This is a genomic window from Rathayibacter sp. VKM Ac-2857 (genome assembly GCF_013205025.1).
Taxonomy (GTDB): domain Bacteria; phylum Actinomycetota; class Actinomycetes; order Actinomycetales; family Microbacteriaceae; genus Rathayibacter.
Genome location: NZ_JABMLE010000002.1, coordinates 222,586 through 452,252 on the forward strand (window position 1 = coordinate 222,586; position 229,667 = coordinate 452,252).

A 229,667-nucleotide genomic window follows, 5' to 3' on the forward strand; every position below is an offset into this window, starting at 1 on the left:
GCGCCACGGCTGAGCGGCGTCCGGCCCGCACGGGGCGGACCTCGAAGCGGCGCAGGGCGAGCGCGGGGTTCTTCTCCCGCGCCGAGGCGATGCGCTCCTGGGAGAGCCAGGCGACCGCGACATCCTCGACCTCGCCGAGGGTCGCGATCTCGACCCCCATCGGGTCGACGATCATGCTGGTTCCCACGCCGATCGGCGGAGTCTGGTCGGCGGCGACGAGGTAGATCGTGTTCTCCAGCGCGCGGGCGGTGACCAGGGTGCGCCAGTGCGCCTCCTTGAGCGGGCCGCGGACCCACTCGGCGGGAGCGGCGACCACGTCGGCGCCCGCGTCGACGAGCCAGCGGGTCACCTCCGGGAAGCGCAGGTCGTAGCAGGTCTGCAGGCCGACGACGAGGCCGCCGACCTCGAAGGTCTGCGGCACGCCGATCTCGCCGGGCGCGACCCAGTCGGACTCGGTCTGGCCGAAGGCGTCGTAGAGGTGCAGCTTGCGGTAGGTCGCGACGACCGCTCCCCCGGGCTCGACGGCGACGAGGGTGTTGGCGATCCGCTTCCCGTCGTCGACCGACTCGACCATGCCCGCGACCAGGTGGACGCCGAGCTCGCGGGCGATCTCGCCGAGCCCCTGCACGAACGGGCCGTCGAGCGCCTCGCCGGCCGCGACGAGCTCGGGGCCGAGCGGATCGACGAAGAACGAGCTGTACTCGGGCAGGACGACGACACCCGCGCCGCGCTGCGCGGCGACGCCGGCGAGGCGGCCGATGACGGCGAGGTTCGCCGCCCGGTCGTCGGTCGGGGCGAACTGCGCGACGGCGAAGCCGACGGCAGTCGCGCTCGCGGCCTGGGCGGCCTTGCGGGCCGAGGCTCTGCGCTGGGCCGCCATCAGCTCGGCGGGTAGAGGAAGAGCGCGACGCTCGAGGCCGGGATCGTCCGCGCGTGGTACGCGTGGTCGTTGCCCCAGTTGTACTCCTCGAGCGAGACGGTGCCGTCGGCGTTGACCGACTGGACGTAGGCGACGTGGTTGCCGTTGAACCAGGCGACCGCACCGGGGACCGGGGTGCTGCTGGTCTCCCAGCCGTGCGAGGCCCACTGGCCGGCCCAGGCGTAGGCGCTGCCGCCGCCGGGGGTCATGTTGCCCCAGGTCCACTTGAACGGCGCGCCCGTCGAGCCCTGGTCCCGGTTGAGGCGCCAGGCGACGAAGTCGACGCACTCGCGGTAGTAGTAGCGCAGCGGGGAGAGCCCGCCGCCCTGGTCGTCGGTCAGCGCGTCGCGCCAGGGGTAGTCGTCGCCCTCCTCGCGCGGAGTGACGGAGGTGCTGGAGCCGGCCGAGCGGCTCGTCGCGGCTCCGGTCGAGGTGCCGGAGGCCTCCTCGGCGGCTGCCGCTGCTGCGGCCGCGGCGGCGTCGGCGGCGGCCTTCTCGGCGGCGGCGGCGAGGGCTCGCGCCTGGGCGGCGGCCTCGTCGAGCTGCGCCTGCGTGGGGGCGGTGAAGGAGTCGCGGATGACCTCCTCCTGCACGGCGGTCGAGGCGACGGTGAGCTTCTGGTTGCCGAGCGCCTGGATGCGGGCGGCGGCCTCTGCGGCGGCCTGCGAGTCGGGGGCCGTGTCGAAGGAGTAGGCGGGCAGCGCCATCACGGCGACCATGCCGGCGATCGCGGCGGCGGCGACGGTGCTGACGGTGGTGCGCAGGACGCGACCCCGGCGGCGGCGGACCGGCGCGACGCTCGCGAGGACGGGCGTGCGCACCGCGACGGGGGCGACGGGGACCGGGCGGGTGCGGGGAGCCGGACGCTGGGCCTGCGCGGCGGACTCGGCGTCCCGCCGGCTGCGCCGGGTGAGGTGGATCCCCTCGCTCGCGGACCCGTCCCGGGTCGCTCCTGCGGTCTCGTCCACCTGTTCGTCGCTCACACCAGCACCCTTCGCATCCCGGACGAGGATAGCGTGCGCCCCGGCCCGACACACCGACCGACTCGGCGCACCCGCGGAGCGGGCCCCTCCTGCTGATCGAGCAGCCGCGAAGCCGGCCCCTCATGCTGATCGAGTAGGCCGCGCAGCGGGCGTATCGAGATCCACCGGCACCAGAAGACGAGTCTGCAGACCCGCCCTGCTGGTCACGGTGGGTCTCGATACGCCCCTGCGGGGCTACTCGACCAGCATGCAGGGCCGCGCTACGGGCGATCCGTCGGCGGAGCGGCCCGCGATGTGGGCCCTTCATGGAGAGCAGCCCGCGAAACGGGTCCTCCACGAAAGCAGCCCGCCGAGCGGGCCCCTCATGTTGATCGAGTAGCCCGCGGAGCGGGCGTATCGAGATCCACCACCGTCAGAAGCCGAGTCTGCAGACCCGCCCTGCTGGGGACGGTGGGTCTCGATACGCCCCTGCGGGCTACTCGACCAGCATGTAGCCGCAGTCGCAGTCGCGGTCGCAAAGCAACGTGCTCCTCGTGGTCCGCGCATCGGCGGAGTAGCGTCGCGCGCAGGACGCGGCGACGGCGCTGCGCGGACAGGAGTGGTCATGATCCGGAGCGAGCGGGCCTTCAGCGGGTTCAGCGTGCGGGACGTCGAGGCGGCGCGCGCGTTCTACGGCGACGTCCTCGGGCTCGAGGTGTCGGTCAACGCGATGGGGATCCTCGACATCGCCCTGCCCGGCGGCGGGAGCGCCATCGCCTACCCGAAGCCGAGTCACGTGCCGGCGGAGTTCACGATCCTGAACTTCGCAGTCGAGGACGTCGAGGCGGCGGTCGCGGCGCTCAACGACTCGGGGGTCGTCACGAAGATCTACTCGGACAGCGAGATGCCGACCGACGAGAACGGCGTGATGCGCGGGCGCGGGCCGACGATCGCCTGGTTCCGCGACCCGTCCGGCAACGTGCTGAGCGTCATCGACGCCGCTTCGTAGCGCCGCTCAAGCTCGCGTTAACGACGGAAGCCGGCCGCTTTCGCGACCGGCTTCCGTCTTCTTGTTGCGGGGGCAGGATTTGAACCTACGACCTCTGGGTTATGAGCCCAGCGAGCTACCGAACTGCTCCACCCCGCGGCACAAGAAGAGACACTACACGGGGATCCGGAGCGATGCAAATCGAGGGGCGGGTCAGGACGGGCGGGGTCGCTCTCGACGGCTCAGGCGGGCTTCGTCGCGGTCCACGCGACGCCGTTCGCAGTGCCCGCGGCGACCTCGAGACCGGTCGCCCGAAGCGCCTCCGCGACGTCGTCCGCGGTGCCCTCCCAGGTGAAGACCGCGGCGTCGACGACCCGCGGCCGCGCCTGAGCCCCGACGACGGCCACGCCGCCGGGAGCCGTGAACCACTCGACGATCCGCGCCCACTCCTCGAGATCGGGGAGCCACGCGACCGCGTCCAGGGTCGTCACGACGGCCTCGAAGGCGTCGGGCTCGGGCAGCATGTGCCGCAGCTCGTAGACGTTGGCGCAGATGAAGCGGGAGCGGCCGTCGAGTCCGCGCTCGCGCGCGTCCTCGCGGGCCAGCCGGACCGCCGGCATCGAGAAGTCGACGCCGATGACCTCGTCCCCCCGCTCGGCGAGCAGCAGCGCACCTGCTCCGGTCGAGCACTGCAGGTGCAGGACCCGCGCACCGACAGGCACCGCCGCCCCGAACGCCCGGAGGGGCGCGCCGTCGCCGGCACGCCCCTCCCAGTACTCCCGGTTCGGATCGAGCCACTCCCCTGCACGCAGGTGCTCGCCACGATCGACCTGGACCATCGGCCTACTGCTGCCCCTCTGCCGTCAGCGCCCGCTGGAGCGCCTCGGTGAGCTGCTCGTCGGCCGCCGCGAACGCGGTCAGGTCGCCGGCGCGCAGTGCCGTCTCGCGGGCGGCGAGAGCGGTGCTCGCGTCGCTCAGCGCGGCCTGCAGCTCGGTCTGGTCGCCCGTCGGGGTGCCCGTGCCCGTGTCGCCGGTCCCGGTGTCGCCGGTCCCCGGGTCCGCGGTGTCGGTCGGCGTCGGGGTCGGTGTGACCACCGTGCCGGTGTCACCCGCGTCCGCTCCCGAGTCGCCGCCGAAGAGGCTGTCGAGGGCGGCGTCGAGGGTGTCCTCGAAGGCGATGTCGTCACCGAACGCGACGAGGACTTTCTGCAGGAGCGGGAAGCTCGTGTCGCCGTTCGAGCTGACGTAGATCGGCTGCACGTAGAGCAGACCGCCGCCGACCGGCAGGGTGAGCAGGTTGCCGCGGGTCACGGTGGTGTCGCCGCGCTGCAGCAGCGCGAGCTGGTTCGCGACCGTCGGATCGGTGTTGAACGCGTTCTGCACCTGCCCGGGCCCGGGGACCGTGTCGTCGCTCGGCAGCTCGAGCAGGCGGAGCGTGCCGTAGCCGTCGGCCACCGCGCCCTCCGTCGACCCTGCGTCCGAGTCGGCGACCAGGTAGCCGGTGAGCACGTTGCGGCTCGCGGCGCTGCCGGGTGTGCTCGCCGGGATGTACGTGGAGTACAGCGAGTAGGACGGCGTCTCGACGTCGGGCGTCTGCAGCGTCAGGTAGTACGGCGGCTGCAGGGTGTCCCCGCCGCCGACCGCCGCGGCGCTCGCGCCGCCGGAGGTCGGGTCGTTCGGCGTCGACCAGGCGGCCTCGCGGGAGTAGAAGGAGCCCGCATCGGTGACGTGGTAGGTGCCGAGCACGGCGCGCTGCACCTTGAAGAGGTCCTCCGGGTAGCGGACGTGGCTGAGCAGCTCGGCCGACATCGCGCTGATCGGCTCGACGGTGCTCGGGAAGATCTTCTGCCAGGTCTGCAGGATCGGGTCCTCGGTGTCCCAGGCGTAGAGCGTGACGCTGCCGTCGTAGGCGTCGACCGTCGCCTTGACCGAGTTGCGGATGTAGTTCACGTCGTCGGTCGGGAACTGCTGCTGGGTGTTCGTGTCGGCGATCGCCTGCGAGAGGCTCTGCACCTCCGAGTACGGGTAGTCCGCGGAGGTGGTGTAGCCGTCGACCACCCAGACGACGCGGCCGTCGACGACGGTCGGGTAGGCGTCCGAGTCGAGCGTCAGGTACGGAGCGACCTTCTGGACGCGCTGCACCGGGTCGCGGTCGTAGAGGATCTGCGACTGGTCGTTGACGCCGTCCGAGAGGAAGATCTGCTCGGACTGGAACTTGATCGCGTAGACGAGCTTCTTGAAGACGTTGTCGAGCGAGGGTCCGCCCTCGCCGTCGAAGGTCGTGTAGGTCTGCTGCTCGCCCTCGGTGCCCGACGGGTAGTCGAGCTCGATGTTGCGGTCGCCGGTGCCGCCGACGATCGAGTAGCCGGGCGAGTTCTCGCCGAAGTAGATCCGCGGCTCGTAGTCGCCGAGGTCGCCGGTCGTCGGGACGCCGGACTCGATGAAGACGGGCTCGCCGTCGGCCGAGCGCTGGTTGCCGTAGGCGGCGACCAGGCCGTAGCCGTGGGTGTAGACGAGGGTCTGGTTGTACCAGGTCTGATTGGTGCCGAGGCCGTTGAGGTTCAGCTCGCGGACGCCGACCACGGCGTCCTGCGTCGAGCCGTCGATCGAGTACCGGTCGACGTCGAGCGCGTTCTGCTGGTCGCCGAACGAGTAGTACTGGCGGAACTGCTGCAGCTGCGAGAAGGCGTCGGTCACGACGGCCGGGTCGAGGATGCGGATGTTCGCCGTGGTCTCCGCATCGGAGCGCAGCGCGCCCGGCTCGGCGTCGGTCGTCGCGTCGTAGGGGATGACCTGGACGTCCGAGACGCCGTAGGCCTGCCGCGTCATGTCGATGTTGTCCTGGATGTACGGCTGCTCGAGCGTGCGCTCGTTCGGCTCGACCTGGAACTTCTGCACGACCCACGGGTAGAGCGAGCCGACGAGCAGGCTCGCGACGATGAGGAGCGCCGTGCCGATGACGGGCAGGCGCCAGCGGCCGATGAAGGCCGTGATGATGAAGAGGACGGCGATCAGCGCGGAGATCGCGGCGAGGATCTGCAGGCCGGGGATCGTCGCGTTGACGGAGGCGTAGGTCGCTCCGGTGATGCGGGCGCCCTGGCGGCTGAGGGTCGCGTACTGGTCGAGCCAGAGGCTGACCGCCTGCACGAGCAGGTAGAGCGCCGCGATGATCGCGAGCTGGATCCGCGAGGACTTCGAGATCCGCACCTCGCGGCCGTTGATCCGGATCGCGCCGTAGAGGTAGCCGGTGGCCAGGGTGGCGAGCGCCGAGATGATGAGGACGGCCGAGGCGAAGCCGACGATGCTCTGGTAGAAGGGCAGCTCGAAGAGGTAGAAGGACGTGTCCAGGCCGAACAGCGGGTCCGTGTCGCCGGAGGGCGTGCGGTTCCAGAAGGTCAGGCTCGTCTGCCAGCGGGTGGAGGAGGAGACGCCGGCGAAGAGGCCGAGCACGGACGGGATGCCGAAGGTCGCGAGGCGGCGCAGCGGCTCGACGACCTGCTGGTAGCGGTCGATCTGCGAGTTCAGCTTCGCGTAGACCGGCCGGAGCCGGTAGGCGAGCGTCAGGCTCACGAAGACGGGGACGGCCATGGCGACGAAGCCGATGACGAAGAGCCCGCCCGCGGCGAACCACTGCGTCGTCAGCACCGAGAGGAACCCGAGCTGGTCGTACCAGAGGATGTCGGTGTAGAGACCGGCGAAGACGAAGAACGCCACCACCAGCACGGCGACCACCACGACCGTGACGGCGAGAACGCTCCGTCTCTTGCGCGGGGGGGCTTCGGTTGCTGCAGAACTCACGGATAAGCCTCTTGCTGTAGAGATGTGACGGGAGGCTCCCCATGGTAGGCGACGACCGCCGGGGGGACCTGAGCGTCGCCCTCAGGGAGCGGGCCGGCGGCTCCGCCCTGAGCGGACAGGCGGTCCGGCGGCCGTCGCTCCTTGCGCCGGTGGATCTCGATACACCCGCTCCGCGGGCTACTCGATCAGCATGAAGGGGACGCGACGCAGGGCACACATGCTGGTCGAGTAGCCCCGCAGGGGCGTATCGAGACCCGACGTCATCAGCAGGGCGGGTCTGCAGACTCAGGTGCTGACGCTGGCGGATCTCGATACGCCCGCTCCGCGGGCTACTCGATCAGCATGAAGGGGACGCGACGCAGGGCACACATGCTGGTCGAGTAGCCCCGCAGGGGCGTATCGAGACCCGCCGTCCTCAGCAGGGCGGGTCTGCAGACTCCTGTTCTCACGGTGGTGGATCTCGATACGCCCGCTGCGCGGGCTACTCGATCAGCATGAAGGGGACGCGACGCAGGGCACACATGCTGGTCGAGTAGCCCCGCAGGGGCGTATCGAGACCCGCCCGCCGTCAGTCGATCGGGGTCGCGCCGTCGCAGGTCGGCAGGGCGTCCGTGTCGCCCGCGGCGACGCCCTCGAGGGCGGCGAGCGAGTCGTCGAGGGTCGCGACGCTGAAGACCTGGAGGCCGTCGGGCACGTGGCCGACGACCTCGTTGCAGTTGCCGGCGGGCGCGAGGAAGTACTGCGCTCCGGCGTCGACCGCGCCGAACATCTTCTGCCGGATGCCGCCGATGGCGCCGACCTCGCCCGCGGCGTCGATGGTGCCGGTGCCGGCGACGGACGCGCCGCCGTTGAGCGCGCCCTCGGTGAGCTTGTCGATGATCCCGAGCGCGAACATCATTCCGGCGCTCGGCCCGCCGACGTCGTCCAGCTGGATGTCGACCTCGAACGGGAAGTCGAAGGCGGCCCCGGCGACGATGCCGATCACGGCCGCTCCGTCGTTGACGACCGGGGTGACCTGCACGTCCTGCTCGGCGCCGCCCCGCTCGACGGTGAGGGTGACCGGCTGCTGCGTGCCCGAGGCCTGCACGGCGGCGCGGAGGGCTGTGACGTCAGCGACCGGTTCCCCCGCCACGGCGACGATCTCGTCGCCGGTCTCCAGCGTGCCCGCGGCGGGCGAGTCGTCCGGGATCTGCACGACCGAGACGCGCTGGCCGACCGGGTAGCCGAGCTCGGTCAGCGCCGCGGCGATCGCCTCCTGCTGCGAGTCGGTCATCTCGGCCTGGTTCGCCTGGTCGCGCTCCTCGACCGTGGAGGACGGCGGGAAGATCTGCGCGACAGGAACGACGGCCTTGGTGCGGTCGAACCACGCGGTGGCGACCTCGATCCAGGTCGGGAGACTCTGCGGGTTGCCGACCACCGAGACGGTCAGCATGTCGAGCGTGCCCTCGGTGGGATAGGTCGTCTCATCCGGGATGGAGATCAGCGGCACGTCCTCGCCGCTCGTGCCGAGGGTGTCGAAGACGGGGCCCGGCTGCTCGATCACGTACGGGGCCGGAGTGACGCCGAGACCCACGACGAGCGCGACGCCGGAGAAGAGGACCGCGGGCCCGACCCAGGCGCGCCGGCCGCGCGGGGAGGAGGGGCGCGGGTCGACGGAGAACAGCAAGCGGGGGCCTCTCTGGGGACGTGCGGGGCGGCGGCGCCGGCGTGTTCGCGGCGGGCGGAAGCGGGTCGGGGCCGGGCGGTCGACTTCACGTCGTGGCCCCGGACGCTCGGGCTAACGTAGCTTGCACGACTGGGAGTCGTGTCACGATCCGTCGCCCGAACCGGGTGTGCTGAGGCCGGCTCCACGCGACGAGAGAGGGCTCTCCGAATGGCCGAAGGCGACAACGCGGACCGACCGGGCGGCGGCTCCGAGGACGAGTTCCGCGACATGCTCCGGCAGTTCCTCTCGGGGAACGGCCCGATCGACCCGAGCCAGCTCGCGGGCGCCGCCGGGCTGCCCAACGATCCGGTCGCGCTGCAGAACCTGCTCTCGCAGCTGCAGAGCGCGATGCAGCAGTCGGGCGGCGGGATCAACTGGTCGCTCGCGCTCGAGCAGGCCAAGCAGCTGGCGCGCGCCGAGTCCGTGCCGGTCACCGACGCCGTCCGCGCGCCGCTCGACGGCGCCTTCGGCGTCGCGGCGCTCTGGCTCGACGAGGTCGCCTATGTCTCCGAGCTGAGCCGCCCACCGCGCACGATCAGCCGGCTCGAGTGGATCGCGCTCACCATGCCGGTCTGGACGCAGCTCGCCGAGCCGGTCGCGCTCAGCATCTCCGACGCGCTCACCGGAGTGATGCGCGACCAGGCCCCGGAGGAGATGAAGGCGATGATCGCCGGCGCCGAGGACATGATGCGCGGCATCGGCGGCACCCTCTTCGCCCTCCAGCTCGGCCAGGTCGTCGGCCAGCTCGCCTCCGAGGTCGTCTCGGGCGGCGACATCGGCATCCCGCTGCTCGAGGAGAACGACGCGGCGATCCTGCCGCAGAACGTCGCCGCGTTCGGCGAGGGCCTCGACATCCCGATCGATCAGGTGCAGATCTACCTCGCGGTGCGCGAGCTCGCCCACGCGCGGCTCTTCCGGCACGGCAAGTGGGTCCGCCTCGCCCTGATCTCGCAGATCACCGACTTCGCCCGCGGCATCACGATCGACACCACCCGCCTCGAGGAGCTGGCCGAGAACTTCGACCCGTCGAACCCCGAGGAGCTGCGCGACGCGATGACCTCCGGCGCGCTGATCCCGCCGAAGACCGAGGAGCAGCTCGCCGCGCACGGCCGCCTCGAGACGATGCTCGCGCTGATCGAGGGCTGGGTCGACGTCGTCACCGCTGCGGCGACCACCCGTCTGCCCAGCGCCGGCGCCATCGCCGAGACCGTCCGCCGCCGTCGTGCGTCGGGCGGCCCGGCCGAGTCGGCCTTCGCCACGCTCGTCGGCCTGGAGCTGCGGCCGCGCCGCCTCCGCGAGGCCGCCGCGATGTGGCAGGCCGTGACCGACGCGGTGGGACCGGAGGCGCGCGATGCGCTCTGGTCGCACCCCGACGTCCTCCCCGGCTCGGACGATCTCGACGACCCATCGGCCCTCGTCGCGCGTCTGAGCGCCGAGGCCCGCGGCGAGACCCCGGAGCCCGACGAGATGGACCGCGCGCTCGAGGAGCTGCTGAACGGCACGACGCCCGCGGCGCCGGAGGGCGACGCGCCCGACGGCGGCCGCCCGGACGACGACAGCACCCCGCCCACCGGCGACCGCCCGGTCTGACCCCGGCGCGGGAGGCGTCCACGACCTGTGGACAACTCCCGCGGCGCCCGGCCGCTCTCGGCCATGATCTCCCGATGGTCCTCCGGCTCGATCCCCGCTTCCCCCTCCTCTGGCGCTCCGCGACCGCGATGCAGATCGGGCTCGACCACCCGCAGGTGGTGCTCGAGGGCGTCGGCTACGCCGAGGAGCTGCTGCTGCACGCCCTGCGGATCGGGACGAGCGCGGGCACGGCGCGGCTGATCGCGACGCGCGCCGGCGCCTCGGACGCGCGCGTGGACGAGCTGCTCGCGGAGCTGCGTCCCGTGCTCGTGCGCAGGATCGATCCGGGCCCGCCGCCGGCCCCGAGGGTCGTCGTCGAGGGCGTCGGCTCGGCGGCGGACACCCTGCGCGGCCTGCTCCGCGGCGAGGGCTGCGAGCTCGTCGGCGACGACGCGCTGCCGGAGCTCGCGGTGCTCGTCGCGGACTTCGCGGTCGCCCCGGCGCGCGCCGCGCACTGGCTCTCGAGCGATGTCCCGCACCTGTCGGTGGTCTTCGGTGACGAGGCCGTGCGCATCGGCCCGCTCGTCGAGCCCGGCGCCGGACCCTGCCTGCACTGCGACTACCGCGACCGGATCGACCTCGACCCGGACTGGCCGCGGCTGGTGATCCAGGTGCTCGGCGCGACCGCGTCCACCCGCACCGCGCTCTCGAGCGCCGCGATCGCGGTCGCGGCGGCCGACGCCGCGCTCCGGCGCCTGCACGCCGGCTGGACCGGGCTCCGCGCGGTCGTCCGCACCTACTCCGACGCCTCCGGCGCGTTCAGCGAGCGCCGGCTGGAGCCGCACCGCGAGTGCGCGTGCCGATCTCTGCGAGGAAGCGCGACGGCTCCCGCCGCGTGACCCGGCCGACGGTCGACTGCGACCAGGAGAGCCGCAGGCGCTGCCGCGCGCGGGTGATGCCGACGTAGAGCAGCCGGCGCTCCTCGTCGATCGCCTCGAGGCCGCTCGCGTAGGAGATCGGCAGCAGGCCCTCGGTCAGCCCCATCAGGTGCACCGACTCCCACTCGAGACCCTTGGCGGAGTGGAAGGTGGCCAGCGTGACGGCCGCGCGGTCCGGCTCGTGGTGCACCTGCTGGCGGGCGAGGAGGTCGTCGGTGAACTGCTTGAAGCTCCAGCCGGCGGGCGCCTCGTCGACGAGCCGGGCGAGCGTGTCCAGCGACTCCCAGCGCTCGCGCACGGCACCCGGCGCCGACGGCGGCTCGGCGCTCCAGCCGAGCGAGCGCAGGACATCGCTGACCGACTTGAACAGCGGCTCGCCGGAGATGGAGACCGACGCCGCGCGCAGCTGCATCACCGCCTGCTTCACCTCGGGCAGGTCGAAGAAGCGCTTGCCGCCGCGCAGGTGCGCCGCGACGCCGCGCTCGTGCAGCGCGCGCTCGAGGATCGCCGACTGCGAGTTGGTGCGGAAGAGGATGGCAATGGCGGAGGGGCGCACGCCCGCCTCGATGTCGGCGGCGACGCGGGCCGCCACTCCCCTGGCCTCCGCGACGTCGTCGGGGTAGGCGTCGATCGCGGGCTCAGGGCTCTCCACTGCGGCCGGGGCGCTCGCGACCGAGTGCAGCACCAGCGCGCCGGGCCGGCCGCGCATCAGCCGGTTCGCGGTCTGCACGATCGGCGGTGCCGAGCGGTAGTTCTCCTCGAGCCGGACGACCGTCGCGGCCGGCCAGCGCGAGCCGAAGTCGAGCAGGTAGTCGGCGCGGGCGCCGGCGAAGGAGTAGATGGTCTGGCTCGCGTCGCCGACCACGCAGAGGTCGCTGCGGTCGCCGAGCCAGAGCTCGAGCAGCCGCTGCTGGAGCGGGTTGACGTCCTGGTACTCGTCGACGACGAAGAAGCGGTACTGCTCCCGCACCTGCATCGCCATCGCCGGCTCGGACTCGAGCATGCCCGCGGTGACGAGGAGGACGTCCTCGAAGTCGATCTGGCGGCGCTGGTCCTTCAGCCCCTCGTACTCGTCGACCATCGCGACGGTCTGCTCGAGGGTCAGCCGGCCCGGCAGAGCCCGGGTCCGCGCGGCGACGGCGTACTGCTCGAGCGAGAGGGCGGACACCTTCCGCCACTCGATCTCGGCCGAGAGGTCGCGCAGGGTCGCGGTGTCCAGCTTCAGCCGGAGGCGCTCCGCCGCGTGGCCGAGCAGCCGCGCCTTGCCGTCGAGCAGCTGCGGCATCGTGCCGCCGACGAGCTGCGGCCAGAAGAAGCCGAGCTGCGAGAGCGCGGCGGCGTGGAACGTCCGGGCCATGACGCCGCCCGCCCCCAGCACGCGCAGCCGGGAGCGCAGCTCGGCGGCCGAGCGGCTGGTGAAGGTGAGCGCCATCACGCGGGCCGGCGTGTACACGCCGGTCGCGACGCCGTGCGCGATCCGGTGGGTGATGGTCCGCGTCTTGCCGGTGCCGGCGCCGGCCAGCACGCAGACCGGGCCGAGCAGCGCCTCCGCCGCCTCGCGCTGACCCTCGTCGAGTCCGTCGAGCAGGGTCACGCGACGATGGGGCCGTTCTCGAGCGCTCCCCCGTACCAGTCCTCGATCATCGCGCGGGCGATCGACGAGCGGCCGGGCAGCAGCACCGACTCGAGCGAGTCGTGCAGCTGCTGGCGGGTGAACCAGCGCAGGGCGACGATCTCCTCGCCGTCCGGGAGGAGGTCGGCGGGGGCCTGGTCGTCGGCGAGGCGCGCGGTGAAGCCGATCATCAGCGAGGCGGGGAACGGCCAGGGCTGCGAGCCGAGGTACTGCGGGTCGACGACGCGCATCCCGGACTCCTCGAAGATCTCGCGGACGACGGCCGCCTCGAGCGACTCCCCCGGCTCGACGAAGCCGGCCAGCAGCGAGAAGCGGCCGGTGCCCCACATCGCGTTCGAGCCGAGCAGCAGGCGGTCGTCGGCGTCGAGGACGCAGACGATGATCGCCGGGTCGGTGCGCGGGAAGACCTGGCTGCCGTCGGCGGGCGAGCGGCGGACCCAGCCGCCCTGCTCGATCACGGTGGCCTCGCCGTTGCGCGGCGAGAAGCCGTGCGAGGCGTGCCAGTTGACCATCGCGAGCGCCTCGGTGAAGAGGCCGGCGTCGCGGTCGCTGAGGTGCTCGGCGAGGGTGCGCAGGGCGCCCCAGGCGGAGTCGTCAGGCTCGAGGGCGCTCGCCTGCTCGTCCGTGAGCACGGCGGCGACGACGGGGGTGCCCGCGGGCTCGCCCTCGGCGTCGACGGTGGTGCGGCCGAGGTAGAGGCGGAGGGCGCCGGCCGGCACATCAGCCGCGGGGCGCAGGGCGAGGCGCTCGCCGTCGACCAGTGCGCGGTCGCCGCGCAGGAGGACGACCCGGGTCGCCGCATCGGCGTCGAGCTCGTCGAAGAGCTCGGGGCGCGCGCGGGCGAGGTAGTCCCGGTCGACCGCCTGACGGGCGAGCGGGAGGCGATCGGAGAAGGACGGGATCATGCGGGCTCATTTCGAAGCGGTGCCGGGGGGACGGCCGGTGCGGGGCCGAGGAGATGGCGGGCCGGGCGGCGGCCGGGAGGAGTGCGGCCCCTCGACGGCATCGGCTGGTCAGCGCGTGGCGACCGGCCGGTCGGGCGCCCGGCGACCTACCCTGGTGAGCATGGCCAGATCCCATCTCACTCTAGCCGCGCTGGCCACTTCGGCCGTCGAGGGCCTCGACGTCCGGACCGCGCGCGCATTCACGCACTCCACGCACGGGGACTTCGACTCCGCTCTGCTGACCACGCGCGACGGCGCCCGCCTGGTGGTGCGCGTGCCGACGTCGCCGCTGGCCGAGCAGGAGCAGCTCGGCGACCTCGTCGCCCTGCGCGCGCTGACCGCCGGCATCCGCAGCCGCCTGCCGTTCGATCTGCAGGAGAGCATCGGGCAGACGCCGTTCGACGGCACCCGCGGCGTCGTCTACGAGTACCTCGAGGGCGACCGCGTGCTGATCGACGACGTCGAGGCCTCCAGCGGACTCGCGGACTCGGTCGGGCGCGCGATCGGGGCGATCCACTCGCTGCCCGCGTCGTTCGTCCAGGAGGCGGGGCTGCCCGTCGCCTCGGCCCGCGACAGCGTCAACGAGTCGGTGGCCGTCATCGAGCGCGCCGCAGACACGGGCCACGTGCCCGCCGCGCTCGTCGCGCGCTGGGAGTCGGCCTCCTCCGACGAGGCGCTCTGGCAGTTCGACCCGACGGTCGTGAACGGCTCGATGACCTCCGACTCCTTCCTCCGCTCCGGCGACACCGTCAGTGCCGTGCTCGGCTGGGCGGCGCTGCGGGTGGGCGACCCGGCCCGCGATCTGCACTGGCTGCTCAGCGCCCCGGGGGCCGGCACGGCGTTCGCCGCGTACTCGCGGATGCGCGCCGGCGCGGTCGACCGCACGATCCGCCAGCGCGCCCAGCTCTACGCCGAGCTCGAGCTCGCGCGCTGGCTGCTGCACGGCACCGAGACCGAGGACTCGGCGATCGTCGACGACGCGGTCGGGATGCTCGACCTCCTCGTCGACAGCGTCCTCGGCGACCTGTCCGCGCCGCTGTCCACCGACACCGGACCGGTGCTCGAGGTCTCCGAGGTCGAGGAGCTGCTGAACCGCACGCCCGGCGCGCGGACCGGCTCCTCCGCTCACGGCCGCGGGCTCGCCCCCGTCGCCGAGGAGAGCGACTCCGAGAGCTCGCGCTCCGAGTAGAAGCGCTCGGGTCGCAGCACGAGGTCGTCGGCGACGAAGTAGAACACCGCGTCGACGCTCTCGAGCGGCACGCCCTTCCAGCGCGAGTAGGCGAGCCGGTACAGCGCGAGCTGGAACTGCTTGAGCTCGAGATCGGCCGCGTCCTTCGGGGCGCGGCCGGTCTTCCAGTCCACGATCTGGAAGCCCTCGTCCGTCCGGTAGACCGCGTCGAGCTTGCAGACGACGACGTGCCCGGCCAGCTGGAGGTGGATCTCGATCTCGACCGCCTCCGGCCGGCGGTCGGCCCACTCCGAGTGCTCGAAGGTGTCGATCAGCCGGGCCAGCTGCTCGCCCTCGGCGCTCTCCGCTGCCGCCCCGCCGTCGTCGAGCTCGTCGGGGAAGGTGTCGACCGCCTCCGCCTCGCCCTGGATGCCGAAGCGGTTCTCGACCCAGGAGTGGAAGGTCGTGCCGAGCCGGGTCTGCCGGTACGGGCGCTCGGGCATCGGCCGCCGCAGCTGCGCGACGACCTCGGCCGGCGTGCTGACGATGTCCTTGAACCGCGAGGCCGGGATGCGGGTCGGCAGGCCGACGCGCTCGCCGCCCGCGAGGCGCACGGCGCGCTCGGCGAGCAGCAGGCGGATGTCCGCGCCCCGGGCGCCCAGCAGCGCGGGCTCGGCGATGCGGACCCGCTCGGCCGCCGCGCGCACCCGGTCGCCGCGGGCGCCGAGCGGGTCGTGCGGCCAGTGGAAGGTGCGCGGCGCCTGCTCGAGCGGGTTCTCGAGGTTCGAGGGCTCGACCGGCAGCTCCGGCAGGGTTCTCGCCTCGGCGAGGTCGCGGAGGAAGACCCCCGGCCCGCGCGGCTTCGCCTGCCCCGCCCACCAGGAGCCGCTGAGCAGCAGGTGGTGGCGGGCCCGAGTGACGGCGACGTAGGCGAGCCGGCGCTCCTCGGACTCGTTGCGCTCGCGCAGGGTGTCGCCGAAGTCGGCGATCGCGTCGACGACCTCCTTCTGCGTCGCGCAGCCGCGCCACGCGAGATCCGGCAGCTCGGCGGCGTCGCCGCGGAAGGCGTAGGGCATCGCGCCTAAGCGCACCCAGCCGCGGAAGCCCTCGACCGGCGTGCCGGGCAGCTCGCCGTCGACCATCCGCGGCACGGCGACCAGGTCCCACTCCAGGCCCTTCGAGCCGTGGATCGTGAGCAGCTGCACGGTGCCGGGCTCCGGGTCCTCGGGCCGGGGGGCGAGGCCGTCGCGCTTGTCCGCCAGCACGAGCCAGCGGAGGAAGCCGCGGAGCGACGAGCCGGTGCCCGCGCCGCGGTCGTCGGTCTGCAGGTAGCCGGACACCGCCTCGCGGAACGCCTCGAGGTTGGCGCGGCCGTCGCTGCGCGACTCGTTGGCCTCCACCTCGATGTCGAGGCCGAGCTCCTGCTCCACCAGGGTGACGAAGTCGAGCAGGTCGAGGCCGGCCCGGGCGCGCAGCCCCGCGAAGAGCGTGCCGGCGTCGTGCAGGCGGAGCAGGCCCTCGTCGCTGAACGAGGACAGGGCGGAGTGGTCGATCCGGCCGTCCTCGCCGGGCCGCCGCGAGGCGATGAAGTCGAGGGCCTCGATGATCGAGCCGCCCTCGCCCTCGGTGACCGAGGCGCGCATCCGCTCGCGCACCTCCTCGGGCAGCAGCCGGTGCGCGTGGTCGCGCGAGGCGAGCCAGGAGGCGAGATCGCGGAGCGCGCGCAGGTCGCGGACGCCGAGGCGCCAGCGCGCGCCGGCCAGGAGGCGGACCAGCTCGCTGCCCGCCGCCGGGTCCTCCACCACGGTCAGCGCGGCGACGAGGTCGGCGATCTCGGGCTGCCGCAGCAGGCCGCCGATGCCGAGGATGTGGTACCGGACGCCGTGCCGCGAGAGCGCGGCGGCGAAGCGGTCCATGTGCGCGCGGACGCGGAAGAGCGCCGCGGCCGACGGCGGCGCCTCCCCGCGCTCGGCGCTCTCGGCGAGGCGGCCGGCGAACCAGCGCGCGACGTCGTCGGCCTCGTCCTCGATCGTCTCGGGGAAGGTGAGCTCGACGGCGTGGTCGGAGGCGCCCGGACCGGCGGCGAGGCGGTCGACCGGCACGGCGCTCCCCGCGGTGAGCGGCGCGACGACGGCGTTCGCGGCCGCGAGCACCCCGTGCCCGTTCCGCCAGCTGGTGGACAGCGAGAAGCGCGCCGCGGAGCCGAAGTCGAGGGCGAAGCGGCCGAGGCCCTCCGCGCTCGCGCCGCGCCAGCCGTAGATCGACTGGTGCGGGTCGCCCACGGCCATCACGCCCTGCTCGGCGAAGAGCCGGGCGAGCAGGCGGGTCTGCAGCACCGAGGTGTCCTGGTACTCGTCGAGCAGCACGACCCGGTAGCGGGCGCGGTGCTCGTCGACGACGCGCGGCACGCGCTCGATGATCCGCAGCGCCAGCGCCACCTGGTCCGAGAACTCGACGAAGCCGCGCTCCGCCTTCGCCTCCTGGAACCGCTCGGCGAGCGCCGTCAGCACCGGCAGCGCGCCGACGGCCTGCAGCGCCTTCTCGAGCTCGCGGTAGAGACCCGAGCCGCTGGAGCCGCGGGGCAGCTCGCCGAGGCGGAGGAAGTCCTCCGCGAAGCCGGCCACCTCGGCCGGGTCGGCGAGGTTGTCGGCCAGGTCGTGGGCGAGCGCGACGGTGAGGTCGGTGAGGCGGTCGATGCTCGCCTCGACCTCGAGGATGCGCAAGTCGGCGGTGTCGGCGACGACGCCGCGCGCGAGGTGCCAGGCGGACGCCTCCGAGAGGACGGTCGCGTCGCCCTCCCGGCCGATCAGCGCTGCGTTGTCGCGGAAGATCGTGTTCGCGAAGGCGTTGTAGGTGGAGACGGTGGCGGCCTCGAACGGATCGGGCTCGGTCTGGCCCTCGCGCAGCGGCAGCAGGCCCGCGGCCCCGAGCTGGTCGATCCGGCGGCCGATCCGCTCGCCGAGCTCGGCGGCGGCCTTGCGGGTGAAGGTGAGGCCGAGCACCTCGGACGGCGCGGCGAGCCCGTTGGCGAGCAGCCAGAGCACGCGGTTGGCCATCGTCTCGGTCTTGCCGCTGCCGGCGCCCGCGACGACGAGGGCCGGGGCGAGCGGCGCCTCGATGACGGCGCGCTGCTCGACGGTGGGCGGGCGCAGGTCGAGGGCCTCCGCGATGGTCAGGGCGTCGATCACGGGCGGGGTCCCTCCTCGGGGGTCGCGGCGGGGTCGGGAGCGGGGTCGGCGACCGGGTCGGGGTCGGCGGCGGGGTCGGGGTCGGCGGCGGGGTCGGGGTCGGCGGCGTCCGGGGAGGAGTCCTCGGGCGCCGCGGTCTCCTCCTCGTCCGTCTCGATCTCGTCGAGCGTCAGCCGTCCGTCCCCCGAGACCTCCGGCACCGCGTGGATCCGGTACCGCAGCGCATCGCCCGGAGAGAAGGGGACCGCGTCGAGCAGCCCCGAGAAGCCCGCCGACGCCATCCCCCGCGCGGCGGCCCGGACCCGCTCGCGCAGCGCCTCGAGCTCCTCCTCGCCGAAGCGGGGCTGGACGACCTCTCGGTAGAGCGACCCGCGGACGCCCTTCGCGACGAAGAGCAGCTTCGCGCCGCCGCCCTCGTCCGCGCCGGCCGCCTCGATCGCGCCGCTGGCGACCGCGAGCTGGTAGCTGCCGAGCTGCGCGTGCTCGGCGATGTCGGCCTGGCGCGGCGTGCTCCGGCCGGTCTTGAGGTCGACGATGACGACGGAGCCGTCCGGCGCGCGCTCGACCCGGTCGATCGAGCCGCGGATCCGGGCGGGCGGCACGTCGATCTCGAACTGCTGCTCACGCCCGAGCACCGCCCCTCCCCCGCGCTCGAAGTCGGCGAGGTAGGCGGCGAGGCCCTCGACCAGGCGCCGGGTCACCCGCAGCTGCCGCTCGCCGAGCCAGGGCGACTCGAAGACCAGCTCGGGCCAGCGCGACTCCAGCTCGGTCCACAGCGCCTCGGGCTCGGTGCTCGCCGCGTTCTCGAGCACCCAGTGCACGAGGGTGCCGACCCCCATCGCCGTGCTCGTGGTCGAGCCCGACACGGCGTCGACGAACCAGTCGAGCGGCGAGCGCTCGAACGCCTCCAGCCGGCTGGGCGAGACCGAGACCGGCCGCTCCGGATCGTCGAGGTCGAAGAGCGGCTCGGTGGTGGAGGGCTCGAGGACGCCGTACCAGGAGGCGGGGTCGGCGCCCGGCACCTCGGCCAGCGTGAGCGCGCGCAGCCCGCGGATCGCGGCCGGCGACTCGGCCGAGTTCGGCGACGTCGCCGTGCGGCGCAGGCCCGCGACCGCGCCGCGCAAGGTCAGCGGCACGGCCGACGCCGCGTCGAGGCGCGGGGCGTCGGGCGGCGTGAGCCGGAAGAAGAGGGACGGCGTCTCGTCCTCGCCCGCGACGGCGCTGAGCACGAGCTGGCGCCGGGCCCGGGAGGCGGCGAGCGCGAACATCCGCAGCTCGTCGTCGAGGGTGGCCTTCCGGCCGTCGAGCGGGAGGTCGCCCTCGCCGCGCGCGTGCCGGATCAGCCCGTCCGGGTCGAGCAGCGAGCCGCGCTGACGCAGGTTGGGCCAGACGCCGTCCTGGAGCCGCGCGACCACGACCACGTCGAACTCGAGACCGACGACGGAGGACGGGGTGCCGATCAGCACCGCGTCCTCGACCGAGCGCGGCGCCAGGGTGTCCTCCGGCACCTCCGCCTCGAGGATCTCGGTGACGAAGCCGATGGCCGAGTGGCCGGGCGCCCGCTCCACGAAGCGCCGCGCCGCGCTGAAGAGCGCGACGACGCCGTCGAGGTTGCGGTTCGCCTCGGCCGCGGTGAGACCGGTGCCGAGCGCCAGCTCGCGCCAGGACGAGGCGACGCGGCTCGACTCCCAGGCCGACCAGAGCAGCTCCTCGATCGAGCCCTGCTCGGCGTGCAGCCGGCGGACCCGGTCGATCGTGACGGCGAGGCGCTCGGCCTGGCGCGCCGGACCGGAGTCGATCGTGGCGAAGCGGCCCGGTGCCTCCAGAGCCTCCACCAGCAGCGGATCGCTCGCGCGGATGCCCCCGCCTGCGAGCTCCTCCGCGCGCAGAGCGAGCCGCAGCCGGCGCAGGCCGAGCCGGTCGACCCCGCCGAACGGACCCAGCAGCAGCTCGGCCGCCAGCTCCGCGTCCAGCGGCCGCTCGCCGACCGCGACGCCGATCAGCACGAGCAGCGACCGGGCTGCGTGGTCGTCGCGCAGGGCGCGGCCGGCCAGCACGGAGCGCGTGGGCACCTCGGCGACGGCGAGCGCCTTCAGCAGCGGCTGCACGGCCGCGCCGGAGCGGACGACGACGGCCATCCGGCGCCACGGCACGTCGTCCCGGAGCCGCCGCTCGCGCAGCAGTCGCGCCACCGTCGCCGCCTCGCGCGCCGCCGTCGGAGCGTGCAGCACCAGCAGCGGGGCGGGCGCCCCCTCCTCGTCGGCGGGGGCCTCGGCGGCGCGCTGCCGACCGGCCGCGGCCGTGCCGATCCGCTGCGTCGCCGCGGAGACGAGCGCGCGCAGGGCCGCCCCGTGCCGGTGCACGCGGCCGAGGACCAGCGTCTCGGCGTCGCGCACGCCGATCGCCGGGCCGAAGCGGCCGAGGGTGTCGGAGGCGGCGCCGCGGTAGGCGCTCGTCGCGACGTCCGGGTCGCCGAACGCGAGCACGGTGACGCCGCGCGCGGCGAGGGCGCGCAGCAGCACGACCGTCGACTCGCTCGCCTCCTGCATGTCGTCGACGACGACGAGGCGGAGCGCCCGGATCCGCTCGCCCCCGCCTCCGTCGCGGATCGTCTCCGCCGCGAAGGCCGCGAACTCGGCGGCGTCGAGCTTCGTCCCCGCCTGCGGGGCCATCCAGTCGACGACGTCGCGGAACTCCTCGAGCACGGCGGCGGCGGCCGACCACTCGCCGCGGTCCGCGTCCACGGCCAGCCGGCGGATCGCGGCGGTGTCGAGGCCGTGCTCGGTGGCCCGCATCCCGAACTCGCGCAGCTCGGTGCGGAAGGTGCGCAACCGCAGCACCTCGGGGCTGAACTCGTCGGGCCAGCGCGGCCCGGTGCCCTCCTCGAGGTGCCCCTCGAGCAGCTCGGAGAGGATGACGTCCTGCTCGCCACCGGTGAGGAGAGTCGGCCGGTCGATCCCGAGCTCCTTGGCGGCGGCGGTCACCGCCTCGAAGGCCAGCGAGGTGGCGGTCCGCGCCAGCGGCCCCCGCGTCGGGACGCCGAGCCGCAGCGCGAGCACGTCGCGCAGTGCCGTCGCGGCCGTGCGGCTGGCGGCGAGCACGGCGATCGACTCCGGCTCGTAGCCGCGCTCGAGCACGCGCTCCGCGACGAGCTCGACGATCGTGCTCGTCTTCCCCGAGCCCGGGGCGCCGAGCACCGCGGCGCTGCGGCCGTCCGGCAGGGCGAGGACGGCGCGCTGCGACGCGTCGAGGACGAGCCCCTCGCCTGCCGAGCCGTCGCGGGCGGGAGCCTCGTCGGAGGCGGGTGCCGGGGTTCGAGGAGCGCTCACGCGACCACGCTAACGAAGACCGCCGACACTGCCGCGCGCCCTCGGGCGGCCCCTCCCGGGCCGGGTCCGCTCAGCGCGAAACCGGCGTCGGCCGCGCCGCGCGGTCCCGTATCCTGACAGCCACGTCCCCTCCCGAAAGGCACTGCTGGTGGAAATCCGTATCGGAATCGTCAACACCCCGCGCGAGCTCAACTTCGAGTCCTCGCTGTCCGTGGCCGAGGTCGAGAAGACGGTGACCACCGCGCTCGAGGCGGGCGCCAAGGTCCTCCGCCTGCGCGACGAGAAGGGCAAGATCTACATCGTCCCCACCGAGACCATCGCCTTCGTCGAGGTCGGCTCCGAGGAGTCGCGCCGCGTCGGCTTCGTCGCCTAGCCCCTCCCGCACGGTCACGTCGTGGAGCTCCTCTTCGTCACGCTCGGCGGGATCCTCCTGGGCCTCGCCGCCCGGTACGGGCTGCCGCACCGGCATCTGCACGGGTCGGTCCTGATCCCGGCGCTCGGCGGCGTCGTCGCCGCCGTCGTCTGGGTCGCACTGACCTGGGCCGGTCTGCCCTGGGACGGCGGACTGATCTGGATCCTCGCGCTCGGCCTCGCCCTGGTCGCGGTCCTCGTGGCCGATGTCGCGCTCGGCCGCAGTCGCACCCGCCGGGACGACGCCGCGCTCGAGGCGATGCTCGCGGGCCGCGTCGCGCCCGACCGCGTCGCTCCCTGAGCGCACCCCACCACCACGCTCAGGCGCGGGAGTCCCGGACTCCCGCGCCTTCGTCGTTCCCGGAGGAGCGACCTCAGGCCGGCAGCGCCTCGACCCGCACCGTCGCGGCGAGCGCCTCGGCCACCGCCGCGCGGATCGGCTCGACGATCGGCAGCACGCCGGCGAACTCCTCGGCCAACCGCTCGGCGGCCGCGCTGAGCGGACCGCCCCCGATGATCACCGCTTCGGCTCCCACCGCCTGCGCCCGCAGCACCGCGGCGTGCAGCTCGCGGAGCAGCCGCTCCGGGTCGTCGAGCTCCTCGGCCGGCGACTCCGTGAGGAAGCAGCCCGCGTAGGCGTCGAGGCCGCCCGACTCCGCGACCAGCGCCCGGAGCACCGGCTCGAGCCGGCCCGTCGTCGTCGCGATGGCGAACCGCCGGCCCTCCGCACTCGCGGCGCGCACCGCCGCCGCGCCGATCCCGACGACCGGCAGGCCCGTGGCCTCGGCCGCTCGGGCGGCACCCGGGTCGCCGAACGCGGCGACGACGATCGCGTCGGGTGCGTGCAGCAGCACGGCGCGTCGAGCCGCGGTCACCACGTGCTCCGCCGCGGCCTCGAGTGCGGCCGGGGTGGTGATGATCGACGGCCCCTCGGCCGCCGTCTCCCCCACGATCTCGACGTCCTCGCCGCGCACCGCGTCGCGGGCGACGGCCACCAGGAGCCGGGTGGTCGCGACCGAGGTGTTCGGATTCACGACGACGATCGTGCGGCGCACGCTCAGTCCTCCGCCATCGGGCGCCCGACGGTCTCGCGCGGGAACTGCACGGCGATCGCGCAGATCGCGAACAGCCCGGCGAGGAGGGCGAACATCCCGCCGACCCCCGAGGCGTCGAGGACGGCGCCGGCGAGGAGGGGGAACAGCCCGCCGGAGAGCGAGCCGAGCGCGAGGATCACCGAGGTGCCGAGACCGCGGATCCGCGTGGGGTACTGCTCCGGGGCGAACAGCCAGATGGTGGTGTTGAGCACGATCACCGAGAAGTTGAAGAGGAAGCCGAAGACGAGCACCAGGGCGACCGTGGTGCCGAGGAAGCCGAAGCCGAGCCCGGCGCCGATCCCGAGCAGGGCCGCGACCGTGAGCGTGAGCTTGCGCGGCAGCCGGCGGGCGGCGAGGGCCGCGACCAGCGCTCCGACCAGGGAGCCCGACTGCATCACGAGGGTATACCAGAGCGCACTGGTGATGTCGAAGCCGCGGGAGGTGAGGATCAGCGGGATGAGCGTGAGCATCGAGATCTGCGCGGCGTAGGACATGCAGACGGCGACGCCCAGGGCGATCGTGGTCCGGCGGTGGCGGCGGCCGAAGAGCTCGGTCCAGCGCGGGGTGACCGCGGCGGTGACGGGCTGATCCGCGGCGCCGCCGAGGTAGTCGACCTCGTTCTCGATCGGACGGTGCAGCCGGCCCTGGGCGAGCCGGTTGATCACGGCGTTCGCCTCGGCGACGCGGCCGCGGGCGGCCAAGTAGCGGGGAGTCTCGGGCAGCGCGCGCCGGTAGACCACGACCGCGAGGGCGGGGATCACCAGGATCCCGAAGAGCCAGCGCCAGCGGTCGTCGCCGGTGAAGACCGAGAAGACGATGACGCCGAAGAGCGGGGCGAGCATGTTGCCGAGACCGGCGGCCGCGACGTTGATCAGGCCCACGGCCGTGCCGCGGTGCTTGGCCGAGAAGAACTCGGCGAGCATGATGACGGCCGTCGCGATCTCGCCGCCGAGACCGAGGCCGACCAGGAAGCGCGCGGCGACCAGGATCTCGTAGCTGGGCGCGAAGGCGCAGAGCAGCGAACCGACCGCGAAGATCATCAGGTTCGCGCCGAGGAGGGTGCGCCGCCCGATCCGGTCCATCACCACGCCGGCGAGGACGCGGCCGAGCGCGACCGCGGTGAAGGTCGCCGTGTTGAGCAGGCCGATCTGCGCGCCGGCGAGCCCCCAGTCGGCGGCGAGGATCGGGCCGGCGACGCCGACCGTGTTCTGCTCGATCGCGTCGAAGAAGACGCCGAAGAGGATCATCGCGACGATGCCCAGGTGCGCGCTCGTCACTCCGATGCGCGAGTAGGCGGCCTCGATGCGGTCGCCCATCGTCGTGGCGGGGGGCGGATTCGTGACGGTGCTCATGGGGCGGGTCCTTCCGGCGGAGTGGCGAGAGAGGCGCTCGGTATACCGAGGCACGTCGATCACGGTAGGTCCGATCCGGCGCCGCGATGTTTCAGGCAGATGAAGACGGCGTTACAAGGGTCGCCAGGTCCGTCCTCCGCCGCCCGCTACCCTTCGAGGACCGGGAACGGGTAGACCGACAGGAGCGCCGATGCCGACGAAGAGTCCCGCGCAGACGATGTCGCAGCGGGTGTACGAGGAGCTGCGCGCGCGGATCCTCGACGGTCGGCTGCCGGCGGGCGAGCCGATCCGCGAGCGCGATCTCGCGACCGAGCTCGCCGTCTCGCGCGTCCCGATCCGCGAGGCCCTGCCCTGGCTCGAGCTGGCCGGGCTGGTCACCGTGCGCCCGCGCAGCACGGCGGTCGTCTCGATCGTCAGGCGGCGCGACGTGGACGAGCTCTACGACATCCGCTCGGCGCTCGAGCCGCTCGTCGCCCGCAAGGCCGCGGAGGCGGTGGCCCGCGGTGCCGACGCCTCGGCCCTGACCGCCGTCGTCGCCGACGCCAGTGCCGCCCTCGCCTCCGGGGATCTCGCGCGCTTCCACTCCGAGAGCGGCCGGATCCACGGCGCGATCGAGGCGATCGCAGGCAACCGGCTCCTGATCACCACGATGCAGCCCCTCGACGAGCGCAGCAACCGCCTCAACATCGCGAACATCCAGGCCGAGCCGGGCGTCCGCCACGACGAGCACGTGCGGCTCGCGGGGGCGATCGCCGCCGGCGACGCCCCGCTCGCCGTCTCCGTCGCCCACGCCCACGTCGAGTGGGGCCGCGCCCGCACGATCGCCACCCTGGCCCACGTCCCCGGCTTCATCGACGACTGACGCAGCGGCCAGAACATGCTGATCGAGTAGCCCGCGAAGCGGGCGTATCGAGATCCACCACCGTCAGCAGTCGGGTCTGCAGACCCGCCCTCCGGCGGACGCGGGTCTCGATACGCCCCTGCGGGGCTACTCGACCAGCATGAATGCCAGCGCCTCTTCCGCGGAGGCGTCCCCTCCCTGCTGATCGAGTAGCCCGCGCAGCGGGCGTATCGAGATCCACCACCGTGAGGAGTCGGGTCTGCACAACCCGCCCTCCGGCGGACGCGGGTCTCGATACTCCCCTCCGGGGCTACTCGACCAGCATGAATGCCAGCGTCTCTTCCGAGGAGGCGCCCCGTTCATGCTGATCGAGTAGCCCGCGCAGCGGGCAGGCCATGCTGATCGAGTAGCCCGCGGAGCGGGCGTATCGAGATCCACCACCGCCGGCAGGACGACTCTGCAGCCCCGCCCTGCTGAGGACGACGGGTCTCGATACGCCCCTTCGGGGCTACTCGACCAGCATGAGGCGCGGTACCGACCGAGCTCCGGCTGACACCTGCACCGTGGCGTCAGGCCGTCAGCCCGAGCGCGTCCATCCGGCGGGTGTGCGAGGCGATGAGCTCGGTGAAGACCGGCTCGATCCGCGACTCGTCCGAGTCGGGGTTGCCCGAGCCCATCAGCGCCGAGCGCGCGACGAGGAGCGTGTCGCCGACCAGCCGGCGCCCCCAGACCGCGAGCCGGGAGCCGAGGCGCTCATCGGCGGCGATCTCGCGGCGGAGGATCGCGACCAGGCCGTCGACACCGGTGTCCGCGCCGAGCGTCTGGGCGATCCGCGGGCCGACGTCGTTCGGCAGCCCGCCGGTGAGCCGGATGAAGAAGTCGTCGAGGAGCCCCGCCGTGATGTACGCCGACAGCAGCGTCTCGTGCAGATCGGCGCCACGGGTCAGGTGCTCGAAGGTGTCGATCGCCGGCCGGAACGGTGCCATCGCCTCGCTCGGCTCGACGTCGCGCCGGCGCAGCTCAGCGACGACCGCGTGGTGCTTCGCGAGCGCGGTGCCCGCCGCCGCGGAGATCGCCTCCTTGTCGGCGAGGTCGTCCGTGCCCGCCACTCCGCGGGCCAGCGCCTCGAAGACGGCGAGCTGGAGGTAGGCCACCTGACCGAGGTAGGGCAGCAGCTCCGGCGTCAGATCGGCCAGATCGACGCGGTCGCGCTTGCTCGTCGACTCACCGCGCGGGGTCAGTCGGGGGGCTTCGCCGAGCGGACGTCGACGTCGGAACCAGGCTGCCATCCGATCAGTGTAGAGCGCGCGCCGCCCGCGCTTCCGGGCCCGACGACCCCCGTGGCGGTAGACTCGCCGGGATGTCACCGGCGCTGGATCGGTGACCCTGCGCCCGAGTCGTACAGGGGCGTGGACCGTTCGACACGACAGGCGCTTCACTCCGTGACTTTCTCCGATCTCAACATCGACGACGACATCGTCGCCGCACTCGCCGCCAAGGGCATCCTCGAGCCGTTCCCGATCCAGGAGCAGACCATCCCCCTGGCCTTGCAGAAGCAGGACATCATCGGCCAGGCCAAGACCGGCACCGGCAAGACCTTCGGCTTCGGCCTCCCCCTCATCCAGGCCCTCGGCAAGGACCCGGAGCCCGGCGTCAAGGCGCTGATCGTGGTGCCGACCCGCGAGCTGGCCGTGCAGGTCACCGAGGACATCGAGCTCGCCGCCTCCAACCGGCCGACCAAGATCGTCTCGATCTACGGCGGCAAGGCGTACGAGGGGCAGATCGAGCAGCTCAAGGCCGGCGCGCAGATCGTCGTCGGCACCCCCGGCCGCCTGCTCGACCTCGCCGGTCAGCGCCTGCTCTCGCTCGCGAGCGTGCAGACGATGGTCCTCGACGAGGCCGACAAGATGCTCGACCTCGGCTTCCTCTCGGACATCGAGAAGCTCTTCGCGCAGACCCCCGCGACCCGCCACACCATGCTCTTCTCGGCGACGATGCCCGGCGCGATCGTCGCGCTGGCCCGCCGCTTCATGAACAAGCCGATCCACATCCGCGCGACCGACCCCGACGAGGGCATCACGCAGGCGAACATCAAGCACATCGTCTACCGGGCGCACTCGCTCGACAAGGACGAGGTCATCGCGCGCATCCTGCAGGCCGAGGGCCGCGGCAAGACCGTCATCTTCACCCGCACCAAGCGCGCGGCCGCCCGCATCGTCGAGGAGCTCAACGACCGCGGCTTCAACGCGGCCGCCGTGCACGGCGACCTCAACCAGGAGCAGCGCGAGCGCGCGATGGCCGCGTTCAAGGCCGGCAAGAAGGACATCCTGATCGCCACCGACGTCGCAGCGCGCGGCATCGACGTCAACGACGTCACCCACGTGATCAACCACACCATCCCGGACGACGACCAGACCTACCTGCACCGCGTCGGCCGCACCGGCCGCGCCGGCAAGACCGGCATCGCCGTGACCTTCGTCGACTGGGAGGACCTGCACAAGTGGGCCCTCATCAACCGCGCGCTCGAGTTCGGCCAGCCCGACCCGGTCGAGACCTACTCCTCCTCGCCGCACCTCTACGAGGACCTCGCCATCCCCGTCGGCACGAAGGGCCGGCTGAAGCCGACCCCGATCCCCGCCGAGGCGAAGGCGGACGCCCGCCCCGAGCGCGCGCCCCGTCAGCGCGAGCCGCGGGAGCCGCGCGAGGGCGGCCGCGAGCCGCGCCGCCGCAACCGCGGAGCGGAGTCCGCCGAGACCGCCCCCGCCGCCGCCGAGGCCGAGTCGGTGCCCGCCGGCCAGGCGCCCTCGAGCGAGAGCAAGGAGCACCACGACGGCAACAGCGAGCCCCGCCGCCGCACCCGTCAGCGCCGCCGCAGCCCCCGCCCGGACGGCTCGGCGTAGCAGCCGCTTCATGCTGGCCGAGGAGCTCCGCGGGAGCGTATCGAGACCCGCCCTCGTCAGCAGGCCGAGTGTCTGACGCCGGTGGATCTCGATACGCCCGCTCCGCGGGCTACTCGATCAGCATGGAGGACCGCTCCGCGGGCTGCTCGATCGGCATGAGAAGCATGCTGGTCGAGTAGCTCCGCAGGAGCGTATCGAGACCCGCCCTCGTCAGCAGGCCGAGTGTCTGACGCCGGTGGATCTCGATACGCCCGCTCCGCGGGCTACTCGATCAGCATGAGGTGGCGCGCCTGCCACTGATCGCCGCGGAGCATCTGGGCGCGACCGCCGCCGACCAGCGGCGGACCATGCTGGTCGAGTAGCCACGCAGGGGCGTATCGAGACCCGCCGCGGTCAGCAGGCCGGGTCGGCTCAGCGCGCCCGCGCCGCTCCGCGGATCGCGTCGACCGTCGCGCGCGCCGTGGTGTTCTCGCCGAGCCGGTTCGGCTTGCCCGTGCCGTGGTAGTCGCTCGAGCCGGTCGTGACGAGGGAGTAGCGCGCCGCCAGCTCGCGCAAGCGCCGCTTGCCCTCGCCGGTGTTCTCCCGGTGCTCGACCTCGAGGCCGAACAGCCCGGCGTCGACGAGGTCCGGCAGCAGCGACTCGATCACGATGCCGCGGGTGCTGGTCGCCGGGTGCGCGATCACCGGAACGCCGCCCGCAGCCCGCACGAGCCGCACGGCCTCGACGGGGTCGGGAGCGTAGTGCGGCTGGAAGTAACCACCGCGCCAGTCGAGGATCCCCGCGAAGGCCGCCGAGCGGTCGGTCGCCAGCCCGCGGGCGACGAGCGCGTCGGCGATGTGCGGCCGCCCGATCGTGGTCCCGGGGCTGGTCTGCGCCAGGACGTCGTCCCAGGTCAGGTCGTAGTCGGCTGCGATCGCCGTGACGATCGCCTGCGCGCGGTGCGAGCGCTCCGAGCGGATCCGCGACGTCTCGGCCGCGAGGCCCGCGTCGTCCGGGTCGGGCAGGTAGGCGAGCACGTGCACGCTCGCCCAGCCGACGCGCGAGGACAGCTCCATGCCGGTCAGCAGGTCGATCCCCGCCTCGTCGGCCGCCGCGATCGCCGCCGCCCAGCCGCGGGTCGTGTCGTGGTCGGTCAGCGCGACGCCGTCGAGACCGGCCGCGGCCGCCGCGCGGACGAGCACCTCGGGCGGCTCGGTGCCGTCGGAGACGAGCGAGTGGGTGTGGAGGTCGTACCCGCCTCCGGGGACATGCATCCCGCCATCGTAGACGCGCGTCCTGCGGACTCCCCGGGATCGATGCCCTAGCCTGAGCCGGGATGGGGACACGACTGGTCAAGTTCGCGGTGGCGCTCGCAGTGGCGATCGTGCTGCTGGTGGTCGCGGCACCCGGCTTCTTCGGGATCGCCGGTCAGACGCCCTTCGCGCAGCTCGTCTCGTTCCGCGCGGCCACCGCTGTCGCCGCGGTCGCCGGAGCCGTGGTCCTGGTCGTCGTGGCCGTACTCGTCGAGCCGGTGCGCCGGCTCGCCCTGGTCCTGGGGGCGATCGGCGTCGCCTTCGCGCTCGTCCTCGGCGGCCTGCAGGCGGTCCGCGGGAGCGACTCCGCCCCGCCGCGCGCGCACCGGCTCGGCGATCTGCGCGTCCTGAGCTGGAACCTGCTGCACGACGGCGTCCCCGCCGAGACCGTCGCGGCGCTCGCGAACGCGAACGCCGCCGACGCGGTCGCCCTGCTCGAGGTCTCGCAGGAGCGCGCTCAGCAGGTCAACGACGCCCTCGCCGCCGCCGGCCGGCCGATGATCCTGCACCTGGTCGCGGGAGCAGGCCCGTCCGACGGCACCGCGCTCCTGCTCGCGCCGACGCTCGGCGGCTACTCGGTCGACGCCGCCAGCACGCCGACCGCGACCACCGCCTCGCTCGTCGCGCGCCCCGACAGCCCGGAGCGCCCGGTGATCGCCGCCGTGCACACCACGGCGCCCCTACCCGCGGCGGCGACCGAGTGGCGCAGCGACCTGGCCCGGCTCGCCGACCTCTGCACGGCCGAGGAGGACCTGATCGTCCTGGGCGACCTCAACTCGACGCTCGACCACTGGTCCGCGCTCCCCGGCGACTCCGACCTCGGCGGCTGCGCCGATGCGGGGAGGCTCGCGAACGCCGCGGCCGTCGGCACCTGGCCGACGAGCCTCCCGCAGACCCTCGCCGCTCCGATCGACCACGTGCTGTTCTCGGGTCGCTGGGACGTCTCCGGCTTCGACGTGCTCGACGACCAGGACGACGCGGGCAGCGACCACCGCCCGGTGCTCGCGCAGCTCTCGATCCGCGGGATGGTCAAGGAGTCGTCCTGACCACGCGGTCCTGATCGCGCGGTCCTGATCGCGCGGTCCTGACCCGCCTCCCCTCTCGCCCCTCCCGGCCGGAGGAGGAGAATGGCGGAATGACGAACACGGACGAGCAGACCACCACCGCGACACCGGAGACCGTCGCCGCCGCCCCGACCCCGCGCGCGACGACCAACCGCTCCACGACCCCCGGCTCCGACCGGTTCCGCGACTTCATCGCGTCCGGCTGGGCCGACCGCGAGGAGGCGCTGCCCGCGCCGCGCGAGCAGGCCGCCTTCGCCGCCCGCCGCCGCGAGCGCCTCTCGGCCCTGCACACGGGCGTCCGGCTGATCGTCCCCGCCGGACGGCTGAAGCAGCGCGCGAACGACACCGACTACCCGTTCCGCGCGCACTCCGCCTTCACCTGGCTGACCGGCTGGGGCTCGGACTCGGAGCCGGGCGCCGTTCTGGTGCTCGAGCCTGCCGGCGAGGGCCACACCGCGACGCTCTACTTCCGCGAGCGCGCCGGCCGCGACTCCGACGAGTTCTACGCGAACTCCGAGATCGGCGAGTTCTGGATCGGCCCGCGGCCCTCGCTCGCGCAGGTCGCGAGCGACCTCGGTCTCGAGACCCGGGGCATCGCGGAGCTCGACGCCGCCCTGGACGCCGGCGACGCCGCGGTCGCGATCCTCCGCGAGGCGGACCCCGTGGTCACCGCGCGCGTGGACGCGCAGTCGAGCGGCACGGAGACCGGCGGCGACGCCCTCGAGCGCGACGCCGCCCTCGAGCGCGACCTCTCGGAGCTGCGCCTGGTCAAGGACGAGTACGAGATCGCCGAGCTGCGCGCCGCCGTCGACGCCACGGCCCGCGGCTTCGAGGACGTCCTCGCCGATCTGCCCCGCATCGTCCGGCACGAGCGCGGCGAGCGCCTGATCGAGGGCGTCTTCAACGGCCGCGCCCGCGCCGACGGCAACGCGGTCGGCTACGACACCATCGCCGCCGCCGGTCCGCACGCCTGCATTCTGCACTGGACCCGCAACGACGGGCCGGTGCGCCCCGGCGATTTGGTGCTCCTCGACGCCGGCGTCGAGCAGGAGAGCTACTACACCGCCGACATCACCCGCACCTTCCCCGTCGACGGCCGCTACACCGACGCCCAGCGCCGCGTGCACGAGACGGTGCGGGAGGCGGCCGACGCCGCCTTCGCGATCGTCCGGCCCGGCATCCGCTTCCGCGAGGTGCACGCCGCCGCGATGGCCGTCATCGCCCGGCGCACCGCCGAGTGGGGACTGCTGCCGGTCAGCGCCGAGGAGGCGCTCGAGGCCGACAACCAGCAGCACCGCCGCTACATGGTGCACGGCACCAGCCACCACCTGGGCCTCGACGTGCACGACTGCGCGAAGGCCCGCCGCGAGATGTACCTGGACGGGATCGTCGAGGCCGGCATGGTCTTCACGATCGAGCCGGGGCTCTACTTCCAGCCCGACGACCTCACCGTCCCGGCGGAGCTGCGCGGCATCGGCGTGCGGATCGAGGACGACGTCCTCGTGACGGCGGACGGCGCCGAGAACCTCTCGGCCGGCATCCCCCGCTCGGCCGACGACATCGAGGCCTGGATGGCGCGGCTGGCCGGCTGAGGCGCGACCCGCACGGATCCGACCCGGGGTCGTCGGCGCTCAGGCGGCGACGGCCTCGACCGAGGTCGCCCGTGCCGTGGCGCGCGCGAGGCCCTCGAGCAGGACGGCGAGCTGACCGGCCGGCGCCGCCGGGTCCTCCGGGTGCCACTGCACGCCGACGATCGGCGCGTCCCGGTGCTCCAGCGCCTCGACGACGCCGTCGTCCGCGCGGGCGACGACCCGCAGGCCCGGGGCGAGGGCGTCGACCGCCTGGTGGTGCGCGCTCTGCACGGCGAGCGCCTCCGCGCCGAAGAGGCCGCCCAGAGTGGAGTCCGCGGCGAGCACCACGTCGTGGCGGTGCATGCGCTCGTGCACCGGCGCATCGGCGTTGAGGTGCGCGGCCTCCGGGCCGAGATCCGGGACGAGCGTGCCGCCGAGGGCGACGTTGACGATCTGGAGTCCGCGGCAGATGCCGAGGAGCGGCGTGCGGCGGGCGAGTGCCCGGCGCACCAGCGCGATCTGCGCGTCGTCCGCCTGCTCGGCGTGCGGGCCCTCGCCGGCGTAGCCGCGGGCGACGCCGTAGCGCTCGGGGGCGATGTCCTCGCCGCCGGCCAGGACGATCGCGTCCGCGCCGAGCGTCCGCTCGAGCAGCCGGGCGGTGCCGAGGTCCTCGGCGGCGAAGCGCTCCGCCGTCCAGCCCAGCTCGCGGGCGAGGCCGAGGATGCGGCCGTTGAGCATCTGCACGTAGGAGTGGTACTCGTCGCGTCCGGGGCGGGTCGAAGCGACTTCGACGATGGCGAGCGTTCCTGGCATGCCTCCATCCTGTGCACGGGCGCGCGGCGGGTCGAGCGGGGACGACACGGTCGGTAACACAGGCCCCGTACGATCACGGAGTGACCTCGCCGCCCCCGTCCCTCCCCGAGCGGCTGCACCGCTCCCGGGCCGACGTCTCCGTCCTCGCGGGCACCACCTCGGAGCGGCAGGTGCGACCGCTCCGCGAGGCGGTCGAGGCGGCCGCCGAGCGCGACGACGACGCCGCCGCGCTGCTCGACGCCGTCGAGGCCCAGACGGCGCTGCTGGAGCGCGCCGAGACCCAGCTCAGCGCGCTCGAGCGCTCGGTGCGCGACGACCTCGACCGCGCGAGCACCCTGACCGGGGTCCGCACCACGGCCCAGCTCGCCTCGGCCGCCGACGTCGCGACCGCCTGCGCCGCCGCGACCGCCCTGCTGCTCAGCGCCGACGACGCGCGCGCCTCGGACGTCCGCCACGACCCCTCCGCCGTGCTCGCCCTGCTGCTCGAGGCGGACGCCGCCCTCGACGCCGTGGTCGCCGGCTACCGCGATCCTCGGTCGCAGGCCGAGCGGCAGCTGCTCCTGGTCGAGGGGGCGCGCACTGTCGCCCTGCTCGGGGCCGACGCGGTCGCCCTGCTCGCGGCCGTGCACGGCGAGCGGATCACCGCCGCGCCGCGCATCCTCGCCGAGGAGACCCGCGCCCAGCTGGACGCCGCCCTGCATCTCGCGGCAGCGGATCCGTCGGCCGCGCTCGAGCTCGCGAGGGCGGCCGACGACCGCGCCCGCTCCGCGCTGGACGAGGCGCTGCTCGACCTCGACGGCCCCGAAGCGCCGTCCGCGGATCCGCTCGCGGGCGTGCCCGGCGAGCTCCCCGCCGCCTGATCCGGCGGTGCCGCGCACGGGCCTCGGCCCCCGCGAGCCGCGTGCCATAGTGAGACTCATGGCCTCCTTCCTCGTCGTCCCCCAGTGGCAGGGGTCCGCGTCGACGCGGGCCATGCGCCTCGTCGACGGAGCCGAGGCGATCCGCGGCGATCTGCCCTCCTCCGCCACCGTCGTCGTCGACGTCCCCGCCGAGGCGGGCGACGCGCAGGACACGGGAGTCCGCCGCTACGCGTCCGTCGCGGTGACCGCCGAGCGGGTCCGCGAGGCGCTGGCAGGTCGTCCGGGGCCGATCGTGACCATCGGCGGCGACTGCGGCGTGGAGTTCGCGGCGATCGGGCACGCGGTCCGCAGCTCCGCCGAGCCGGTCGCGCTGGTCTGGCTCGACGCGCATCCGGATGCGAACACCCCCGAGACCTCCCCCAGCGGAGCCTTCTGCGGCATGGTGCTCTCGGCCGTCCTCGGCCGCGGTGTCGGGCTGCTCAGCGCCGCCGCCGGCGACCGGATCGCGGACGAGCACGTCGTCCTCGCCGGCGTCCGCGCCTCGGACCCGGGCGAGCTCGAGGGGCTGCTCGAGCGCGGCGCGACCCACCTCGGCGTCGACGCGCTCGATCCGGAGGCGCTCGTCGCCGCCGTCGAGGCGACCGGCGCGGGCTCGGTCTACGCGCACATCGATCTGGACGTCCTCGACCCGGCCGAGGTCGCCGGTCTCTTCGACCCCGTGCCGTTCGGCGTCCCCTCCTCGCGCCTCGTCGAGTGCCTCGCGGCGCTGCGGGCGCGGTTCCCGCTCGCGGGCGCGGGGATCACCTCCTTCGCACCCGCCTCGCCGACCGCCGCGGTCGACGACCTGCCGACGATCCTCCGCCTGGTCGGCGCGACGACCCGCGGCGTCTGAGCGTTCAGCGGCACCCGGGCGCCGGGCGGCACGTCGTCGGCCTGAGCGCCGACTCCGAATCGGCGCCCCGCCGCGGCCCGGTGTCGGCGGCACCGGGCAAGATGGACGGACGCGACCCGAGCGGAGGACCGATGAGCGACGACCGGCGACGTGTGCGCACCGAGCGGCGCGGGCACGTGCTCGAGATCGTCCTCGACCGGCCCGAGAAACGGAACGCCGCCGACTTCCGGCTGCTGAGCGAACTGGCCGCCGCCTACGGCGAGCTCGACCGCGATCCGGAGCTGCGCGCGGGCGTCGTCCTCGCCGAGGGCGCGCACTTCACCGCCGGTCTCGACCTCGCCGACATCGGCCCGCGGCTCGGCGGCGACGGCCTCGACTTCGTGCCCGAGGGCGGGCTCGACCCGTGGGCGATCCGCACCCGCCCGGTGGCGAAGCCCGTCGTGATCGGCCTGCAGGGCACCTGCCTCACCCTCGGCATCGAGCTGGCGCTCGCGAGCGACGTCGTCCTCGCCGAGGAGTCGACCCGCTTCGGCCAGATCGAGGTCGCCCGGGGCATCCTGCCCTTCGGCGGCGCGACCCTGCGCTTCCCGCGCGCGGCCGGCTGGGGCGACGCGATGCGCTGGATCCTCACCGGCGACGAGTTCGACGCCCGCGAGGCGCACCGGATCGGCCTGGTCCAGGAGGTGGTGCCCGACGGCACCGTCGCCGAGGCCGCCCGCGCGCTCGCCGAGCGGATCGCCGCGCAGGCCCCGCTCGCCGTCCAGGCGGCGCTCGCGAGCGCACGGCTCGCCGTCGCCTCCTCCGACGCCGAGGCCGCCGCCGCCCTGCCCGCCGAGCTGGCGCGCCTCGCCGCGTCCGACGACGCGCGGATCGGCATGGAGGCCTTCCTCTCCCGCACCCGAGCGGAGTTCACCGGCCGATGAGCGAGCAGGCACCCGTGACCACGTCCATCCCGACCACCATCGCCGCCCCCTCGGCCCGGCACACCTCCGTCCTCGAGGCCCAGCGCGAGCGCGCGGCCCAGCAGCTCGAGGTGCGCCTGCGCTACGGCGACCAGGTCTGGGAGCTGCGCGAGGTCGACCACTTCGCCGTCTTCTCCCGCCGCTCGAGGGCGCGCCGGGCCGGGCGGGCGCTCGTCGCCTCCGGCTTCGAGATCGCGATCTCGCGCCTGCGGCTGCGCCTCGTGCTGGTCGCGAGCCATCACGCCGCGGTGGACGAGGAGGCGACGACCGCCTTCCTCCGCCAGGTGATCGAGGTCGTCGAGCGCGAGGGCGGCCGCTACGACGGCTGGCGCGCCGAGATCGTGCCCGCGCACTGAGAACGTCCTCCGGGCCGCACGGCGCCGGAGTCCAGGACAGAACGGGCGAACCGCCCTCGAGAACGATCCGGAGAGACCATGACCACGCCGAGCACCGACGCCGAGACCGAGACCGCAGCGACCGACACCTTCGACCTGATCGTCATCGGCGCGGGGCCGGTCGGCGAGAACATCGCCGATCGCGCCGTGCAGGGCGGGCTGACCGCCGCGATCGTCGAGAGCGAGCTGGTCGGCGGCGAGTGCTCGTACTGGGCCTGCATGCCGTCCAAGGCGCTGCTGCGCGCGCCGATGGCGCTGCGGGCCGCCCGCGACCTCCCGGGAGCGGCGCAGGCCGTCACCGGCGGCGTCGACATCGCCGCGCTGCTGGCGCACCGCGACTCCGTCACCAGCGGCTTCGACGACCACGGCCAGGTCCAGTGGCTCGAGGGCGCCGGCATCGAGCTCGTCCGCGGCCACGGCCGCCTCAGCGGCGTCCGCGAGGTGAGCGTCACCGCCCCCGACGGCTCGGTCCGCGTCCTGCACGCCCGGAGCGCCGTGGCCGTCGCGACCGGCACCAGCGCCGTCGTCCCCGACATCCCGGGTCTGCGCGCCGCCGCCCCGTGGACCAGCCGCGAGGCGACCAGCGCCGAGATCGTCCCCGGCCGCCTCGTCGTCGTCGGCGGCGGTGTCGTCGCCTGCGAGATGGCGACGGCCTACGCCGGCATGGGCGCCACCGTGACCCTGCTCGCCCGGAGCGGACTGCTCGCCCCGTTCGAGCCCTTCGCCGGCGAGCTGGTCGGCGACGCTCTCCGCGAGCTGGGCGTCGACGTCCGGATCGGCGGCTCCCCCGCCTCGGTCGAGCGCCGCGCCGACGGCACCGTCGCCGTGACCCTGGAGGGCGGCGACGTCGTCGAGGCCGACGAGATCCTCGCCGCCACCGGCCGCGCCCCGCAGACCCTCGACATCGGTCTCGAGGTCGTCGGGCTCGAGCCGGGCGACTCGCTGACGGTCGACGACACGATGCTCGTGCTCGGCGCGGACGGCTCCCCGGTCGGCTCCGGCACGCCCTGGCTCTACGGCGTCGGCGACGTCAACCACCGCGCGCTGCTCACCCACCAGGGCAAGTACCAGGCCCGCGCCGCCGGCGACGTGATCGTCGCCCGCAGCACCGGCGGCGAGGTGAAGGACGCGCCGTGGGGCGCCCACGTCGCCACGGCCGACCACGAGGCCGTGCCGCAGGTCGTCTTCACCGACCCCGAGGTCGCCTCCGTCGGCCTCACCGCCGCGGCGGCCGAGAAGGCGGGCTACCGCACCCGCGTCGTCGACTACGAGATCGGCTCGGTCGCCGGCGCCTCGCTGACCGCCGTCGGCTACAAGGGCACCGCGCGGATGGTGGTCGACGAGGACCGCAAGGTCCTGCTCGGCGTCACCTTCGTCGGCAAGGAGGTCGGCGAGCTCGTGCACTCCGCGACGATCGCCGTCGTCGGTGAGGTCCCGCTGGCGCGCCTCTGGCACGCCGTCCCCTCCTACCCGACGATCAGCGAGGTCTGGCTGCGCCTGCTCGAGACCTACGGGCGCGACAGCGCGTGAGCGCCCTGCGGCGCGCGGTCGCGGTCGTCGCCCTCGACCCGGCGATCACCCGGCCCGGCTACCTCTTCGCCTGCGCGGTCGGACTGGCCTGGGGTGCGCTCTGGAGCACGGGCCCGATCGAGCGCCGCAACGGGCTCGTCGTCTTCACCGGGCTGCCCTCCTGGGCGTTCGGCCGCGGCGGCTCCTGCGTCGGCACGAGCTATCTGACGGACAGCAACGTCTCCGACCGCGTGCTCGAGCACGAGGCCGTGCACAAGGAGCAGTGGCGCACCTTCGGCATGTGGTTCCCGCTCATGTACTTCGTCGCCGGCCGCGACCCGCTGCGGAACCGCTTCGAGATCGAGGCCGGCCTCGAGAAGGGCGGCTACATCCGTGGTCGCTGATCAGACGGGGCGCGTCGTCGTCCTCACCGGGGCGAGCTCCGGAATCGGGCGGGTCGCCGCCGGCGAGCTGGCCTCGGCCGGCGCCCGTGTCGCCGTCGTCGGCAGGAACCCGGAGCGGACCCGCGCGGTCGCGGCGGAGATCGGCGGCGATCCGTTCCTCGCCGACTTCGACCGCCTCGACGACGTCCGCGACCTCGCCGCCGCCTTGCTCGCCCGCTACGACGGCATCGACGTGCTCGCGAACAACGCCGGCGGGCTCGTCTCGCACCGCGGCGAGACGGTCGACGGGCACGAGCGGACGATCCAGAGCAACCACCTGGCCCCGTTCCTGCTGACCCGCCTGCTGCTCCCCCGCCTGATCGAGACCGGGCGCGAGCGACCCGGTGCCCGCGTGGTCTCGACCGCGAGCGCCGCCAACCGCATCGGCCGGCTCTCGCTCGACGACCTCGACCGCCGGCGCGGGCCGTGGCTGGGCGGCTGGCGCGCCTACGGCACCTCGAAGCTCGCCACGATCCTGTTCGTCCGCGAGCTGGCCGAGCGCCTGCTGCCGACCGCCGTCGACGCCTACTCGTTCCACCCGGGCGTCGTCGCGACCGGCTTCGGCGCCGACTCGCGGCTGATGTCGCTGCTGTCGCTGAGCGGCTCGCCGGGGATCTCCGCGGAGGCGGGCGCGGTCCCGCTGATCACGCTGGCGTCCGAGCCCGACGTCGGCGCGGCGAGCGGGAGCTACTTCGACGGGCTCCGGCCCGACGGCGCCGTCGCCGCGCAGGCGCGCGACCGCCAGCTCGGCCGCGACCTCTGGACGCTGTCGAGCCGCCTGGTCGGCGTGCCCGCGGCGCTCTGACGCCGCAGCGGGTATTCCGCGGCGCTAGTTGGCCTCGGAGCGGCCCGTCCGCCAGTAGCCCATGAAGGCGACGCGCGTCCGGTCGACGCCGAGCTCGGTCACGAGGCAGCGGCGGATCAGCTTGATCGCGCCCGCCTCGCCCGCGATCCAGGCGTAGAGGCCGGGATCGGTGCGCTCCGCGGGCACCTCCCAGAGGATCTCGCTGTCGACATCGACGTCCGACACCTCGACCCCGCGATGGTGGGCCGTCAGGAAGCGGGTCGCCCAGCCGCGGACGGAGTCGCCGAGCTGCGCGCCCGGGGTCGTCCCGGTGCGCACCAGCCACTGCACCTGGACGCCGGCGGGGTGCCGAAGGGGCAGGACGTCCGACGAGCTCGGCACCTCGAGGAAGGCGGCTCCCGTCGCCGAGGCGGGGAGGCTCTCGAGGATCGCGCTGATCGCGGGGACCGCGGTCTCGTCGCCCGCCATCAGGAGCGTCGTCGCGGCGCCCGGGTGCCACTCGACGCCGCCGCCGGCCAGCTCCGAGCGCGTGTCGGGGGCGATGATCACGACCTGCGCACCGACCCGGGCCGACTCGACCCAGGCCGAGGCGGGGCCGGTGTCGCCGTGCGCGACGAAGACGACGTCGACCTCCGCCAGCTCGGGGCGCGTCGCGCGGATCGTGTAGGTGCGCAGCGGGTTCCGCAGCGCGTCCGGCAGCTCGCGCCAGCGGGTGTACCAGTCGGGAGCGAGACCGTCCGGTCCGCCCTCGTCCGCCACCGAGGCCATGAAGTCGTGCGCGCTCGAGGTCGGCGTCGGCACGACCAGCTTGATCCGCTGATCCGGGCCGGTGCAGCCGACCGAGCCGAGGTCGTCGCTGGTCAGCGTGATCCGGATGAAGTGCGGCGCGATCCGGGTCGCGCGGGCGACCGTCGCGAGGTACGGCCGGTAGGCCGGGCGGGCGGGGGCTTCGGTCAGCGGAGGCACACCTCCAGTGTCGCAGAGAAGGTAAGCCTTACCTAATCCTGAGTGGCTCTCAGCGAGCGGCGTGCTCGGCGGACACCCGCAGGCGCGCCTCGACGTCGGCGGCGAGCTCCGCCACGACGGCACCCTCTCCCCCGACCCAGGCGCAGAAGTCGTGCCGGTCGTCCGCCCAGGGGTAGTCGCCGTCGACGACGGACATCTCGCCCATCCAGGCGCGCACCGCGCGGTCGAGCGCGACGCCGCGCGCGCAGGCGAGACCGGTGCCGGGAGCGCCGGAGCGCTGCGAGCGGCCGAGCCAGGTGACGCAGACGCGGCCGGGCGCCGAGAGCGGCGGCAGGCCGCGGGCGTCGTCGACCTCGACGAAGACCTGACCCCGGGCGTTCGCGGGGAGCGCGTCGAGCATGCTCTGGATCCAGGGCACGACGGTCTCGTCGCCCGCGATCAGGAACTGCTTGACGTCGACCGGCTCCGAGCCGTCTCGTCCCTCGAACATGCACATCGGAAGTAAGTATAGGCATGCCTAACCTGACCGGCCAAGGGTGTGGAGCTGCCCGTTCGCCGGGTGTCAGCGAGCGCTCGGCTCCCCGGGCCTCACCATTGCGCCGGGTGCCGCCGCTGCCAGCGCGCCCGCCGCTCCAGCTGCGCGCCGATCGACAGCAGCACCGCCTCGCCGCCGGGGCGCCCGATCAGCTGGATCCCCATCGGCAGGCCGTCCGCCGTGACGCTCAGCGGCAGCGCGATCGCGGGCAGCCCGCTCACGTTCACGAACGACGTGTACGGCGTGTAACGCACCTGCTGCTCGAAGTTGCGCTCCGGGTCCTCGGCGTCGTACCAGCCGACCGGTCGCGGCGTCATCGTCATCGACGGGGTGAGGATCGCGTCGAACGGCGAGAAGGCGGCGATCACCGCGCGCTCGTACGCCGACAGCACGCCTGCCGCCTCGACGATCTCGCGGGCCGAGCGCTTCCGCCCCTCCCGCACCAGCCACTGCGTGAGCGGTTCGAGCAGGTCGAGCTCGTCGCCCTCGATCGGGAGCGTCGACGCCCCGCTCTGCCAGAGCATCCGGAAGGCGGCGGGATAGGCGGCGGACGGCGGGAGCACCGCGTCGTCGAGACCGTGGCCGATCGCCGAGAGCGCGGCGATGCCCTCGTCCAGGGCGGCGCGCGCCTCCGGAGCGAGTCCGATGTCGTACTCGTCGTCCCACGGCGAGGCGGTCAGCACACCGATCTGAAACCGGCCCTCCCCGCGCACCGCGGCGCCGAGGAAGGAGCCGTCGCCGTCGCCCGGCGCGGTCAGCGCCGTGCGTTGCGGGACGACGCCGTTGCGGCGCTCGAGCATCCCCTCCAGCAGCATCCCCGCGTCGGCGACCGAGCGCGTCAGCGGTCCGGCGACCACGAGGCCGCCCACCCCGCCGACCCCGGACGACGCCGGCACCCGCCCGCGGGAGGGCTTCAGGCCGACCAGCCCGCAGGCGGCGGCCGGGATGCGGATCGAGCCGCCGCCGTCCGAGCCGGGCGCGAACGGGAGCAGGCCCGCCGCCACCGCGCTCGCCGCGCCTCCGCTGGACCCGCCCGCACCGAGCGAGATGTCCCAGGGCGTGACCGTCGGCGGTCCGACGAGGTTCTCGGTGTAGGAGGGCATGCCGAACTCGGGGGCGGCCGTCTTGCCGAGGCTGATCGCCCCCGCCGCATCGAGCACCTCGACGATCTCGTCGGAGACGTCCGGAACGAACGACTCGCGCAGCCTCGACCCGAACGTCGTCCGGACGCCGGCTCGGCGCCAGAGGTCCTTGTCGCCGCTCGGCAGTCCCCAGAGCAGCGCGGTGCGCGGGACGGAGTCGAGCGCGGCCGCCCGGGCTCGCGCCGCGTCCGCGGTCACGGTCGTGAAGGCGCCGAGCTCGCCGTTCCAGCGCTCGATGCGCGCGAGGTAGTGCTCGGTCAGCTCGAGCGGGGTGATCTCGCCGCGCTGCAGCCAGTCCCACTGCTCCTGAGCGCTGAGGTGGTGGAGTTCGAACATGGAACGACCCTATTCCGCCGCCTCAGCACTGATCTGTGAGTGCTGAGGTCGGGCGGAACAGGGTCGTGGGGTCGTCCGCTCTACGCGGCGCGGCGGCCGATCTCGCGGACGCCGTCGTCGGTGCCGAAGCGGCTGCCCGGGGTGACGACCGTGTCGCGGTCGACCCGCGCGCCGGTCGCGACGACGGCCGAGCCGCCGATCCGCGAGTAGCTGCCGATGTGCGCCCCGGGGCCGATGATGGCCTCCGGACCGACGTGCACGTTCGCGCCGATGAAGGCGCTGTGCCCGATCATCGCATCGCGGTCGACCCAGCTGCCCGCGCCGATCCACGCGCGCTCCCCGACGGTCGCGCCGGGTTCGACGTAGGCGCCCGTCTCGACGTACGCCGACGCGGAGACGCGCGATCCCGGAGCGACCATGCCGCGTCCGTTCGCGTGCCGGCGGTAGACGATCTCCTCGTCGCCGCCGCGCGCTCCCCGTCCCTTGCTCACTGCTGTTCCTGCCATCTGCGTTCAGCTCCTCCGAGCGATCCGATGGGCGAGGCACTCGGGCCCCACCCCGCTATCGAGGACAACAGCGCGCGGGGCCCGCACATTCCCCGTGCGGGGGGCACTCAGCCTCGGGTCTCGACGACGTCCGCGACGGCGGTGACCACGGTGCGGAACCGCTCCGGCGCGTCCCGGATCCGGCGGCGGGCCAGCACGCCCGCGAGCGCGGACGAGGCGCCCGACGCGACGAGCTCGCACTCCACCCGCGAGCCCTCCTCGTCCGCCAGCACGCGCCACTGCTCGACGCCGACGACGGGGAGCCGCCGCTCGAGTCCGTCCACCGAGCGCGCGAACGCCGGCCCGTCGTCACCGGCGAGCACCTCGGCGAGGGCCGCCAGCACCGGGGCCGGCTCGGCGTGCAGGATCGAGGCGAGGGCGAGAAGGCTGCGCATCGCGGCAGTCTGCCACGCCGGAGCGAACCCCCTGCTGATCGAGCAGCCCCGCCTCTTGCTGGTCGAGCAGCCCCGCAGGGGCGTATCGAGCGGCGAAGCCGCTTCGCGTCTCGGTGGTGAGGGAAAGGACGCGCGGCGCTCCTTTTCATGCTGGTCGAGTAGCCCCGCAGGGGCGTATCGAGACCCGCAGGCAGACGCCGTCAGGAGCGCTCGTCCAGCACGCGCCGCAGCCAGTCGAAGGAGGCCTTCGGCACGCGGTCGCGGCTGCGGGAGTCGAGCGCGACCAGCCCGTGCGGCCGGGTGTAGCCGTGCTGCCACTCGAAGGCGTCGACCAGCGTCCAGACCTGAACGGCCTCCAGCGGCAGCCCCTCGTGCACGGCCTCCGCGAGCGCCCCGAGGTGCGCCCCCAGCCAGCGGATCCGCTCCGTGTCCACGATCGCCCCCTGCCGGTCCGGCAGGTCCGGGTAGCTCGCACCCAGCTCCGTCAGCACCAGCGGCGGCAGCGCATCGCCGTAGCGCTCCACGAGCCCGCGCAGGACCGCCACCGGCGCCCACGGCGCGAACGGCGAGCCGTCGCCGGTGCGGTCGAGCTCCGGCCACGGCCGGGTGTGGAACGGCAGCGCGGGAGGCGCACCCGGCCCGGTCGGCAGCGCCGGGTCGCGGCCCGCGGCGATCCGCTGCGGCGCGAGCGGCGCGACTCCGTAGAAATCGAGCGGCGCGCTGATGCGGGCGAGGTCGACCGGGTCGACGCCCGCGAGCGGCGCGAGGAACGGCGGCAGCTCCTCCGGCCCGGTTGGATAGGCGCCGGTGAGGACGGCGTCGGCGACGAGCCGGTTCTGCAGGACGTCGGCGAGCGCCGCCCAGGCGCCGTCCCGCTCCGACTCGCTCGCGGGCTCGACCACGGCCTGCGCGTCGACGAGGCCGATACGGCCGGCGAGGTCCGCCGAGCGGAGCGCCTCGACCGCGACGGCGTGCCCGAGCAGCTGATGGTGCAAAGCGGGCAGAGCGCTGAACAGCCGGCCGGCACCCGGCGCCTGGTTCTTCAGCGCGTAGCCCTCGAGGAAGACGGTCGACGGCTGATCGAGCGTGATCCAGTCCGCCACCCGGTCGCCGAGCCGCGAGCCGATCTCGAACGCGACGTCGCCGAAGCGGAAGGCGGTGTCGCGGTTCATCCAGCCGCCGCTGAGCGCGGAGGGGGTGTCGCGGTGCTGCAGGGTGAGCGCGATCCGCAGCCCGGCCCCGGCCAGCTCGTCGAGCAGGCGGTCGTAGAAGCCGAGGCCGCCGCGGTCGATCGGTCCGCGCCCGTCCGGCTGCAGCCGGGTCCAGGAGATCGAGAGCCGCAGCTCGTCGACGCCGAGGTCGACCAGCAGCGCCAGATCCTCGCGCCAGCGCAGGACGAAGTCGGTGGCGAACTCGGGCGTCGCCTCCTCGGCGATCGTGCCGCGCCGCAGCGCGAAGTCGTCCCAGACGGAGCGCCCGCGCCCGCCGACCTCGAGCGAGCCCTCGGTCTGGAAGGCGCTCTGCGCGAGCCCGATCCGCAGACCCGCCGGCAGCAGCCGCCCCAGCTCTCGCGGATCGTCGAAGCGCGCGGTCTCGGCGCGCACCTGCTGCCGATCGCGTCCGCGCGCTGCGTCCTCGCTCATCTTTCCTCCGAGTCGTCGATGGGTATATTGTCGCGGAAGCGCTCTCCCGCTCCGACCAGCCCCTCCGCCGCGGGGCGGACGAGGGTCCGCCCTCCGGTGTACATCCGGCAACGGAGGCGCGCCGCGCTTGACACTGCCCGCGCGCCCCCGTGCAATGGACGCACCGTGATTCCGAGTGTCGCCGCGTCTGTTCCGGGGGGTTCCGCGACGAGGGGTCCGTCGGTCGCCCCGACGAGTCGCCTTCGCCGCTCCCCCCGTTCGTCGCGCCGCCGTCCGGCCGCCCTCCTGCTCGTGCTGCTCGTCGCACTGGGCGCCGCCGCCGGCCTGACCGCGCCGAGCGCGCAGGCCGCCGCGCCGCTCACGATCACCTCCCCCGCCTCCGGCGCCGTGCTGCCGAGCGGCGCGGTCACCGCGACCGGCACCGGCACCGCGGGCGACCAGATCCAGATCGGCCTCACCGGCAGCAGCGAGCCGCTCTGCATCACCACCGTCGGCGCCGACGACACCTGGAGCTGCCTGCTCGACCTCGACGACGGCCGGATCCGCCTCACCGCCGTCGAGCTCCTCGCCGCCGGCGGCACCACCTCGGCCCGCGTCGAGGTCGCCGTCCTCAGCGCCCCCGTCATCGAGTCGGTCGACGGCTCGGCCACCTCGGCCGGATCGGTGAGCGGCAGCGCCTACCCGGGAGCGAGCGTCGCGGTCACGACCGACGGCGGCGCCTCCTGCCTCGCCACCGCCGACGGCGCCGGCCGCTGGTTCTGCCAGCTCGCGCCCACGCCGGCACCCGGGAGCTACCGCGTCACCGCCACCCAGTCGGCCTCCTTCGCCGGAAGCACCGTCTCGCCCGCCAGCGCGGCCGTCTCGCTCGTCGTCGACACCGCCGCGCCGGTCGCCCCCGTCCTCGCCTCCCCCGGCCCGGGTGCCGCGCTGCCGCTCACCGGAGCCGTCTACTCCGGTACGGCCACCGAGGGCACGCGGGTCTACGTCTACGTCGACCTCGTCAACACCTGCGACGCGCCGATCACCGGCGGCGCCTGGAGCTGCACCGGCGGCACGGTGACGGCCGGAGCGCACCGCGTCTCGGCGATCGCCGGCGACGCGGCCGGCAACTACAGCTCGCGCAGCCCCTGGATCGACGCGACCTTCACTGCGGCGAACACGACACCGTCCGCCTCCCCGTCCGCGACCGCCCCCGGCACGAGCACGGCGACCCCCGGCGGCGGCACGCCCACCGCCGCGCCCGGCTCGCCGACCGCTCGGCCGACGACGCCCGGGAGCTCTGCGACGCCCTCGCCGACGCGCCCGGGTCAGACCGCACCCGCACCCGAGGCGACCCCCTCCGACGGCGCCAGCGCCGCGCCGGCGCCGGGAGCCGCTCCGAGCGACCCGCCACCGGCCGCGCCCACCCCCGCCGACGGCGGATCGGCGCCCGGCGGCTGGAGCGCCGCCACCGGGATGACCACCGCGCTCTCCTCCGGCGCCCCCCTGGGCACCATGGCCGACTGGATGCGCTCGCTCGCCCTGGCGATCGCCTCCCTCGCCCTGCTCGTCGTCCCCGCCCGCCTCGCCGTCGCCGGCCGCGTGCCGCGCGAGGCGCGCACCTGGCGCCTGACCGGCCGCAACCGCGCGAGCGTGGAGTACGACGACCGGCCCGAGCCCGCGCCGGTGTCGGCGCGGACCATGGTGGTCGGCATGATCGGCTGCGCCGCCGGACTCGTGCTGCTCTCGGGCCGGGTCGACGGGCAGCCCGCCTACCTCCGCCTGCTGATCGCGGTGATCGTCGCGGTCGCCCTGGTGAACGCCGTCGCCGCGGGTGTCCCCGCGCTGGTCGGGCGCCGCCTCGGCCTGCCGGGCATCCGCGTGGTGGCCTCACCCCGCGCACTGCTGCTGGTGGCCGGCGCCGCGCTCCTGTCCCGCTTCGCGGGCCTCGACCCGGCCTTCCTCTTCGGAGTGGTGATCGGCCTCGTCCTGCCCGAGGGCGCCTCAGCCGTCGCGCGCGCCCAGCTCGCGACGGTGCGCGTCGTGTCCCTGCTCGGCCTCGCCGCTGTGGCCTGGGGCGCCTCCGCGGCCGTCCCCGCCGACGGCTCGTTCGCCGCCGTCCTCACCGCCGAGGTGCTCAGCGCGACGACGCTGCTCTCGGTCGGCTCGAGCGTCGTGCTGCTCTTCCCGGTCGGCCGACCCGCGGGGCAGAGCATCCTGCGCTGGTCCCCCGTGCTCTGGCTCGGGCTGACGCTGCTGGCGACCACGGTGCTGTTCCTGCTGCTCACGCCGACGATCGCCGCCTGGGCGACCGACGGCGGAGCCGGGCCGGCGCTCTTCGCGGTCGTGGCGTTCACCGCCGTCTGCACGTCGATCTGGGCCTGGCGGCGCTTCGTCGACGTCGGCGAGTAGCGGCGGGCCGAGCCCGGCCCAGTGACCGGGTACGACCTCAGCCGATCGCGGCGAGCTCGCGCACGTCGTCGTCCGGCAGCACGTCGACCACGGCACCGACGGTCATGTCGGTCAGCGTGGCGATTCCGTCGTAGACGCTGAGGAACGCCGTGTCCGCGGCGTCGCGGCCGGTGGCGATCCGCACCAGGCTGGAGCGCGGCGCCAGCGTGGTCGCATCGACCACCCGCCAGCAGCCCTCGATCCAGGCCTCGGCGACCGCGTGGAAGTCCATCGGCGCGAGCCCCGGCGCGTAGACCGCGACCAGACGGGCCGGCACGTCGAGCGCGCGCAGCAGCGCCACCACGAGGTGCGCGAAGTCGCGGCAGACCCCGCGGCGGGCGAGCAGTGTCCGCTCCGCACCGTCGGTGGGGAGGCTCGAGCCGGTCACGTAGGCGAGCCGAGTGCCGACCCACGAGCTGACCGAGGCGAGCAGCGCGGCGCCCTCGAGGCCCGCGAACTCGGCACGGGCCGTCGCCCAGAGGATGTCCGACTCGGCGTAGCGGCTCGGCCGCAGGTAGCGCAGGCGGTCGACCTCCTCGCCGGGCAGCGGCTCCAGCACGCCGTCGACGCTCGCCGTGTAGTCGACGACGAGCCGGCCGACGCCGGCCTCGAGGACGTGCAGGCGCGTGCCGTGCTGGTCGAGGACCTCGCGGGCGGCCACCTCGCGCCCGTCCAACTCCAGGGAGAGCCGCTCCGGCGCCCCGTAGGCCTGCGCGACCGCGATCGAGAAGACGAGCGTCGCGGGTCGCGCGACGTCGAGGGTCAGCCGGGCCGAGACGTCCCGCTTCACGCGCCCTGCTCGCCCTTCGGCGGCGGGGTGGGAGCGGCGTCCGGCTCCTGGACGAGCTGTAGCCCGCCGGAGGAGTTCGCGGAGACCGTCAGCAGGTCGATCCAGGTGCGGTTGATCGACGGCACCCGGCCGCCGAAGTACTTGAAGTAGAGTGGCACCGAAGGGTCGAGCCAGATGCTCGAGCGGCCGTCGCCGACCGCGGGGTCGTCGCGCCAGGAGAAGAAGAAGCTCTCGCGGCGGCGCAGCTTGTTGGCGATAACGATCTGGACGTGCGTGAGCGTGCGGTCGTCGAACTCGATCTCGACGCCCGAGGCGCCGTAGAGCAGCTTCCCCATGGAGGCCTCCCGACCACCCGTCGCCGGGCGGTTCGTGTCAGTGCCCGCGGGCACGAGAAGAAGGAGACGCCACGAGGCGCCGCCGGGCCGTCCGCCCCCGGGACGGCGGCGCAGGCGCTCCGTCCGAGCGAGGACCGCCCGGCGACGACTCTATGCGAGGGCGGGCGCCGATGCGGGCCATTGACGGCATCGGACCCCGCCGAGTAGCCCGGATCGGAACTCCCGTCCTCCCGCGCGACTCACCGCCCGCGCGTCCGAGCGATGTCGGAGGTCGGACGTACGGTACCCGCATGATCGAATGCGGAAGCTGCGGAACCGATGCCGTCGTCCTGGACCGCTCCGGCGGTGCCGACCACGAGGGGATGAGTTCGGAGGAGCTCGTCGTCCTGTGCGCCGAGTGTGCCCCCGGCGAGATCACCGCCGCCCTCGAGGCGGCCCTGCTCGACGAGGCGGTGCTCGAAGACGCGCTGCCCGCCGCGGCGCTCGAGAAGGCCGCGCACGCACGCGCGGCGTAGTCGCTGAAGAGAGAGTGCCCCCACTGGGACTCGAACCCAGACTGAGACGATTTTAAGTCGTCTGCCTCTGCCGATTGGGCTATGGGGGCGACCACCGGGCGGTGCGCTCTCGCGCGCCGCCCGACGGTGCTGTCAGGCCTTCGCGGGCTCGCCGCCGACGGTCACGGGCGCGCCGGCGGGGCCGGGGGTCTCGGCCGGGGCGGAGACGGCGGCCGGAGCGGCCGGACGGGGGCGCGACGCGTAGGTCTCGAACGAGCCGCGCGGGTACTCGCGGGCCTCGATCGACGCGATGTCACGGCCGAGCCAGAGGTTGTTCCACCAGCCCCAGACCACGCGGAATTTGCGCTCCCACGAGGGCATGGCGAGACCGTGGTAGCCGCGGTGCATGACCCAGGCCGGGAAGCCCTTGATCGCGATCTTGCCGGACTGGAAGACGCCGATGCCGATGCCGAGACCGGCGACCGCTCCCGCGTTCTTGTGGAAGTAGTCCTTGGGCGCCTCGCCGCGGAGGACCGCGATGATGTTGGTCGCCATGAGCTTGCCCTGGCGGACGGCGTGCTGGGCGTTCGGCACGCAGAAGCCGCCGACGCCGCCGCCGGTGAGGTCGGGGACGGCCGACACGTCGCCGGCGCCCCAGGCGCCCTCGACGATGACGTCGTCGTGGCCGACGCGGAGATCGGCGCGCACGCGCAGCCGGCCGCGCTCCTCGATCGGGAGGTCGGAGTTCTTGATCGAGGGGTTCGCCATGACGCCGGCGGTCCAGATGATCAGGTCGGACTCGAAGCTCTCCCCGGTCGACAGCTCGATGACGCCGCCCTCGGCGGACTTGAGCTGCGTGTCGAGGTGCACGGTGGCGCCGCGCTGGTCGAGGTTCTTGAGGACCCAGTGGCTCGTCTCGAGCGCGACCTCGGGCATGATGCGCCCCATCGCCTCGACGAGGTGGAACTTGGTCTCCTCGAAGTCGATCTCGGGGTAGCGCTTGAGCAGGGCGCTCGCGAAGGAGCGCAGCTCGGCGAAGACCTCGATGCCGGCGAAGCCGCCGCCGACGACGGTGACCGTCAGCAGGCGCGAGCGCTCGGGGCCGGCCGGCAGGGTCGCGGCCTTGTCGAAGTTGGTGAGGATGCGGTCGCGGATGGCGGTCGCCTCCTCGATCGTCTTGAGGCCGATCGCGTTGTCGGCGACGCCGGGGATCGGGAAGGTGCGCGAGACGGAGCCCGCGGTGACGACGATCTGGTCGTAGACGAACTCGTAGGGCTCGCCGACCGTCGGGGTGATCGTGGCGGTCTTGGACGCGTGGTCGATCTTGGTGACCTTCGCGGCGAGGATCGCGGTCTTCTTGAGGTGGCGGCGCAGCGAGACGATCGCGTGACGCGGCTCGATGGATCCGGCGGCGACCTCGGGGAGGAAGGGCAGGTACGCCATGTAGGGCAGCGGGTCGACGATCGTGACCTCGGCCTCGTTGGCGCGGAGGTACTTCTCCAGCTTCCACGCGGTGTAGAAGCCGGCGTAGCCGCCTCCGACGATCAGGATTTTGGGCACGGTGAACTCTCCAGAGGGATGGACAATGCGAACACCCTGCTTCTCGCGAAGTGCCCGCTCTCGATGCGGGTGGCAGCACTGACCCCGACTGGGAATCAGCCTAGCGAACCGCGCGTCGAATCGCGTCGACCCGCCGGGTCTCCGAGCCGGTCAGACCTCGAGCGGCCGGCACTCGCAGCGCTCGGGCGACCAGGCGGCCCGGGCGAGCGCCAGGTCGCCGATCGGGTTCACTCCGGGGCCGGCGGCGAGCGCGTGGCCGGCGAGGGCGTGCAGGCACTTGACGCGCGTCGGCATCCCGCCGGAGGAGATGCCGGCGATCTCGGGCACGACGGCGATGCTCTCGCGATCGGCGAGGAACGCGCGGTGGGCCGCCGCATGGGCGTCGCGGAGCGCCTCGTCCTCGGCGAGGAGCTCGTTGTACTCGACCATGACCTGGGTCGCCTCGAGCTGCGAGATCGCGGCGGTGGCGGCGGGGTGGGTCAGGTAGTAGAAGGTCGGGAACGGGGTGCCGTCGCTCAGCCGAGGGCTGGTCGAGACGACCGTCGGGTTGCCGCAGACGCAGCGCGCGCTGATGCCCACCACGTCGCGGGCCGGGCGGCCCAGCTGGGCGGAGACGACGGCGATGTCGTGCTCGGTGGGCGGGTCGAACGGGGGCGTGGTCACGGAGGACTCCTGGGGGCGCGGGGACCGGAGGGAACTCTCCAGTGTAGGCGGCGGCCGGGCCGGGGGGCCGGGGTCAGGGGGTGGGCGTGAGCTCCGCCGTCGTCGGGTCGCCGAGGCCGGAGACGGCGATCGACGAGAGCAGCGAGCCCGCCCAGTCGCTGGGCGTCTTCTGCACCGAGTTCGACGCGGGCTGCGCGGCCTGCTGCGCGACCGCGATGTCGTCCAGGACGAGGTAGCTGACCTCCCCCGGCATCACGAAGTACAGGCGCTCGCGGGCCTGGGCGCGGATGAAGGCGGGGTCGGACCAGCGCACGCGCTGCTCGTCGAGGTTCTGCGACTGGGTCTTCGCCGCGTCGACGGAGCGCTGCAGCTCGGAGATCTCGGCGCGCTGCTCGACGAAGTTCTTCACGCTGGGCGCCAGGACGACGACGGCCAGGATCATGATGCCCATCACGAGCAGCGTGAAGCCGGAGCCGCGGACGCCCGCGACCCAGGCCGAGGACGGCGCGACCGGCGGCTGCTTCGCGCGGGGGGTGCGCGACGACTTCGGGGCGGACGAGCCGGGCTTCGCGCCCGGGCGCTTGGAGGCGGTCTTCGCGGAGCCGGTCTTCGCGGAGCCGGTCGTCGAGCCCGGCTTCTTCGACGCGGACGACTTCGAGGCTGCGGACGCGGCGGCAGCGGACTTCGCGGCAGCCGGCTTTGCGGCAGCGGGCTTCGAGGTCGACGCGGCCGGCGTCTCGGCGGCGGCCGGGCGGCGCGGGGCGCTCCCGGGAGTGGAGGGCCGGCGGGGCGGTCGGGCCATGGGCGGCTGCCTCCTCGATCAGTGGTGCGTCCGACGGTGGAACGGGAGCGGCCCCGGTGCCCGCACCGAGGTGCTGGGCTCCGGGGCCGCTCCGGCGGGGAGAGACTACGCGGTGAAGCGCGGGAAGGCGGAGCGACCCGCGTACGTCGCGGCGCCTCCCAGGATCTCCTCGATGCGCAGCAGCTGGTTGTACTTCGCGACGCGGTCCGAGCGCGCGGGGGCGCCGGTCTTGATCTGGCCGCCGTCCACCGCGACCGCGAGGTCGGCGATGGTGGTGTCCTCGGTCTCGCCGGAGCGGTGCGAGAGGATCGCGGTCATGCCGCTGCGCTGGGCGAGGGCCACGGCGTCGAGCGTCTCGGTGAGCGTGCCGATCTGGTTCACCTTGACCAGGATCGAGTTGCCGGCCTTCTCGGCGATGCCGCGGGCCAGGCGCACCGGGTTGGTGACGTAGAGGTCGTCGCCGACGAGCTGCACCTTGTCGCCGATCTCGGCGGTGAGGTGGGTCCAGCCGGCCCAGTCGTCCTCGTCCAGCGGGTCCTCGATCGAGACCAGCGGGTAGTTGGCGACGAGGTCGGCGTAGTACGCGGACAGCTCCTCGGCCGAGAGCTTCTTGCCCTCGAAGGTGTACTTGCCGTCCTCGTAGAACTCGGAGGAGGCGACGTCGAGCGCGAGGCCGATGTCCTTGCCGGGGGTGAAGCCGGCGGCCTCGACGGCCTTGAGGATGAAGTCGAGCGCCTCGCGGTTGGTGGGCAGGTCGGGGGCGAAGCCGCCCTCGTCGCCGAGGCCCGTGGCGAAGCCGGCCTTCTTCAGCTGCGCCTTGAGCGCGTGGTAGATCTCGACGCCCCAGCGCAGGCCCTCGGAGAAGGACTCGGCGCCCAGCGGGACGGCCATGAACTCCTGGATGTCGACGCCGGTGTCGGCGTGCGCGCCGCCGTTGATGATGTTCATCAGCGGGACGGGCAGGGTGTGCGCGTTCGGGCCGCCGACGTAGCGGAAGAGGTCGAGGTCGGCCGACTGCGCGGCGGCCTTGGCGACCGCGAGGCTGACGCCGAGGATCGCGTTCGCGCCCAGGCGCGACTTGTTCTCGGTGCCGTCGAGCTCGATCAGCTCGGCGTCGACGAGGCGCTGGTCGGTGGCGTCGAAGCCCTCGATGGCCGGGCCGATCTCGTCGATGACGGCGTCGACGGCCTTCTGCACGCCCTTGCCGAGGTAGCGCTCGGCGTCGCCGTCGCGCAGCTCGTAGGCCTCGAAGGCGCCGGTGGAGGCACCGGAGGGGACGGCCGCTCGCGAGGACGCGCCGTCCTCGAGCAGGACCTCGACCTCGACCGTGGGGTTGCCACGGGAGTCCAGAATTTCTCGGGCGACGACTGCCTCGATAAGGGCCACAACTATCTCCTCTTGACGGGTGGGCTCCCGGAGGGCGGGAGCGGTCGGGAAGGAGTCTACTGACCGCCTCGGAACGGGAGGCGTCCCGGGGGCGTCGGTAGACTCCCAGGGCCCGAACGGCACCCGCGCCGATCCGCTCCCGACCCACCGGAGGACCCCGTGACCAGCACCGCCGCCGCCCTCGTCGAGCGCCTCACCGAGGTCGTCCCCGACTTCCCGAAGCCCGGCATCCTCTTCCGCGATCTCACCCCGGTCTTCGGCGACGGCGAGGCGCTGCGCGCGGTCGCCGACGCGCTGATCGAGCCGTACCGCGGGCGGATCGACGCGATCGCCGGGGTCGAGGCGCGCGGCTTCCTGCTCGCCGCGGCCGCCGCCTACTCCGCGGGCCTGGGCGTCGTGACGATCCGCAAGCCCGGCAAGCTGCCGCGCGGCGTGCTGAGCGAGCAGGCGACGCTCGAGTACGGCAGCACCGTGCTCGAGGTTCACGAGGACGCGATGCCGAAGGGCGCGCGGCTGCTGCTCGTCGACGACGTGCTCGCCACCGGCGGCACCCTCGACGCGAGCTGCCGCCTGATCGAGCGCGCCGGCTGGTCCCTCGAGGGCATCGCCGTCGTGATGGAGCTCGACGGCCTCGGCGGCCGCGCCCTGCTGTCCCCGCGCCGCATCGACGCGATCGTCACGGTCTGACCCATCACCTCTCGCTTCCGCGAGATGCCACTTGTGAGCGCCCGACACGGCGTGTCGCGCTCACAAGTGGCATCTCGCGGAGGGGGGCAGACGTGCGTCAGGAGAGGGAGAGGGACATCCGGGACAGGACGAAGGTCTCGATGACCTGGACGACCATGTAGAGGATCAGTGAGACGCCGGTCACGAGGACGACGGCGGACCAGATGTCGTCGAAGCGGGCCTGCGCGGTCCAGCCCGCGATGCCGCCGCCGATGCCGTCGCCGGTGGAGAGCCACTCGGCCAGCAGCGCGCCGGTGATCGCTCCGGGGACGGAGACGCGGACCGCCGCGAAGAGCGAGGGCAGCGCCCCGGGGATGGCGACCTTGCGGATCGCCGTGAGGGTGGAGCCGCCGTACACCGAGACGACGTCGAGCATCTGCGGCGAGGCGTTGTTCAGGCCGAAGGCGATCGTGACCAGCGCCGGGAAGAGCACGACGATGCCGCCGACCACGGCGACCGAGGCGACCGTGCCCTGCCCGAAGACCAGGATGATCAGCGGCGTCATCGCGATCAGCGGGACCGAGCGCAGCAGCAGCGCGAACGGCATCAGCGCGTGCTCGATGCCCTTCGACAGCCGGAACAGGATCGCGACCAGGATCGCGACCACGAGGCCGGCCGCGAAGCCGATGAACGAGTCGACCATGGTGACGGCGAAGAGCCCGCCGAGCTCGGCGCGGTGCTCGGCCGCCGACTCGTCGGTGACCAGGTGGGCCCAGACGTCCCAGGGGCCCTTGATGACGTAGGGCGAGACGCCACTGAAGAGGATCACGCCGATCCAGATCACGAGGACGATCGCGATGGTCGACAGCGCGATCAGGAGGCTCTTGCGCAGGCTCTTCAGCGTGGCGCCGAGGGCCGCGCTGCGCAGCTGGCGGCGGAGCTCGTCGACCGCGATGATCTGCGTCGGGCTCGACTGCTCGGTGCGGTCGGGGATCGTGGAGGTCATGTCATGCCCGCTTTCCGGAGGACCACGGGGCGATGAGGCGCCCGACCAGGCCGACGAGGCCGTAGCCGATCAGCGCCACGGCGGCGCAGAGGAGGAAGAGCGCCCAGACGCGCGGCGAGTTCAGCGAGACCTGCGCCGCGACCAGGATCGGGCCGACCCCGGTCTCGATCTTGCCGAAGTACTCCCCCAGGATCGCGCCGAGGAAGGCCGCGGGGACCGCGATCTGCAGGGCCGAGAGGATGTTCGGCAGCGCGGCGATCGCGCGGACCTTGCGCAGCTGGGTGAACTTGGTGCCGCCGTAGACGGTCACGACGTCGAGCGACGCTTTGTCGGCCGCCTTGAGGCCGAGCAGGCTGCCGACGACGGTGGTGAAGAAGACCGAGAGCCCGGCGAGGAAGATCGCGGTCGCGCTCGGCTGCCCCGGCGCGTCGGAGCCGCCGAGGATGAGGAGCACGAGCGTCCCGATCGCGACGATCGGCACGCAGTAGGTGACGACCGCGAGCTGGGAGACGATCCCCTCCAGCCACGGCACGACCAGGACGAGCGCGGAGAGCACCAGGGCGATCAGGTTGCCCCAGAAGTAGCCGACCGCGGCCTCGCCGATCGTCACCGAGAAGTTGGCCCAGTAGAAGGCCGGCCCGTCCTCGGCGATCGTCTGCGCGACCTGGATCGGCGTCGGGACCGGGGCGTAGGTCGTGCCGCCGGTCGGAGCAGTGACGAGGGCGATCAGCCACCAGACGGCGATGATGCCGACGATGCCGATCAGCCCCGACGCCCAGGCTGGCAGGGAGCGCGAGCGGCGCTCGGTCGTCGGGGCGGGAGCGGGGAGCAGGGTGGCCACGGGGCGCCTCAGTGGTCGTCGGCGGCCGCGCCGCCGTCGCCGAACAGCAGCTCGGACGCCTGGTCGACGTACGCGTGGAACTCCGGGGTGCGCTGCATCTCGGGGGTGCGCGGGCGGGGCAGGTCGATCTCGATGATCTCCTTGACCCGGCCGGGCCGCGGACTCATCACGGCGACCTGGTCCGAGAGGAAGATCGCCTCCGAGATGCCGTGAGTGACGAGGAGCGTCGTGGCCGGCTTCTCTGTCCAGATCCGCAGCAGCTCGAGGTTGAGCTTCTGCCGCGTCATGTCGTCGAGCGCGCCGAACGGCTCGTCCAGCAGCAGCACCTCGGGCTTGAGGATGAGGCAGCGGGCGATCGAGACGCGCTGGCGCATGCCGCCGGAGAGCTGGGCCGGCTTGGCCTTCTCGAAGCCGCGCAGGCCCACGAGGTCGATCAGCTCGTCGATGTACGACTGGTCCACCGACTTGCCCGCGATCTCGAACGGCAGGCGGATGTTCGACATCACGCTGCGCCAGGGCAGGAGCGCGTGGTCCTGGAAGGCGATGCCGAGCTTGTTGTCGCGGCGCAGCTCCTTGGGCGTGCGGCCGTCCACCCGGATGGAGCCCGAGGTGGGCTCCTCCAGACCCGCGAGGATCCGCAGGATGGTGGACTTGCCGCAGCCCGAGGGGCCGAGGAGCGCGAGGAAGCTGCCCTGGTCGGTGTGCAGATCGGTGTCCTGCAGCGCCGTGACGCTGCGAGAGCCCATCCGGAACGTCTTCGACAGGCCGTGGATCTGGATGCCGGTGCCGCCGGCACCCTGCTCGCGCAGGGTGCCGGCGTCGGTCGTGTCGGTCACGAGTGGTGCCCTCCGTGGTGCTGCATGTTTGGTGGCGCTGTTTCGAACGCCGCGGTCAGGCGGCGTACTTGACGAGGTCGGGGTTCTCCTCGTAGACCTCGGCGAGGAGGCTCATGTCGAAGAGGTCGGCGGCGTCGACCTCGATGCCGGCGCCCGAGAGCGACGCGAGCGTCTCCTCCTGGAGGCTGTCCGAGATCGTGAAGAGGCCGTTGGCGACCGTCTCGTCCGAGACGACGAGCTCCTCCGACTGGATGGTGGAGCCCTTCTTGGAGGACTCCTCGTCGAGGCCGAGGTCCTTGCCGTAGGTCTCGATCGCGAGCATCGCGCCGGCCTCCGGGTCGTTGACCGCGTCGGTCCAGCCCTTGATCTCGGCGACGAGGAACGCCTTGAGCGCCTCGCGCTTCTCGGCGATGGCCTGGTCGGTGACGGTGAAGGTCTCGGCGACGAAGGGGAGGCCGTTGTCGGCGAAGGGCAGGTTGACGACCTCGTAGCCCTCGGCGGCGACCGTGATCGCCTCGTTGGTCAGGTAGGCGATGAAGCCGTCGACGGTGCCGTTGATCAGCACGGACGGGTCGTACTCGACCGGGACGACGGTGAGGTCGGACTCGGACAGGCCGTTCGCCTTGAGCAGCGCCTGGAAGAGCGAGGTGTTCGACGCCTGGACGCCGATCTTCTTGCCGGCGAGGTCGGCGGGGGTGGCGATGTTGCCGGCGGTCGCGATGGAGAGGACCGTGAACGGGTTCTTCTGGTAGGTCGCGCCGATGATCTTGAGCGGCGCCTCCTGGGTCGCGATGACGGTGCCGACCGAGACGGCGTCGCTGAGCGCGACGTCGGCCGAGCCGGAGAGCAGCTCGGCGGTGCCGGTGGAGGGGCCCGCGGTGAGCGTGACACCGGAGAGGCCGGCCTCGGTGTAGTAGCCCTTGGAGTCGGCGAAGAACTCGCCTGCGAACTCCTCGTTCTTGATCCAGGAGAGCTGGACCTTCAGGGTGCCGAGGTCGCCGCCGTCCTCGGCCGAGGCGCCGGAGGAGTCGGAGGCGCAGGAGGCGAGGACGGAGACTCCGCCGAGGGCGAGGCCGGCGACGCCCGCCATGCGCAGCACGCTGCGGCGGTCGAAGGTCTGCGAGGTGCGGAAGGGCGACAGGGGCAAGGGGGACTCCTCGGGTAAGGCGGTGGAAGCTGCTGTGGTGCGCGGGTCGCGACGGGTGCCCTGCTGGGCGCGCCAAGCCGCGCCGATCGGGGTGCCTCGACGCTATCCTCGGGAGATTTCTCCGGTGTGTCCGCAGATTTCGCGGGTATTAAGGCTCTCACGGATCCGACAATGATCCGACCGCTCCGCCCGTCTCTCCCGGCGGATCGGCTGAGGCGCCTCTCAGCTCAGCCGAGCGGCTTGAAGGCGAGATCCGCGGCCGTCGCGGCGTCGCGGGGCACGAGGGCGAAGCGCGTGAAACCGGCGGAGGCGGCCCGGTCGAGCAGCGGCGTGAGGTTCTTGGCGCGGCGCTCGAGGCGCACGCGGGCGCCCGCGGCGATCAGCTCCTGCTTGAGCGCGAGCAGCAGCTCGGGGGCGGCGTCGCGCTCGTGCACGAGGACGACCGCGTCCGGCCGCTCGTCCAGCGGGACGTCGATCAGCTCGACGATCCGCTCGAAGCCGATGGAGAAGCCGCAGGCCGGCACGTCCTGGCCGAGGAAGCGCCCGATCATGCCGTCGTAGCGGCCGCCGCCGCCGACGGACGAGCCGGAGGAGGGGTGCGCGATCTCGAAGATGGTGCCGGTGTAGTAGCCCATCCCGCGCACCAGCGTGGGATCGAAGCGGAGCGAGACGCCGGTCGGCAGTGAGCGCAGCGACCGGGCGAGCGTCTCGAGGGCGAGCACCGCCTCCGGGTCGATGCCCTCGGGCAGCACGCCCAGGATCGCGGACTGCTCGAGCGCCACTCCCCCGGCGGCGACGGCGGCCTCGATGCGGGCGAGGTAGCCGCCGAGCACCGCCGCGGCGTCCGGTCCGTCGGCCTCGAGCTCGGCGACGACTCCGCTCGCCCCGATCTTGTCGAGCTTGTCGATCGAGATGAGGGCGGGGCCGAAGCGCTCGGGGGCGAAGCCGCAGTGCTCGAGGATGCCGGTGAGGATCCGGCGGTCGTTGATCCGGATGGTGCACTCGCGGAGGCCCAGGGTGTCGAGCGCGGCGGCCGTCGCGGTGATCAGCTCGACCTCGGCCAGCTGGCCGGGCTCGCCGATGATGTCGATGTCGCACTGCACGAACTGGCGGTAGCGGCCCTTCTGCGGGCGCTCGGCGCGCCAGACCGGCGCGATCTGGACGGAGCGGAAGACCGTCGGCAGCTCGGCGCGGTGGCTGGCGTAGAAGCGGGCGAGCGGGACGGTGAGGTCGAAGCGGAGGCCGAGGTCGGCCAGCGCCGAGGCGTCGTCCGCCGCGGCCGCTGCCGCGAGGTCGTCGTGCGAGATCCCACGGCGCAGCACGCTGAAGGCGAGCTTCTCGTTGTCGCCGCCGAGGCCGGAGTGCAGTCGCTCGAAGTCCTCGACCACCGGGGTCTCGATCTCGTCGAAGCCGTGCGCCGCGTAGACCCGGCGGATCACTCCGAGCGCGTGCTCGCGCTTCGCCTTGTCGGCCGGGAGGAAGTCGCGCATGCCGCGGGGCGGGGTGATCGCAGAAGCCATGCGGCGATTCTCCCAGACCGTCGACCGGTGTTCTCCGGCCCTCCGCGCCGCGGTCGTCCGGCCGGTCGGGGGCGTCGGCTAGGCTCGCCGCGCTCGCGCGGTCAGGGGGATCGCCGCGATTCGACGAGGGGGACTCGATGGAGACGCACGCTGATGCCGGCATCGTCGCGGAGGGGGTGTCGCGGGCGTTCGGCTCCGTGCACGCCGTGCGCGACGCCAGCTTCGAGGCCCGGCCCGGTGAGGTCACCGCGCTGATCGGGCCCAACGGCGCGGGCAAGACGACGCTGATGCTGCTGCTCGCGACGCTGCTGCGACCCGACGCCGGACGACTCCGCGTCGCCGGGCACGATCCGGTCGAGGAGCCCGCCGCGGTGCGCGCCGCGCTCGGCTGGATGCCCGACGTCCTCGGCTCCTGGGCGAGCATGACCTGCCGGGAGACGCTCCGCACCACCGGGCAGCTGTACGGGCTGCCGCGCCCGGACGCCGAGGCCCGTGCTGACGCGCTGCTCGGACTCGTCGACCTGGTCGAGTTCGGCGACCGGCCCACCCGGGTGCTCTCGCGCGGGCAGAAGCAGCGGCTGAGCCTCGCCCGCGCGCTCGTGCACGACCCGTCGGTGCTGGTGCTCGACGAGCCGGCCTCCGGGCTCGACCCGGGCGCGCGGATCGCGCTGCGCGACTTGGTCGTGCGGCTCGCGAGCGAGGGGCGCACGGTGCTCGTCTCGAGCCACGTGCTGTCCGAACTCGACGAGATGGCGACCGCGGCGGTCTACCTGGACGGCGGGGCGACGGCCTCACGTGAGGCGGTCGCGAAGGCGTCGCGGGCGCTGCGCGCCTGGCGGATCGACGCGGTGCGGCCCCGCGGCGCGGAGCTGGCGGCGGTCGTCGAGCGGCTGACCGGGGTGCCGGTGCGGGTGGAGCGCGACGCGGCGCTCGTGCCGGTCGTCAACGACGCGGCGGCGGCCGAGCTGCTGGGCCGGCTGGTGTCGGCGGGAGTCGCGGTCAGCCGGTTCGCCCCGGCGGTCGGCGAGCTGGAGCACACCTTCTCGGACCTGACCCGCTCGGCCGGGGAGCCGGGGAGTGCCGCGAAACCGGCCGCCGAGAACGAGGAGGACGCCCGATGAGCGCCGAGACCACCGCGCGGCCGCTGCCCTTCCTGCAGGGCCTCCGCATCGTCCTCGGCCTCGAACTCGCGCAGCGCGTGCGCGGCGCCTCGTCGTTCGTGCTGCTCGGGCTGTTCTTCCTGCTGGTCGGCGCGGTCACCGGACTGCTGGTCGTCGCGACCGGCGTCTTCTCGGGCAGCGGCGCCGTCGTGGGCGGCTGGATCTACTCGATCCTCGTCTACTTCGTGCTGCTGCTCGGCAGCCTGGTGACGCCCGCCCTGTCCGGCACGGCCGTCAACGGTGACCGCGACGCCGGCACGCTCGCGACGACGCAGGTCACCCTCGTCACGACGGCGCAGCTCGTGCTCGGCAAGTTCGTCTCGGCCTGGCTGGTCGCGCTGGCGTTCCTCGCGAGCACCGTGCCGTTCCTGATCGTCGCCGTGCTCGTCGGCGGGGTGTCCTTCGCCTCGGCGTCGGTGTCGGTGCTGGTGCTCGCGGTGCAGCTGGGCGTGGTCGCGGCGATCGGAGTGGGGCTCAGCGGGATCCTCGACCGGCCGCTGATGTCGGTCGTCACGACGTACCTGGTGGTGGCGGCGCTGAGCATCGGATCGCTGATCGCGTTCGGGCTGCTGACGGCGGTCACGCAGACGGAGCAGCGCACGGTGTACACCGCGGGCGAGGGCGGCTTCTGCGGCGACGACTTCGAGACGAACGTGCCCCGCGCCGACTACTACTGGGGACTCCTCGCGCTGAACCCGTTCGTCGTCCTCGCGGACGCCGTTCCACCGCGGCTCGGTCTCTACGGGTCACCGGAGGACCTCTTCAGCGGCGTCTCGCTGCTGGTGCGGCAGGCGCAGATCGCTCCGGAGCCGGTGGTCGAGATCTCTTGCACGTCCGGCTACACCGATTCGTCGCGACCGAGCACACCTGAGGAGGTCTTCGGGTCGACGGTGCCGTCCTGGTTCGTCGGGCTGGCGCTGCAGCTGGTGCTGGCGGTCGGACTGCTGCTCGGCGCGATCCGCCGGACGGCGACGCCGGCGGCACGCCTGCCCCGCGGGCGGCGCGTGGCCTGACGGGCGGCCACTCGTGCTGATCGAGTAGCCCGCGCAGCGGGCGTATCGAGATCCACCGTTCCGGAGACCTGGGGTCTCGATACGCCGCTCCGCGGCTACTCGACCAGCATGAAAGGCCGTACGCGCGTCCAGCCGCACGTGCTCCCTGCTGGCCGAGCGGCCCGCGACTCATGTTGATCGAGTAGGCCGCGGAGCGGGCGTATCGAGATCCCCGTGGTCAGCACTCGAGACGGCAGCTACCCCTCCCGGCGCTCCAGCTCCACCGCTCGGATCTCCTCCTGCAGGTCGCGCGTCGCCGTGCGCAGCGCCCGCTCCGCGTCGAGCCCCTGCGCGCGGGCCGAGGCGACGATCGCGAGCAGCAGCGGGCCGAGGTCCTCCTCCGACTCGATCGGCAGCGGCCCCTCCCCCGCGTCGACGATGCCGAGCGTGGTCGCCTTGCCGATCACCTTGTCGGCCAGCGCGAGCGCGGGCATGCCCTGCGGAATCCCGTCGAGGACGCTCGTCCGGTGCGGCTTCTCGGTCTTCTTCAGCTCGTCCCAGACGGCGATGACGTCGTCGGCGGTCTCCGCGGTCGCGTCGCCGAAGACGTGCGGGTGGCGGCCGATCATCTTGGCGTTCATGTGCGCCGCGACGTCCTCGATGGTGAACGGCTCCGGTCCGTCGGCGGCGAGGTCGGAGTGGAAGAGCACCTGGTAGAGCACGTCGCCGAGCTCCTCGATCAGGTCGGCCCGGTCGCCCGCCTCGATCGCGTCGACCAGCTCGTGCGACTCCTCGATCAGGTAGCGCACGAGCGACTCGTGGGTCTGCTCGGCGTCCCACGGGCAGCCACCCGGGGCGCGGAGGACGTGGACGGTGCGGATGAGCTCGTCGAGCCGGGGATGCGCGGTCACCCGGCCATCCTCGCATCCGCCCTGTGGACTGATCCGTGGATGACCGACGCAGTGCCGTCGTCGCGGGCCGCACATCCGCCGGTCATCGGCGCGTAACACGCGCCGACTACGGTGACCGCGGGGCGCGACCGCGGCCCGGAACAGGAACGCCACCGTGACTCTCACGCCTCCCGCCACCGGCACCGCCCTCGATCGCGGAGCGCCGCCGAGCGCCGAGCTGCACATCCACATCGAGGGCACGATCGAGCCCGAGCACATCGTCGAGATGGCGCGCCGCAACGGCATCGCGCTGCCGACCGAGGACCTCGACGCCCTGCGCGCGCGCTACGCCTTCCAGGACCTCGCCTCCTTCCTCGAGCTGCACTACTCGAACCTCACCGTCCTGAAGACGGAGCGCGACTTCTTCGAGCTGGCCACCGGCTACCTCGACCGCGCGAAGCTCGCCAACGTCCGCCGCGCGGAGATCTTCTTCGATCCGCAGACGCACCTGGGAAACGGGGTCGCGCTCGACGTCGTGATGGCCGGGCTCACCCGTGCGCTCGGGCGGAGCGAGGAGACGCATGGCATCTCGACCGACCTGATCATGTGCTTCCTGCGCGACCTCGGGGCTGACGCGGCCGACGAGATGCTGACGGCGATCCTCCCCTACCGCGAGCACATCATCGGCGTGGGGCTCGACTCGAACGAGGTCGGCTTCGGGCCGGAGCTGTTCGTCGACGTCTACGCGCGGGCCGCGGCGGAGGGGCTGCACCTGGTCGCGCACGCGGGCGAGGAGGGCGGCCCGGAGACGGTCGCCGAGACCCTCGAGCTGCTGAAGGTGGAGCGGATCGACCACGGCATCCGCGCGATGGAGGACCCGGCGGTCGTGACGATGCTCCGGGTGCAGGGAGTGCCGATCACGGTCTGCCCGCTGTCGAACGTGGCGCTGCGCGCCGTCGACACGATGAAGGACCACCCGCTGCCGGCGATGCTCGACGCGGGGCTGATCGTCACCGTCTCGAGCGACGACCCGCCCTACTTCGGCGGCTACGTCGACGCGAACTACCGTGCGCTGGTCGAGGAGCTCGGCATGGACGACGCCCAACTCGAGCGCCTCGCGCTCAACTCCTTCGACGCCGCCTTCATCTCCGACGAGGACCGCGCCCGCTGGCAGGCCGAGGTCCGGGCCCACTTCACGTCCTGATCCCCGCCGCGAAATGCCACTTGTGCACGCTTTTCACGGCGTGTCGCGTGCACAAGTGGCATCTCGCGGGGAGGGCTAGCCCTCGGGGTGCGGGGCGAGGTCGGGGGTCGCGCGGTCGAGGTCGGCGGCCTCCTCCTCGGGGCGGGGGGCGATCGTCTCGTCCTCCTCGAGCTCGGGGATGCTCGGCTCGTCGGGGCCGGGGATGCGCGGCGGGACGGAGTGCTCGTCGGAGGCGGTCATGATCGGTCCTTCGTTCGGGGTCGGAACCGGCGCGCGGGCGGCGCGGCGGCGGTCAGCTCGCGACGGCGGCGGGCTCGGGGAAGAGCGCGTCGAGCAGGTTCGCGACCCAGTCGATCAGCGCGCGGTCGCCGAGCGGGACGCCGTCGAGCACCGGCATCGGCACGACCACGGCGTTCGCCTGCTGCAGGTACTTCGCGGTCGGATACATCCGGCGCAGGCGTACCTGGATCGAGTCGGCGAGGTGCGCCGGGGCGACGCGGACGTTCGAGCCCATCGCCACCACGTCGCTGAGGCCGGCGCGCTGGGCGCGCATCCGCAGCCGCGAGACCAGGACGAGGTTCTCGACGGCCTCGGGCAGCTCGCCGTACCGGTCGGTCAGCTCCTCGACCACGAGGTCGACGCTGCCCTCCTTCGCGGTCGGCGAGGTCGCCGCGGACAGCTTCTGGTACGCCTCCAGGCGCAGCCGCTCGCTGTCGACGTACTCCTCCGGGATCCGCGCGTCGACCGGCAGCTCGAGCCGCAGCTCGGTCTGGCCCTCCGCGACCTCGCCGCGGAAGCCGTCGACGGCCTCGCCGATCATCCGCAGGTAGAGGTCGAAGCCGACGCCCTGGATGTGGCCGGACTGCTCGCCGCCGAGCAGGTTGCCCGCGCCGCGGATCTCGAGGTCCTTCAGCGCGATCTGCATGCCGCCACCGAGGTCGGAGTTGGCGGCGAGCGTCTGCAGGCGGTCGTGCGCGGTCTCCGACAGCGGCTTCATCTCGTCGTAGAGCAGGTAGGCGTAGGCGCGCTCGCGGCCGCGGCCGACGCGACCGCGCAGCTGGTGCAGCTGCGAGAGGCCGTACTTGTCGGCGCGGTCGACGATCAGCGTGTTCGCGTTCGGGATGTCGAGGCCGGTCTCGACGATGGTCGTCGAGACGAGCACGTCGAACTTGCGCTCCCAGAAGTCGACGATGATCCGCTCGAGCTGCGACTCGCTGAGCTTGCCGTGCGCGACGGCGATGCGCGCCTCCGGCACCAGCTCGGCGAGCTGCGCGGCGACGCGGTTGATCGTCGAGACGCGGTTGTGCACGAAGAACACCTGGCCCTCGCGCAGCAGCTCGCGCCGGATCGCGGCCGAGACCTGCTTCTCCGAGTACGGGCCGACGAAGGTGAGGATCGGGTGGCGCTCCTCCGGCGGCGTCGCGAGCGTCGACATCTCGCGGATGCCGGTGACCGCCATCTCGAGCGTGCGCGGGATGGGCGTGGCGCTCATCGAGAGGATGTCGACGTTCTTCTTCAGCGCCTTCAGCTTCTCCTTGTGCTCGACGCCGAAGCGCTGCTCCTCGTCGATCACGAGCAGGCCGAGGTCCTTGAAGACGATGTTGTCGCTGAGGAGTCGGTGCGTCGCGATGACCATGTCGACGGTGCCGTCGGCGAGGCCCTCGATCGTCTCCTTCGACTCCTTCGCGCTCTGGAAGCGGCTGAGGGCGCGCAGGTGCACCGGGAAGCCGGCGAAGCGCTCCTGGAACGTCTCGAGGTGCTGGCGCACGAGCAGCGTGGTCGGCACGAGCATCGCGACCTGCTTGCCGTCCTGGATCGCCTTGAACGCGGCGCGCACGGCGACCTCGGTCTTGCCGAAGCCCACGTCGCCGGAGAGCAGGCGGTCCATCGGGATCGGCCGCTCCATGTCGGCCTTGACCTCGTCGATCACGGTGAGCTGGTCGGGGGTCTCCGCGAACGGGAACGCCTCCTCCAGCTCGCGCTGCCACGGCGTGTCCGGCGGGAACGAGTGTCCGCGCGAGGCCATCCGGGCGGAGTAGAGCTTGACCAGCTCGACCGCGATGTCGCGGACCGCGCGGCGCGCCTTGCTCTTGGCCTGCGCCCAGTCGCTGCCGCCCATCTTGCTCAGCGCGGGGGCCTCGCCGCCGACGTAGCGGGAGAGGAGGTCGAGCTGGTCGGTGGGGACGAGCAGCTTGTCGCCCGGGAAGCCGCGCTTGCTGGGCGCGTACTCGAGGACGAGGTACTCGCGCCGGGTCTTCACGGCGTTGCGCCCGCCGCTGGAGACCTCGCGCTGCGAGAGCTCGACGAAGCGGCCGATGCCGTGGGTGGCGTGCACGACGAAGTCGCCGGGGTTCAACTGCAGCGGATCGACGACGTTCTTGCGGCGCGACGCGAGCTTCTTGACGGCGCGCGAGTCGTAGCCGACGGTGCGGCCGTAGAACTCGGTGTCGGTGAGCAGGGCGACCTTGGCGCCGTCGACCTCGAAGCCGTGGTCGACATTGGCCTGCAGCACGTAGGCGAGGCCGGGCTCGAGCTCGGCGGGCAGGTCGGGGACGATGCGGGCGGCGACCTCGTGCTCGGCGAGCACCTGGTCGGTGCGCTCGACCGTGCCGGGGCCGGGTGCGGTGAGCACGACGCTCCAGCCCTCGGCGAGGCGGGCGCGCACGTGCGCGAGGGCGCCCTCGACCGCGCCGCCGAAGCCGGGCACGGGCTCGCCGTCGACGCGGACGGCCAGGATCTCGTCGATCCCGAGCTCCTCCGGCAGCACCTCGGCCTCACCGGCGGCAGGGCCCTGGCGGAAGGTGCTCATCGTCCACCACGGGTGGTCGGGGGTCTCGGCGCCGGGGGCGCTGAACTTGACGGCGTCGCGGAGGGCGCCGAGCGAGATGAACTCGCCGGAGGCCAGATCGATCGGGGCCTCGGCGCCGGCGGTCGCGGCGCTCCACGCGGCCTGGAGGAACTCGCGGTTCGTCTCGGCGAGGCTGATCGCGCGGGTGGCGACTCGCTCCGGAGCGAGCACGGCCACCGCGGCGCCGGCCGGGAGGTAGTGCGAGATGGGGACGAGGCGCTCCAGCAGCGCGGGGGCGAGCGACTCCATCCCCTCGACCGGGATGCCCTCCGCGATCTTCGCGAGCATCGCGGAGAGGCTGGGGAACTCGTGCAGCATCTCGCGGGCGCGCTGGCGGACGGCCGGCACGAGCAGCAGCTCGCGGCTCGGCGGCAGCACGACGGACTCGGCCTCCCCCGGCAGCGAGCGCTGGTCGGCGACGGAGAAGCCGCGGATCGAGTCGACCTCGTCGCCGAAGAAGTCGATGCGGCTGGGGTGCTCGGCCACGGCCGGGAAGACGTCGAGGATGCCGCCGCGGACGGCGAACTCGCCGCGGCGGGTGACCATGTCGACGCGCGAGTAGGCGAGGTCGACCAGCTCGGACGAGATCCGGCCGAGGTCGTAGCCGCGGCCGCCCTTGACCAGGCGGATCGGCGCGATGTCGGCGAGGTTGTCGGCGACCGGCTGCAGCGCGGCGCGCACCGAGGCGACGACGACGAGCGGCTTCTCCCCGGACCAGGTCTTCATCCGGCGCAGCGCGTCGAGGCGCCGGCCGACGATCTCGGCGCTCGGGCTGAGGCGCTCGTGCGGCAGCGTCTCCCAGGCCGGGAACTCGACGACCTCGGCGTCCGGCAGCACGCAGCTGAGCGACGCGCGGATGTTCTCGGAGTCGCGGCCCGTCGCGGTGACGACGAGGGCGGCCTGCGGACGATCGGCCTCGGCGCGGCGCTCCAGGAGGCCCGCCAGCAGGGGGACGCGGAGGCCGTCGGCCACGGAGAAATCGGCGTCGCGGATCGCGAACGCGAGAGCGTCGTCGAACGTGGAGGCGCGCGAGAGCGCCGAGATGATCCGGTTGAGAGGCACCGACCGAGTTTACTGCCGACGTCCGACACCATGCGGTGTCGGACGTCGGTCTGCGCCGGTCCCCGCCCGGCGCAGCGCGGTCGGCTTCGCGACGAGTTGCGTTCCGCAGAGCGTCCTGCGTTCGGCTGCTCGAAATCGCTTGGCACGCGATTTCGAATTCGCCTTCGGGGTGGTCGGCTGGTCTGCCGGGTGCTGGACATTGATCCGTCAGGAGTGGTTGTCCGGGAGCGGTTGGGGCGACCGTTTCTGACGGATCGGCTCGGCATTCGGGAAAGGGGCGGAATCGATCGGTCGTCAGTGGTCGCCTGAGGGGAGCTGGAGCAGCCGTTCGTGACGGGTCGGAGCGGGGCCGTCAGGAGGAGGGGAAGAGGGGGCGGGTGCGGTGGGAGGCGGTGAGGAAGGGGGACGCGGGGAGAGTGGTGACCGTCTCGGGGATGGCGCGGGAGGGCCACTCGACGGCGAGGCGGAGGGTGGGGAGGGGTGGGAGGGGCCAGAGCCAGAAGTCGCGGGACCAGGTGTCGCGGTTCACGTCGGGGCGTCCGTCGCCCTCGAGGACGGGGCCGTCGACCTGCGCCTCGAAGACGTCGGCAGTGGAGGCCCACGGGGACTCGTCCTGCGTGGTCACCGTGCGGCCGTCGGCGAAGGAGGCGCCCCAGCGCAGACCGTCGGGGGCGAAGCGCTCGTCGAGCTGCCCGCGGCCGTGCGCGCGCTCGAGGTACTCGAAGACGCGCTGGCGGGCACGGCGGCCGGGGTCGGCGATCCGGACGCTCAGGCGGAGCAGCACGCCCTCGTCGTAGCAGCGGGCGAGATCGAGCGAGACGACGGTCGTGGCGGAGCGGCCGAGCTCGTGCTCGAGGAGCACGGTCCCCGGGATGCGGTGCCAGGGCGGGCCGGTCCAGGCGGGCAGCTCGGAGGGCGGGAGGAGGTCGTCCTCGTCGTAGGCACGCGGCTCGACCTCGCGGAAGAACGACTCGCTCACGGCGGCTCCTTCGCGTCGGCTGCTCCACGGTAGCGCGGGCGGATCCACCGCGCTGAGGACGGTGGGTCTCGATACGCCCCTCTGGGGCTACTCGACCAGCATGAGCGGCAAGCATGCTGATCGAGTAGGGCGCGCAGCGGCCCTATCGAGCGGAGGGGGCGCCTTCGGCGCCAGCGCAGGGCGGGGAAGAGACCGATGTCCTTGCGGTGGTGGGTCTCGATACGCCCCTGCGGGGCTACTCGACCAGCATGTTCTGCGGGCGTCTCTTCCAAGTAGATCCACCGTCCTCAGGTCGGCGGGTCTCGATACGCCCCTCCGGGCTACTCGACCAGCATGGACTGCACGCCCCTCGCGAGGTCGCGCCAGCCGCAGCATGCTGGGCGAGGAGGCCGCGCAGCGTCCGTCTCGGGATACGCCGCTACGGGGTCGTGTGCACCTTCAGCTGGGCGGCCTGCAGGCCGGCGTCGGCGATGAGCTCGACGGCGTCGGCGGCGTCGGCGATCAGGATCGGGAGGTTCTCGCGCTCGGGGCCGGCGAAGTCCTTGAGGACGAAGTCGGCGGCGGGCTGGCGGCCGGGTGGGCGGCCGATGCCGACCCGCACGCGGAGGAAATCGGCGCCGTCGGTCGCGGCGAGGATGTCGCGGATGCCGTTGTGGCCGCCGTGGCCGCCGCCGTTCTTGAGGCGCAGGGTGTCGAAGGGGATGTCGAGCTCGTCGTGCACGACGATCAGGCGCTCGGGCGCGAGGGAGTAGAAGTCGAGCAGCTGCGCGGTCGGGCCGCCCGAGAGGTTCATGAAGCTGTTGGGCTTGCCGAGGATCAGCTTCGGCCCGCCGGGGCGGAGGAAGCCCTCGGCGACCACGGCGTTCGCGCGGTTGTGCCGGCGGAACGAGCCGCCGATCCGGGTCGCGAGCTCGTCAAGCACCATCTGCCCCACGTTGTGCCGGTTGCGCGCGTACTGCGCGCCCGGGTTGCCCAGTCCGACGACCAGCCAGGTCTCGCCCATCTCGTTCCCTCTTCTCGATGCGCTCAGCAGCGACGTCCTCCGCGGGGCGCAGCCCCCGGACGCGGAACGGGCCCGCTCGCGATCGCGGCGGGCCCGTCCGTGCGGGTGGTGCTCCGACTACTCGGCGGCCTCGGTGGGCTCGGCCGGCGTGGTGGGCTCGCCCTCCTCGCCCAGGTCCTGCTCGACCTCCTCGGTGACGTTCACGATGAGCGCCTCGGGGTCGGTGAGCAGCGTCGCGCCCTCGGGGAGGGTGACGTCGGCGGCGGTGATCTGCGTGCCGGCCTCGAGTCCCTCGACCGAGACGACGACGTTCTGCGGGATCTTCGTGGCGTCGACCTCGAGCGAGAGCGTGTTCGCCTCGGTGGAGACGAGCGTGCCGGGAGCGGCCTCACCCTCGACGTGCACGGGGATGTCGACCGAGACCTTCTCGCCGAGACGGATGACCGCGAGGTCGATGTGCTCGATGATCTGGCGGACCGGGTCGCGCTGGATGTCCTTGACCAGCGACGTCTGGGCGACGCCCTCGATGTCGAGCTCGAGGATCGCGTTCGCCTTGCGGGTCAGCAGGAGGATCTGGTGGCCGGGCAGCGTGACGTGCACGGGCTCGGTGCCGTGGCCGTAGAGGACCGCGGGGATCTTGTTCTGGGCGCGGATCTTGCGGGCCGCTCCCTTGCCGAACGAGGTGCGGACCTCGGCGACGACCTTGTTGGTGAGTTCTGCCATGGTGTTCTCCTGGACGGCGCCGTGCGCCGCCTGCTCGGGTCCCGGCCTGGGGCCGCGGACGGGGTTTCGACTCGAACGCATGTCAGCGTGAGGAAAAGTCCGCGGCGCCCCTCTCGGAGCGCTTCGCCTGGTTCCACCGCGTCGATCACGGATGCGTGGGCATCCCTCGCCGAAGTTCAGCTGCCCACTGTACCGGCGATGCGGCCGCGCCGCCACCCGCGCCCGCCCCTCCCTACCGCGCCCCCAGCCGGGCTGGCTAGCGTGCGGGCATGACTTCTGACGACTTCGGCTCCTACGTCGAGAAGAACGGCTTCCACCGCGACACCAACTACATCCCGACCCGCATCACCGCGGACGGCCGCGACGGCTACCCGGTGGAGGCGGGCCGCTACCGGCTGGTCGTCTCGCGCGCCTGCCCGTGGGCGAACCGCGCCGTGATCGTCCGCCGTCTGCTCGGCCTCGAGGACGCCCTGTCGATGGGCATCTGCGGTCCGACGCACGACAAGCGCAGCTGGACCTTCGACCTCGACCCGGGCGGCGTCGACCCGGTGCTCGGCATCCCGCGCCTGCAGGACGCGTTCCTCGCTCGCTTCCCCGACTACCCGCGCGGCATCACCGTGCCGGCGATCGTGGACATCCCCACCGGCCAGGTCGTCACCAACGACTACCCGGTCATGACGCTGGACTTCTCGCGGGAGTGGACGGAGTTCCACCGCGACGGCGCACCCGACCTGTACCCGGAGAAGCACCGCGACGAGATCGACGAGGTCGCCGAGCTGGTCTTCCAGGACGTCAACAACGGCGTCTACAAGTGCGGCTTCGCGGGCTCGCAGAAGTCGTACGAGCGGGCCTACGACGCACTCTGGGCCCGGCTCGACTGGCTGGAGGAGCGCCTGAGCACCCAGCGCTACCTCGTCGGCGACACGATCACCGAGGCGGACGTCCGCCTCTTCACGACGCTCGCCCGCTTCGACGCCGTCTACTACAGCCACTTCAAGGCCAACCGGAACCTGGTCTCGGCGATGCCGGCCCTCTGGGGCTACGCCCGCGACCTGTTCGCGACCCCGGGCTTCGGCGACACGATCGACTTCCAGCACATCAAGTCGCACTACTACGAGGTGCAGCGCGACATCAACCCGACCGGCGTCGTGCCGAAGGGACCGGACCTGTCCGGCTGGCTCGTCCCCTCGCACCGCGAGGAGCTCGGCGGCCGCCCCTTCGGCGACGGCACCCCGCCCGGCCCGCCGATCCCCGCCGAGGTCGTCCCCGAGGGCCACGGCGCCTGAACTCCTGAACGGCCGTGCGCGAGAGGTTCGACCTCCGTGCACGGCCGCTCACGGGTGCGCGTCCGACCCCGGCGCTAGCCTGAATCCGTCAACCCTGAACGTGTACGTCGAGGAGAACCGTGTCTGACCAGCCCACCGCCACAGCCAACATCGGAGTCGTCGGTCTGGCGGTGATGGGCTCGAACCTGGCCCGCAACCTCGCCAGCCGCGAGGGCAACACCGTCGCCGTCTACAACCGCTCGTACGGGCGCACCGAGACGCTGATCACCGAGCACCCCGAGGCCGGCTTCGTCGCCTCGGAGACCATCGAGGACTTCGCCGCCTCGCTCAAGACCCCGCGCACCGCGATCATCATGGTCCAGGCCGGCCGCGGCACCGACGCCGTGATCGAGCAGCTGACCGCCGCGTTCGAGCCCGGCGACATCATCGTCGACGGCGGCAACGCGCTGTTCACCGACACCATCCGCCGCGAGAAGGCCGTCCGCGAGACCGGCATCCACTTCGTCGGCACCGGCATCTCCGGCGGCGAGGAGGGCGCGCTCAAGGGCCCGTCGATCATGCCCGGCGGCTCGGTCGAGTCGTACAAGACGCTCGGACCGATCCTCGCCTCGATCGCCGCGGTCGCCGAGGGCGAGCCCTGCGTCACCCACATCGGCACCGACGGCGCGGGCCACTTCGTCAAGATGATCCACAACGGCATCGAGTACGCCGACATGCAGCTCATCGCCGAGGCCTACGACCTGCTCCGCACCGTCGGCGGACACGAGCCCGCCGCGATCGCCGACGTCTTCGACGCCTGGAACAAGGGCGACCTCGAGTCGTACCTCATCGAGATCACCGCCGAGGTGCTCCGCCAGGTCGACGCCGACACCGGCAAGCCCTTCCTCGACATCGTGCTCGACCAGGCCGGCTCGAAGGGCACCGGAGTCTGGACCGTGCAGAACGCGCTCGACCTGGGCGTGCCCGTCGGCGGCATCGCCGAGGCCGTCTTCGCCCGCGCCGTCTCCTCCAAGCCCGCGCAGCGCGCCGCCGTGCAGAAGCGCGTCACCTCGCGCCCGACCCCCGTCGCCCTCTACGACGGCTTCGAGGACGACGTCCGCGCCGCCCTCTACGCCTCGAAGGTCGTCGCCTACTCGCAGGGCTTCGACGCGATCATCGCCGGCGCCGAGAAGTACGGCTGGGAGATCGACAAGGGCGCCGTCGCGAAGATCTGGCGTGCGGGCTGCATCATCCGCGCCCAGTTCCTCAACCGCATCGTCGACGCGTACGCCGAGAACGCGGAGATCACGACGCTGCTCGAGGACCCGTACTTCGCCGAGGCCGTCGCCAACGGCGAGGCCGCCTGGCGCCGCATCGTCTCCACCGCCGCGCTCTCGGGCGTGCCGATCCCCGGCTTCGGCGCCGCGCTGTCGTACTACGACTCGCTCGCCTCGGTCCGCCTGCCCGCCGCCCTCGTGCAGGGCCAGCGCGACTTCTTCGGCGCGCACACCTACCAGCGCGTCGACAAGGAGGGCACCTTCCACACGCTGTGGTCGGGCGACCGCACCGAGGTCGAGCAGGACCCGTCCACGCACTGACCCGCTGCCGCCGCCCGCGCGGCGCTCACGCAGAAGGCGCCCCCACCCGTCGGATCCTCGGATCCCGCGGGCGGGGGCGCCTTCGTCGTGGGGAGCGCGCGCCGGGTCAGCGCAGCCAGACCGTCGTGGCCGGCGGCAGCAGGCCACCGTCGAGCGGCGCGCTCGTGAGGAGCACCTCGCCCTCGGGGAGCTCGACCGGCTCCTCGCCGAGGTTGGTCACCGAGTGCCAGCCGTTCGGGCGCGCGAAGTGCAGCACGCCGGGCCGCGCGTCCCGCCACTCGAGGCTCTCGTCGGTCTGCAGCTCGTGCCGGAGCGCGAGGGCGCTGCGGTAGAGCCCGAGCGTCGAGCCCTCGGCGAGCTCCTCCGCCGCGACGGAGGAGTCGGCGAACCAGGCGGGCTGGGGAAGGTGCGCGCCGCCGGGGCCGAAGCCGAAGGAGTCGCCGGTAGCCTCCCAGGGCAGCGGGACTCGGCAGCCGTCGCGGCCCACGTCGGTGCCGCCGCTGCGGAAGAACGTCGGGTCCTGGCGGTCGGCGTCCGGGATGCCGGCCACCTCGTGCAGGCCGAGCTCCTCGCCCTGGTAGAGGTACGCCGAGCCGGGCAGCGCCAGCAGCAGGAGGGTCGCGGCGCGGGCGCGGCGGAGGCCCAGGGCGCGGTCGAGGACCGGCTCCGCTCCCCCGTTGAGCAGCCACTGCTTCGCGGGGGCGGTCTCGGCGGCGCCCTTCTGCGGGAGCCCGTAGCGGGTCGCGTGCCGGACGACGTCGTGGTTGGAGAGCACCCACGTCGTCGACGAGCCGGACTCGGCCGCCAGCTCGAGGTTGAAGGTGATCAGGCGGCGGAACTCGCCCGCGTCGAGGTCGGCCTCGAGCAGGTCGAAGTTGAAGGCCTGGCCGAGCCCCTCGGGGCTGGCGTAGCGGGCGCGGCGGGAGGCGTCGACCCAGGCCTCCGCGACGGCGGTGCGCGGCGGGTCGTAGGAGTCGAAGAGGGCGCGCCACTCGGCGTAGACCTCGTGCACCTCGTCGCGGTCCCAGAACGGGTGGCTGCCGTCGATCCGCTGGCCGTCGATCTCGGCCGCGGCCGGCAGCGGCTCGGTGAGGTCCTTGACCAGCGAGTGCGCCACGTCGATCCGGAAGCCATCGACGCCGCGGTCGGACCAGAAGCGCAGGGTCTCGAGGAAGTCGTCGCGGATCTCGCGGTTCGCCCAGTTCCAGTCGGGCTGCTCCTTCGCGAAGAGGTGCAGGTACCACTGGCCGTCGCCGACCGGCTCCCAGGCGGGGCCGCCGAAGACGGACTCCCAGTCGCTGGGCGGCATGGCGCCGCCCTCGCCGCGGCCGTCGCGGAAGACGTAGCGCTCCCTGGCGGGCGAGCCCTTCGGGGCGGCGAGCGCCTCCTGGAACCACGGGTGCAGGTCGGAGGAGTGGTTGGGCACGATGTCGACGATGACGCGGATGCCGCTCTCGTGCAGGCGGGTGGTCATCTCGTCGAACTCGGCGAGCGTGCCGATCCGCGGGTCGACGTCGCGGTAGTCGGCCACGTCGTAGCCGCCGTCGGCCAGCGCCGACGGGTAGAACGGGCTGAGCCAGACCGCGTGAATGCCGAGCTCGCGCAGGTACGGGATGCGCTCGAGGATGCCGGCGAGGTCGCCGATCCCGTCGCCGTTCGCGTCCGCGAAGCTCCGCGGGTAGATCTGGTAGACGGCCGCCTGCCGCCACCACTGGGCGTCCTCGGTCGTGCCGCTCCTGGTGAGTACCGTGTCCGTCACGGGGGTCCTTCCGTTCTTCGTGGTGTGTGGTGTGTGGTGGTGGTTCGTCGTCGGCCGGGGCCGGGCGCTCTGTGACGGTGGGTCTCGATACGCCCCTGCGGGGCTACTCGACCAGCATGTTCGGGGCCGGCTCGTGCGCAGCACGGCACCCTCGCCTCCCGGAGTCGAGCCCGCGGGTCTCGGGGTGGTCGGCTGCAAGGCGGAGGAGGGAGGCGTAGCGGAGCTACGGCGACCGACGACAACGCCGCAGACGGCCGCCCCGAGGCCCGCGAGCCCTACTTGATGGCGCCTTGAGTCACTCCCGACATCACCCAGCGCTGGGTGAACAGGTAGACGATGATCGCCGGGGCCATCGCCATCAGGTACGAGGCGAAGGCGACGTTGTAGTCGTTGCTGAACTGCGTCTGGAAGATCTTCTGCAGCACCGGGAGCGTCTGCAGCGACGGGTCCGAGGTGATCAGCGACGGCATCATGAAGTCGTTCCAGGAGGCGAGGAAGGCGAAGATGCCGACCGTCGCGCTCATCGGGGCGAGCAGCGGGAAGACGAGCCGCCAGAAGACCTGGTTGGTGGTCGCGCCGTCGAGCCGGGCGCTCTCCTCGAGCTCCTCGGGCAGCGAGCGGAGGAACGCCGTGAAGAGCATCACGCTGAAGCTCAGCTGGAACATCACGTGCAGGACGGCGACGCCGAGTGGGTTGTCGAGCCCGACGAGTCCGGTGAGCGAGACCTGCGACAGCGCGAGCACCGGGAACGGCAGGAACATCGCCGCGAGCAGGTAGAAGAACGACCAGCGGTAGAGGCGCTTGCTCCAGTTCCGCGAGATCGCGAACGCGGCGAGGGCCGAGAGGACGATCGTGCCGCCGACCGTGATCGCCGAGACGAAGACCGAGACGGCGAACCCGCGGGGGAAGTCGGTCAGGTTCCAGGCCTGGACGAAGCCGTCGACCGAGAACGGCAGGGGGATCGAGAAGGCGTTGCCGTCCACCGCCTGAGCGCCGGTCTTGAAGGCCATCGTCAGCGTCACCCACAGCGGGCCGATCACCGAGAGGGCGCAGACCACGAGGACGAGGGTGAGCAGGAGACTCGAGCGCCGCCGCTTCCCGCCGCGACGGGCGTCGGCGTCGACGGCCGCTCGGGTGCCGGGGAGGGACGGGGCGAGGGGGACCTGGCTGGTCATCAGAAGGCCGCCTTTCCGCGCGAGACGCGCAGCTGTACGAGCGCGATCACGAGCGCGATGAGGAAGAAGATCGTGGCGTTGGCCATCTGGTAGGCGTAGTCGCCGCTGGTGAAGCCGGAGAAGATCGTCATCGCGACGCTGCGGGTCGACGTTCCGGGGCCGCCGTCGGTCAAGCCGACGATGATGTCGTAGGAGTTGAGGAAGTTCTTGAAGCCGATCACGAGGTTGATCAGCACGTAGCCCGCGACCAGCGGCAGCGTGATCGAGCGCAGCTGCCCCCAGCTGGACGCGCCGTCGAGCGAGGCGGCCTCGTAGACGTCGCCGGGGATCGAGAGCACGCCCGCGATGTAGATCAGCAGCGCGGAGGGCACGGCCTGCCACGCGGTCACGATCACGATCGCGAGCCAGGCCAGATTCGGATCCGCGAGGATGCTGCTGGCCAGCGGCGTCGCTCCGACCGACTGCGCGAAGGCGGGCAGCGAGTTGGAGAAGACGAAGTTGAAGACGAACGCGATGATGATGCCCGAGACGACCATCGGCAGCACGAAGACAGCGCGCAGCGCGACCTTGCCGCGGATCTGCGAGGTGAGCGCGATCGCCAGGAGGAACGCGATCGCGTTCACCGCGAGCACCGTGATCAGTGCGAGCCCCACGGTGAAGCCGTAGGAGGCGAGGATCGCCGGGTCGGAGAACAGCGCTACGTAGTTCGTCAGCCCGATGAAGCTCCACTCGCCGAAGCCGATCGAGTCGGTGAAGCTGAAGAAGATGCCCATCAGGGCGGGCAGGGTGATCGCGAGCGTGAAGAGCACGAGCGCGGGGAGCAGGTAGAGCAGGAAGGTGCGGTCGGCGCGCGGCTTCCGGCGCGGGGCGGTGGCCGCGCGGGGACTCGCGACGGTGCGCTCCTCCGGGCGGGTGGGGGTGGAGAGGGCCATGGTGTCTCGTCTCTGAGAGGGGTCGGGGAGGTCTAGGAGCGGAACGCGATGCGCGCCCAGTCGGCGTCGATCGTGCGGAGCGTCGCGGCGGGGTCGGAGCCGAGCACGACGCCCTGGACGTAGTTCTGCAGCGGGATGTTCTGCGGCACGAGCTGCGAGGCGCCGAGGCTAAACGCCGCGCGGTCGTAGAACTCCTGCAGCTCGACGAGGGTGGGCTGGGCGACGGCGGGGGCGTCGGTGGTCACACCGAAGGCGTTGTTGTCGGCGTTGTAGGCGTCGATGATCTCCGGCTGCATCAGGAAGGAGAGGAACTCGCGCGCCGCCGCCTTCTTGGTCGAGGCCTCCGGGATCCAGAGCGCGAGGTCGACGTTCACCCGCACGCGGCGCTCGTCCGGGTCGTCGGTCATCGGCAGCGGGAAGGCGCCGATCGAGAGGTCCGGTGCGGTCTTCGCGATCTCGCTCAGCGCCCACGGGCCCTGGAAGTACATCGCCGCCTCGCCGTTCGAGAAGGCGAGATTGCCGTCGCCGTAGGCGCGGCTGGCGGCGTTGGGCTGCGCGTAGCCGGCGAGCTGCACCATCTGCTCGACGGGCGCGGCGAAGTCCTTCTCGAACGAGACGGGCGAGGAGGGGCCGACATCGGCGCCCTGCTCCTTCAGCTGCGAGAAGAAGGCCTCGAGGTCGACGGTCCCGCCGACGGAGTAGTCGAACAGCCCCTGCGAGACGGTCCACGGGTCCTTGTAGGTGCCGTAGATCGGCGTGATGCCCGCGGCCGTCAGTGCGTCGCAGACCGCGAGGAACTCGGTCCAGGTGGTCGGCACCTCGAGGTTCTGCGCGGCGAAGATCTCGCGGTTGTAGAGCACCGCCGACATCATCAGCGAGTAGGGCAGCACGCTGGTGCGGCCCGGGTAGGTCGCGGTCTGCTCGATCAGCGGCTGCAGGTCGGGGTTGATCCGCTTCGCCTCGTCCATGTCGGACAGGTCGCTCAGGGCGCCCCGCTCGACGAACCGCGCGACCTCGAAGTTGTAGTTGAGGCAGCCGAGGTCCGGCGGATTGGTGCGGACGAAGCCGGCGGAGAGGTTCGAGGAGAAGTCGTGCACGACCCGCACCCGCGACTGCGCGGCGTGGAAGCGGTCGATGACGTCGTCGAAGTAGCCGATCACCTCGGGCTTGGACTGGAAGAAGGTGATCTCGGTGACCCCGCCCGAACCGGAGGGGGAGGCGCAGGCGGCGAGGCCGAGCGCGGCGGCGCCGGCACCCGCCGCGGTGAGCAGGGTGCGCCGGCTGAGGGCGGTGGTGGTGAGGGGCACGTCGTCGTCTCCCGGGTTGCGGATAAGTTGCTTCAGTGACTAAATCTAGGTAGTGGATCTAGTACGCGATGTACTGTTGCAGCCGATCCGGCCGAGGTCAAGGGGAGGGTGGCGACGATGTCCGACAGCAGGTCCTCCGTGAGCGGTGGCTCGTTCCAGCGCCGGCGCAGCGCGCTCGACGTCCTCGAGCACGCCTGGACCGGCGAGGCGATGACTGCGTCGGCCCTGATCGAGCGCACCGGCCTCACCCGCTCGACCGTCATCGCCGTCTGCGACGACCTGATCGAGCTCGGCTGGCTGGAGGAGCTGGAGAACCAGCGCGCCGCCGGCGACTACGTGAAGGGCCGGCCTGCGCGCCGCTACGCACTCCGGCGCCGGGCGGGCGTCGTCGTGGGCGTCGACGCCGGCCAGCACAGCGTCGGCGTCTTCGTCGCCGACCTGCTCGGCGAGACCCTCGTCCGGCACGTCGAGCCGGTCGACCACGAGCGCGTCGAGGACCTCCCGCTGGAGCGCCGCGTCGCCGACATCGACCGGGTTCTCGACCGCGCCCTCCTCCTCGCCGGCGTGACCGACGACGAGGTGCTCGCGCTCACCCTCGGCGTCCCGGCGCCCGTCGACGCACTGGGCCACTCCCCCGCCGGCGACAACGGCTTCTGGCGCGCGATGAACCCGGGGCTGGTCGATCGCTACTCCGGCCGCGGCTGGTCGCCGGTGGTCGACAACGACGCCAACCTCGCCGCGCTGGCCGAGGGCTGGCGCGGCGCGGCGGTCGGCTGCGACGACTACCTCGCCCTCCTCTCCGGCGAGCGGCTCGGCGGGGGGATCGTGCTCGGCGGCTCGCTGCTGCGCGGCGCCCGCGGTCTCACCGGCGAGATGCGCTACCTCGACCTGGTCGAGGGCGTCGGCTCGGCGGAGGGCATCGCCGCCCTCGCCCGCACCTGGGCCCGCGAGGCGCTGGCCGTTGCGGGCCGGCCGGCGTCGCTCCTCGACGCCGTGGCGCAGCCCGGGGCCGCCGAGGTGCTGGCCGCGGCCGACGCGGGCGATCCGCTGGCCGCCGCCGTCGTCGCGCGGCTGATCGACCGGCTCACCGCCATCACCGCGACCGTCGCCAACCTGCTCGACGTCTCGCTGATCGTGGTCGGCGGGGCGCTGGCCGCCTCGGCCGGTCCACTGCTCGCCGCGGTGGCGGAGCGGCTGGTGAGCGAGGTGCACGCGCCGGCGCCGCGGATCGTGCCGTCGACGCTCGGCGACCAGGCGGTCGCGCTCGGCGCGGTCCGCTCCGGGCTCGGGCGGGTGCGGGCGGATCCGCTCGCGCTGCAGCTGCCGAGCCGGCCGGTCGAGACCGCCGCGCTCGCCTGAGCCCCGGCTAGCGCCGGAAGGCGCGCACGATCAGCAGCAGCGCGAGCAGGACGGCGACCGCGGCGGCCGTCGCCGAGGGCAGCGCGAGCAGGAGCACCAGGGCGCCCGCCGCTGACACGATCGCCGGCCAGCGCGCGCCGGCGATTCCCCGCTCGAGCCGGCGCAGGATCAGCGCGATCAGCGAGGCGGCGACCGCGAACGCCAGCAGGGCGTCGGCGTCGAGGACGACCACCGCGAGCACCGACACCAGGCAGACGGCGAGCTGACCGGCCGCGGGCACGCCCGTGCGGCGGTTGCGGTGGGCGAAGGGACCCGGGATCTCACCCGCATCGGCCAGGCGCACCAGCGACGAGGCGTCGCGCTGCGTCAGGGCGACGAGCGCGAGGAGGGAGGCGAGCACGGCCGCGAGGCCGACCAGGGCAGCGGCGGGGGTCCCGGCCGCGACCGCGGAGAGCGACGCCGGGACGTCGGCGAGCTCCTGCGGGCCGACCAGCAGCAGCAGTCCCGTGCCGATCAGGGCCGCGACGAGGGCCGTGACGCCGATCCCGAGCAGCGACCGCCGGAGCGTCGGAGTCTCGCCGGTCTGGGCGGGGGCGAAGAGGAGGAGCAGGAGGGCGGCCGCTGTGCCGCTGCCCTCCGCGCCGCCGATGACCGTCTCGGACGGGGGCGCGACGGGCTGCGCCAGGGCGACGATCACGGCCGAGGCCAGCAGGAGGAGGAGCACCAGGCCCAGGAGCACTCGCGTGAGTCCGGGTGGGAGGACGCCCCCGCGGAGCACGAAGAGGGTCACGGCGACGATCAGGAGCACCGCGACCGGGCGGGCGCTCGCGCCCACGACCGAGTCGGCGGCGGTCAGCGCGACGGCGGACGCCGCGAGGGCGCGACCGGCGAGCCCGAGCCACTCCGCCGTCGGCCCGTCGTGGACCTCGCGGCCGGAGTCGGCGATCGTCCCGACGACGGCCATCACCGTCGCGAGCCCGAGACCCAGCAGCAGCCACCAGCCGGCCTCGTGGGCCGCCGGCGACCAGACCAGGAAGAGCGCGGCGACGGCGATCGACGCCCGCGACAGCTCGGGGGCGCGCAGCAGACCCCCCGTCCGGGTCAGATCATCATGCGCGCGCATTCACTCATGCTAGGGCGTCGGGCGCTCCTCCGAGCGAGCCGAAGGCCGCCGACCGCTGGCGAGGCCGCGCACCCTTGCTGATCGAGTAGCCCGCGCAGCGGGCGTATCGAGATCCACCACCGTCAGACGTCGAGGTCTGCAGACCCGCCCTGCTGACAACGGCGGGTCTCGATACGCCGCTCCGCGGCTACTCGACCACCATGGACTCGCCGCTCCACGGCTACTCGACCAGCATGTGCCGCGCAGAGCGCGGACGTCTCCGGGCTGCGGTCTACGCGTCGCCGTCGAACATCGACGTGACGGAGCCGTCGTCGAAGACCTCGTGGATGGCGCGCGCCAGCAGCGGGGCGATCGGCAGGATCGTCAGGCGGTCCCACTTCTTCTCCTCCGGCAGCGGCAGGGTGTCGGTGACGACGACCGAGTCGATGAACTCGGAGCTGAGCAGCTCGCGGGCCGGGTCGGAGAAGACGGCGTGGGTCGCGGCGACGACGACGCCGATCGCGCCGGCGGCCTTGAGCGCCTCGGCGGCCTTGGCGATGGTGCGGCCGGTGTCGATCAGGTCGTCGACGAGGAGACAGACGCGGCCGCTGACCTCTCCGACGATCTCGTGCACGGAGACCTGGTTGGCGACCTTGGGATCGCGGCGCTTGTGGATGATCGCGAGCGGCACGCCGAGCTTGTCGCTCCAGATGTCGGCGACGCGGACGCGGCCCATGTCCGGCGAGACGACGGTGAGCGTCGAGGGGTCGAGCTTCTCGCGGAAGTGCTCGAGCAGCACCGGCATCGCGAAGAGGTGGTCGACCGGGCCGTCGAAGAAGCCCTGGATCTGCGCGGCGTGCAGGTCGACCGACATGATGCGGTCGGCGCCGGCGGCCTTGAACAGGTCGGCGACGAGACGGGCCGAGATCGGCTCGCGGCCGCGCCCCTTCTTGTCCTGACGCGCGTACGGGTAGAAAGGGGCGACCACGGTGATTCGCTTGGCCGAGGCGCGCTTGAGCGCGTCGACCATGATCAGCTGCTCCATGAGCCACTCGTTGATCGGCGAGGTGTGCGACTGCAGGACGAACACGTCGCCGCCGCGCACCGACTCGCCGTAGCGGACGTAGAGCTCGCCGTTCGCGAAGGTGCGCCCCTCGGTGGTGACCAGCTCGGTGCCCAGCTCGTCGGCGACCGCCTCCGCCAGTGCCGGATGCGCCCTCCCCGAGACCAGGACCAGGCTCTTCTTGTTGCTGGCGGTGATGCCCGTCACTGTGCTCCGCTTCCTCCGGTCGCGCGGTCGGTGCCCTCGGGCTCCGACGCCTGGGCGGCCTCGGCGGCGGTGGCCGACGCGGTTCCCGGACGATGGGTCTGCACCCATCCGGCCATGTTGCGCTGCGGAGCGACGGTGATGCCGAGGGCTCCGGCGGGGATGTCCTTGCGGATGACCGTGCCGGCGCCCGTGTACGCTCCGTCACCGATTCTAACGGGGGCGACGAAGACGTTGTGCGACCCGGCGCGCACGTGCGACCCGACGACGGAGGACGCCTTGTTCACCCCGTCGTAGTTGGCGAAGATCGAGCCGGCGCCGATGTTCGACTCCTCGCCGATCGTCGCGTCGCCGACGTAGGAGAGGTGCGGCACCTTCGAGCCGGCGCCGATCGTCGCGTTCTTGGTCTCGACGTAGGTGCCGATCTTGCCGCGCTCGCCGAGCACGGTGCCCGGGCGCAAGAACGAGAACGGGCCGACCTGCGCCTGCGCGCCGATCACGGCGAGCGTCGCGTCCGAGCGCTTGATCACCGCGTCCTCGCCCACCTCGCAGGAGTCGAGCGTCGTGTCCGGCCCGATGACCGCCCCGGAGGCGATGACCGTCGGCCCCTTGATCTGCGTGCCGGGGAGGATCTCGACGTCGGGCGAGAGCACCGCGTCGACATCGATCCAGGTGGTGGCCGGGTCCTGGATCGTGACGCCCTCGAGCTGCCAGCGGCGCACGATGCGGGCGTTGAGCTCGAGCGCGGCGTCCGCCAGCTGGGCGCGGTCGTTGATGCCGGCGACGAGCCAGCGGTCCTGCACGGGGACGGCCTCGATGGCGCGACCGGCGGCCTTCAGCGCGGCGGCGGCGTCGGTGAGGTACTTCTCCTGCTGGGCGTTGTCGGTGCCGATCGCGCCGATCACCGCGCGGAGGGCGGCGGCCTCGAAGGCGTAGACGCCCGCATTGGTCTCGGTCAGCGCGAGCTCGGCGTCGCTCGCGTCCTTCTGCTCCACGATCGAGGCGAAGCCGCCGTCGGCTCCGCGGACGATGCGGCCGAAGCCGGTCGGGTCCTCGAGCACGCAGGAGAGCATCGTCAGGGCGTTCGCCGCCGCGAGGTGCTCGTCGACCAGGCGGCGCAGCGTCGGGGCGTCCAGCAGCGGGACGTCGGCGCTGAGCACCACGACGGTCCCGTCGAAGTCGTCCGGCAGCGCGGCGAGGCCCAGCTCGACGGCGCGGCCGGTGCCGGGCACCTCGTCCTGATCGATGACGAGCGCCGCGGGTGAGTGGTCGAGGACCGCGGCCGCGACCCGCTCGCGCTCGTGCCGCACGACGGTGACGACGTGGCCCGCGTCGAGCGAGGCGGCCGTGTCGAGGACGTGCCCCAGCAGCGGGCGCCCGGCGAGGCGGTGCAGGACCTTGGGGGTGCGGGACTTCATCCGGGTGCCCTGGCCTGCGGCCAGGATCACCACCGCGAGCGTGCTGTCGACCATGGTGCGCGTGCTCCTCCGTCCGGCACCGGTGCTCGGTGCTCGAGCTCCGCCACCAGGATTCGAACCTGGACCGGACAGCTCCAAAGGCTGCCGTGCTGCCGTTACACCATGGCGGACCGCGCTCGCGCGCGCCGTCCATCCTGCCATCTCGCTCGCGCCCGCCGTCGCCGTGGCGCCCCGGCCGGACGGCTCCCGGCGACTCCTGGGGCGCGCACCCGCCACAATGGACGGGTGAGCGCGAATGACGAGGTGGACGGCATCGTCGACGCCTGGGTGCGCGAGCGGCCCGACCTCGACTTCACTCCCCTGCAGGTCTTCTCGCGGATGCGGCGGCTCGCCAAGCAGCTCGAGCGGGCGCGCGGCAGTGCGTTCGGCCGCTCGGAGCTGGAGACCTGGGAGTTCGACGTCCTCTCCGCGCTCCGCCGCGCCGGGACCCCCTACCGGATGAGCCCGAAGCAGCTCCTCCAGGCGACCATGGTCACCAGCGGCACGATGACCAACCGGATCGACCGCCTGGTCGAGCGCGACCTCGTCGAGCGCCTGGACGACCCGAACGACGGCCGCGGCGTGCTGGTGCAGATGACGCCGTCCGGCCTGTCCCGGGTGGACGCGGCGATCACCCGCCTCGTCGATGCCGAGCAGGAGCTGCTCGGAGCCCTCACGCACGCGCAGCAGGAGCGGCTGGCGCAGCTGCTCCGCAAGCTCTCGCTCGACTTCGGCTGACGCCGCTGCACGACATCAGCTGAGACGGGGGTCCCTCGCCCCACAGCGGAGGCACCCCCTTCTCAGCTGATGTTCTGCGCCGCACTCAGCCCTCGAGCAGCTCCGACAGCTCGAGCCAGCGCAGCTCGAGCCCGGTCGCCTCGTCCTGGTGCTCGCGCAGCTTCGCGTTCAGCCCGAGGATGCCGTCGTAGTCGTCCGGGTCGTGGGTCGCCATCTTCTCGTGCACCGCGGCGGAGAGCTGCGTCAGCTTGTGCAGGCGCCGGTCGATCGCCGACACCTCCTTCTCGGCGGTGCGCCGCTCGGCGCCGCCGAGACCGGATGGGGCCGGCACGGACGAGCCCGTCGCACCACCCGCCGGCGCACCCTTCTCCAGCGCGCGGCGCAGGTCGAGGTACTGCTCCACACCACCGGGCAGGTGGCGGAACGCGCCGTCCATCACGGCGTACTGCTGGTCGGTGACCCGCTCGAGCAGGTAGCGGTCGTGCGAGACGACGAGGAGCGTGCCGGGCCAGGAGTCGAGGAGGTCCTCGATCGCGGCGAGCATGTCGGTGTCGAGGTCGTTGGTGGGCTCGTCGAGGATCAGCACGTTCGGCTCGCTGAGCAGGATCAGCAGCAGCTGCAGCCGTCGGCGCTGGCCACCGGAGAGGTCCTTCACCGGCGTCGACAGCTGCGCGCTGGAGAAGCCGAGGCGCTCGAGCAGCTGCCCGGGCGTCATCTCCTTGCCGCCGATCGAGTAGCTGGTGCGCTGCTCGGCGATGATCTCGCGCACCGGCTGGTGCTGCACCTCGGTCAGCTCGCGCAGCTGCTGGTCGAGGATCGCGACGCGGACGGTGGTACCGCGCTTGACCTTGCCGCTGGTCGGCTGCACGCTGCCGGCCACGAGGCCGAGCAGGGTCGACTTGCCGGCGCCGTTCACGCCGAGAACGCCGGTCCGCTCGCCGGGCGCGATCCGCCACTCGATCCGGTTGAGCACGGTCCGCTCGCCGTAGCGGACGGTGACGTCGAGCAGGTCGACGACGTCCTTGCCGAGCCGCGAGACGGCGAGCTGCGACAGCGAGACGGAGTCGCGGACGGGCGGCTCGTTCTCGATCAGCTGGTTCGCCGCGTCGATGCGGAACTTGGGCTTGGCGGTGCGGGCCGGAGCGCCGCGGCGGAGCCAGGCCAGCTCCTTCTTCATCAGGTTCTGCCGCTTCGACTCCATGGTCGACGCCATCCGGTCGCGCTCGACGCGCTGCAGGATGTACGCCGCGTAGCCGCCCTCGAAGGGCTCGACCAGGCGGTCGTGCACCTCCCAGGTGGCGGTGCAGATCTCGTCGAGGAACCACCGGTCGTGGGTGACGACCGCGAGGCCGCCCGAGGTCGCGGCCCAGCGGCGCTTGAGGTGCTCGGCGAGCCAGGCGATGCCCTCGACGTCGAGGTGGTTGGTGGGCTCGTCGAGGAAGACGACGTCCCAGTCGCCGACGAGCAGCTTGGCCAGGGCGACGCGGCGGCGCTGGCCGCCCGAGAGCGAGCCGACGACGCCGTCCCAGGGGACGTCGCGCAGCAGCCCGGCGATGACGTCGCGGGTGCGCGCGTCCCCGGCCCACTCGTGCTCCTCGAGGCCGCCGACGACGGCCTGGGCGACGGTGAGGTCCTCGTCGACGGTGTCGGCCTGGTCGAGCATGCCGAGCGTGACGCCGCGGCGGTGGGTCACCCGGCCGCCGTCGGGCTCGATGCGCTGCGCGAGCAGGCGGAGGAGGGTGGACTTGCCGTCGCCGTTGCGGCCGACGATGCCGATCCGGTCGCCCTCCTCGATGCCGAGGGAGACGTCGTCGAAGATGACCCGCGTGGGGTACTCGAGGCGGAGCGACTCAGCGCCCAGGAGATGTGCCATAGGGGCCCAGTTTACCGGGGGCCGCCTCCGCGGATCCCCACGGGCGGGCGCGGTGCGCTCAGGCGACCGTCACGGTGCGCATGTGCCAGCCGGTCGCGCCGTCGGGGGCGGGCGGCGCCTCGTCCTGCGTCTGCACGAGGCCCTCGGAGTCGGTGGCGCGGACCAGGACGACGTGGTCGCCGCCGATCGCCTCCCACTCGTAGACCCACTGGATCCAGGTGTCCGCGGTGACGGCCTCGGCCAGGCGCGCCTCCTGCCAGGCACCGCCGTCGATCTGCACCTCGACCTTCGAGATGCCGGTGTGCGGCGCCCAGGCGACGCCCGCGACCGCGACCGTGCCGGAGGGGACGGCCTGGCCCTGGCGCGGGACGTCGATGCGCGACTCGACCTTGATCGGGCCGCGCTCGGTCCAGCCGCGGGTCGACCAGTAGGCGGTATCCGCCTCGAACGTGGTGACCTTGAGCTCGGTGACCCACTTGGTCGCCGAGACGTAGCCGTAGAGGCCCGGGACGACCATCCGCACCGGGAAGCCGTGCTCGACCGGGAGGGGCTGCCCGTTCATGCCGACGGCGAGGAGGCTGGCGCGGCCCTCGTCGGTCAGCACCTCGAGCGGGCTGGAGGCGGTGAAGCCGTCGATGCTGCGGGAGAGCACCATGTCGGCGCCGGCGGTCGGGCGGGCGCGGGCGAGCAGCTCGCGGATCGGGTAGCCGAGCCAGAGCGCGGTGCCGATCAGGTCGCCGCCGACCTCGTTCGAGACGCAGGAGAGCGTGACCAGGTGCTCCTCGAGCGGGAGGGCGAGGAGCTCGTCCCAGGTGAGGGTGATCTCCTCCTCGACCATGCCGGTGATCTTCAGCGACCAGTCGGCCGGGTCGACGCTCGGCACGGAGAGCGCGGTGTCGATCCGGTAGAAGTCGTCGTTGGAGGTGACGTAGGAGCTGATGCCCTCGATGTCGTCGAGGACACCGGTCGCGGGGATCGGCGCGGCGGTGGCGGCCGGGGTCGGCAGCACGACGGCCTCGCGGACCGCGGTGACGGCGGAGGCGGCGGCCGTGACGACGCGCGCGCCCACGCCCGCGACGACGGCCGCGGCGCCGGCGATGCCGACCAGGCGGAGGAAGGAGCGGCGGTCGGTCGAGCCCTGGGCGGGCTCCTCGTCCCAGGCGCGCAGGCGGGCGGAGGCGGCGCGCAGCACCATCGCGCCGGCGACCATGCCGACCACGCTCGGCGCGGCGTCGATGCCGGAGGCGCCCTCCCGGCTGACGGCCGCGAGCGCGCCGAGGCCCGCGACGGCGGCGAGGACCAGCACGCCGAGCGGCGTCTTGCGGTACTCCAGCAGCCCGGCGGCGATCGCGAGGAGGGCGACCGCGAATCCGAGCGAGACGAGGAGGACGAGCTTGTCGCCGGTGCCGAACAGGGCGATGACCGTGTCCTTGACGCCCGGCGGGACGATGTCGATCACGAAGCCGCCGACCGCGACGAGCGGACTGCCGCCGGCACCCGTGAAGACGGCGACGAGCTCGGCGGTGGCGAGGGTGACGGCGGCCGAGACGAGCCCGGTGAGGATCGCGAACAGTGCTACTCGTCTGGGGGCCATGAGCGGCACTCTAGGCCACGAGATCGAGCGTTCTCTGCGGACGGCGGTGCAGCCCACTCATGCTGATCGAGCAGCCCTCGCAGAGGGCGTAACGAGATCCAGCGTGTTCAGCAGGGCGGGTCGCGATACGCCGCTGCGCGGCTACTCGACCAGCATGCGGGGGCCGCTGCGCGCGGGCAGGCCGACCGCCCGGCCCATGCTGATCGAGTAGCCCTCGCAGAGGGCGTATCGAGATCCACCGTCTCCAGCAGGGCGGGTCTCGATACGCCGCTGCGCGGCTACTCGACCAGCATGGTCCGCCCGCCACTGCGCGGCTGATGACCGGCAGGGTCAGGTGGAGAGGAGGCGGGCGCCGTGGACCGGGCCGGAGACGCGGACGGCGCGCAGGCGGGCGGCCGACAGCTCGAGCTGCAGGTCGAGCGCGGCGTCGGCGTCGGGGAGGAGGAAGGCGACCGTCGGGCCGGAGCCGGAGACGAGGCCGCCGAGGGCGCCGCTCTCCTCGCCGCGCTCGAGGATGCGGGCGAGGCCGGGCTGCAGGTGCAGGGCGGGCGCCTGCAGGTCGTTGTGCATCGCGTCCGCGAGCATCGCGGCGTCGCCTGCGCGCAGGGCCTGCAGCACGTTCGGCTCGATGCTCGGCGTCGCGGAGATCGGCCGGAAGTCGTGCAGGTGCCGCTCGCGGTGGCGGTCCAGCTCGCGGTAGACCTCGGGGGTCGACAGCCCCTGCTCCGAGAGCACCAGCACCCACTCGAAGCGGCCCTTCGCGAGCGCGGGGCTCAGCTCGTCGCCGCGGCCGACGCCGATCGCGGTGCCGCCGGTGAAGGAGAACGGCACGTCGGCGCCGAGCCCGGCGGCGATCCCGAGCAGCTGCTCGCGGGTGCAGGCGGTGCCCCAGAGCGCGTCGCAGGCCAGCAGGGTCGCGGCGGCATCGGCCGAGCCGCCGCCCATCCCGCCGGCGATCGGCACGTTCTTCTCGATCTCGAGGTGCACGCCGCCGCGGTAGCCGGTCGCCCGGGCGAGGGCTCGCGCCGCCTTGATCGCGAGGTTCGACCCGTCGACGGCGAGGCCTCGGGTGTCGATCGAGCCGGAGAACTCGACCGAGAAGTCGGGGGCGTCGCTCGCGTGGACGTCCTCGTAGAGCGACAGCGACTGGAACGCGGTCGCGAGCTCGTGGTAGCCGTCCTCGCGGACCGCCCCGACCTTCAGGTAGACGTTGATCTTGCCCGGTGCTCGCGCGTGGACCCGGTTCGACGTCGTCGCGCGCTGGGCCATGCATCCACGCTACAGGGTGGTGGAGCCGCGCTCGTCCGCGCTGGAAGCGCTCTCGTCGGCGCCCTCCGCATCGTCGTCGCCGTCGCCGTCCTCGCCCGCCGCGGCCGGAACCGCACCGCCGCGGACCGGCACGCGCGCCGGGTCGAGCGTGCGGCCGAGGGCGGTGAACGCCGCGACGTCGAGCTCCTCGCCGCGGGCCGTCTGCGGCACTCCGGCCGACTCGAGCGCGGCGATGGCGGCGGTGCTGTCGCCGAAGAGCGCGGCGAGCGACTGGCGGAGCATCTTCCGCCGCTGTGCGAAGGCCGCGTCGACCACCGCGAAGACGGCACGGCGCAGGGTCTCGTCGCCCGGCTCCTCGCCGCGCTCGAACGAGACGAGGACGCTGTCGACGTTGGGCACGGGCCAGAAGATCTGCCGCGAGACCGTTCCGCCGGTCGTGAACGAGCCGAACCAGGACGCCTTGACGCTCGGGCCGCCGTAGACCTTGGATCCGGGCCCGGCCGCAAGGCGGAGCCCGACCTCGGACTGCACCATCACGACTCCGGAGCGGATGCTCGGGAAGTGCTCGAGGAAGTGCAGCAGCACCGGCACCGAGATGTTGTACGGGAGATTCGCGACGAGCCGCACGGGCTCACCGGGCAGCTCGAGCACCTTCATCGCGTCGGCGCGGATCACGGTGAGCTCGGCGGCGGGCGCCATCAGCTGGACGGTGCGGGGCAGCTGCTCCGCGAGCCGGCCGTCGATCTCGACGGCGACGACCCCGGCGCCGGCCTCGAGCAGGCCGAGCGTGAGCGAGCCGAGGCCCGGGCCGATCTCGACGACGCTCTCGCCCCGCTCCACGCGGGCGAGCTTGACGATGCGCCGGACGGTGTTGGCGTCGTGCACGAAGTTCTGGCCGAGCTTCTTCGTCGGAGTGACATCGAGCAGCTGGGCGAGATCGCGGATCTCGGCGGGACCGAGCAGCTTCGGGACGGCGACCTCGTCGGGCGCCGTCTCCGCCGCGTGCCGGCCGGTCATGCCAGCTGCCCGACCGGCTCCGACGGCTCCGAGCCGACCTCGCCGCCCCACTCGCCGTAGACCTGCTCGGTGTTGGAGGTGATCGTGGCGGCGAGGTGGCCGACGTCGGTCTCGAGGGTCGCGGCCATCGAGCGCAGGGTGTGCGGGATGAGGTACGGCGCGTTCGGGCGGCCGCGGAACGGCTCCGGAGTGAGGTAGGGCGCATCGGTCTCGACGAGGATCAGGTGGCGCGGGGTGGCGATCAGCGCCTCGCGCAGCGACTCGGCGTTCTTGAACGAGACGGTGCCGGCGAAGGAGAGGTACCAGCCCTCGTCCGCGCACATCCGTGCCATCTCGGCGTCGCCGGAGAAGCAGTGGAAGACGGTGCGCTCGGGGGCCCCGACCCGGCGGAGGGTCTCCATGACCTCGCGGTGCGCGTCGCGGTCGTGGATCTGCAGCGCGGTGCCGGTCTCCTTCGCGATGCGGATGTGCTCCTCGAACGAGCGGAACTGGGCGGCGCGGCCGCTCTCGCCGGTGCGGTAGAAGTCGAGACCGGTCTCGCCGACGGCGCGCACGCGCGGCTGAGTCGCCAGCTCGGCGATCACGGCGAGGGCGTCGTCGAGCTCGCCCCGCTCCTCGAGGGCGGGCGCCTCGTTGGGGTGGATCGCGACGGCGGCGAGCATGCGCGGCTCGGAGGCGGCGCGCTCGGCCGACCAGCGGCTGGTCTCGACGTCGGTGCCGACCTGCACGACGCCGCGGACGCCGACCGTGGAGGCGCGGTCGAGCTGCTCGCGGTAGTCGAGCGGCTCGAGGCCGTCGGAGATCTCGAGGTGCGTGTGATTGTCGTAGACGGGGACGACGAGCGCCTCGGGCAGCGGCGGGTACGTCAGGTCGCGGCCGGACGTGTTCTCGCGGGCGCGGACGTGCTGGCTGTCGGTCATGGCTCCAGGCTACCGGGGCGGGGCGGCGGGGCCTCGGAGGGGGGATCCGGAGAGTCCGCGCTTGCGGAGGGTGGATCTCGATACGCCCGCAAGCGGGCTACTCGATCAGCATGAGGGGGGCGACGCAACCGCAGGTGACGGCGGCCGCAGCAGCAGCATGCTGGTCGAGTAGCCGCCGCAGGCGGCGTATCGAGACCCCGCGCCTGCAGACGGTGGATCTCGATACACCCGCGCAGCGGGCTACTCGATCAACAGAGGGGCGCCCGCGAAGCGGGCTCCTCGTGCATGCCGACGCCCGCGGAGCGGGCTCCTCGATCAGCAGGGAGGACGCGTCAGGACTCCGGGACCTCGATGCGGGGGAAGAGCGGGGCGAGGGTGCCGACGGTGGTGCCGACGGGCAGCTGTCCCCACTCCCCCGCCGCGCGGAGCGGCTGGGCCGGGAGGGCGCCGAGCGCGTCCTGGACGCCGAGCGCCTCCCAGAGCGCGGTGGTCGCGCGGGGCACGACCGGCGAGAGCAGGACGGCCAGGGCGCGCAGCCCCTCCGACGCCGTGTAGAGCACGGTGCCGAGGCGCTCGCGCTCGTCCTTCTTGGCCAGGGCCCACGGCTCCTGCTCGGTGATGTAGCCGTTGAGCTCGTCGACGATCGTCCAGACGGCGGTGATGGCGTCGTGGATCGCGAGGGTCTCGATCGAGCGGTCGGCCGCGGACGCCGCCTCCGCGACCGTCGCCTGCACGCGCTCCTCCGCCTCGGTCGCCGCCGAGGGCTCGGGCACGACGCCGTCGTAGTAGCGGTGCAGCATGGCGATGACCCGCGAGGCGAGGTTGCCGAAGCCGTTCGCGAGCTCGGCCTGGTACCGCGCCGCGAGGTCCTCCCAGGAGAACGAGCCGTCCTGCCCGAAGGTGATGGCGCGCATGAAGTAGTAGCGGAACGCGTCCGAGCCGAAGGTGTCGGTGATCTGCTCCGGCGCGATGCCGGTGAGCTTCGACTTCGACATCTTCTCGCCGCCGACGAGCAGCCAGCCGTGGCCGAAGACCTGCTTCGGCACGTCGAGCCCGGCGGCCATCAGCATCGCGGGCCAGATCACCGCGTGGAAGCGGAGGATGTCCTTGCCGACGATGTGGGTCGCCGGCCAGCGGCGCTCGAACTCCGCCTCGTCCTGGCCGTAGCCGACGGCGGTGATGTAGTTGAGCAGCGCGTCGAACCAGACGTAGACGACGTGCGAGTCGTCCCACGGCACCTTCACGCCCCAGTCGAAGCTCGAGCGCGAGATCGAGAGGTCGGCGAGGCCCTGGCGCACGAAGCTGACGACCTCGTTGCGCGCCGACTCGGGCTGCACGAAGTCGGGGCGCTCCTCGTAGAGCGCGAGCAGTCGCTCGGTGTACTCGCTCATCTTGAAGAAGTAGTTCTTCTCCTTGAGCAGCTCGACCGGCTTGGAGTGGATCTTGCAGACGTACTGGCCCTCGTACTCGCCGGTTCCCTCGTCGAGGTCGGAGAGCTGCTTGTACTCCTCGCAGCCCACGCAGTAGTAGCCCTCGTACTCGCCGGTGTAGATCGCGCCCTGGTCGTAGAGCTTCTGCAGGAACTTCTGCACGTTGACCTCGTGGCGCTGCTCCGTGGTCCGGATGAAGTCGTCGTTCGCGATGTCGATCGTCGACAGCAGCGGCTTCCAGGCGTTCTGCACCAGGCGGTCGGCCCACTCCTGCGGGGTCGTGCCGTTCGCGGTGGCGGTGCGGAGGATCTTCTGGCCGTGCTCGTCGGTGCCGGTCAGCAGCCAGGTGTCGTCGCCCGCCTGGCGGTGCCAGCGGGTGAGGACGTCCGCGGCGACCTCGGTGTACGCGTGCCCGATGTGGGGGACGTCGTTCACGTAGAAGATCGGGGTCGTGAGATAGAAGGAGGCGCCGTCGGACATGGCGACCATCCTATGGTTCGGCGCCCGAGCCTCCCGCTGTGTGACGGAGCGGTCCCGGACGCGACCCCGGGCCCGGCTCAGCCGCGACGGGAGGCGAGGGCCGCCTCGTACAGCGCGCGCTTGGAGAGGCCGGTCATCTCCGCGACCTCGGCCGAGGCCTCCTTCAGCCGCGCGCCGGCCGCGACCCGCTCGAGCACGTCCGCGAGCCCGTCCTCGAGGGAGGCCTCGCGCTCGGGGGCGCCCTCAACCACCAGGCAGATCTCGCCGCGGAGGCCGTCGGCCGCCCACTCGGCGAGCTCGGCGGCGGTGCCGCGGCGCACCTCCTCGAACATCTTGGTCAGCTCGCGGCAGACGACCACCCGGCGCTCGGGCCCCATCGCCTCGACCAGATCGGCGAGGGAGTCGCCGATGCGGTGCGGCGACTCGAAGAAGACCATCGTGCGGCGCTCGTCGACGAGCGAGCGGAACAGCGTGACCCGCTCGCCGTGCTTGCGCGGCAGGAAGCCCTCGAAGCTGAAGCGGTCGGTGGGCAGGCCGGAGACGGCGAGCGCCATCAGCACGGCGGACGGGCCGGGCAGGGCGGTCACCCGGACGCCGGCGGCGACGGCGGTCTCGACGAGGTGGTAGCCCGGGTCGGAGACGGTGGGCATGCCGGCGTCGCTCAGGACCAGGAGGTCCTCCTCGCGGGCGAGCTCGACCAGCTCGGCGGAGCGCTCGCGCTCGTTGTGGTCGTGCAGGGCGTAGAGCTGCGGGCGGTTCTCGATCCCGAGGGCGCGGAGCAGCTGGATGGTGACGCGGGTGTCCTCCGCGGCGATGTGCCGGGTGCTCTCGAGCGCCTCGACGAGCCTCCGCGTCGCGTCGCCGAGATTGCCGATGGGCGTGCCGGCCAGGATGATCATCCGTCCATCCTCCCAGTCGCCGCGCGACGGCGCCCGACCGCGGCCGGGCGGCGGAACCGCGCGCCGTTAGCATGGCCGGGTGACGGACCGACCGCAGCGAGACTTCGACGACCTGCTCCTGGACTCCGCGGGGGCCTCGCGCGCCGTGCCGGTCGGGCCCGCGGACGGGAGCGCGGGCACCAGTACCGCCGAGAGCGGGGCCGACACCGGCACCGCGAGCACCGCCGCCGCGCGCGTCCGCGAGAGCGCCCCCGACCTGCCCCGCGGCTCCTGGTTCGACGACGTGCACGACCGTCTCGTCGCGACCACCGCGCGCCGCCGGCTCTGGGAGCTCGGGCTCCCGATCCTGGTCGTCGTGGTCGCCGCCGTGCTCCGCCTCTGGAACCTCGGCCACCCGCGCTCGCTGGTCTTCGACGAGACCTTCTACGTCAAGGACGCCTGGACCCTCTGGAACCTCGGCTTCGAGGGCGCCTGGCCCGAGAACCCCGACCCGGGCTTCGCCACCGGCGCGGTCGACGTCTTCACCGGCGCCCCCTCCTTCGTGGTGCACCCGCCGCTGGGCAAGTGGATCATCGGGCTCGGGATGGGCCTGCTCGGCGCGGACGACAGCGTCGGCTGGCGCCTCACCACCGCGATCGTCGGGATCCTCGCGGTCGCCCTCGTGATCGTGATCGGGAAGCTGCTCTTCCGCTCCACCTTCCTCGCCTCGCTGGCCGGCCTGCTGCTCGCCATCGACGGGCACGCGATCGTGATGTCGCGGGTCTCGCTGCTCGACGGCATCCTGATGTTCGTCGCGCTCTGCGGGGTCGCCGCGATCCTGCTGGACCGGCGCTGGGCCGAGGAGCGGATGGCCGCGAAGGTCGCTGCGGGCGATCTGCCGAGCTGGGGACCTGTGCTCTGGTGGCGGCCCTGGCTGCTGACCGCCGGTCTGCTCTTCGGCCTCGCGGCGGGGGTGAAGTGGACGGGGATCTACTTCCTCGCCGCATACGGCGTCTACGCGGTGGTCGTCGACGCACTGCTGCGGCGGCGCGCGGGCGTGCCGTTCTGGGTCAGCGGCGCGATCCTCAAGCAGGGTCCCGTCACCTTCCTCCTGGTCGTGCCGATCGCGCTGATCGCCTACCTCGGCACCTGGCTGGGCTGGCTGCGCACCTCGGGCGGCTGGGCGCGGCAGTGGGCGACGGAGGCACCGGGCAACGCCTGGACCGGCGCGCTCGCCTGGGTGCCGGACTGGGCGCAGAGCCTCTGGCACTACCACGTGCAGATGTACGACTACTCGATCAATCTGCGCGCCACGCACCCCTACGAGGCCAACCCTCTGACCTGGCTGCTGATGCTGCGGCCGACGAGCATGTACTTCGTCGACCAGGCGACCGGGGTCGACGGCTGCGCGGCGGTGCGCTGCGACGAGGCGATCACCTCGGTCGCGAATCCGCTGATCTGGTACGCCGGCGTGCTGGCGCTGGTCTACCTGCTCTACCGGCTCGCCCGCTACCGCGAGTGGCGCGCCGGCTTCGTGCTGATGGGCATCGTCGCCGGCTACCTGCCCTGGATGCTCTACCTCGACCGCACCGTCTTCCAGTTCTACTGCGTGGTCTTCGAGCCGTACATGATGCTGGCGCTCGCGCTGACGGCGGGGGTGGTGATCGGCAAGCGGGGTGACGAGCGCGGCAGGCGGACCCGCGGCATCGTGATCGTGCTGATCTTCGTGGTGCTCGCGGCGGCCCTCACGGCCTACTTCTACCCGCTCTGGACCGGGCAGCAGACGTCCTTCTCGTTCTGGCAGGCGCACATGTGGCTGCCCTCGTGGGTCTGATCACCCGGATCGGACCCGGCCTCGCGGTCTGCGCGGCAGCGGCGGTGCTCGCGTTCGCGGTGCACCTGGCCGTGCCCGCGGTGCCGATGCTGACGGCCGCGGTGGCGCTCGGGATCCTGGTCGCGCAGCTGCCCGCGGCCCGTCCGCTGCTGAGCGGCCGGCTGGCACCGGGGCTGAAGTTCTCCTCGCGCACGCTGATGCGCACCGGCATCGTCCTGCTGGGGCTGAAGCTCTCGCTCGTCGACATCGCCGCGCTCGGCTGGGGCGCGATCCTGATCGTCGTCGCGATCGTGCTCGCGACCTTCGGACTGACCTACGGGCTCGGGCGGGCGCTGCGGCTGCCCGGCCGCGAGCCGCTGCTGCTGGCCGCCGGCTTCTCGATCTGCGGGGCCTCGGCGATCGGCGCGATGGCCGGGGCGACCCGGGCGAAGGAGGAGGAGCAGGCGGTGCCGGTCGCGCTGGTCACCCTCTGCGGCACCCTCGCGATCGCGGTGCTGCCGGCGCTGCGGTATCCGCTCGGCCTCTCGGACGTCGAGTTCGGGCACTGGGTGGGCGCGTCGGTGCACGACGTCGGCCAGGTGGTGGCGACGGCGCAGGTCGCGGGGGCGTCGGCGCTCGCGATCGCGGTGGTGGTGAAGCTGACCCGCGTGGTGATGCTCGCGCCGATGGTGGCCGTGGCCGCCGCGGTGACCCGGCGCGCCGGTGCCGAGGGCGGGCCGCGACCCGCGATCGTGCCGCTGTTCGTGGTCGGCTTCCTCGCGGCGGTGCTGGTGCGGACGCTCCTGCCACTGCCGGAGGGTGTGCTGGTCGCGGCGGACACGACGCAGACCTGGCTGCTGGCGGCGGCGCTCTTCGCGCTCGGGAGCGGGGTACGGCTGCGGGCGCTGCTCACGACGGGCTGGCGGGCGCTGGTCGTCGCGCTCGCCTCCTGGTTCGCGATCGCGGCGATGGCGCTGGCGGCGGTGCACGCGACGCTCTGACAGTGCGTCGCTGCCTGGGACTGTTACGGGATGCGACGGCTTCGCGCGGCGGTGTCGGCGGCGCCCGCTAGCGTCGATCGCATGGCAGATCGCGAGTACGGCTTCAAGACGCGGGCAATCCACGCCGGCAACATCCCCGACCCGGTGACGGGAGCGCGAGCGCTGCCGATCTATCAGACGAGCGCCTTCGTCTTCGACGACACCTCCGACGCGGCGGCGCGGTTCGCGCTGCAGAAGTACGGGAACATCTACTCCCGGCTCTCCAACCCCACCGTCGCCTCGTTCGAGGAGCGGGTCGCGAGCCTCGAGGGCGGCCTCGGCGCGGTGGCCACCGCCTCCGGCCTGTCGGCGCAGTTCATCACCTTCGCGGCGCTGGTCGGCGCGGGCGACCACGTCGTCTCCTCCGCCAACCTCTACGGCGGCTCGATCACCCAGCTCGACGTGACGCTGCGCCGCTTCGGCGTCGAGACCACCTTCGTCCAGTCGAGCGACCCGGCCGACTACGCCGCCGCGATCACCGACAAGACCAAGGTGCTCTACGCCGAGACGATCGCGAACCCCTCCGGCGAGATCGCCGACATCGAGGGCCTGGCCGCCGTCGCGCACGCCGCCGGCATCCCGCTGATCATCGACTCGACCGTCGCGACGCCGTACCTGGTCCGCCCGATCGAGTGGGGCGCCGACATCGTCATCCACTCGGCCACCAAGTTCCTCGGCGGGCACGGCACCACCCTCGGCGGCGTCGTCGTCGAGTCGGGCCGCTTCCACTACTCGCACGAGAAGTTCCCGCTCCTGCACGACGCGGTCGCCTCCTACGGCGGTCTCTCCTGGGACGGCAACTTCGGCGAGTACGGCTTCCTCACGCGCCTCCGCGCCGAGCAGCTGCGCGACATCGGCCCGGTCCTCGCCCCGCACTCGGCCTTCCTGCTCGCGCAGGGCGTGGAGACCCTGCCGTACCGGATCCAGGCGCACGTCGACAACGCCCGCCGCGTCGCGGAGTGGCTCGACGCCGACCCGCGCATCGAGGAGGTCTACTGGGCCGGCCTTCCCGCGCACCCGCACCACGAGCGCGCGCAGAAGTACCTGCCCAAGGGCCCCGGCTCGGTCTTCAGCTTCGTGGTCAAGGGCGGCCGCGCCGTCGGCCAGACCTTCATCGAGTCGGTCGACCTCGCCAGCCACCTCGCCAACATCGGCGACGCGAAGACGCTGGTGATCCACCCCGCCTCGACGACGCACGCGCAGCTCACTGAGCAGCAGCTGCTGCACGCCGGCGTGCTGCCCGGTCTCGTCCGGCTCTCGGTCGGCATCGAGGACGCGGACGACATCATCTACGACCTCGACCAGGCGCTCACCCGCGCGGTCGAGGCGCACGGAACGCCGGACGCACCGACCGAGCTGCCCGACGACGTCTCGGTGACCATCGACTCCCCGACCGTGGAGGTCTGACCATGAGCGACACCGCCACCGCGCCCGCGACCACCGCGACGACGGAGGCCGACGACACCGTCGTCGCGCACCTGTCCAACGGGCTCAGCTGCTCCGTGCCGACGAACTCGCCCCTGGCGAAGCTGCTGAAGTCGCAGCGCACCTGGGTCGGGCCGGACGCGAAGAAGCGGCTCGAGATCCTCCGCCGCGCGAAGACCGTCGCGATCGTCGGCGCCTCGCCGAACCCGGCGCGCTCCTCCTACTTCGTCTCGACCTACCTCCAGCAGTCGAGCGACTACGAGCTGTACTTCGTGAACCCGAACGCGAAGGAGATCCTGGGGCAGCCGGTCTACAAGAGCCTCGCCGACCTCCCCGTCGTGCCCGACATCGTCGACGTCTTCCGCAAGGCGAGCGACATCCCCTCGGTCATCGACGACGTCGTCGCCATCGGCGCGCCGACGGTCTGGGTGCAGCTCGGCATCTGGAATCAGGAGGCCGCCGAGTACGGCGAGTCGAAGGGCCTCACCGTGGTGATGGACCGCTGCCTCAAGGTCGAGCACGCCCGCTTCCACGGCGGCCTGCACCTCCTCGGCTTCGACACCGGCCAGATCACCTCCCGCAAGACCCTGCGCTGACGCCGCCCCTCCTCCCCCGCGAGATGCCACTTGTGCACGCTTTTCACGGCGTGTCGCGTGCACAAGTGGCATCTCGCTGAGAGGGTCAGTCGCCCTTCACGTTGACGAGCTGGCGGAGGGTGTGCCGGATCTCGACGAGGTCGGCCGCGTCGGCCATCACCCGGTCGATCGGCTTGTAGGCCGCCGGGATCTCGTCGATGAAGGCGTCGGTGTCGCGGTACTCGATGCCGGCCATCGCCTCGCGCAGCTGCTCGTGGCTGAAGGTCTTCCGCGCCGCCGAGCGCGAGTACTCGCGACCGGCGCCGTGCGGCGACGAGTTCAGCGACATCGCGTCGCCGCGCCCGACCACCACGTAGGACGCGGTCCCCATCGAGCCGGGGATGAGCCCCGGCCGTCCGGCGTCGGCCTGGATCGCGCCCTTCCGGCTGACCCAGACGTCCCGGCCCCAGTGCCGCTCCTTCTCGGTGAAGTTGTGGTGGCAGTTGATCCGCTCCCGCTCCTGGACCGCGACGCCGCTCCACTCCGCGAGCTGGCGGACGACCCGGTCCATCATCTCCTCGCGGTTGAGCAGCGCGAACCGCTGCGCCCAGCGCAGCTCGGCGACGTAGCGGTCGAACTGCTCCGTTCCCTCGACCAGGTAGGCGAGGTCGGGGTCCGGCAGCGCGATCCAGTGCCGCTCGCAGTACTCGCGGGCGATCCGTATGTGCTCGGTCGCGATCCGGTTGCCCACGCCCCGGGAGCCGGAGTGCAGGAACAGCCAGACCGCGTCGGTCTCGTCGACGCTCACCTCGATGAAGTGGTTGCCGCTGCCGAGCGAGCCGATCTGCAGCCGCCAGTGCTTCGCGGACCGCGCCGGGTCGAAGCCCGCCTCGACGGCGAGCGCCTCCAGCTCGGCCACCCGAGGCTCGGCGGTCGCGACGACCTTGCGGTTCGCCGCCCCCGCTGACAGCGGGACCGCGCGCTCGATCTGCCGCCGCAGCTCGCCCAGGTCGCGGCCGGCGAGGTCGCTCCGGGAGAACTGCGTGCGCACGGCGATCATGCCGCAGCCGATGTCGACGCCCACGGCCGCCGGGATGAGCGCGCCGAGGGTCGGGATGACCGAGCCGACCGTCGCGCCGAGTCCGAGGTGGGCGTCGGGCATCAGCGCCAGGTGGGGGTGGATGAACGGCATCTCCGAGGCGGTGAGCGCCTGCTGCCGCGCGTTGTCGTCCAGGATGCTCGCCCAGGAGACGAGCCGCTCCGTGATTCTCTGCATGGTCCTTCCTCTCGTGAAGGCCCGGCGGTCGCCGGGATCGGGGTGGGACGCGCTCGGGGCGGCGGGCTGCCGCGAGCCGACCGCGAGGCCCCTCCCCTGCAGAGGAGCGCCGACGCACGAGGGCCCCGAGACGGTGTCGTCCGGGAGCCCGCGGCGGATGCCTAGGGGTGCCGGACGACGCCGGGCTGGAGGTTCGCGGGACCGCGCTTCGAGCGTTCGAGCTCGACCGCGCCGACGAGGGCGCGGGGGCGGTCGGCGACGAGCAGCTCGACGCGGGTCGATCGATTCGCGGTCACGGGCTGCTCCTTCCGGGCGTCGGGGGTGCGCACTCCGGTGGCGCGCCCGCCGAAGGTAGCAGCGCCCGGCGCGGCCGTGCAACCCGGGCGTGTCGCGCGGCACGGCCCGTCGCGACGTCCAGGCGCAGGATCCTCCTGGCCCCTCCCGGAGCGCCTCCCCCTCGAGTCGGAGTCTCCTCCGCATCGCGTGGGCGCTCTCTGGGCGACCCCTCCGTGTCCCCGGAATCGTGACAGCGACAGGAGTAGGCAGGACGGGCAAGGGAGAACGAACTCCGCCGATCGTGACAACGAATCAGGCCGCCCGGCGGCCACGAAGAGGTGTACGAAACGATGAGAACCACCCGTCCCACTCCATTCGCCCAGCGCCCCCGGCGCCTCCTGATCGCAGGGGTCGCCTGCGGCGCCCTCGCCTTCGGGTCGGTCGCCACGGCACCCGCGGTCTTCGCCGCCGAGGCACCGGTCAGCGCCGCTGCCGCCTCGGCCGCCGCCTGGCCCGTCGTCGCCGAGGGCGAGAACAGCGCCAACGCCCGCACGGTGCAGCACCTGCTGAACGCGGCCGGAGCCTCGCTCGACGCCGACGGCGTCTTCGGCTCCGCCACCGCCGCCGCGGTGACCTCCTTCCAGAGCGCGCGCGGCCTCTCCGCCGACGGCATCGTCGGCGCGCAGACCTGGGCGGCCCTGATCACGACGGTGTCCTCCGGGGACTCCGGCGAGGCGGTCAGCGCGCTCCAGGTCCAGCTGAACAAGGTCGGCGCGAGTCTCACGGTCGACGGCGCGTTCGGTGCCGCGACCCTCGCGGCGGTGAAGAGGGTCCAGTCTGCGGCCGGGCTGACCGTCGACGGCGTCGTCGGACCGCAGACCTGGCAGTCGCTGGTCGGCGCCGGCTCGGGCACCACCCCCGAGCCCGGGCAGCCGGGCGAGACCTTCGCGACCCTCAGTGAGGAGCAGCTCGCCAACGTCCGCACGATCATCGCGGAGGGCAAGACCGCCGGTGTGCCCGAGTACGGCTGGGTCGTCGCCATCGCCACGGCGATGCAGGAGTCGCGACTGCGGAACCTCTCCGGCGGCGACCGCGACTCGGTCGGCCTCTTCCAGCAGCGCCCGTCCGCGGGCTGGGGCGACGCGGCCGACCTCGTCGACCCGGTCTACGCCTCGAGGGCGTTCTACGGGGCGGCGAACAGCCCCACCACGAACACCGGACTGACGGACATCGCCGGCTGGGAGTCGATGTCGGTGACCGAGGCGGCCCAGGCCGTCCAGGTCTCCGCCTACCCGGACGCCTACGCGCAGTGGGAGACCCTGGCGCGCGAGGCCGTCGAGAGCGAGGGATGAGGATCATGAGCACCACGGAGATCAGCACGACAGAGACCGGCACGACCGGCACCACCACCACGACGGCCCCCGAGACCCGGCGCCCGCGGAGCCTCGGCACCCGTGCCCTCGCGATCGTCACCGCCCTGCTGCTCGCCCTCGGCGTCAGCGTCGGCACGGCGACCAGCGCCCAGGCGGCCGACTGGCCCGTCCTCTCCTCCGGCTCGACCGGCGAGGACGTGACCACTGCGCAGTACCTGCTGCGCTCCTCCGGTCAGTCGCTCGCCGTCGACGGCGCGTTCGGCGCCGGCACGCAGTCGGCGGTCACCTCCTTCCAGTCCGGCGCGGGCCTCGCGGCCGACGGCGTGATCGGCGCGGCCACCTGGAGTGCGCTGACGGTGACCGAGCAGAGCGGCGCCTCCGGAGACGCGGTCAGCGCGGTGCAGACGCAGCTGAACGCGAACGGCGCGTCCGTCGCCGTCGACGGCGCGTTCGGCGCGGCGACGACCGCCGCGGTGCAGAGCTTCCAGGGCAGTGCGGGACTGACCGCGGACGGCATCGTCGGGCCGGCCACCTGGAAGGCGCTCGTCGCCGGGACCGGCGGCGGCACCACGCCTCCGCCGTCGGGTGACGCCGCTGCGACCGCGCAGGCGATCCTCGACAACCCGGGGATCGAGCTCTACGAGCTGGGCTCGGACGCCGCCTCCACCTCGCTCGCGAACATCCGCGACACGGCCGCCGGCCAGCCCGCGAAGACGAGCCCCGAGGGCGACGCCGGGGTGACCTCGGTCGCGCTGAACCCGGCCATGCTCGACGCGCTGCTGAAGCTGAACACGCAGTACGGCCACACGCTGCGGGTCACCTCGATCGCTGGTGAGGACCACTCCACCGGCTCCGGCCACTACACCGGCGACGCGCTCGACATCGACCTGATCGACGGCGTCCGGGTCTTCGAGGGCGCCGACCACCAGGCGATCCAGAACGCCTGCGCCGAGATGGGCGCGACGCTCACGCTCGGCCCCGGCGACGCGGGCCACTCGGACCACGTGCACTGCGAGTTCTGACACGCGGGACCTCGATCCCGGTACTCGGAATCAGGGGGGGGCGGGCGCTCGATCGGGCGCCCGCCCCCTTCCGTGCGCGAGGCGTAGTCTCGGGAGATGAGTGCATACGTCTCCGCCTTCGACCTGTTCAGCGTGGGGATCGGCCCCTCCAGCTCGCACACGGTCGGCCCGATGCGGGCGGCCCTCGCGCTCGCCGAGCGACTGCGCGACGCGGGGCTGCTCGACCGGGTGAGCCGCGTGGTCTGCACGCTCTACGGCTCGCTCGGCTCGACAGGCATCGGCCACGGGACGCCGGACGCGATCGTCGCCGGGCTGTCCGGGCTGCACCCGGAGACCTGCGATCCGGCGGAGGTCCGCGGCGCGTGGGCTCGGCTCGACGAGGACGGAGCGATCGCGCTCGCGGGCGAGGCGCGCCTCCCGATGACCCGCGACGACATCGCCTTCGAGCCGCGCACCCGGCTCCCCGAGCACCCCAACGCCCTGACGTTCAGCGTCTGGCTCGGCGACGCGGCGCTGCCCGAGTGGGAGGAGACCTACTACTCGATCGGCGGCGGCTTCATCCGGCGGGCCGGTGAGCGCGCCGAGCTGGCCTCGCTCGCTCCGCACCCCTACCCCTTCGTCTCCGCGCTCGACCTGCTCGCGACCTGCGACCGGACCCGCTCGAGCATCGACGAGATCGCCGCCGCGAACGAGCGGGCGCTGCACCCCGGTCTCGACGTCGACGCCCGGCTCGACGCGATCTGGGACGCGATGGCCGCCTGCGTCGAGCACGGCCTGGCGACCGAGGGCGTCCTGCCCGGCGGGCTGGGCGTGCAGCGCCGCGCCTCCGTCCTGCGCGGCCGGCTCGAGGCGTTCGAGGACGACCCGCTGGACCGTGCGCGGGCGACCTCGGTGGAGTGGCTGCACGCGTTCGCGCTCGCGGTGAACGAGGAGAACGCGGCCGGCGGTCGCGTCGTCACCGCGCCGACGAACGGGGCGGCGGGCATCATCCCGGCCGTCGCGCACCACTACCTCCGCTTCGTGCCCGGGGCGGACCGTGCGGGCATCCGGCGGTTCCTGCTCACCGCGACGGCGATCGGCTCGCTCTGCAAGACCAACGCCTCGATCTCGGGCGCGGAGGCCGGCTGTCAGGGCGAGGTCGGCTCGGCGTGCGCGATGGCGGCGGGTGCGCTCTGCGCGGTGCTCGGCGGGACCCCGCGCCAGGTGGAGAACGCGGCGGAGATCGCGATGGAGCACCACCTCGGGCTGACCTGCGACCCGGTCGGCGGACTGGTGCAGATCCCGTGCATCGAGCGCAACGCGATCGCCGCCTCGACCGCGGTCAGCGCGGCGCGGCTGGCGCTGCACGGCGACGGCACGCACCGGGTCTCGCTCGACACGGTGATCGAGACGATGCGGCAGACCGGCATCGACATGTCCTCGAAGTACAAGGAGACCAGCGAGGGCGGGCTCGCGGTCAACGTCATCGAGTGCTGAGGCGCCGGCGCTGCGTCGTCGAGCGCTGACGCGCCGGTGCTGCGTCGTCGAGTGCCGACACCGCGGCGGGGACGGCGGATGACCGGGCGTTACGCGCCCGGGTGCGCAGCGTCGGTGGTGGGACCTAGCGTGGCCGGGTGACCAGCTCCCCGTACCTCGCCCGGCCGATCGTCTCGACCCAGTGGCTCGCCGACCACCTCGGCCGCGAGAACCTCGTCGTGATCGACGCGAGCGTGCTGTTCGTCCCCGGCTTCGACGGCCGCTACCGCTACCTCAGCGGCGAGGACCAGTACCTGGTCGAGGGCCACGTGCCCGGCGCCGTCTTCGCCGACCTGATCGAGCAGCTCTCCGACGCCGAGGCGGCGCACCCGTTCTCGCGCCTCGACCCGGAGCGCTTCGCCGCCGCGGTCGGCGCACTCGGCATCGACGACGACGCGGTCGTGGTCGTCTACGACTCCGCCGTGGGGCAGTGGGCCTCGCGGCTGTGGTGGCTGCTGCGCGCGGCCGGCCACGACGCCGTCGCGGTGCTCGACGGCGGCCTGACCGCCTGGCGCCGGGAGGGGCGCGCCGTCGAGACCGGGCACGTCGCTCCCGTCGCCGGCCCCGGCATCGCCGTCCGCGAGGAGCGCCCGCTCTGGATCGACAAGACCGGGGTCGAGCGGATCGTCCGCGGCGAGTCGCCCGGCGCCCTCGTCTGCGCGGTCCCACCGAAGGAGTTCACCGGCGAGGCCGGGCAGCGCCCGCGCCGCGGGCACCTCCCCGGCTCGATCAGCGTCCCGGCCGCGCGCCTCGTCGACCGGGAGACGAACACGCTCCTGCCGCCGGACCGGCTGCGGGCGCTCTTCGGCGAGGCGCTCCGGGCCGAGCGGATCGTCCTCTACTGCGGCGGCGGCATCGCGGCGACCGCGGACGCGCTCGCCCTCGCCGTGCTCGGCGTCGACACCGCGGTCGTCTACGACGGCTCGCTCAACGAGTGGGCCGCCGATCCCGACGCCCCGCTCGTCGTCACGGCCGCCTGACAGGCTCCTCCTCGCGGCCGGGCAGCTCCTCCGGCAGTCGCGTCGTCGGCAGCGCGCAGACGAACGCCTCGCAGGAGTAGGCCGTCGGCAGGCCGTCGCGCGACGTCCGGCCCTCGAAGAGCTCGAAGCCGGCGCCGGCCCACTCGGCCGCCGCCTCGTCGGTCACGACCGCGAGCACGCCCAGCCCGGTCTCCCGGGCGCCGGTCTGCAGTTCGGCACGCGCGCCGTCGTCGGGCACGACGACGACCAGCTGCGTGACCGGTCGCGCGAGGCGCTCCGCCAGGGCGAGCACCCCGCCGAACCCCATCGGCTGCCCGAGCGCGCCCGGTGCGATGCCCGCGACCACGGCCTCCGCCGCGTCCCGGTAGCGCCGCTCCCCCGTCAGCAGGTACAGCCCGTGGGCCGCCTCGGCCGCCGCGGAGAGTCCCGAGGGGTAGGCGCCCTCGGAGGGATCCGCCGCCAGCAGCAGCCCGCGCGCGGTGAGCGCCGGATCGCCGCCGCCGGGCAGCGCGAACGGCGGCCAGACCGGCGCCGCGTCCAGAGCGCCGTCGATCAGTGACCGCGCGACGACCGCGTAGCGGGGCGACCCCTCGGCGAGCGCCAGCTGCAGCAGTCCGCCGGCGAGCATGCCGAGATCCTCGAGCGCCGGACGCGCGGCGGAGACGGAGTCGCCCAGCGACGCGCGGACACTCACCCGGCCATCAGGCAGGTGCCGCTCGATCAGCAGCTCCGCGGCGTCCCGCGCCGCCGCGATCCAGTCCTCCCGGCCCAGCGCCCGCCCGGCCCGCGCGAGCGCTCCGATCGCCAGTCCGTTCCAGCCGGTGACGACCTTCTCGTCGAGTGCGGGCGGGGTCAGATCCGTGCGGTCCTCGGCGAGGTAGTAGCCGCCCTCCGAGCGCTGCCCGTCGATGACGCTCTCGGAGTCCTGCGCGCTGGCGAAGCCGCCGCTCGGCCGGCGCAGCGTCGCGAGCAGGAAGGACGCGACGCCCTGCGCCACCCCGGCGAGCGCCTCCCGGTCGGTGCCGTCGCGCCCGAGCAGCAGCGCCGCGACGTCGAGCAGCTGGGCGTTGTCGTAGAGCATCCGCTCGTAGTGCGGATCGCTCCAGTCCTCGCGCGTCGCGTAGCGGAAGAAGCCGCCGTCGCGATCGTGCAGCGGCGAGCCCGCCAGCGTCAGCAGCGTCCGCTCGGCCAGCCCCGCCCCGTCGTCCCGCGTCGCCAGGAACCCGAGCACCGGCGCCACCGGGAACTTCGGCGCGCCGCCGAACCCGCCGTGCACCCGGTCCTCCTCGGCAGCGAGCGCCCCGACGGCCTGACCGAGGGCGGCGTCGTCCGGCAGCGCGCCGCCCTGCGGCACCACCGCCGTCGCCTCCCGCAGCGCCGTGCTCAGCGACCCCGCCGTCGCCTGCACCTCGTCGCGCCGCAGCCGCCACGCCTCCGCCACCGCATCGAGCACGTCCGAGAACGCCGGCACCCCGCCGACCGCCCGCGGCGGGAAGTAGGTCCCCGCGTAGAAGGTCTCGCCGGTGGGAGTCGTGAACACCGTCAGCGGCCAGCCCAGATTCCGCGTGAACGCGCTCGCCGCCGTGAGATAGGCGGTGTCGACGTCCGGATGCTCCTCCCGGTCCACCTTGATCGCCACGAACTGCTCGTTCAGCCGCGCCGCCAGCACCGGATCCGAGAACGACTCCCGCGCCATCACGTGGCACCAGTGACAGGTCGCGTACCCGATCGACACCAGAACCGGCACGTCCCGGCGCACCGCCTCGGCGAACGCCTCCTCCCCCCACGGGAACCAGTCGACAGGGTTGTCGGCGTGCGAGCGGAGGTACGGACTGACACTGCTGCGAAGTCTCTCGGCCATGCCCTCCACGCTAGACGCGCCGCCCCGCCCGCGAGGCCGTTCCTGCTGATCGAGCAGCCCGCGCAGCGGGCGTATCGAGCGGACGGGGCGCCTTCGGCGCCAGCGCAGGGCGGGGAAGAGACCGACGTTCATGCGGTGGTGGGTCTCGATACGCCCCTGCGGGGCTACTCGACCAGCATGCTGCGGGCGTCTCTTCCAAGTAGATCCACCACCGCCGGAAGCCGAGTCTGCAGACCCGACCTGCTGACGACCGCGGGTCTCGATACGCCCCTCCGGGGCTACTCGACCAGCATGAGGCGCGGGCATCTCTCCCGGCAGAACGACCAGCGCCGGAGAGCGCTGCCCATGCTGATCGAGTAGCTCGCGCAGCGGGCGTATCGAGATCCACCACCGGCAGAAGATGAGTCTGCAGACCCGGCCTGCCGACGACCGTGGGTCTCGATACGCCCCTGCGGGGCTACTCGACCAGCATGAGCGTGCGCGGTTTCGGCGTGGAGAATCTCACCCGGAGGGGTGGACGCGGTGCCTCGTCGCGGCTCCTGGCTCGGGTCTGGCGGGCGCGCCGCAGGCGCGCGGGAAGGAGCCGCGACGAGGCACCGCGTTCACCCACCCGTCAGCACAGCGGACGTCAGCGCTCGAAGAACCACCCCGTCGGCCGCTGCGGCCCCGACGAGGTCCCGCCCCCGCTCGCCCGCCGCCCGAACACCAGGTACGCGATGCTCCCCGCGAACGGCAGGATCACGATCAGCGCCACCCAGCCGACCTTCGCCACCGTCGACAGCCGCCGGTTCGCCAGCACGCCCCGGATCGCGAGGATCAGCAGGACGATGTTGAGGATCACGAGGAGGGACTGCGTGTTCACACTCGGCTCTCTGCTCGGTCCGCGCGGCGCGGGCAGCCACCCGCGGGATTCCGCCGGGAGACCTGGGCATCATGTCACGGCGCCGTAGGATGGAGGGCTCATGTCAGACGTCCTCAGCATCCGGTATCCTCCCGAACTCCCCGTCTCGGCGCGCAGGGACGACATCGCCGCCGCCATCCGCGACCACCAGGTCGTCATCGTCGCCGGCGCCACCGGCTCCGGCAAGACGACGCAGCTGCCCAAGATCTGCCTCGAGCTGGGCCGCGAGAGCATTGCGCACACCCAGCCCCGCCGCATCGCCGCCCGCACCATCGCCGAGCGCATCGCCGAGGAGCTGGACGACGAGGTCGGCGGGATCGTCGGCTACCAGGTCCGCTTCACCGACAAGGCGAGCGCGTCGACCCGGATCAAGCTGATGACCGACGGCATCCTGCTCAACGAGATGAACCACGACCGGATGCTCAGCCGGTACGACACGATCATCATCGACGAGGCGCACGAGCGCAGCCTCAACATCGACTTCCTGCTCGGCTACCTGCATCGCCTGCTCCCCCGCCGCCCGGACCTCAAGCTGATCATCACCTCCGCCACGATCGATCCGCAGAGCTTCGCCGAGCACTTCCGGGACGCCGCCGGCGAGCCCGCGCCGATCATCGAGGTCTCCGGCCGCACCTACCCCGTCGAGATCCGCTATCGCCCGCTCGTCGCCGAGGAGCCCGAGGAGGAGGACGACACCGACGTCCCCGACGCCACGAGCGGCAGCCGCGATCTGATGACCGGCATCGCCGACGCGCTGGCCGAGCTGGCCCGCGAGGACCAGGGCGACGTCCTCGTCTTCCTCTCCGGCGAGAACGAGATCCGCGACGCCGAGGACGCGATCCGCGGGCGGAACCTCCCCGGCACCGAGGTCCTCCCCCTCTACGGCCGACTGTCGGCCGCCGACCAGCACCGCGTCTTCGAGCGCGGGCGCACCCCGGGCGTCCGCCGGCGCGTGGTGCTCGCGACCAACGTCGCCGAGACCAGCCTCACCGTGCCCGGCATCCGCTACGTCATCGACGGCGGCACCGCCCGCATCTCGCGCTACAGCGCCCGCTCGAAGGTGCAGCGCCTGCCGATCGAGGCGATCTCGCAGGCATCGGCGAACCAGCGCTCCGGCCGCTCCGGCCGCACCAGTGCGGGCATCGCGATCCGGCTCTACTCGGAGGAGGACTTCGAGCGCCGCCCCGAGTTCACCGACCCGGAGATCCTGCGCACCGGCCTCGCCGCCGTCATCCTGCAGATGATCTCGCTCGGCCTCGGCGACATCGCCGGCTTCCCGTTCCTCACCCCGCCCGACTCCCGCGGCATCAAGGACGGTCTCGACCTCCTCACCGAGCTCGGCGCGATCCGCGGCGACGCCGCCGCCCCCGCCGACTCCCCTCCGCGAGATGCCACTTCGGTACGCGACACGCCGGAGAAGGCGAGCACAAGTGGCATCTCGCGGGCGGCGGGGGCCGGCAAGGCGCCGCAGCTCACGCGGATCGGGCGGGATCTCGCGCGGCTGCCGATCGATCCGCGGTTCGGGCGGATGGTGATCGAGTCGCGCAAGCACGACGTCAGCCGCGAGGTGATGGCGATCGTCGCCGGGCTGACGATCCAGGACGTCCGGGAGCGCCCGCTCGAGCGTCGCGCGCAGGCCGACCAGCAGCACGCCCGCTTCGTCGACCCCACCAGCGACTTCCTCACCCTGCTCAACCTCTGGAACTACGTGGAGGAGAAGCAGGCCGAGCTCTCCTCCAGCGCCTTCCGCCGGCTCTGCAAGGCCGAGTACCTCAACTACCTCCGCGTGCGCGAATGGCAGGACGTCTTCCGCCAGCTCCGCCAGCTGGCCCGCCCGCTCAAGCTCGAGCTGGGCGAGCCGAAGGTCGACCCCGACGGGATCCACCGAAGCCTGCTCGCCGGGCTGCTCTCGCACCTGGGCATCAAGGACACCACCTCGCAGCAGGCCCAGCGCGCGGCGAAGAACCGCGAGCGCCAGAGCGTCCAGTACGTCGGCGCCCGCAATGCGAAGTTCTCGATCTTCCCCGGCAGCGCACTGGCGAAGAAGCAGCCCGACGCCCTGATGAGCGCCGAGCTGGTCGAGACCAGCAAGCTGTTCGCCCGCTCCAACGCCGCGATCGATCCGGCCTGGGCCGAGGCGATCGCCGGCGACCTGGTGAAGCGGCAGTTCAGCGAGCCGCACTGGGAGAAGGCGCAGGGCGCGGCCGTCGCCTACGAGAAGGTCACGCTCTACGGCGTGCCGATCATCGCGCGCCGCCGCGTGCAGTTCTCCCGGATCGACGCCGGCTACGCCCGCGAGCTCTTCATCCGGCACGCCCTCGTCGAGGGCGAGTGGGACGCCCGGCACGCCTTCGACCGCAAGAACCGGGCCCTGCGCGCCGAGCTCGAGCGCCTCGAGGAGCGCACCCGCCGCCGCGACCTGCTCGTCGACGACGAGGCCGTCTTCGACTTCTACGACCGCCGGGTGCCGCGCGACATCACCTCGGTCCGCTCCTTCGACTCCTGGTGGCGCACGGCCCAGCACGACGAGCCCGACCTGCTGACCATGACGCAGGAGACCCTCCTGCCCGAGGACGCGGAGCAGATCGACGAGACCGCCTTCCCGACCCAGTGGCGCCAGGCCGACCAGCGCTTCCGGCTCTCCTACCGGTTCGAGCCGGGCACGGAGGAGGACGGCGTCACCGTGCACGTGCCGCTCGCGCTGCTGCCGCGCGTCACGCCGCTCGGCTTCGACTGGCTGGTCCCGGGGCTCCGCGCCGAGCTCGTCACCGCGATGATCAAGGCGCTGCCGAAGCACCTGCGCCGGAACGTCGTGCCCGCGAACGACTGGGCGCGCAAGCTCACCGCCGCGCTCCCCCAGGACGTGCCGAACCCGCCGACCGAGTCGTTCGCCGCGACCCTCGCCGGCGCGATCCGCCGCGAGGCCGGCGTCGTGATCGACGCCTCCGACTTCGACCTCGAGCGCATCCCCGCGCACCTCCGCGTCACCTTCGCGATCGCCGACGAGCGCGGCCGCACCGTCGCCGCCGGCAAGGAGCTCGCGCCGCTGGCCGAGCGCCTGCGCGGCCGGGTCCGCGACGAGGTCGCCCGGGTCGTCGAGGCGCGCGTGCCCGACGCTCTCGAGCGCCGCGGCATCAGGACCTGGGACATGGCGGAGCTGCCCCGCGTCACCGACACCCGGCAGGGCGGCAACACGATCCGCGCCTACCCGGCGCTGATCGACGACGGCGACTCCGTCTCGATCCGCCTGCTCGCGACCGCGGAGGACCAGGCCCGCGAGCACCCGCGCGGCGTCCGCCGCCTGCTGCTGCTCGCGACGCCCAGCCCGGTCGCCTACGTGCAGCAGTACCTGACGGCGAACGAGAAGCTCGTGCTCGCGCAGAGCCCGTACCAGAACACGACCGCGCTGTTCGGCGACTGCCTGCTCGCCTGCGTCGACGCGGTGCTCTGGCGGATGAAGCCGGACGGGATGCTCTTCCTCCGCGCCGAGTTCGACGCGGTGCGCGACCGGGTCTCGGCCAACGTGATGGACTCGATGTTCGAGACCGTGAAGACGGTCACCACCGTCCTGACCACGGCGCGCGGGGTCGAGAAGGCGCTCAAGGCCTCCACGAGCATGGCGCTGCTCCCCGCGCTGACCGACGCCCGCGAGCAGCTGACCGGGCTCGTGCACCCCGGCTTCGTCTCCGCGACCGGCCTCGAGCGGCTCCGGCACCTGCCGCGCTACCTCGCCGGCATCACCGAGCGCTTCGGCAAGATCGGCGAGAACGTCGGCCGCGACCGGGTCTGGCTGAACGAGGTGCAGGCCGCGCAGGAGCTCTACCACTCCGCGGGCGGCACGATCCCGCTGCCGCCGCACGCGCCCGAGCGGCTGGTGCGCGCCCGCTGGCTGATCGAGGAGCTGCGCATCAGCTTCTTCGCGCAGAGCCTGGGCACCGTGGAGAGCGTGTCGCTGCAGCGGATCAGGAAGGTCCTCGCGGGCTGACCGGAGTCGCCGCCGGCCGGTTCGGCACACGACGCCGGCGGGCCTCCGCGGGCCGCTAGTGTCGTCCGGTGGGCAGCTACACCGAACTCCTGAGAACCCCCGGCGTGGGTCGCATCATCGCGGCCCAGCTCACCGCGCGCTTCCCGTTCGGGATGCTCTCGCTCGCGTTCCTGCTGCACGTGGAGCGCGTGCACGACTCCTACGCCGCGGCCGGCCTCGTGCTCGGCTCGATGTCGATCGGCCAGGCGATCGCCGGTCCGCTGACCAGCCGCCTGATGGGCCGGCTCGGGATGCGGCGCGTGCTCACCGCGACCCTGATCGTCTGCGCGGCCGCGATCATCGCGATGGCGCTGCTGCCGCTGGAGATCTGGCAGTTCGTCGTCATCGGCTTCGTCGCGGGCCTCAGCATGCCGCCCGTGCAGCCGGCCGTCCGCACGATATACCCGAAGATGGTGCCCAGCTCGCAGCTGACCCCGCTGTTCTCGCTCGACGCCTCGGCGCAGGAGATCATCTGGGTGCTCGGCCCGGTGCTGACGACGTTCGTCTCGATCCAGATCTCGACCGTCGCGGGCATCCTCACCGCCGCGTTCTTCCTGATCGGCGGCGGGATCTGGTTCATCGCCTCGCCCGAGGTCGGCCGGGTGCGCATCCCGCGGTCGCGCCGGAAGCTCGGCGTCGTGCTGACCAAGCCCCCGGTGCTGCTCGCCACGGTGGTCGGCTTCCTGCTGGTCGGCGCCTGCGCCGCGGTCGAGGCGGGCGTCGTGGCGGTCTTCGGCGAGGGCGGAGTGGAGTCGGGCATCGTCCTGGCGGTCTTCGCGGCCGGCTCGCTCCTCGGCGGCCTCACCCTCGGCCACATCCCGATCAGCCGCTGGGCCACCGCGCGGCGGATGCTGATCGTCACGGTCGGCATGGGCCTCGCCGCCTTCTCGACCGACTTCTGGTGGCTCTCGATCACGCTCTTCCTGGCCGGGGTCGGCATCGCGCCGGCCCTCGCCGCCCTCTTCACGATCACCGCGGCGAGCGTGAAGTTCTCCGACACCGCGGAGGCCTACGGCTGGGTCGGCACGGGGCAGCTGATCGGCGCGGCGCTCGGCTCGGCCATCGCCGGCGTGCAGATCGACCAGTCGGGGCCGACCGCCGCGATCGCGGTCGCCGCGGTGTTCGCCTTCGTCGGCTTCGTCGTCCCGGCACTCGGCCGCCGCTACCACCCGGACCTGCGCGGGCGCGACGCGAGCCCGCTGCCCGACACCGAGCCGGTGGAGCTGCCGACCTGAGTCGACGCCCTCGACGTCGCGACTGCGGAGGCGCCTCCCACTCGGCTCCGACCCCGCTCTCTTGAGGCTCCCAGGCGCGCCCCCCTAGGGTGGGGCTCGCCGAGGAGACGGAGGGGCCGCCGATGGGACTGCGCGACGACGCGGAGGAACTCGTCCGCCAGCACCAGCGCGAGGCGGAGGAGGCGCACGTCCTCGACCCCTGGGCCGATCCCGAGACACCCGAGTGGGCCGGCGAGCTCGCCGCGGCGCTCTGGCAGGGCTCGTTCCGCCCCAGCCCCGTGTACTACCGCGCGGAGGACCCCTCGCACGCGTGGCGCGGGCCGCACCCGATCCGGGTGCACCACCTCGGCTTCGGCTGGCAGATCACCGCGCGGCGGCTGCGCTCCGGTGCGATAGTGCCGAGCACCGTCGTGCTGCTGGAGACGGGCACGCTCTGGCTCGGTCTCGGACCCGCCCGTCGGCCGGGCCGCGGACTCCGTGGCCTCGGCGAGCAGGGGATGGTCGAGGGGCTGCAGCCCGGACACGACGACTACTTCGCCGTCCGCCGCTTCGTGCACTCGAGCCAGGCCGCGCGCGACGACCGCCGCCTCCTCTTCGGCGTCGCCGGCCTCGCCGCGCTGATCGAGGACACCGTCCGCGTGGGCCCGCACGGCGAGCTGCACTGGCACCTCTGACGCCGGGCCCCTCTGACCCTCTCCGCGAGATGCCACTTGTGACCGGCTTTCTCGGCGTGTCGTGCTCACAAGTGGCATCTCGCGGGAGAGGGAAGAATGGGGGGATGAGCGTTCCACTGGTTCCCCTCAACGACGGGCGGGCGATCCCGCAGATCGGGCTCGGCGTCTACAAGATCGGCGACGACGAGGCGGCCCGCACGGTCGCCACGGCGCTCGAGGCCGGCTACCGGCACGTCGACACGGCGACGCTGTACGGCAACGAGCGCGGCGTCGGCGAGGGGATCCGCGCGAGCGGCCTCCCGCGCGAGCAGGTCTTCGTCACCACCAAGGTCTGGAACGACGACCACGGCTTCGACGAGACGCTCGAGGCCTTCGACCGCAGCCTCGACCTGCTCGGCACCGACTACGTCGACCTCTACCTCGTGCACTGGCCGATCCCCTCCCGCGACCGCTACGTCGACACCTACCGCGCGCTGGAGCGGATCCGCCAGGAGGGCCGCGCCCGCTCGATCGGCGTGTCGAACTTCGCGATCGAGCACCTCGAGCGGCTGCTCGGCGAGACCGAGGTCGTGCCCGCGATCAACCAGGTCGAGCTGCACCCGCGGCTCCCCCAGGACGAGCTGCGCGCCTTCGACGCCGCGCACGGCATCGTGACCCAGGCCTGGTCGCCGCTGGCCCGCGGCCGCCTGCTCGAGGAGCCCGCGCTCGCGTCGATCGCCGCGAAGCACGGCGTCTCGCCCGCGCAGGTCGTGCTGCGCTGGCACGTGCAGCTCGGGGTCGTCGTGATCCCGAAGTCGGTGACGCCCGCGCGGATCCGCGAGAACCTCGACGTGCTCGGCTTCGCCCTCGACGAGGAGGATCTGGCAGGAATCCGCGCACTCGCGACCGGCGAGCGCACCGGACGCGACCCGAGCCTGGACTGACGCGCCCTAGCCTGGCGGCATGACGACGCGAGCCCCGGAGACGAGAACCGCCCTCCTCCTGCACGGCCTCGGCGGCGCCTCCGGCACCTGGTGGCGGGTCGCCGAGGCGCTCACCGCCGCCGGCTGGAGCGTGACCGCGCCGGATCTGCGCGGGCACGGCGCCGGTGCCCGCGGCGGGTCGTCCCGGCACGACGACTACGCCGACGACGTGCTCGCCCTGCGCGCTCCCCGCGCCTGGGATCTGGTGGTCGGCCACTCCCTCGGCGGGGCCGTGGCGGTGCGGGCGGCGGCACGCGACACGGGATGGGCCGCCCGGCTGGTGCTGCTCGATCCGGTGCTGCAGCTGCCGTCCGAGTCGCGGGCGGAGGTCCGCGCGGAGGAGCTCGCCGCCCTCGCCGTCACCGCGGACGAGCTCGCGGCCGCCGAGCCGCTCTGGAACGAGCGCGACCGGTCGGAGAAGCTCCGGGCCGCGCACGCCGCCGATCCGGCCGCCGTCGCCGCGACCCTCGACGACAACGATCCATGGGACCTGCTCGCCGACGTCCCGGCCCTGCGCGCCCCCGCGCTCGTGCTCGCAGGCGACCCGCAGGTGTTCACGTTCTTCCCGCCGTCCCTCGCCGCGCGGGTGCTCCGGGCGAACCCGCGCGTGCGCTACGCGGTGGTCGCGGGAGCCGGGCACAGCCCGCAGCGCGACCGGCCTGCCGAGACGATCGCGATGCTCCGCGAGTGGGCCGAGAGCGATGCGACGGCCTGAGCAGCGCTCCGGCCGCGGACGGCGCTTCATGTTTCCGCCGGGTGACAAGTGACCAGAAGGGGTGTCATTCGCGCCCGACCTGTGAATACGCTCGCAGAGGGCACCGTCGCTTCTCAGCACAGCGAGAGCGACGGAGGCCGTCGGTCCGACGGCCGCCGCCCTCGACGAAAGGGACCACCTGTGGCTACCCCCACTGAAGACACCTCCGGCGCACGACGTCGGCGTCCACTCCTCGGCTCGGCCGCGATGATCGGCGCCGGCGCGCTGGTCGCCGGCTTCGCCTTCGCTCCCGCGGCCAATGCCGCCGAGCCCGCCGACTTCGCCGACACGGTGACGGTCGACGGCATCATGACCCACCTCGAGGCCTTCCAGGCGATCGCGGACGCCAACGACGGCAACCGCGCGATCGGCACCGAGGGCTACGAGCTCAGCGGGCAGTACGTCGAGAAGGTCCTCGCGGCCGCCGGCTACGAGACCGAGCGCCAGGTCTTCACGACCACCACCCAGACGATCGACGAGTTCTCGCTGACCACGACCCCCGCGGTCGAGGGCATCCCGATGTCGTTCACCCCCTCCACTCCCGAGGGCGGCGTCACGGGCCAGCTGATCCAGCCGGTCGACCCGCTGGGCTGCGACGCCGACGCCTGGGCCGGTCTCGACGCGACCGGGAAGGTCGCCCTGGTCAGCCGCGGCACCTGCAGCTTCTCGGAGAAGTCGGCCGCGGCCGGCGCTGCCGGAGCCTCGGCCGTGATCGTCTACAACAACGTCCCGGGCGAAGCGCTCAACGGCACTCTCGGCGCTCCCGACGACAGCTACATCCCCTCCGTCGGCGTCACGCTCGAGGAGGGCCAGTCGCTGATCGCGGCGCTGCCCACGACGGCGACGCTCGTCCTCGAGCAGACGACGACCGACACCGACACCTTCAACGTCATCGCCGAGACCGCGGGCGGCGACCACGACAACGTGGTCATGCTCGGCGCGCACCTCGACGGCGTGCCCGAGGGCCCCGGCATCAACGACAACGGCTCGGGATCGGCGACGCTCCTCGAGACCGCCGTGCAGCTCGCCGAGGCGGGCGAGACGACCAACGCCGTGCGCTTCGCCTGGTGGGGCGCCGAGGAGGTCGGGCTCGTCGGCTCGTACACCTACGTCGACTCGCTCTCGGAGGAGGAGGCCGGCGACATCGCGACCTACCTGAACTTCGACATGGTCGCCTCGCCGAACTACGTCGTCTCGGTCTACGACGCGAACGAGTCCACCTACGAGGCCCCGGTCGAGGTGCCCGCGGGCTCCATCGCCACCGAGAAGGCGTTCACGGACTACTTCGACTCGATCGACCAGCCGTGGATCGACACCGCGTTCGACGGCCGCAGCGACTACGACGGCTTCATCTCGGCCGGCATCCCGGCCTCGGGTCTGTTCACCGGTGCGGACGACATCAAGACCGAGGAGGAGTTCGCGCTCTTCGGCGGCACCGTCGGCATCCCGCACGACCCGAACTACCACTCGGCCGGCGACGACCTGGCGAACATCAACCAGGAGGCGCTCGGCATCACCTCGAAGGCGATCGCGTTCGTGACCGCCTCGTTCGCCGAGGACACCTCCGCGATCGACGCCGAGAAGGACCCGACCACGCCGGAGCCGGAGCCCACCACCCCGCCGTTCGTGCTCCCCACCAAGGAGCAGGTCCTCGGACTGATCGCCGCCGGCCTCTCGCCGCGCGAGATCGCGGCCGAGCTCGGCATCACCGAGGCGATCGCGCGCCCCTACGTCCAGCAGATCATCGACCGGTTCGGCATCACCGACCGGGCGAGTGCTGAGCGCCTGGTCCGCGAGTACCTCGCCGACCGCGGCCTGCTCGCGGGCGTCTAGCCGCCGCACCACCTGAGGCGTCCCGCTCCGGTCGACGCGTCCCGCTCCTGCAGGACGCCTCGACGGGGGCGGGACGCCTCACGCGTGCGCGGCCGGCAGCGATGAGAAGGACGCGGACGCGGCCCGCTTCATGCCGGTCGAGCAGCCGCGTGGGCGACCCATGCTGGTCGAGCAGCCGCCTGGGCGACCCCTGCTGGTCGAGTAGCCCCGCAGGGGCGTATCGAGACCCGCCGTCACCAGCAGGGCGGGTCTGTCGACTCGACTTCTGACGGTGGTGGATCTCGATACGCCCGCTCCGCGGGCTACTCGATCAGCATGCATCGGGACCGCCGGCCACTCCCATGCTGGTCGAGTAGCCCGAAGGGCGTATCGAGACCAGGCTCCGGCGGACGGTGGATCTCGATACGCCCGCTGCGCGGGCTACTCGATCAGCATGCATCGGGACCGCGAGCCACCTCCCTGCCGGTCGAGTAGCCGCCCGGGCGGCCCATGCTGGTCGAGCAGCCGCCTGGGCGACCCATGCTGGTCGAGTAGCCCCGCAGGGGCGTATCGAGACCCACGATCATCCGCAGGGCAGGTCTGCGGACCCCGCGTTCCGACGCGGGTGGATCTCGATACGCCCGCTCCGCGGGCTACTCGATCAGCATGGTCCTACCGGTCCGCTTCCGGGCGGTCAGGCGCGCGTCAGGGGCGGCGGGCGCGGGCGAAGGCCTCCTCGACGTCCTCGTCGGGGTCGGCGAGGAGGCGGAGGGTCGCCAGCGCGTGGAAGCGGCGCGGGTCCTCCTCCGACCGGGCGGCGGCCTCGAGGACGGGGGCCGCGACGTCGCCGAGCATCAGCAGCGCGCGGGTGAGGGCGCGCTGGTCCGGACGGTCGCCCTCGCCGAGGTGCTCAGCGAGCTGCCGGGCCAACCCGGGCCGCTCGGGCTCCGGGGCGAGCCGCGCGGCCGTGCGCCAGGCCGCGTGCGCGACCGCGGAATGCTCGTCGTGCAGCAGCGCGGGCGTGATCGCCGGGAACGCGCGCGGATCGCCGACTTTCGACAGCGTGTGCAGCGCCTGGCTGCGGGCCTGCGGTGTCTCGGACTCGAGCTCGGGCAGCAGCAGGTCGACGGTGACGGCCGGATCGTGCCGGGTGAGGGCCCAGGTCAGCATCTCGCGGACGCCGAAGTCGGGCTCGACGGCGCAGCGGGCGACCAGCACCGCGGCGTACTCGTCGGCGGGCCGGGTGCCGGCGGTCATCGCCGCCTGCAGCCGGGACGACGCGTCGGGGGCGGTCAGGGCGGCGCGGAGCCTGTCGGCGGGCCGGTTCTCGTCAGTCATCGCCGACCATTCGACACCCGTCGCCCGGGAGGACGTCGAGTGCCGCCCCGCCCCTCCCTCCCCGCGAGATGCCACTTGTGACGTGATTCCTCGGCGTGTCGCGCTCATAAGTGGCATCTCGCGGGAGGGGCAGGGCTTCCCGCCGCGGCGGCGCACGGTGTTCACTGGGGCCATGCGAGCCATCTGGAAGGGCGCGATCACCTTCGGCCTGGTCAACGTGCCGGTGAAGATCTACAGCGCGACCGAGGACCACGACGTCCCCCTGCACCAGGTGCACGACAAGGACGGCGGCCGGATCCGGTACGCCCGCAAGTGCGAGATCTGCGGCGAGGTCGTCACCTTCGACCACATCGACAAGGCCTACGACGACGGCGAGCGCACCGTCGTCCTGACCAAGGACGAGCTGAAGGCGCTGCCGGAGGAGCGCGACCGCGAGATCGACGTGGTGCAGTTCGTGCCGAGCGAGCAGGTCGACCCGATCATGTTCGACCGCGCCTACATCCTCGAGCCGGACTCCTCCTCCCCCAAGGCCTACGTCCTGCTGCGCCGCACCCTCGAGGAGACGGACCGCACCGCGATCGTCGAGTTCGCGCTCCGGCAGAAGACCCGGCTGGCGGCGCTCCGGGTGCGCGGCAAGCTGCTGATGCTGCAGACGCTGCTCTGGGCGGACGAGGTGCGCGAGGTCGAGTTCCCGTCGCTCGAGGGGACCACCCGGATCGCGGCCCGCGAGCTGGAGATGTCCTCGCACCTGGTCGACTCCTACTCGGAGGACTTCGACGCGTCGAAGTTCCAGGACTCGTACCAGGCCGAGCTGCGCACCCTCATCGACGCGAAGATCGAGCAGGGCGACGCCCTCGACACCTCGGCCACCTTCGGCGAGAAGCCCGAGGAGGAGGGCGGCGGCGAGGTGCTCGACCTGATGGAGGCGCTGAAGCGCTCGGTCGAGCGCAGCCGCGGGGCGAAGGCGGGGGCGTCAGCGGACGCCGAGGAGAAGGCGCCGGCGAAGAAGCGGGCGACGCGGAAGAAGGCGGACGAGGACGCCTCGGCCGACGAGGACTCGGCGCCCAAGAAGACCGCCGCCAGGAAGGCGCCGGCGAAGAAGAGCGCGGCGAAGACCGACGACGACGAGAAGGCCGCTCCCGAGAAGGCTGCGCCCAAGAAGATCGCTCCGAAGAAGAAGCCCGCCGCGAAGAAGGCGACGTCGGCGACGTCCGAGGCGGACGAGGAGAAGGCGGCGTCCTGACCCGCGTCACAGGCACACCTCGTAGGGGAGCTCGGGGGACTCCGAGAGGGTGATCCCGAAGACGTAGTCGGCGTCGGTGTCCAGCAGGAAGAACAGCGAGCTGCCGGACGGGCCGCCCACCACCGCGTAGTCGCCGTACTTCACGTCGCGGATGACCGCCGCGTCGGGATGCGCCTGAAGGACCTGCGCGAGCGAGGACCCCAGGCCGACGTCGCGCCAACTCCGCGAAGCGGCGGCGAAGGCCGACGGCGCCCAGATGGAGATGAGCGAGACGTGCTCGATCTCGGCGTCGGCCCAGGCCACGACCGACATGCTCACCGAGTCCGTCCCCGTATCGACCGATCGGGACCATGTGCAGTACTCGGGGACGCCCTCTCCGGTGAGGGTCACGTCCGCGGAGACGTCTTCGAAGGACTCGCCGAGGCGGATCGGGCCGACCGCATCGAGCGAGACCTGCCAGGACGAGACGAGAGAGCTCGCCGCGTTCGCCTCCGATACCGACGGACCGCAGGTGCAGACGATGATCCGCAGGATCGTGCCGGAGACGAGTCCGCCGTCCGGGCCGTCGTAGACGATCCGGTAGCCGGAGGCGCTCCCCGGCGTCGACGCGTAATCGACGGACCAGCCGTCGTCGAGGCGGACGGGAGCCGACGGCGTGCCGTAGACCGCGGTCGCGATCGCGACGTCCGATCCTTCGGTGATGCCGTCGGCGGTCGCGGTCGGCCCCTTCGGAGTGATGACGGTCAGGACTCCGCGGTGGAACTCGAGGGTCGCGTCCGCGCAGTCGACGTAGACGATCTCCGCCGTCTCCTCCGTCACCGAGAAGCCGTCGAGCGCGAACCGCGCCTGCTCGAGGGTCATCCCGAGGCGGGCCCGGCCGTAGCCCTCGGCGGTCACGAGGTCGCCGGTCGCCGTCGCCGCCCGCAGTCGCGCCGCGAGCTGATCGGCATCGGCCGCGTCGACGTAGCTGCCGGAGCCGAGGGTCGCGATGCACTGCAGCTGCGACTGCGCCTGCTCGTCGGCGTCGACCGCGAAGCCGATGACCTCGATCGAGAGCAGCGGATGCGACGTCAGCACCTCTCCCGCGACCTCGCAGGAGGACGGCGGCGAGCAGGTGTCGACGCCGTCGCTGACGAGGACGATCGTCGCCGGCTCGTCCGCGGGCAGCTGCTCGGCCGCCGAGCGCAGCGCCGGGCCGATCGGGGTGAAGCCCGACTCGACGATGCCGGCGATCGCCGCCGTGAAGCCGGCGGTGTCGACGGGCTGGACCGGCTGCAGGACCGTCACGTCCGAGCAGCCGGCCGCCCGCTCGGCGTCGGAGTTGCCCGTGCCGGTACCGAAGACCGTGAGCCCGAGCTCGCTCGCCGGGTCGAGTCCCTGGACGAGGGTCGTCGCGGCGGCCCGGGCGGCGTCCATGCGGGTGCCGCCCGTCGGGACGTCGCGGACCATCGAGCCGGAGGCGTCGAGGATGAGCATCGTCGGGACGCCGCCCGGGTCGGGTGCGACCGCGGGGACGGCGGCGGCCGGGGATCCGGCGGCGCTCGGTACCGCGTCGGCCGGGACGGCGTCGGCCGGCTCCGGGTCGGCCGCGGCACTCGCCGAGGGCTCGACCGCCGCACCGGGGAAGGGCAGGCCGGGGCCGCCGCCGAGGAGCGTCGGCACCGTCAGCACGGCGCCCGTCACGAGCGTCAGCAGCACGAGGGCGCCGGCGGCGGTCGGCAGGATCCAGGCCCTGCTGCCGGTGGGGCGCGAGGAGCCGGAGGAGTGCGGGGTCATCGGATCGTCCTCGGGGTCGGAGCGGGTGGCGGAGGAGGCGATGTCGGGGTCATGTGGAGCGCTCGCCGATCAGCACGTCGGCGATCACGAGGCGCGTGCCGTCCCACCGCATCGTCGCGGTGACGGGCCGGGTGGGCTGCGAGCCGGAGAGGTCCTCCCAGTACCACGAGACGTGGTAGGTCCCGTCGGCGTCGACCGTCAGGTCGGTGACCTGATCGCGGTAGCCGCTGGGAACGATCTCCGGCAGCCCGATCGCGTCGAGGATGCGGCCGTCCGGGGCGTAGAAGACGAGCGAGTCCGGCCAGTTGACGCCGCCGTGGAAGCAGCCGACCCTGACCACGCCGGCCGCCGAGGTGGTCGTGGGTGCGGCCGCGACGGCGGAGAGCCCGCCGGTGCCCGTTCCGATGCCGCCGAGGTAGACGCCTCCCTCCATGGCGGTGAAGCCGGGCAGGACGCCGTCGACGAGGGTCCCCGCGTCGAACTCGCAGAGCGCCGGCACGGGGGCCGACGAGAAGAAGCCGGGCGAGAGCGCCGTCGCCGGCTGCTCCGGCAGGCCGTCGCGCGCGAGCGCCCACAGGCTGGTCGGCTGGGGGTCCGGCGGGACGGGCGTGCCGGAGGCGTAGCCGACCGCGGACGCCCCGTCCGCTCGACCCTGCAGTGCGAGGAGAGCGGAATCGGCCAGCCGCTCTGCGACCGCCTGCCCGAGCGCGGAGGAGTCCGTCGACTGCTCGAGACGGAAGATCTGGAGCACGTTCCCCGTGGTCGCCGTGACCACGGCCGTCGTGACTCCGACGTCGTCGCTGCGGACGCCGGCGAACCAGTGCACCGCATCGTCGGGCCCGTCCGAGGGCGCGGCGCCGGTCCCGCTCTCGATCCAGGTCGTCGTCCGGAGCAGGTCGTAGTCCTGCGATCGCTCCTCGATGCGGTGGCAGCGCCCCGACGCACGCAGCAGATCGCCGTATCGGTCTGCGGCAGCGGTCACGCTGGGCAGCAGGAGCAGCTCGCTCTCGAAGCCGGAACCGGTGCGCGAGCGGTACCCGGACGGGTAGAACGGATCGGCGCCGAGCACGGCTGCACAGCCCTCCGGCTCGATCGCTCCGGTGAGGAAGTCGGTGATCCGCTCGACACCGAGCTCGCCGTCGCCGGGATCCGCGCCCGTCAGCTCGCCGAGGACGCTCCCGCCGACGACGAGCGCCTCGAGCTCGGACGCGAGGTAGGTCTCGTCGCCGGTGAGGGCGGCGGGGCTCGCGGGGGCGACTCCGGCAGCGACGTCGCGGACGACCCCGCTCCCCCACGGCGTCGCGAGCGCCGCCCACGCGCCGGCGGCGACCACAAGCGCGGCGACGGTCGCGGTGACCGCGACGGCGACGGAGGACCTCCTCGTCATCTGCGGCGCTCCCGCCCGTCGTCCTTCAGCGCCCGAGCAATGGGATCTTCCGAGCTCACGACGCACCGAGCACGAAGAAGAGCGTGATCGCGGTCAGCGCGCCGAGGACCATCCCGGCATAGCCGATCGAGAGGCCTGCCACCGCGATGCCGCGGCCGCGCTCCCCGCTCCGATGGATCTGCGCGAGGGCGATGTGCCCGCAGACCACAGCCGCGATCGACACGAAGAACGACAGCACGAGGGAGAGCACCGCCAGCACGTTCGTCGGGCCGGTGGCATCGATCGGAGCAGCAGACCCAGAAGCGCTGCGACCCGCGGCTCCGCGGATCACCAGGATCGGCACGAGGACAGCGGCCGCGACGACGACGACGAGGAGCAGGTGCCAACCCTGAACACCCGCGAACATCTCACGCCTCCGATCCGGCGAGCGACGCCGTTGTCAGGTAGCCCGCCAGTGCCGACTCGAGGAGGTCTCCGAACTCGTTCGGCGCCACTCCGGAGCCTCGAAGGGCGACTCCCTCACCTCGACCATTCGCAAGCACTCCGTCGACGAAGACAAGGTCGACCGGACCGGCAGCACCGCGGATCAGGAGCGTCAGGTCCAGCGAGGCGTCGAGGACGAGGTGCTCGGAGCGGAGCGTGGCGGGCACGTCGGCCGTCCGGAGGAGTCCGAGCAGGCACTCGCCCTCGTCACGGATCACGATATCGACCGTCCAATCGGGCCCGACGCCGTAGATGACGGAGCGATCGAGGGTGCCGAGAGTACGCAGCTGGAGAGACGATTCTGCCGAGGCGAGAACGCCGACGAGCACCTCGAGGACGGTGAGGAACGCGGCTGGCTCCTCGTCGAGACGGGCGAGCAAGAGGAGATCGGCGGCATCCGAGGGAAGCGAGCCGGACTCGAGCGGCTCCACCGGAAAGGCCGCACGTACGATTCCGGTCCCTCCGTTCTGCGCGTCGAGAACGGCTATGAGCTCGAGGACGGAGAGGCGGAGCCGTGTCCTGTCAGCGGCGGAAGACATTCTTCAGGTACTCCTTCGTGTTCTCGGCGACGCCACCGATCCAGTAGCCGCCATCTTCGATCGCCTTTCGCGCGGGTTCTCCGGAGGCTCGCATGGTGTCGCTGATCATCGACGGCACGCCGAGAACTCCTTCGTAGCGCCGGCGCATCGTCTCCGCTTGCCCGTTGGTCAGCGCGTCCGCGTCCACCCCCGGGCCGAATCTGTCCCGCACCGCCTGGCGGTAGGCAGCGTCCTGCATCTCCGGACTGAACGGAAGTCCGACGCTGATCACACCGACGAGTGCCACGACACCGGCTCCGACGACCCCCAGCCCGACCGCCGCGGTACCTCCGACGACCACAGCTGCGACACCCAGCCCGGTCGACACAGCTCCCGATCCGCCCTCGAGCAGCGCGCCGACGACATCCCCCTTCTCGATCGCCTCCGCTGTCCCGATGATGGAGAGGACGGCACCGACGGGAAGAAGGAATTTCCCCAGAGCCGGTCCAGTGAAGGTGCTCCCCCGAATGAGTTGCGTCTCTTGAAGAATTCGAGCCCATTCGAGGACGGAGACCGCACTCTCGACGAGGCCGAGGGACTCGAGAATCCCTTTAAGGGATTCCAGAGTCCAGTGCGAGCCGGGTGTCAGCCGGCCGGGGACTGGTATCAGCCCGTCACCTCCGCGCCAGATGTTCCCGGGAGGCAAGCGAATACCCGACGGACCCCCGGCTCCGCCGTCGGGCGCGCTCGCCCGCTCCTGCTCGACGGCATTTCTGAGGATCTCACCCGCGATCCGTTCGAGAGCATCGGACGCGTTCTGCACCTGCCTGCTGTACTCGCTGTCCCACATCATCCTGAACCGCACCGCGACCGGCCCGACCCAGGCGGAGATGCGGATGCCGCTTCCGATCCGCTGCCTCGCGCCGTCGAGCCTGTCACTCGCGGACTGGAGCTGACGCGCCAGACTCCGCAGTTCAGCCACGTCTGCGCCGTACGTCCCACTGCCCATCACTCTCTCCCTTTCACACTCGAATCAAGCGGATCGCGAGGGCTCTCACTGCTTCGCCCTCGCGATCCGGCCGATATCAATGCGAGATCTGGTCCTGCTGCGTGGCGTTGTCCGAAGCCTTGCGCCCCGCTTCCTCGAGAGCGTTGATGACGCTCCTGAGAGACGCGGTGTGGTTGCCCGACCAATCGCCGCGGAATTGCGTCGCATCCGGCCCCGTCCACTCCGTGTTGCCGAGCTGTGTCGTGAGGGAGTTGAGAATGGACTGGATGTTGCTCGCCTCCGTCGTCAACTTCGTCGAGAGGGTTCGGACCTGCTCGACATCGAGTCCCCAAACGGCCATGGTGTTCTTCCTTTCGTCAGTGCTCCGGAATGTCCGGAGTCACGATTCCCCGGCCTTCGGCCTCCCCATTACCGGGAGTCCGATCGACCTGTGGAGAAGTTATCGAGGGCTGCGCGGGAGGTCGATGGGCACTACTGCCCTATGACCTCATCCGCTCCGTTCAGCCCGCATCGGTAGCGATCTGGAGCTTCACCGCACGACCTCGCCCGACCAGGAAACCGCGGCCGGGAGGCAGATCCGCACGACGCATCCGGCCGAGCGAGGTACCGAGCAGAGTGTCGCCGTCCATCTCACCCGGAACGACGAGCAGTCCCCTCCTGCCCGCCTTGAAGGGCTGTGCGAGCGTGTACGACTGGCTCCACGTCGACGTCTCGCCCTCACCCACTACGAGGAACCCGGCGCGCACCACCGCCCGCACGAGCCGGTCGAGCGGCATCTCGGCCTCGGTGCCGGTGAAGTCGGTGAGGCCCTCGATGACGAGGGCGCTACCTGGCGGCCCGAAGCGTCCGAGCTCGATCTCGCTGGTGAGGACCTCGGCCGCGCGCGCGACCTCGGCCGCGCCCGCGACGCTGGTGGTCCACGCCGACCGTGCGCCAAGACCCGTCCGTCGGGTCGCGAGATGGATCAGCCTCGCTCCTCGATGAGCCCGGCGAAGCGCTGCGGCGAGGGTCGCGAGCGCGGTCGTGCGGCCTCCACCGGGCGAACCGGCCACGAGGAACGCACCCATGGCGTCGATGCCCATCGGAGCGAGGTCCTCGTCGGCGAGCCCGATGCATACTCCGGAGGACGCGGTCGCTGGCAGCTCCGCGAGCTGGATCAGCTCACCGAGCCGACCGATGGTGGGAGCCGCCACAGCACCCTGCCGGCGCATCGCGTCGGCCAGGCTGGCGATCTTGCGGGCCTGGATCGCCACGTTCGCCTCGCCGCCGAGGACGGCGATCTGCACCTCGCTGCCCTCGCTCACTCCGCGTCCCGGGGGCGAAGTGGGGGCGAGCACGTCCTTCGGCACGCCCAGCAGCAGGTAGTCGTCCTCGCTGGCGAGGCGGAGGACGACCCGGCGCTGGATGGTCGAGTTGAGGGAGGTGGGCACCGAGTTGGGCCGGTCGCCCGCCACCACGATGTGGATCCCCAGCTGCCGCCCGTCGGTCGCGATCTGCGTGAAGACGCTGAACCACGCACTGGTGCCGGCGTACTCGTAAGCCTCACGGAAGGCCCCGATGCCGTCGACGAGCAGCAGGATCCGCGGTTCGTCGGGGCGGTCCGCGAGCCGGCGGTACTCCCCGATCGTCGAGGCGTCGACGGCGCCGAAGCGCTCGGCGCGGTCGGCCACGAGGTCGCGGAGCATCCGGAGCAGGCGCACGACGCGCTCGTCGTCGTCGCCGCGGACGATCGCGCCGACGTGCGGCAGGTCGTTGAGCATCTGCAGTCCGTTGGCGCCGAAGTCGAGGCCGTAGACGTGCACGGGGCCGCCGCGCGGCGTCACGGCGGCCGCGACCGCGATCGAGCGCAGGGTCGTGGACTTGCCGGAGCCGCCGGTGCCGAAGACGGCCATGTTGCCGTCGCGGTCGGGCTCGTAGAAGACGGTCGGCTGGCTCTGCGTCTCGGGGCTGTCGACGACTCCCAGCAGGAGGCGGTCGTCGGTGCGCGGGTGCGGCAGCTTGGAGAAGTCGTAGGCCGGCGCGAGCTCGTCGAGCCAGGGTTTGCGCGGGGCCGGCACGCGCGCCTCGGCCGCCGCCCGCCCGATCGTCGCCACCATGCGGGCGATGTCGGTCGGGCCCGGGTCGCCGGTCTCCTCCGCCTCGGTCTGGTCCTGCTCCCAGGCGGCGCCGGAGCCGAAGGCCATCTCCTCGATGTCGATCCGCGGCGGCGGCGCCTCGCCGGTGGTCCGTCCGCCGGCGTAGCCGGTCTGGAAGCCGGCGATCCGGCCGGGCCCCGTCTTGGCGGCCCCGCGCCCGGGGATGCCCGGGTCGAAGGAGGCCGCCATCGGCGTGCCGAGGATGTCGGTCGAGTCGTCGGCGTCCGCCATCCGCAGGGCGATGCGCAGGTTGGTGTTCGCGCGCAGGTTGTCCTTGATCACGCCGGCCGGCCGCTGCGTCGCGAGGATCAGGTGCAGGCCGAGCGAGCGGCCGCGCTGGGCGACGTCGACCACGCCGTCCACGAACTCCGGCACCTCGTTCACCAGCGCGGCGAACTCGTCGACGATGATCAGCAGGCTCGGCGGGGTCTCCGGATCGCCCGTCTTCTCCAGCGAGACGAGGTCCTTCATCTTCTTGCGGTTCAGCAGGTGCTCGCGGTAGCGCAGCTCGGCCCGGAGGCTGGTCAGCGCGCGGCGGACGAGGTGCGGCGAGAGGTCGGTGACCAGGCCGACGGTGTGCGGCAGCTGCACGCAGTCGGCGAAGGCCGCGCCGCCCTTGTAGTCGACGAAGAGGAGGGCGACGCGATCCGGGCTGTAGGCGGCCGCCAGGCCGAGCACCCAGGACTGCAGGAACTCCGACTTGCCGGCTCCTGTGGTCCCGCCGACGAGAGCGTGCGGTCCCTGGCTGCGCAGGTCGAGGTAGAACGGCTCGGTGCCGGCCGAGCCGACGAGCGCCCGCAGCGAGCCGGCCGAGCGGCGGCGCACCGGAGCGGACCCGTCGCGGACGGTGATCGACTTGCTCTCGCGCCAGCGGTCGATGACCGCGCCGGACGCGGCGATCAGCTCGGGACCCGCCAGTGCGGCGTAGGCGACCTCGCGCGGCAGGTCGGAGGAGTCCTCGACCGGGACCCCACCGTCGACGACGGGCGAGAGGGAGCGCGCGAGCGCGAGGGCCGTGCTCGCGTCGACCGTCTCGAAGACCACCGGGTGCGAGTGCTCGCCGAGCCTGACCTGCCCGGTCGTCGCGGGCGAGCCAGGGTCGGCGACGAGCAGGAAGCTGCGGGCGGCGGCGGGGAGCTCGGCGATGCTCGCGGAGCACCAGAGCAGGTGGACCCCCGCGTCCGGTCCGCGCTCGGCGAGCCGGATGAGCCGGGCGCGATCGACGGGGGCGTCGTCCTCGACGATCACGATCACCGCGGGCGTCACGGGATCGGGCAGGCGATCGGCCTCCTCGGGACCGACCGAGCCGCGCAGGGCCGGCGCCTCCTCGCGCCGCTCCTCGACGAGCTCCTCGAGCCGGGACAGCAGCGACGCCCCGGAGCCCGGGTTGTCGGCGAGGTGCTCCCCCGCGAGGGGCGAGTGCACCGAGCCGGTGTGCGGCAGCCACTCGAGCCACGACCAGGTCGAGCGCGAGGCGGGCGAGGTGAGGGCCGCGACGGCGAGCTCGGCGGGCGAGTGCGTGCCGACCAGCTGCACGGCGATCGCGCGGGCGACGTCGGCGCGGACGGCGGCCGGCCCGGCGATGCCGAGCGCACCGCTGCTGCGGAGCTCGGCGATCACGGGCACTCCGTGCACGAGGCGGTGGCGCTCGACGGTCGCGGCGAGCTCGCGGAGGAACTCCGGCTCGGTGTCGTTGCCCGCGCTCTGCTCGATCCGGCAGCGGGACGGGAGCGAGCCGACGCCCAGCCGCACCGCGAGGAAGCCGCGGTGCTCGGGGCGATGCGTCCAGAGGTCCTCGCCGCGCTGCGCGATCGCGGTGACCGCGTCGGCGGCCGACGGCTGCTCGGCGAGGCGGACGGCGCGCTCGACGGCCTGCGCGGCGCGGACGTCCTCCTCGAGGGCGTCGAGCGAGCGGGAGAACGCGGCGACCTGCGCCTTCCGGGTCCGCCGCTCGGTGACGGTGTGGTCGATCCAGGTGCCGATGGCGAGCAGCGGGCTGAGGGCGACGAAGATCACGCTCAGCAGCTGCTGCGTGAGCACGTAGAGCACGGCGCCCATGACCAGCGGAGCGACGAGCGCGAGCAGCGGGAACCGCTGGGGCGTGGGCCGGGACGGCGGCGTCGGCGCGGGGAGCACGCGCTCCTCGAAGCGGACGACGACCCGCGGGGAGCGGGTGAAGTCGATCACCGGGGTGCTGGGCGGGGCGCCGCCGAGGCGCGCGAGCGGCACGACGCTCATCGCGCTGTCGCCGATCACGACGACGTCGGCCGGGGTGAGCATCGCCCGCTGCACGAGGCGCCCGCCCATGGTCAGGCCGTTCGCCGAGTTCGTGTCGATGATCTCCACGGTCTCGCCGATGCTCACCCTGGCGTGCCGCTTGGAGATCAGCGGGTCGGAGAGCCGGACGTCGACGCCGCGCTCCCGGCCGAGACGGCTGGTGCCGGCCGGGAGCGGGAACTCGCGTCCCGCGTCGGGGCCCGACAGCACGCGCAGCACGGCGACCGCCGGACCGCGGTCGCGGTCGGCGCCGTCCGCGATCGCGGGCGCGCGCGAGATCTGCACGGTCCCACCGGAGCGGATCCCGGCCTCGACGATCGCGAGATCGGGGTGGATCGAGCGCGGGCGGTCGAGGCCGCTCGCGCCGAGGACGTCGAGCGTGACCGGCCCGGCACCGCCGGATCCGGCGTGCTCGCGGTCGGTCCGCAGCGGGTCGGCCTCGAGCAGGGCCGCGGCCACCGCGCCGACCGAGACGGTCGCGTCGACGGTGACGACGACGTCGGTGGTCGCGCCGGAGGCACGGCGGAGCGTCAGCTTGAGGCGCATCAGTCGGTCCCGTCCTCGTCCGGCTCGTCCTGCGGGGCGTCGAGGAGCGGGAGATCGGCGCGGGTGACGAGCCGGCTCGTGACCGCGTACTCGACCAGGCGGGCGCGGCGGTGCGTGGCCAGCGAGCCGGTCTCGCCGCGCACCCCCTGCACCCCGACGCGGGCGAGCTTCTCGCAGACGTTGTCGAGCTTGCGGTTGAACCGGGTCTGCGTCCAGCCGAGCCGCGCCGCCGCCTTCGCGGAGCTCGGGATCACGCTCGTGCCCGTGCCCTCCCGGCGCAGCATCGGCTCGCAGAGCGCGACGATGAGCAGCCGCTGCGAGGCCGTGAACGGCGTCACCCCGATGGTCGTCGCCCCGGTGAGGGCGCGCGGCGCGAGCACGGAGTCGAAGGTCGGCCTGCTCGAGAACAGCGTCAGCTCGTAGGTGGTCGGGCCGGCCGTGAACACCACCATCGTCGTGCCGAAGACGATCGGCAGGCGGCTGCCGGGCGAGAGCCAGGCCTGGATCCCGCCCGAGCCGTCCGTGACGGTCGCCGACAGCCGGCTCCCCACGTTGCAGAGCCACCAGAGTCCCTCGGCGCGCACGATCTGCAGGAACCGGCGGTGCAGGAACGGGTTGTCGTCGAGATCGAGGGCGCCCTCCCGGCCGATCTCGAACGGCTCGTCGCCGAGCGGGAACCACTCGCCGCAGAACTCGATGCTCAGCTCGGCGTCGGCGACGACCGGCATCGGCACGGTGCCGCTCACGGCGCGCACGCCGTCGTCGGGGCCGAGGCGCGGCCGCTCTGCCGGAGCAGCGTCACCTCGAGGCAGGTCTGTCCTGAGGCGTCGGCGGGGACCGTCACGGTGCTCTCCTCCTGGGTGCGGGGATCGGGGATCGAGCCGGTGCCGGCGGGCGCCCAGAGGAAGCGGTCGCCGTCCTCCGGCTGCGGGTTGGACCAGGTGAAGACGACGCCGTCGGCACCGACCGCACCGGCGAGACCGGTGACGGCGGGGACGTCGACCTGGCCGAGCGGGTCGGCGGGTGCCTCGGCCGCGGTGGTGCGGCGCGGGTCGGCGGTCGAGGTCGGCAGCCCGGCGACCAGTGCGGCTCCGCCGGCCACGGAGGCGGCGACGAGCACCGCGATCCCGGCGAGGACGAGGGGCCGGCGACGGCGCGCGGGCGCTGGTCCGCTCGGCACCGGCGACCCCTGCGGGATCGGCGCACGAGGCTCGGACAGCGGGGCCGGGGCGACGAAGGCCGCCGCGGACCCGCGGGCCACCGTCCGCTCCAGATCGAACGCCGGGACACCGGAGATCTCGGCGAGCGCCGGCGCGGGCTTGCGCGGCGCGACGGGGCGCGGCACCGGGTCGATGCTCACGATGCCGCGGATGCGGGTGTTGCCGTCGTCCTCCTCCTCCACCCGCTCCTGCGGCAGGGCGTCGTCGAGCACGTCGGCGGTGGTGACCGCGAGGGAGAGCTCGACCTGGATCCGCTGCAGGGCACGGCCGAACTCGAGGGCCGTCGTGAAGCGGCTCTGCGGCGTCTTGGCCATGCTGATCCCGAGCACCCGGTCGAGCGAGGCCGGGGCGTCGGCGCGGCCGAGCGGCGGCAGCGGCGCCGAGCGGATCCGCTCGATCAGCTCGTGCGAGTTGATCGAGCGCCCCGGCAGCTCGAACGGCGAGCGTCCGGCGAGCAGCGAGTAGACGGTCGCGCCGAGCGCGTAGACGTCGAGGGCGACCTCGTTCGGGATCTCGGCGCCGAACGCCTCGGGGGGCGACCACGGGATCGAGAGGCCGGCGAGGTCGGCGGAGCCGTCCAGGAGCGCTCCGGCGATGCCGAAGTCGGTCAGGGCCGGCCGGTCGTAGGCGGTGACGAGGACGTTCGCAGGCTTGATGTCGCGGTGCAGGATCCCCGCGCGGTGCACGGTCTCGACCGCGCCCGCCACCTGGATGCCGATGCGCAGCGCGTCGGCGACGGCCAGCCGGCCGCTCTTCAGCCGCACGGCCAGGTTGGGGTTCGGGCAGTACTCCATCGCCAGGTAGGGCCGGCCGTCGGCGGCGATGTCGGCCTGGTAGATCGTGACGATCGACGGGTGCGTCGAGAGGGACGCCATCAGGTTCGCCTCGGCCTCGAACGCGTCGCGCTCGCGGTCCGTGGTCAGTCCGGCGCGCAGCACCTTGACCGCGACCGTGCGCCGCGGCCGGGCCTGCTCGTAGAGGAAGACGTCGGCGAAGCCGCCGGAGCCCAGCGGGCTGCGGAACTCGAAGCCGCTGATCGCGGGAGGCGGGGACGACCGCGGCGCGCTCATGCCGTCTCCCGGATCGTCACGGTGACGCCGTCGCCGAGGTCGAGGACGTCGCCGCCGGCGAGCACCATCGACTCCGATCCGGTGAGCCGCACGGGCACCTGCCCCGAGCGGAGCAGGAGCGTCCCGTTCACCGACGCCAGATCGCGGACGACGACGAAGCGGCCCTCCGCCCGGACCTCGACGTGGCTGCGCGAGATGTCCTGCAGCGGGCTCGGCACGGTGATCAGGCGGGGCAGCTCGTGCGCGGCCACTCGGCCCGCGGAGGGGCGCCGGCCGATCACGACCGGGCGGTCGAGCTCGACCACGTCGCCGGTGGAGAGCTCGAGCCGGGCGATGGCGCTCGAGGGCGGCGGGATCGACGGGGCGGGAGCGAGCGCGCGCAGCTCGGCGATCGAGATCGTGTGCCCGTCGTGATCGCCGTCTCCGAGCTCCGGAGACGGCGACGCGGCCGGGACGAGGTCGATCAGCCCGTGCTCGTCCTCCGGCTCGCGGATCGCGGCGTCCTCGACGACCCGGGCGACGGTCTCGCCGAACAGGTGGTCGTACTCGTCGTCGGCGGCGCGGACCGTGTCGGAGACGGGCACGCGGGTCTCGTCGTGGCGGAGCGGCGCGGCGGTCGGCTCTTGTGCCGCGGCCGGCGCGGGGGCGGGCGGAGCGGCGGGCGGAGCGGCGGTGACGACAGGCGGCGCGGAGTAGCCCCACTCGTCGAGCTCGCCGGTCTCGGCCGAGGACGGCGCGGGCGGCGCGGCGGCCGCGAGCAGTGCCGCGGGCAGGATGGCGGGGCTCGGCTCGACGACGGACGGAGTCACGACAGGCGGAGTCACGACCGGCGGAGTCACGACCGGCGGCGCGACGACCACCGGCTCCTCGATCACCGGCGGCGCGATCGCCGGCTCGACGCTCACCGGCTCGACGACGGCGACCTCGACGACCACCGGCTCCTCGACCGGCGGCTCGGCGACCACTGGCTCTACGACCGGCACCTCGGCGACCACGGGCTCGGCGACCACGGCCTCGACGACCGGCACCTCCTCCTCGGGCGGCTCGCCCGCCTCCGCGCCGACCGGGCGCGCCTCGAGGGTCGCCCCCCGGAACGTCGCGGTCAGCCGCGAGCACAGCACGACCCCGCTGCCGATGGGCAGGCTCAGCGCCGCCCCGCGCCGGCCCGCCTTGACGCGCAGGCTGATCGAGACCGGGCCGGCGATCATCCGCTCGTTCCAGGTGGTCACCCCCTCGCCGGAGAGCGCGACGACGGGCGCGTCGTCACCGAGCTCCTCGACCACCTCGACGAGGAGATCGCCGCGGACCGCGACCCGCGAGAGGTCGCCCTCGAGGGCGACGACCGCGAACGGCGGGAGCGCCAGCAGGCTCGCCCCGAAGACGCCGGTGAGCGTCTCGAGCACGCCCGCGAGACCGCGCCCCTCCGCGAAGGCCTCGGAGACCTGCTTGACGCCCTCCTCGCCCAGCACGTCGGGCAGCAGCGCCATCCCGCGCTCGGAGACGACGCCGAACCAGCGGCCGGGTCGGTAGCGGATCTCGGTCACGGGCGAGCCCCCTCGGTGTCGGGAGTGCCGTCCGCGAGCGGCGCCGCGACGATCTCGCGCGGATCGATCTCGCGGGGCACGATCTGTCGGGGCACGATCTGTCGGGGCACGGTGTCGTCGCTGACCGCGGTGGCGAGCGGCAGCCGGTCGCTCGGGACGGTGCGGTCGAGGTCGTCGCCGGCGCTGACCGAGGTCGCGTCGATGACGAGCACGGTCAGGTTGTCGCGACCGCCGTGGAGGAGCGACTCGTGCAGCAGCCGGGTCGCGGCGGCCTGCGGGTCGGCCTCGTCGCGCAGCACGAGCGCGATGCGGGCGTCGTCGAGCTCCGTGGTGAGCCCGTCGGAGCAGACCAGCATCCGGTCCCCCGCCGCGGCGGGCAGCAGCCAGAAGTCGGGGGCACCGGCGCTGCCCGCGCCCAGGGCGCGGGTGATCACGTTGCGCTGCGGGTGGGTCTGCATCCCGGAGGCGTCGAGCTCGCCCGCCTCCACGAGCTCCTGCACCACGGAGTGGTCGACGCTGACCTGCTCGAGGGTCCCGTGGGCCATCCGGTAGGTGCGGGAGTCGCCGAGGTTGAACACGAGCCAGTAGCCCAGGTCCTCGATCTCGGCGATGGCCAGGCCGCTGACGGTCGTCCCGGCGCTCCGCTCGGTGCTGAGGGCCAGCTCCGCGATGCGGACCTGGGCGCCGGCGAAGCACTCCTCGATCTCGGAGACGCGGACCGTGTCGTGGCCGACCAGGCCGCGGAAGGCGTCGACGGCGATCGCGCTGGCGACCTCTCCCGCGTCGTGGCCGCCCATGCCGTCGGCGACGACGAAGACCGGGGGTGCGGCGACGTGCGAGTCCTCGTTGATCGCCCGCTTCATCCCGCGGTCGGTCGCGCTGCCCCACTGCACGGCGATCGGGCTGCCCGGAGCGCTCATGCCCACTCCACCGCCGCCGTGCGGTCGCCGAAGGTCAGCGTGGCGCCGACGGGCACCGCGGCGCGGCCGCCGGGCGGCACCGGCGTCGCCGTCCCGTCGATCACGACCCCGGTCCCGTTGGTCGAGTGCCGGTCGATGACGGAGAGCTCGTCGCCGAGGAACTCCAGCCGGGCGTGCGTCTTCGAGATCGAGCGGGTCGTGTCGGCGAGCGCCACCAGCTCGCCGGCCGCCTCGCCGGTGCGCGGTGTGGGATTGCGACCGACGAGCGCGGTGTCGGAGACGACCACGACGGTCCCGTCGTCGAAGCGGAGCCGGACCGCGCGCGGGCGCGGCTGCGCGGGGGCGCCGGCGCTCATGCGGGTGAGCTCGAGGTCCTCCGGCTCGTGCGCGGGGGCCGTCGGCCGGGCCGGGGCGGCGGAGCCGGGCACGGCGGAGATCACGCCGGCGGGCGGGGCGGAGAAGCTCGCCGGAGCGACGGCCGGCGCGGAGTACGCGGCGGAAACGGCCGTCGCGGGCGCGACCGCGGCGGGCGCCGAGTACGCGGCGGGCGCGACCGATGTCTCCGCGGGCGTCCGAGGGACGACCGGCTCGTCCAGATCGGCGACCACGGCGACGGACGAGGTCGGCGCCGGCACCTCCCGCACGGTCGCGGCGGGACGGACGGCTCCTGCCGAGCGGGTGTCGATCATCCAGGTGCCCGTGGCCTGGTCGTGCCAGCCGCGGTTCTCCCCCGAGGTGTCGAACAGCGGCGAGAAGTAGCCGACGATGATCGCAGCGCAGAGGTTGAAGACGACGTTCCGGCCGGCGGCCTTCCAGAACCCGGGCTCCTCGCCGCTGTCGTAGCGCACGAGGCGCAGACCGAGCATCCGCATCCCCGGGGTGCCCCGCCCGCCCTGCGCCTTCGTGTAGAAGAGGCCGAAGGCGAGGATCAGAACGGCCGGCCCGAACGCTCCGAAGTACGCGATGGCGCTGTAGGCGCCGGTCGAGGAGGCCGTCTGCCAGAGCGCCCAGGTGAGGAGCCAGACGATCACGTAGGAGAAGAAGAACCAGGCGCCGACGATGACGCTGTCCAGCAGATACGCCCCGACCCGGGGGCCGAGCGCGGCCGGGACGCCGAAGGGCACGGCCGCCGTCCTGCGCGGGGTGCCGGCGCTGAGGGCGGGTGCCCCGCAGCCGCGGCAGAACGCCGCGCTCGCGTCCATCGTGGTCGAGCAGCGCGAGCACACCCAGCCGGACGTCGTCGTGTCAGTCATGGAGATCCTCGTTCCTCGCGGGTCGCCCCGTCGTGTTCGTCCGGGCGCCGCGGGCGGCGGTGGTGGCGCGGGTCAGCCAGGCGGGCCGCAGCGAGCGCAGGGAGAGGCGCGCCCGCCACCGCCGCCAGGGGCTCACGGAGCCGTGCAGCTCCGCGACGAGGGCGTCGGTCTGCTCCCAGAAGGCGGCGACCTCGGCGTCGACCGGGTCCAGCGGCCCGAAGACCGCGGCATCGGCTCGCCGTGCCAGGAGCGCCACTCCCGTACTCGGGTACTCGGAGTGCAGCAGGGCGGCGTCCTCGAGCCGGGTCGACCCGGCCGGGACGACGGTGCCGAGGTCGGCGGCGCGGTCGAGCACCTCGTCCCAGCCGCCGCTGATCCGGTCGGCCGCGCGCTCGGCGCTCGCCCGCGCCCGGCGGCGCCGGCGCTTGAGGGCAGCGATGAGCAGAGCCGGGCCGAAGAGCAGCGCCGCCAGGCCGACGACTCCGCCGGCGACGGCGAGCACCACGCCGATCCAGCCCAGGTCGGGGCCGCGGTCGTCCTCGGTCTCGTCCTCCTGCACGACGTCCGGCGGCACCACGGCGGGCTCCTGCGGGGGCGGCGGCGGCTGGAGCACCTGCGCCTTCGGCTGCGCCGCCGGCTCGGGCTGCTGGTCCTGCAGGATCTGCTCCTTGGGCGGCGTGGGATCGAAGGCCACCCAGCCGTGCTGCGCGAACGCCACCTCGACCCACGCGTGCAGGTCGTCACCGGTGATCGCGACGTCGCCGGAGAGGTCCGACCCGGCCGCCGGGTAGTAGCCCATCACCACGCGGGCCGGGAGACCGAGCTCGTCGACCATCAGCGCCATCGTCGTCGCGTAGTGCTCGTCGTCGCCGACCATGCCCCTCTCGTCCGAGAGCAGCAGCTGCAGGCGCTCCGACCCGTGGCCGGGGCGGGACTCCGTCTCGCCCTCGAGGCCGTGGCTGAAGTAGCCCTGCGTCGAGAGGGTGGTCGCGATCGCGCGCACCTGGCCGAGGGCGGTGGTCGCCTCGCCGACCGAGGCGAGCGTCGCATCGGCGAGCGCCTCCGGCACGTCGATCGGCGTCGGCACGGTGACGGGCGCCGCGACGGCGTCGGCGAGCTCCTCGTCGCTCGGCACCGGAGGCAGGGTCGTGGTCAGCGTGTAGGAGTCGCCGGCCGCGAGCCGGGAGGTCACGACCGCGACTCCGGTCTCGTCGTTGTAGTGCAGCGACTCGCTCAGCGCCTCGGCCCGCGGACCGGCGAACTCGATCGACGACGGGTAGCCCGCGTCGGGGAGCCAGACCCCGCCGAGGTCGGCCGCGGTGAAGCGGAGCACGGCCGGAGTGCCCTCGTGCTCGCCGGCGATGGTGCTGCCGACGCGGGCGAAGCTGCCGGAGCCGCCCCCGCCGCCGGTCACGTCGAAGACGGTCCCGGTGTAGGCGTCCATGGTGGCGAGGCGCACGCGCACGCCCTCCTGCAGGCCCGACACGGTGAACAGGGTCGCGTCCTTCTGGTCGCGGACGGTCTTGCGGAACGAGGCGAGCGGCGTCGGGTAGTCGTCGAGATCGAACGGCGGCACGATGTCCTCGCGGAGGGTCGAGCGCGACCCGGCCGGGGCGACGGCACCGGCGGAGACGCCGACGACCGCGGCGGCGAGCGCCAGGACGAGGGCGCCGGAGCCGATCCGCCGCAGCCGCAGCTGGCGCACGGCCGACGGATCGACCGACCCGCTGCCACCCGCGGCGGAGGTCTGCGCCGACTGGCGGCGCCAGGCCGCCCAGGCCAGGGCGACGACGCCGAAGGCGGTCGCCTGGGCGAGGGGCGCGACGGCGTCCGCGGTCCCGAAGAGGATCGACACGAGCACCAGCACCGCCGCCGGCACGAGCGCCCACACCGGGCGCGGTGCCCGCAGGGCCACCGTCGCCGCGACGACGGCGCAGACCAGCGCCGCGCAGAACGGCACGACCAGGAGCTCCGGGAGACCGTTCGCGGGCGGCTCGACGGTGAGCAGGCTCTTCCAGGAGGTGACCAGCGCGGCCGCGAGGCCGAGGAGGCTCTCGAGGCTCGGGATCACTCCGAGGAGGCCCGCGGAGCGGAACGCCGCCGCGGTGCCGACGAGGAGGTAGACGGCGGCGGTCGCCGCGGTCGTCGTCAGCAGGCCCCAGCGGGCGCGCGCCGCGAGGGCGCCGACGGCGAGACCGGCGGCGACTCCGAGGCCGCCCGCGACGAGGTGGTCCACGCCGGCGAAGACCCGGCCGAAGCCGACGACGCCGACGGCGAGCAGCACCGCGAGGGCGCCCAGATCGACGGCGACCGCCGCCGGAGTCCGGCCCCTCACGCGGCACCCCGCCGCACGGTCGCGGGCAGCTCCTCGAGAGCCGGGACGCTGAGCAGCGCGAGCTCGCCGATGCTGCGGCGGGCGGCGGGCCGCTCCTCGTCGCAGCTCAGGCCGATGGCGCGGGCGTCGGGGGGCAGCTGCCGGGCCGCCGAGCGGAACCGCGCTGCCGTCACCTCCGACCCGACGACGAGGATCACGACCGACGCCTGCGGCACGGAGCGGGCGAGCGAGCGCGACAGACCGACCAGATCGCCCCTGCCCTGGCCGAGCTCCACCCCGGAGAGGTCGTCGAGCAGGCGCTTGCCGATGCCCGCGTGCAGCGAGCGGCCCTGGACGAGCACGCTGAGCTGCTGCCCCTCCCGCAGCGCCTGGAGGCCGAGGGAGGCGCAGCTGGAGACGGCGAGCTCGAACTGCTCGTCGTCGCGGTAGTCGGCGGGATCGAGCGACAGGCCGATCGCGAGGTGCGACCGCCGCGTCTCCTCGAACTGGCGCACCATCAGCGTGCCGGTGCGCGCCGTGGTCTTCCAGTGCACGTAGCGGCGGTCGTCGCCGGGGGCGTAGGCACGGAGGGCGTGGAACGAGACGTCGTTGTTGGAGAGCTCCGGAGCCGGCCGGCCCTCGAGGTCCTTGAGGAACCCGGACGACGAGCCGCCGACGGCGACGGTGCGCGGGTGGACGAAGAGGTCGCCGGGCACGGTGTGCGGCACGACGCGGCGGAAGAGCCCGAGGCCGTCGCCGCGGACCGAGCGGACGGGTCCGACGCGGATCACGCCGCGCCGCGCCGTCGGGATGGTGAACAGCTCCTCGTGCACGGCCGTCGCCTCCAGCCGCGGGAGCGGGAACACCGCCAGGCCGCCACCCACCGGCAGCTCGACCCGCGCGGGCAGGAGCGAGCGGTTCGAGGCGTTGCGCACCTCGACGCGGCCGACCGCCCGCTCCCCCGCGACCACCCGGGTGGCCGCCAGATCGAGGTCGACGGCGTAGGAGGAGCGCCCGATCATGAACGGAGCGGCGACCAGCAGCACGGCGAGCGCCAGCACCGCGATCAGGACCAGCTCACTCCAGCCCTGCACCGCGCCGACGATCCAGGCGAGGGCGGCGAGCGCGAGGAGGACCCAGGCGGACGAGGTCGCGACCGCGACCACGGGGACGGCGCGGGCGCGCACGGGCGCGAGCAGCACGCCGGCCGTCTCGACCGCGTGGCGCGACCGCTCGACGACGACGCCGGCGCGGCGCGCGAGCCCCTCGCTCCGGAGCACTCCGATCCCGGTCATGCCGCTTGACGCTCCTGCGGCGCGGCGACCTCGGCGAGCACGCGCCCGAGCACGCCGTCGGCCGTGGCCCCGGCGAACTCGGCCTCGGGGTCGAGGACGAAGCGGTGCAGCCAGACGGAGGCGACCAGCTGCTTGACGTCGTCCGGCAGCACGTAGTGCCGGCCGTTCGCGGCGGCCCAGACCTTGCAGGCGCGGATCAGCGCCATCGAGCCGCGGACCGAGACGCCGATCCGCGTCTCCGGCGCCGAGCGGGTGGCCTCGGCGAGCTGCACGACATAGCGCAGCACGGCGCCGTCGACGTGCACGGTCGCCGCGAGGTCGGCCATGTCGGCGACGGCCTGCGTCGTGATGATCGCGCGCAGCCCGGCGGAGGGATTGCGCTCGCCCGAGCCCGCGAGGATCCGCTCGGCGGACGCGGCGTCGGGGTAGCCGATCGAGGTCTTGATCAGGAAGCGGTCCAGCTGCGCCTCGGGGAGGCGGTAGGTGCCGGCCTGCTCGATCGGGTTCTGCGTCGCGATGACGAGGAACGGCCGCCCGACCTCGTGGCCGACGCCGTCGACCGTGACCCGCGACTCCTCCATCACCTCGAGCAGCGCCGACTGCGTCTTCGGCGAGGCGCGGTTGATCTCGTCGGCGAGCACGATCGACGCGAAGATCGGGCCGCGGTGGAAGTCGAAGCGCCCCGACTTCTGGTCGTAGATCGTCACGCCGGTCACATCGCTCGGCAGCAGATCGGGCGTGAACTGGATGCGGTTGCTGGTGCCCTGCACGGTCGCCGCGATCGCCTTCGCGAGGCTGGTCTTGCCGGTCCCCGGCGCGTCCTCGAGCAGCACGTGCCCCTCGGCGAGCATCGCCGTGAGCACGAGCGAGACCACCTCGGACTTGCCGAGCACGGCCTGCCCGACGTTCTGCACGAGCTTCTCGAACGTGGCGGCGAACCAGGCGGCCTGGTCGGGTGTCATGGTCATCAGTGCGATCCCTCTTCTCGGTGCCGACGCGGGGTCAGCACGGTCCCATTCCCTGTTCGCCGCCGTTCACGGTGCCCCGGGCGACGTACCAGCCGTCGGACATCCGATACCAGCGGTTGTCGCCGCCCGCCGTCTTGTTCCGCCAGTCGGCGTAGCAGTAGACGGTCAGGTCGCCCTTCACCCAGCGGCTGCTGCACGACGGGCCGCTCGGGCTGTAGTGCAGCCCGGTGCTGTCGCTGTCCTCGAGGCACGAGTTCACGGGGGCGTTCACGACCCAGCTGGTCTGCGCGGGCGGCGGTGGTGGCGGCGGCGGCGCCGCTGCGGTGTTCGCGCCTCGTCGCTCGATGGCGGACTGCTGACCCGCCTCGTCGATGACGTACGCGTCGACCGCGTGGTACTGGTCGTAGCCGTCGCCGAGCCGGATCGTCTGCACGGTCGGGTCGTAGCGCTTGTACTGCTGCTTGCCGTCGGTGTCGATCCAGAGCTCGGTGATGCGGCGTCCGTTCGGCGCGGGAGGGGTCACGACGTAGTCGATCGACGTCCCGTTGACGGTCGCGACGATGGTCGGCATTCCGGGCAGACCGTAGGGCGCGACAGGATCGCTGGTGTTACTCGGGCCGCTCTCGTATCGATTGCCGTCGACGATCGTGTACGTCTTCATCACGGCGGTATAGGTGCCGTTGTTCGCGGCGAAAGGCTGAACGTAGCCCGACGACGCCCCCGCGCCGAGGTAGCCGATGTCGTACCAGGTTCCTGAACCGACGACTTGATAGGAGTAGTTCACCTCCTGCCCGACCGCTCCGTTGCCTGACGGTGCCGCAGTGAAGTTGATGCGGAACTGACCGTCGAGCGGCTCGACGGACGTGATCGTCGGCGCATCCGGAACTCCTACGGCCCGCCGGGCCGACGAGTCTGCGCTGAACAGCGGATCCGTCTTGTCCGCGTCCGTCGACTTGTTCTTCGCGGCTACCGAGAACGTGTAGCCCGACTCCGAGTTGTCGACCGTGATGTTCTGAGTGGTGATCCCGGCCGCGAGCTCGATCCTCTTGGTCTCGGCACCGCCCCTCTTCACCACGAGGGTGTACCCCGTCAGCGCCTCCGCATTCGGTGTCGCCGGCGGGCTCCAGCTCACGGGAAGCTGCGTCTGAGTGCCCAGCTGCACCGAGGGGCCGACCTGCGGCGCCGCCGGCGCGCTCGGCGAGCCTGCCGGGCTCATCGACATCGGGCCCGACCAGTCGGAGGGCTCCGGCGAGCGGTTCGACGCCCGCACCGCCACCGTGTAGTTCGAGCCGTTCGTCAGCCCGGTGAGCTGCGTGGTCCGGGTTCCGCCGGACACCTCGAACAGGTCGTTGCCGGCCCCGCTGAGCTGCACCTCGTACCCCGTCACCGCGGACCCCGGGTTCGCGCCGTCCGCCCACGTCACGGTGAGCGAGCCGTCGCCGTAGTCGAGGCTCGTGATCGTCGGGGCACCCGGGCGGGCGTCCGGCCGCGCCACGGCCGAGGCGGGCGACGGGTCGGACTCGCCGATCTCGTTGCTCGCGGTGACCGTGAAGGTGTACTCGCGGTCGTTGGTGAGGTTCGCGATCGTGCAGGTGGTCGCCGCGCAGTCCTGGCTGCCGCCCGACCACTTCACCGTGTGGGTGGTGATCTCGGAGCCGTTGCTGGTGCCGTCGGACCAGCTGAGCACGACCGTCCGGTCCTGCACCGAGCTGACCGACGGGGTCCCCGGCGCGGCCGGCCGGCCCTGCACCGTCAGCCGGATCGTGCCGAACACCCGGCGCTCCGCGTCGCCGGTGGCGTCCGCCACCTGGTAGCGCACCGTCATGGTGCCCACGAAGTCCGCGCTCGGCGTGACCACGACGGAGCCGCCCTGGGCGCTCGCCGTGCCGGTCGCCTCCCCGGAGTCCACGATCGGATCGCCGACCAGCGTCAGCGGCGTCTCGGGGAACGGGTTCACGTCGTTCGACAGCACGTCGACCGTGGTCGGCTTCCCCTGCGGCGCCTTCGCGACGACGTCGTCGTTCGCGACCGTCAGCGGCCGGGTCGACGCGGTCACCCGCACGACCACCGCGCCCTGCACGGGCTGCGTGGTGCCGTCGGTCACGGTGATCGTCAGCGTCTCCTGCGTCCCCTTCGCGACCGACTCGTCGGCCGCGACCGAGAGCACCGAGCCCGACACGGAGGCGGTCATCCCGGTGGGCGCGCCCGAGACGCTGTAGCTCAGCTTCTCCAGGTCGCCCTTGTCCGGGTCGCTCGAGAGCGCTCGCAGATCCAGGGTCGACGCGTCCTCGCCGGCGGCGACCTCCATCGCTCCCCCGGCGAACGTCGGCGGCTGGTTCTCCGGCGGCAGCACCGTGATCGGGATGCTCAGCGTCGCCTTCACGCCGGCGGGGTCGTCGGGTCCGGTGCCGTCGGTGACCTCGAAGGTCAGCGCGTCCGAGCCGAAGTAGTCGGGAGCCGCGGTGTACAGCAGCGTCGACTCGTCCCGGACGAGCACCCCGTCCGCGGAGTGCAGCGCCGACACCCGGTCGGCCTGCGTCAGACGAGCGGTCTTCCCCTCGGGAGCGACGACCCAGTCGGTCAGCGGGATCGTCGCCTGCTCGCCGGCCTTCACCTCGAGCGGGACGACACCGGGCTTCAGTGCGGGACCGGTCGCGCTGAGCGCCGGCACCCGGACGAACGCCGTCGCGACCAGACCGTCGGCATCGGTCGCCGTGTAGGTGAGGAGCTGCGCCTCGTCGCCGGGAGTCACGGTGACGACTCCTCCGGTGCCGACCACGGCGCCCGCCGGCTCGCCGAGCAGCGCCACCCGGAGCTCGCTCGCGACGCCGTCCGGGTCCTCGTCGTTCTTCAGCACCGGCACCTCGACGGTCTGCGCCGTCGTGATCTGCGCGGTCGTGACCGCGTCGTCGCGGGCGATCGGCGGCAGCAGCGCCGCCTCCTCGGCGACCGTCACCAGCAGGCTGCCGATCGCGGTCGCGCCGCGGGAGTCCGCGACGGTGTACTGGATCGGGTAGTCGCCCTCCGCCTCCGGAGTCGTCACCAGCACGCGGCCCGCGGAGAGCCGCGCGGTCACGCCCTCCGGAGCCGTGACGCCGTCGGCGACCAGCGAGAGCGTGTCGCCGTCCGGGTCGGTGTCGTTCGCGAGCACGTCGACGGCGATGCTGCGGCCGGGCTGCGCGGTGACGACGTCCTTGACGGCGTCCGGCGCCTGGTTCTGCGTCGACGGAGGGGCGATGCCGACCTGGATCGTCGCGGTGGCCCGCTTCCCGAGAGCGTCGCTCACCTCGTAGCGGAACGAGTCGGTGCCGACGGAGTCGTCGAAGGCGGTGTAGGTGAGGTGATCCGCCCCGACCTCGTCGATCCGCCCCTTGCCGGGAGCGCTCGCCTGGCCGACCAGCGTCACGCTGTCGCCGTCGGGGTCGATGCCGTCCAGCGGGATCGGGATCGAGATGGTCGTGCCCGAGAGCGTGCGCGCCTCGAGGTTCTCGGGTCGCGGCGGCGAGTTCGCCTCGCGGTTCATCGGCAGGATCTGGATGCTGACGTAGCCGGCGTCCTTCTGCCCGGCGGCGTCGATCGCCTCGTAGGTGACGTAGACGGTCTTCGCGGTGTCGCCCGCCCGGAACCGCACGCGGTCCTCCGAGACGAACGCGACGCCGTCGGCGGCATCGGGCAGCGGTGCCACGAGGTCGGGCAGCACGGTCAGCAGGCCGCCGCCGGGCGAGACGTCGTTCGCGAGCACGTCGATCGTGACGGTGTCGCCGACGCGCACGGCCGCGGAGTCGTCGGTCGCGATCGGCGGCTCGAGGGTCGCCGGAGCGGGTGTCGGCACCACCAGCACCTCGCCGGTCGTGGTCCCGGTGCCGTTCGAGACGGTGTAGCGGAAGGTCACCGGCTCGGTGATCCCCGGCTGGTCGGTGACGCGCAGCACCTCGTGCTCGAGGATCGCCACCGCGACACCGACGCCGGCGTCCACCTTCACCGAGGAGACGACGAGCAGCCCGCCGTTGGGGTCCGAGTCGTTCTGCAGCACGTCGACGAGCGCGGTGCCGCCCGAGGGCAGGAGCGCGACGTCGCGCACGGCGACCGGGTTCTTCGCCTCGCTGCTCGCCGGGAGCACGTCGACGCGGACGAGTCCCGGGGCGGACTTCGGTCCGTCGCTCGCGCGGTACTGCAGGTAGTAGCTGCCGGGTGTCGGCGACGTGAAGGTGAAGGTCCCCGCCGTGTAGTCGGGGGTGACGGTCGCGCCGGCGGGCTGCTCGACCTCGGCGAGCAGCAGGGGCGCGCCGGACGGGCTGAGGTCGTTGCCGAGCGGCGCGACCGTCGCGGTCTGGTCGGCGAGGGTCGTCACGTGGTCCGGATTCGTCACGGGAACGGTCGACCCGGGCGCGCGGACGTCGACGTGCAGCACTCCCTCCACGTCCTCGGTGCCGTCGGAGACGATCAGGACGACGTCCTTGCGGCCGAGCTGGGCGCCGATCGCGTCGAAGGTGACGAGGCCGTCGGCCGTGGAGCGGACCTGGTCGTCGCTGGTCGAGGCCGCGGTGCGCAGGAAGAGCTCGTCGCCGTCCGGGTCGATCCAGTCGGGCAGCACGTTGTACGACGTCGACGCACCCTGCTCGAGGAGGATCCGCCCCTCGCGCTTCTGCTCGGGAGGCTCGTTGCTGCCCGCCGGCTTCACCGTCAGCGTGACGACGGCGTCGTCGGTGCTCCCGCGTCCGTCGTCGGCGGTGTAGGCGAAGGTCGCGGTCCCGCTCGCCTCCGCGGGCACCGTGATCTGCAGGGCGCTGCCGCCGTAGATCGGCGACACCTCGCCCAGTGCGGGCTGCGCCCCGGTCACGGCCGCGGTGAGGACGTCCCCGTCCGGGTCGCTGTCGTTGTCGAGCACCGGCAGGATGACGCTGCGCCCGGCGCGCACGCCGAACTCGTCGTCGACGGCGACCGGCGGAGTGTTCTCCTCCGACCGCTCCGGGATCGTGTCCTGCACCTGCTGCTGCGTGCTGTCGTTCTCGTCGTCCTTGTCGGCGTCGTCCTCCGGGGGCGTGACGTCCTCCCAGTCGGAGACCTCCTTCATGTCCTGGTTCACCAGCCAGACGGAGCCCACGGTCAGCTCGTTCAGCACGACCGCGCTGCGATTGACGCGGAAGACCGCCTGCCGATCGGCACCGAGGTCCGGCACCTCCCGCGCGACGTCGTCCGCGGTCCCGCCGCAGTCGCGCAGGTACCGTCCCGAGCCGGACCAGGCGGCGTAGGTGCAGCCGTTGACCCGGACCGGCGCGACGGCGGTGCCGCTGCCGCCGGAGTCCACCGTGCGCGCGGCCGAGCCGTCGAGGGGCTGGAGGAGCAGGGCGGCACCGGTCGAGACCGCGACGTCCTCGCCGCCGGCGCTCGGCTGCTGCAGCGTCAGACCGTCCGCGACTCCGAGCTGCACCGGATCGTCGCCGTCGATCGACACCGCGCCGCTCCCCGCGTCGAGGAGGACCGGGGTCGAGCCGACGGCGGTGATCGCCGGTGTCGCTCCCGCGGCGAAGCCGGAGACGGCGGCGGTCGACGGGCTGCCGCCGGCGCGGACGGTGACGAGCTCCTGCTCGCCGGGCGAGTAGGCGAAGACCGTGCCGTCGGCCGCGACGGTGGCCGCCGCGCCCGCGCCGAGCTCGATCGTCGGCTCGTCGGCCTCGACGCTGAAGGAGGCGAGAGCGTCGACCGCCCGCACCCAGAGGGCGCCGGAGGCCGCGTCGAGGATCGCCAGCACGCCGCCGCCGAGCGAGACCGAGGACTCGGCGGGCACGGCGACCGCCTCGCCGAGCACGACCGACGAGGTGTCCACGATCGAGACGGTCGCGTTGCTGGCGTCGTGGACGACGACGGTGCCCGCCTCCTGCGCGACGTCGAAGCTCGTCCCCTTGGTGCGCAGACCCGCGTCGAGGACCTCGGAGGGGTAGTTGAGCCGGCCCGCGAGCAGCGAGCTCGGCTTGGTCACCCAGACCCCGGCGTCGTTCAGATCGACGTCCTGGGTGGTCACCCCCTGGTAGAGCACGGCCATCGTCGAGACGACGAGGGCGGCGGCGGTCACCGACGCGACGGAGGCGGCGGAACGGGTGCGGCGGGACAGCCGTGAGAACACGCTCGGACCGTTCCTCTCGGGGATGGGGGGGGCGGAGTCGTCCGGTCGGCGGCGGGCCGTCCGGGGGAACGTGCTCATCGTGTCCGCCGGCCTCTCCGGCCACCAGCCGTCAGTTGTCGCGGCACCCGTCCGGGGGCCACGACGTCCGACCGAGGCGGACCGGCGGCGGACGGGCGCCGACGGCACCGGCCGCTCGACGCCTGCGGAATCCCGCCGATCCCTAGCACTCCGAGCCCGCGACAGCGCGCGTTGGGACTCGGTGTCGCTCCGCCTTGCGGCGTCTCTCCGCGCGCCGCACACTTCTGCCACCGATGCCGACCACCCGACGGCTCGACTCTCCCCTGACGATCCAGGACGCCGATGCCCGCCGCCGTGAGCACCCTTTCCCGACCCCTCGAGTCAGCCCCTCTCCTCGAGCCGACGCCGTCCCTCGAGCCGGCCCCTCCCCTCGCCGACGACCCCGTCCGCTCGATCTGCGTGATCGACGACCACGCCATCGTCCGCTCCGGCATCGCCGAGCTGCTGCGCGGGACCGCCGACCTGCGCGCCGACGCGATCGCCGCCACCGTCGGCGAGATCGAGGAGGACGCCGCGGACTTCGACCTCGTCATCCTCGATCTGCGGCTCGGCGACGGCAGCGAGGCCGGGGAGAACGTCTCGCGGCTGATGCGGCGCGGCACCCGCGTTTTGATCTTCTCGGCCGGCGACGACCCCGACTCGGTCCGCGCCGCCGCCCGGGCCGGCGCCCTCGGCATGGTGCGCAAGTCCGAGGAGGACTCGGTGCTCCTCGACACCATCCGCTCCGCGGCGCACGGCATCGCGGTCGCCTCGACCGACTGGGCCGCGGCCCTCGACGCCGATGCCGAGCTCGCCGACGCCGGTCTGAGCGCCCGCGAGCGCGAGGTGCTCGCGCTCTACGCCGCGGGCGAGAAGGCGCAGCGCGTCGCGTCGCTCACCGGTCTGTCCCGCGACACGGTCACCCACTACGTCGGACGGATCCGCGCCAAGTACGCCCGGGTCGGCCGGCACGCGGGGACGAAGGTCGAGCTCTACATCCGCGCGATCGAGGACGGCCTGCTCGAGGGCCCGATGTGAGACCCGACGCCGTCGCGGCGGAGGAGCCGAGCTACGGCATCGGCGACCGGTTCGAGCGGATCTTCGTGGTCGCCTTCAGCATCGGCGGCATCGCGTTCCACGCCGTCGCGGCACTCGGCTACGCCGGCACCGGTCTCACGATCTCGCCGCTCTGGGCCGTCGCCGCGGCGGTGCTGGTGCTGCCCGCCCCGCTGGTGACCCTGGTCGTCGCGACCCGCGGCGCACTCGGCACGGTGCGGACCGTCCTGCGCGCGCACGTCGTCCTCTTCGCCGTCGTCGCCCTCGCGCTGATCCCGGCCGTGCCGGCCGGGAGCGGTCCGGCGACCACCTCCTGGCTCATCGACGCCGTGCCCGTCGCGATGACCGCGGCGGCCGTCGCCTTCCCCGCCCGGGTGGTGCCGTTCGCCGTGGCGGCCGTCTGCCTGCTGCTCTTCGCCGTCCGCTCCGCCACTTCGGGCTCGCCGGTCGTCGCGATCGAGGAGGCGGTGGACATGGCGATGATCGGCACGGTCTTCGCCGGGCTCGCCCAGGCGGTCCTCGGCGCCGGCCGGTCGCTCGAGCGCGCGACGCGGGAGTCGGTCTTCGCCGCCGCCCGCGCCGCCGGTCGATCGGGGCGGCGCAGCGAGCGCATCCGGGTCGGCGCGCTCGTGCACGACGAGATCCTCTCCTTCCTGCTGAACGTGGAGCAGATCAGCCACTCGGCCGAGCGCTCCCGCGCCGCGGCGCGGATCGCCCTCGCGCACCTCGCGGAGCTCCGGCGGACGGATCCGACGGGTCCGACCCCGAGCCGCGCGGTGCTGACCGCGGGCGAGTTCGTGCGCGCCGCCTCCGTCCGCATCGCCGAGGCCGCCCCGCTCGCCGTCCTCAGCACCCGCATCGAGGCGGGCGCCGTGGCCGTCCCCTCCCCCGTCGCCGACGCGCTGATCGACGCGACCGTCCAGGCCGCGCGGAACGCCGTGCAGCACGCCCGCTCGACGGACGGAGCGCCCGCTGCCGTCCGCGCGTCCCTCGCCGTCGACGACCGCGGCCTCTCGATCGAGGTCAGCGACGACGGCGGCGGGTTCGTCGCCGCCGCGGTGCCGCAGAACCGGATGGGCCTGACCACGAGCATCCTCGGCCGGGTGACCCAGATCGCCGGGGCGACCGCGCAGATCGCGTCCGAGGCGGGCACCGTCGTCCGGCTGGAGTGGCACCGGTGACCCGCCCGCGCCGTCTCGAGCACAGCGCCGACGTCTCCGACCTGCTCGGCTTCGGCGGCGGCCGCATCCGGGTGATGGGGCTCTTCTTCGTCGGGGCCAACCTCCTGCTCGCAGGGCTGAACCTCGACTGGTCGCGCCGCCCCGCGGTCACGGCGGCGGCGACGCTGGTCGTCGCCCTCCTGGTCGCGCTGGTCGTCCGCCGGCCCCGCGACCCGCTCCCGCTCCCCGGCACCCTGGTGGTCGCGGCCGGCGCCCCCGTCGCCGCGGCCCTGGGCTGGTGGGCCCTCGAGCCGAGCGGCTGGGAGGGGAGCTTCGCCACCTGGTTCCTCGGCGGGACCGCCTTCCCGCTCTTCGCCCTCTGCCTCCGCGGGCGGATCCTCGCGGCGGTCGTCGGGCACCTCGCCGTCGGAGCCGTGACGCTCGCGGCACTGCTCGGAACCGGCCACAGCGCGCTCTTCGCCCTCGAGGCGATGTCGCGCTACACGATCCTGCTCGCCTGCGGCGTCCTGTTCCGCCTCGGCCTGCGCTACGCCATCGGCCGGATGAGCGAGGTGCGCGCCGAGCGCGAGCGACTGGCCGCCGAGACGGCGGAGGCCGACGGCCGCTTCGTCGAGCGGGAGAAGCGCGTGCGGCTGGTCGCGGACCTCGCGGAGCCGCTCCTCGCCCGAGCGGCGGCCGGCGAGCCCTACTCCCCCGCCCTCGCGCGCGACGCGGCCAACATCGAAGCGGGCATCCGCGACGGCCTCCGCGCCTTCGGCCTCGTCCGCGACCCGCTGGCCGCGAGCGTGCGCGCCGCGCGGCTGCGCGGGGTGCAGGTGGTGCTCCTCGACGACTCCGACGGGGACCTCGACGAGCCCACTCTCGACCGCGTCGCCGCGACCGCCGCCCGCGCCTTCGAGGAGATCGGCTTCGGCCGGGTCACGGTGAGGCTGCTGCCGCCCGGCCGGGGCGCCGTCGCGACGATCGTGGCCGACACCGAGCCGGGCCTCCATCTCGAGGTCGGCTAGGCGGCGCTCCGCCGCTCCCGGTCCTCGTCGGAGTACTCGACCCGCGGGTTGAGCGCGAGCGCGTCCCGGGTCGCCGCGCGCGCGAGGGTCAGCGCCGCCGACAGCCGCGGCCGGCGGACGGTGCCGGCGGTGCGCCCGTAGACGTCGATGTGCGCGAAGGCCGGTGCCCAGGTCGGCCTCGGCCGGCGGTTGCCGACGGTGGCCGTGAGGTGCAGGAACGCCTGCGCCGAGCCGAGCGCCGAAGCGGCGTCGACCCCCGGGGCGATCGAGGGCAGCGGCGCCGGAGCGGCGGATGTGACGGCCCGCAGCACCCGGAGGTCGGTGTACGCCGGGATCACCGGCAGGGTCCTGCCCAGCGTCGCCGGGTGCCGCGCGACCTCCTCGAGCGGCATGTCCTCCGTGAGGCCGAGCAGGCGCTCCACCGTGCGCCGCGACCGCGGGTGGAACGACGTCGCCTGCGCGGCCCAGCCCACGTTCATCACCCACAGCACCGGCAGATCGAGCGCGCGGGCCGTGCGCGCCAGCAGCACCCCGACCTCGGGGGTCGTCACCTCGGTCTCGTCGACGACCAGGTCCGCGCCGCGCGCGAAGTCGAGCGCCGTCTCCGGGAGCACGCCCGCGGGGAAGACGTCGACCGTCGCGTCGGCGTCGAGCGCGAGCACCGACTCGCGGAACACCTCGGCCTTGTTCCGGCCCACCGCCGCCAGCGTCGCCCCGGGCACCCGGTTCGCGTTCTCCGGCTCGAAGACCTCCGGGTCGGCGACCGCGAACGAGCGCACGCCCATCTGCGCGAGCTTCAGGCCGAGCTGGAAGCCGTCCCCGCCGACGCCGGCGAGCGCGATCCTCGACGAGCACAGCGCCTCCTGCTCCGCCTCGCTCCAGAAGCCGAGGTTCCTGGCGTACCTCGCAGCCGTCACATCGGTGCTCACGCCGCCAGCTCCTGCTCGTCGTCGATCCCGACCAGGATGTCGCGCGCGCTGAGGAAGCGGCCGGGCAGCCAGCGGCTGAGCCGCCTGACCGGAGGCACCTCGATCACGACCGCGACGTTGTGGCTCCGGTACGCGCCGATCCACCGCCGCTCGCCGATCCTCGTGGCGGTGAGCGAGAGGCGCAGCAACCGCTCGAGCACGGGATCGATCAGCCCGTAGGCGGAGCGGACACCGGCCTCGTCGAGGAACGCGAGCACCGCGCCGTACAGCTCCAGCACGCTCGCGTGCTGCGCCGCCCGGTCCTCGTGCCGCGCGACGAGGCGCGAGACCTCGACCGAGGGCTCCGGCGCGGGGCTCCGGCCGAAGACCTCGGGCCAGTAGCGCTCGACGGGGAGCCGGTCGTCGGGCACCGCGCGGGTCGACCGGCCCTTCACGATCAGGCGGAGTGCGGCACGGATCCGCAGCTCGCCCGCCGCCTCCTCGACGACCGCGAAGGCGAGCGAGCGCGCGTCGTCCTCGTCGGTCTCCCCGCCGTCGGTCCCGCGCTCGGCGGGGAGGAAGCCGGCCTCGTCGACGTAGATCTCGCGCCGGAGCTCGAGGAAGCGGCGGTACGCCTCCTCGGACCCGGGGACGGGGACGCCGCCCGAGGCGATCAGTCCGGTGGTCCGCCGGCTCACGCCGGCCGGTGGTCGCTGCTGCAGGTCTCGCATGGTGCTCTCCTCGACTCGGAAGCGTCTGTTCCGACGAGACCGATCGTGGAGAACGGGCGGGCTGCGAAGAATGGGGACGTCTCCCCACGGGCAGAGGTGCCCGTCGGCTCAGACCAGCTCGTCCACGTCGTCGAGGTCGACCGCGACCGAGCTGATCAGCGCGAGCAGCGCCTCCGCGTAGGCGTTCTCGGCGACCTCGTCCTCGAAGTCGCGCTCGCCGCCGCCGATCTCGATCGTCACGGCGAAGCGCACCGGTGCCTCCGTCGGCGCCGTGCGGCGCAGCGAGCGGAACGTCCCGCGGAGCAGCTCGCGCAGCTGGTCCTCGCGCGGCAGCCAGAGCGAGTCGTCGAGCGCCACCGAGTCGAGCGCCCACTCGGTCGTGCCGTTGAAGCCGAGAACGGTGCCGGTCTCGTACTCGTGCGCCTCGATGGTCATGTCGCTCACGGTGAAGACGTCGCCGTCGAACCCCTCGCGCTCGATGCGGAAGCGGTCGCCGGTGACCGGCGCCCAGCGCAGACCCGCGGTCCGCAGCGCCCTGGCCAGTTCGAAGGAGATCATCCCCCGATCATGGCGCGCGTTCCCGGACGGAGGCCGCGAAGACGGGCCTCCGGTCTCGATGTCGGTGGGTGAGTTTACGTTCATGAAACGTCCGGTTCACAGGCCGGGCACCCGCACTGCATAGCGTGGCTCACTGTGCCCCTTTCAGGGGCGAGGGTCGCCGTCGCCGTGCGGTGACGCACCACCGCTCCCCGGAGCGGCGATCGAGAGGACCACCCATGACCGACTCCCCCTCACGCCTCGCGGGCAGGCCGGGCGCCCGCACCCCGCGAAGAGGTCTCGCGCTCGCGGCCCTCGCCGGTCTCGCCCTCGTCGCCTCGCCGCTGGTCGCCGCTCCCGCCACCGCGGCTCCGAGCGGGGACGAGCTGGTCATCAGCGAGGTCTTCGCCCGCGGCGGCTCGGCCGGCGCGACCTACGCCAACCGCTTCGTCGAGCTCTACAACCCGACCGGCGCCGACGTCGCGCTCTCCGGCCTCTCGCTGCAGTACCGCTCCGCCACCGGCACCGCGAACCCGACGACGACCGTCGCGCTCACCGGCACCGTCCCGGCCGAGGGCCACTTCCTGATCGCCGGCGCGAGCAACGGCACGAACGGCGCGCCGCTCCCCGCCGCCGACCAGACCGCGAACGGCCTCAACATCGCCGCCGCGGGCGGCACGCTCTTCCTCGTCGAGGGCACCGGCACGCTGGTCGCCCCGCCGACCGGCACGGCCGCGCAGCCCGAGGCGGTCCTCGACCTGCTCGGCTACGGCACCTCGAACACCTTCGAGTCGGCGGCCGCCACCGCGCCGACCCTGACCGAATCGATCGCCCGCGCCGACACCGCGACCGGCGACACGGACTCCAACGCCGCCGACTTCACCGTCGGCGCGATGACCCCCGAGTCGGCCGGCGGCAGCACGCCGGAGCCGACGCCCGCGCCGACCGGGTCGCCGACCCCCACGCCGACCCCGACCGCTCCCCCGACCACTCCGCCCACGACGCCGCCGACCACCGCGCCCACCGTCTCGATCGCCGAGATCCAGGGCACCGGAGCCGCGTCCCCGCTCGTCGGGCAGACCGTCACCACCACCGGCGTCGTCACCGCGCGCTACGCCACCGGCGGCTTCAACGGTTACGTGATCCAGACCGCCGGCACCGGCGCGCAGACCACCGGCCGCACCGCCTCCGACGCCGTCTTCGTCTACTCGTCCGCCTCGGTCGGCGCCGTCGCCCTCGGCGACCACCTGCGCATCACCGGCGCCGTCAGCGAGTTCAACGGCCTCACCGAGCTCACGCCGACCTCGGCCGCCACCGTCGAGAAGCTCGACACCCCCGCCGCCGCACCGGTTCCGGCCGCCGTCGGCCTCCCGCGCTCCACGGAGGAGCGCGAGACGCTCGAGAGCATGCTGATCGCCCCGCAGGGCGCGTTCACCGTGACGGACACCTTCGACCTCAACAGCTTCGGCTCCGTCGGCCTCGCCGCAGGCGACTCGCCGCTGCTGACCCCGACCGAGGTCGCCCGCCCCGGGACGCCCGAGCTGGCCGCGGTCGTCGCCGACAACGCCGCCCGCGCGATCGTCCTCGACGACGGCGCCTCGATCAACTTCCTCGGCGCCGCCGCGAACAAGGCGATCCCGCTGCCCTACCTCACCCCGACCGAGCCGATCCGCGTGGGCGCCCCGGCGACCTTCACGACCCCGGTCGTCCTCGACTACCGCAACGGCGGCTGGTCCTTCCAGCCGGCGACGCAGCTGACCGTCGAGAACGCCGCGACCGTCCAGCCCGCGACCTTCGCGAACACCCGCGAGGCGGCCCCCGAGGCCGTCGGCGGCGACCTCTCGATCGCGTCCTTCAACGTGCTGAACTACTTCTCCACCACGGGTGACTCGATCACCGGCTGCACCTTCTACACCGACCGCGACGGCGACCCCGTCACCGTGAACAGCGGCTGCGACGCCCGCGGCGCCGCGAACGCGGACGACCTCGAGCGCCAGCAGGCCAAGATCGTCACCGCGATCAACAGCCTCGGCGCCGGCGTCGTCTCCCTCGAGGAGATCGAGAACTCGGCCAAGTTCGGCAAGCCGCGCGACGAGGCCCTCGCCACCCTGACCGCCGCGCTCAACACCGCCGCCGGCTCGGAGCTGTGGGCCTACGTGCCCTCGCCCGCCGCCCTCCCCGCGCTCGCGGACGAGGACGTCATCCGCACCGCGTTCATCTACAAGAAGGCCGTCATCGAGCCGGTCGGCGAGTCCGTCATCCTCAACGACGGCGCCGCCTTCTCGAACGCCCGGAAGCCCCTCGCCCAGGAGTTCCGCCTGATCGGCGACAGCGCCAGCGAATTCGTCGCGATCGTGAACCACTTCAAGTCGAAGGGCTCCGGCTCCGGAGTCGACGCCGACCAGGGCGACGGCCAGGGCGCCTCGAACGCGTCCCGCGTCAACCAGGCCACCGCGCTCGTCGCGTTCGCCGACCGCCTGAAGACCGAGAAGGCGACGGACCTCGTCTACCTGCTCGGCGACTTCAACGCCTACTCGCAGGAGGACCCGATCCAGGTCCTGCGCGATGCGGGCTACATCGACCAGGGCGCGAAGGACGGGAAGTACTCCTACTCCTTCGACGGCGCGGTCGGCTCGCTCGACCACGTCTTCGCCTCCCCGGCGGCCGACGCGACCGTCACCGGTGTCGACACCTGGAACATCAACAGCGGGGAGTCGGTGGCGCTCGAGTACAGCCGCTACGACTACAACGCGACGATCTTCTACGACACCTCGGCCTACCGCTCGAGCGACCACGACCCGGTCGTCGTCGGACTCGACCTGCCCGAGACCGCTCCGGCGACGGTGATCGACGTCGCGACGAGCGCGAAGACCACGCGCCTCGCCGTGCTCCGCACGCTGACGGTCACGGCCGTCAACAACGGCCCGGAGGCGGTCGCGATCGAGATCTCGACGCCCTATGGCACGCGGACGAAGAGCTCGGTGAAGCCCGGCCAGTCGTTCACGACCTCCTACCTCACGGTGCTCCGCCCGATCAAGGCCGGCACCGCGACGATCGAGGTCACCGCGAAGGACGGCACGGAGCGCACGTACCAGCAGGCGTACAGCGCCCGCTAGCCCGCTAGCCGAAGCACGACCGACCGCAGAGGCGGGTCCGCTGAGAAGCGGGCCCGCCCTCGTCGCGCCACCCCTGACGTCGCCCGGACGCGGCTCCTAGAGTGCGGAGCATGCCCGAGGGAGACAGCGTCCACCGTCTCGCCGCCCGTCTCCGGCGGGCGGCGGACGGCCGGACCGTCGCGGACGGCGAGCTGCGCTCGGGCGACACCGCCGGCAGCTCGCTCGAGGGCCTGCGGATCCTCGAGCACGACACCCACGGCAAGCACCTGCTCACCCGCTTCTCCGGCGGGCTCACGCTGCACACCCACCTGCGGATGCAGGGCTCCTGGACGGTGACCACGCCCGGCCGCTCCGTGCCGCGAGCGGTGCAGAAGGACGTCCGCGTCCGGCTCCGACTCGACGACGGGATCGCCCTCTGGGGCATCGACCTCCCCGTCGTCGAACTGCTGCCCACCCGCGACGAGGCACGCGCGGTCGGCCATCTCGGGCCGGATCCGCTCCGCGCCGACTGGAGCGCCGACGAGGCGGTCGAGCGGCTGTCCCGCTCACCGGAGCGGCCGGTGATCGCCGCCCTGCTCGACCAGCGCCTGATGGCGGGCCTCGGCAACCTCTGGGCGAACGAGGTCTGCTTCCTCCGCGGGCTCTTCCCCTGGCGGCCCGTCGGCACCGTCGACGTCCGCGCCCTGGTCGCCACGGCCGCGCGCGGCCTGCGCGCCTCCGTCACGGTGCCGGGGATGTTCCAGACCACCACCGGCGACACCCGCCGCGGCGAGCGGCACTGGGTCGCGGGCCGCGCCGGGCGACCGTGCCTGCGCTGCGGCACGACCGTGCTCGTGCGCGCCGAGATCCGCGACGACCCGGAGCAGCGGCGCACCTGGTGGTGCCCGCACTGCCAGCCCGAACTCCCCTGAGCCGGGCCGTGCCCTCGGCCGCCCGCCTGCGTAGGCTGGGCGCAACGAGCGGAGGGGTCTCATGAGCGACAACGTCTGGGGGTCCCCGGATCCGTCGGCCCGGCGCGACCAGCCGCCGGCGAGCGGTGTCGAGCGGAGTTCCGCAGCTCAGCCGCCCGCCGAGAACACCGCCGAGACGCCGGCGGAGGTCGAGCTCGCCCGTCCCGAGGACATCGAGCGCGCCCAGGCCGTCAAGGACCTCAAGCGCCGCCGCGACTTCGCCGGCTCGGTCGGCGGCTGGATGACCGTCTCCGCGATCAGCACCGGCGTCTGGTTCGCGACCGGCGCCGACGGCTACTTCTGGCCGATCTGGCCGATGCTCGGCATCGGCATCGGCGTGGCCAGCCAGGCCGCCGCCCTCTGGGGCCCCGAGAAGAAGGACATCACCGAGGCCGACATCGCCGCCCAGATGCGCAAGCGCGAGCTCCGCGGCCGCTGACCCCCGGCGTCCGTGGAAGAGACGCCCACCCCCATGCTGGTCGAGTAGCCGCGCAGCGGCCCCATGCTGGTCGAGTAGCCGCGCAGCGGCCCCATGCTGGTCGAGTAGCCGCGCAGCGGCTCCATGCTGGTCGAGTAGCCGCGCAGCGGCGTATCGAGACCCACCGTCCCCAGCAGGGCAGGTCTCCAGACTCCCGTTCTGACGCAGGTGGATCTCGATACGCCCGCTCCGCGGGCTACTCGATCAGCATGGAACGCACCGCCCGCTCACCATGCCGCCGCACCCGCGCCGCCCCATCATGCTGGTCGAGTAGCCGCACGCCCGCTCCACGCTGGTCGAGTAGCCGCGCAGCGGCGTATCGAGACCCGCCCACCGACAGCCCCCGCCCCGCCCGCCACCCCCTCCCAGGAGTCCCGTCGACCCCGGCTGCTAGGGTGCGTGTCGAGCGCGCCGACGTCCCGACGGCTGCGCTCACGGCACAGCGTGGCGCGCCGGACCCGAGGCGTGCCGCCTCCGGCACCGCCCACTGACGGTTTGGACACCCTTGGCCGACTCCTCCCCGCCCTCCTCCGCGCAGCCTCCCTTCGACGCGTCGCAGTTCCACGAGCTCCCGCCCAGGCGACCCTCCCGGCGAGCCGTCGTGCTCGGCGCGGTCGGCGCCGGCCTCGGCCTCGTCGCGCTCGGCGGCGGCGGCTACGCCGCCTACCGCGCCCTGACGCCCGATCAGCCCGGCGTCTCCGGCGAGCCGGGCACTCCGGCCGCCGAGCTCGACCTGCTCGCCGGCGTCCCGACCCCGACGCCGTCCTTCGGCCCGAACGGCACCCACTGGCCCTCGCGGACCCCGTGGTTCACCGGCGACGTCGATCTCGAGGTCGAGGTGGAGTGCTCCTGGTCGGCGATCAGCGAGGCGATCACGACGGCGCTCGACACCGCGGGCCCCACCGACACCGTCCGCATCCTCGTCGCACCGGGCGAGCTGCCCGGCGGCGGCGCCGGCTCGAGCTCCTCGCCGATGATGCAGGACATCGGCACGCTCGATCGCGACACCCGCGTCCTCGTCTACCCGCGCGACGGCTGGGGCACGGTCACCACCGCCAACTCCTGGCGGCTGCTCCGCGTCTACAACGTCGCGCTCGTCGGCATCGTCACCAACGGCGCCTTCCTCGCCTCCGGCTGCAGCAGCTCGGCCTTCGCGCGGATCACCACCAACGCCTACAACGTCTACGGCGTCGACGGCACGGACTTCACCGAGAACGTCGAGCTCGTCGAGGTGGTCGTCCCCGACGCCCAGCTGCGCGACGAGGACGTCTCGAGCATGCGCACCCCGACCGACGGTGCCGGCGGCCTCCGCCACATCTTCCGGATCGGCTGCTACACCGCCCCCGCCTACAAGGAGAAGGGCTCCGGCGCGCACACCGACACCGTGCAGTTCTCCGGCCAGGGCGGCAACTACTACGGCGACATCACGAGCATCGACTGCATCGACTTCGCCTCGACGAACACCGCGTTCCAGATCGGTTCGGCCGAGAACGTGCGCTACCAGCACTGCCTGGTCGTCGGAGCGGACGTCGTGAAGCGGGTCTTCCCGGTGCCGGACGAGGCCGACCAGGACGGCAGCTTCGGCGCCTCCAACGGCCCCGGCGTCGAGTTCGGCTGCTCGGCGCTCGACAGCACCTTCATCGGGCCGATGGGCGCCGCGACCTGGGCCTCGGTGACGAACTCGACCGCCGGCTACGAGACCAGCGGTGCGGCACCGAAGGAGGGCGAGTGGATCATCGACGAGTCGATCCTCGAGTGGAGCGCCGACGACGTGCACGAGCGCAGCCCGCAGGTGACCAGCGAGTACCTGGCCCAGATCTGGGCCTAGCCGCCGCTCAGTCCGCGTGCCGCCCGGCCCGCGCCGGTCGCGCCAGCGCCACGAGCGCCGCGGGCACCGTGAAGAGCGGGTCCCCCGGGATCAGCGCCAGCACCCGGCGGATCCCGAGCGAGAGCGCGACGATCGCCGCCGTGAGCACCAGCGGGTAGAGCAGCGCCGCCACCGGCTTCTCGAGCAGCCCGGTCAGCCACGCGGCGTCCGGGTTCGCGACGAGCGACCACAGCCCGAGCAGCGGCACCTGCAGCAGGTAGATCGGCAGCGTCCGCCGCCCGATCGCCGAGCCGACCCGCGCCGCCGGCGCCCAGCGGCAGAGCAGCGCCGCGCAGGCCACGGCGAGCGGGATCGCGCTCGCACTCACCACGAAGCCCGCGATCTGCCCGGCCGCCCCGCCGACGACGCGCCCACCCACGACCGCGACCAGGAACACCCCGAGCGGCACGAGCAGCACCAGCACCCCCGGCCGCGAGAAGCGGCGCAGCTGCTCGGCCCCCAGCACGCCGAGCGCGAAGAAGACGAAGTTGGCCAGCAGCGCGTCGCCGAAGAGGATCACCCGCAGGTTCGTCGCGAGGAACCAGGCGGCGGTGCCGAGCAGCAGGATCCCCCACCACGGCACCCGCAGCGCCCGCAGCAGCACCAGCACGAGCGGGTAGAGCGCGAGCGCGAAGAGGAACCAGAGCGTGGTCGTCGGGAAGACGAACTGCAGGAGGACACGGTCGAGCGAGTCGATCGAGTGCGGGAAGTCGGGGCGGGCGAGCAGTGCGAAGAACACGGCGTAGAGCACCACCCACACCGCGTAGAGGTAGTAGTTCGAGACGAGCCGCACCCGCGCGGAGCCGCGACGCCAGCCGCGCAACAGACCCGACTGCGCGAGCAGCCCCGCCAGCGCGAACAGGATCGGCATCCGGATGCGCCCGAGCGAGCCGCCCACCTGGTCCCACAGCCCGGCGACGGAGGACGCCGGGTCCGCGACGGTGGCGAAGCTCCAGATCAGGACGTGGAAGAGGACGACCGCCAGGACGCCGAGTCCGCGGGTCGTGTCGATCCAGGCGAGCCGCTCGCGCGCGACGAGCGCGTCCCCTGATCCCGATACCACGCGAACCAGTATGCGGGCTCGATGTGTCGCGGAAAACGCGACGTGCGGCGCCCGGCGTCGGTTCGCGGTGGCAGCTCGCGGCGTTCGGCCGCGCGCCGGCCGTCAGTTCACGCCGTCAGCTCGCGCCGTCGAGCCGCCCGACCGCGGTGACCCGCACGACCGCGGCACCCGCCTCGTCCGACTCCGCGAGATCGACCGTCGCCGAGATCCCCCAGTCGTGATCGCCGGCCGGATCGTCGAGGATCTGGCGCACCTGCCACTGCGTCGGCGTCTCCGTGACGAGCAGCATCTTCGGCCCGCGCGCGTCCGGGCCGATCCCGATCGAGTCGTGCTCGTCGTAGTAGTCGTCGAGCGCCTCGCCCCAGGCGTCGGCGTCGAAGCCGGCCGCCGCGTCCAGCTCGCCGAGCGCCTCGTGGTCGTCGAGGGCCGCGAGGGTGACCCGCCGGAACAGCTCGTTGCGCACCAGCACCCGGAAGGCGCGGTGGTTCGCGGTGAGCCGGCGCGGGGCGGGCGGCACGATCGCCTGGTCGGCCGCGTGCAGAGCCGGGTTGACCAGCTCCTCCCACTCGTCCACCAGCGAGGAGTCGACCTGGCGCACGAGCTCGCCGAGCCACTCGATCAGATCGTGCAGCTCCTCGTTCTTGATCTCGTCCGGGATGGTCTGCCGGGCGGCCCGGAACGCGTCGGAGAGGTAGCGCAGCACGAGTCCCTCCGAGCGGGAGAGCTTGTAGAAGGCGCAGTACTCGCCGAACGACATCGCCCGCTCGTACATGTCGCGCACGACCGACTTGGGCGAGAGCTCGAAGTCGCGCACCCAGGGCTGCACCGCGGTGTAGGTCTCGAAGGTGGCCTCGAGCAGCTCTTCGAGCGGCTTGGGATGCGTGACGCTCTCGAGCAGCTCCATCCGCTCCTCGTACTCGATGCCGTCCGCCTTCATCGCGGCGACCGCGTCGCCCCGCGCCTGGAACTGCTGGGCGCTGAGGATCTGCCGCGGGTCGTCGAGCGTGGCCTCGAGCACCGAGATCACGTCGAGCGCGAAGGTCGGCGACTCCGGGTCGAGCACGTCGAACACGGCGAGCGCGAACGGCGAGAGCGGCTGGTTGAGCGCGAAGTTCGGCTGCAGGTCGACGGTCAGCCGGATGCGCACCACGCCGTCGCGGTCGACGATCTGCTCGACCACCTCCGCGGTGCGGAGCGTGCGGTAGATGCCCAGCGCCCGGCGGGCCAGCTGCAGCTGGCGCTTCCAGGGCTCGTGGTTGTCGAAGATCAGCGCGTGCACGTTCGCGAAGACGTCGCCGCCGCGGGCGATCACGTTGAGCAGCATCGACGAGGTGATCGTCATGTGCGAGGTGAGCGTCTCGGGCTCGGCGTCGACGAGCTTGCGGAAGCTCGGCTCGCCCCAGCTGACGAAGCCCTGCGGCGCGCGCTTGCCGACCCACTTGCGCCGCTTCTTCGGATCGTCACCCATCTTGTCGAGCGCCTTGCGGTTCTCGGACTCGTGCTCCGGCGCCTGCACCACGACGGTGCCCGCGGTGTCGTAGCCCGCGCGGCCGGCCCGCCCGGCGATCTGGTGGAACTCGCGGGCCGAGAGCTGGCGGCTCTTGACGCCGTCGTACTTGGTCAGCGCGCTGAGCAGCACCGTCCGGATCGGCACGTTGATGCCGACGCCGAGGGTGTCCGTGCCGCAGATCACGCGCAGCATGCCTTGCTGGGCCAGCTGCTCGACCAGGCGCCGGTACTTCGGCAGCATGCCCGCGTGGTGCACGCCGATCCCGAGCCGCAGCAGCCGCGAGAGCGTCTTGCCGAACGCCGTGGTGAAGCGGAAGCCGCCGATCACCTCGGCGATGCGGTCGCGGTGCTCGCGGGTGGCGATGTTCGCGCTGGTCAGCGCCTGCGCCCGCTCGAGCGCCGCGGCCTGGGAGAAGTGCACGACGTAGACCGGGGCCTGGTTCGTCGAGAGCAGCTCCTCGATCGAGTCGTGGATCGGCGCGATCTCGTAGAAGAAGTGCAGCGGCACCGGCCGCTCGACGCCGGTGACCGTGGCGGTCTCGCGCCCCGTGCGCCGGGTGAGGTCCGCGGCGAGCGCCGTCACGTCGCCGAGCGTCGCCGACATCAGCACGAACTGCACGTGCGGCAGCGTCAGCAGCGGCACCTGCCAGGCCCAGCCGCGGGACGGGTCGGCGTAGAAGTGGAACTCGTCCATCACCACCTGGTCGACGTCGGTCTCGGCGCCGTGCCGCAGCGCCAGGTTCGCGAGGATCTCCGCGGTGCAGCAGATGATCGGCGCGTCCGGGTTCACCGAGGAGTCGCCGGTCACCATGCCGACGTTCGCGGCGCCGAACACGTCGACCAGCGCGAAGAACTTCTCCGAGACGAGCGCCTTGATCGGCGCCGTGTAGTAGCTGCGCCGCCCGTTCGCCAGCGCGGCGGCGTGCGCCCCGATCGCGACCAGCGACTTCCCGGTGCCGGTCGGCGTCGACAGGATCAGGTTCGCCCCCGACGAGATCTCGATCATCGACTCGTCCTGCGCCGGGTACAGCGGCAGCCCCCGCGCCTCGGCCCACTCCGTGAACGCCAGATACACCGCGTCGTCGTCGACGCGCCCGTCGGCGTCGGGCGTCGGCATCCGTTCGAGCAGCGTCAGACTCATCCCCCCATCCTCCCCGAGTTTCCTGCGCTGGGTCCCCTCCCTGCTGGTCCAGTGCCTCCGCAGCGGTCGCACCTTGCTGGTCGAGTAGCCGCACAGCGGCGTATCGAGACCCGCCCACCGGACGACGGTGGATCTCGATACGCCCTCTCCGAGGGCTACTCGATCAGCATGCTGATACCGCTGAGCGGACGCGCAGCGGCCGTCCCTGCCGGATGAGCAGCCGCGCAGCGGCCCCTCCATGCTGGTCGAGTAGCCGCGCAGCGGCGTATCGAGACCCAGGACCGCAGCGCTCACGGGCGCGCTCGATCCGCGAGCGCCCGGCGCAGCCGCTCGACGGAGCGCTCGGGGTGCGGCAGGAACTCGGCCGCGACGATGCGCACCGGGTGCACACCGATCGCGAGGAAATCGTCGTAGCGGCCGACGTCGCGCGCGAACCGCCAGTTGCTCGTGCGGTGGCCGTCGCCCTCGTACTCCCAGGACACCCTCTCCCGCTCGTACCAGCCGTCAGGCCGCCCGACGAAGACGCCCGCCGACGTGAACAGCGGCACCTGGAGCTGCGGCTCCGGCAGTCCTGCCCGTACCGACGCGAGCCGGAAGCGGGTCTCCGGCCGTGACTCGGCGCCGTCGCGCACCAGCGCGATCGCCTCGCGCAGCCGCGCCGCCCCGCGCCCGCAGAACCACGCCACCCGCTCGCGGAGCTCCCCCAGCGGCACCCAGGGGCGCGGATCCCCCGGATCTCCGCGGTGCGGCGTCCGCACGAGCGCGTCCCCCACCGCCACGAGATCGTCGAGCTCGAGCAGCGTGCCCAGGTGGCAGAACAGCGACGCCCCGTCGGTCAGCGGCAGGCCGTGCCGGACGACGCGCCGCACCCGCGCATCGGACACCGCGTGCCCGACGACCCCCGGACGCCGTGCCGCCCGAGCCGGCGCCCGCACACTGACATGCAGCGGCTCCTCCGGCAGGGCGCGCGGGAGCTCCAGCGGCCAGAGCCTCGCCGCGGTCAGATGGCTGAGGACCGCGCCCGGCCCGAGCAGGGCGAGGAGCGCCCGCGCGCGGATCTCGAGGTCCGGACCGTCGCCCTCGACCCGAACGCCGTGGAACGGCGCCGTCAGATCGCCGCTGCGCAGCCGCCCCCGGGCGAGACCGGCGCGCGCGGCCTCGCCGACGGTGAAGGGCCGCCCGAGGAGCTCGGCGGGAAGACGGGACGACTGCGGCATCCCGACACCGTGCCGCACGCGGACCCTTGAGAACGGCTCTCCACAGCCCCACCCGTTCTCCACACCCGCGCCGGGCCCGTCGATCCGTCACGAACGGTCCCCTCGGTCGACCTGAGACGACCACTCGTGACGGATCGACGCGCGCAGCGGCCCCACCAATGCTGGTGACTCGGACGCGCAGCGGCCCCACCATGCTGGTCGAGTAGCCGCGCAGCGGCGTATCGAGACCCCCGCGCCGCCGCGATCCGCGGGTCAGGCGAGCGCGCGCTCGACGTACGGGCGCAGGTCGGCGGCGAGGCGCAGCTCGCCGGCGGCCTCGGCGTCGAGGAGGGTCTGCGCGTCGTCCGCGCGGCGCTCGACGAACCAGCGGCGCAGCGGCACGGCCCGCTCCGGGCGCGAGAGCAGCTCGATCGCATCGCCCGCCTCGATGCTGCCGCGGTGCAGCACGCGCAGGTAGGCGCCGGTGCGCCCCTCCTCGGCGAAGCGCTTGACCCACTGCGGCTCGCCGAGCACGCGCTGGAAGGTCGCGCACGGGGTCCGCGGCATCGTCACCTCGACCTCGACCTTCTCGCCGATCCTCCAGCGCTCGCCGATCACGGCGCCGGTGAGGTCGAGCCCCTCGACCCGCAGGTTCTCGCCGAATCGTCCGGAGGGCATCTCGTAGCCGAGCCGCTCCTCCCACCACTCGGCGTCCTCGCGGGCGTAGGCGTAGAGCGCCTTCGCCTCGCCGCCGTGGTGCGCGCGGTCGGCCTGCACGTCGGCGTAGACCCCGAGGTCGCGGATGACGACCGGCCCCTCGACGGGGCGCTTGTCGATGGCGGTCACCCCGACCAGGCCGGGGTCCGGGAGCAGGCGGTCGACGCGGCAGACGGCGAGGAGTCGAGGCATGCCGCCATGCTCTCACCGCCGGAGCCGCGTCGCGCGCAGAGGCTCGCCGCGTAGGCTCGCCGGGTGCGCGCCGCCCTCCCTGCTCCCCGTTTCGATCCACTCCTCCTCGACGGCCTCGCCGAGGGCTACGCCGGCGACACCGGCGCGCGCGAGCACGCCGAGGGGCTCCGCTTCGACGGCGTCGACCTCACCGGAGCAGACCTCACCGCCGCGTCCTTCAGCGAGTGCGCGCTCGACGGCGTCGTCCTCGAGCGGGCGCAGCTGCGCGCCGCCTCCCTCGTGGAATCGCGGCTCGAGCGGCTGGACGTGCCGGGCCTGTCCGCGCCCCGCAGCCGCTGGCGCTCGATCGAGCTCGCCTCCTCGCGGCTCGGCTCGGCCGAGCTCTACGAGAGCACCTTCGAGCAGGTCCGCATCTCCGACTGCAAGCTCGGCTACGTCAACCTGCGCGGAGCGACCCTGCGCGACGTCCTCTTCGAGCGCTGCACGATCGACGAGCTCGACCTGGGCGGGGCCACCGGTTCGCGGGTGGCCTTCCCCGACTGCGACATCCGCTCGCTCGAGCTGCCCGGCGCGAGGATCCAGGACCTCGACCTGCGCGGCGCCGAGCTGCACGTGCTCGGCGGTCTCGACGGACTCCGCGGCGTCGCGCTCACGGAGCTGCAGCTCAGCCTGATGCTGCCGCTGTTCGCCGAGCACTTCGGCGTGCGGATCCTCGGTTGACCCGGACCGCCCGCTCTACGCGCGCCGTCGCCCGATCCGCCGGCTGAGCGCGCGGCGACCGAGCAGGAACACCCCGAGCACGACGGTGGTGACGACCACGAAGCTCAGCTGCACGCCCTGGCCCGAGAGCACCCGCAGCAGCATCCCGCCCGCCACGGTCACGATCCAGACCACGAGTCCGGAGACGAGGACGCGGTTGGGCGTCCGCCAGGCGCGCGCGATCACCCAGCCCAGCAGCAGCGCCGCGAGGAAGGGCCACAGCGTCACGAGGAAGCCCGCGAGCACCGAGTCGCCGTCGTGCGTCCGCCGCCCGATCAGCACGAAGACCGCGACGAGGAGGACGTCCAGCGCCAGGCCGAGCCCGGCGCGGCGGGTCACGCCGGCTCCGTCACGAAGTCGATCAGCTGCTCGACCCGGCCGAGCAGCGCGGGCTCCAGGTCCTTGAAGGTCCGGACCTGCCCGAGGATGCGCTGCCAGGCGCGCGCGATGTCGGCCTGCTCGTCGTGCGGCCAGCCGAGCGCCTGGCAGATGCCCTTCTTCCACTCGATCGAGCGCGGGACGTCGGGCCAGCGCTCGAGGCCGACGCGGGCCGGCTTGACCGCCTGCCAGACGTCGACGAAGGGGTGGCCGACCACGAGGACGTGCGCGCCGTGCGGACCGGCGGCGACCGCGTCGGCGATCCGCGACTCCTTCGACCCGCGGACGAGGTGGTCGACGAGCACGCCGATCCGCCTCCCCGGACCGGGCGCGAAGGCGCGGACCAGCTCGTCGAGGTTGTCGACGCCCTCGATGTACTCGACGACCACGCCCTCGACCCGCAGGTCGTGGCCCCAGACCTTCTCGACCAGCTCGGCGTCGTGCCGGCCCTCGACGTAGATGCGGCTCGGCAGCGCGACGCGCGCCTTCGCATCGGCGACGTGGAAGGAGCCGGAGGCGGACCGCGCCCGGCCGAGGTTCGCGTCGCGCTTGAGGCCGGGCGCCTTCAACGACACCGGCTTGCCGTCGATGAGGAAGCCCGGGCCGATCGGGAAGACGCGGACCTTGCCGAAGCGGTCCTCGAGTTTCACCATCCTCAGCTCGACGCCGACGACGGCGCCGACGAAGCCGGAGGCGACCTCCTCGACCACGAGATCGCGCTCGGCCTCGACCACCGCGACCTCGACCGTGTTCTTCGCCCGCCAGTTCCCGGCGAGCACGTCCTGCCCGTACCTGTCCTCGTCCATCGCCTCGAGGGTAGCCCGCTGCTGCGGATGATCATCACTCTCGATTACCAGAATGTATTGCGATGCGTTTATGGATCTGGTCCACTGGTCATGGCTGCCGACCGGCGGCCGCGTTCCTCCGAAAGGCAGCACCATGAGCACCACCGACCTCCACGCCGAGCACGACGTCACCGAGCACGAGCACGGCGACGGCTGCGGCCACACCACCGTCCAGCACGACGACCACGTCGACTACGCGCACGGCACCCACCGCCACGCCCTGCACGGCGACCACTACGACGAGCACGGCGCGCACGCCGAGCACGTCGCCGCCGCCGACCAGTCCTGACCCCCTCGGCGGCAGCATGCTGGTCGAGTAGCGCGAAGCGCGTATCGAGACCCACCCTCCAGATGACGGTCGATCTCGATACGCCCTCTCCGAGGGCTACTCGATCAGCATGAGCGAGCCGCCCCGACTCTCGATCGACACGGTGCCGCCGCAGCCCTCACATGCTGGTCGAGTAGCGCGAAGCGCGTATCGAGACCCACCCACCGATCGACGGTCGATCTCGATGCACCCTCTCCGAGGGCTACTCGATCAGCATGAGCGCCACATGCTGGTCGAGTAGCGCGAAGCGCGTATCCAGACCCGCCGCCGCCGACGAGCATGACGCTGCGAGACCCCGCTCCCAGCCGCGGTGAGTAGGCTGGCGGGGATACAACGTGCTCCGGGGTCGGTGAGAGTCCGAACCGGCGGTGACAGTCCGCGAGCCGCTGACCACTTCGGTGGGAGGCGGTTGACCTGGTGGAATTCCGGGACCGACGGTGAAAGTCCGGATGGGAGGCAGCACGAGCGTCGCGCGCGAGCGCGGCGCTGAACGACGGTGCCCGCGCACCGCCGCTCGCACCCCGGAGTTCGGCGACGAACGGAACCGGGAATGACGATCGACTTCGAGCACGCGATGCGCAGGGCACTGGCCCTCGCCGAGCGCGGCCCCGCCCGCGGCGTGAATCCGCGCGTCGGCTGCGTCGTCCTCGCGCCCGACGGCTCCGTGCTCGCCGAGGGCTGGCACCACGGCGCCGGCACCGCGCACGCCGAGGTCGACGCCCTCTCCGCCCTCGCCCCCGGCGCTGCGACCGGCGCCACCGCCGTCGTCTCCCTCGAGCCCTGCAACCACACCGGACGCACCGGCCCCTGCAGCCGCGCCCTGATCGACGCCGGCGTCGCCCGCGTCGTCTACGCCGTCGGCGATCCCGGCGACCGCTCGGCCGGCGGCGGCGACACCCTCCGCGCGGCCGGGGTCGAGGTGATCGAGGGCGTCCTCGCCGAGGAGGCGGAGGAGTTCCTGCACGTCTGGCTCGCCGCGACCCGCCGCCGCCGCCCCTGGGTGACCCTCAAGTGGGCGTCCGCGCTCGACGGCCGCACCGCCGCCGCCGACGGCAGCAGCCGCTGGATCACCGGCGCCGCGGCCCGGCAGCGCGTGCACGAGCAGCGCGCCGCCGCCGACGCGATCCTCGTCGGCACCGGCACGGTGCTCGCCGACGACCCGAGTCTCACCGCCCGCGGCGACGCCGGCGAGCTCCTCGCCGAGCAGCCGCTGCCCGTCGTCGTCGGCGAGCGCGGCGTCCCCGCCGGCGCCCGCGTCCTCGGGCACCCGCGCCCCCCGGTCCTCGAGCGCACGCACGACCTCGCCGCGGTCCTCGACCGCCTCTACGACGCCGAGGTCCGCCACGTCTACGTCGAGGGCGGGCCCACCCTGGCCTCCGCCCTGGTCGCCGACGGCCTCGTCGACGAGTTCCTCGTCTACCTCGCCCCGGCGCTGCTCGGCGGCCCGCGCCTCGCCCTCGACGACCTCGGCGTCACGAGCATCGCCGGCGCGCACCGCCTCGACCTCCGCTCCGTGGAGGTCCTCGGCGGCGACCTCCTCGTCACCGCCCGGCCGGGCTCCCCCGCCCGCCGGCCGCCCGCCCCGCAGAAGGAGTCCTGATGTTCACCGGAATCATCGAGGAGGTCGGCGTCGTCACCGCCGTCTCGGCAGGGACCGACGCGATCCGCCTGACCGTGCGCGGCCCGCTGGCCGTCGAGGGCGCCCGGCACGGCGACTCCATCGCGGTCTCGGGCGTCTGCCTCACCGTCGTCGACCAGTCGGCCGACGGCTTCACCGCCGACGTGATGGCGCAGACCCTGCGGATGTCGACCCTCGACGGCGTCGCAGTGGGCGACCCGGTCAACCTCGAGCGCGCGGCGCTGGTCGGCGACCGCCTCGGCGGCCACATCGTCCAGGGCCACATCGACGGCACCGCGACGCTGCTCGCGGTCACCCCCGGCGACGCCTGGCGCGTGCTGCGCTTCTCCCTCCCCGCCGAGGCCGCCCCGCTGGTCACCGACAAGGGCTCGATCGCCGTCGACGGCGTCTCGCTGACGGTCTCGGCGATCAGCCCCGCCACCGAGCCCGAGCAGTGGTTCGAGGTCTCGCTCATTCCCGAGACGCTCGCCGCCACCACGCTCGGCGCCCGCGCCGTCGGCGACCGGGTCAACATCGAGACCGACATCCTCGCCCGCCACGTCGAGCGGATGCTCGCGCTGCGGTCCGCCGCCACCACCGGAGGTCGAGCATGAGCCTCGCCAGCATCCCCGAGGCCGTCGCGGCCCTCCGCGCCGGCCGGCCGATCATCGTCGCCGACGACGAGGGCCGCGAGAACGAGGGCGACGTCATCGTCTCGGCCCAGCTCGCGACGCAGGAGACGATCGCCTGGATGGTGCGCCACTCCTCCGGCTTCATCTGCGCGCCGATGACCAACGAGATCGCCGATCGCCTGGAGCTTCCGCTGATGGTCGTCGACAACGAGGACCCGCGGGGCACCGCCTACACGATCTCGGTCGACGCCGCCGACCGCCTCTCCACCGGCATCAGCGCGTCCGACCGCGCGCACACCCTCCGCGTGCTGGCCGATCCGGAGGCGACCCCGGCGCGGCTGCACCGGCCCGGCCACATCCTGCCGCTGCGCGCCGTCGAGGGCGGCGTGCGCGAGCGCGACGGCCACACGGAGGCCGCGGTCGACCTGATGCGGCTGGCCGGCCTCGAGCCCGTCGGCGCCATCTCCGAGATCGTGGCCGAGGACGGCGAGATGATGCGCCTCCCGGGCCTGATCGCCCTCGGCGAGCGGGAGGACGTGCCGGTCACCACCGTCGCCGCCCTGATCGCCTACCTCGAGGAGCACCACGCCGAGCTCGACGCGACGAGCGTGGAGCCGGCCCGCGACACCCCGCGGGTGAGCTTCGAGGTCGAGACGACCGTCCCGACCACGCACGGCCCGTTCCGGCTGCGCGCCTACCGCGACCGCCAGACGGGCGCCGACCACGTCGCCGTCGTGGCCGGCCCGATCGGCGAGGGCCGCGGCACGCTCGTGCGGGTGCACTCCGAGTGCCTCACCGGCGAGGCCTTCGGCTCGCTGAAGTGCGAGTGCGGGCCGCAGCTCGACGCGGCGCTCGACACCATCCAACGCGACGGCGGCGTCGTGATCTACCTGCGCGGGCACGAGGGCCGGGGCATCGGGCTGATCAACAAGCTCCGCGCCTACCGGCTGCAGGAGGACGGGCTCGACACCCTCGACGCCAACCTCGCCCTCGGCCTGCCCGCCGACGCCCGCGACTACGGCGCCGCCGTCGGCATCCTCGAGGACCTCGGCGTCACCGACGTCCGCCTGCTCACCAACAACCCCGAGAAGGTGCGCCAGCTCACCGACCGCGGCATCACCGTCTCCGAGCGCGTGCCGCTGGTGGCGGGCGTCGGCGCCTTCAACCAGGGCTACCTCGCGACCAAGCGCGACCGGATGGGCCACTTCAGCGATCTCGACGCCCTCGTCGGACTCGACCCCCTCGACGCCGGACCCTCCGGCGCGACACCGAAGGAGTAAGCCATGGCCGGTAGCGGCGCCCCCACCACCTCCCCCGTCGAAGGGAGCGGCCTCCGCATCGTCGTCGTCGCGGGGACCTGGCACCAGCAGATCACCGACGGGCTGATCGCCGGCGCGAAGGCCGCGCTCGACGAGTCCGGCGCCTCCTGGTCGCTCGTGCGCGTCCCCGGCTCGTTCGAGCTGCCGGTCGCCGCGAAGGCCGCCCTCGAGGCCGGCGCCGACGCGGTGGTCGCCCTCGGCGTCATCATCCGCGGCGGCACCCCGCACTTCGAGTACGTCTCGGACGCGGCGACCTCCGGGCTCACGAACGTCTCGATCCAGACCGGCAAGCCGGTCGGCTTCGGCGTGCTCACCCTCGACACCGAGCAGCAGGGCATCGACCGCGCCGGCCTGCCCGGCTCGAAGGAGGACAAGGGCCGCGAGGCGGCGGAGGCGGCGGTCACCACCGCGCTCGTCCTCCGCGAGCTCCGCGGCTAGCAGCGATTCCACACCGCCGGCGTCCCCCTGATCGGGGGCGTCGGCGCACTTTGCTGTGAGACCGCGGAGTAAAGTGGACGGGTCGTCACGAGCGGCCCTACCCTTCCTCCCCCTCGGCCCCCGCGGCCCGCAGCGCCCGATCGACGCCGCCCCCGCCGGCACCGGGAGACCCCTCCACCGGAGCAGCCCTCTTCCATGTCTTCTTCCCGTACCGCAGCCGACGCTCCCGCCGCCGCCCCGCAGAACTCGCGGGGCCGGGTCATCCTGGCGAGCCTCATCGGCACCTCGATCGAGTTCTACGACTTCTACGCCTACGCGACGGCCGCCGTCCTGGTCTTCCCCTCGCTCTTCTTCGTGAACGAGGACCCGGCGACCGCGCTCCTGGCCTCCTTCGCCGTCTTCGGCGTCGCCTTCATCGCGCGCCCGATCGGGTCGATCATCTTCGGCCACTTCGGCGACCGCGTCGGCCGCAAGGGGACCCTCGTCGCCTCCCTGCTCACGATGGGCATCGCGACCTTCCTGATCGGCTGCCTGCCGACCGCGCTCACGCCGGGCTGGGAGTTCCTCGCTCCGTTCCTGCTCGTCGTGATGCGCTTCTGCCAGGGCCTCGGCCTCGGCGGCGAGTGGTCCGGAGCCGCGCTCCTGGCCACCGAGAACGCCCCCGCGAACAAGCGCGCCATCTACGGCACCTTCCCGCAGCTCGGCGCTCCGATCGGCTTCATCGTCGCCAACGTGCTGTTCCTGGTGCTCGCGAGCACCATGAGCGACGAGACCTTCGCCGCCTGGGGCTGGCGCGTGCCGTTCCTCGCGAGTGCCGTGCTGGTCATCGTCGGCCTCTACGTGCGCCTCAAGCTCGTCGAGACCCCGGCGTTCCAGAAGGTCGTCGACAACGGCGAGGTGGCCAAGCTGCCGCTCGCCCGCGTCTTCAAGACCAGCTGGCGCCCGCTCATCCTCGGCACGTTCATCATGCTGGCGACCTACGTGCTCTTCTACCTGATGACCACGTTCACGCTGACCTACGGCACCACGCCCTCCGACGCGCCGACCCCCGGCCTCGGCTACAGCCGCAACGACTTCCTGATCATGCTGATCGTCGGCGTCGTGTTCTTCGGCATCTTCACGCTCGTCTCCGGCCCGCTGGCCGAGAAGTTCGGCCGACGCCGCACGCTGCTCGTCGTCACCGCGGCGATCCTCGTCTTCGGCCTGCTCTTCGTCCCGCTCTTCAGCGGCGGCTTCGCGGGCGTGATGGCGGTGCTGATCCTCGGCTTCACGCTGATGGGTCTGACCTTCGGCCCGATGGGGGCCGTGCTCCCCGAGCTGTTCCCGACCAACGTCCGCTACACCGGCTCGGCGATGTCGTACAACCTGGCATCGATCCTCGGAGCGGCGGTCGCGCCGATCATCGCGGTGGCGCTCTGGCAGTCGGCCGGCGGCAGCACGCTGCTGGTGGGCCTCTACCTCAGCGGCGCGGCGGTGCTCACACTCATCGCACTGCTGCTCTCGAAGGAGACCCAGCACACGGCGTACCACGACAACGTGTCGTAGGACGCTCCTCTCCTGCACGTCCGGCCCGTCGGTTCCCCCGGCGGGCCGGACCTGTCTCCGGACCCGCGCGGAAGGACGCGGCGCCGGCCCTCCATGCTGGTCGACCCTCCATGCTGGTCGACCCTTCATGCTGGTCGACCCTTCATGCTGGTCGAGTAGCCCCGCAGGGACGTATCGAGACCCACCGTCCCCAACAGGGCGGGTCCGCAGACTCGCGTTCTGACGCCGGTGGATCTCGATACGCCCGCTCCGCGGGCTACTCGATCGGCATGACTTCCCGTCCCGATCGAGGGCCGGTTCGCAGCCACGAAGGGGCAAGATGGACGGCGGTCCACAAGAGGTACGGCAGGGCATGAGCGAGGACGAACGAGCGATGAGCAGCACCACCGAGAGCACGCGCGGCGGACGGCGGCCCCGCCGCGGCAAGGACGACGGACCCCGCGCCTCCTTCTCGCAGCTCGTCCCCTACCTGCTCGAGCACCGCGGCATCCTCTCGGTCGTGGTCGTGCTCAGCCTGTTCGGCGCCGCCGCCAGCCTCGCCCAGCCGCTCGTCGTCGGCCAGGTCATCACCCGCGTGCAGGACGGCCTCGACCTCGGCCCGCTCGTCTGGGCGCTCCTCGTGCTCGTCGTCGCCTCCGGCCTCATCTCCGGCTTCGCGCACTACCTGCTGCAGCGCACCGGCGAGGGGATCGTCCTCTCCAGCCGCCGCCGCCTCGTCGCCCGCCTGCTCCGCCTGCCGATCCGCGAGTTCGACGCCCGCCGCACCGGCGACCTCGTCTCGCGCGTCGGCTCCGACTCCACGCTGCTGCGCGCCGTGCTCACCCAGGGCCTCGTCGACTCGATCGCCGGCTCGCTGCTCTTCGTCGGCGCGATCGTCGCCATGGCGATCATCGACTGGGTGCTGCTGCTCATCATCGTCGTGGTCGTCGCCGTGGCCCTCGGCGCGGCCCTCACCCTCGGCCGCGGCATCCGCGTCGCCAGCCGGAAGGCCCAGGAGAAGGTCGGCGACCTCGCCGCCGCCGTCGAGCGCGCGATCAGCGCCGTCCGCACCATCCGCGCCGCCGGCGCCACCGACCGCGAGATCGCCGTCGTCGACACGCACGCCACCGAGGCGTACCGGCTCGGCATCCGCGTCGCGCACATCTCCGCGCTCGTCGTCCCGGTCGCCGGGATCGCGATGCAGGTCGCCTTCCTCGCCGTCCTCGGCGTCGGCGGCTACCGCGTGGCCTCGGGCGCGATCGACATCGCCCAGCTGGTCTCGTTCATCCTCTTCCTCTTCATGATGGTGATGCCGCTGGGCAACTTCATCGGCGCGATCACCTCGGTCAACTCGGCGCTCGGCGCGCTCGGGCGGATCCAGGAGATCATCGACCTGCCGATCGAGGGCGACGGCGAGCGCGACGGCGGCGGCCTCGGCCCGGGCGTCGCGGACTCCGCGATCGCCTTCGACGACGTCGTCTTCTCCTACGACGAGAAGGCCCTCGACGTCGACGAGGACGCGCGCGACCGCACCGTCCTGCGCGGCGTCTCCTTCACGGTGCCGCGCGGCAAGCGCACCGCCCTGGTCGGCCCGTCCGGTGCCGGCAAGAGCACGATCCTCGCCCTGATCGAGCGCTTCTACGACCCCGAGGCCGGCGTGGTCCGGCTCGGCGGCGTCGACATCACCGCGATCGACCGCGACGCCCTCCGCGCCCAGATCGGCTACGTCGAGCAGGACGCGCCGGTGCTCGCCGGCACCCTCCGCGAGAACCTCGTGCTCGGGCGCCCCGATGCCTCCGACGAGGACTGCCTGCGGGTGCTCGAGGCCGTGAACCTCACCGATGTGCTCGAGCGCAACCCGCTCGGCCTGAACGCCCCCGTCGGCGAGAGCGGCGTCATGCTCTCGGGCGGCGAGCGCCAGCGCCTCGCCATCGGCCGCGCGCTCCTCGCCGCCCCGCCGATCCTGCTGCTCGACGAGTCGACCTCGAGCCTCGACGGCCTGAACGAGCAGCGCCTGCGGCTCGCGATCGACGCCGTGGCCGAGAACCGGACGCTCCTCGTGATCGCGCACCGCCTCTCGACGGTCGTCGACTCCGACCAGATCGTGGTGCTGCAGAAGGGCGAGGTCGTCGGGATCGGCACGCACTCCGAGCTCGTCGAGTCGACGCCGCTCTACCGCGATCTGGCCAAGCACCAGCTGCTGGTCTGAGCCGGGCGGCGGGCCTGCGGGCGGCCGTCAGCGCGGCGGCATCCGCAGCGCGCCGTCCAGGCGGATCACCTCGCCGTTGAGCATCGGGTTCTCGACGACGTGGCGGACGAGCGCCGCGAACTCCGACGGTCTGCCGAGCCGGGCCGGGTGCGGCACCGCCTCGCCGAGGGCGACACGGGCAGCCTCCGGCAGACCGGCGAGCAGCGGGGTGTCGAAGGTGCCGGGCGCGATCGAGACGACGCGGATCAACGCGGCCGCCAGCTCGCGTGCCAGCGGCAGGGTCAGCGCGGCGACGGCGCCCTTCGAGGCGGCGTAGGCGGCCTGGCCGATCTGCCCCTCGAAGGCGGCGATCGACGACGTGGTGACGAGGACGCCGCGCTCCCCCTCGACCGGCTCGCCCTCGGCGATCGCGGCCGCCGCGAGCCGCAGGACGTTCAGCGTGCCGACGGTGTTGATCCGGAGGACCCGCTCGAAGGCGTCGAGCGCCAGCGGTCCGTCGCGGCCGAGCAGGCGCCCCGGCGTGGCGACGCCGGCGCAGGTCACCGCGATCCGCAGCCCGTCGGCGGCCGTCACGGCCCGCTGGACGGCGTCGGTGTCGAGCACGTCGCCCGCGATCCGCAGGACCGACCCGGGCAGGTCGGCGCCGTCGAGCGCCGCCGGCAGATCGAGCACGACGACCCGCGCTCCGGCGTCGGCGAGGGCCCGCGCCGTCGCGGCGCCCAGCCCCGAAGCTCCGCCGGAGACCAGCGCCGCGCAGCCCTCGACGCGCATCAGGGCGCGATCGTCGGGGCGGGGGCGTCGGAGGAGAGCGCTTCGGCGGAGCAGTCGGTGAGGGTGCGGTCGTAGTCGGCGATCGCCTCCTGGGCCGCCAGCCACTCCGTCTCGCTTCCGGAGCCGTCCGGGGCGGCGGGCCGCTCGTTGAGACCGTAGCGCGCGAGGCAGCGTGTGATCAGCTGCGAGACCGCATCGCCCTCGGTCACCGCGGTGGTCGCACCCGGCGTCGGCTCGGTCGCCCGGATCGTCCGCGCGGGGGTCCCCCCGGAATCGGGGACCTCGGCCGGGTCCAGCGCGCAGCCCGCGGTCAGCACCAGCAGCAGCGCCGCGGCGGGCGCGAGCAGTGCGGGGGCGGCGCGGGACCGGGTGCGCTCGGACATGGACGACCTCGAGAAGTGGGCGGGGGCGGAGTGACGGGGCGGCGGGAGAGGACCGGTGACGGGCGGTTTCGAGGCGAGCGTAGCGCAGGCCTCCGGAGCGGCGTGCCGAACGTGCGCGGAACGACGGACCCCGGCCCTGACGGGGGTCAGGGAGCTGCGAGCGCCCACATCGCGACCGCACTCGCGGCGGCGACGTTCAGCGAGTCGATCCCGTACCGCATCGGGATCTGCACCGCGACGTCCGCGGCGGCCAGCGCCTCGGCGGTGAGCCCCTCCCCCTCGGTGCCGAGGACGAGCGCGACCCGCTCCGGGACGTCGGCGGCGAAGTCGCGCAGCGGCACCGCCTCCGGGGTCAGCGCCATCGCCGCGATCGTGAAGCCGGCGTCGTGCAGCAGCGCGCGCGTGCTCGGCCAGTCGCCCACCCGGGTCCACGGCACCTGCAGCACCGTGCCCATGCTGACGCGGATCGCCCGGCGGTAGAAGGGGTCGGAGCAGCGCGGGGTCACCAGCACGGCGTCCGCGCCGATCGCGCCGACCGAGCGGAAGATCGCGCCGACGTTGGTCGGATCGACCACGTTCTCGAGCACGACCACGCGGCGGGCGTCGGCGAGCAGCGTCGCGGGATCGGCCAGCACCGGCCGGTCCAGCGCGGCGATGAGACCGCGGTGCAGCGTGTAGCCGGTCAGCTCGGCCAGCAGCTCGCCGGGTCCGGTGAAGACCGGCACGTCCCGGTCGCCGAGCAGCCGCTCGGCCTCCTCGACCGAGCCGCCGAGCGAGAGCACCGAGCGCGGCCGGTGCCCGGCGGCGAGCGCGCGCTCGAGCACCAGCGCCGACTCCGCGAGGTAGAGTCCGTGCGGCCCGCGGGCGTTCTTCAGCGCGACGTCCGTGGCGTGCGCGTAGTCGCGCAGCCGCGGGTCCTCCAGCGAGCGGACCTCGATCAGCTCCACGGATCAGGCGAAGGGGTCGGGGGTGAGCGTGTACTTGGTGCTGAGGTACTCGTGGATGCCCTCGAGCCCGCCCTCGCGGCCGAGCCCTGACTGCTTGACGCCGCCGAAGGGCGCCGCCGCGTTCGAGACGACGCCGACGTTGAGGCCCATCATCCCGGTGGCGAGCCGCTCGATCATCCGCTGACCGCGGGCGAGATCGCGGGTGAAGACGTAGGAGACGAGACCGAACTCGGTGTCGTTGGCGAGCGCCACGGCCTCGTCCTCGTCGTGGAACGGCACGATCGCGAGGACCGGGCCGAAGATCTCGGTGCGCAGGATCTCGCTGCCGGCCGCGACCCCCGCCAGCACCGTCGGCTCGTAGAAGTGCCCGGCTCCGTCGATGCCGTGCCCGCCGACGCGGACCTCGGCGCCGCGCTCGACGGCGTCCTGCACCAGCGAGGCCGCCTTCTCGACCGCGCGGTCGTCGATCAGCGGTCCGATCGTGATGCCCGCCTCGGTGCCGCGCCCGACGGTGAGCGCGGTGACCCGTTCGGTGACGCGGGCGGCGAACTCCTCGGCGATCGACTCGTGCACGAAGAAGCGGTTGGCGGCGGTGCAGGCCTGGCCGATGTTGCGGAACTTCGCGAGCATCGCGCCCTCGACCGCGCGATCGAGGTCGGCGTCCTCGAAGACCACGAACGGCGCGTTGCCGCCGAGCTCCATCGAGGTGCGCAGCACGCCCTCGGCCGCCTGCTGCAGCAGCGTCCGCCCGACCGGCGTCGAGCCGGTGAAGGAGAGCTTGCGCAGCCGCGGGTCCGACAGGATCGGCTCCGACACCGCGCCGGCGGACGAGGTGGTCACCACGTTGACGACGCCGTCCGGCACGCCCGCCTCGGCGAGCAGAGCCGCGAAGGCCAGCGTGGTCAGCGGCGTCAGCTCGGCCGGCTTCACCACGACGGTACAGCCGGCGGCGAGGGCCGGCGCGATCTTGCGCGTCGCCATCGCGAGCGGGAAGTTCCACGGCGTGATCAGGTAGCACGGGCCGATCGGGTGCTGCGAGACGATCATCCGCCCCGTGCCCTCCGGGTTCACGCCGTAGCGGCCCGAGATGCGCACCGCCTCCTCGCTGAACCAGCGGAGGAACTCGCCGCCGTAGGCGACCTCGCCGAGCGCCTCGGCGAACGGCTTGCCCATCTCGAGCGTCATCAGCAGCGCGAAGTCGTCCTTGCGCTCCTGCAGCAGGTCGAAGGCGCGGCGGAGCACCTCCGCGCGCTTCCGCGGCGCCGTCGCGGCCCAGGCGGGCCCCGCTTCGACGGCGGCGTCGAGCGCCCGCAGACCGTCCGCCGGAGTCGCGTCCGCGATCGTGCGGATCACCTCGCCGGTGGCCGGATCCTCGACGTCGATCGTGCCGCCGCCCGAGCCGTCGACCCAGGCGCCGCCGATGAACAGCTGCGACGGGACGCGGGCGAGCAGGGCCGCCTCGGCGGCGCTTCGAACGACGGAATCACTCACGAGAACACTCTTCCTGTGCGGATCGAGTCGCGCGGACCCCGCACGACGATGCTTCTCAGTCTACGACCGGCCCCGGGCGCGGCTCAGGAGCCGGTCGGTCCTGTGGACGAGGACCCGCCTGTGGAGGACGCCTCGACGCGCACTCCGGCCGCGGTCAGCTCGCGCAGCGCGGCGGCGCTCCCCTCGGCCGACACTCCGGCGACGAGGTCGGAGAGCACGCGCACCTCGAGCCCGGCCGCCTGCGCGTCGAGCGCCGACGCCCGCACGCAGTAGTCGGTGGCGAGCCCCACGACGTCGAGCTCGGTGACGCCCAGGCGCTCGAGCAGCGCCGGCACCGGCTCGCCGTCGCCGGTCGTCCCCTCGAAGGCCGAGTAGGACGGCCGGCCCTGGCCCTTGCGGATGTGCGCGTCGACCGCGTCCAGGGCCAGCGCCGGGTGGTACTCCGCCCCCGGGGTCCCCGCGACGCAGTGCACCGGCCAGGTGTCGACGTAGTCGGGCTCGGCGGCGAAGTGCCCGCCGTTGTCGGAGTCGCCGTCGTGCCAGTCGCGCGAGGCGAGCACCGTCGCGTAGCGGCCGGGGCTCGCGGCGAGGTGCGCGGTGATCGCCTCGGCGACGCGGGTGCCGCCCGTCACGGCGAGGGCGCCCTCCTCGGTGAAGTCGTTCTGCACGTCGACGATCAGGAGTGCCGTGGTCATGGTGGTCCTCTCGGGGCGGGGGTCGGGGTTTCGGTGCGCGGTCAGGAGTCGGAGAGCGCGCCGCCGCAGCGGTAGAAGCCGGTGACGAGCGTGTCGATGGCGGTCTTCGCCGAGTCGGAGACGTCGCCGAGCGCGTAGACGGCGAAGGTGAGCGCGGTGCCGTCCTGAGCGTCGACGACACCGGCGAGCGTGTAGCCGGTGTCGATCCATCCCGTCTTCGCGCGGACGGCGCCGTCGGCCACGGCGTTGTCGCCGGCGAAGCGATCGGCGTAGGAGAGCGAGCCGGTGCGCCCGGAGACGGGCAGACCGTCGAGGAGCACACCGAGCTGCCCCTCCCGCGCCTGGATCTTCCGCAGCAGGCTGGTGAAGTAGGCCGGCGCCACCGCGTTGTCGTCGCTCAGGCCCGAGCCGTCGACGATCGCGATCCCGGCCGTGTCCACTCCGTAGCCGGCGAGTCCCTGGAGGACGCCCGCCTGCTCGGCGCCGAAGTCGTTGCCGGAGCCCGTGCGGATCGCGACCAGCCGCGCGAGCATCTCGGCGATCGCGTTGTCCGAGACGAGCAGCATCTGCTGCACGAGGGTGCTGACCGGGGCCGACTCGACGGTGCCGAGCACCCGCGCGCCGGCGGGAGCGGAGCCGAGGCTCACGGCGGGCGAGCCGGACAGCTCCCCGACGAAGGCGTCGCCCGCGCGCCCAATGGGATCGTCACCGCGGCGGGAGGTGGAGGCGGTCGGGTCCGCGCGGTCGCCGTCGACCTGCAGAGCGGTGACCTCGGGCATGTAGCCGTCGGTCTGCTCCTTGCGGTTCCAGCTCGGCTGCCAGGTGTCGCCGGAGTAGAGCGAGGCGTCGAGGACGACGGAGGAGATCGCCGTGTCCGCCGTTGCCGGATCGGCGTCCCAGGCGCTCTCGACCTGCGCGGCGAGGTCGTCGAGGTGCGCGGCGCCGGTGTAGACCGACTCCTGCCCGCTCGGCAGCCGGCTCAGCGTGAGGTCTCCCCCGCCGACCAGCACGACGCTGCCGGGAGCGTCGCCCGCGACGACGGTCGTGGCGATCCGGGTGTCGGGGCCGAGGACGGCGAGCGCGGAGGCGGCGGTGAGGATCTTGAGCGCGGACGCCGTCCGCGAGGCGGTCGTGCCGCCGCGGTCGAAGAGCACCTCGCCGGTCGCGGCGGCGACGACCCGCGCCTGCATCGAGCCGAGCCGCGGGTCCGCCGCGAGCCCGGCGACGGAGCAGGTGCGCAGCGCCTCGGCGGTGTCGGCACCGGCCGGGCGCGCGGTCGGCGTCGGGGTCGGTGTGGCCGTCGGCGTCGCGATGGCAGGTGCCGAGGCGGTGGGCACCGCGGCAGGAGTCGTCGTACGCCCGATGGCGGTCCCGGCGCCGAACGCTCCGACGCCCAGCAGCACGGCGACGGCGGCCGCGGCGACGACGAGGGCGCGCGGTCGGCGTCGGGGCGGGGTGTCGGTCATCCGAACCAGGGTAACGGGCCGGGATCGACGAGGCCTGGGGGCGAGGGATCCGGGGCGATGGCTGCACTCGCGGCTACACCACCGGAGGAAAATGCGGAGCCGCCTGTCGGAATCGAACCGACGACCTTCTCATTACGAGTGAGACGCTCTACCGACTGAGCTAAGGCGGCGTGCTCGCGGGGTGGTGGCCCCGGACACGATTACACAGCATAGCCTGCTCGCGGGCCGGGGCGTGAATCGAGGCGCGGGGCCCGCGGGCTACTCCGCGAGCGCGCCGCGCAGCTCCTCGAACGAGTGCACGATGAGACCGGGCAGCGCGTCGCGACCGTCGTGGTCGACCCAGCCCGCCCAGGCGTGCCGCATCGCGGCGAGGCCGAGCAGGGTGAGCATCCTGGCCCGGCTGCGCACCGCCTCGGCGTCCGTCCCGCCGCGGGTCAGGCGCTCGGCGACCAGGTCCTCGAGGGCGAGCTCGAACTCCCGCATGCCGGCGATCTTGAGCCCGACGAGCTGGGGGTGCTCGCGGAAGAGACTGCGGCGCAGCAGGTGCAGCTCGCGGTCCTCCTCCCCCGGGACCTCGGCCGCCGCGACGAAGACGGCCTGCAGGTCGACGAGCAACGGCGCACCACCGGCGAGGAACGCGGCGGCGGTCTCGTCGGAGATCAGGGGCAGGCCGCCGACGAGGGCGTCCTCCTTCGAGGCGAAGTAGTTGAAGAACGTGCGGGTCGACACGTCGGCCGCGCGCGAGACGTCCTCGATGGTGACGCGGTCGGGGCCGCGCTCGCTCGCGAGCCGCAGGACCGCGGTCTCGATCGCGCGCCGGGTGGCGAGGCGCTTGCGCTCGCGGAGCCCCGGCTGCTCCGACGCGCCGCGGCGCTCCTGCTCGGTCAGCACTGCGGATCCTCCTCGGGGACGACGCCCTCGAGCAGGTAGGCGTCGACGGCGTCGTTCACGCACGCGTTCGACTTGTTGTAGGCCGTGTGGCCCTCGCCGTCGAAGGTGACCAGGTGCCCGTCGGACAGCTCCCCCGCCAGGGCCTGCGCCCAGACGTAGGGAGTCGCCGGGTCGTTGGTGGTGCCGACGACGAGGATCGGGGCCGCGCCCTCCGCCGTGATCGGCTCGCGCGAGCCCTCGAAGGCGGCCGGCCACTCGCCGCAGAGGATGTCGCCGTAGGCGAGGTAGCGGCCGAGCGTCGGCGCGGCCGCCTCGAGTTCGGCCGCGTCGGCGCGCATCGACTCCGTCTCGGCGTCGTAGGCGTAGTCGACGCAATTGATCGCGAGGAAGGCCTCGGTCGTGTTGCCGTCGTACGTCCCGTCGGCCGTGCGGCCGTTGTAGGCGTCCGCGTACTGGAAGGCGATCTCCGCGCCGCCCCGGCGGACGTCCGTGAGCATCTCGCTCAGCCCGCCCCAGGACGAGGCCGAGTAGAGCGGATAGACGATCGCGGTGAGCAGCGTGCTCGAGCCGAGCTGTCGGCCGTCCTCCGCGCGGATCGGCGAGGCGTCGACTCGCTCGAGCATCGCGGCGACCTGGCCCATGCCGTCGTCGACGGTGCCGGTGAAGGGGCAGCCCTCCGAGCCGAGGCAGTCGGCGAGGTAGGCGCGCAGCGCGCTCTCGAAGCCGATCGCCTGCTCGCGGACCACGTCGAGCGAGGTCGCGGCCGGGTCGATCGCGCCGTCGAGCACGAGCCGGCCGACGCGGTCGGGGAAGAGTCCGGCGTAGGTCGCGCCGAGGAAGGTGCCGTAGGAGTAGCCGAGGTAGTGCAGCGACTCGTCGCCCAGCGCCGCCCGCAGCACGTCGAGGTCGCGCGCCGCGCTGGTCGTGCCGACCTCGGGCAGCAGCGCCCCACTGCCCTGCTCGCAGGCGGCGGCGAACGCCGCGGACGCGGTGCGCTGCGCGGCGATCCACTCGTCGCTGCCGCGCTCGCCCGGGACGATGTCGTAGAGGTAGGAGTCGAGGCCGGCGGCGTCGAGGCAGGACACCGCGGTCGAGGCGCCGACGCCGCGCGGGTCGAAGCCGACCACGTCGAAGCGGGCGGCGAGCTCGGCGTCGACGGCGTAGTCGAGGCTGTCCCGGACGAGCTCGACTCCGGATCCGCCGGGTCCGCCGGGGTTCACCAGCAGCGAGCCGATCGCGTCCCCGCCTGTCGCCGGATGGCGGACGAGGGCGATCGACGCGGTGTCGCCGGCCGGATCCTCCCAGTCGAGCGGGACCGTGGCGTCGGTGCACTGCATGCCCTCGCCGCAGTCGTCCCAGACCAGAACCTGGCCGTAGTACTGCTCGAGATCGGCCGCGACCGGCTGCACGGCGGGGGTCGAGGTGCGCTCGGGCGACGGCCCGGGCGCGAAGCAGCCGGAGAGCAGGGCGACCGCGGCGCCGACCGCGGCGAGCGCCGTCCAGCGGCCCGGGCGCCTCACGCGGCCACCGGGCGCCGAGCGGCGACCACGAGCATCGCCTCGAGGGCGAGGACCGGCGAGACGTTGGCGTCGATGCGCTGCCGGGCCTCCGCCACGGCGTCGAGCACGGCGAGGGTGCGGTCGGGGGCGGTGGAGGAGGCGAGCGCGGTCATCTCACCGCGCACCTCCTCGTTGATCACACCGCCGGGGGCGCCCAGCTGGAGGCGCACGACGTCGCGGTAGAGCGAGAGCAGGTCGACGAGGATGCGGTCGAGGCCGTCGCGGAGGCTGCGCGTCGCGCGCCGCTTCTGGTCCTCCTCGAGCGTCCGAAGCTGCGAGCGGAGCTGAGCGGGGATCGTCCCGCCGGGCTCGACGCCGAGCGAGCGCAGCGCCTGCTGCCGCTCGACCTCGTCGCGCTCGAGCGTGTAGGCCTTCGCGTCCTCAGTGGCGACCTCGATCATCCGCGCCGCGCCGAGCACCGCGTCCGAGACTCCGCGCAGGCCGAGGGCGATGCGGAGGGTCTCCTCGCGCCGCTCGCGGGCGTTCGCGTCGGTCGCGAGCCGGTGGGCCATGCCGATGTGGCTCTGCGCCTGGCGGGCGGCGCGCTCGGCGGTGGCCGCGTCGACGCCGTCGCGGCGCTCGAGCAGGCCCGCGACGTCCTCGACGCTCGGCACCCGGAGGCGCACGGAGCGCACGCGGGAGCGGATGGTCGGCAGCAGATCGGCCTCGCTGGGCGCGCAGAGGATCCAGACGGTGCGCTCCGGCGGCTCCTCGAGCGCCTTGAGCAGCACGTTCGAGGTGCGCTCGCTCATCCGGTCGGCGTCCTCGATCACCATGACGCGGTAGCGCGAGACCGAGGGCGAGTACTGGGAGGACGAGACGAGGCGGCGCACCTCCTCGATGGAGATGATGACGCGCTCGGTGGCGAGCACGGCGAGGTCGGGGTGCGAGCGGGCGGCGACCTGGGCGCAGTCCGGGCACTCGCCGCAGCCGCCGCGGCGGCAGAGCAGCGCGGAGGCGAAGGCGTAGGCGAGGTTCGAGCGGCCGGAGCCGGGCGGCCCGGTGATCAGCCAGGAGTGGGTCATCGAGGACGACTCGTGGCCGTTCTCGTCGCGGGGGGTCGAGGCGTCGCGCAGGGCGCCGATGGCGTGCTCCTGGCCGACGAGCTGGCTCCAGACACTCACGGGTCCAGGCTAACCGCGAGGTCCGACAGCGGGCCGCGCGTCGCGCTGACCGGCGTCGAGCATCGGCTCGACACGCGCGCGGACGGCGGCGGCGAGCTCGTCGACGGGGCGGCTCGCATCGAGGACGAGGAAGCGATCGGGATCACCTGCGGCGAGGTCGAGGAACGCCTGGCGCACCCGGCCGTGGAACTCGGCCTTCTCGGCCTCGAGCCGGTCGTAGCGGGTGCGCGCGGCGTCCAGCCGGGTGCGGGCGACGGCGGGGTCGAGGTCGAGCAGGACGGTGAGGTCGGGGCGCAGGTCGCGGGTCGCCCACTCCGAGAGGGAGCGGACCTCGGCGGCGTCGAGCACCCGGCCGGCCCCCTGGTAGGCGACGGAGGAGTCGATGTAGCGGTCCTGGACGACGACCTCGCCCCGCTCGAGCGCGGGGCGGACGAAGGTGCCGATGTGCTGCGCGCGGTCCGCGGCGTAGAGGAGCGCCTCGGCCCGCGGATCGATCTCGCCGCGGTGGTGCAGCACGATCTCGCGGATCTGCACGCCCACCTCGGTGCCGCCCGGCTCGCGGGTGCGCCGCACGGTCTCACCGCGCGAGCCCAGCCACTCCTCGAGCAGCCGGGCCTGCGTGGTCTTGCCCGCGCCGTCCCCGCCCTCGAGGGTGACGAACAGCCCGGTCACGACTCCGTCGCGCCCGTCGCCTTCGCCGCGGTGCTGCGGGCGCGGGTGGTGGCGGGCTTCTTCGCGGCGGTGGTCTTCGCCGCCGTGGTCTTGGCTGCCGTCGTCTTCGCTGCCGTCGCCTTCGTCGCGGTGGTCTTCGCGGCGGTGGTCTTCGCGGCCGTGGTCTTCGTGGCCGTCGCCTTCGCCGCCGTCGTCTTCGCCGCGGGCTTCTTGGCCGGTGCGCGCTTGGCCGGGGCCTTCTTGGGAGCCGGGCCCTTCGCCCGCTTGTCCGCGAGCATCTGGACCGCCTGCTCGAAGTCGATCTCCTCGATCGGCTGGCCCTTGGGGATCGTGACGTTGGTCTCGCCGTCGGTCACGTAGGCGCCGAAGCGGCCGTCGCGGATCCGGATCGGCTTGCCGCTGACCGGGTCGGCCTCGAACTCGGCGAGGGCGCTGGTGGCGCGCTTGGCGCCGTACTTGGGCTGGGCGAACACCTCGAGCGCGGTCGGCAGGTCGACCTCGAAGATCTGGTCCTCGCTGGTGAGGGAGCGGCTGTCCGTCCCCTTCTTCAGATAGGGGCCGTAGCGGCCGTTCTGCGCGGTGATCGGCTCGCCCGACTCCGGGTCCTCGCCGACGGTGCGCGGCAGGTCGAGCAGGCGCAGCGCCGTGGCGAGGTCGACGGTCGCGACGTCCATCGACTTGAACAGGGAGGAGGTGCGCGGCTTGACGGCCACCGCCTTCTTGGCGCCGCGCTTGGCCGGCGCGGGCTCGACGACCTCGCCGGTGGCGGGGTCGGCGGTGGTCTCCGGCTCCGGGTCGACCTCGGTCACGTACGGGCCGAAGCGGCCGTCCTTGACCACGACGGTCTTGCCCGAGTCCGGGTTGCTGCCGAGCACGCGATCAGTCTGCACCGGGGCGTCGACCAGCTCCTGCGCCTTGGCGGGCGTGAGCTCGTCCGGGGCGAGCTCGAGCGGCAGGTTGACGCGGCGCGGCGTCTCCTGGCCCTCCTCCTGGGCGACCTCGAGGTAGGGGCCGTACTTGCCGATGCGCAGGGTGATGTCGTCGGTGATGCGGACGGAGTTGATGCTCTTCGCATCGATCTCGCCCAGGTTGTCGACCACGTGCCGGAGCCCGGGCTGGTCGCCGCCGCCGAAGTAGAAGCGGTTCAGCCAGTCGACCCGGTCCTCCTCGCCGCCGGCGATGCGGTCGAGGTCGCCCTCCATCGCGGCGGTGAAGTCGTACTCGACGAGGTCGGAGAAGAACTCCTCGAGCAGGCGCACCACCGAGAAGGCGATCCAGTTCGGCACGAGCGCCGTGCCGCGCGGGGTGACGTACCCGCGGTCGACGATCGTCGTGATGATCGAGGCGTAGGTCGAGGGGCGCCCGATCCCCAGCTCTTCGAGCGACTTGACGAGGCTCGCCTCCGTGTAGCGCGGGGGCGGGGAGGTCTCGTGGCCCTTGGCCTCGACCTCGGCGACGACCAGGCTCTGGCCGACCTCGAGGACGGGCAGCTTGGCGTCCTTCTCGTCGCGGGCGCCGTGGCGCTCCTCGTCGCGGCCCTCCTCGTAGGCGAGCAGGAAGCCGCGGAAGGTGATGACCGTTCCGGAGGCGGTGAACTCGGCGGTGCGTGCGGTGTCGCCGGCCGGGTTGGCGAGCAGGGTGACCGTGGCGGTCGAGCCCTTGGCGTCGGCCATCTGCGAGGCGACGGTGCGCTTCCAGATCAGGTCGTAGAGGCGGTGGTCGTTGCCGCGGAGGGTGCCGGCGAGCTGGTCCGGCGTGCGGAAGGTCTCGCCCGCGGGGCGGATCGCCTCGTGCGCCTCCTGAGCGCTCTTGTTCTTGCCGGAGTAGAGGCGGGGCTTCTCGGGGACCGTCTCGGCGCCGTAGAGCGAGGCCGCCTGCGAGCGGGCGGCGTTCAGCGCCTGCTGCGAGAGGTTCGGCGAGTCGGTCCTCATGTAGGTGATGAAGCCGTTCTCGTAGAGCGACTGCGCCACGCTCATCGTCTGGCGCGCCGAGAAGCGGAGCTTGCGCGCCGCCTCCTGCTGGAGCGTCGAGGTGGTGAACGGGGCGGCGGGGCGCCGCGAGTAGGGCTTGGACTCGAGGTTCGAGACGCGGACCAGGGTCTTCGGGTCGCGCAGCGCCTCGGCGAGGGCACCGGCGGACGCCTCGTCGAGGACTGTGACGTCGCCCTTGAGCTGTCCGCGGTCGTCGAAGTCGCGGCCGCTGCCGATCCGCTTGCCGTCGAGGCGCGCCAGGCGGGCGTCGAAGGCCGCCGAGGCGTCGGCCTCGGGAGCGAGGACCGTCGCGAGGTCCCAGTAGGACGCGGAGACGAATGCGAGGCGCTCGCGCTCGCGGTCCACGACGAGGCGGGTGGCGGCGGACTGCACGCGGCCGGCGGAGAGCCCGGGCCCGACCTTGCGCCAGAGCACCGGCGAGATCTCGTAGCCGTAGAGGCGGTCGAGGATGCGGCGGGTCTCCTGCGCGTCGACGAGGGAGGTGTCGATGTCGCGCGTGTTGTCGCGGGCCTTCTGGATCGCGTCCTTGGTGATCTCGTGGAAGACCATCCGCTTCACGGGGACCTTGGGCTTGAGCTCCTCGAGGAGGTGCCACGCGATGGCCTCGCCCTCGCGGTCCTCATCAGTGGCGAGGAAGAGCTCGTCGGCGTTCTTCAGCGCGCGCTTGAGATCGGCGACCGTCTTCTTCTTCTGGTCGGAGACGACGTAGTAGGGCTCGAAGCCGTTGTCGACGTCGACGGAGAACTTGCCCAGCCCGCCCTTCTTGAGCTCGGGCGGCAGGTTCTTCGGCTCGATGAGGTCGCGGATGTGCCCGACGGAGGCGAGCACCTCGTACCCCTCGCCCAGGTACTGGGCGATGGTCTTGGCCTTCGCCGGCGACTCGACGATCACCAGCTTCTTCGTGCCGGACACAGTTCTCCTCGATTGATGCTGTCGGGTCGGACGATTCAGGGAATCCGACGGGTCCCCTTCGGCGGGGAGGCGGTGCGCGGCGTCCGCACGAGGAACGACGATCCGTTCACGTCGGCTTCGGGCGCCCGACAGGCACACCATACACACTGACCCCGGGCGTCCCGCGCCGCCGTCCGCTCGCGGCGGGCTGGGAGCGCCCCGGTCGCCGCCGGGGAATCCGCCGGATCGAGGGGGCCGCACCCCGTGACGGATCGCGGCGATCGGCGCATGATGACAGGCATGGCAACGACGCACACCACCTCCGCTCCGACCACCTCCGCCTACACCGCGAAATTCCTCGACGGGCCGCTCGAGGGCAAGACCCTCCGCCGCTCCTACGGCGAGGCGACGGCCCCCGCGGGCCGCCTCGAGATCCCGGCCGCCCGCGAGGGCACCCGCTACCTCTATCTCCTCGCCGGCGCGCTCGAGCACGACGAGGGCGCCGGCTCCCTCCCCACCGCGGCGGCCTACCGCTACCTGCGGGTCAGCTCCGACTGAGCACCGGCAGCTCCTCCCCTCCGGCTCCGCGTCGGCTCGCCGCCGCGGTCACGGCGGCGGCCCGGCGCGCGACCGGGCGGGCAGAGCGAGCGGTCCGACCGCCACGACGACCTCGACGGTCGCGATCCCCTCTTCCAGCGCGCACCCCGCGAGGGTCGCGCCCATCGCTCCGGCGACCCGCTCGGCCTCCCCGCACGGCTCGCCCTGCAACAGGCCGGAGCCCACGTCCGCTGCGGCGAGCGCCGCCGCATCCGCCGCCGCCACCGCTCGCTGATGCCCGACGACGCCCCCGCAGCCGGCGAGCACGGCCGCGGTGACCAGGACCGTCCCCGCGACGACCCCGACTGCGACGACCGCCGCCGAGCCGTCCTCCCCCGCGCGGTCGTCCTCGTCCCCGCTCCGCGGACCCCCGCCGATCGACCGGCGCCTCGGTGGACTCACTGCCCTCCCCCCAGGGCGCAGGACCGGATCGAGACCGGCAGCGCCACCGCCGGCAGCGGCCGGAGCTGAGCGGAGACGTCCACGCAGACGAGCCCGCCGTCCGCCGAGGTCGCCACGCTCGCCTCCACGTCGGCTCGCGCGACCTGCCGCGCCGGATCGTCCCCCCGCGCCAGCGACCGCGCGCCATCGGCCGCCGCGTCGACGAGCCGGACGTACTGCGCCGACGCCGCCACCGACCCGAGGCAGAGCGCCAGCACGACCACCACCGCCGGCAGCACCACCGCCAGCTCGGCCGTCGCGGAGCCCTCCTCGCCGCGACCGCCACCGCCCGGCCCTCCCCCGCTCCGACCACCGCCCGGGTACCGCCGAACGGGCACCGCACCGCTCATCCCCCCGAGGTGAGCGCCCGCGTCACCAGGTCGGTGAGGATCCCCCGCACCTCGTCGCCCTTGAGGATCACCACCAGCAGACCCGCGAACCCGACCGCCGCCATCGTGGCGATCGCGTACTCGGCCGTGGCCGAGCCCTCCTCGTCGCCCCAGCGCTGCAGCGCGCCCGCCTCCCACGCGGGCTGCGCGAAGCGCTCCCGCCGGGCTCCCCTGCTCGCCGCTCCGATCGCGTCCGCCCCGATCGTCCCCGCCCCGTTCCTCCGACTGCCGTCCATCGCTCGCTCCGTTCGCCTTCGCTGCCCCCACTCGAGGATCGCCGAGTCCGGAGCCACCCGAAGCAGCCGCCGCCCGAACGGTGGAGAGAAGAGGAAGGAGCGACCTGTGGAGAGCGCCCGCGCACCCGGTCATCCCCGCCCCGCGAACGTCGACAGCAGCACCGAGATCATCATCGGCGCCACTCCCAGCAGCAGGAACGCCGGCAGCACGCACACACCGAGCGGCAGCAGCAGCGTCACCCCGAGCTTCGCCGCCCGCTCCCGCGCCTCGGACGCCGCCCGCACCCGGGCCAGCGCCGCCTCGCTCCGCAGCAGCCGCCCGGCCGGCACCCCCGCCGCGCTCGACAGCGCCAGCACCGGCTCCGCGACCGCCAGCGCGGGCGGCCCCGACGCGAGCCCGCACTCGGCGAGCGCCGCCAGCACCCGCTCCCGCCCGCCGCCGATCGACCCTCCGCCGGCGAGCGCCACCGCGAGCAAATCGAGCGCCAGCCCCGGCGCCGGATCGCCCGGTCCCGCTCCCCGGACGAGACGCCGCGTCCACGCCGCGGCGGCGACCATCAGCCCGAGCCCGCCGCCGAGGCAGACGAGACCCGGCACCGTCCCGAGCAGCACGCCGAGCACATCGAAGCCGAGCAGCGTCCCGAAGCCGAGCGCCACCAGCGGCAGCACCCCGACCACCCGGCTCGTCGCGAGCGGCCCCGCCAGGGCCACCTCGATGTCCCGCCGGGCCCGGCCCAGCTCGCGCATCGACTCCGCGAGGTCGCCGAGGGCCGCGGCGATCGGCGCTCCGGAGTCGGAGGCGACCCGCCAGCAGGCGGCGAGGGCCGCCCACGCGGTCTCCTCGCCGCGGTCCGCACGGCGCCGGGCGATCCCCTTCGCCCGTCGGGAGCCGGGCGCGCCCTCCGGTGCCGCCCTCCCTCGGCGGGAGGCGGGCACGCCGGCCAGGAGCGCCGCCGTCACGTCGCCGCCGCGCGCGGCCTCGACCGCCACCGCGCGCAGCAGCCGACGACGGCGCGCCGCCCCCGCGGCCTCCGTGCCGTCCGACGCCGCCAGATGCCCGAGCGCCGACGCCGGCGCGACTCCCGCCGCGAGCAGCACGGCCAGCCGGTGCACCACGGCCGCCACCTCGTCGATCCCGCCGTCGCGTCTCACGGCGAGGACCGCCGCGGCAGGGCGCCCTCCTCGATCCGCAGCCGCCCGGCGTGGTCGAGCCGGAAGCAGCCCGAGGCACCGAGCCGGCGCCGACCGCCCCGCCGCTCGAGGTGCAGCACCAGGTCGATCGCGCTGACCGTCTGGCGCGCGACCGCCTCCGGCCCCATCCCGGCGAGCGACCCGAGCGCCTCCAGGCGCGCGGGGACGTCGGCGAGCGAGTTCGCGTGCAGCGTCCCCGCTCCGCCGTCGTGCCCGGTGTTCAGCGCCGAGAGCAGATCGCGCAGCTCGACGCCGCGGCACTCGCCGAGGACGAGCCGGTCCGGCCGCATCCGCAGGGCCTCGCGGACGAGACGGTCGAGACCGACGCCGCCGGCGCCCTCGAGGTTCGCCTGGCGCGCCTCGAGCGAGACGACGTGCGGGTGCACGGGCCGCAGCTCGCCGACGTCCTCGATCACGACCAGGCGTTCGTGCGGCGGCGCGCAGCCCAGGAGCGCGCCGAGGAGCGTGGTCTTGCCCGAGCCGCCGGCGCCCGTGACCAGGAGGTTCCACCGCGCCTCGACCGCCCGGCGCAGCAGGCTGCGGCCCGCGTCGTCGAGCATCCCCGCCGTGTGCAGCTCGTCGAGACTCCACGCGTCGGCTCGCGGAACGCGCACCGAGATCAGCGTCCCCGCCGTGGCGACGGGCGGCAGCACCACGTGCACGCGGACCCCGTGCTTCAGCCGCACGTCCACGCAGGGGCTCGCCTCGTCGACGTGCCGCCCACCCGCGGCGACCAGCGACACCGCCAGCCGCCGGGCACCCGCGGCGTCGAGCGTCCAGGACGGCTCCCGCACGGCACCGCCGCCGCGGTCGAGCCAGAGACCGGAGTCCCCGTTGACGAACAGGTCGGTCACCGCCGGGTCGGCCGCGAACGGCGCGAGCAGGCCGAGCGCTGCCGCCGCCGGGCGGACCGGCGCAGGCTCCGGCGCGCCGCCGTCGTCCTCACCCGGCGGGCGAGGTGCGTCCGGGCGATAGGCGGCGGGAACGAGCGGGACGAAACCGGTGGTCATTCGGGAACGCTAGGAGCGCGGGCCCTCCTGCGGCGCGCGGACGACCGCATCGGTGGACGGCGGAGCCGAGGACGCCCCTGGGGAGGAGCGCCGAGCGCCGGCCCGCAGGCGTTCTCACGAGCCGACGATGCGCCGCTCCGAACTCCGGCTCGTGAACGGCGCCACGGCTCGCTGGAACCGGCCGATCCGGCGTGCCGAAGGCGCTACCGCGAGCCGAAGGTCCGCAGGTCGAAACTCGGGCACGCCATTCGAGCCCCGGCACGCGGAAATCGGCGGATCCAGCGTGCCGGAGGCGTTTCCGCGAGCCGAAGGTTCAGCAGTCGGAGCCCGGGCACGCGATTCCCACCCCGGCTCGCCGGAACCGGCTGTTCCCGCGTGTCCAGCGCGTTCTCGCGAGCCGACGGTGCAGCCGACCGGCCGCATCCTGGCCCTGCGGATCCTCCGGGGAGCGGAACGCTCGATCAGCGGAGGGAAGAGAAGGGGGCGGCACCCATTGGGGGGAACAGGTGCCGCCTCGGCGGCGCGGGATTGGGGGGAATCACTTGCGCCGCTGAGCCGAAGTTCATTCGGCCGTATGCAACGTTAGGGCACGGAGGCCGTTTCGCCAAGTCCGATCCGCGTTCTGAGCCGACTCTTCACGAAACCCCGCCGAACGGTCAGCTTCGCGTCGCCCCCTCCCCGCCCCGGAGCCGGACGCTACGGTGGTCCGGAACCGACCACGCCGGACGGCGCACGTCGCACTCGCGAAGGAGCGAATCGCAGATGTCCACACCCCTCGACGCGTCCGGGGCCGCCGGCTCGAGCGCCATCGACAGCCTCCAGCAGGAGACGCGCCGCTTCCCGCCGCCCGCGGAGTTCGCCGCCGACGCCGCCGCGACCGCCGAGCTGACCGAGCAGGCCGCCGCCGACCGCCTCGCCTTCTGGGCCGACCGCAGCCGCGAGCTGCTGCACTGGCACCGGCCCTTCACGCGCACCCTCGACTGGAGCGAGCCGCCCTTCGCGAAGTGGTTCGACGACGGCGAGCTCAACGTCGCCTACAACTGCCTCGACCGGCACGTCCTGGCCGGCCACGGCGACCGCGTCGCGATCCACTGGGAGGGCGAGCCCGGCGACAGCCGCGACCTGACCTACGCCGAGCTCACCGCCGAGGTGAAGCGCGTGGCCAACCTCTTCACGAGCCTCGGCGTCCAGGCCGGCGACCGCGTCGCGATCTACCTCCCGATGATCCCCGAGGCCGTCATCGCGATGCTCGCGGTCGCCCGGCTCGGCGCCGTGCACTCGGTCGTCTTCGGCGGCTTCAGCGCCGAGAGCCTGCGCGCGCGGATCGACGACGCGGAGGCGAAGCTCGTGGTCACCGCCGACGGCGGCTGGCGCAAGGGCTCGGTCTTCCCGCTCAAGCCCGCCGTCGACGCGGCGCTGGCGCTGGACGGCGGCGCGTCGAGCGTCGAGCACGTCCTCGTGGTCCGCCGCGGCGGCAACACCGTCGAGTGGAGTGCGGGACGCGATCTGTGGTGGCACGAGGAGATCGTCGCGGTGGACGCCGACCACGTCGCGCGCCCGTTCCCCGCCGAGCAGCCGCTGTTCATCCTCTACACCAGCGGCACGACCGGGAAGCCGAAGGGCATCCTGCACACCAGCGGCGGCTACCTCACCCAGGTCGCGTACACCCACCGCACGGTCTTCGACCTCAAGCCCGAGACCGACGTCTTCTGGTGCACCGCCGACGTCGGCTGGATCACCGGGCACAGCTACGTGGTCTACGGACCGCTCGCGAACGGCGCCACGCAGGTGATGTACGAGGGCACCCCCGACACCCCGCACGCCGGGCGCTGGTGGGAGATCATCGAGAAGCACGGCGTGACGATCCTCTACGCCGCCCCCACGGCCATCCGCACCTTCATGAAGCTCGGCCGGCAGATCCCGCAGCGCTTCGACCTCTCGAGCCTGCGCCTGCTCGGCTCGGTCGGCGAGCCGATCAACCCCGAGGCCTGGATCTGGTACCGCGACGTCATCGGCGGCGGCCGCACCCCGATCGTCGACACCTGGTGGCAGACCGAGACCGGCGCGATCATGGTCTCGCCCCTGCCCGGCGTCACGACCCTGAAGCCGGGCTCGGCGCAGGTCCCCGTCCCCGGGATCTCGATCGACGTCGTGGACGACTCCGGCGCCCCGGTCGGCGCGGGCTCCGGCGGACTGCTCGTGATCACCGAGCCCTGGCCGTCGATGCTCCGCGGCATCTGGGGCGACCCGGAGCGCTACGTCGAGACCTACTGGTCGAAGTTCGGCGACCGCTACTTCGCCGGCGACGGCGCGCGGCTCGACGAGGACGGCGACCTCTGGCTGCTCGGCCGCGTCGACGACGTGATGAACATCTCCGGCCACCGCCTGTCGACGGCCGAGATCGAGTCGGCTCTCGTCTCGCACCCGGTGGTCGCGGAGGCGGCCGTGGTGGGTGCGGCGGACGAGACCACCGGCCAGGCCGTCGTCGCCTTCGTCATCGCCAAGGCGAGCCAGGCGGAGGCGCTCGCGAGCGGCCACGACGAGCTCGAGGCCACGCTCAAGGCGCACGTCGCGGAGCACATCGGCGCGATCGCCCGGCCCAAGCGCGTCTTCATCGTGCAGGAGCTGCCGAAGACCCGCTCCGGCAAGATCATGCGCCGACTGCTGCGCGACGTGGCCGAGGGCCGCGCGGTCGGCGACACGACCACGCTCGCCGACACCCAGGTGATGGCCGTCATCTCGTCCGCGGTCGCCGCCGAGGACTGAGCCGGCGACGGGCAGACCTGCAGCGGGCCGAGCCGCCCGGAACGCCGAAGGGCGCCGCCTCCGAGAAGGAGAGCGGCGCCCTTCGGCACGCCGGGCCGGGGATCAGGCGAAGGCGACGATCAGCTCGACCTCGACCGGTGCGTCGAGCGGCAGCTCCGCCACGCCGACGGCCGAGCGCGCGTGCCGGCCCGCCTCGCCGAAGATGTCGCCGAGAACCTCGGACGCCCCGTTGATGACCCCGGGCTGGCCGTTGAAGCCCGGCGCGGAGGCGACGAAGCCGGTCACCTTGACGATCCGCGTCACCCGGTCGAGCGAGCCGATGACGTCGGCGATCGCGGCGAGCGCGTTCAGCGCGCAGACGCGGGCCAGGTCCTTGGCGACCTCGGGCTCGACGCCCGCGCCGACCTTGCCGGTCGCCGGCAGCGCGCCGTCGACGAAGGGGATCTGCCCGGCCGTGAAGACCAGGTGCCCGTCGACCACGGCCGGCACGTAGGCGCCTGCGGGCACCGCCACCGCGGGCAGCTCGATGCCCAGCTCGGCCAGGCGCTCGGCGATCACGCGCCGGCCTCCGCGACCGGGCGCTTGAGGTAGGCCACGAGCCCGCCCTCGGGACCGGTGACGATCTGCACGAGCTCCCAGCCCTCGGAGCCCCAGGTGTTCAGGATCGCGGTGGTGTTGTGGATCATCAGCGGCGTCGTGATGTATTCCCAGCGGGGGACGGACATGGCTCTCCTCGTGAGGCAGGGATGCGGATGCCGGGCGCACCGCACCCGGAGGAGTCGGTGCCGGCGGGTCGAGCGCCGCGTCCTGTGTCAGGAGCGGCGGTTACGCTGATTCTATGTCGGGGGCAGTCGGGAACAGGGTCGTCACGTCCATCGGCGCCGCGGTCGGAGGACTGATCGGGATCGTCGCCATGAGCGCCGTCGCCGGAGTCCTCGTCGCGGCGTCGGTGACTCCGGCGATCGCGCTCGGGGGCATGGCGGCGAACAACACGGTGACGATGTTCGACAACCTCCCCGAGTACCTCGAGATCGGCACCCTCGCCGAGAAGAGCGACGTCTACGCGAAGGGCGCCGACGGCCGGGACGTGCTCCTCGCCTCGTTCTACGCGCAGAACCGCGTCGAGGTCGGCTGGGACGACATCTCGCCCTTCGTGAAGGACGCGGTCGTCGCCTCGGAGGACCCGCGCTTCTACGAGCACGGCGGCATCGACCTGCTCGGCACGATCCGCGCCGCCGCCACGGTCGCCTCGGGCGGCAACGTGCAGGGCGGCTCCTCGATCACCCAGCAGTACGTCAAGAACGTGCTCGTGCAGAAGGCGGAGGCGCTCTCCGATCCGATCGAGCGCGACGCCGCCTACCGCGAGGCCACCGAGACCACCGCCGAGCGCAAGGTCGCCGAGATGCGACTCTCGATCGGGCTCGAGAAGGAGTACCCGAAGAACGACATCCTGCTCGGCTACCTCAACATCGCGCTCTTCGGCGGCACGGTCTACGGGATCGAGGCGGCGGCGCGCTACTACTTCGACACGAGCGCGCGCGACCTCACCCTCGCGCAGTCCGCCGCCCTGATCGCGATCGTCAACAACCCGGAGAAGTTCCGCTTCGACCGCCCCGACGACCCGGCCAACCTCGCGGTCGAGGGCTACCCCGAGACGCTGAACCGCCGCAACTACATCCTCACCCGGATGGGGATCGAGTCGAAGGTCACCCCGGAGCAGATCGCCGAGGCCGCCTCGACACCGGTCGCCCCCGCGATCACCGAGCCGAGCACCGGCTGCCAGACCGCCGGCATCGCCGCCTACTTCTGCGACTACGTGACCTGGGTGATCAAGAACGACGACGCCTTCGGCGCGAGCCAGGACGAGCGCGACGCGACCTTCAAGCGCGGCGGCTACCAGATCCACACGACCCTCGACTCCGACCTGCAGGAGGCGGCGGTCGCCGCGACCGACACCTGGGTGCCGAAGTCGATGGCCCGGGTGAACATCGGCAGCGCGAGCGTCTCGGTCGAGGTCGGCACCGGCCGCATCCTCGCGATGACGCAGAACAAGGACTACTCGAACGACCCCGATGTCAGCGGCGCCAACTACACCAGCGTCAACTACAGCACCGACTTCGGCTACGGCGGCTCCAGCGGCTTCCAGGTCGGCTCGACCTACAAGGTCTTCACCCTCGCCGAGTGGCTGCAGGAGGGCCGGGCGCTGAACGAGACCGTCGACGGCACCCGCCGCGCGTACACGACCTTCCGCGACAGCTGCGAGCCCGACGGCGTCTACTACGGCGAGAGCTGGGACCCGAAGAACGACGAGGGCGGGAACGGCGGCGTCTACTCCGCCCTCGACGCGACCAAGGGCTCGATCAACACCGGCTTCGCCGCGATGGCGCAGCAGCTCGACCTCTGCGGCATCCGCAACACGGCGCTCGCGATGGGCGTGCACCGCGCCGACGGCACCGAGCTGCAGAAGTTCGCACCGACCATCCTCGGCACCAACGAGATCGCCCCACTGACGATGGCGACGGCCTTCGCCGGCTTCGCCAACAAGGGCACCGTCTGCACGCCGATCGCGATCGACCGGATCGTCGACCGCGGCGGCGCCGAGATCGCCCCGCCCGCGAGCACCTGCACGCAGGGCATGTCCGAGCAGGTCGCCGCGACGGCGGACTTCGCCCTGCAGCAGGTGATGACGGGCGGCACCGGCCGCGCCTCCGCGACCGGCACCGGCGTCCCGCACATCGGCAAGACCGGCACCACCGACAACGCCGTGCACACCTGGATGGTCGGCGCCAGCACCGAGGTCGCGACGGCCACCTGGGTCGGCAACGTCAGCGGCCAGACCTCCATGCGCGGCTTCAAGCTGAGCGGCGTCAACGCCGGGCAGGTGCGCCACCAGATCTGGCCGCGGATCATGCGCGTCGCCGACCAGAAGTACGGCGGATCCACTTTCCCCTCGCCCCAGCAGTCGCTCGTCGAGGCCCCGCAGCAGGCGGTGCCCGAGGTGACCGGCCAGAACCCCGCCGCCGCGACCGCCCGCCTGCGCGAGCTCGGCTTCGTCGTGACGGTCGATCCGACCCGCGTGCCGTCCGACCGCCCCGCCGGCTCGGTCGCGCAGACGAACCCGCCGGCCGGCTCCCGCCTGTCCCGCGGGGCGCCGATCTCGCTGCAGATCAGCGCCGGCCCGTCCACCCCGCCGCCCGGCGGCTGAACCCGGGCGGTGGTGGAGGCGGCGTCGGGCAGAATGTACGCGGTCGCTCCCGCGCCCCGCCCCGACGAGAGAAGGATCCATGACCGGACGCAGCGCTCGCCCCCTCACCACGGCCCTCGCGGCCGTCGCCGCCGTCGGGAGCGCCGCCGCCGTCTGGGGCATCGCGATCGAGCGGACGATGTTCACCGTCCGCCACGTGCCGGTCCCCGTCCTGCCCGCCGGCTCGGCCCCGCTGCGCATCCTGCACGTCTCCGACCTGCACATGGCGCCCTGGCAGACGAAGAAGCAGGACTGGCTCCGCTCCCTCACCGCCCTCGCGCCCGACCTGATCGTCGACACCGGTGACAACCTGGGCCACCGCGACGGCGTCCTCGGCATCCGCCGGGCGCTCGAGCCCTTCGCCGGCGTCCCCGGCGTCTTCGTCAACGGCTCGAACGACTACTTCGGCCCGCGGGTGAAGAACCCGCTGCGCTACTTCCGCGGCCCGTCGAAGAACCCGGCGCGCAACGCGAGCGACCTCGACACCCGGGCGCTGACCGGCTTCTTCACCGACGAGCTCGGCTGGCAGGACCTCAACAACACGGCGACCAGCCTCGACGTCCGCGGCACCCGGGTCGAGCTGTTCGGCGTGGACGACCCGCACATCGGCCTGGACCGGATCGACCTCGTGGCGGGCGCTGTGGACGAGCTGCGGGCCGCGCAGGACGAGCCGGCCGGCGTCAGCATCGGCGTCGCGCACGCCCCCTACCAGCGCGTCCTGGACGACTTCGTCGCCCGCGGCGCGGAGGTGATTCTCGCGGGCCACACCCACGGCGGGCAGGTCTGCGTGCCCGGCTTCGGTGCGCTGGTGACCAACTGCGACATCCCGCGGGACAAGGTCTCCGGCTTCTCCAGCTGGGACAACGGCCTGCGCAGCGCTCACCTCAACGTCTCGGCCGGCGTCGGCACCTCGATCTACGCGCCGGTGCGCTTCGCCTGCCGTCCCGAGGTCAGCCTGGTGACCCTCGAGCCGGTGGCCTGAGCGGTCCCTCGCCCGGCGTCGCGTCGGGTGTCCGACACGGCCTCCGAAATCGGCTACTATTGACGAGGCTCGTGAGCGGTTCACCGCGAACAGTCCACCGGGGTGTGGCGCAGCTTGGTAGCGCGCCTCGTTCGGGACGAGGAGGTCGTGGGTTCGAATCCCGCTACCCCGACCGGTGAGAAGCCCGGCCAGGATCGATGATCCGGGCCGGGCTTCGTCGTTCCCGGAGCGCCCGCGATCGGGACCGGACGAGCGGCGTCAGTGTTCCCTCTGTCCAGCGCCATCGCCGCCGCCTCGCGATCGGGCCGGGAAGACTGGGGCACTCCCGCGCTCGCCGTCGACGCGTTCCCTCCCGTCGCTGCGGCGACCCTCGTCGAGACGAGCACCGTGCCCCGATCGCTGACCCGGCTCACCGCCGTCGCGGCGGTCGCCTACGCCCTGGTCCTCGCGGTCGTCGTCTTCTGGCCGACGCCCGTGGACGGAGGGCGCACAAGCGAGCTCCGGCAGGTCCTCGACAGGCCGCGCCGTGCGGGGCTGGAGCTGCTGGACTACCACCTGCTCGAGGCGGCGGCGAACGTGCTGCTGTTCGTCCCTCTCGGGATGCTCGCGGCACTGCTCCTGCCCGCACGCCGCGCCTGGCTCGCCGTCCTGCTCGGCGCGCTGACCAGCGCCGCCGTCGAGACGGTGCAGCTCCTGCTGCTCTCGCACCGTCACGCCGATCCGCACGACGTCGTGGCGAACACGATCGGCGCCGCGGTCGGCGCGGTGCTGGGCGCGGTCCTGCGCCGTACGGTCCTGACACGACGACGCCGGAGGGCGGTGGAGCCGGACAGCGCTCGCGCGCACGTCCCGCTCCCCAGCGCCTCCGGCGTCGTGGTCGATCCCGTGGTCCCGCCCGATCGGGCGGTCGGTGACGGAGGGTCAGCGGCCGAGGCCGCGGTACTCCCAGCCGGCGGCGCGCCAGGCGTCCTGGTCGAGGCAGTTGCGGCCGTCGACCACGAACTTCCGGGTCACCTTCTCTCCGGCGACGGCGGGGTCGATCGCGCGGAACTGCTTCCACTCGGTGACGACCACGACGGCGTCGGCGCCGCGCAGGGCCTCGTCGATGTCGGTCGTGTAGGTGATGTCGGGGTAGCGGCGGCGCGCGTTCTCGATCGCCTCCGGGTCGGTCGCGACGACGTCGGCGCCGAGGTCGTGGAAGCGGGTCGCGACGTCGAGCGACGGCGAGTCGCGGACGTCGTCCGACTCCGGCTTGAAGGCGAGGCCGAGGACCGCGATCTTCTTGCCCTCGACCGAGCCGCCGAGGCCCTCGGTGACGAGGTCGACGACGCGCCGGCGGCGACGCAGGTTGATCGCGTCGACCTCCTTGAGGAACGCGACCGACTCCCCCACGCCGAGCTCGTCGGCGCGGGCGGAGAAGGCGCGGATGTCCTTGGGCAGGCAGCCGCCGCCGAAGCCGATGCCGGCGTTGAGGAAGCGGCGGCCGATGCGGACGTCGTAGCCGATGGCGTCGGCGAGCTGCGTGACGTCGGCGCCGGTGACCTCCGCGATCTCGGCGATCGCGTTGATGAAGGAGATCTTGGTGGCGAGGAAGGCGTTGGCCGAGACCTTGACCAGCTCGGCGGTCGCGTAGTCGGTGACCACGAGCGGGGTCTCGGCGGCCAGCGCCGTCGCGTAGACCTCGTCGAGGGTGGCCTTGGCGGCCTGGCCGGCCGCACCGGCGGGCACGCCGTAGACGAGGCGGTCGGGGCTGATCGTGTCCTCGACCGCGAAGCCCTCGCGCAGGAACTCGGGGTTCCAGGCGAGCGTCGCGCCGCTGGCGGCGATCCGCTCGGCGAGGCGGGCGGCGGTGCCGACCGGGACGGTCGACTTGCCGACGACGAGCGAGTCCGCCGTCAGCAGCGGCAGGATCCCGTCGATCGCGGCGTCGACGTAGGTCATGTCGGCGGCGTTCTCGCCCTTCTTCTGCGGCGTGCCGACCGCGATGAAGTGCACCGAGGCGTCGGCGGCGTCGGCCGTCTCGGTCGAGAAGCGGAGGCGGCCCGAGGCCACGCCCTTGGAGAGGAGCTCGGGCAGACCCGGCTCGAAGAACGGAGCGGTGCCGGCCGAGAGCGCCTCGATCTTCCCCGGGTCGACGTCGATGCCGATGACGTCGTGGCCGAGCTCGGCCATCGCGGCGGCGTGGACGGCTCCGAGGTAGCCGCAACCAATGACAGAAAGCTTCACGGGATTTCTCCGAATCGTAGGCGGGTCGATGTCGCGTCGGCGACTGCGTGAGGGAGGAACAGGTGGAGCGGGCGGAGCCCGCACGGTGCGCGAGGTCAGCTCCGCGCCAATGCTGTCAGATCCCGGGAGATGTCGTGGACGGCCGCGGCGATCTCCTGAGCGACGCGGACGTGCGTGCTCTCGCTGCGGCCGATCGGATCGTCGATGTCGTCGCCGTCGCCGCGGGGCGCTCGGCCCCGGTTCGCGGCGGCGAGGCGCACGACGGCGCGCAGCCGTGCGGCGGGGTCCTCGACCTCGGGGATCGGCACCTCGGCGAGGACGAACGGCAGCACGCGGGCGAACTCGCGCAGGGTGAAGCCGCGCAGCAGGAGCGGCGGGTGGCGCCGTGAGGCGTCGACGAGGTGCTCGCGGGTCATGGCGAGCATCAGGTCCGCCTCCCCCGCCACGGCCTCGGTGAGCTTCGCGCTGAGGTGGCCGGTGGTGTCGCCGCCGAGCTCGGCCGAGAGGCGGGCGGAGGTCGGCTCCATCGGGTAGCCGTCGCGGGTCTGCACGCCCGCGCTGCGGAAGGCGAGGAGCGGCGCCCCACCCGAGCCGGTCAGTCCGCCGAGCTCGGCCCGCAGGAGCTGCTCCGCCATCGGCGAGCGGCAGATGTTGCCGGTGCAGACCGCGAGGACGGTGAAGACGGGGGCCGTCGACGGCGCCGCCACCTCGCCGGGTCGCCAGCCGCGGCGGGCTCGCCGCAGACCGTCGTCGCCCGGGAACGTCATCCTCGGCCGCTCAGACCGCGGTCGGGGTCGGCGTGGGAGCCGGCGCGGGCTGCGCCGCCGCGTCCGGGCGGGCGCCCGACTTCTGCGAGCCGTAGTAGCTCGTGTAGTAGTAGCCGTAGCCGCGGCCGACCTGCCCGCGCGGAGGCACGCGGTTGAGGATCACGCCGAGGGTGTGGCCGCTGACCCGCTCGAGGTTCTGGATCGCCTTGCCCAGCTCGTCGGTCGTGGTCCGGCCGGCCGAGATGACGACGAGGGCGCCGTCGGTGCGGGCGGTGAGGATCGCACCGTCGGTGACGGGCAGCAGCGGCGGGGCGTCCACGATCACGATCGCCTCGCGGGCGATCTCGTGCAGGAGGATGTCCATCCCGTTCGAGCCGAGCAGCTCGCTCGGGTTCGGCGGGATCGAGCCCGCGCCGAGGATCCAGAGGTTGCCCGAGGGGCCCCAGGGCTGGAGCACGTCCTGCAGCTCGGCCTTGCCGATCAGCAGGTCGGTGAGGCCGACGCCGGGCACGAGGCCGAAGGACTTCGCCACGGTGGGCTTGCGGAGGTCGCCGTCGACGACGACGGTGCGCTGGCCCGAGGCGGCGAGCGTGACGGCGAGGTTCGCGGTCACGGTCGACTTGCCGTCGGAGGGCAGCGGGCTGGTGACGACGATGATCCGCGGCGGGCTGTCGACGTTCATGAACTGCAGGTTGGTGCGCAGCTCGCGCAGCGCCTCGGCGAGCGCGTGCTTGCCGTCGGACTTCACGTAGTCGGTCGTGTCCGCCTCCGGCACGATGCGGTTGGTCTCGTTCAGCCGCTTGTCGATCGGGAGCGTGCCGACCACGGGGAGGTCGAACAGGCGCTCGACCACCTCGGCGGTGCGGATCCGGCGATCGAGGGTGTTGCGGACGAAGGCGTAGACGAGGCCGAGCACGAGGCCGGCCAGCGCGCCGATGCCGAGCACCAGGCGCACGTTCGGGAACTCGGGTGCGGACGGCAGGGCGGCCGACTGGACGCCGGCGAGGCTGACGGTGTCGCCGGCCCCGGTCTCCTGGTTGACCTGCTGGATGCGGGTGGCGATCGCGTCGATCCAGGCGTCGGCGAGCGTGCGCGCCCCCTCGGGGGTCGACGCCGTCGCGCGGACGTCGAGGATCGGCGACTCCGGATCCGGGGTGACCTCGACCGCGGTGATGAGGGACTCCGCGGTCACGTCGAGGCCGAGGTTCGCGATGACGATCTCGGCGACGTTCCGCGACTTCGCGATCGGGACGTAGGTGAGGGTGCTCGACTTCGCGACCGAGTCGGCGATCTGGCGGAGGTAGATCGCCTGACTCGGGTCTCCCCCGGCGTCGGCGACGGCCGCGGAGACCAGTCCCTGCGCCTCGGCCGCATAGCGGGGCTTCTGGGTCAGCGACCAGCCGTAGGCCACGAGGGTGCCCAGGAGCACGGCCGCGACGAGGGCGATCCAGTGCGTGCGGAGAAGTCGCAGGACGTCTCTAAGTTCCACAGTGTCAAGTTCCTTCACTGGTTCGGACCGAGCGGCGAGCGCCAGGAGACGGGCTTCAGAATTGTTGCACGCCGGTGTATCGGCCCCGTTTCGGCGCCGCTCAGACGTGCACCCCTTCCGGGGTGGGCGACGGCGGAACAGCCCTCGTGATCACGCCGAGGGCGCGCAGCTCGTCGACCGCAGCGGACACGGCGGCCGGCGCATCGATCCCCTCGGGCGGGCCGCCGAGCTCGGCCAGGACCGCGGCGACGAGGGCGGGCAGGTCGACGCCGTCGCCGGCGGCGCGCCAGATCGTCGGGCCGATCCCGGCGAGCCGGATCACCGTGTTCTCCCGGAAGACGAGGACCTCGCCGCCGGGCAGCAGGAGCGCGTCGTCGACGCGGGCGCGGCGGACGGAGCCGTCGGAGGCCGTGTCGTCCGCGTCGATCGGCAGGGCGAGGACCTCGTCCCAGACCGGCGGAGCCGGCTCGACCGGGGCGGCGAGGAGACCCTCGACGAGGTCGAGCACGCTCTCCGCCTCGGAGTAGACCAGTCGTTTCACGCCACCGACGGCGGCGAGCGTGCGGACCAGGGCGGAGAGCGCCCTCGGCCGCGCACCGAGATAGGAGGTCTGCGGCACCAGGTCGTCGATCGCGTCGGTCGGATCGACCTGCTCGAGGCGGGGCTCGTCGACGCCGTCGCGGCGGTCGAGCAGCACGACCCCCGCCAGCGCGAGCGGCGCCGTCGGAACGGGGCGCAGCCCGAGGGCGACCGGCGAGAGCTGGGCCTTCGGCGCGCTCCCGGTCAAGGGCTTCACCGACAGCGGCTTCGGGTAGGGCAGCACGCCGCCCTCGGGAGTGACGGCGACCGTCTCGTCGGTGACGTAGCCGAAGCGCGCACCCAGCACCCGCGAGGCGGTCGTCTTGCCGGTGCCGGAGGCGGCCACGAACGCGAGCACGCGGCCGTCGTCGGCGGCGATCCCGCAGGCGTGCAGCATCAGGAGGTCGGCGCGGCGCTCACCGATCGCCTCGAGCGTGAGGGTCGAGGTGAGCGACTCCTCGAGCTGGGCGACGGAGTGCGCGCGGACGCTGATGCCATCGCGGGCGGACACGGCCGGGCCGGCGACGTCCGCGGCGACGATCCGGGCGGCGGTGGCCTCCGGAGCGGCGCAGGACTGCCAGCTGCCCCTGATCCGCTCGACGTCCTCCTCGGACACCCCCGGACCGAAGTCGACACGGAACGGCACCTCGAGAACGGCGAGCGACATGCTCCGCGATCCGTGCCGATCCTCGCCGAGCGGCACGGCGCCCGTCTGGTCAGTGCCGGTCAATACGCCCCGTCCCTCGCCAGGACCGCGCGCGCGGTCTTGAAGAGGATGACGATGTCGCCGGTCATCGACCAGTTCTCGACGTAGTAGAGGTCGAGCCGGACCGTGTCCTCCCAGGAGAGGTTCGAGCGGCCGCTGACCTGCCAGAGGCCGGTGATGCCGGGCTTCATCAGGAAGCGGCGGTGCACGTGCTCCTCGTACTGCTCGACCTCGCGCGCCAGCGGCGGGCGGGGTCCGATCAGCGACATGTCACCGCGGAAGACGTTGAGGAACTGCGGCAGCTCGTCGAGGCTGAAGCGGCGCAGGACGGTGCCGACCTTGGTGACCCGGGGGTCCTTCGCCATCTTGAAGAGGATGCTGTTGCCCTCGTCGCGCTGCTGCGCGGCCAGCTCGGCCAGGCGCGCCTCGGCGTCGACCACCATCGAGCGGAACTTCAGCATCTCGAACGTCGAGCCGTTCAGCCCGATGCGCTCCTGCCGGAACAGGACGGGACCGGGGCTCGTCGTCTTCACCAGCACGGCGACGACGATCAGCACGGGCGCACTGAGGATGATCAGCATCGTCGACGCGGCGATGTCGAAGAGCCGCTTCGCGAAGCGCTGGCGGCCGTCGAAGCGCGGGGTCTCGACGTGGATCAGCGGGAGTCCGGCGACCGGACGGGTGTGGATGCGCGGACCGCCGATGTCGGTGAGGCTCGGCGCCACGACCAGGTGCTCGCGGCCGGGCTCGAGAGTCCAGCTGAGCTCGCGGATCCGCTGGGGCGCGAGCTCGTCGGAGCTCGTGACGACCACGGTGTCGGCACCGGTCGCGTCCATCACCGCCCGCACGCCGTCGATCCCCGAGAAGCCGTGCAGCGAGAGGCCCGCCAGCTCCGCCTCGGTGCCGAGCGCCTCGGCGCCGCCGACGGAGGTGGAGACCGCGCCGACCAGCTTGTAGCCGGCCTCGGTGCCGCGGCGGAGCTCGCGCGCCGTGTGCAGCACGCTCGCGCGGGAGCCGAGCAGGACGACCTGGCTCGAGAAGCGGCCGACCCTGCGCTGGCGGGTGAGCCAGGAGCGCCAGACCAGTCGGCCGACGCAGATCAGCAGGATCCCGGCGGGGAACGCGGTGATGATGTAGCCGCGCGCCAGCAGGATCTGCAGGAGGTAGGCGATGATCGCGACGATGCCGAACAGCCAGATCGAGGCGTCGACGATCCGCCGGTACTCGACGTAGCCGGTGCCGACGATCCGGCGGTCGCGGGTGTCGAAGACCTGCAGGGCGAGGAGCCAGCCGATCGAGAGGACGACCGAGACCCAGGTGTAGTTCACGGCGATGTCGACGGGGTTGTTGAAGCCCACGTCGGAGTTGAGGTTCAGATCGAACCACACGAGCTGCGTGCCGAAGACCGACACGAGGATCGCGAGGACGTCCGTGACGAGGAGGCGACGACGGTAGTCCTGCTCCCAGGACGGCCGGCGCTTCTGCGAGGTCTCCTGCGGCGCCATCGAACCCCCCGGCTTCGCGTGCTGCGTCGGAAGGCCTGTGTGCGTTTCCGGTGATGTCACGCCCGCAAGGCTACCCACATCCTTGTTTCGGATGGGTCACGCTCGGTGAGCAGTGCTCGACACCGCTAGCCGCGCAGACGCCCGCGGCTCTCCTGCAGATAGCAGGATCCGCAGAGCGACTCGTAGGTGACCTCCGCGCCGTCGATCGCGACCTGATCGCCGTCGAAGACGAAACGGCCGTCCACGACCCGGCCGTTGAAGATCGCCTTCCGGCCGCAGCGGCAGATCGTCTTCAGCTCCTCGAGGCTGTGCGCGATCTCGAGGAGCCGCCTGCTGCCGGGGAACGCGGCGGTCCGGAAGTCGGTCCGGATGCCGTACGCGAGCACGGGGACGTTCTCCAGGATCGCGATCCGGAGCAGATCGTCGACGTGCGACTCGGGCAGGAACTGCGCCTCGTCGACGAGCAGGGCGCTGACGTCGCGGGCCGTCTCGGCGAGGACGCGGGCCCGCGCGGCCGTGAAGACGGCGACGGGATCGCCGTCCGGCTCGAACAGGATGTCCACCGGACGGGTCACGCCGAGCCGGGACACGATGAGCTCGTCGCCCTTGGTGTCGACGGCGGGCTTCGCGAGCAGCACCCGGTGCCCGCGCTCCTCGTAGTTGTGCGCGGCCTGCAGGAGCGAGGTGCTCTTGCCGCTGTTCATCGCTCCGTAGCGGAAGTAGAGCTTCGCCATCAGGTCCTGTCTCTGCTCGGTCGCGGGCTGCTCCCGCGTGCCGCGCTCAGCGCGGCGGTGGACGTCGTTTCTGTAATGGGCGCGGCGGTGGTGGGCGCGGCGGCCGTAGAGGTCGGGCTGACCGGAGTCATTCGAGGAAGCCGTCCTCCGCGGCCCGGCGGATCAGATCGGCGCGCCGGCTCGCCGGCCGGCCGACCTTCACGTACTTCTGCCGGACCCGGCGGAGATAGGTCTTCGCCGTCTCGAACTGCACGTTCATCCTGGCGGCGACCTCGGGGGTGCTGGCTCCGGCGACGTACAGGCGCAGCGCCTCCAGCTCCCCCGCGCTCAGCCGCGGCCGCTGCTGGGCGGCCACGCCGATCGGGAGGGGACGCCAGTGCGAGGCGGATCCGGCGGTCGAGCGCATCGCCATCGCCGAGCGGGCCGCCTCCATCACGTCCTGCATCGACTGCGCCTTCGTGAGGTGCCGCGCGGCGCCGGCCCGCAGCGAGCGCTCGCGGATCTCGTCGTCCTCGTGCTCGGCGAGGACGATGACGGTCGCCCCCGCGGCGCGGCAGGTGCGGATCCGCGCCTCGATCGAGATCGGCTCGCTCAGCTCGAAGTCCATCAGGACGACCTGCGTGGGGAAGACGGTGCTGGTGACCAGCTCCATCCAGGTGCCGGCGCTCACCACGAGCTCGAAGTCGGGCGCGTTGGCGGCGATCCAGCTGCTCATGCTGTCGAGCAGCAGCTCGTGGTCGTCGAGGATGCCGAGCCGGACCGGCCGGGCACCTCCCTCGGCGGGCGGAGTCTCGGCCGAACGGGTCTCCGCCGTTCGGACCTCGGCGGCCCGGGCGGAGGAGCCGGACGCCGGCTCACCGGGGCGAGGGAGCATGCGACGATCCTAGCCGCGGGCGCGCGGGCGACCGCGGCGGGCTCAGAACAGCGTCGGCTGGCCGACCCCGGGCAGGACCGAGGCGCCGTCCTCGCCGAGCTCCCGGAGGATCAGGCCGCCGTTCCGGAGGCCGTCGTGCCGGGTGCGCGGGTCGCCGCCCAGCGGTCGGCCGTTCTCGCCGCCGAGGGTCCGGAGCGTGCCGAGCGAGGCGAGCGCGGAGTCCCCGCGCGCGGTCGGGCCGAGCGCCGAGGAGCGCATCGAGCCGGTCGCCGGGTCGGCCTCCCCCTCCTCCAGCCGGTGATCGCGCATCAGCGGCCGGATCCGCGCGGACAGCCAGCGGCGGTACTCCACCGGCGCGTAGGCGGAGCGCCCGGGATAGAGGGAGCGGTAGCGGTCGAGCAGCTCGGGGTGCTCCTGCGCGAGCCACTGCAGGAACCACTCCTTCACCCCGGGCTTGAGATAGAGGGTGGAGTACATGATCGTGCTCGCCCCCGCCTCGCGGCAGGCGCGCAGCGAGGCGTCGAGGTGGGCGCGGGTGTCCGTGAGGAACGGCAGGATCGGCATCAGGAAGACCGAGCACTCGAAGCCCGCCTCCCTCGCGGCGGTCACGGTCGCCAGCCGGGCCGCCGCGGTGGGAGCGCCCGGCTCGATCGAGCGCTGCAGATCCTCGTCGAACACGGCGATCGAGACGCCGAGGTCGACCGGCACGTGCTCGGCCGCCTCGCGCAGCAGCGGCAGGTCGCGCCGGAGCAGCGAGCCCTTGGTGAGGATCGAGAGCGGGGTGCCGGAGGCGGCCAGCGCGGCGATGATGCCGGGCATCAGCCGGTAGCGGCCCTCGGCCCGCTGGTAGGGGTCGGTGTTCGTGCCGAGCGCGACGGGATGCCGCTCCCAGCTCGGCCGCGCAAGCTCGCGGGCGAGGACCTCGGCGACGTTCACCTTGACGACGATCTGCGAGTCGAAGTCGCTGCCGCCGTCGAACTCGAGGTACTCGTGCGTGGGCCGCGCGAAGCAGTAGGTGCAGGCGTGGGTGCAGCCGCGCATCGGGTTGATCGTCCAGCCGAACGGCATCTTCGACGAGGAGTGCACCCGGTTGAGCGCCGACTTGGCGAGCACCTCGTAGAACGTGATGCCGTCGAACTCCGGGGTGCGCACGGTCCGGACGAGCTCGGTGAGCTTCACCAGGCCCGGGAGCGCGGCGTCGTCCGCCGCGCCGATCGCCTGCCCGCTCCACCTCATGCGTCCATTAGAACATGTGTTCGAACAATTCGGTGCTGCATGCTGGTCGAGTAGCCCCGAAGGGGCGTATCGAGACCCACCGTCCTCAGCAGGGCGGGTCTGCAGAACCTTCTTCTGACGCAGGTGGATCTCGATACGCCCGCTGTGCGGGCTACTCGATCAGCATGCGATCGAGACACCCGCTGTGCGGGCTACTCGATCAGCAGGGGCGGCCCACCCTCGGCGCTCAGACCGAGGCGCGGAGCGCGAGCACCTCGGAGGTCGCGGCGACGGTGCGCTCGGCCGTCTCCGGGGCGTCGTTGAGCGTGGAGCCGTAGCTCGGCACGAGCGAGCGGATCCGCGGCTCCCAGGCCTTCATCCGGTCGGGGAAGCAGCGCTTGACGATGTCGAGCATGATCGGCACGGCCGTCGAAGCTCCGGGCGAGGCGCCGAGCAGACCGGCGATCGTGCCGTCGGCGCCGGTGATGACCTCGGTGCCGAACTGCAGCACGCCGCCCTTCTTCTCGTCCTTCTTCATCACCTGGACGCGCTGACCCGCGGTGATGAGGTACCAGTCCTCGGAGCGGGCGGTCGGCAGGAACTCGCGCAGCGCCTTCATCTTCTTGTCGCGACCGGCCAGCACCTCGCCGAGCAGGTACTTCATCAGGTCGAGGTTGTCGCGGGCGACGGCGAGCATCGGGCCGATGTTGTGCGGACGGATCGAGAGCGGCAGGTCGAGCCAGGATCCGCGCTTGAGGAACTTGGGCGTGAAGCCCGCGTACGGGCCGAACAGCAGCGACGCCTGGCCGTCGACGACGCGGGTGTCGAGGTGCGGGACCGACATCGGCGGGGCGCCGACGGCGGCCTTGCCGTAGACCTTCGCCTGGTGGCGGGCGACGATCGCCGGGTTGTCCGTCCGGAGGAACTGCCCCGAGATGGGGAAGCCGCCGAAGCCCTTGATCTCGGGGATGCCCGACTTCTGCAGCAGGTGCAGGGCACCGCCGCCGGCGCCGACGAAGACGAAGCGGGCGATGACCTTCTTGGGCGTGCCGCCGACCTTCTGCTTGAGGTCCAGGCGCCAGGTGCCGTCCTTCTGCCGGGTGATGCCGGTGACCTCGTGGCCGGTGTCGAGGGTGCCGCCGTGCGCGACCACGTGGTCGAAGAGCTGGTGGGTGAGAGCGCCGAAGTCGACGTCGGTGCCCGCGGGGATGCGCGTGGCGGCGTAGGGTCCGCCGCCGGCGGGGCGCTGCTCCATCAGCAGGGGAGCCCACTCGTGGATGGTCTTGGTGCTCTCGGTGAACTCCATGCCGGCGAAGAGCGGCTGGTCCTTCAGCGCCTCGTAGCGCTTGCGGAGGTACTCGACGTTGGCCTCGCCGTGCACGAAGGTCATGTGCGGGGCGGAATTGATGAAGCTGGAGGGCTCGCGGATGTCGCCGGCCTCGACCAGGCTCGACCAGAACTGGCGCGAGATCTGGAACTGCTCGTTGATCTGGATCGCCTTGGCGGGGTCGACGGAGCCGTCGGCCGCCTCGGGCATGTAGTTCAGCTCGCAGAGGGCCGCGTGGCCCGTGCCCGCGTTGTTCCAGGGGTTCGACGACTCCTGCGCCACGTCGCCGAGGCGCTCGTAGGCGGCGATGGTCCAGTCGGGCTGGAGCTTGGTGAGGAGTGCACCGAGGGTGGCACTCATGATGCCCCCACCGATGAGGGCGACGTCGACCGGTTCCGAGGAGTTCACGAGAGTCGAGTTTACCGTCGGGCGCCGGGCGGCAGGCGGGCCGGGGGGCCGCCTGCCCATCAAATTGACGGCTTTTCCCGTCGGGCGCGGGCGGCGGCAGCCGCTGCTCGGACACGGGGGTCTCGATACGCCGCTGCGCGGCTACTCGACCAGCATGGGGTCGCCGCTGCGCGGCTACTCGACCAGCGAAGGGGGCCGCCCTCGCAGAGGGCGCCATCCATGCTGATCGAGTAGCCCTCGCAGAGGGCACCATCCATGTTGATCGAGTAGCCCTCGCAGAGGGCGTATCGAGATCCGCGCCGGGTCAGGCGGCGGGCTGCTTCGCCGCGATCAGCTCGGCGATCTGCACGGCGTTGAGCGCCGCGCCCTTGCGGAGGTTGTCGTTGCTGATGAAGAGCGCGAGGCCGCGACCCTCGGGGGCGCCCTCGTCGGCCCGGATGCGGCCGACGTAGCTGGGGTCGCTGCCGGCGGCCTCGAGCGGCGTCGGCACCTCGCGCAGCGCGACGCCGGGGGCGTCGGCGAGCAGCTCGCGGGCGCGCTCGGGGCTGAGCGGGGCCGAGAACTCGACGTTGACCGAGAGCGAGTGGCCGGTGAAGACCGGCACGCGCACGCAGGTGCCCGAGACCAGCAGGCCGGGCAGCTCGAGGATCTTGCGGCTCTCGTTGCGGAGCTTCTTCTCCTCGTCGGTCTCGTTCAGGCCGTCCTCGACGAGGCTGCCGGCGAACGGGATGACGTCGAACGCGATCGGCGCGACGTACTTGTCCGGCGCCGGGAAGGCGACCGCGGAGCCGTCGTGCACGAGGTCGAGCAGGTGCTCGTCGGCGACGGCCGCGCGGACCTGGCCGGCCAGCTCGTTCGCTCCCGCGAGCCCGCTGCCCGAGACGGCCTGGTAGGTGCTGACGATCAGGCGGGTGAGCCCGGCCTCCTGGTCCAGGACCTTGAGGATCGGCATCGCGGCCATCGTGGTGCAGTTCGGGTTCGCGATGATGCCCTTCACGGCCTGCTCGATCGCGTGCGGGTTGACCTCGCTGACGACCAGCGGGACCTCGGGGTCCATCCGCCAAGCGCTGGAGTTGTCGATGACCAGGGCGCCCGCGGCGGCGAAGCGGGGTGCCTGCGCACGCGACCCCGTCGCTCCGGCCGAGAACAGCGCGATGTCGAGGCCCGAGGGATCGGCGGTCTCGGTGTCCTCGACGACGACGTCCTCGCCGCGGAACGGCAGGGTCGTGCCGGCCGAGCGGGCGGTCGCGAAGAAGCGGATCGACGCGATCGGGAAGTCGCGCTCCTCGAGGAGGCGGCGCATGACGGTGCCGACCTGGCCGGTGGCTCCGACGACTCCGACGTGGAGGGGGGTGCTGCTCATGCTGTGCTCTTTCGTCCGTGCGGCGCTCGCGGAGGAGCGGACCGAGGGGTGCTGGCGGTGAGGTGCCGGGGCGGGCTCCCGGGAGACGGTACCGAACGCCGGAGGAGGCGAGCGGGCCGGAGGGTGCGATCGGCAGGATCGCGGGGGCGTTCGGCGGTCAGCGACCGGTGCCGGCGTAGACGACGGCCTCGTCGTCGCCGTCGAGACCGAAGGCGGTGTGCACGACGCGGAGGGCGTCGTTGACCGTGTCGGCGCGGGTGACGACCGAGATGCGGATCTCGCTCGTGGAGATCATCTCGATGTTGATCCCCGCCTCGTAGAGCGAGCGGAACAGCTTGGCCGAGACGCCCGCGTTGGTGCGCATGCCGGCGCCGACGAGCGCGAGCTTGGCGATCTGGTCGTCGTACTGCAGCGACTCGAAGCCGACCTCGTCCTTCTCGGCGTTGAGCGCCGTGAGGACGGTCTGGCCGTCGGCCTTGGGCAGCGTGAAGGAGATGTCGGTGCGGCCGGTCGCCGCGGCGGAGACGTTCTGCACGATCATGTCGATGTTCGAGCCGGTCTTGGCGACGATCGTGAAGATCTGCGCGGCCTTGCCCGGGATGTCGGGCACGCCGACGACGGTGATCTTGGCCTCGTTGAGATCGGCGGCGACGCCGGCGATGATCGGCTCTTCCACGGGCTGTCCATTCTTCTCGGTGCTTCCGGGGGCGTCCTCGCCGGGCACGGCGTTGTAGACGATGGTGCCCTCGTTGGGGCTGAACGAGGAGCGCACGTGCAGGGTGACGCCGTGGCGGCGGGCGAACTCGACGGCGCGGATGTGCAGGACCTTCGCGCCGGCGGCGGCGAGCTCGAGCATCTCCTCGCTCGAGATGCGGTCGAGCTTGCGGGCCTTCTTGACGACCCGCGGGTCGGCGGTGAAGACGCCGTCGACGTCGGTGTAGATCTCGCAGGTGTCGGCGCCGAGGCCGGCGGCGAGGGCGACGGCGGTGGTGTCGGAGCCGCCGCGGCCGAGCGTGGTGATGTCCTTGGTGTCGCGGTTGAAGCCCTGGAAGCCGGCGACGATGACGACCGCGTTCTCGTCGAGCGCGGCGCGCAGGCGCACCGGGGTGATGTCGACGATGCGGGCGGCGCCGTGCTGGGCATCGGTGATCATGCCGGCCTGGCTGCCGGTGAAGGAGCGGGCGTCGTAGCCCATGCTCTTGATCGCCATGGCGAGCAGCGCCATCGAGATCCGCTCGCCGGAGGAGAGCAGCATGTCGAGCTCGCGCGGCGCGGGGATCGGCGTGACCTGGTGGGCCAGCTCGAGCAGGTCGTCGGTGGTGTCGCCCATCGCGGAGACGGCGACGACCACGTCGTTGCCCGCCTGCTTCGTGGCGACGATGCGCTTCGCGACCCGCTTGATGCTCTCCGCGTCGGCGACGGAGGACCCGCCGAACTTCTGGACGATCAGGCTCACGCGCTACTCCCGGGTCAGTGGCTCGGGCCGTGGCGACCCGACGCAGGAGTCTACCGGCGGGCGCATGCGCGAGCGGTCATGTTGCGGCGGCGGGCCCGGCCGGCTACTCCGCGTCAGTTCTCGACGAGGCGGCGGCCCTCGAAGGCGCGGCCGAGGGTGATCTCGTCGGCGTACTCGAGGTCGCCGCCGACGGGGAGGCCGGAGGCGAGGCGGGTGATGCGGATGCCGAGGGTGCTCAGCATGCGGGAGAGGTAGGTCGCGGTGGCCTCGCCCTCGAGGTTGGGGTCGGTCGCGATGATGACCTCTTGGACCTCGCCGTCGGCCAGGCGCTGCAGCAGCTGGCGGATGCGGAGCTGGTCGGGGCCGATGCCGTCGATCGGGCTGATCGCGCCGCCGAGCACGTGGTAGAGGCCGCGGAACTCGCGGGTGCGCTCGATCGCAGGGACGTCCTTCGCCTCCTCGACCACGCAGATGACAGCTCGGCTGCGGCGCGGGTCGCGGCAGATGCCGCAGGTCGCCTCCTCCGCGACGTTGCCGCAGATGTCGCAGAAGTGCACGCGGTTGCGCAGCTCGAGCAGGATCTCGGCCAGGCGGGTGACGTCGAACGTCTCGGTCTGCAGGATGTGGAACGCGATGCGCTGGGCCGACTTCGGGCCGATGCCGGGGAGCCGGCCGAGCTCGTCGATCAGCTCCTGGACGATGCCTTCGTACATGCGGGCGCCTCCTCTCGGGGAGCGGGTTCGGGGGTGAGGAGTGCGGTGATGTGGAGTGCGAGGTGCCGGGCGGTCATCCGCCGGTCACCCGCGGACCGCGGGGGACGTGCGGCTGCTCCTCGATGAACTGGGCGCCGAGGATCTCGCGGACGACCGCCTCGCCGTAGCGCTGCCGGCCGTCGGCCGTGGCCGAGCGCGTGGTGCGGGTGACCGGGCGGGGCGCCGGCTCGGGCCGCTCGCGAGCACGGACGGGAGCGGGAGCGACGGGGGCCGGGGGCGCGGTCGGCTCGCCGGGAGGGGCGACCACGGCCCAGGAGTCGGGCATCGGCGGCTCGACCGGCGGCATGTCCTCCTCCGGAGGCTCCTCGTCGAACGGCGGCTCGTCACCGGAGGGCTCGGCGGTGGTCGCCGACGCGCCGGCGGGGCGGACCGGGGGCTCCTGCTCGGGGACGACCGGGGCGGAGCGCGGCGACGGGGCGAGGACCGGCACGTCGGTCGGCTCGGGAGCGACGACCGTCTCGATCGCGGGCTCGGCGGCGACCTCGGCGGGGGCCGGGTCGGCCGGGATGGCGACCGTCGCCCACTCGTCGGGGTCGCTCGGGGCGGCCGCCGCGGCGGGCTGCCCAGCGGCGGCCTGCTCGGCGGCGGGCGGCGGAGTCGCCTCGACGGCGGCGCGCTCGGCCTCGGGAGCCGTCGCGCGCGGCTCGACGCGGGCGATGTACTTGACCCGGAGTCCGAGGACCTGCTGGATCGCCTGGCGAAGATGCTCGCTGACGCCCGGCTGACCGGCACTTCCGGCCATCTTGAACGAGTCGACGTCGTTCTGGCTCGGGAAGGACAGGGTGAGGACGTCGTCCTTCAGCGCCCGCACCTGCGCGGTGTAGGCGACGAGCCAGGCCGTCATCCGGGCCTTCTGCACGACCTCGAGGATCTCGGGCCAGCTGTCCTTCATCCGCTGCAGGGTGACGCCGCCGGGCTCGTCCGCCGCGGAGGCGTGGGTCGCCGGGGCCGGGGCGGCCGGGCGGGACGCCGCGGTGTCGGCCGGAGTGGAGTCGGCCGGAGTCGCGTCGGCGGCGGCGCTCGGGACGGCGTCGGGCGCGCCGGAGCCGGCGTCGACCGACGCCGCGGAGACGACCGGCGTCTCGACGCGCGGGGCCGCGGCGATCGACTCCGGGACCGACTCCGGCGTCGCGGCATGCGACGGGAGGTGCGGCTCGGGCATGCGCGAGTCGGTCGCACGGGTCTCGGGCGCGCGGGACGCAGCGGCACGGGACTCGGTCGCGCGCGACTCCGGAGCGCGGGAGTCGGCGGCCGGCCGTGTCGGAGCGGGGGCGGCCTGCGCCGGCGCCGGCACCACGACGGACGCCGGAGCGACCGCCGCGCCGGACCCGTGCACCAGCGTGCGCGCGATCATCAGCTCGAGGTGCAGCCGGGGCGAGGTCGCGCCCGTCATCTCGGTGAGCGCGTCGTTGACGATGTCCGCGATGCGCGAGAGCTCGCCGAGGCCGAGCGCGCGCGACTGGCCGGCCATCCGGTCGAGCTCGTCCTGCGAGACGCCGCGCAGGACCGCCGAGGCGGCACCGCCGGTGGCGGCGACGACGATGAGGTCGCGGAGCTTCTCGAGCAGGTCCTCGACGAAGCGGCGCGGGTCCTGGCCGGTCTGGATGACGCGGTCGACCGCGCCGAACGCCTCGGCGGAGTCGTGCTCGGCGAGCGCGTCGACGACCTCGTCGAGCAGGGCGCCGTGGGTGTAGCCGAGAAGGGCGACCGCGCGCTCGTACTCGACCGTCTCGTCCTCGGAGCCGGCCATCAGCTGGTCGAGCAGAGACAGGGTGTCGCGGACGGAGCCGCCGCCGGCCCGGACGACGAGCGGGAGCACGCCCGCGGCGACACCGACCTTCTCGCGCTCGCAGAGCTCCTGGGTGTAGTCGAGCATCTGCGCGGGCGGGACGAGCCGGAACGGGTAGTGGTGGGTGCGCGAGCGGATCGTGCCGATGACCTTGTCGGGCTCGGTCGTCGCGAAGATGAACTTGACGTGCTCCGGCGGCTCCTCGACGATCTTGAGCAGCGCGTTGAAGCCCTGCGGCGTCACCATGTGCGCCTCATCGAGGATGAAGATCTTGAAGCGGTCGCGGGCGGGGGCGAAGATCGCCCGCTCGCGCAGATCGCGCGCGTCGTCGACGCCGTTGTGGCTCGCGGCGTCGATCTCGACGACGTCGAGCGAGCCCTGGCCGTCGCGGCTGAGCTCGACGCAGCTGTCGCAGACGCCGCAGGGGGTGTCCGTCGGGCCCTGCGCGCAGTTGAGGCAGCGGGCGAGGATGCGCGCCGACGTCGTCTTGCCGCAGCCGCGCGGGCCGCTGAAGAGGTAGGCGTGATTGACGCGGTTGGTGCGCAGCGCCGTCATGAGCGGATCGGTCACCTGGGACTGGCCGATCATCTCGGCGAACGTCTCGGGCCGGTACCGGCGATACAGGGCTGCTACCACCCGACAAGAGTAGCCGCGACCTCCGACACCGGACGCTGGTCGCCGAAGCCGCCGCCTCCCGTAGCCTCGAGGCCGTGACCGACCGACCGAGCACTCCCCCGTTCGACGCCGTGATCCTCGCCGGCGGACGCGGCGAGCGCCTCGGCGGCGCGGCCAAGCCCCTGCTCGAGCACGACGGCTCGACGCTGCTCGCGCACGCCCTCGCGGCGGTCGCCGGCTCGCGGAGCGTCGTGGTCGCGGGGCCGCCGGAACTGCACGACGGTGTCGGAACCGCGCGCCTCGTCCAGGAGGACCCCGCGTTCGGCGGACCGGTCGCCGGCCTGGCCGCGGCGCTCCCCCTCCTCGCACGGACCGGCGCGCCCGAGTGGATCGCCGTCCTCGCCGCCGACCTCGTCGATCCGGCGCCCGCGCTCGAGCGGCTGCTGGCGAGTGCCGCGGCCGCGGATCCGGCGACGGACGCCCTGCTCGCCGTCGACGGGGACGGCCGCGCGCAGCTCCTGCTCGGTCTGCACCGCCGAGCCGCGCTGACCGCGGCCCTCGAGCGACTGCCCTGGGCCGACGGCGCCTCCGTCCGCGCGCTGCTCGCCGGGCTCACCGTGCTGCTCGTCGAGGTGCCGGCGGGATCGACCGCGGACGTCGACGATCCCGCCGACGCCCTCCGCCACGGCATCGCAGTGCCGGGCGCAGAAGGCGTGCCGGGCGCAGAAGCTGTGCCGGGCGCAGAATGAACGCGTGACCGACCAGACGAACGAGACCCCCGCCCCCGCCTCCGCCCCCGCCTCTCACGAGGGCGGCGGCCCCCGCGAGGACACCGCCGCGCTGCTCGCCGCGTGGTGGGACGAGCTGAGCGCCGCCCTCGGGCTCGCCGACGTGCCGATCGAGCGCGACGCCCTGCTCTCGCTGGCCGGCGACGCGGCGCACGGCGTGGTGCGGCCCGCCGCTCCGCTGACGACGTTCCTCGCCGGCTACGCCGCAGGGCTGCAGGGCGGCGACCGGGCGGCGCTCGACGCGGCGGTGCGGACGTCGCTCGAGGCGATCCGCATGCGTACGCACTGACCGTCAGACGCTACTCCCCCCGCCTCGATCCGGCACCAGACTCCGGGCGTACGGTTCGCTCGAGCCCCGACGCCGCGGCCCTTCTCCGAACGACTCCGGCGCGGCTCCCGCGGGCGCTCGTGCCCGCGGTCATCCACGTGAAGGAGAACCGCATGTCAGGCAACAGAGCAGTCGCCTACAAGAGCCCCGGCGTCGTCGAGGTCATCGACATCGACTACCCGACCTTCGAGCTGAAGGACGGACCGGGCGTGAACCCGGCGAACATCGGCAGGAAGCTGCCGCACGGCGCGATCCTCCGCACCGTCTCGACCAACATCTGCGGCTCGGACCAGCACATGGTCCGCGGGCGCACCACCGCCCCCGCCGACCTGGTGCTCGGGCACGAGATCACCGGCGAGGTCGTCGAGGTCGGGCCGGACGTCGAGTTCGTCAAGGTCGGCGACATCGTCTCGGTGCCGTTCAACATCGCCTGCGGCCGCTGTCGCAACTGCAAGGAGCGCAAGACCGGCATCTGCCTGAACGTGAACCCGGACCGCCCGGGCAGCGCCTACGGCTACGTCGACATGGGCGGCTGGGTCGGCGGCCAGGCCGAGTACGTGATGGTCCCCTACGCCGACTGGAACCTGCTCGTCTTCCCCGACCGCGACCAGGCGCTGGAGAAGATCCTCGACCTCACGATGCTCTCGGACATCTTCCCGACCGGCTTCCACGGCGCGGTCACCGCGGGCGTCGGCGTCGGCTCGACCGTCTACGTCGCCGGAGCGGGCCCGGTCGGGCTGGCTGCGGCCGTCGGCGCGCAGCTGCTCGGCGCGGCCGTCGTGATCGTCGCGGACCTCAATGAGGAGCGGCTCGCCCAGGCGCGCTCGTTCGGCTGCGAGACCGTCGACGTCTCGAAGGGCGACCCGGCCGGCCAGATCGAGCAGATCCTCGGCGTGCCGGAGGTCGACTGCGGCGTGGACGCGGTGGGCTTCGAGGCGCACGGCAACGGCTCGGACTCGGGCACCGAGGCTCCGGCCACGGTGCTGAACTCGCTGATGTCGATCACCGCGGCGGGCGGCGCCCTCGGCATCCCGGGGCTCTACGTCACCGGCGACCCGGGCGGAGTGGACGACGCGGCCAAGGAGGGCTCGCTCTCGATCCGCCTCGGGCTGGGCTGGGCGAAGTCGCTGTCCTTCACGACGGGCCAGTGCCCGGTGATGAAGTACAACCGCTCGCTGATGATGGCGATCCTGCACGACAAGGTGCAGATCGCGAAGGCGGTGCAGGCCACGGCGATCACGCTGGACGAGGCGCCGCAGGGCTACGCCGACTTCGACAAGGGCGCCGCGAAGAAGTTCGTGCTGAACCCGAACGGGTACCTCGGCTGATCCCGTCGACGGCGCCGGGTCCTCGGATCCGGCGCCGTCGTTCTCGCGTGTCGGCCGCGACCAGAATGGACGGATGAGCGAGACCGACTGGGACGGCGCCCGCGCGAGGATCGCCGAGGCGGCCGCTCCGGGACGTCTCGAGACCGTCCCGCTGCTCGAGGCGGAGGGCTGCGTCACGGCGGGCGCCGCGCTCGCGCCACGGCCGCTGCCTCATTACGACTCCTCCGCGATGGACGGCTGGGCCGTCCGCGGCACGTCGCCCTGGCGCCTCGGACCGGGCAGCGCCGAGCCGATCGTGACCGGCGGGGTCGTGCCGGAGTGGTGCGAGGCCGTCCTCCCGAGCGAGCGCGGCCGGACGACCGGGGACCTGCTCTCCTCAGAGGAGCCGCTGCCGCTCGGACGGCACATCCGCAGCGCGGGCGACGAGGCTCCGGCGGGCACCGCGCTCGTCGACGGCGGCGTGCGGCTGCGGCCGGCACACCTCGCGCTGCTGGCGATCGCGGGCTTCGACGAGCTCGTCGTGCGCCGGCCCGCGACGGTGGACCTGCTCTTCACCGGCGACGAGGTCGACACCGCGGGGATGCCGGGGGCCGGCCGCGTCCGGGACGCGTTCACGCCGCTGCTGCCGCCGCTGGTCTCGCGCAGCGGGGGTGCGGTGGGGTCGGTGCGGCGGCTCGGCGACGACGACGAGGCGATCGCCGCAGCGCTGCTCGCGAGCACTGCTCCGCTGCAGATCACGACGGGCGGGACCGGGCGATCGCGGGTGGACGCGGTGCGGCGGGCGCTCCGGATCGCGGGGGCGACCGTCCTCGTCGACGGGGTCGCGATGCGGCCGGGACATCCGACGGTGATCGCGACGCTGCCCGGAGGGGCGGTCGTGCTGGCGCTACCCGGGAATCCGCTCGCGGCGTTCCTCGCGGCGCTGTCGTTCCTGCCGCCGGCGCTCGATGCGGCGACCCGGGCGGGTGCGCCGCCGCTGCGTCAGGGTGTGCTGGGCGAGCCGCTGGGGCGCGCCGGCTCGACCGTGCTCGTGCCCGTCGTCGAGGTGGACGGCGTCTGGCGGGCGGTCCACGGGATCCGCTCGCACATGCTCTCCGGGCTCACGGTGGCGGAGGCGGTCGCGGTCGTCCCCGCAGGCGGCGCCGGAGCGGGCGCGAGGGTGCGGCTGCTGCGGCTGTCGTTGTGAGCGCGGGCGGCCTGCTGACGGGGCGGGTCTCGATACGCCGCTGCGCGGCTACTCGACCAGCATGTTCCGTCAGCAGCTCGCCCGGCGGGCGATGCATGCTGATCGACAGCTCGCCCGGCGGGCGATCCATGCCGACCGACAGCTCGACCGGCGGGCGATCCATGCTGATCGAGTAGCCCGCGCAGCGGGCGTATCGAGATCCACCACCGTCAGGAAGGGCGGGTCTCGATACGCCGCTGCACGGCTACTCGACCAGCATGCGGCGGAGCCGCTCGACCAGCATGGGCGGCCGACGGGTCAGGCCGCCGGCTCCAGGCGGACGACGACGGACTTCGAGGTGGGGGTGCCGCTGACGGCCGCGGTGGAGTCGAGCGGGACCAGCACGTTCGTCTCGGGGTAGTACGCGGCGATGCAGCCGCGCGGGGTGTCGTAGGCGATCACGCGGAACGACGGGGCCCGCCGCTCGAGACCGTCCTCCCACTCCGAGACGAGGTCGACCATCGCGCCGTCGGCGAGGCCCTGCTCGGCGATGTCGTCGGCGTGCACGAAGACGACGCGGCGGCCGCCGTGCACGCCGCGGTAGCGGTCGTCCTTGCCGTAGATGGTGGTGTTGAACTGGTCGTGCGAGCGCAGCGTCTGCAGCAGCAGGCGCCCCTCCGGGACCTTCGGGTACTGCAGCGGGTTCGCGGTGAAGCGGGCGAGACCGGTCGCGGTGGCGAAGCGGCGCTCGTCGCGCGGCGGGTTCGGCAGGACGAAGCCGCCGGGCTCGTTGACGCGGCGCTCGAAGTCCTCGAAGCCGGGGACGACCGCGGCGATGTGCCGGCGGATCAGGCGGTAGTCCTCGCGCAGCGCCGCCCAGTCGACGACCGGCGCGTTCGGGCGGTCGGCGAGCAGGCGCTCCGCGATGCCGGTGAGGATGGCCACCTCGGACTGCAGGACCGGACTCGGCGGCGCGAGCCGCCCGCGCGAGGCGTGCACGGCGCTCATCGAGTCCTCGACGGTGACCCGCTGCTCCCCCGTCCCGCGCTTGTCGGAGTCGGTGCGGCCGAGGGTCGGCAGGATCAGCGCGCGGCGGCCGGTGACGACGTGCGAGCGGTTGAGCTTGGTCGAGACGTGCACCGTGAGGGCGAGCGAGCGCATCGCGGCCTCGGTGACGCCGGTGTCGGGCGTCGCGCGCGCGAAATTGCCGCCGAGTCCCATGAAGACGCGGGCCTTCCCGTCGCGCATCGCGCGGATCGCGGCGACCGTGTCGGTGCCGTGCTCGCGCGGCGAGGCGAAGGAGAACTCGCGGTCGAGCGCGTCGTGGAAGGAGTCGGGCATCCGCTCGAAGATGCCCATCGTGCGGTCGCCCTGCACGTTCGAGTGGCCGCGGACCGGGCAGACGCCCGCGCCCGGCTTGCCGATGCTGCCGGTCAGCAGCAGGACGTTGACGACGTCCTTGAGCGTCGCGACGGAGTGCGCGTGCTGGGTGAGCCCCATCGCCCAGCAGACGATCGTGCCCTCGCTCGCGGCGATCAGCTCGGCGATCGCGCGGATCCGCGCCTCGTCGATCCCGCTCGCCCGCTCGATCTCGGACCACGCGGTGCCGCGGATCTCGTCGAGGTAGCCCTCGAGGCCATCGGTGCTGTCCGCGATGAAGGCGCGGTCGAAGACGCCGCCGCGCGCCTCCTCCGCGTCGAGGAGCGCCTTGCCGAAGCCCTGGAAGAGCGCCTGGTCGCCGCCGAGCCGCACCTGGAGGAAGTGGTCGGCGAGGGCCGTGCCGCCGCCGATCATGCCGCGAACGGTCTGCGGGTTCTCGAAGCGCAGCAGTCCGGCCTCGGGCAGCGGGTTGATCGCGACGATGGTGCTGCCCGCGCGCTTCGCCCGCTCGAGCGCGGTGAGCATCCGCGGGTGGTTGGTGCCGGGGTTCTGGCCGGCGACGATCAGCAGCGGTGCCCGCTCGACGTCGCGCAGGCTGACCGTGCCCTTGCCGATGCCGATCGTCTCGGTCAGGGCCGAGCCACTGGACTCGTGGCACATGTTGGAGCAGTCGGGCAGGTTGTTGGTGCCGAAGCCGCGCACCAGCAGCTGGTAGACGAACGCGGCCTCGTTGGAGGTGCGGCCGGAGGTGTAGAAGATCGCCTCGTCCGGATCGGTGCAGGCGCGCAGCTCCTCCGCGACGACGTCGAGTGCCTCGTCCCAGCCGACCGGGCGGTAGTGCGTGGCGCCCTCGTCCAGGAGCATCGGCTCGGTGAGGCGGCCCTGCTGGCCGAGCTGGTAGTCGTCCCAGCCCTCGAGCTCGATCAGCGAGTGCGCGGCGAAGAAGGCGGACGTGACGGTGCGCAGCGTCGCCTCCTCGGCGACCGCCTTCGCGCCGTTCTCGCAGAACTCGGCGACGTGCCGCTTGTCGGACTCGGGCCAGGCGCAGCCGGGGCAGTCGAAGCCGGTCTTCTGATTGACGCGGAGGAGCGTCTCGGCGCTGCGCAGCGGGCCCATCTGCTTGAGCGAGATCTGCAGCGCGTGCGCGACGCCGGGGATGCCGACCGCCCGCCGCTTCGGGGCGCCGACCGTGACGGCGCTCTCGTCGATCGGCTTCTCGCGGGCTTCGGCGTCATCGACCATTCCTGCATCGTACGTCGGGGAGCGGGTGGGAGGATGAGCGCCTGCCGTCCGGGCTCTCAGGTCGAGGGGCGGTGCGCCGCCGCGTCGAGGAGGACCCCATGAGCCGTGCCATCGCCCGGACCCGTCTGATCGCGGTCCGCGCCGGGGAGCCGACCCGCCGCCGCGAGGACGTGCTCGCCGTCGAGGAGCCGCTCGAGATCCGGGTCGGCGGCCGGCGGTTCAGCGTGACCATGCGCACGCCCGGGGAGGACTTCGACCTGGTCGCGGGCTTCCTGGTGTCGGAGGGGGTGCTCACCTCGACGGAGCAGCTCGCCGCGATGCGCTACTGCGCGAGCGGTGCGGGGCCGAGCGAGAACACCTACAACGTGATCGACGCGAGCGTGCGCGGGGGCCGCGCGGAGGTCCTGCTCGACCGCGAGCGCTCGGTGTACACGTCGAGCTCGTGCGGGGTGTGCGGGCTGGCGTCGCTCGAGGCGGTCGCGACGGAGTCGGCGTGGAGCGTGGCGGAGGATCCGCTGCGGGTGTCGAGCGAGCTGCTGGTGTCGCTGCCGGACCGGCTGCGGGAGGCGCAGGCGGTGTTCGAGCGGACCGGCGGCCTGCACGCGGCCGGGCTGTTCGACGCGGACGGAATGCCGCTCGTGCTGCGGGAGGACGTGGGGCGGCACAACGCGGTCGACAAGGTCGTCGGCTGGGGCCTGCGGGAGGGCCGGCTGCCGCTGCGCGGCACGCTGCTGCAGGTGTCGGGCCGCGCCTCGTTCGAGCTCGTCCAGAAGGCCGTGATGGCGGGCATCCCCCTGCTCGCCGCGGTAGGCGCCCCGTCCTCGCTCGCCGTCGACCTCGCCCGCGACGCGGGTCTCACCCTCATCGGCTTCAGCCGAGGCGCCGGCTTCAACGTCTACGCGGGCGACGCCCGCCTCGCGGACTGACGCGGGCGGGTCTCGATACGCCGCGTCCCGCGGCTACTCGACCAGCATGAAGCGCGCGCTGACCGCGGGAGGCCCCAGCTCGCGCGCCAGCGCGGCCCCACCCGCCGACCGCGCAGCGGGCGGACTGGCACCCCGAGCACAGACAGGGTGGGTCTCGATACGCCGCGTTCCGCGGCTACTCGACCAGCATGCAGGCGCACCGACCGCGCATGGGAGCGGCTCGCGCGCCAGCGCGGCCCCCTCCGCTGATCGAGTAGCCCGCGCAGCGGGCGAATCGAGATCCACCACCGTCAGATCCCGAGTCTGCAGACCCGCCCTGCTGAGGACAGCGGGTCTCGATACGCCCCTGCGGGGCTACTCGACCAGCATGAAGGAGACAGCGACCACGGAAGGCAGCAGCTCGCGCGCCAGCGCGGCCCTTCCGCTGCTCGCGCGCCAGCGCGGCCCACTCCCCGGCTCGCGCGCAACGCGGCCCCACCGCTGCTCAGGCGACCACCCGTCACGTCGGCCGCACCGTGCTTGCACGGACGAGGCAGAGGGCCCGACCCGGAATCGCGTGCCAGCGATTCAGGGCAGCCCGACGCGACCCGCTCCACGGAACGCTCCCACCCCAGGAAGCCGACCGCGAGTCGTCTAGCAGCGAAGCTGCTAGACGACGGACAAGGACTGCCGCGCGATCTCGAGTTCCTCGTTGGTGGGGATGACGAGGACGGCGACGCGGGAGTCGTCGGTGGAGATGCGGCGGGGGCCGCGGTCGCGGGCGGTGTTGCGCTCGGGGTCGAGCTCGATGCCGAGGCCCTCGAGGCCGCGGAGGGCGCCGGCGCGGACGGCGGGGACGTTCTCGCCGACTCCGGCGGTGAAGACGATCGCGTCGACGCGGCCGAGCTGGGCGTAGTAGGCGCCGACGTAGTGGCGGAGGCGGTGGTAGTAGACCTCGAGGGCGGCCGTCGCGGTCTCGTCGCCGGCCTCGGCCGCGTCCTGCACGTCGCGCATGTCGCCGCGGCCGGAGAGGCCGAGGAGTCCGCTGCGGCGGTTGAGGACGGCGTCGAGCTCGTCGGTGGAGAGGCCGGCCTTGCGGGCGAGGTGGAAGACGACGGCGGGGTCGAGGTCGCCGGAGCGGGTGCCCATCACGAGGCCCTCGAGCGGCGTCATGCCCATCGAGGTCTCGACGGAGGCGCCGCCGTCGATCGCGCAGGCGGAGGCGCCGTTGCCGAGGTGCAGGACGATCGTCTTGAGGTCGGAGCGGCGGCGGCCGAGGAACGCGGCGGCCGCCTCGGAGACGAACTTGTGCGAGGTGCCGTGGAAGCCGTAGCGGCGGATGCGGTGCTTGTCGGCGAGCTCGGCGGGGATCGCGTAGGTGGAGGCCGCGGCGGGGATCGTGTGGTGGAACGCGGTGTCGAAGACGGCGACGTGCGGGACGTCGGGGAAGGCCTTCTGCGCGGCCTCGATGCCCTCGAGGTTGGCGGGGTTGTGCAGCGGCGCGAGGTCGCTGAGGTCCTCGATGTTGATCTTGACGAGGTCGGTGACGACGGTCGGCTCGTAGAAGCGCTTCCCGCCGTGCACGACGCGGTGGCCGACGGCGATCGGCGGGAACTCGTCCAGGCTCGGGCCGTGCTCGGCGAAGGCGCGGACCATCGCGTCGAAGCCGGCCGTGTGGTCCGGGATCGGCGTCTCGAACTCGACGGTGTCACCGTCGTGGCTGTGCTTGGTGCGGCCGGTCTCCTCGCCGATCCGCTCGACGAGGCCGCTCGCGAGCGTCTCCTCCGTCGTCATCTCGATGAGCTGGTACTTGAAGGACGACGAGCCGCTGTTGACGACGAGGACGACGGACACGGTGGGACTCCTGGGGGTTCGGGGTCGGACGGGGCGCTCGGGCGGGTGGCCCTCAGCGCACGACGGGGATGGCGGAGGTCGGCGGGACGATGGCCTGCGTCGCCGCCTGGATCGCGGTGATCGCGACGGTGTTGACGATGTCCTGCACGAGAGCGCCGCGGGAGAGGTCGTTGACCGGCTTCCGCAGACCCTGCAGGACCGGCCCGATCGCGACGGCGCCGGCCGAGCGCTGCACGGCCTTGTAGGTGTTGTTGCCCGTGTTGAGGTCCGGGAAGATGAACACCGTCGCGCGGCCGGCGACCTGCGAGCCGGGCATCTTCGAGGCTGCGACGGCCGCGTCCGCGGCGGCGTCGTACTGGATCGGGCCCTCGACGAGCAGATCGGGGCGGCGCTCGCGCACGAGCGCGGTGGCCGCGCGGACCTTCTCGACGTCGGCGCCGGCTCCGCTCTCGCCGGTCGAGTAGGAGAGCATGGCGATCCGCGGATCGATGCCGAACTGCTGCGCCGTCTCGGCGGAGGAGATCGCGATGTCGGCCAGCTGCGCCTCGGTCGGGTCGGGGTTCACGGCGCAGTCGCCGTAGACGAGGACGCGGTCGGCCAGCGCCATCAGGAACACGCTCGAGACGACGGAGACGCCGGGGCTCGTCTTGATGATCTCGAAGCCGGGGCGGATGGTGTGCGCGGTGGTGTGCGCGGCGCCCGAGACCATGCCGTCGGCGAGGCCGAGCTGGACCATCATCGTGCCGAAGTAGGAGACGTCGGTGACGGTGTCGTAGGCGTGGTCGAAGGTGATGCCCTTGTGCGCGCGGATGCGGGCGTACTCCTCGGCGAAGCGGTTGCGGTGCTCCGGGTCGAGGACGCTGAGGACGCGGGCGCCGTCGATGTCCAGGCCCAGGGTCGCGGCGCGGGAGCGGACCTCGACCTCCTCGCCGAGGATCGTCAGGCGGGCGATGCCGCGCTTGAGCACGGTCGCGGCGGCGCGGAGGATGCGGTCGTCGCCGCCTTCGGGCAGCACGATGTGCCGGTCGGCGATGCGGGCGCGCTCGATCAGGCCGTACTCGAACATCAGCGGCGTGACGACCTCGGAGCGGCCGACATCGAGCAGGGTGAGCAGCTCGACCGGGTCGATCGCCTCCGCGAACAGGGCGAGGGAGGTGTCGCGCTTGCGCGGCGAGTCGGCGGCGAGGCGGCCGCGTGCGGCGGTGACCCGCACCGCGGTGTCGTAGGTGCCGAGCTCGGTCATCACGATCGGCAGGCGGTTGTCGACGCCCTCGATCAGGCGCACGATCGGCTCCTGCAGCTCGAAGCCGCCGTTGAGGATGATCGCCGAGACCGTCGGGAAGTTGCCGGAGGCGTGCGCCATGATCACGGCGAGCACGACCTCGGGGCGGTCGCCGGGGACGATGACGACGCCGCCCTCCATCAGGCGGGGCAGCACGTTGACCATCGACATGCCCGCGACGACGACGCCGAGGGCCTCGCGGCCGAGCAGCTCCGGGTCGCCCGCGACGAAGACGCCGTCGACGGCTTCGATGATGCGCGACACGCTCGGTGCGACGAGGGACGGGTCCTCGTGGATCGCCCAGACCGGGGCGCCGGCGGGCAGCGCCTCGCGGATCGCGGCGACGGCCTGCTCCGAGGTGGCGGGATCGGCGCGGTTGGCGACGACGCCGATCAGGCTCGCGTGCGCGGTGCGCAGCTCGACCGCCGCGAGCTCGGTGATCTGCCGCATCTCGTCGGGCGTGCGCGCGGGCGCCTGGCCGAGCTGCTCGCTCCGGGACGGGTCGCGGCCGGTGAGGACGAGGAGGACGGGAGCGCCGAGGTTGGCCGCGATGCGGGCGTTGTAGCCCAGCTCCGTCGGGCTGCCGACGTCGGTGTAGTCGGAGCCGAGGATCACGACGGTGTCGCACTGCGCCTCGACGGCCTTGTAGCGCTCGACGATGCGGGAGAGGGCGGCCTCGCCGTCGGCGTGGACGTCCTCGTAGGTGACGCCGATGCAGTCGTCGTAGGCGAGACCCGAGTCGGAGTGGCCGAGCAGCATCTCGAGCACGTAGTCGCGCTCGGAGGTGGAGCGGGCGATCGGGCGGAAGACGCCGACCCGCTGCACCTGGCTGCTGAGCAGGTCGAGGACGCCGAGGGCGACCGTGGACTTGCCCGAATGACCTTCGGCGGACGAGATGTAGATGCTCTGAACCATCGGCGCAAGCCTAGCGACGGGGGCCCTCCGGAGGCTGGGCGGGTGCCCCGGATGGGAGAGCGTGCAGAAGCGGCGGGGTGTGGAGGAGAGGCGGGCCGCAGTCGACGCCCGAGCCCGTGCGTCGACTGTCGTGAGCCGGCTGCGTTCCGGAGCCAGGCGCCCGCAGGTCGGCGCCGCCCTCGGGCGGCGCACAGGCGCTCGCGCCGCTTAACGGAAAAGACCCCCCGCGCACCCGCCAGAGCCCGGTTACCCTTGCTGCGTTTCCGCCCTGGGGGAGTTGGCCTGGATGGCGCCACGCGGGGAGCCGGGAGACAGTCTAACCGACGCCGGCGGCGGACGGGCACGGCCGTGGCGGCAGGTGGTCAGCGGAGGGCGCCGGCACCGGCTAGTATCGATGAGTCGCGGCCACGGTCGCGCCAGGAGGATTCGCCTAGTGGCCTATGGCGCACGCTTGGAAAGCGTGTTGGGTGCAAGCCCTCGGGGGTTCGAATCCCCCATCCTCCGCCGAACGGCGCCGCACGCTCTCGCCAGCTGCGGCGCCGTTCTCTGTTTGCGGCGCCGACGCGACGTCTTCTTGTCGAGCGCTCTGCTCCTCTGAGCGGTCGAATCGCGTCGGTCATCGTCTTCTTCGCGCTCGTCGCACCGGCGGCGTCACGACCGTGCCAGAATCGCACGCATGACGGAGATGAGCTCCCGCGTCCTCGGCACGCGCATCCGCGAGACCCGGTCACGCCGCGGGATGAGCCAGGACGAGCTCGGCGCAGCGGTCGGCCTCGAGCGCTCCGTCGTGAGCAAGATCGAGGCCGGGGTCAGAAGGGTGACAGCCCTGGAGCTGTCCGATATCGCGGCAGCCCTCGGAGCGCGGATGTCGGAGTTCTTCGAGGACCCCACTCCGGCGATCATCGCTCACCGATCGAGCCGAGGGCTCGACACCGTGGACTCGAACATCGACGGGCTCCTGTCCGGACTCGTCCGGGACGTCGAGTTCATCGCCGGGCTGAACGCCGCGAAGCTGCCCCGAGCCGTCGACGACAGCGGCGCGCGACCGCGGTGGAAGCCACCGACCACCGGCCGCGAGGCGGAAGCACTCGCGGTTCGCGCTCGGGAGCTTCTCGCGCTTCCCGAGGACGCCCCGGCTCGCGATCTGAGCGAGCTCGTCAGCAAGGCCGGGCTGCTCGCCTTCTCCTCCGACATCGGGGCCGACACCGCCGACGCGGGGTCCGTGCAGTACACGCTCGGCGGGATCGCCGTCGTGAACAGCCACATGAAGGTCGGACGCCGGCGGTTGGCGCTGGCGCACGAGCTGGGACACCATCTCACCGCCGCCGCGTACGTCGTCGACTGGCGCGTCAGCGAGCACGGACTCGACTCCGTTCCCCTCGAATCCAAGCTCGACCGCTTCGCTCGCGCGGTCCTGCTGCCCGAGCAGGCGCTCCTGCGCGAGTGGCCGACTCTCGTCGAGACCTCGGGCGCACGAAACGCCGCGATCCTCACCGCGAGCAGGTACCGAGTCGACTTCGCCTCGCTCGCCTCGCGCTTGCGGGAGCTCGACCTCGTCAGCCAGGACGACGCCGCGGTGGTACGCCAGTGCAAGCCGATCGCTGCGGACTACATCGAGCTCGATCTCCATGCTCCCCCCGAGGAGCTCACGGGGACGAGCGTGCCTCGACAGTTCTCGAAGGCGGTGCTCGATCTGGTCAAGACCGAGCGGATCAGCCGCGAGCGCGGCCTGGACCTGCTGCGTCGAACTCTCGCGGATGAGGATCTTCCCGAGGTCCGCCCGCGGCGCGCCGACGAGATCTGGTCCTTCGTCTCATGACAGTGCCGGCGGAGGCGCTCGTGTTCGACACAGGGCCGATGCGCCATTTCGCAGCGGAGGGCTGGCTGGGGGTCCTCAAGTTCCTTGCTCGAGACCGCCCGGTCGTCATCCCCGATGCCGTCGAGCGGGAGCTGCGCAGCGCGCCGGGAACCGTCTTCGACGGGCTCGATCTCTCGAGCCACACCTGGATCAAGGTCTTCCGGTCGACCGACCTGGACTTCCTGAGTGCTGTCGCGAGCTTCGAGGACAGGCTCGTCGCGGACCGGAAGAACGTGGGCGAGTGCGCGGTCCTGGCCCTGGGCCAGCAGTTCGGCTGCGAGCTGGTCATCGACGACGCCGTCGCCCGGTCCGTCGCGCAGGAGCACGGCCTCCGCTTGACCGCAACGGTTCCGCTGCTCTGCCAGGGGATACGGTCGAAGCTGCTCACACTGGCGATGGTCGAATCGCTCGTGGACGATCTGCTGCAGGGCGAGTACTTCCTGCCGTTCGGGAGGGGCGGATTCAGGCAGCACGCGCTCGAGACCGGCCTTCTCGAGTACGAGGAGATCTGACGACGCTCGCAGCCTCTCGACCGATCGACGGGAGTCCGGTCAGCGGGTGAGGCGCAGGAGCCACTCGTCGAGGAGGGCGCTCTCGGCCGCGGTGAGGCCGTCGACGCCGGGCAGCGCGGTGCGCAGGGCGACCGCGTGAGCCGCGAAGGCGCGGGCGGCGGGGTCGGTCGGGCCCGCCTCCGCCGTGGTGATCGCGGCGAGGACGGCCTCGCGGGAGCGCGCGGAGAGGTCCTCGTCGGGCGTGGCCGCGAGGGTGAGCGTGCAGCCGAGGGCGGCGGACTGCAGCAGGCGGGCGGCGTGCTCGACCTCGACGGTGAGGCGGCCTGCCTCGGCGACGGCGCGGACGTGGGCGGTGAGGACGCCGCGGGCGAGGCGGGCCGCCTCGGACTCCTCCCCCGGGCGCCCGGTGAACATCAGCGCGTAGAGGTGCGGCTCGGCGAGCCCGAAGGCGATGTGGTGGTCCCAGGCGGCGCGGAGGGCGTCGACGGGGTCGGCGGGGGCGTCGACGGCGTCGAACTCGGCCTGGGCGGAGGCGAAGCCCGCGGCAGCGACGGAGTCGAGCAGGCCGCGGAGGTCGCCGAACGTGCGGTAGATGGTGGGCGCCTGGACGCCGGCCGCCGAGCTGATCGCGCGAGTGGAGACCGCGTCGCGGCCGCCCTCCGCGAGCAGCGCCGCAGTCGCGCTGAGGATGCGGTCGCGGGTCGTCGGGCTCTCGGTCACGAGTATCGACGCTAACACGGCGGCGTTAGCGGACGTGCGCGCGGAGTGCCGGCGACGTGGATCTCGATACGCCCGCTGCGCGGGCTACTCGATCAGCATGAAGGCGGCGAGGGCCTGCTCCTCCGACAGCACGAGGGGCGGCAGAACATGCTGGTCGAGTAGGCGCCCGCAGGGCGGCGTATCGAGACCCGCCCGGCTGAGCACGGTGGATCTCGATACGCCCGCTTCGCGGGCTACTCGATCAACATGGACTTTCGCGGAGCGGGCTACTCGATCAGCAGAAACGAGTGCGCGACCAGCGCTCCATGCTGGTCGAGTAGGCGCCCGCAGGGCGACGTATCGAGACCCGCCCAGCTGGCCACGGTGGATCTCGATACGCCCGCTTCGCGGTCTACTCGATCAACATGGACTTTCGCGGAGCGGGCTACTCGATCAGCAGAAACGAGTGCGCGACCAGCGCTCCATGCT

Annotated in this window: 185 protein-coding genes, 6 tRNA genes, 1 other RNA gene, 1 pseudogene and 1 riboswitch (2 of these 194 only partly in view); of the genes and pseudogenes, 72 read left to right on the forward strand and 121 right to left on the reverse strand. The window is 73.1% G+C overall.

From position 1 onward, the window contains the following. Positions 1-13: the end of a pyridoxal phosphate-dependent aminotransferase gene (locus HQQ86_RS08560; protein WP_173287721.1), read on the forward strand. Its footprint begins 1,190 nt before the window's first position; the window shows 13 of its 1,203 coding nt (coding positions 1,191-1,203); the start codon falls outside the window, past its left edge; its stop codon occupies positions 11-13. Here the strand turns inward: HQQ86_RS08560 and HQQ86_RS08565 are convergent. Then, a protein-coding gene (locus tag HQQ86_RS08565) for a carbon-nitrogen hydrolase family protein (RefSeq protein ID WP_173287722.1) crosses the window boundary here: on the reverse strand, positions 1-880 show its 5' portion. It extends 14 nt beyond the left edge of the window; only the first 880 of its 894 coding nucleotides appear in the window; its start codon is at positions 878-880; its stop codon lies beyond the left edge, outside the window. The two genes, HQQ86_RS08560 and HQQ86_RS08565, sit on opposite strands and share 27 nt — an antisense overlap. Continuing rightward, positions 880-1,902, reverse strand: a complete 1,023-nt coding sequence (locus HQQ86_RS08570) for a CHAP domain-containing protein (protein WP_173287723.1) — start codon at positions 1,900-1,902, stop codon at positions 880-882. The genes HQQ86_RS08565 and HQQ86_RS08570 overlap by 1 nt, the downstream gene beginning before the upstream one ends. Positions 1,903-2,506: 604 nt before the next feature. Between HQQ86_RS08570 and HQQ86_RS08575 the strand changes: the two genes are divergently transcribed. Next, positions 2,507-2,890 carry a VOC family protein gene (locus tag HQQ86_RS08575; RefSeq protein ID WP_173287724.1) on the forward strand — a complete coding sequence of 128 codons (384 nt, stop codon included), beginning with the start codon at positions 2,507-2,509 and terminating at the stop codon, positions 2,888-2,890. Positions 2,891-2,954: 64 nt separating this feature from the next. Here the strand turns inward: HQQ86_RS08575 and HQQ86_RS08580 are convergent. From HQQ86_RS08580 to HQQ86_RS08595, 4 genes are all read right to left on the reverse strand, one after another. Further along, positions 2,955-3,028 (reverse strand) — tRNA-Met (locus HQQ86_RS08580). Positions 3,029-3,111: 83 nt separating this feature from the next. Then, entirely contained in the window at positions 3,112-3,708 is a 597-nt protein-coding gene (locus HQQ86_RS08585; protein WP_173287725.1) for a class I SAM-dependent methyltransferase, read from the reverse strand. Positions 3,709-3,712: 4 nt separating this feature from the next. After that, entirely contained in the window at positions 3,713-6,667 is a 2,955-nt protein-coding gene (locus HQQ86_RS08590; RefSeq protein ID WP_367948597.1) for a UPF0182 family protein, read from the reverse strand. Between the two features lie 568 nt (positions 6,668-7,235). Beyond that, positions 7,236-8,333 carry a PDZ domain-containing protein gene (locus HQQ86_RS08595; protein ID WP_173287726.1) on the reverse strand — a complete coding sequence of 366 codons (1,098 nt, stop codon included), beginning with the start codon at positions 8,331-8,333 and terminating at the stop codon, positions 7,236-7,238. Positions 8,334-8,540: 207 nt separating this feature from the next. On the opposite strand from HQQ86_RS08595, the gene HQQ86_RS08600 reads away from it, so the two are divergent. Further along, a complete protein-coding gene (locus HQQ86_RS08600; protein WP_173287727.1) occupies positions 8,541-9,962 on the forward strand; it encodes a zinc-dependent metalloprotease in 1,422 nt (473 codons plus the stop codon). A 74-nt stretch (positions 9,963-10,036) separates the two neighbouring features. Further along, positions 10,037-10,840, forward strand: coding sequence for a hypothetical protein (locus HQQ86_RS08605; RefSeq protein WP_173287728.1), 804 nt, complete (start codon positions 10,037-10,039; stop codon positions 10,838-10,840). Here HQQ86_RS08605 and HQQ86_RS08610 read toward each other — a convergent pair. Both HQQ86_RS08610 and nudC read right to left on the reverse strand, forming a co-directional pair. Further along, positions 10,761-12,473, reverse strand: a complete 1,713-nt coding sequence (locus tag HQQ86_RS08610; protein ID WP_173287729.1) for an ATP-dependent helicase — start codon at positions 12,471-12,473, stop codon at positions 10,761-10,763. The genes HQQ86_RS08605 and HQQ86_RS08610 overlap by 80 nt on opposite strands. Continuing rightward, entirely contained in the window at positions 12,470-13,417 is a 948-nt protein-coding gene (gene nudC, locus HQQ86_RS08615; protein WP_173287730.1) for an NAD(+) diphosphatase, read from the reverse strand. The genes HQQ86_RS08610 and nudC overlap by 4 nt, the downstream gene beginning before the upstream one ends. Before the next feature lie 160 nt (positions 13,418-13,577). On the opposite strand from nudC, the gene HQQ86_RS08620 reads away from it, so the two are divergent. Next, the gene (locus HQQ86_RS08620; protein WP_173287731.1) at positions 13,578-14,645 is read left to right on the forward strand and encodes a phosphotransferase; all 1,068 of its coding nucleotides are present in this window, start codon (positions 13,578-13,580) and stop codon (positions 14,643-14,645) included. Here HQQ86_RS08620 and HQQ86_RS08625 read toward each other — a convergent pair. Beyond that, entirely contained in the window at positions 14,582-17,812 is a 3,231-nt protein-coding gene (locus HQQ86_RS08625; protein ID WP_173287732.1) for a UvrD-helicase domain-containing protein, read from the reverse strand. The genes HQQ86_RS08620 and HQQ86_RS08625 overlap by 64 nt on opposite strands. Then, positions 17,809-21,141 (reverse strand): PD-(D/E)XK nuclease family protein, encoded by a 3,333-nt coding sequence (locus HQQ86_RS21995; protein ID WP_367948598.1) that lies wholly within the window; start codon positions 21,139-21,141, stop codon positions 17,809-17,811. Before HQQ86_RS21995 ends, HQQ86_RS08625 begins: the two co-directional genes overlap by 4 nt. Before the next feature lie 148 nt (positions 21,142-21,289). Here HQQ86_RS21995 and HQQ86_RS08635 point away from each other — a divergent pair, with 148 nt between their 5' ends. Both HQQ86_RS08635 and HQQ86_RS08640 read left to right on the forward strand, forming a co-directional pair. Continuing rightward, entirely contained in the window at positions 21,290-21,514 is a 225-nt protein-coding gene (locus HQQ86_RS08635; protein WP_123447586.1) for a DUF3107 domain-containing protein, read from the forward strand. Positions 21,515-21,535: 21 nt separating this feature from the next. Further along, positions 21,536-21,853 (forward strand): hypothetical protein, encoded by a 318-nt coding sequence (locus HQQ86_RS08640; RefSeq protein WP_173287733.1) that lies wholly within the window; start codon positions 21,536-21,538, stop codon positions 21,851-21,853. A 73-nt stretch (positions 21,854-21,926) separates the two neighbouring features. Here the strand turns inward: HQQ86_RS08640 and HQQ86_RS08645 are convergent, their stop codons facing one another. After that, entirely contained in the window at positions 21,927-22,607 is a 681-nt protein-coding gene (locus HQQ86_RS08645; RefSeq protein WP_173287734.1) for an aspartate/glutamate racemase family protein, read from the reverse strand. Between the two features lie 2 nt (positions 22,608-22,609). Further along, positions 22,610-23,998 carry an MFS transporter gene (locus tag HQQ86_RS08650; protein WP_254071980.1) on the reverse strand — a complete coding sequence of 463 codons (1,389 nt, stop codon included), beginning with the start codon at positions 23,996-23,998 and terminating at the stop codon, positions 22,610-22,612. A 190-nt stretch (positions 23,999-24,188) separates the two neighbouring features. Between HQQ86_RS08650 and HQQ86_RS08655 the strand changes: the two genes are divergently transcribed. Beyond that, the gene (locus HQQ86_RS08655; protein WP_173287735.1) at positions 24,189-24,860 is read left to right on the forward strand and encodes a GntR family transcriptional regulator; all 672 of its coding nucleotides are present in this window, start codon (positions 24,189-24,191) and stop codon (positions 24,858-24,860) included. Between the two features lie 548 nt (positions 24,861-25,408). On the opposite strand, the gene HQQ86_RS08660 is transcribed toward HQQ86_RS08655, so the two are convergent. Further along, positions 25,409-26,128: a ferritin-like fold-containing protein gene (locus tag HQQ86_RS08660; protein ID WP_173287736.1), complete on the reverse strand. Its 720-nt coding sequence runs from the start codon at positions 26,126-26,128 to the stop codon at positions 25,409-25,411. A 153-nt stretch (positions 26,129-26,281) separates the two neighbouring features. Here HQQ86_RS08660 and HQQ86_RS08665 point away from each other — a divergent pair, with 153 nt between their 5' ends. Continuing rightward, positions 26,282-27,739 carry a DEAD/DEAH box helicase gene (locus tag HQQ86_RS08665; protein WP_173287737.1) on the forward strand — a complete coding sequence of 486 codons (1,458 nt, stop codon included), beginning with the start codon at positions 26,282-26,284 and terminating at the stop codon, positions 27,737-27,739. Between the two features lie 411 nt (positions 27,740-28,150). Here HQQ86_RS08665 and HQQ86_RS08670 read toward each other — a convergent pair whose 3' ends face one another. Continuing rightward, complete coding sequence (locus HQQ86_RS08670; RefSeq protein WP_173287738.1) at positions 28,151-28,993, reverse strand: PHP domain-containing protein; 843 nt, start codon at positions 28,991-28,993, stop codon at positions 28,151-28,153. Positions 28,994-29,055: 62 nt separating this feature from the next. Here HQQ86_RS08670 and HQQ86_RS08675 point away from each other — a divergent pair, with 62 nt between their 5' ends. Both HQQ86_RS08675 and HQQ86_RS08680 read left to right on the forward strand, forming a co-directional pair. Then, positions 29,056-30,078, forward strand: a complete 1,023-nt coding sequence (locus HQQ86_RS08675) for an endonuclease/exonuclease/phosphatase family protein (protein WP_173287739.1) — start codon at positions 29,056-29,058, stop codon at positions 30,076-30,078. A gap of 89 nt (positions 30,079-30,167) precedes the next feature. Beyond that, entirely contained in the window at positions 30,168-31,688 is a 1,521-nt protein-coding gene (locus HQQ86_RS08680; RefSeq protein ID WP_173287740.1) for an aminopeptidase P family protein, read from the forward strand. 39 nt (positions 31,689-31,727) lie between these two features. Here HQQ86_RS08680 and HQQ86_RS08685 read toward each other — a convergent pair whose 3' ends face one another. Next, positions 31,728-32,480 (reverse strand): gamma-glutamyl-gamma-aminobutyrate hydrolase family protein, encoded by a 753-nt coding sequence (locus HQQ86_RS08685; RefSeq protein WP_173287741.1) that lies wholly within the window; start codon positions 32,478-32,480, stop codon positions 31,728-31,730. Between the two features lie 80 nt (positions 32,481-32,560). On the opposite strand from HQQ86_RS08685, the gene HQQ86_RS08690 reads away from it, so the two are divergent. The 7 genes from HQQ86_RS08690 to HQQ86_RS08720 all read left to right on the forward strand — a co-directional run bounded on the left by HQQ86_RS08690 (position 32,561) and on the right by HQQ86_RS08720 (position 38,346). Continuing rightward, complete coding sequence (locus HQQ86_RS08690) at positions 32,561-33,340, forward strand: hypothetical protein (protein WP_173287742.1); 780 nt, start codon at positions 32,561-32,563, stop codon at positions 33,338-33,340. A 58-nt stretch (positions 33,341-33,398) separates the two neighbouring features. Next, entirely contained in the window at positions 33,399-34,232 is an 834-nt protein-coding gene (locus HQQ86_RS08695; RefSeq protein ID WP_173287743.1) for an arginase family protein, read from the forward strand. Between the two features lie 131 nt (positions 34,233-34,363). Then, positions 34,364-35,155 carry a crotonase/enoyl-CoA hydratase family protein gene (locus tag HQQ86_RS08700; protein WP_173287744.1) on the forward strand — a complete coding sequence of 264 codons (792 nt, stop codon included), beginning with the start codon at positions 34,364-34,366 and terminating at the stop codon, positions 35,153-35,155. 14 nt (positions 35,156-35,169) lie between these two features. Beyond that, a complete protein-coding gene (locus tag HQQ86_RS08705; protein WP_173287745.1) occupies positions 35,170-35,550 on the forward strand; it encodes a ribonuclease E inhibitor RraB in 381 nt (126 codons plus the stop codon). Between the two features lie 78 nt (positions 35,551-35,628). Further along, positions 35,629-37,119: an NAD(P)/FAD-dependent oxidoreductase gene (locus HQQ86_RS08710; RefSeq protein WP_173287747.1), complete on the forward strand. Its 1,491-nt coding sequence runs from the start codon at positions 35,629-35,631 to the stop codon at positions 37,117-37,119. Further along, positions 37,116-37,502: a Fe-S oxidoreductase gene (locus tag HQQ86_RS08715; RefSeq protein ID WP_367948599.1), complete on the forward strand. Its 387-nt coding sequence runs from the start codon at positions 37,116-37,118 to the stop codon at positions 37,500-37,502. The genes HQQ86_RS08710 and HQQ86_RS08715 overlap by 4 nt, the downstream gene beginning before the upstream one ends. Continuing rightward, positions 37,492-38,346 (forward strand): SDR family NAD(P)-dependent oxidoreductase, encoded by an 855-nt coding sequence (locus HQQ86_RS08720; RefSeq protein ID WP_173287749.1) that lies wholly within the window; start codon positions 37,492-37,494, stop codon positions 38,344-38,346. Before HQQ86_RS08715 ends, HQQ86_RS08720 begins: the two co-directional genes overlap by 11 nt. A 24-nt stretch (positions 38,347-38,370) precedes the next feature. On the opposite strand, the gene HQQ86_RS08725 is transcribed toward HQQ86_RS08720, so the two are convergent. The 6 genes from HQQ86_RS08725 to HQQ86_RS08750 all read right to left on the reverse strand — a co-directional run bounded on the left by HQQ86_RS08725 (position 38,371) and on the right by HQQ86_RS08750 (position 43,908). Continuing rightward, positions 38,371-39,312, reverse strand: coding sequence for a siderophore-interacting protein (locus HQQ86_RS08725; protein ID WP_173287751.1), 942 nt, complete (start codon positions 39,310-39,312; stop codon positions 38,371-38,373). Between the two features lie 49 nt (positions 39,313-39,361). Next, a complete protein-coding gene (locus HQQ86_RS08730; protein ID WP_160090420.1) occupies positions 39,362-39,802 on the reverse strand; it encodes an SIP domain-containing protein in 441 nt (146 codons plus the stop codon). 98 nt (positions 39,803-39,900) lie between these two features. After that, positions 39,901-41,325, reverse strand: a complete 1,425-nt coding sequence (locus tag HQQ86_RS08735; RefSeq protein ID WP_173287753.1) for an amidase — start codon at positions 41,323-41,325, stop codon at positions 39,901-39,903. Between the two features lie 80 nt (positions 41,326-41,405). Then, positions 41,406-41,816: a transferase gene (locus tag HQQ86_RS22000; protein ID WP_173287755.1), complete on the reverse strand. Its 411-nt coding sequence runs from the start codon at positions 41,814-41,816 to the stop codon at positions 41,406-41,408. Positions 41,817-41,938: 122 nt separating this feature from the next. Beyond that, a complete protein-coding gene (locus HQQ86_RS08745) occupies positions 41,939-42,265 on the reverse strand; it encodes a hypothetical protein (RefSeq protein WP_173287757.1) in 327 nt (108 codons plus the stop codon). Between the two features lie 200 nt (positions 42,266-42,465). Next, positions 42,466-43,908: a glycoside hydrolase family 1 protein gene (locus tag HQQ86_RS08750; protein WP_173287759.1), complete on the reverse strand. Its 1,443-nt coding sequence runs from the start codon at positions 43,906-43,908 to the stop codon at positions 42,466-42,468. Between the two features lie 291 nt (positions 43,909-44,199). On the opposite strand from HQQ86_RS08750, the gene HQQ86_RS08755 reads away from it, so the two are divergent. Next, a complete protein-coding gene (locus HQQ86_RS08755) occupies positions 44,200-46,299 on the forward strand; it encodes a hypothetical protein (RefSeq protein WP_173287761.1) in 2,100 nt (699 codons plus the stop codon). Between the two features lie 37 nt (positions 46,300-46,336). Here the strand turns inward: HQQ86_RS08755 and HQQ86_RS08760 are convergent, their stop codons facing one another. After that, positions 46,337-47,128 (reverse strand): transglutaminase family protein, encoded by a 792-nt coding sequence (locus tag HQQ86_RS08760; protein ID WP_173287763.1) that lies wholly within the window; start codon positions 47,126-47,128, stop codon positions 46,337-46,339. Beyond that, positions 47,125-47,463, reverse strand: coding sequence for an ATP-dependent DNA ligase (locus tag HQQ86_RS08765; RefSeq protein WP_068211888.1), 339 nt, complete (start codon positions 47,461-47,463; stop codon positions 47,125-47,127). The genes HQQ86_RS08760 and HQQ86_RS08765 overlap by 4 nt, the downstream gene beginning before the upstream one ends. Before the next feature lie 290 nt (positions 47,464-47,753). Here HQQ86_RS08765 and HQQ86_RS08770 point away from each other — a divergent pair, with 290 nt between their 5' ends. Continuing rightward, positions 47,754-47,978, forward strand: coding sequence for a hypothetical protein (locus HQQ86_RS08770; protein WP_173287765.1), 225 nt, complete (start codon positions 47,754-47,756; stop codon positions 47,976-47,978). A 15-nt stretch (positions 47,979-47,993) separates the two neighbouring features. Here HQQ86_RS08770 and HQQ86_RS08775 read toward each other — a convergent pair. From HQQ86_RS08775 to eno, 5 genes are all read right to left on the reverse strand, one after another. Beyond that, a tRNA-Leu gene (locus tag HQQ86_RS08775) sits at positions 47,994-48,067 on the reverse strand. Between the two features lie 43 nt (positions 48,068-48,110). Beyond that, on the reverse strand, positions 48,111-49,517 hold the full coding sequence (locus HQQ86_RS08780) for an NAD(P)/FAD-dependent oxidoreductase (protein ID WP_173287766.1): 1,407 nt from the start codon (positions 49,515-49,517) through the stop codon (positions 48,111-48,113). 150 nt (positions 49,518-49,667) lie between these two features. Continuing rightward, positions 49,668-50,180 carry a DUF501 domain-containing protein gene (locus HQQ86_RS08785; protein ID WP_173251776.1) on the reverse strand — a complete coding sequence of 171 codons (513 nt, stop codon included), beginning with the start codon at positions 50,178-50,180 and terminating at the stop codon, positions 49,668-49,670. 73 nt (positions 50,181-50,253) lie between these two features. Beyond that, positions 50,254-50,982: a septum formation initiator family protein gene (locus HQQ86_RS08790; protein WP_173287767.1), complete on the reverse strand. Its 729-nt coding sequence runs from the start codon at positions 50,980-50,982 to the stop codon at positions 50,254-50,256. Positions 50,983-51,087: 105 nt separating this feature from the next. Next, the gene (gene eno / locus HQQ86_RS08795) at positions 51,088-52,368 is read right to left on the reverse strand and encodes a phosphopyruvate hydratase (RefSeq protein ID WP_123447613.1); all 1,281 of its coding nucleotides are present in this window, start codon (positions 52,366-52,368) and stop codon (positions 51,088-51,090) included. 159 nt (positions 52,369-52,527) lie between these two features. Here eno and HQQ86_RS08800 point away from each other — a divergent pair, with 159 nt between their 5' ends. Next, entirely contained in the window at positions 52,528-53,055 is a 528-nt protein-coding gene (locus HQQ86_RS08800) for an adenine phosphoribosyltransferase (RefSeq protein ID WP_173287768.1), read from the forward strand. Positions 53,056-53,152: 97 nt separating this feature from the next. On the opposite strand, the gene HQQ86_RS08805 is transcribed toward HQQ86_RS08800, so the two are convergent. From HQQ86_RS08805 to hisS, 5 genes are all read right to left on the reverse strand, one after another. After that, positions 53,153-54,040 carry an ABC transporter permease gene (locus tag HQQ86_RS08805; RefSeq protein ID WP_216845276.1) on the reverse strand — a complete coding sequence of 296 codons (888 nt, stop codon included), beginning with the start codon at positions 54,038-54,040 and terminating at the stop codon, positions 53,153-53,155. Position 54,041: 1 nt separating this feature from the next. Beyond that, a complete protein-coding gene (locus tag HQQ86_RS08810) occupies positions 54,042-54,881 on the reverse strand; it encodes an ABC transporter permease (RefSeq protein ID WP_367948600.1) in 840 nt (279 codons plus the stop codon). An 8-nt stretch (positions 54,882-54,889) separates the two neighbouring features. Next, the gene (locus HQQ86_RS08815) at positions 54,890-55,627 is read right to left on the reverse strand and encodes an ABC transporter ATP-binding protein (protein WP_123705595.1); all 738 of its coding nucleotides are present in this window, start codon (positions 55,625-55,627) and stop codon (positions 54,890-54,892) included. A gap of 145 nt (positions 55,628-55,772) precedes the next feature. Beyond that, positions 55,773-56,864 carry an ABC transporter substrate-binding protein gene (locus HQQ86_RS08820; RefSeq protein WP_254071982.1) on the reverse strand — a complete coding sequence of 364 codons (1,092 nt, stop codon included), beginning with the start codon at positions 56,862-56,864 and terminating at the stop codon, positions 55,773-55,775. A 227-nt stretch (positions 56,865-57,091) separates the two neighbouring features. Then, complete coding sequence (gene hisS / locus HQQ86_RS08825) at positions 57,092-58,384, reverse strand: histidine--tRNA ligase (RefSeq protein ID WP_173287769.1); 1,293 nt, start codon at positions 58,382-58,384, stop codon at positions 57,092-57,094. A gap of 137 nt (positions 58,385-58,521) precedes the next feature. Here hisS and HQQ86_RS08830 point away from each other — a divergent pair, with 137 nt between their 5' ends. Beyond that, positions 58,522-59,505 (forward strand): ABC transporter ATP-binding protein, encoded by a 984-nt coding sequence (locus HQQ86_RS08830; protein ID WP_173287770.1) that lies wholly within the window; start codon positions 58,522-58,524, stop codon positions 59,503-59,505. After that, on the forward strand, positions 59,502-60,557 hold the full coding sequence (locus HQQ86_RS08835) for an ABC transporter permease (protein WP_254071983.1): 1,056 nt from the start codon (positions 59,502-59,504) through the stop codon (positions 60,555-60,557). The genes HQQ86_RS08830 and HQQ86_RS08835 overlap by 4 nt, the downstream gene beginning before the upstream one ends. A 236-nt stretch (positions 60,558-60,793) precedes the next feature. On the opposite strand, the gene HQQ86_RS08840 is transcribed toward HQQ86_RS08835, so the two are convergent. Then, complete coding sequence (locus HQQ86_RS08840) at positions 60,794-61,447, reverse strand: MazG family protein (protein WP_367948601.1); 654 nt, start codon at positions 61,445-61,447, stop codon at positions 60,794-60,796. Between the two features lie 154 nt (positions 61,448-61,601). Between HQQ86_RS08840 and HQQ86_RS08845 the strand changes: the two genes are divergently transcribed. After that, on the forward strand, positions 61,602-62,630 hold the full coding sequence (locus HQQ86_RS08845) for an adenosine deaminase (protein WP_173287771.1): 1,029 nt from the start codon (positions 61,602-61,604) through the stop codon (positions 62,628-62,630). Positions 62,631-62,705: 75 nt separating this feature from the next. Here the strand turns inward: HQQ86_RS08845 and HQQ86_RS08850 are convergent, their stop codons facing one another. The 5 genes from HQQ86_RS08850 to HQQ86_RS08870 form a co-directional block, all read right to left on the reverse strand. Then, the gene (locus HQQ86_RS08850; RefSeq protein ID WP_159422277.1) at positions 62,706-62,870 is read right to left on the reverse strand and encodes a hypothetical protein; all 165 of its coding nucleotides are present in this window, start codon (positions 62,868-62,870) and stop codon (positions 62,706-62,708) included. Positions 62,871-62,922: 52 nt separating this feature from the next. Continuing rightward, complete coding sequence (mfd, locus tag HQQ86_RS08855) at positions 62,923-66,540, reverse strand: transcription-repair coupling factor (protein ID WP_173287772.1); 3,618 nt, start codon at positions 66,538-66,540, stop codon at positions 62,923-62,925. 352 nt (positions 66,541-66,892) lie between these two features. Next, complete coding sequence (locus HQQ86_RS08860; protein WP_173287773.1) at positions 66,893-67,519, reverse strand: hypothetical protein; 627 nt, start codon at positions 67,517-67,519, stop codon at positions 66,893-66,895. Positions 67,520-67,937: 418 nt separating this feature from the next. Further along, positions 67,938-68,522, reverse strand: a complete 585-nt coding sequence (pth, locus tag HQQ86_RS08865; protein ID WP_123737724.1) for an aminoacyl-tRNA hydrolase — start codon at positions 68,520-68,522, stop codon at positions 67,938-67,940. Positions 68,523-68,639: 117 nt separating this feature from the next. Continuing rightward, positions 68,640-69,245, reverse strand: coding sequence for a 50S ribosomal protein L25/general stress protein Ctc (locus HQQ86_RS08870; protein WP_123447622.1), 606 nt, complete (start codon positions 69,243-69,245; stop codon positions 68,640-68,642). 269 nt (positions 69,246-69,514) lie between these two features. Between HQQ86_RS08870 and HQQ86_RS08875 the strand changes: the two genes are divergently transcribed. Both HQQ86_RS08875 and gndA read left to right on the forward strand, forming a co-directional pair. Then, positions 69,515-70,531 (forward strand): glutathione S-transferase family protein, encoded by a 1,017-nt coding sequence (locus HQQ86_RS08875; RefSeq protein WP_173287774.1) that lies wholly within the window; start codon positions 69,515-69,517, stop codon positions 70,529-70,531. 119 nt (positions 70,532-70,650) lie between these two features. Further along, positions 70,651-72,108, forward strand: a complete 1,458-nt coding sequence (gene gndA / locus HQQ86_RS08880; protein ID WP_173287775.1) for an NADP-dependent phosphogluconate dehydrogenase — start codon at positions 70,651-70,653, stop codon at positions 72,106-72,108. 106 nt (positions 72,109-72,214) lie between these two features. Here the strand turns inward: gndA and HQQ86_RS08885 are convergent, their stop codons facing one another. The 4 genes from HQQ86_RS08885 to HQQ86_RS08900 all read right to left on the reverse strand — a co-directional run bounded on the left by HQQ86_RS08885 (position 72,215) and on the right by HQQ86_RS08900 (position 77,281). Further along, complete coding sequence (locus HQQ86_RS08885; RefSeq protein WP_173287776.1) at positions 72,215-73,867, reverse strand: glycoside hydrolase family 13 protein; 1,653 nt, start codon at positions 73,865-73,867, stop codon at positions 72,215-72,217. A 275-nt stretch (positions 73,868-74,142) separates the two neighbouring features. After that, a complete protein-coding gene (locus HQQ86_RS08890) occupies positions 74,143-75,042 on the reverse strand; it encodes a carbohydrate ABC transporter permease (protein WP_173287777.1) in 900 nt (299 codons plus the stop codon). Further along, the gene (locus tag HQQ86_RS08895) at positions 75,042-75,974 is read right to left on the reverse strand and encodes a carbohydrate ABC transporter permease (RefSeq protein ID WP_173287778.1); all 933 of its coding nucleotides are present in this window, start codon (positions 75,972-75,974) and stop codon (positions 75,042-75,044) included. The genes HQQ86_RS08890 and HQQ86_RS08895 overlap by 1 nt, the downstream gene beginning before the upstream one ends. Before the next feature lie 32 nt (positions 75,975-76,006). Next, on the reverse strand, positions 76,007-77,281 hold the full coding sequence (locus HQQ86_RS08900; protein WP_173287779.1) for an extracellular solute-binding protein: 1,275 nt from the start codon (positions 77,279-77,281) through the stop codon (positions 76,007-76,009). A gap of 117 nt (positions 77,282-77,398) precedes the next feature. Here HQQ86_RS08900 and HQQ86_RS08905 point away from each other — a divergent pair, with 117 nt between their 5' ends. Next, on the forward strand, positions 77,399-78,640 hold the full coding sequence (locus HQQ86_RS08905) for an ROK family transcriptional regulator (protein WP_173287780.1): 1,242 nt from the start codon (positions 77,399-77,401) through the stop codon (positions 78,638-78,640). Positions 78,641-78,647: 7 nt separating this feature from the next. Here HQQ86_RS08905 and HQQ86_RS08910 read toward each other — a convergent pair whose 3' ends face one another. The 4 genes from HQQ86_RS08910 to HQQ86_RS08925 form a co-directional block, all read right to left on the reverse strand. Then, on the reverse strand, positions 78,648-79,763 hold the full coding sequence (locus HQQ86_RS08910) for a hypothetical protein (RefSeq protein WP_173287781.1): 1,116 nt from the start codon (positions 79,761-79,763) through the stop codon (positions 78,648-78,650). Positions 79,764-80,034: 271 nt separating this feature from the next. Then, positions 80,035-81,012, reverse strand: a complete 978-nt coding sequence (locus tag HQQ86_RS08915; protein WP_123447631.1) for a ribose-phosphate diphosphokinase — start codon at positions 81,010-81,012, stop codon at positions 80,035-80,037. Beyond that, the gene (gene glmU, locus HQQ86_RS08920) at positions 81,009-82,481 is read right to left on the reverse strand and encodes a bifunctional UDP-N-acetylglucosamine diphosphorylase/glucosamine-1-phosphate N-acetyltransferase GlmU (protein WP_173287782.1); all 1,473 of its coding nucleotides are present in this window, start codon (positions 82,479-82,481) and stop codon (positions 81,009-81,011) included. The genes HQQ86_RS08915 and glmU overlap by 4 nt, the downstream gene beginning before the upstream one ends. Positions 82,482-82,525: 44 nt before the next feature. Next, a tRNA-Gln gene (locus HQQ86_RS08925) sits at positions 82,526-82,597 on the reverse strand. A gap of 115 nt (positions 82,598-82,712) precedes the next feature. Between HQQ86_RS08925 and HQQ86_RS08930 the strand changes: the two genes are divergently transcribed. Beyond that, entirely contained in the window at positions 82,713-83,204 is a 492-nt protein-coding gene (locus HQQ86_RS08930; protein WP_320528122.1) for a MarR family transcriptional regulator, read from the forward strand. A gap of 85 nt (positions 83,205-83,289) precedes the next feature. On the opposite strand, the gene HQQ86_RS08935 is transcribed toward HQQ86_RS08930, so the two are convergent. From HQQ86_RS08935 to rsmI, 7 genes are all read right to left on the reverse strand, one after another. Beyond that, positions 83,290-85,077, reverse strand: coding sequence for an ABC-F family ATP-binding cassette domain-containing protein (locus HQQ86_RS08935; RefSeq protein WP_173287784.1), 1,788 nt, complete (start codon positions 85,075-85,077; stop codon positions 83,290-83,292). 58 nt (positions 85,078-85,135) lie between these two features. Beyond that, positions 85,136-86,671, reverse strand: a complete 1,536-nt coding sequence (locus HQQ86_RS08940) for a molybdopterin-dependent oxidoreductase (protein ID WP_173287785.1) — start codon at positions 86,669-86,671, stop codon at positions 85,136-85,138. Between the two features lie 330 nt (positions 86,672-87,001). Further along, complete coding sequence (locus tag HQQ86_RS08945; RefSeq protein ID WP_173287786.1) at positions 87,002-87,940, reverse strand: 4-(cytidine 5'-diphospho)-2-C-methyl-D-erythritol kinase; 939 nt, start codon at positions 87,938-87,940, stop codon at positions 87,002-87,004. A 9-nt stretch (positions 87,941-87,949) separates the two neighbouring features. Next, positions 87,950-88,957 (reverse strand): 16S rRNA (adenine(1518)-N(6)/adenine(1519)-N(6))-dimethyltransferase RsmA, encoded by a 1,008-nt coding sequence (gene rsmA, locus HQQ86_RS08950; RefSeq protein WP_173287787.1) that lies wholly within the window; start codon positions 88,955-88,957, stop codon positions 87,950-87,952. Further along, on the reverse strand, positions 88,954-89,877 hold the full coding sequence (locus tag HQQ86_RS08955) for a TatD family hydrolase (protein WP_173287788.1): 924 nt from the start codon (positions 89,875-89,877) through the stop codon (positions 88,954-88,956). Before HQQ86_RS08955 ends, rsmA begins: the two co-directional genes overlap by 4 nt. A gap of 332 nt (positions 89,878-90,209) precedes the next feature. Further along, positions 90,210-91,787 (reverse strand): methionine--tRNA ligase, encoded by a 1,578-nt coding sequence (gene metG / locus HQQ86_RS08960; RefSeq protein WP_173287789.1) that lies wholly within the window; start codon positions 91,785-91,787, stop codon positions 90,210-90,212. A 77-nt stretch (positions 91,788-91,864) separates the two neighbouring features. Continuing rightward, complete coding sequence (gene rsmI, locus HQQ86_RS08965) at positions 91,865-92,686, reverse strand: 16S rRNA (cytidine(1402)-2'-O)-methyltransferase (RefSeq protein ID WP_173287790.1); 822 nt, start codon at positions 92,684-92,686, stop codon at positions 91,865-91,867. 79 nt (positions 92,687-92,765) lie between these two features. On the opposite strand from rsmI, the gene HQQ86_RS08970 reads away from it, so the two are divergent. From HQQ86_RS08970 to HQQ86_RS08985, 4 genes are all read left to right on the forward strand, one after another. After that, the gene (locus tag HQQ86_RS08970; protein ID WP_367948602.1) at positions 92,766-94,499 is read left to right on the forward strand and encodes a dolichyl-phosphate-mannose--protein mannosyltransferase; all 1,734 of its coding nucleotides are present in this window, start codon (positions 92,766-92,768) and stop codon (positions 94,497-94,499) included. Next, a complete protein-coding gene (locus HQQ86_RS08975) occupies positions 94,478-95,479 on the forward strand; it encodes a putative sulfate exporter family transporter (RefSeq protein ID WP_173287791.1) in 1,002 nt (333 codons plus the stop codon). Before HQQ86_RS08970 ends, HQQ86_RS08975 begins: the two co-directional genes overlap by 22 nt. A gap of 81 nt (positions 95,480-95,560) precedes the next feature. Beyond that, positions 95,561-96,925, forward strand: a complete 1,365-nt coding sequence (locus HQQ86_RS08980) for an O-acetylhomoserine aminocarboxypropyltransferase/cysteine synthase family protein (protein ID WP_173287792.1) — start codon at positions 95,561-95,563, stop codon at positions 96,923-96,925. A 2-nt stretch (positions 96,926-96,927) separates the two neighbouring features. Then, positions 96,928-97,539 (forward strand): CoA-binding protein, encoded by a 612-nt coding sequence (locus HQQ86_RS08985; RefSeq protein ID WP_173287793.1) that lies wholly within the window; start codon positions 96,928-96,930, stop codon positions 97,537-97,539. Between the two features lie 85 nt (positions 97,540-97,624). Here the strand turns inward: HQQ86_RS08985 and HQQ86_RS08990 are convergent, their stop codons facing one another. Both HQQ86_RS08990 and HQQ86_RS21720 read right to left on the reverse strand, forming a co-directional pair. Then, on the reverse strand, positions 97,625-98,794 hold the full coding sequence (locus HQQ86_RS08990) for an RtcB family protein (protein ID WP_173287794.1): 1,170 nt from the start codon (positions 98,792-98,794) through the stop codon (positions 97,625-97,627). Between the two features lie 161 nt (positions 98,795-98,955). After that, on the reverse strand, positions 98,956-99,090 hold the full coding sequence (locus HQQ86_RS21720) for a hypothetical protein (protein WP_301952290.1): 135 nt from the start codon (positions 99,088-99,090) through the stop codon (positions 98,956-98,958). A 330-nt stretch (positions 99,091-99,420) separates the two neighbouring features. On the opposite strand from HQQ86_RS21720, the gene HQQ86_RS08995 reads away from it, so the two are divergent. The 4 genes from HQQ86_RS08995 (at position 99,421) to HQQ86_RS22005 (ending at position 103,960) form a co-directional block, all read left to right on the forward strand. Further along, entirely contained in the window at positions 99,421-100,422 is a 1,002-nt protein-coding gene (locus HQQ86_RS08995) for a peptidoglycan-binding protein (RefSeq protein ID WP_173287795.1), read from the forward strand. A gap of 5 nt (positions 100,423-100,427) precedes the next feature. Then, positions 100,428-101,465, forward strand: a complete 1,038-nt coding sequence (locus tag HQQ86_RS09000) for a peptidoglycan-binding protein (RefSeq protein ID WP_173287796.1) — start codon at positions 100,428-100,430, stop codon at positions 101,463-101,465. A 96-nt stretch (positions 101,466-101,561) separates the two neighbouring features. Further along, a complete protein-coding gene (locus HQQ86_RS09005; protein ID WP_173287797.1) occupies positions 101,562-102,941 on the forward strand; it encodes an L-serine ammonia-lyase in 1,380 nt (459 codons plus the stop codon). A gap of 137 nt (positions 102,942-103,078) precedes the next feature. Continuing rightward, positions 103,079-103,960, forward strand: a complete 882-nt coding sequence (locus HQQ86_RS22005; protein ID WP_173287798.1) for a rhodanese-like domain-containing protein — start codon at positions 103,079-103,081, stop codon at positions 103,958-103,960. On the opposite strand, the gene HQQ86_RS09015 is transcribed toward HQQ86_RS22005, so the two are convergent. Together HQQ86_RS09015 and HQQ86_RS21730 are read right to left on the reverse strand one after the other, a co-directional pair. Next, on the reverse strand, positions 103,947-105,821 hold the full coding sequence (locus tag HQQ86_RS09015; protein ID WP_173287799.1) for a thioredoxin domain-containing protein: 1,875 nt from the start codon (positions 105,819-105,821) through the stop codon (positions 103,947-103,949). The genes HQQ86_RS22005 and HQQ86_RS09015 overlap by 14 nt on opposite strands. Positions 105,822-106,449: 628 nt before the next feature. Continuing rightward, positions 106,450-106,683, reverse strand: coding sequence for a PLD nuclease N-terminal domain-containing protein (locus HQQ86_RS21730; protein WP_173287800.1), 234 nt, complete (start codon positions 106,681-106,683; stop codon positions 106,450-106,452). A 100-nt stretch (positions 106,684-106,783) separates the two neighbouring features. Here HQQ86_RS21730 and hrpA point away from each other — a divergent pair, with 100 nt between their 5' ends. The 6 genes from hrpA (at position 106,784) to HQQ86_RS09050 (ending at position 116,204) form a co-directional block, all read left to right on the forward strand. Further along, positions 106,784-110,707, forward strand: a complete 3,924-nt coding sequence (hrpA, locus tag HQQ86_RS09025; RefSeq protein ID WP_173287801.1) for an ATP-dependent RNA helicase HrpA — start codon at positions 106,784-106,786, stop codon at positions 110,705-110,707. A 68-nt stretch (positions 110,708-110,775) separates the two neighbouring features. Then, a complete protein-coding gene (locus HQQ86_RS09030; RefSeq protein WP_173287802.1) occupies positions 110,776-111,981 on the forward strand; it encodes an MFS transporter in 1,206 nt (401 codons plus the stop codon). Between the two features lie 122 nt (positions 111,982-112,103). Beyond that, a complete protein-coding gene (locus HQQ86_RS09035) occupies positions 112,104-112,655 on the forward strand; it encodes a hypothetical protein (protein WP_160090471.1) in 552 nt (183 codons plus the stop codon). A 104-nt stretch (positions 112,656-112,759) separates the two neighbouring features. Then, the gene (locus HQQ86_RS09040) at positions 112,760-113,578 is read left to right on the forward strand and encodes an aldo/keto reductase (protein ID WP_173287803.1); all 819 of its coding nucleotides are present in this window, start codon (positions 112,760-112,762) and stop codon (positions 113,576-113,578) included. Between the two features lie 19 nt (positions 113,579-113,597). Further along, positions 113,598-114,332, forward strand: coding sequence for an alpha/beta fold hydrolase (locus HQQ86_RS09045; RefSeq protein WP_173287804.1), 735 nt, complete (start codon positions 113,598-113,600; stop codon positions 114,330-114,332). A gap of 180 nt (positions 114,333-114,512) precedes the next feature. Further along, positions 114,513-116,204, forward strand: a complete 1,692-nt coding sequence (locus HQQ86_RS09050) for a M28 family peptidase (RefSeq protein WP_367948603.1) — start codon at positions 114,513-114,515, stop codon at positions 116,202-116,204. Between the two features lie 684 nt (positions 116,205-116,888). Here the strand turns inward: HQQ86_RS09050 and HQQ86_RS09055 are convergent. Then, entirely contained in the window at positions 116,889-117,521 is a 633-nt protein-coding gene (locus HQQ86_RS09055; protein ID WP_173287805.1) for a HEAT repeat domain-containing protein, read from the reverse strand. A 172-nt stretch (positions 117,522-117,693) separates the two neighbouring features. Between HQQ86_RS09055 and HQQ86_RS09060 the strand changes: the two genes are divergently transcribed. After that, positions 117,694-118,764, forward strand: a complete 1,071-nt coding sequence (locus HQQ86_RS09060) for a Ku protein (RefSeq protein ID WP_173287806.1) — start codon at positions 117,694-117,696, stop codon at positions 118,762-118,764. Positions 118,765-118,770: 6 nt separating this feature from the next. Here the strand turns inward: HQQ86_RS09060 and HQQ86_RS09065 are convergent, their stop codons facing one another. From HQQ86_RS09065 to HQQ86_RS09140, 16 genes are all read right to left on the reverse strand, one after another. Next, positions 118,771-120,540, reverse strand: coding sequence for a VWA domain-containing protein (locus tag HQQ86_RS09065; protein ID WP_173287807.1), 1,770 nt, complete (start codon positions 120,538-120,540; stop codon positions 118,771-118,773). Positions 120,541-120,589: 49 nt separating this feature from the next. Continuing rightward, the gene (locus tag HQQ86_RS09070; protein ID WP_173287808.1) at positions 120,590-121,927 is read right to left on the reverse strand and encodes a hypothetical protein; all 1,338 of its coding nucleotides are present in this window, start codon (positions 121,925-121,927) and stop codon (positions 120,590-120,592) included. A gap of 55 nt (positions 121,928-121,982) precedes the next feature. After that, complete coding sequence (locus HQQ86_RS09075) at positions 121,983-122,333, reverse strand: DUF4190 domain-containing protein (protein WP_173287809.1); 351 nt, start codon at positions 122,331-122,333, stop codon at positions 121,983-121,985. Position 122,334: 1 nt separating this feature from the next. Then, positions 122,335-122,949 carry a hypothetical protein gene (locus HQQ86_RS09080; RefSeq protein WP_173287810.1) on the reverse strand — a complete coding sequence of 205 codons (615 nt, stop codon included), beginning with the start codon at positions 122,947-122,949 and terminating at the stop codon, positions 122,335-122,337. Next, entirely contained in the window at positions 122,933-123,910 is a 978-nt protein-coding gene (locus tag HQQ86_RS09085; RefSeq protein WP_173287811.1) for a WXG100 family type VII secretion target, read from the reverse strand. Before HQQ86_RS09085 ends, HQQ86_RS09080 begins: the two co-directional genes overlap by 17 nt. A 103-nt stretch (positions 123,911-124,013) precedes the next feature. Beyond that, positions 124,014-124,277, reverse strand: coding sequence for a WXG100 family type VII secretion target (locus tag HQQ86_RS09090; RefSeq protein ID WP_173287812.1), 264 nt, complete (start codon positions 124,275-124,277; stop codon positions 124,014-124,016). A 160-nt stretch (positions 124,278-124,437) separates the two neighbouring features. Beyond that, a complete protein-coding gene (locus HQQ86_RS09095) occupies positions 124,438-128,895 on the reverse strand; it encodes an FtsK/SpoIIIE domain-containing protein (protein WP_173287813.1) in 4,458 nt (1,485 codons plus the stop codon). Further along, positions 128,895-129,623 (reverse strand): hypothetical protein, encoded by a 729-nt coding sequence (locus HQQ86_RS09100; protein ID WP_173288741.1) that lies wholly within the window; start codon positions 129,621-129,623, stop codon positions 128,895-128,897. The genes HQQ86_RS09095 and HQQ86_RS09100 overlap by 1 nt, the downstream gene beginning before the upstream one ends. 14 nt (positions 129,624-129,637) lie before the next feature. Next, on the reverse strand, positions 129,638-131,185 hold the full coding sequence (locus tag HQQ86_RS09105) for a serine/threonine-protein kinase (protein ID WP_173287814.1): 1,548 nt from the start codon (positions 131,183-131,185) through the stop codon (positions 129,638-129,640). Further along, the gene (locus tag HQQ86_RS09110; RefSeq protein ID WP_173287815.1) at positions 131,182-132,729 is read right to left on the reverse strand and encodes an FHA domain-containing protein; all 1,548 of its coding nucleotides are present in this window, start codon (positions 132,727-132,729) and stop codon (positions 131,182-131,184) included. Before HQQ86_RS09110 ends, HQQ86_RS09105 begins: the two co-directional genes overlap by 4 nt. Continuing rightward, positions 132,726-133,649 (reverse strand): PP2C family serine/threonine-protein phosphatase, encoded by a 924-nt coding sequence (locus HQQ86_RS09115; RefSeq protein ID WP_216845280.1) that lies wholly within the window; start codon positions 133,647-133,649, stop codon positions 132,726-132,728. Before HQQ86_RS09115 ends, HQQ86_RS09110 begins: the two co-directional genes overlap by 4 nt. Continuing rightward, entirely contained in the window at positions 133,646-134,902 is a 1,257-nt protein-coding gene (locus HQQ86_RS09120; protein WP_173287816.1) for an RDD family protein, read from the reverse strand. Before HQQ86_RS09120 ends, HQQ86_RS09115 begins: the two co-directional genes overlap by 4 nt. After that, a complete protein-coding gene (locus HQQ86_RS09125) occupies positions 134,895-137,237 on the reverse strand; it encodes a transglutaminase-like domain-containing protein (protein ID WP_173287817.1) in 2,343 nt (780 codons plus the stop codon). Before HQQ86_RS09125 ends, HQQ86_RS09120 begins: the two co-directional genes overlap by 8 nt. Beyond that, positions 137,234-138,511 (reverse strand): DUF58 domain-containing protein, encoded by a 1,278-nt coding sequence (locus HQQ86_RS09130; protein ID WP_173287818.1) that lies wholly within the window; start codon positions 138,509-138,511, stop codon positions 137,234-137,236. The genes HQQ86_RS09125 and HQQ86_RS09130 overlap by 4 nt, the downstream gene beginning before the upstream one ends. Beyond that, positions 138,508-139,479 (reverse strand): MoxR family ATPase, encoded by a 972-nt coding sequence (locus tag HQQ86_RS09135; RefSeq protein WP_173287819.1) that lies wholly within the window; start codon positions 139,477-139,479, stop codon positions 138,508-138,510. Before HQQ86_RS09135 ends, HQQ86_RS09130 begins: the two co-directional genes overlap by 4 nt. A 34-nt stretch (positions 139,480-139,513) precedes the next feature. Continuing rightward, positions 139,514-145,603, reverse strand: a complete 6,090-nt coding sequence (locus tag HQQ86_RS09140) for an Ig-like domain-containing protein (RefSeq protein ID WP_173287820.1) — start codon at positions 145,601-145,603, stop codon at positions 139,514-139,516. A 372-nt stretch (positions 145,604-145,975) separates the two neighbouring features. Here HQQ86_RS09140 and HQQ86_RS09145 point away from each other — a divergent pair, with 372 nt between their 5' ends. Genes HQQ86_RS09145 through HQQ86_RS09155 form a run of 3 tightly spaced genes read left to right on the forward strand, consistent with a single transcriptional unit; the run spans position 145,976 to position 148,904 of the window. Next, the gene (locus HQQ86_RS09145; protein ID WP_216845282.1) at positions 145,976-146,698 is read left to right on the forward strand and encodes a response regulator transcription factor; all 723 of its coding nucleotides are present in this window, start codon (positions 145,976-145,978) and stop codon (positions 146,696-146,698) included. Further along, a complete protein-coding gene (locus HQQ86_RS09150) occupies positions 146,695-147,897 on the forward strand; it encodes a hypothetical protein (protein ID WP_173287822.1) in 1,203 nt (400 codons plus the stop codon). Before HQQ86_RS09145 ends, HQQ86_RS09150 begins: the two co-directional genes overlap by 4 nt. Further along, positions 147,894-148,904, forward strand: coding sequence for a hypothetical protein (locus HQQ86_RS09155; protein WP_173287823.1), 1,011 nt, complete (start codon positions 147,894-147,896; stop codon positions 148,902-148,904). Before HQQ86_RS09150 ends, HQQ86_RS09155 begins: the two co-directional genes overlap by 4 nt. Here HQQ86_RS09155 and HQQ86_RS09160 read toward each other — a convergent pair. From HQQ86_RS09160 to HQQ86_RS09170, 3 genes are all read right to left on the reverse strand, one after another. After that, positions 148,901-149,833, reverse strand: coding sequence for a ThiF family adenylyltransferase (locus tag HQQ86_RS09160; protein ID WP_173287824.1), 933 nt, complete (start codon positions 149,831-149,833; stop codon positions 148,901-148,903). The two genes, HQQ86_RS09155 and HQQ86_RS09160, sit on opposite strands and share 4 nt — an antisense overlap. Next, positions 149,830-150,543: a hypothetical protein gene (locus HQQ86_RS09165; RefSeq protein ID WP_173287825.1), complete on the reverse strand. Its 714-nt coding sequence runs from the start codon at positions 150,541-150,543 to the stop codon at positions 149,830-149,832. Before HQQ86_RS09165 ends, HQQ86_RS09160 begins: the two co-directional genes overlap by 4 nt. A gap of 108 nt (positions 150,544-150,651) precedes the next feature. After that, positions 150,652-151,101, reverse strand: a complete 450-nt coding sequence (locus HQQ86_RS09170; protein WP_173287826.1) for a hypothetical protein — start codon at positions 151,099-151,101, stop codon at positions 150,652-150,654. Positions 151,102-151,319: 218 nt separating this feature from the next. Here HQQ86_RS09170 and HQQ86_RS09175 point away from each other — a divergent pair, with 218 nt between their 5' ends. From HQQ86_RS09175 to HQQ86_RS09190, 4 genes are all read left to right on the forward strand, one after another. Then, on the forward strand, positions 151,320-154,196 hold the full coding sequence (locus tag HQQ86_RS09175) for an ExeM/NucH family extracellular endonuclease (protein ID WP_173287827.1): 2,877 nt from the start codon (positions 151,320-151,322) through the stop codon (positions 154,194-154,196). Positions 154,197-154,306: 110 nt separating this feature from the next. Beyond that, the gene (locus HQQ86_RS09180; protein ID WP_173287828.1) at positions 154,307-155,107 is read left to right on the forward strand and encodes an Fpg/Nei family DNA glycosylase; all 801 of its coding nucleotides are present in this window, start codon (positions 154,307-154,309) and stop codon (positions 155,105-155,107) included. A 61-nt stretch (positions 155,108-155,168) separates the two neighbouring features. After that, positions 155,169-155,585, forward strand: coding sequence for a 2TM domain-containing protein (locus HQQ86_RS09185; protein WP_173287829.1), 417 nt, complete (start codon positions 155,169-155,171; stop codon positions 155,583-155,585). A 544-nt stretch (positions 155,586-156,129) separates the two neighbouring features. Then, complete coding sequence (locus HQQ86_RS09190) at positions 156,130-157,452, forward strand: hypothetical protein (protein WP_173287830.1); 1,323 nt, start codon at positions 156,130-156,132, stop codon at positions 157,450-157,452. A 7-nt stretch (positions 157,453-157,459) separates the two neighbouring features. On the opposite strand, the gene HQQ86_RS09195 is transcribed toward HQQ86_RS09190, so the two are convergent. From HQQ86_RS09195 to HQQ86_RS09210, 4 genes are all read right to left on the reverse strand, one after another. Next, the gene (locus HQQ86_RS09195) at positions 157,460-158,554 is read right to left on the reverse strand and encodes an acyltransferase (RefSeq protein ID WP_173287831.1); all 1,095 of its coding nucleotides are present in this window, start codon (positions 158,552-158,554) and stop codon (positions 157,460-157,462) included. A 115-nt stretch (positions 158,555-158,669) separates the two neighbouring features. Next, positions 158,670-161,204, reverse strand: a complete 2,535-nt coding sequence (locus HQQ86_RS09200; protein WP_216845284.1) for an RNA helicase — start codon at positions 161,202-161,204, stop codon at positions 158,670-158,672. Between the two features lie 290 nt (positions 161,205-161,494). Next, positions 161,495-162,421: a hypothetical protein gene (locus HQQ86_RS09205; RefSeq protein WP_173287832.1), complete on the reverse strand. Its 927-nt coding sequence runs from the start codon at positions 162,419-162,421 to the stop codon at positions 161,495-161,497. A 252-nt stretch (positions 162,422-162,673) separates the two neighbouring features. Beyond that, on the reverse strand, positions 162,674-163,309 hold the full coding sequence (locus HQQ86_RS09210; RefSeq protein WP_173287833.1) for an MOSC domain-containing protein: 636 nt from the start codon (positions 163,307-163,309) through the stop codon (positions 162,674-162,676). Between the two features lie 63 nt (positions 163,310-163,372). Between HQQ86_RS09210 and HQQ86_RS22010 the strand changes: the two genes are divergently transcribed. Beyond that, entirely contained in the window at positions 163,373-164,029 is a 657-nt protein-coding gene (locus tag HQQ86_RS22010) for a pentapeptide repeat-containing protein (protein ID WP_173287834.1), read from the forward strand. Between the two features lie 15 nt (positions 164,030-164,044). Here HQQ86_RS22010 and HQQ86_RS09220 read toward each other — a convergent pair whose 3' ends face one another. Both HQQ86_RS09220 and HQQ86_RS09225 read right to left on the reverse strand, forming a co-directional pair. Further along, on the reverse strand, positions 164,045-164,407 hold the full coding sequence (locus HQQ86_RS09220) for a DUF3054 domain-containing protein (RefSeq protein WP_173287835.1): 363 nt from the start codon (positions 164,405-164,407) through the stop codon (positions 164,045-164,047). Then, positions 164,404-165,252 carry a DUF3097 domain-containing protein gene (locus HQQ86_RS09225; RefSeq protein WP_173287836.1) on the reverse strand — a complete coding sequence of 283 codons (849 nt, stop codon included), beginning with the start codon at positions 165,250-165,252 and terminating at the stop codon, positions 164,404-164,406. The genes HQQ86_RS09220 and HQQ86_RS09225 overlap by 4 nt, the downstream gene beginning before the upstream one ends. A 133-nt stretch (positions 165,253-165,385) precedes the next feature. Between HQQ86_RS09225 and HQQ86_RS09230 the strand changes: the two genes are divergently transcribed. The 7 genes from HQQ86_RS09230 to HQQ86_RS09260 all read left to right on the forward strand — a co-directional run bounded on the left by HQQ86_RS09230 (position 165,386) and on the right by HQQ86_RS09260 (position 173,359). Then, positions 165,386-165,580, forward strand: a complete 195-nt coding sequence (locus HQQ86_RS09230; RefSeq protein ID WP_173287837.1) for a zinc transporter permease — start codon at positions 165,386-165,388, stop codon at positions 165,578-165,580. 371 nt (positions 165,581-165,951) lie between these two features. Beyond that, positions 165,952-166,085: riboswitch (FMN riboswitch) on the forward strand. Positions 166,086-166,169: 84 nt separating this feature from the next. Continuing rightward, a complete protein-coding gene (gene ribD / locus HQQ86_RS09235) occupies positions 166,170-167,219 on the forward strand; it encodes a bifunctional diaminohydroxyphosphoribosylaminopyrimidine deaminase/5-amino-6-(5-phosphoribosylamino)uracil reductase RibD (RefSeq protein WP_254071984.1) in 1,050 nt (349 codons plus the stop codon). Beyond that, the gene (locus HQQ86_RS09240; RefSeq protein WP_173287838.1) at positions 167,219-167,851 is read left to right on the forward strand and encodes a riboflavin synthase; all 633 of its coding nucleotides are present in this window, start codon (positions 167,219-167,221) and stop codon (positions 167,849-167,851) included. Before ribD ends, HQQ86_RS09240 begins: the two co-directional genes overlap by 1 nt. Then, complete coding sequence (gene ribA, locus HQQ86_RS09245; RefSeq protein WP_173287839.1) at positions 167,848-169,149, forward strand: GTP cyclohydrolase II; 1,302 nt, start codon at positions 167,848-167,850, stop codon at positions 169,147-169,149. Before HQQ86_RS09240 ends, ribA begins: the two co-directional genes overlap by 4 nt. A gap of 3 nt (positions 169,150-169,152) precedes the next feature. Next, positions 169,153-169,626, forward strand: a complete 474-nt coding sequence (gene ribH, locus HQQ86_RS09250) for a 6,7-dimethyl-8-ribityllumazine synthase (protein ID WP_173287840.1) — start codon at positions 169,153-169,155, stop codon at positions 169,624-169,626. Between the two features lie 195 nt (positions 169,627-169,821). Next, positions 169,822-171,171 (forward strand): MFS transporter, encoded by a 1,350-nt coding sequence (locus HQQ86_RS09255; protein WP_173287841.1) that lies wholly within the window; start codon positions 169,822-169,824, stop codon positions 171,169-171,171. 373 nt (positions 171,172-171,544) lie between these two features. Beyond that, a complete protein-coding gene (locus tag HQQ86_RS09260; protein WP_133963222.1) occupies positions 171,545-173,359 on the forward strand; it encodes an ABC transporter ATP-binding protein in 1,815 nt (604 codons plus the stop codon). A gap of 27 nt (positions 173,360-173,386) precedes the next feature. Here the strand turns inward: HQQ86_RS09260 and HQQ86_RS09265 are convergent, their stop codons facing one another. From HQQ86_RS09265 to topA, 12 genes are all read right to left on the reverse strand, one after another. Continuing rightward, on the reverse strand, positions 173,387-174,130 hold the full coding sequence (locus HQQ86_RS09265) for an SDR family NAD(P)-dependent oxidoreductase (RefSeq protein WP_173287842.1): 744 nt from the start codon (positions 174,128-174,130) through the stop codon (positions 173,387-173,389). After that, positions 174,130-174,513 carry a hypothetical protein gene (locus HQQ86_RS09270; RefSeq protein ID WP_173287843.1) on the reverse strand — a complete coding sequence of 128 codons (384 nt, stop codon included), beginning with the start codon at positions 174,511-174,513 and terminating at the stop codon, positions 174,130-174,132. Before HQQ86_RS09270 ends, HQQ86_RS09265 begins: the two co-directional genes overlap by 1 nt. 146 nt (positions 174,514-174,659) lie before the next feature. Continuing rightward, on the reverse strand, positions 174,660-175,460 hold the full coding sequence (locus HQQ86_RS09275) for an RNA methyltransferase (protein ID WP_173287844.1): 801 nt from the start codon (positions 175,458-175,460) through the stop codon (positions 174,660-174,662). A 3-nt stretch (positions 175,461-175,463) separates the two neighbouring features. Beyond that, positions 175,464-176,951, reverse strand: coding sequence for an NAD-dependent succinate-semialdehyde dehydrogenase (locus HQQ86_RS09280; protein WP_173287845.1), 1,488 nt, complete (start codon positions 176,949-176,951; stop codon positions 175,464-175,466). A gap of 83 nt (positions 176,952-177,034) precedes the next feature. Beyond that, complete coding sequence (locus tag HQQ86_RS09285; protein ID WP_173287846.1) at positions 177,035-177,646, reverse strand: isochorismatase family protein; 612 nt, start codon at positions 177,644-177,646, stop codon at positions 177,035-177,037. Positions 177,647-177,687: 41 nt separating this feature from the next. Next, on the reverse strand, positions 177,688-179,112 hold the full coding sequence (gene dacB / locus HQQ86_RS09290) for a D-alanyl-D-alanine carboxypeptidase/D-alanyl-D-alanine-endopeptidase (RefSeq protein WP_173287847.1): 1,425 nt from the start codon (positions 179,110-179,112) through the stop codon (positions 177,688-177,690). A gap of 97 nt (positions 179,113-179,209) precedes the next feature. Then, positions 179,210-179,282: transfer RNA gene (locus HQQ86_RS09295), tRNA-Thr, on the reverse strand. Positions 179,283-179,370: 88 nt separating this feature from the next. Then, positions 179,371-180,003 (reverse strand): TetR/AcrR family transcriptional regulator, encoded by a 633-nt coding sequence (locus HQQ86_RS09300; protein WP_367948604.1) that lies wholly within the window; start codon positions 180,001-180,003, stop codon positions 179,371-179,373. Beyond that, a complete protein-coding gene (locus HQQ86_RS09305) occupies positions 179,997-181,523 on the reverse strand; it encodes an alpha/beta hydrolase (RefSeq protein WP_173287848.1) in 1,527 nt (508 codons plus the stop codon). The genes HQQ86_RS09300 and HQQ86_RS09305 overlap by 7 nt, the downstream gene beginning before the upstream one ends. Then, entirely contained in the window at positions 181,520-182,686 is a 1,167-nt protein-coding gene (locus HQQ86_RS09310; RefSeq protein WP_173287849.1) for a DNA polymerase III subunit delta', read from the reverse strand. Before HQQ86_RS09310 ends, HQQ86_RS09305 begins: the two co-directional genes overlap by 4 nt. Before the next feature lie 9 nt (positions 182,687-182,695). Next, positions 182,696-183,358, reverse strand: coding sequence for a dTMP kinase (tmk, locus tag HQQ86_RS09315; RefSeq protein ID WP_173287850.1), 663 nt, complete (start codon positions 183,356-183,358; stop codon positions 182,696-182,698). Continuing rightward, entirely contained in the window at positions 183,355-186,261 is a 2,907-nt protein-coding gene (topA, locus tag HQQ86_RS09320; RefSeq protein ID WP_173287851.1) for a type I DNA topoisomerase, read from the reverse strand. Before topA ends, tmk begins: the two co-directional genes overlap by 4 nt. Positions 186,262-186,540: 279 nt before the next feature. Here topA and HQQ86_RS09325 point away from each other — a divergent pair, with 279 nt between their 5' ends. After that, positions 186,541-186,798: a hypothetical protein gene (locus HQQ86_RS09325; RefSeq protein ID WP_173287852.1), complete on the forward strand. Its 258-nt coding sequence runs from the start codon at positions 186,541-186,543 to the stop codon at positions 186,796-186,798. A gap of 48 nt (positions 186,799-186,846) precedes the next feature. Here HQQ86_RS09325 and HQQ86_RS09330 read toward each other — a convergent pair whose 3' ends face one another. The 5 genes from HQQ86_RS09330 to HQQ86_RS09350 form a co-directional block, all read right to left on the reverse strand. After that, positions 186,847-187,239 carry an Rv3654c family TadE-like protein gene (locus tag HQQ86_RS09330; protein ID WP_367948605.1) on the reverse strand — a complete coding sequence of 131 codons (393 nt, stop codon included), beginning with the start codon at positions 187,237-187,239 and terminating at the stop codon, positions 186,847-186,849. Further along, positions 187,236-187,616, reverse strand: coding sequence for a TadE family type IV pilus minor pilin (locus HQQ86_RS09335; RefSeq protein ID WP_173287853.1), 381 nt, complete (start codon positions 187,614-187,616; stop codon positions 187,236-187,238). Before HQQ86_RS09335 ends, HQQ86_RS09330 begins: the two co-directional genes overlap by 4 nt. 8 nt (positions 187,617-187,624) lie before the next feature. After that, entirely contained in the window at positions 187,625-187,903 is a 279-nt protein-coding gene (locus tag HQQ86_RS09340) for a DUF4244 domain-containing protein (RefSeq protein WP_173287854.1), read from the reverse strand. 129 nt (positions 187,904-188,032) lie between these two features. Further along, positions 188,033-189,055, reverse strand: coding sequence for a type II secretion system F family protein (locus HQQ86_RS09345; RefSeq protein ID WP_173287855.1), 1,023 nt, complete (start codon positions 189,053-189,055; stop codon positions 188,033-188,035). Next, positions 189,052-190,104, reverse strand: coding sequence for a TadA family conjugal transfer-associated ATPase (locus tag HQQ86_RS09350; protein ID WP_173287856.1), 1,053 nt, complete (start codon positions 190,102-190,104; stop codon positions 189,052-189,054). The genes HQQ86_RS09345 and HQQ86_RS09350 overlap by 4 nt, the downstream gene beginning before the upstream one ends. A gap of 762 nt (positions 190,105-190,866) precedes the next feature. Here HQQ86_RS09350 and acs point away from each other — a divergent pair. Next, a complete protein-coding gene (gene acs / locus HQQ86_RS09355; protein WP_173287857.1) occupies positions 190,867-192,870 on the forward strand; it encodes an acetate--CoA ligase in 2,004 nt (667 codons plus the stop codon). A 102-nt stretch (positions 192,871-192,972) separates the two neighbouring features. On the opposite strand, the gene HQQ86_RS09360 is transcribed toward acs, so the two are convergent. Together HQQ86_RS09360 and HQQ86_RS09365 are read right to left on the reverse strand one after the other, a co-directional pair. Then, complete coding sequence (locus tag HQQ86_RS09360; protein WP_367948606.1) at positions 192,973-193,428, reverse strand: RidA family protein; 456 nt, start codon at positions 193,426-193,428, stop codon at positions 192,973-192,975. After that, positions 193,425-193,595 (reverse strand): hypothetical protein, encoded by a 171-nt coding sequence (locus tag HQQ86_RS09365; RefSeq protein ID WP_164861113.1) that lies wholly within the window; start codon positions 193,593-193,595, stop codon positions 193,425-193,427. The genes HQQ86_RS09360 and HQQ86_RS09365 overlap by 4 nt, the downstream gene beginning before the upstream one ends. Positions 193,596-193,708: 113 nt before the next feature. Between HQQ86_RS09365 and HQQ86_RS09370 the strand changes: the two genes are divergently transcribed. The 4 genes and pseudogenes from HQQ86_RS09370 to HQQ86_RS22015 all read left to right on the forward strand — a co-directional run. Further along, positions 193,709-196,075 (forward strand): transglycosylase domain-containing protein, encoded by a 2,367-nt coding sequence (locus HQQ86_RS09370; protein WP_173287858.1) that lies wholly within the window; start codon positions 193,709-193,711, stop codon positions 196,073-196,075. A gap of 79 nt (positions 196,076-196,154) precedes the next feature. Then, positions 196,155-197,096, forward strand: a complete 942-nt coding sequence (locus tag HQQ86_RS09375; protein ID WP_173287859.1) for a metallophosphoesterase — start codon at positions 196,155-196,157, stop codon at positions 197,094-197,096. 98 nt (positions 197,097-197,194) lie between these two features. After that, a tRNA-Pro gene (locus HQQ86_RS09380) sits at positions 197,195-197,268 on the forward strand. 215 nt (positions 197,269-197,483) lie between these two features. After that, positions 197,484-197,864 (forward strand): annotated as a pseudogene (locus HQQ86_RS22015) (VanZ family protein); the annotation flags it as partial. Positions 197,865-198,017: 153 nt separating this feature from the next. Here the strand turns inward: HQQ86_RS22015 and HQQ86_RS09390 are convergent. The 13 genes from HQQ86_RS09390 to HQQ86_RS09450 all read right to left on the reverse strand — a co-directional run bounded on the left by HQQ86_RS09390 (position 198,018) and on the right by HQQ86_RS09450 (position 214,943). Beyond that, positions 198,018-199,322 (reverse strand): UDP-glucose/GDP-mannose dehydrogenase family protein, encoded by a 1,305-nt coding sequence (locus tag HQQ86_RS09390; RefSeq protein WP_173287860.1) that lies wholly within the window; start codon positions 199,320-199,322, stop codon positions 198,018-198,020. A gap of 95 nt (positions 199,323-199,417) precedes the next feature. Continuing rightward, entirely contained in the window at positions 199,418-200,089 is a 672-nt protein-coding gene (locus tag HQQ86_RS09395; RefSeq protein WP_173287861.1) for a low molecular weight phosphatase family protein, read from the reverse strand. A gap of 10 nt (positions 200,090-200,099) precedes the next feature. Beyond that, a complete protein-coding gene (locus HQQ86_RS09400) occupies positions 200,100-201,578 on the reverse strand; it encodes a polysaccharide biosynthesis tyrosine autokinase (RefSeq protein WP_173287862.1) in 1,479 nt (492 codons plus the stop codon). A gap of 100 nt (positions 201,579-201,678) precedes the next feature. Then, the gene (locus HQQ86_RS09405) at positions 201,679-202,824 is read right to left on the reverse strand and encodes a hypothetical protein (protein ID WP_173287863.1); all 1,146 of its coding nucleotides are present in this window, start codon (positions 202,822-202,824) and stop codon (positions 201,679-201,681) included. Between the two features lie 59 nt (positions 202,825-202,883). Further along, positions 202,884-204,368, reverse strand: coding sequence for a sugar transferase (locus HQQ86_RS09410; protein ID WP_173287864.1), 1,485 nt, complete (start codon positions 204,366-204,368; stop codon positions 202,884-202,886). A 125-nt stretch (positions 204,369-204,493) separates the two neighbouring features. Then, on the reverse strand, positions 204,494-205,102 hold the full coding sequence (locus HQQ86_RS09415) for a thymidine kinase (protein WP_173287865.1): 609 nt from the start codon (positions 205,100-205,102) through the stop codon (positions 204,494-204,496). A gap of 127 nt (positions 205,103-205,229) precedes the next feature. Next, entirely contained in the window at positions 205,230-205,976 is a 747-nt protein-coding gene (locus HQQ86_RS09420) for a response regulator transcription factor (protein WP_173287866.1), read from the reverse strand. A gap of 42 nt (positions 205,977-206,018) precedes the next feature. Beyond that, complete coding sequence (locus tag HQQ86_RS09425; protein WP_173287867.1) at positions 206,019-207,212, reverse strand: Rv2578c family radical SAM protein; 1,194 nt, start codon at positions 207,210-207,212, stop codon at positions 206,019-206,021. 226 nt (positions 207,213-207,438) lie between these two features. Continuing rightward, complete coding sequence (locus HQQ86_RS09430) at positions 207,439-208,986, reverse strand: malate:quinone oxidoreductase (RefSeq protein WP_173287868.1); 1,548 nt, start codon at positions 208,984-208,986, stop codon at positions 207,439-207,441. 244 nt (positions 208,987-209,230) lie between these two features. Continuing rightward, positions 209,231-210,289: an aspartate-semialdehyde dehydrogenase gene (locus HQQ86_RS09435; RefSeq protein ID WP_173287869.1), complete on the reverse strand. Its 1,059-nt coding sequence runs from the start codon at positions 210,287-210,289 to the stop codon at positions 209,231-209,233. 157 nt (positions 210,290-210,446) lie between these two features. Beyond that, positions 210,447-211,745, reverse strand: coding sequence for an aspartate kinase (locus tag HQQ86_RS09440; protein ID WP_173287870.1), 1,299 nt, complete (start codon positions 211,743-211,745; stop codon positions 210,447-210,449). A 113-nt stretch (positions 211,746-211,858) separates the two neighbouring features. Beyond that, positions 211,859-212,458: a recombination mediator RecR gene (gene recR / locus HQQ86_RS09445; protein ID WP_123447702.1), complete on the reverse strand. Its 600-nt coding sequence runs from the start codon at positions 212,456-212,458 to the stop codon at positions 211,859-211,861. A 73-nt stretch (positions 212,459-212,531) separates the two neighbouring features. After that, a complete protein-coding gene (locus HQQ86_RS09450; protein ID WP_173287871.1) occupies positions 212,532-214,943 on the reverse strand; it encodes a DNA polymerase III subunit gamma and tau in 2,412 nt (803 codons plus the stop codon). A gap of 74 nt (positions 214,944-215,017) precedes the next feature. Between HQQ86_RS09450 and HQQ86_RS09455 the strand changes: the two genes are divergently transcribed. The 4 genes from HQQ86_RS09455 to HQQ86_RS09470 all read left to right on the forward strand — a co-directional run bounded on the left by HQQ86_RS09455 (position 215,018) and on the right by HQQ86_RS09470 (position 218,552). Continuing rightward, entirely contained in the window at positions 215,018-215,671 is a 654-nt protein-coding gene (locus tag HQQ86_RS09455) for an NTP transferase domain-containing protein (protein WP_173287872.1), read from the forward strand. A gap of 4 nt (positions 215,672-215,675) precedes the next feature. Further along, a complete protein-coding gene (locus HQQ86_RS09460; RefSeq protein ID WP_173287873.1) occupies positions 215,676-215,999 on the forward strand; it encodes a DUF6457 domain-containing protein in 324 nt (107 codons plus the stop codon). Between the two features lie 152 nt (positions 216,000-216,151). After that, positions 216,152-217,366, forward strand: a complete 1,215-nt coding sequence (gene fdhA, locus HQQ86_RS09465) for a formaldehyde dehydrogenase, glutathione-independent (protein ID WP_173287874.1) — start codon at positions 216,152-216,154, stop codon at positions 217,364-217,366. Positions 217,367-217,439: 73 nt separating this feature from the next. After that, entirely contained in the window at positions 217,440-218,552 is a 1,113-nt protein-coding gene (locus HQQ86_RS09470) for a molybdopterin molybdotransferase MoeA (RefSeq protein WP_173287875.1), read from the forward strand. 297 nt (positions 218,553-218,849) lie between these two features. Here HQQ86_RS09470 and HQQ86_RS09475 read toward each other — a convergent pair whose 3' ends face one another. Continuing rightward, complete coding sequence (locus HQQ86_RS09475; RefSeq protein ID WP_173287876.1) at positions 218,850-221,153, reverse strand: FdhF/YdeP family oxidoreductase; 2,304 nt, start codon at positions 221,151-221,153, stop codon at positions 218,850-218,852. Positions 221,154-221,251: 98 nt separating this feature from the next. Between HQQ86_RS09475 and fdhD the strand changes: the two genes are divergently transcribed. Further along, the gene (fdhD, locus tag HQQ86_RS09480) at positions 221,252-222,079 is read left to right on the forward strand and encodes a formate dehydrogenase accessory sulfurtransferase FdhD (protein WP_173287877.1); all 828 of its coding nucleotides are present in this window, start codon (positions 221,252-221,254) and stop codon (positions 222,077-222,079) included. Positions 222,080-222,727: 648 nt separating this feature from the next. Here the strand turns inward: fdhD and HQQ86_RS09485 are convergent. The 3 genes from HQQ86_RS09485 to ffs form a co-directional block, all read right to left on the reverse strand. Further along, positions 222,728-223,912, reverse strand: coding sequence for an acetate kinase (locus HQQ86_RS09485; RefSeq protein WP_173287878.1), 1,185 nt, complete (start codon positions 223,910-223,912; stop codon positions 222,728-222,730). A gap of 52 nt (positions 223,913-223,964) precedes the next feature. Further along, complete coding sequence (gene pta / locus HQQ86_RS09490; RefSeq protein WP_173287879.1) at positions 223,965-226,109, reverse strand: phosphate acetyltransferase; 2,145 nt, start codon at positions 226,107-226,109, stop codon at positions 223,965-223,967. 212 nt (positions 226,110-226,321) lie between these two features. Further along, positions 226,322-226,418, reverse strand: an RNA gene (gene ffs, locus HQQ86_RS09495) — signal recognition particle sRNA small type. Positions 226,419-226,528: 110 nt separating this feature from the next. Between ffs and HQQ86_RS09500 the strand changes: the two genes are divergently transcribed. From HQQ86_RS09500 to HQQ86_RS09510, 3 genes are all read left to right on the forward strand, one after another. Continuing rightward, a tRNA-Ser gene (locus HQQ86_RS09500) sits at positions 226,529-226,613 on the forward strand. Positions 226,614-226,785: 172 nt separating this feature from the next. After that, positions 226,786-227,928: a helix-turn-helix domain-containing protein gene (locus HQQ86_RS09505; protein WP_173287880.1), complete on the forward strand. Its 1,143-nt coding sequence runs from the start codon at positions 226,786-226,788 to the stop codon at positions 227,926-227,928. Further along, positions 227,925-228,479, forward strand: a complete 555-nt coding sequence (locus tag HQQ86_RS09510) for a nucleotide-binding protein (RefSeq protein WP_173287881.1) — start codon at positions 227,925-227,927, stop codon at positions 228,477-228,479. Before HQQ86_RS09505 ends, HQQ86_RS09510 begins: the two co-directional genes overlap by 4 nt. Before the next feature lie 39 nt (positions 228,480-228,518). Here the strand turns inward: HQQ86_RS09510 and HQQ86_RS09515 are convergent, their stop codons facing one another. After that, complete coding sequence (locus HQQ86_RS09515) at positions 228,519-229,199, reverse strand: TetR/AcrR family transcriptional regulator (protein WP_216845288.1); 681 nt, start codon at positions 229,197-229,199, stop codon at positions 228,519-228,521. Positions 229,200-229,667 lie beyond the last annotated feature (468 nt).

Excerpts from the sequence above, each read along its gene's own strand:
- HQQ86_RS08575 (WP_173287724.1), top strand. The coding sequence starts at position 2,507 with ATGATCCGGAGCGAGCGGGCCTTCAGCGGGTTCAGCGTGCGGGACGTC.
- HQQ86_RS08585 (WP_173287725.1), bottom strand. The coding sequence starts at position 3,708 with ATGGTCCAGGTCGATCGTGGCGAGCACCTGCGTGCAGGGGAGTGGCTC.
- HQQ86_RS08600 (WP_173287727.1), top strand. The coding sequence starts at position 8,541 with ATGGCCGAAGGCGACAACGCGGACCGACCGGGCGGCGGCTCCGAGGAC.
- HQQ86_RS08605 (WP_173287728.1), top strand. The coding sequence starts at position 10,037 with ATGGTCCTCCGGCTCGATCCCCGCTTCCCCCTCCTCTGGCGCTCCGCG.
- nudC (WP_173287730.1), bottom strand. The coding sequence starts at position 13,417 with ATGATCCCGTCCTTCTCCGATCGCCTCCCGCTCGCCCGTCAGGCGGTC.
- HQQ86_RS08620 (WP_173287731.1), top strand. The coding sequence starts at position 13,578 with ATGGCCAGATCCCATCTCACTCTAGCCGCGCTGGCCACTTCGGCCGTC.
- HQQ86_RS08650 (WP_254071980.1), bottom strand. The coding sequence starts at position 23,998 with ATGAGCACCGTCACGAATCCGCCCCCCGCCACGACGATGGGCGACCGC.
- HQQ86_RS08655 (WP_173287735.1), top strand. The coding sequence starts at position 24,189 with ATGCCGACGAAGAGTCCCGCGCAGACGATGTCGCAGCGGGTGTACGAG.
- HQQ86_RS08660 (WP_173287736.1), bottom strand. The coding sequence starts at position 26,128 with ATGGCAGCCTGGTTCCGACGTCGACGTCCGCTCGGCGAAGCCCCCCGA.
- HQQ86_RS08670 (WP_173287738.1), bottom strand. The coding sequence starts at position 28,993 with ATGCATGTCCCCGGAGGCGGGTACGACCTCCACACCCACTCGCTCGTC.
- HQQ86_RS08675 (WP_173287739.1), top strand. The coding sequence starts at position 29,056 with ATGGGGACACGACTGGTCAAGTTCGCGGTGGCGCTCGCAGTGGCGATC.
- HQQ86_RS08680 (WP_173287740.1), top strand. The coding sequence starts at position 30,168 with ATGACGAACACGGACGAGCAGACCACCACCGCGACACCGGAGACCGTC.
- HQQ86_RS08685 (WP_173287741.1), bottom strand. The coding sequence starts at position 32,480 with ATGCCAGGAACGCTCGCCATCGTCGAAGTCGCTTCGACCCGCCCCGGA.
- HQQ86_RS08695 (WP_173287743.1), top strand. The coding sequence starts at position 33,399 with ATGGCCTCCTTCCTCGTCGTCCCCCAGTGGCAGGGGTCCGCGTCGACG.
- HQQ86_RS08700 (WP_173287744.1), top strand. The coding sequence starts at position 34,364 with ATGAGCGACGACCGGCGACGTGTGCGCACCGAGCGGCGCGGGCACGTG.
- HQQ86_RS08710 (WP_173287747.1), top strand. The coding sequence starts at position 35,629 with ATGACCACGCCGAGCACCGACGCCGAGACCGAGACCGCAGCGACCGAC.
- HQQ86_RS08730 (WP_160090420.1), bottom strand. The coding sequence starts at position 39,802 with ATGTTCGAGGGACGAGACGGCTCGGAGCCGGTCGACGTCAAGCAGTTC.
- HQQ86_RS08735 (WP_173287753.1), bottom strand. The coding sequence starts at position 41,325 with ATGTTCGAACTCCACCACCTCAGCGCTCAGGAGCAGTGGGACTGGCTG.
- HQQ86_RS08745 (WP_173287757.1), bottom strand. The coding sequence starts at position 42,265 with ATGCGCAGCCTTCTCGCCCTCGCCTCGATCCTGCACGCCGAGCCGGCC.
- HQQ86_RS08750 (WP_173287759.1), bottom strand. The coding sequence starts at position 43,908 with ATGAGCGAGGACGCAGCGCGCGGACGCGATCGGCAGCAGGTGCGCGCC.
- HQQ86_RS08765 (WP_068211888.1), bottom strand. The coding sequence starts at position 47,463 with ATGGGGAAGCTGCTCTACGGCGCCTCGGGCGTCGAGATCGAGTTCGAC.
- HQQ86_RS08770 (WP_173287765.1), top strand. The coding sequence starts at position 47,754 with ATGATCGAATGCGGAAGCTGCGGAACCGATGCCGTCGTCCTGGACCGC.
- HQQ86_RS08790 (WP_173287767.1), bottom strand. The coding sequence starts at position 50,982 with ATGGCCCGACCGCCCCGCCGGCCCTCCACTCCCGGGAGCGCCCCGCGC.
- HQQ86_RS08805 (WP_216845276.1), bottom strand. The coding sequence starts at position 54,040 with ATGACCTCCACGATCCCCGACCGCACCGAGCAGTCGAGCCCGACGCAG.
- HQQ86_RS08815 (WP_123705595.1), bottom strand. The coding sequence starts at position 55,627 with ATGGGCTCTCGCAGCGTCACGGCGCTGCAGGACACCGATCTGCACACC.
- hisS (WP_173287769.1), bottom strand. The coding sequence starts at position 58,384 with ATGGCTTCTGCGATCACCCCGCCCCGCGGCATGCGCGACTTCCTCCCG.
- HQQ86_RS08830 (WP_173287770.1), top strand. The coding sequence starts at position 58,522 with ATGGAGACGCACGCTGATGCCGGCATCGTCGCGGAGGGGGTGTCGCGG.
- HQQ86_RS08835 (WP_254071983.1), top strand. The coding sequence starts at position 59,502 with ATGAGCGCCGAGACCACCGCGCGGCCGCTGCCCTTCCTGCAGGGCCTC.
- HQQ86_RS08850 (WP_159422277.1), bottom strand. The coding sequence starts at position 62,870 with ATGACCGCCTCCGACGAGCACTCCGTCCCGCCGCGCATCCCCGGCCCC.
- pth (WP_123737724.1), bottom strand. The coding sequence starts at position 68,522 with ATGGGCGAGACCTGGCTGGTCGTCGGACTGGGCAACCCGGGCGCGCAG.
- HQQ86_RS08870 (WP_123447622.1), bottom strand. The coding sequence starts at position 69,245 with ATGGCAGAACTCACCAACAAGGTCGTCGCCGAGGTCCGCACCTCGTTC.
- HQQ86_RS08875 (WP_173287774.1), top strand. The coding sequence starts at position 69,515 with ATGACTTCTGACGACTTCGGCTCCTACGTCGAGAAGAACGGCTTCCAC.
- HQQ86_RS08890 (WP_173287777.1), bottom strand. The coding sequence starts at position 75,042 with ATGACCAGCCAGGTCCCCCTCGCCCCGTCCCTCCCCGGCACCCGAGCG.
- HQQ86_RS08895 (WP_173287778.1), bottom strand. The coding sequence starts at position 75,974 with ATGGCCCTCTCCACCCCCACCCGCCCGGAGGAGCGCACCGTCGCGAGT.
- HQQ86_RS08905 (WP_173287780.1), top strand. The coding sequence starts at position 77,399 with ATGTCCGACAGCAGGTCCTCCGTGAGCGGTGGCTCGTTCCAGCGCCGG.
- HQQ86_RS08910 (WP_173287781.1), bottom strand. The coding sequence starts at position 79,763 with ATGCGCGCGCATGATGATCTGACCCGGACGGGGGGTCTGCTGCGCGCC.
- glmU (WP_173287782.1), bottom strand. The coding sequence starts at position 82,481 with ATGGTCGACAGCACGCTCGCGGTGGTGATCCTGGCCGCAGGCCAGGGC.
- HQQ86_RS08935 (WP_173287784.1), bottom strand. The coding sequence starts at position 85,077 with ATGGCACATCTCCTGGGCGCTGAGTCGCTCCGCCTCGAGTACCCCACG.
- HQQ86_RS08940 (WP_173287785.1), bottom strand. The coding sequence starts at position 86,671 with ATGGCCCCCAGACGAGTAGCACTGTTCGCGATCCTCACCGGGCTCGTC.
- HQQ86_RS08945 (WP_173287786.1), bottom strand. The coding sequence starts at position 87,940 with ATGGCCCAGCGCGCGACGACGTCGAACCGGGTCCACGCGCGAGCACCG.
- rsmA (WP_173287787.1), bottom strand. The coding sequence starts at position 88,957 with ATGACCGGCCGGCACGCGGCGGAGACGGCGCCCGACGAGGTCGCCGTC.
- HQQ86_RS08955 (WP_173287788.1), bottom strand. The coding sequence starts at position 89,877 with ATGACCGACAGCCAGCACGTCCGCGCCCGCGAGAACACGTCCGGCCGC.
- metG (WP_173287789.1), bottom strand. The coding sequence starts at position 91,787 with ATGTCCGACGGCGCCTCCTTCTATCTCACGACCCCGATCTTCTACGTG.
- rsmI (WP_173287790.1), bottom strand. The coding sequence starts at position 92,686 with ATGATCATCCTGGCCGGCACGCCCATCGGCAATCTCGGCGACGCGACG.
- HQQ86_RS08980 (WP_173287792.1), top strand. The coding sequence starts at position 95,561 with ATGGCAGATCGCGAGTACGGCTTCAAGACGCGGGCAATCCACGCCGGC.
- HQQ86_RS08985 (WP_173287793.1), top strand. The coding sequence starts at position 96,928 with ATGAGCGACACCGCCACCGCGCCCGCGACCACCGCGACGACGGAGGCC.
- HQQ86_RS08990 (WP_173287794.1), bottom strand. The coding sequence starts at position 98,794 with ATGCAGAGAATCACGGAGCGGCTCGTCTCCTGGGCGAGCATCCTGGAC.
- HQQ86_RS08995 (WP_173287795.1), top strand. The coding sequence starts at position 99,421 with ATGAGAACCACCCGTCCCACTCCATTCGCCCAGCGCCCCCGGCGCCTC.
- HQQ86_RS09000 (WP_173287796.1), top strand. The coding sequence starts at position 100,428 with ATGAGCACCACGGAGATCAGCACGACAGAGACCGGCACGACCGGCACC.
- HQQ86_RS09005 (WP_173287797.1), top strand. The coding sequence starts at position 101,562 with ATGAGTGCATACGTCTCCGCCTTCGACCTGTTCAGCGTGGGGATCGGC.
- HQQ86_RS09015 (WP_173287799.1), bottom strand. The coding sequence starts at position 105,821 with ATGGCCGAGAGACTTCGCAGCAGTGTCAGTCCGTACCTCCGCTCGCAC.
- hrpA (WP_173287801.1), top strand. The coding sequence starts at position 106,784 with ATGTCAGACGTCCTCAGCATCCGGTATCCTCCCGAACTCCCCGTCTCG.
- HQQ86_RS09035 (WP_160090471.1), top strand. The coding sequence starts at position 112,104 with ATGGGACTGCGCGACGACGCGGAGGAACTCGTCCGCCAGCACCAGCGC.
- HQQ86_RS09040 (WP_173287803.1), top strand. The coding sequence starts at position 112,760 with ATGAGCGTTCCACTGGTTCCCCTCAACGACGGGCGGGCGATCCCGCAG.
- HQQ86_RS09045 (WP_173287804.1), top strand. The coding sequence starts at position 113,598 with ATGACGACGCGAGCCCCGGAGACGAGAACCGCCCTCCTCCTGCACGGC.
- HQQ86_RS09055 (WP_173287805.1), bottom strand. The coding sequence starts at position 117,521 with ATGACTGACGAGAACCGGCCCGCCGACAGGCTCCGCGCCGCCCTGACC.
- HQQ86_RS09060 (WP_173287806.1), top strand. The coding sequence starts at position 117,694 with ATGCGAGCCATCTGGAAGGGCGCGATCACCTTCGGCCTGGTCAACGTG.
- HQQ86_RS09065 (WP_173287807.1), bottom strand. The coding sequence starts at position 120,540 with ATGACCCCGCACTCCTCCGGCTCCTCGCGCCCCACCGGCAGCAGGGCC.
- HQQ86_RS09070 (WP_173287808.1), bottom strand. The coding sequence starts at position 121,927 with ATGACGAGGAGGTCCTCCGTCGCCGTCGCGGTCACCGCGACCGTCGCC.
- HQQ86_RS09075 (WP_173287809.1), bottom strand. The coding sequence starts at position 122,333 with ATGTTCGCGGGTGTTCAGGGTTGGCACCTGCTCCTCGTCGTCGTCGTC.
- HQQ86_RS09080 (WP_173287810.1), bottom strand. The coding sequence starts at position 122,949 with ATGTCTTCCGCCGCTGACAGGACACGGCTCCGCCTCTCCGTCCTCGAG.
- HQQ86_RS09090 (WP_173287812.1), bottom strand. The coding sequence starts at position 124,277 with ATGGCCGTTTGGGGACTCGATGTCGAGCAGGTCCGAACCCTCTCGACG.
- HQQ86_RS09095 (WP_173287813.1), bottom strand. The coding sequence starts at position 128,895 with ATGCGCCTCAAGCTGACGCTCCGCCGTGCCTCCGGCGCGACCACCGAC.
- HQQ86_RS09100 (WP_173288741.1), bottom strand. The coding sequence starts at position 129,623 with ATGCCGGTCGTCGCCGACGCCGAGCTGAGCATCGAGTTCTGCGGCGAG.
- HQQ86_RS09105 (WP_173287814.1), bottom strand. The coding sequence starts at position 131,185 with ATGAGCGCGCCGCGGTCGTCCCCGCCTCCCGCGATCAGCGGCTTCGAG.
- HQQ86_RS09115 (WP_216845280.1), bottom strand. The coding sequence starts at position 133,649 with ATGAGCGCTCCGGGCAGCCCGATCGCCGTGCAGTGGGGCAGCGCGACC.
- HQQ86_RS09120 (WP_173287816.1), bottom strand. The coding sequence starts at position 134,902 with ATGACTGACACGACGACGTCCGGCTGGGTGTGCTCGCGCTGCTCGACC.
- HQQ86_RS09130 (WP_173287818.1), bottom strand. The coding sequence starts at position 138,511 with ATGACCGGGATCGGAGTGCTCCGGAGCGAGGGGCTCGCGCGCCGCGCC.
- HQQ86_RS09135 (WP_173287819.1), bottom strand. The coding sequence starts at position 139,479 with ATGACCATGACACCCGACCAGGCCGCCTGGTTCGCCGCCACGTTCGAG.
- HQQ86_RS09165 (WP_173287825.1), bottom strand. The coding sequence starts at position 150,543 with ATGCGAGACCTGCAGCAGCGACCACCGGCCGGCGTGAGCCGGCGGACC.
- HQQ86_RS09170 (WP_173287826.1), bottom strand. The coding sequence starts at position 151,101 with ATGATCTCCTTCGAACTGGCCAGGGCGCTGCGGACCGCGGGTCTGCGC.
- HQQ86_RS09175 (WP_173287827.1), top strand. The coding sequence starts at position 151,320 with ATGACCGACTCCCCCTCACGCCTCGCGGGCAGGCCGGGCGCCCGCACC.
- HQQ86_RS09180 (WP_173287828.1), top strand. The coding sequence starts at position 154,307 with ATGCCCGAGGGAGACAGCGTCCACCGTCTCGCCGCCCGTCTCCGGCGG.
- HQQ86_RS09185 (WP_173287829.1), top strand. The coding sequence starts at position 155,169 with ATGAGCGACAACGTCTGGGGGTCCCCGGATCCGTCGGCCCGGCGCGAC.
- HQQ86_RS09200 (WP_216845284.1), bottom strand. The coding sequence starts at position 161,204 with ATGAGTCTGACGCTGCTCGAACGGATGCCGACGCCCGACGCCGACGGG.
- HQQ86_RS09205 (WP_173287832.1), bottom strand. The coding sequence starts at position 162,421 with ATGCCGCAGTCGTCCCGTCTTCCCGCCGAGCTCCTCGGGCGGCCCTTC.
- HQQ86_RS09210 (WP_173287833.1), bottom strand. The coding sequence starts at position 163,309 with ATGCCTCGACTCCTCGCCGTCTGCCGCGTCGACCGCCTGCTCCCGGAC.
- HQQ86_RS09225 (WP_173287836.1), bottom strand. The coding sequence starts at position 165,252 with ATGGACGAGGACAGGTACGGGCAGGACGTGCTCGCCGGGAACTGGCGG.
- HQQ86_RS09230 (WP_173287837.1), top strand. The coding sequence starts at position 165,386 with ATGAGCACCACCGACCTCCACGCCGAGCACGACGTCACCGAGCACGAG.
- ribD (WP_254071984.1), top strand. The coding sequence starts at position 166,170 with ATGACGATCGACTTCGAGCACGCGATGCGCAGGGCACTGGCCCTCGCC.
- HQQ86_RS09240 (WP_173287838.1), top strand. The coding sequence starts at position 167,219 with ATGTTCACCGGAATCATCGAGGAGGTCGGCGTCGTCACCGCCGTCTCG.
- ribA (WP_173287839.1), top strand. The coding sequence starts at position 167,848 with ATGAGCCTCGCCAGCATCCCCGAGGCCGTCGCGGCCCTCCGCGCCGGC.
- ribH (WP_173287840.1), top strand. The coding sequence starts at position 169,153 with ATGGCCGGTAGCGGCGCCCCCACCACCTCCCCCGTCGAAGGGAGCGGC.
- HQQ86_RS09255 (WP_173287841.1), top strand. The coding sequence starts at position 169,822 with ATGTCTTCTTCCCGTACCGCAGCCGACGCTCCCGCCGCCGCCCCGCAG.
- HQQ86_RS09260 (WP_133963222.1), top strand. The coding sequence starts at position 171,545 with ATGAGCAGCACCACCGAGAGCACGCGCGGCGGACGGCGGCCCCGCCGC.
- HQQ86_RS09265 (WP_173287842.1), bottom strand. The coding sequence starts at position 174,130 with ATGCGCGTCGAGGGCTGCGCGGCGCTGGTCTCCGGCGGAGCTTCGGGG.
- HQQ86_RS09270 (WP_173287843.1), bottom strand. The coding sequence starts at position 174,513 with ATGTCCGAGCGCACCCGGTCCCGCGCCGCCCCCGCACTGCTCGCGCCC.
- HQQ86_RS09285 (WP_173287846.1), bottom strand. The coding sequence starts at position 177,646 with ATGACCACGGCACTCCTGATCGTCGACGTGCAGAACGACTTCACCGAG.
- dacB (WP_173287847.1), bottom strand. The coding sequence starts at position 179,112 with ATGACCGACACCCCGCCCCGACGCCGACCGCGCGCCCTCGTCGTCGCC.
- HQQ86_RS09325 (WP_173287852.1), top strand. The coding sequence starts at position 186,541 with ATGGCAACGACGCACACCACCTCCGCTCCGACCACCTCCGCCTACACC.
- HQQ86_RS09340 (WP_173287854.1), bottom strand. The coding sequence starts at position 187,903 with ATGGACGGCAGTCGGAGGAACGGGGCGGGGACGATCGGGGCGGACGCG.
- HQQ86_RS09350 (WP_173287856.1), bottom strand. The coding sequence starts at position 190,104 with ATGACCACCGGTTTCGTCCCGCTCGTTCCCGCCGCCTATCGCCCGGAC.
- acs (WP_173287857.1), top strand. The coding sequence starts at position 190,867 with ATGTCCACACCCCTCGACGCGTCCGGGGCCGCCGGCTCGAGCGCCATC.
- HQQ86_RS09365 (WP_164861113.1), bottom strand. The coding sequence starts at position 193,595 with ATGTCCGTCCCCCGCTGGGAATACATCACGACGCCGCTGATGATCCAC.
- HQQ86_RS09370 (WP_173287858.1), top strand. The coding sequence starts at position 193,709 with ATGTCGGGGGCAGTCGGGAACAGGGTCGTCACGTCCATCGGCGCCGCG.
- HQQ86_RS09375 (WP_173287859.1), top strand. The coding sequence starts at position 196,155 with ATGACCGGACGCAGCGCTCGCCCCCTCACCACGGCCCTCGCGGCCGTC.
- HQQ86_RS09395 (WP_173287861.1), bottom strand. The coding sequence starts at position 200,089 with ATGACGTTCCCGGGCGACGACGGTCTGCGGCGAGCCCGCCGCGGCTGG.
- HQQ86_RS09405 (WP_173287863.1), bottom strand. The coding sequence starts at position 202,824 with ATGTCGCTCGCCGTTCTCGAGGTGCCGTTCCGTGTCGACTTCGGTCCG.
- HQQ86_RS09410 (WP_173287864.1), bottom strand. The coding sequence starts at position 204,368 with ATGGCGCCGCAGGAGACCTCGCAGAAGCGCCGGCCGTCCTGGGAGCAG.
- HQQ86_RS09415 (WP_173287865.1), bottom strand. The coding sequence starts at position 205,102 with ATGGCGAAGCTCTACTTCCGCTACGGAGCGATGAACAGCGGCAAGAGC.
- HQQ86_RS09420 (WP_173287866.1), bottom strand. The coding sequence starts at position 205,976 with ATGCTCCCTCGCCCCGGTGAGCCGGCGTCCGGCTCCTCCGCCCGGGCC.
- HQQ86_RS09425 (WP_173287867.1), bottom strand. The coding sequence starts at position 207,212 with ATGAGGTGGAGCGGGCAGGCGATCGGCGCGGCGGACGACGCCGCGCTC.
- HQQ86_RS09430 (WP_173287868.1), bottom strand. The coding sequence starts at position 208,986 with ATGGGCAGGCGGCCCCCCGGCCCGCCTGCCGCCCGGCGCCCGACGGTA.
- HQQ86_RS09435 (WP_173287869.1), bottom strand. The coding sequence starts at position 210,289 with ATGAGCAGCACCCCCCTCCACGTCGGAGTCGTCGGAGCCACCGGCCAG.
- recR (WP_123447702.1), bottom strand. The coding sequence starts at position 212,458 with ATGTACGAAGGCATCGTCCAGGAGCTGATCGACGAGCTCGGCCGGCTC.
- fdhA (WP_173287874.1), top strand. The coding sequence starts at position 216,152 with ATGTCAGGCAACAGAGCAGTCGCCTACAAGAGCCCCGGCGTCGTCGAG.
- HQQ86_RS09470 (WP_173287875.1), top strand. The coding sequence starts at position 217,440 with ATGAGCGAGACCGACTGGGACGGCGCCCGCGCGAGGATCGCCGAGGCG.
- HQQ86_RS09475 (WP_173287876.1), bottom strand. The coding sequence starts at position 221,153 with ATGGTCGATGACGCCGAAGCCCGCGAGAAGCCGATCGACGAGAGCGCC.
- fdhD (WP_173287877.1), top strand. The coding sequence starts at position 221,252 with ATGAGCCGTGCCATCGCCCGGACCCGTCTGATCGCGGTCCGCGCCGGG.
- pta (WP_173287879.1), bottom strand. The coding sequence starts at position 226,109 with ATGGTTCAGAGCATCTACATCTCGTCCGCCGAAGGTCATTCGGGCAAG.
- HQQ86_RS09505 (WP_173287880.1), top strand. The coding sequence starts at position 226,786 with ATGACGGAGATGAGCTCCCGCGTCCTCGGCACGCGCATCCGCGAGACC.
- HQQ86_RS09510 (WP_173287881.1), top strand. The coding sequence starts at position 227,925 with ATGACAGTGCCGGCGGAGGCGCTCGTGTTCGACACAGGGCCGATGCGC.